Annotated in this window: 206 protein-coding genes and 3 pseudogenes (1 of these 209 cut by a window edge); 93 read left to right on the plus strand and 116 right to left on the minus strand. The window is 70.2% G+C overall.

Going from position 1 to position 229,898, the window contains the following annotated elements:
• Positions 1–110: 110 nt before the first annotated feature.
• The 3 genes and pseudogenes from J2X55_RS17355 to J2X55_RS03355 all read right to left on the minus strand — a co-directional run.
• Positions 111–626 (minus strand): annotated as a pseudogene (locus J2X55_RS17355) (signal peptidase I); the annotation flags it as partial.
• Entirely contained in the window at positions 605–1,201 is a 597-nt protein-coding gene (locus J2X55_RS03350) for a hypothetical protein (RefSeq protein WP_115916184.1), read from the minus strand. The gene J2X55_RS03350 and the pseudogene J2X55_RS17355, both read right to left, overlap by 22 nt.
• 227 nt (positions 1,202–1,428) lie before the next feature.
• Positions 1,429–2,133: a hypothetical protein gene (locus J2X55_RS03355; protein WP_115916183.1), complete on the minus strand. Its 705-nt coding sequence runs from the start codon at positions 2,131–2,133 to the stop codon at positions 1,429–1,431.
• Between the two features lie 221 nt (positions 2,134–2,354).
• Here J2X55_RS03355 and J2X55_RS03360 point away from each other — a divergent pair, with 221 nt between their 5' ends.
• From J2X55_RS03360 to J2X55_RS03385, 6 genes are all read left to right on the plus strand, one after another.
• Positions 2,355–2,588, plus strand: a complete 234-nt coding sequence (locus J2X55_RS03360; protein ID WP_115916182.1) for a helix-turn-helix domain-containing protein — start codon at positions 2,355–2,357, stop codon at positions 2,586–2,588.
• 59 nt (positions 2,589–2,647) lie between these two features.
• Positions 2,648–3,388 (plus strand): acetoacetate decarboxylase family protein, encoded by a 741-nt coding sequence (locus tag J2X55_RS03365; protein WP_147302359.1) that lies wholly within the window; start codon positions 2,648–2,650, stop codon positions 3,386–3,388.
• A gap of 433 nt (positions 3,389–3,821) precedes the next feature.
• On the plus strand, positions 3,822–4,400 hold the full coding sequence (locus J2X55_RS03370; RefSeq protein WP_115916180.1) for a hypothetical protein: 579 nt from the start codon (positions 3,822–3,824) through the stop codon (positions 4,398–4,400).
• Between the two features lie 62 nt (positions 4,401–4,462).
• The gene (locus J2X55_RS03375) at positions 4,463–5,161 is read left to right on the plus strand and encodes a hypothetical protein (RefSeq protein WP_309821848.1); all 699 of its coding nucleotides are present in this window, start codon (positions 4,463–4,465) and stop codon (positions 5,159–5,161) included.
• Positions 5,162–5,186: 25 nt separating this feature from the next.
• Entirely contained in the window at positions 5,187–5,837 is a 651-nt protein-coding gene (locus tag J2X55_RS03380) for a signal peptidase I (RefSeq protein ID WP_115916178.1), read from the plus strand.
• Positions 5,838–5,903: 66 nt separating this feature from the next.
• The gene (locus J2X55_RS03385; protein WP_309821850.1) at positions 5,904–6,329 is read left to right on the plus strand and encodes a response regulator; all 426 of its coding nucleotides are present in this window, start codon (positions 5,904–5,906) and stop codon (positions 6,327–6,329) included.
• Between the two features lie 146 nt (positions 6,330–6,475).
• On the opposite strand, the gene J2X55_RS03390 is transcribed toward J2X55_RS03385, so the two are convergent.
• A complete protein-coding gene (locus tag J2X55_RS03390; protein ID WP_115916176.1) occupies positions 6,476–7,477 on the minus strand; it encodes a LacI family DNA-binding transcriptional regulator in 1,002 nt (333 codons plus the stop codon).
• Between the two features lie 31 nt (positions 7,478–7,508).
• Positions 7,509–9,188, minus strand: coding sequence for a glycoside hydrolase family 13 protein (locus J2X55_RS03395; protein ID WP_309821852.1), 1,680 nt, complete (start codon positions 9,186–9,188; stop codon positions 7,509–7,511).
• A 236-nt stretch (positions 9,189–9,424) separates the two neighbouring features.
• Here J2X55_RS03395 and J2X55_RS03400 point away from each other — a divergent pair, with 236 nt between their 5' ends.
• Positions 9,425–9,949, plus strand: a complete 525-nt coding sequence (locus J2X55_RS03400; RefSeq protein ID WP_309821853.1) for an adenine phosphoribosyltransferase — start codon at positions 9,425–9,427, stop codon at positions 9,947–9,949.
• A gap of 122 nt (positions 9,950–10,071) precedes the next feature.
• Here the strand turns inward: J2X55_RS03400 and J2X55_RS03405 are convergent, their stop codons facing one another.
• Positions 10,072–11,292 carry an FAD-dependent monooxygenase gene (locus J2X55_RS03405; protein WP_309821854.1) on the minus strand — a complete coding sequence of 407 codons (1,221 nt, stop codon included), beginning with the start codon at positions 11,290–11,292 and terminating at the stop codon, positions 10,072–10,074.
• 65 nt (positions 11,293–11,357) lie between these two features.
• Here J2X55_RS03405 and J2X55_RS03410 point away from each other — a divergent pair, with 65 nt between their 5' ends.
• Positions 11,358–11,873 (plus strand): MarR family transcriptional regulator, encoded by a 516-nt coding sequence (locus J2X55_RS03410; RefSeq protein ID WP_309821855.1) that lies wholly within the window; start codon positions 11,358–11,360, stop codon positions 11,871–11,873.
• Positions 11,874–11,921: 48 nt separating this feature from the next.
• Here J2X55_RS03410 and J2X55_RS03415 read toward each other — a convergent pair whose 3' ends face one another.
• The 4 genes from J2X55_RS03415 to J2X55_RS03430 form a co-directional block, all read right to left on the minus strand.
• Positions 11,922–12,647, minus strand: coding sequence for a GNAT family N-acetyltransferase (locus J2X55_RS03415; protein ID WP_309821856.1), 726 nt, complete (start codon positions 12,645–12,647; stop codon positions 11,922–11,924).
• A gap of 74 nt (positions 12,648–12,721) precedes the next feature.
• The gene (locus J2X55_RS03420; RefSeq protein ID WP_309821857.1) at positions 12,722–14,599 is read right to left on the minus strand and encodes an FAD/NAD(P)-binding protein; all 1,878 of its coding nucleotides are present in this window, start codon (positions 14,597–14,599) and stop codon (positions 12,722–12,724) included.
• Complete coding sequence (locus J2X55_RS03425; RefSeq protein ID WP_309821859.1) at positions 14,596–15,948, minus strand: NtaA/DmoA family FMN-dependent monooxygenase; 1,353 nt, start codon at positions 15,946–15,948, stop codon at positions 14,596–14,598. Before J2X55_RS03425 ends, J2X55_RS03420 begins: the two co-directional genes overlap by 4 nt.
• Positions 15,945–17,126: an LLM class flavin-dependent oxidoreductase gene (locus J2X55_RS03430; RefSeq protein ID WP_309821860.1), complete on the minus strand. Its 1,182-nt coding sequence runs from the start codon at positions 17,124–17,126 to the stop codon at positions 15,945–15,947. Before J2X55_RS03430 ends, J2X55_RS03425 begins: the two co-directional genes overlap by 4 nt.
• A 275-nt stretch (positions 17,127–17,401) precedes the next feature.
• Between J2X55_RS03430 and J2X55_RS03435 the strand changes: the two genes are divergently transcribed.
• The 6 genes from J2X55_RS03435 (at position 17,402) to J2X55_RS03460 (ending at position 25,264) form a co-directional block, all read left to right on the plus strand.
• Positions 17,402–18,817, plus strand: coding sequence for an FAD-linked oxidase C-terminal domain-containing protein (locus J2X55_RS03435; RefSeq protein ID WP_309821862.1), 1,416 nt, complete (start codon positions 17,402–17,404; stop codon positions 18,815–18,817).
• 27 nt (positions 18,818–18,844) lie between these two features.
• Complete coding sequence (locus J2X55_RS03440; RefSeq protein WP_309821864.1) at positions 18,845–20,491, plus strand: ABC transporter substrate-binding protein; 1,647 nt, start codon at positions 18,845–18,847, stop codon at positions 20,489–20,491.
• Positions 20,492–20,563: 72 nt separating this feature from the next.
• On the plus strand, positions 20,564–21,580 hold the full coding sequence (locus tag J2X55_RS03445; protein ID WP_309821866.1) for an ABC transporter permease: 1,017 nt from the start codon (positions 20,564–20,566) through the stop codon (positions 21,578–21,580).
• Positions 21,577–22,425 (plus strand): ABC transporter permease, encoded by an 849-nt coding sequence (locus tag J2X55_RS03450; RefSeq protein WP_115916165.1) that lies wholly within the window; start codon positions 21,577–21,579, stop codon positions 22,423–22,425. The genes J2X55_RS03445 and J2X55_RS03450 overlap by 4 nt, the downstream gene beginning before the upstream one ends.
• Positions 22,422–24,077, plus strand: coding sequence for an ABC transporter ATP-binding protein (locus J2X55_RS03455; protein WP_309821867.1), 1,656 nt, complete (start codon positions 22,422–22,424; stop codon positions 24,075–24,077). The genes J2X55_RS03450 and J2X55_RS03455 overlap by 4 nt, the downstream gene beginning before the upstream one ends.
• Positions 24,074–25,264 carry a PLP-dependent aminotransferase family protein gene (locus tag J2X55_RS03460; protein ID WP_309821868.1) on the plus strand — a complete coding sequence of 397 codons (1,191 nt, stop codon included), beginning with the start codon at positions 24,074–24,076 and terminating at the stop codon, positions 25,262–25,264. Before J2X55_RS03455 ends, J2X55_RS03460 begins: the two co-directional genes overlap by 4 nt.
• A 123-nt stretch (positions 25,265–25,387) precedes the next feature.
• Here the strand turns inward: J2X55_RS03460 and J2X55_RS03465 are convergent, their stop codons facing one another.
• Positions 25,388–26,143 (minus strand): hypothetical protein, encoded by a 756-nt coding sequence (locus J2X55_RS03465; RefSeq protein ID WP_309821869.1) that lies wholly within the window; start codon positions 26,141–26,143, stop codon positions 25,388–25,390.
• A gap of 98 nt (positions 26,144–26,241) precedes the next feature.
• Between J2X55_RS03465 and J2X55_RS03470 the strand changes: the two genes are divergently transcribed.
• Entirely contained in the window at positions 26,242–26,607 is a 366-nt protein-coding gene (locus tag J2X55_RS03470) for a cupin domain-containing protein (RefSeq protein ID WP_309821870.1), read from the plus strand.
• A 112-nt stretch (positions 26,608–26,719) separates the two neighbouring features.
• Here J2X55_RS03470 and J2X55_RS03475 read toward each other — a convergent pair whose 3' ends face one another.
• The gene (locus tag J2X55_RS03475) at positions 26,720–27,730 is read right to left on the minus strand and encodes an LLM class flavin-dependent oxidoreductase (protein ID WP_309821872.1); all 1,011 of its coding nucleotides are present in this window, start codon (positions 27,728–27,730) and stop codon (positions 26,720–26,722) included.
• Positions 27,731–27,974: 244 nt separating this feature from the next.
• Between J2X55_RS03475 and J2X55_RS03480 the strand changes: the two genes are divergently transcribed.
• The 5 genes from J2X55_RS03480 to J2X55_RS03500 all read left to right on the plus strand — a co-directional run bounded on the left by J2X55_RS03480 (position 27,975) and on the right by J2X55_RS03500 (position 32,513).
• Positions 27,975–28,751: a hypothetical protein gene (locus tag J2X55_RS03480; protein ID WP_309821875.1), complete on the plus strand. Its 777-nt coding sequence runs from the start codon at positions 27,975–27,977 to the stop codon at positions 28,749–28,751.
• 86 nt (positions 28,752–28,837) lie between these two features.
• Positions 28,838–29,578, plus strand: coding sequence for a L,D-transpeptidase family protein (locus J2X55_RS03485; RefSeq protein ID WP_309821877.1), 741 nt, complete (start codon positions 28,838–28,840; stop codon positions 29,576–29,578).
• Positions 29,579–29,720: 142 nt separating this feature from the next.
• Positions 29,721–31,094 (plus strand): pyridoxal-dependent decarboxylase, encoded by a 1,374-nt coding sequence (locus J2X55_RS03490; protein ID WP_309821879.1) that lies wholly within the window; start codon positions 29,721–29,723, stop codon positions 31,092–31,094.
• A gap of 61 nt (positions 31,095–31,155) precedes the next feature.
• Positions 31,156–31,935: an alpha/beta hydrolase gene (locus J2X55_RS03495; RefSeq protein ID WP_309821880.1), complete on the plus strand. Its 780-nt coding sequence runs from the start codon at positions 31,156–31,158 to the stop codon at positions 31,933–31,935.
• A 74-nt stretch (positions 31,936–32,009) separates the two neighbouring features.
• Entirely contained in the window at positions 32,010–32,513 is a 504-nt protein-coding gene (locus tag J2X55_RS03500; protein WP_309821881.1) for a GNAT family N-acetyltransferase, read from the plus strand.
• Between the two features lie 185 nt (positions 32,514–32,698).
• Here J2X55_RS03500 and J2X55_RS03505 read toward each other — a convergent pair whose 3' ends face one another.
• From J2X55_RS03505 to J2X55_RS03580, 17 genes are all read right to left on the minus strand, one after another.
• The gene (locus J2X55_RS03505) at positions 32,699–33,457 is read right to left on the minus strand and encodes an alpha/beta fold hydrolase (RefSeq protein ID WP_309821883.1); all 759 of its coding nucleotides are present in this window, start codon (positions 33,455–33,457) and stop codon (positions 32,699–32,701) included.
• A gap of 90 nt (positions 33,458–33,547) precedes the next feature.
• Complete coding sequence (locus tag J2X55_RS03510) at positions 33,548–34,063, minus strand: GNAT family N-acetyltransferase (protein ID WP_309821885.1); 516 nt, start codon at positions 34,061–34,063, stop codon at positions 33,548–33,550.
• Between the two features lie 61 nt (positions 34,064–34,124).
• Complete coding sequence (locus J2X55_RS03515; RefSeq protein ID WP_309821887.1) at positions 34,125–35,105, minus strand: ABC transporter substrate-binding protein; 981 nt, start codon at positions 35,103–35,105, stop codon at positions 34,125–34,127.
• A 112-nt stretch (positions 35,106–35,217) separates the two neighbouring features.
• Positions 35,218–36,000: an amino acid ABC transporter ATP-binding protein gene (locus J2X55_RS03520; RefSeq protein WP_309821889.1), complete on the minus strand. Its 783-nt coding sequence runs from the start codon at positions 35,998–36,000 to the stop codon at positions 35,218–35,220.
• Positions 35,997–37,058 carry an amino acid ABC transporter permease gene (locus J2X55_RS03525; protein ID WP_309821890.1) on the minus strand — a complete coding sequence of 354 codons (1,062 nt, stop codon included), beginning with the start codon at positions 37,056–37,058 and terminating at the stop codon, positions 35,997–35,999. Before J2X55_RS03525 ends, J2X55_RS03520 begins: the two co-directional genes overlap by 4 nt.
• Before the next feature lie 436 nt (positions 37,059–37,494).
• On the minus strand, positions 37,495–38,838 hold the full coding sequence (locus J2X55_RS03530; RefSeq protein ID WP_309821891.1) for a M20/M25/M40 family metallo-hydrolase: 1,344 nt from the start codon (positions 38,836–38,838) through the stop codon (positions 37,495–37,497).
• A 3-nt stretch (positions 38,839–38,841) separates the two neighbouring features.
• Positions 38,842–39,192, minus strand: a complete 351-nt coding sequence (locus tag J2X55_RS03535; protein WP_055959812.1) for a carboxymuconolactone decarboxylase family protein — start codon at positions 39,190–39,192, stop codon at positions 38,842–38,844.
• Between the two features lie 105 nt (positions 39,193–39,297).
• The gene (locus J2X55_RS03540) at positions 39,298–39,780 is read right to left on the minus strand and encodes a hypothetical protein (protein WP_309821892.1); all 483 of its coding nucleotides are present in this window, start codon (positions 39,778–39,780) and stop codon (positions 39,298–39,300) included.
• 39 nt (positions 39,781–39,819) lie between these two features.
• The gene (locus J2X55_RS03545; protein WP_309821894.1) at positions 39,820–40,104 is read right to left on the minus strand and encodes a WXG100 family type VII secretion target; all 285 of its coding nucleotides are present in this window, start codon (positions 40,102–40,104) and stop codon (positions 39,820–39,822) included.
• Positions 40,101–40,589 (minus strand): hypothetical protein, encoded by a 489-nt coding sequence (locus J2X55_RS03550; RefSeq protein WP_309821896.1) that lies wholly within the window; start codon positions 40,587–40,589, stop codon positions 40,101–40,103. Before J2X55_RS03550 ends, J2X55_RS03545 begins: the two co-directional genes overlap by 4 nt.
• Positions 40,586–41,545: a hypothetical protein gene (locus tag J2X55_RS03555; protein ID WP_309821897.1), complete on the minus strand. Its 960-nt coding sequence runs from the start codon at positions 41,543–41,545 to the stop codon at positions 40,586–40,588. Before J2X55_RS03555 ends, J2X55_RS03550 begins: the two co-directional genes overlap by 4 nt.
• A gap of 30 nt (positions 41,546–41,575) precedes the next feature.
• Complete coding sequence (locus J2X55_RS17360) at positions 41,576–41,968, minus strand: WXG100 family type VII secretion target (protein ID WP_396653240.1); 393 nt, start codon at positions 41,966–41,968, stop codon at positions 41,576–41,578.
• Positions 41,851–42,132 (minus strand): hypothetical protein, encoded by a 282-nt coding sequence (locus J2X55_RS03560; RefSeq protein ID WP_147302355.1) that lies wholly within the window; start codon positions 42,130–42,132, stop codon positions 41,851–41,853. Before J2X55_RS03560 ends, J2X55_RS17360 begins: the two co-directional genes overlap by 118 nt.
• A gap of 150 nt (positions 42,133–42,282) precedes the next feature.
• The gene (hpxO, locus tag J2X55_RS03565) at positions 42,283–43,467 is read right to left on the minus strand and encodes an FAD-dependent urate hydroxylase HpxO (RefSeq protein ID WP_116238818.1); all 1,185 of its coding nucleotides are present in this window, start codon (positions 43,465–43,467) and stop codon (positions 42,283–42,285) included.
• 8 nt (positions 43,468–43,475) lie between these two features.
• Positions 43,476–43,796 carry a hydroxyisourate hydrolase gene (uraH, locus tag J2X55_RS03570; protein ID WP_115916147.1) on the minus strand — a complete coding sequence of 107 codons (321 nt, stop codon included), beginning with the start codon at positions 43,794–43,796 and terminating at the stop codon, positions 43,476–43,478.
• Positions 43,793–44,320 carry a 2-oxo-4-hydroxy-4-carboxy-5-ureidoimidazoline decarboxylase gene (gene uraD, locus J2X55_RS03575; RefSeq protein WP_115916146.1) on the minus strand — a complete coding sequence of 176 codons (528 nt, stop codon included), beginning with the start codon at positions 44,318–44,320 and terminating at the stop codon, positions 43,793–43,795. Before uraD ends, uraH begins: the two co-directional genes overlap by 4 nt.
• 196 nt (positions 44,321–44,516) lie before the next feature.
• Positions 44,517–45,128, minus strand: a complete 612-nt coding sequence (locus J2X55_RS03580; protein WP_309821900.1) for an XRE family transcriptional regulator — start codon at positions 45,126–45,128, stop codon at positions 44,517–44,519.
• 159 nt (positions 45,129–45,287) lie between these two features.
• On the opposite strand from J2X55_RS03580, the gene J2X55_RS03585 reads away from it, so the two are divergent.
• From J2X55_RS03585 to J2X55_RS03615, 7 genes are all read left to right on the plus strand, one after another.
• The gene (locus J2X55_RS03585) at positions 45,288–46,943 is read left to right on the plus strand and encodes an NCS1 family nucleobase:cation symporter-1 (RefSeq protein WP_309821903.1); all 1,656 of its coding nucleotides are present in this window, start codon (positions 45,288–45,290) and stop codon (positions 46,941–46,943) included.
• The gene (locus J2X55_RS03590) at positions 46,940–47,779 is read left to right on the plus strand and encodes an aspartate/glutamate racemase family protein (RefSeq protein ID WP_115916143.1); all 840 of its coding nucleotides are present in this window, start codon (positions 46,940–46,942) and stop codon (positions 47,777–47,779) included. The genes J2X55_RS03585 and J2X55_RS03590 overlap by 4 nt, the downstream gene beginning before the upstream one ends.
• Positions 47,780–47,830: 51 nt before the next feature.
• Positions 47,831–49,165 (plus strand): allantoinase AllB, encoded by a 1,335-nt coding sequence (gene allB, locus J2X55_RS03595; RefSeq protein WP_309821904.1) that lies wholly within the window; start codon positions 47,831–47,833, stop codon positions 49,163–49,165.
• Positions 49,166–49,209: 44 nt separating this feature from the next.
• Complete coding sequence (locus J2X55_RS03600) at positions 49,210–50,364, plus strand: acetamidase/formamidase family protein (protein WP_309823006.1); 1,155 nt, start codon at positions 49,210–49,212, stop codon at positions 50,362–50,364.
• A gap of 190 nt (positions 50,365–50,554) precedes the next feature.
• Complete coding sequence (locus J2X55_RS03605) at positions 50,555–52,198, plus strand: AtzH-like domain-containing protein (RefSeq protein WP_309821905.1); 1,644 nt, start codon at positions 50,555–50,557, stop codon at positions 52,196–52,198.
• Between the two features lie 172 nt (positions 52,199–52,370).
• Positions 52,371–53,603, plus strand: coding sequence for an alanine--glyoxylate aminotransferase family protein (locus tag J2X55_RS03610; RefSeq protein ID WP_309821906.1), 1,233 nt, complete (start codon positions 52,371–52,373; stop codon positions 53,601–53,603).
• A gap of 28 nt (positions 53,604–53,631) precedes the next feature.
• Complete coding sequence (locus J2X55_RS03615; RefSeq protein WP_309821907.1) at positions 53,632–54,915, plus strand: allantoate amidohydrolase; 1,284 nt, start codon at positions 53,632–53,634, stop codon at positions 54,913–54,915.
• 160 nt (positions 54,916–55,075) lie between these two features.
• On the opposite strand, the gene J2X55_RS03620 is transcribed toward J2X55_RS03615, so the two are convergent.
• The 3 genes from J2X55_RS03620 to J2X55_RS03630 all read right to left on the minus strand — a co-directional run bounded on the left by J2X55_RS03620 (position 55,076) and on the right by J2X55_RS03630 (position 57,977).
• Entirely contained in the window at positions 55,076–56,482 is a 1,407-nt protein-coding gene (locus tag J2X55_RS03620; protein WP_309821908.1) for a hypothetical protein, read from the minus strand.
• Complete coding sequence (locus tag J2X55_RS03625) at positions 56,479–56,997, minus strand: MarR family transcriptional regulator (protein WP_115916139.1); 519 nt, start codon at positions 56,995–56,997, stop codon at positions 56,479–56,481. Before J2X55_RS03625 ends, J2X55_RS03620 begins: the two co-directional genes overlap by 4 nt.
• Before the next feature lie 173 nt (positions 56,998–57,170).
• Positions 57,171–57,977, minus strand: coding sequence for an isocitrate lyase/phosphoenolpyruvate mutase family protein (locus J2X55_RS03630; RefSeq protein WP_309821909.1), 807 nt, complete (start codon positions 57,975–57,977; stop codon positions 57,171–57,173).
• Between the two features lie 374 nt (positions 57,978–58,351).
• On the opposite strand from J2X55_RS03630, the gene J2X55_RS03635 reads away from it, so the two are divergent.
• A complete protein-coding gene (locus tag J2X55_RS03635; protein WP_309821911.1) occupies positions 58,352–59,209 on the plus strand; it encodes a PhzF family phenazine biosynthesis protein in 858 nt (285 codons plus the stop codon).
• Positions 59,210–59,367: 158 nt separating this feature from the next.
• Here J2X55_RS03635 and J2X55_RS03640 read toward each other — a convergent pair whose 3' ends face one another.
• The 4 genes from J2X55_RS03640 to J2X55_RS03655 are packed head-to-tail and all read right to left on the minus strand — an operon-like array spanning position 59,368 to position 63,987.
• Positions 59,368–59,724: a DUF6188 family protein gene (locus tag J2X55_RS03640; protein ID WP_103207000.1), complete on the minus strand. Its 357-nt coding sequence runs from the start codon at positions 59,722–59,724 to the stop codon at positions 59,368–59,370.
• A 10-nt stretch (positions 59,725–59,734) separates the two neighbouring features.
• A complete protein-coding gene (locus J2X55_RS03645; RefSeq protein ID WP_309821912.1) occupies positions 59,735–62,539 on the minus strand; it encodes a molybdopterin cofactor-binding domain-containing protein in 2,805 nt (934 codons plus the stop codon).
• A complete protein-coding gene (locus J2X55_RS03650; RefSeq protein ID WP_115916135.1) occupies positions 62,536–63,369 on the minus strand; it encodes an FAD binding domain-containing protein in 834 nt (277 codons plus the stop codon). The genes J2X55_RS03645 and J2X55_RS03650 overlap by 4 nt, the downstream gene beginning before the upstream one ends.
• A gap of 3 nt (positions 63,370–63,372) precedes the next feature.
• A complete protein-coding gene (locus J2X55_RS03655) occupies positions 63,373–63,987 on the minus strand; it encodes a pyridoxal 5'-phosphate synthase (RefSeq protein ID WP_115916134.1) in 615 nt (204 codons plus the stop codon).
• 109 nt (positions 63,988–64,096) lie between these two features.
• Here J2X55_RS03655 and J2X55_RS03660 point away from each other — a divergent pair, with 109 nt between their 5' ends.
• Positions 64,097–65,119 carry a methylenetetrahydrofolate reductase C-terminal domain-containing protein gene (locus J2X55_RS03660; protein ID WP_309821913.1) on the plus strand — a complete coding sequence of 341 codons (1,023 nt, stop codon included), beginning with the start codon at positions 64,097–64,099 and terminating at the stop codon, positions 65,117–65,119.
• Between the two features lie 144 nt (positions 65,120–65,263).
• On the opposite strand, the gene J2X55_RS03665 is transcribed toward J2X55_RS03660, so the two are convergent.
• Positions 65,264–65,971 carry an SDR family NAD(P)-dependent oxidoreductase gene (locus J2X55_RS03665; RefSeq protein WP_309821914.1) on the minus strand — a complete coding sequence of 236 codons (708 nt, stop codon included), beginning with the start codon at positions 65,969–65,971 and terminating at the stop codon, positions 65,264–65,266.
• Positions 65,972–66,142: 171 nt separating this feature from the next.
• Between J2X55_RS03665 and J2X55_RS03670 the strand changes: the two genes are divergently transcribed.
• The 3 genes from J2X55_RS03670 (at position 66,143) to J2X55_RS03680 (ending at position 70,014) form a co-directional block, all read left to right on the plus strand.
• Positions 66,143–67,087 (plus strand): alpha/beta hydrolase, encoded by a 945-nt coding sequence (locus J2X55_RS03670; RefSeq protein WP_309821915.1) that lies wholly within the window; start codon positions 66,143–66,145, stop codon positions 67,085–67,087.
• A gap of 375 nt (positions 67,088–67,462) precedes the next feature.
• Entirely contained in the window at positions 67,463–68,839 is a 1,377-nt protein-coding gene (locus J2X55_RS03675) for an amidohydrolase family protein (protein WP_309821916.1), read from the plus strand.
• A gap of 380 nt (positions 68,840–69,219) precedes the next feature.
• The gene (locus tag J2X55_RS03680) at positions 69,220–70,014 is read left to right on the plus strand and encodes an alpha/beta hydrolase (RefSeq protein WP_309821917.1); all 795 of its coding nucleotides are present in this window, start codon (positions 69,220–69,222) and stop codon (positions 70,012–70,014) included.
• Positions 70,015–70,176: 162 nt separating this feature from the next.
• Here the strand turns inward: J2X55_RS03680 and J2X55_RS03685 are convergent, their stop codons facing one another.
• The 12 genes from J2X55_RS03685 to J2X55_RS03740 form a co-directional block, all read right to left on the minus strand.
• Positions 70,177–71,391: an MFS transporter gene (locus J2X55_RS03685; RefSeq protein WP_309821918.1), complete on the minus strand. Its 1,215-nt coding sequence runs from the start codon at positions 71,389–71,391 to the stop codon at positions 70,177–70,179.
• Positions 71,392–71,518: 127 nt separating this feature from the next.
• Positions 71,519–72,298, minus strand: coding sequence for a creatininase family protein (locus tag J2X55_RS03690; RefSeq protein ID WP_309821919.1), 780 nt, complete (start codon positions 72,296–72,298; stop codon positions 71,519–71,521).
• Positions 72,295–73,626, minus strand: a complete 1,332-nt coding sequence (locus J2X55_RS03695; RefSeq protein ID WP_309821920.1) for an FAD-binding oxidoreductase — start codon at positions 73,624–73,626, stop codon at positions 72,295–72,297. Before J2X55_RS03695 ends, J2X55_RS03690 begins: the two co-directional genes overlap by 4 nt.
• A 90-nt stretch (positions 73,627–73,716) precedes the next feature.
• Positions 73,717–74,895 (minus strand): ABC transporter substrate-binding protein, encoded by a 1,179-nt coding sequence (locus J2X55_RS03700; protein WP_115916124.1) that lies wholly within the window; start codon positions 74,893–74,895, stop codon positions 73,717–73,719.
• A gap of 120 nt (positions 74,896–75,015) precedes the next feature.
• Positions 75,016–75,906, minus strand: coding sequence for an ABC transporter permease (locus J2X55_RS03705; RefSeq protein ID WP_309821921.1), 891 nt, complete (start codon positions 75,904–75,906; stop codon positions 75,016–75,018).
• Entirely contained in the window at positions 75,903–76,679 is a 777-nt protein-coding gene (locus tag J2X55_RS03710; RefSeq protein WP_181906374.1) for an ABC transporter ATP-binding protein, read from the minus strand. The genes J2X55_RS03705 and J2X55_RS03710 overlap by 4 nt, the downstream gene beginning before the upstream one ends.
• Positions 76,676–77,935 carry an amidohydrolase family protein gene (locus tag J2X55_RS03715; protein ID WP_309821922.1) on the minus strand — a complete coding sequence of 420 codons (1,260 nt, stop codon included), beginning with the start codon at positions 77,933–77,935 and terminating at the stop codon, positions 76,676–76,678. Before J2X55_RS03715 ends, J2X55_RS03710 begins: the two co-directional genes overlap by 4 nt.
• Before the next feature lie 218 nt (positions 77,936–78,153).
• Complete coding sequence (locus J2X55_RS03720; protein WP_309821924.1) at positions 78,154–78,255, minus strand: type II toxin-antitoxin system RelE/ParE family toxin; 102 nt, start codon at positions 78,253–78,255, stop codon at positions 78,154–78,156.
• Positions 78,256–78,413: 158 nt separating this feature from the next.
• Positions 78,414–79,361 carry a PDR/VanB family oxidoreductase gene (locus J2X55_RS03725; RefSeq protein WP_115916122.1) on the minus strand — a complete coding sequence of 316 codons (948 nt, stop codon included), beginning with the start codon at positions 79,359–79,361 and terminating at the stop codon, positions 78,414–78,416.
• Complete coding sequence (locus tag J2X55_RS03730) at positions 79,358–79,984, minus strand: helix-turn-helix domain-containing protein (RefSeq protein WP_309821925.1); 627 nt, start codon at positions 79,982–79,984, stop codon at positions 79,358–79,360. Before J2X55_RS03730 ends, J2X55_RS03725 begins: the two co-directional genes overlap by 4 nt.
• Entirely contained in the window at positions 79,981–81,279 is a 1,299-nt protein-coding gene (locus tag J2X55_RS03735; protein WP_309821926.1) for an amidohydrolase family protein, read from the minus strand. The genes J2X55_RS03730 and J2X55_RS03735 overlap by 4 nt, the downstream gene beginning before the upstream one ends.
• On the minus strand, positions 81,276–82,244 hold the full coding sequence (locus J2X55_RS03740; protein WP_309821927.1) for an XdhC/CoxI family protein: 969 nt from the start codon (positions 82,242–82,244) through the stop codon (positions 81,276–81,278). The genes J2X55_RS03735 and J2X55_RS03740 overlap by 4 nt, the downstream gene beginning before the upstream one ends.
• A 51-nt stretch (positions 82,245–82,295) precedes the next feature.
• Between J2X55_RS03740 and J2X55_RS03745 the strand changes: the two genes are divergently transcribed.
• From J2X55_RS03745 to J2X55_RS03770, 6 genes are all read left to right on the plus strand, one after another.
• Positions 82,296–82,865 (plus strand): NTP transferase domain-containing protein, encoded by a 570-nt coding sequence (locus J2X55_RS03745; RefSeq protein ID WP_309821928.1) that lies wholly within the window; start codon positions 82,296–82,298, stop codon positions 82,863–82,865.
• Between the two features lie 216 nt (positions 82,866–83,081).
• Positions 83,082–84,203, plus strand: a complete 1,122-nt coding sequence (chvE, locus tag J2X55_RS03750) for a multiple monosaccharide ABC transporter substrate-binding protein (protein ID WP_115916118.1) — start codon at positions 83,082–83,084, stop codon at positions 84,201–84,203.
• Positions 84,204–84,309: 106 nt separating this feature from the next.
• Complete coding sequence (mmsA, locus tag J2X55_RS03755) at positions 84,310–85,839, plus strand: multiple monosaccharide ABC transporter ATP-binding protein (RefSeq protein WP_115916117.1); 1,530 nt, start codon at positions 84,310–84,312, stop codon at positions 85,837–85,839.
• A gap of 5 nt (positions 85,840–85,844) precedes the next feature.
• On the plus strand, positions 85,845–87,065 hold the full coding sequence (mmsB, locus tag J2X55_RS03760) for a multiple monosaccharide ABC transporter permease (RefSeq protein WP_115916116.1): 1,221 nt from the start codon (positions 85,845–85,847) through the stop codon (positions 87,063–87,065).
• A gap of 135 nt (positions 87,066–87,200) precedes the next feature.
• Positions 87,201–88,412, plus strand: coding sequence for an ROK family protein (locus J2X55_RS03765; protein ID WP_115916115.1), 1,212 nt, complete (start codon positions 87,201–87,203; stop codon positions 88,410–88,412).
• Positions 88,413–88,726: 314 nt separating this feature from the next.
• Complete coding sequence (locus J2X55_RS03770) at positions 88,727–89,731, plus strand: hypothetical protein (protein ID WP_309821930.1); 1,005 nt, start codon at positions 88,727–88,729, stop codon at positions 89,729–89,731.
• Between the two features lie 55 nt (positions 89,732–89,786).
• On the opposite strand, the gene J2X55_RS03775 is transcribed toward J2X55_RS03770, so the two are convergent.
• From J2X55_RS03775 to purS, 7 genes are all read right to left on the minus strand, one after another.
• Entirely contained in the window at positions 89,787–90,308 is a 522-nt protein-coding gene (locus tag J2X55_RS03775; RefSeq protein ID WP_309821931.1) for a GNAT family N-acetyltransferase, read from the minus strand.
• Positions 90,309–90,450: 142 nt separating this feature from the next.
• Complete coding sequence (locus tag J2X55_RS03780; RefSeq protein ID WP_309821932.1) at positions 90,451–91,380, minus strand: 2-hydroxyacid dehydrogenase; 930 nt, start codon at positions 91,378–91,380, stop codon at positions 90,451–90,453.
• The gene (locus tag J2X55_RS03785; protein WP_309821933.1) at positions 91,377–92,849 is read right to left on the minus strand and encodes an NAD(P)/FAD-dependent oxidoreductase; all 1,473 of its coding nucleotides are present in this window, start codon (positions 92,847–92,849) and stop codon (positions 91,377–91,379) included. The genes J2X55_RS03780 and J2X55_RS03785 overlap by 4 nt, the downstream gene beginning before the upstream one ends.
• Positions 92,850–92,851: 2 nt before the next feature.
• A complete protein-coding gene (locus J2X55_RS03790) occupies positions 92,852–93,346 on the minus strand; it encodes an ureidoglycolate lyase (protein WP_309821934.1) in 495 nt (164 codons plus the stop codon).
• 101 nt (positions 93,347–93,447) lie between these two features.
• A complete protein-coding gene (locus J2X55_RS03795) occupies positions 93,448–94,152 on the minus strand; it encodes a GntR family transcriptional regulator (protein ID WP_147302353.1) in 705 nt (234 codons plus the stop codon).
• Between the two features lie 95 nt (positions 94,153–94,247).
• Entirely contained in the window at positions 94,248–94,955 is a 708-nt protein-coding gene (gene purQ, locus J2X55_RS03800) for a phosphoribosylformylglycinamidine synthase subunit PurQ (RefSeq protein WP_309821935.1), read from the minus strand.
• On the minus strand, positions 94,952–95,200 hold the full coding sequence (purS, locus tag J2X55_RS03805) for a phosphoribosylformylglycinamidine synthase subunit PurS (RefSeq protein WP_056225673.1): 249 nt from the start codon (positions 95,198–95,200) through the stop codon (positions 94,952–94,954). Before purS ends, purQ begins: the two co-directional genes overlap by 4 nt.
• Before the next feature lie 233 nt (positions 95,201–95,433).
• Between purS and J2X55_RS03810 the strand changes: the two genes are divergently transcribed.
• The 5 genes from J2X55_RS03810 to J2X55_RS03830 all read left to right on the plus strand — a co-directional run bounded on the left by J2X55_RS03810 (position 95,434) and on the right by J2X55_RS03830 (position 101,518).
• Positions 95,434–96,708: an ABC transporter substrate-binding protein gene (locus J2X55_RS03810; RefSeq protein ID WP_309821936.1), complete on the plus strand. Its 1,275-nt coding sequence runs from the start codon at positions 95,434–95,436 to the stop codon at positions 96,706–96,708.
• 97 nt (positions 96,709–96,805) lie between these two features.
• A complete protein-coding gene (locus J2X55_RS03815) occupies positions 96,806–97,927 on the plus strand; it encodes a sugar ABC transporter permease (RefSeq protein WP_309821937.1) in 1,122 nt (373 codons plus the stop codon).
• A complete protein-coding gene (locus J2X55_RS03820; RefSeq protein WP_115916105.1) occupies positions 97,924–98,829 on the plus strand; it encodes a carbohydrate ABC transporter permease in 906 nt (301 codons plus the stop codon). The genes J2X55_RS03815 and J2X55_RS03820 overlap by 4 nt, the downstream gene beginning before the upstream one ends.
• Before the next feature lie 29 nt (positions 98,830–98,858).
• A complete protein-coding gene (locus J2X55_RS03825) occupies positions 98,859–100,313 on the plus strand; it encodes a family 1 glycosylhydrolase (protein WP_309821938.1) in 1,455 nt (484 codons plus the stop codon).
• Between the two features lie 191 nt (positions 100,314–100,504).
• On the plus strand, positions 100,505–101,518 hold the full coding sequence (locus J2X55_RS03830) for a LacI family DNA-binding transcriptional regulator (protein ID WP_115916104.1): 1,014 nt from the start codon (positions 100,505–100,507) through the stop codon (positions 101,516–101,518).
• A 4-nt stretch (positions 101,519–101,522) separates the two neighbouring features.
• Here the strand turns inward: J2X55_RS03830 and J2X55_RS03835 are convergent, their stop codons facing one another.
• Positions 101,523–102,608, minus strand: a complete 1,086-nt coding sequence (locus J2X55_RS03835; RefSeq protein WP_309821939.1) for a histidine kinase — start codon at positions 102,606–102,608, stop codon at positions 101,523–101,525.
• Complete coding sequence (locus J2X55_RS03840; protein WP_210110565.1) at positions 102,605–103,279, minus strand: response regulator transcription factor; 675 nt, start codon at positions 103,277–103,279, stop codon at positions 102,605–102,607. The genes J2X55_RS03835 and J2X55_RS03840 overlap by 4 nt, the downstream gene beginning before the upstream one ends.
• Positions 103,280–103,401: 122 nt before the next feature.
• Between J2X55_RS03840 and J2X55_RS03845 the strand changes: the two genes are divergently transcribed.
• Positions 103,402–105,966, plus strand: a complete 2,565-nt coding sequence (locus J2X55_RS03845; protein ID WP_309821940.1) for a DUF2156 domain-containing protein — start codon at positions 103,402–103,404, stop codon at positions 105,964–105,966.
• Between the two features lie 252 nt (positions 105,967–106,218).
• The gene (locus J2X55_RS03850; protein ID WP_309821941.1) at positions 106,219–106,806 is read left to right on the plus strand and encodes a hypothetical protein; all 588 of its coding nucleotides are present in this window, start codon (positions 106,219–106,221) and stop codon (positions 106,804–106,806) included.
• Between the two features lie 111 nt (positions 106,807–106,917).
• Here J2X55_RS03850 and nhaA read toward each other — a convergent pair whose 3' ends face one another.
• From nhaA to J2X55_RS03870, 4 genes are all read right to left on the minus strand, one after another.
• Positions 106,918–108,249, minus strand: a complete 1,332-nt coding sequence (nhaA, locus tag J2X55_RS03855; protein ID WP_309821942.1) for a Na+/H+ antiporter NhaA — start codon at positions 108,247–108,249, stop codon at positions 106,918–106,920.
• 115 nt (positions 108,250–108,364) lie between these two features.
• Positions 108,365–108,595 (minus strand): hypothetical protein, encoded by a 231-nt coding sequence (locus J2X55_RS03860; RefSeq protein ID WP_309821944.1) that lies wholly within the window; start codon positions 108,593–108,595, stop codon positions 108,365–108,367.
• A 268-nt stretch (positions 108,596–108,863) separates the two neighbouring features.
• Positions 108,864–110,201 carry a uracil-xanthine permease family protein gene (locus tag J2X55_RS03865; RefSeq protein WP_115916097.1) on the minus strand — a complete coding sequence of 446 codons (1,338 nt, stop codon included), beginning with the start codon at positions 110,199–110,201 and terminating at the stop codon, positions 108,864–108,866.
• 116 nt (positions 110,202–110,317) lie between these two features.
• On the minus strand, positions 110,318–111,250 hold the full coding sequence (locus J2X55_RS03870; protein ID WP_309821946.1) for a phosphoribosylaminoimidazolesuccinocarboxamide synthase: 933 nt from the start codon (positions 111,248–111,250) through the stop codon (positions 110,318–110,320).
• 111 nt (positions 111,251–111,361) lie between these two features.
• Between J2X55_RS03870 and J2X55_RS03875 the strand changes: the two genes are divergently transcribed.
• The 3 genes from J2X55_RS03875 to J2X55_RS03885 all read left to right on the plus strand — a co-directional run bounded on the left by J2X55_RS03875 (position 111,362) and on the right by J2X55_RS03885 (position 115,517).
• Positions 111,362–113,101, plus strand: a complete 1,740-nt coding sequence (locus J2X55_RS03875; RefSeq protein WP_115916095.1) for a BCCT family transporter — start codon at positions 111,362–111,364, stop codon at positions 113,099–113,101.
• Positions 113,102–113,346: 245 nt separating this feature from the next.
• Entirely contained in the window at positions 113,347–113,970 is a 624-nt protein-coding gene (locus J2X55_RS03880; RefSeq protein ID WP_309821949.1) for a PadR family transcriptional regulator, read from the plus strand.
• The gene (locus J2X55_RS03885) at positions 113,967–115,517 is read left to right on the plus strand and encodes an MFS transporter (protein ID WP_309821951.1); all 1,551 of its coding nucleotides are present in this window, start codon (positions 113,967–113,969) and stop codon (positions 115,515–115,517) included. The genes J2X55_RS03880 and J2X55_RS03885 overlap by 4 nt, the downstream gene beginning before the upstream one ends.
• Positions 115,518–115,685: 168 nt before the next feature.
• On the opposite strand, the gene J2X55_RS03890 is transcribed toward J2X55_RS03885, so the two are convergent.
• Positions 115,686–115,997, minus strand: a complete 312-nt coding sequence (locus J2X55_RS03890; protein WP_309821953.1) for a hypothetical protein — start codon at positions 115,995–115,997, stop codon at positions 115,686–115,688.
• Positions 115,998–116,325: 328 nt separating this feature from the next.
• On the opposite strand from J2X55_RS03890, the gene J2X55_RS03895 reads away from it, so the two are divergent.
• Positions 116,326–116,736: a hypothetical protein gene (locus J2X55_RS03895; RefSeq protein ID WP_115916091.1), complete on the plus strand. Its 411-nt coding sequence runs from the start codon at positions 116,326–116,328 to the stop codon at positions 116,734–116,736.
• Positions 116,737–116,772: 36 nt separating this feature from the next.
• Here J2X55_RS03895 and J2X55_RS03900 read toward each other — a convergent pair whose 3' ends face one another.
• The 3 genes from J2X55_RS03900 to purD all read right to left on the minus strand — a co-directional run bounded on the left by J2X55_RS03900 (position 116,773) and on the right by purD (position 119,269).
• Positions 116,773–117,285, minus strand: coding sequence for a GNAT family N-acetyltransferase (locus J2X55_RS03900; protein WP_181906371.1), 513 nt, complete (start codon positions 117,283–117,285; stop codon positions 116,773–116,775).
• Complete coding sequence (locus J2X55_RS03905; RefSeq protein ID WP_309821955.1) at positions 117,282–117,872, minus strand: class I SAM-dependent methyltransferase; 591 nt, start codon at positions 117,870–117,872, stop codon at positions 117,282–117,284. The genes J2X55_RS03900 and J2X55_RS03905 overlap by 4 nt, the downstream gene beginning before the upstream one ends.
• 125 nt (positions 117,873–117,997) lie before the next feature.
• Positions 117,998–119,269: a phosphoribosylamine--glycine ligase gene (gene purD / locus J2X55_RS03910; RefSeq protein WP_309821956.1), complete on the minus strand. Its 1,272-nt coding sequence runs from the start codon at positions 119,267–119,269 to the stop codon at positions 117,998–118,000.
• Positions 119,270–119,394: 125 nt separating this feature from the next.
• Here purD and J2X55_RS03915 point away from each other — a divergent pair, with 125 nt between their 5' ends.
• Positions 119,395–119,751, plus strand: coding sequence for a sterol carrier family protein (locus tag J2X55_RS03915; protein WP_103206948.1), 357 nt, complete (start codon positions 119,395–119,397; stop codon positions 119,749–119,751).
• Positions 119,752–119,907: 156 nt separating this feature from the next.
• On the opposite strand, the gene J2X55_RS03920 is transcribed toward J2X55_RS03915, so the two are convergent.
• The 6 genes from J2X55_RS03920 to J2X55_RS03945 form a co-directional block, all read right to left on the minus strand.
• Complete coding sequence (locus tag J2X55_RS03920; RefSeq protein ID WP_309821960.1) at positions 119,908–120,837, minus strand: sugar kinase; 930 nt, start codon at positions 120,835–120,837, stop codon at positions 119,908–119,910.
• A complete protein-coding gene (locus tag J2X55_RS03925; protein ID WP_309821962.1) occupies positions 120,834–121,484 on the minus strand; it encodes a bifunctional 4-hydroxy-2-oxoglutarate aldolase/2-dehydro-3-deoxy-phosphogluconate aldolase in 651 nt (216 codons plus the stop codon). The genes J2X55_RS03920 and J2X55_RS03925 overlap by 4 nt, the downstream gene beginning before the upstream one ends.
• On the minus strand, positions 121,474–122,700 hold the full coding sequence (manD, locus tag J2X55_RS03930) for a D-mannonate dehydratase ManD (protein ID WP_115916085.1): 1,227 nt from the start codon (positions 122,698–122,700) through the stop codon (positions 121,474–121,476). Before manD ends, J2X55_RS03925 begins: the two co-directional genes overlap by 11 nt.
• Positions 122,701–122,896: 196 nt before the next feature.
• Entirely contained in the window at positions 122,897–124,297 is a 1,401-nt protein-coding gene (locus J2X55_RS03935) for an MFS transporter (RefSeq protein WP_309821966.1), read from the minus strand.
• 35 nt (positions 124,298–124,332) lie between these two features.
• Positions 124,333–125,337, minus strand: a complete 1,005-nt coding sequence (locus tag J2X55_RS03940; RefSeq protein WP_115916083.1) for a zinc-binding dehydrogenase — start codon at positions 125,335–125,337, stop codon at positions 124,333–124,335.
• Positions 125,338–125,378: 41 nt separating this feature from the next.
• A complete protein-coding gene (locus J2X55_RS03945) occupies positions 125,379–126,866 on the minus strand; it encodes a mannitol dehydrogenase family protein (protein WP_309821970.1) in 1,488 nt (495 codons plus the stop codon).
• Between the two features lie 145 nt (positions 126,867–127,011).
• On the opposite strand from J2X55_RS03945, the gene J2X55_RS03950 reads away from it, so the two are divergent.
• Together J2X55_RS03950 and J2X55_RS03955 are read left to right on the plus strand one after the other, a co-directional pair.
• A complete protein-coding gene (locus tag J2X55_RS03950) occupies positions 127,012–127,974 on the plus strand; it encodes a LacI family DNA-binding transcriptional regulator (RefSeq protein ID WP_115916081.1) in 963 nt (320 codons plus the stop codon).
• Positions 127,975–128,038: 64 nt separating this feature from the next.
• Positions 128,039–128,374, plus strand: coding sequence for a potassium transporter Trk (locus J2X55_RS03955; protein ID WP_115916080.1), 336 nt, complete (start codon positions 128,039–128,041; stop codon positions 128,372–128,374).
• A 10-nt stretch (positions 128,375–128,384) separates the two neighbouring features.
• Here the strand turns inward: J2X55_RS03955 and J2X55_RS03960 are convergent, their stop codons facing one another.
• Positions 128,385–128,996 (minus strand): zinc-binding alcohol dehydrogenase, encoded by a 612-nt coding sequence (locus tag J2X55_RS03960; protein WP_309821972.1) that lies wholly within the window; start codon positions 128,994–128,996, stop codon positions 128,385–128,387.
• 92 nt (positions 128,997–129,088) lie between these two features.
• Between J2X55_RS03960 and purM the strand changes: the two genes are divergently transcribed.
• The 3 genes from purM to J2X55_RS03975 are packed head-to-tail and all read left to right on the plus strand — an operon-like array spanning position 129,089 to position 132,927.
• Complete coding sequence (gene purM, locus J2X55_RS03965) at positions 129,089–130,231, plus strand: phosphoribosylformylglycinamidine cyclo-ligase (protein ID WP_309821974.1); 1,143 nt, start codon at positions 129,089–129,091, stop codon at positions 130,229–130,231.
• A gap of 6 nt (positions 130,232–130,237) precedes the next feature.
• The gene (gene purF / locus J2X55_RS03970) at positions 130,238–131,713 is read left to right on the plus strand and encodes an amidophosphoribosyltransferase (protein WP_115916077.1); all 1,476 of its coding nucleotides are present in this window, start codon (positions 130,238–130,240) and stop codon (positions 131,711–131,713) included.
• A complete protein-coding gene (locus J2X55_RS03975) occupies positions 131,710–132,927 on the plus strand; it encodes a CynX/NimT family MFS transporter (protein ID WP_115916076.1) in 1,218 nt (405 codons plus the stop codon). Before purF ends, J2X55_RS03975 begins: the two co-directional genes overlap by 4 nt.
• 132 nt (positions 132,928–133,059) lie before the next feature.
• On the opposite strand, the gene J2X55_RS03980 is transcribed toward J2X55_RS03975, so the two are convergent.
• A complete protein-coding gene (locus tag J2X55_RS03980; protein ID WP_056225789.1) occupies positions 133,060–133,242 on the minus strand; it encodes a DUF3073 domain-containing protein in 183 nt (60 codons plus the stop codon).
• A 162-nt stretch (positions 133,243–133,404) separates the two neighbouring features.
• Here J2X55_RS03980 and J2X55_RS03985 point away from each other — a divergent pair, with 162 nt between their 5' ends.
• Positions 133,405–133,920 carry a universal stress protein gene (locus J2X55_RS03985; RefSeq protein ID WP_115916075.1) on the plus strand — a complete coding sequence of 172 codons (516 nt, stop codon included), beginning with the start codon at positions 133,405–133,407 and terminating at the stop codon, positions 133,918–133,920.
• Positions 133,921–133,924: 4 nt separating this feature from the next.
• On the opposite strand, the gene J2X55_RS03990 is transcribed toward J2X55_RS03985, so the two are convergent.
• Positions 133,925–134,530, minus strand: coding sequence for a PadR family transcriptional regulator (locus tag J2X55_RS03990; protein ID WP_115917398.1), 606 nt, complete (start codon positions 134,528–134,530; stop codon positions 133,925–133,927).
• On the minus strand, positions 134,530–135,375 hold the full coding sequence (locus J2X55_RS03995) for a DUF4097 family beta strand repeat-containing protein (RefSeq protein WP_115916074.1): 846 nt from the start codon (positions 135,373–135,375) through the stop codon (positions 134,530–134,532). The genes J2X55_RS03990 and J2X55_RS03995 overlap by 1 nt, the downstream gene beginning before the upstream one ends.
• Positions 135,376–136,047: 672 nt before the next feature.
• On the opposite strand from J2X55_RS03995, the gene J2X55_RS04000 reads away from it, so the two are divergent.
• A complete protein-coding gene (locus J2X55_RS04000) occupies positions 136,048–138,243 on the plus strand; it encodes a helix-turn-helix transcriptional regulator (RefSeq protein WP_309821980.1) in 2,196 nt (731 codons plus the stop codon).
• Positions 138,244–138,387: 144 nt separating this feature from the next.
• Here the strand turns inward: J2X55_RS04000 and J2X55_RS04005 are convergent, their stop codons facing one another.
• The 8 genes from J2X55_RS04005 to J2X55_RS04040 form a co-directional block, all read right to left on the minus strand.
• Complete coding sequence (locus J2X55_RS04005; protein ID WP_115916073.1) at positions 138,388–139,071, minus strand: TetR/AcrR family transcriptional regulator; 684 nt, start codon at positions 139,069–139,071, stop codon at positions 138,388–138,390.
• A 105-nt stretch (positions 139,072–139,176) separates the two neighbouring features.
• Entirely contained in the window at positions 139,177–140,466 is a 1,290-nt protein-coding gene (locus J2X55_RS04010; protein ID WP_309821982.1) for a hypothetical protein, read from the minus strand.
• 163 nt (positions 140,467–140,629) lie between these two features.
• Positions 140,630–141,187 (minus strand): helix-turn-helix domain-containing protein, encoded by a 558-nt coding sequence (locus J2X55_RS04015; protein WP_309821983.1) that lies wholly within the window; start codon positions 141,185–141,187, stop codon positions 140,630–140,632.
• A 224-nt stretch (positions 141,188–141,411) separates the two neighbouring features.
• Complete coding sequence (wecB, locus tag J2X55_RS04020) at positions 141,412–142,599, minus strand: non-hydrolyzing UDP-N-acetylglucosamine 2-epimerase (RefSeq protein ID WP_115916070.1); 1,188 nt, start codon at positions 142,597–142,599, stop codon at positions 141,412–141,414.
• On the minus strand, positions 142,596–143,297 hold the full coding sequence (gene xrtS, locus J2X55_RS04025; RefSeq protein ID WP_309821984.1) for an exosortase S: 702 nt from the start codon (positions 143,295–143,297) through the stop codon (positions 142,596–142,598). The genes wecB and xrtS overlap by 4 nt, the downstream gene beginning before the upstream one ends.
• The gene (locus J2X55_RS04030; protein ID WP_309821985.1) at positions 143,294–144,655 is read right to left on the minus strand and encodes a glycosyltransferase family 2 protein; all 1,362 of its coding nucleotides are present in this window, start codon (positions 144,653–144,655) and stop codon (positions 143,294–143,296) included. The genes xrtS and J2X55_RS04030 overlap by 4 nt, the downstream gene beginning before the upstream one ends.
• On the minus strand, positions 144,652–144,849 hold the full coding sequence (locus tag J2X55_RS04035; RefSeq protein ID WP_309821986.1) for a hypothetical protein: 198 nt from the start codon (positions 144,847–144,849) through the stop codon (positions 144,652–144,654). Before J2X55_RS04035 ends, J2X55_RS04030 begins: the two co-directional genes overlap by 4 nt.
• A 4-nt stretch (positions 144,850–144,853) precedes the next feature.
• Positions 144,854–146,155, minus strand: coding sequence for a choice-of-anchor G family protein (locus tag J2X55_RS04040; protein WP_309821988.1), 1,302 nt, complete (start codon positions 146,153–146,155; stop codon positions 144,854–144,856).
• A 383-nt stretch (positions 146,156–146,538) separates the two neighbouring features.
• Here J2X55_RS04040 and J2X55_RS04045 point away from each other — a divergent pair, with 383 nt between their 5' ends.
• Together J2X55_RS04045 and J2X55_RS04050 are read left to right on the plus strand one after the other, a co-directional pair.
• Complete coding sequence (locus J2X55_RS04045; RefSeq protein ID WP_115916065.1) at positions 146,539–146,808, plus strand: Rho termination factor N-terminal domain-containing protein; 270 nt, start codon at positions 146,539–146,541, stop codon at positions 146,806–146,808.
• 4 nt (positions 146,809–146,812) lie between these two features.
• Complete coding sequence (locus tag J2X55_RS04050; protein ID WP_309821991.1) at positions 146,813–147,778, plus strand: DNA topoisomerase IB; 966 nt, start codon at positions 146,813–146,815, stop codon at positions 147,776–147,778.
• On the opposite strand, the gene J2X55_RS04055 is transcribed toward J2X55_RS04050, so the two are convergent.
• Positions 147,762–148,748 carry a cation diffusion facilitator family transporter gene (locus tag J2X55_RS04055; protein ID WP_309821992.1) on the minus strand — a complete coding sequence of 329 codons (987 nt, stop codon included), beginning with the start codon at positions 148,746–148,748 and terminating at the stop codon, positions 147,762–147,764. The genes J2X55_RS04050 and J2X55_RS04055 overlap by 17 nt on opposite strands.
• Positions 148,745–149,236 (minus strand): transporter substrate-binding domain-containing protein, encoded by a 492-nt coding sequence (locus tag J2X55_RS04060; protein WP_309821994.1) that lies wholly within the window; start codon positions 149,234–149,236, stop codon positions 148,745–148,747. The genes J2X55_RS04055 and J2X55_RS04060 overlap by 4 nt, the downstream gene beginning before the upstream one ends.
• Before the next feature lie 98 nt (positions 149,237–149,334).
• Here J2X55_RS04060 and J2X55_RS04065 point away from each other — a divergent pair, with 98 nt between their 5' ends.
• Together J2X55_RS04065 and J2X55_RS04070 are read left to right on the plus strand one after the other, a co-directional pair.
• On the plus strand, positions 149,335–150,405 hold the full coding sequence (locus J2X55_RS04065) for a LacI family DNA-binding transcriptional regulator (protein ID WP_309821996.1): 1,071 nt from the start codon (positions 149,335–149,337) through the stop codon (positions 150,403–150,405).
• Between the two features lie 105 nt (positions 150,406–150,510).
• Positions 150,511–151,167, plus strand: a complete 657-nt coding sequence (locus tag J2X55_RS04070) for a heme utilization protein (protein ID WP_309821997.1) — start codon at positions 150,511–150,513, stop codon at positions 151,165–151,167.
• Positions 151,168–151,216: 49 nt separating this feature from the next.
• Here the strand turns inward: J2X55_RS04070 and J2X55_RS04075 are convergent, their stop codons facing one another.
• Positions 151,217–152,053 carry an inositol monophosphatase family protein gene (locus J2X55_RS04075; RefSeq protein WP_210110604.1) on the minus strand — a complete coding sequence of 279 codons (837 nt, stop codon included), beginning with the start codon at positions 152,051–152,053 and terminating at the stop codon, positions 151,217–151,219.
• Between the two features lie 158 nt (positions 152,054–152,211).
• Here J2X55_RS04075 and J2X55_RS04080 point away from each other — a divergent pair, with 158 nt between their 5' ends.
• The 8 genes and pseudogenes from J2X55_RS04080 to J2X55_RS04115 all read left to right on the plus strand — a co-directional run bounded on the left by J2X55_RS04080 (position 152,212) and on the right by J2X55_RS04115 (position 160,051).
• Positions 152,212–153,156: a carbohydrate ABC transporter permease gene (locus J2X55_RS04080; RefSeq protein WP_115916058.1), complete on the plus strand. Its 945-nt coding sequence runs from the start codon at positions 152,212–152,214 to the stop codon at positions 153,154–153,156.
• Positions 153,156–153,992 (plus strand): carbohydrate ABC transporter permease, encoded by an 837-nt coding sequence (locus tag J2X55_RS04085; RefSeq protein ID WP_115916057.1) that lies wholly within the window; start codon positions 153,156–153,158, stop codon positions 153,990–153,992. Before J2X55_RS04080 ends, J2X55_RS04085 begins: the two co-directional genes overlap by 1 nt.
• Before the next feature lie 164 nt (positions 153,993–154,156).
• A pseudogene (locus J2X55_RS04090) lies at positions 154,157–155,365 on the plus strand (extracellular solute-binding protein).
• A gap of 85 nt (positions 155,366–155,450) precedes the next feature.
• On the plus strand, positions 155,451–156,506 hold the full coding sequence (locus tag J2X55_RS04095) for a hypothetical protein (protein ID WP_309822001.1): 1,056 nt from the start codon (positions 155,451–155,453) through the stop codon (positions 156,504–156,506).
• A gap of 47 nt (positions 156,507–156,553) precedes the next feature.
• Positions 156,554–156,919, plus strand: a complete 366-nt coding sequence (locus tag J2X55_RS04100; protein ID WP_103206921.1) for a CrcB family protein — start codon at positions 156,554–156,556, stop codon at positions 156,917–156,919.
• A gap of 90 nt (positions 156,920–157,009) precedes the next feature.
• Complete coding sequence (locus J2X55_RS04105; protein WP_309822002.1) at positions 157,010–157,939, plus strand: carbohydrate kinase family protein; 930 nt, start codon at positions 157,010–157,012, stop codon at positions 157,937–157,939.
• The gene (locus tag J2X55_RS04110) at positions 157,936–158,583 is read left to right on the plus strand and encodes a class II aldolase/adducin family protein (RefSeq protein ID WP_210110610.1); all 648 of its coding nucleotides are present in this window, start codon (positions 157,936–157,938) and stop codon (positions 158,581–158,583) included. Before J2X55_RS04105 ends, J2X55_RS04110 begins: the two co-directional genes overlap by 4 nt.
• Position 158,584: 1 nt before the next feature.
• Positions 158,585–160,051, plus strand: a complete 1,467-nt coding sequence (locus J2X55_RS04115; protein WP_309822003.1) for an aldehyde dehydrogenase family protein — start codon at positions 158,585–158,587, stop codon at positions 160,049–160,051.
• 45 nt (positions 160,052–160,096) lie between these two features.
• Here the strand turns inward: J2X55_RS04115 and J2X55_RS04120 are convergent, their stop codons facing one another.
• The 3 genes from J2X55_RS04120 to J2X55_RS04130 form a co-directional block, all read right to left on the minus strand.
• The gene (locus J2X55_RS04120; protein ID WP_309822004.1) at positions 160,097–161,374 is read right to left on the minus strand and encodes an MFS transporter; all 1,278 of its coding nucleotides are present in this window, start codon (positions 161,372–161,374) and stop codon (positions 160,097–160,099) included.
• Entirely contained in the window at positions 161,371–162,441 is a 1,071-nt protein-coding gene (locus J2X55_RS04125; RefSeq protein WP_115916053.1) for an alpha/beta hydrolase, read from the minus strand. Before J2X55_RS04125 ends, J2X55_RS04120 begins: the two co-directional genes overlap by 4 nt.
• A gap of 143 nt (positions 162,442–162,584) precedes the next feature.
• On the minus strand, positions 162,585–163,220 hold the full coding sequence (locus J2X55_RS04130; protein WP_210110613.1) for a TetR family transcriptional regulator: 636 nt from the start codon (positions 163,218–163,220) through the stop codon (positions 162,585–162,587).
• A 56-nt stretch (positions 163,221–163,276) separates the two neighbouring features.
• Between J2X55_RS04130 and J2X55_RS04135 the strand changes: the two genes are divergently transcribed.
• The 6 genes from J2X55_RS04135 (at position 163,277) to J2X55_RS04160 (ending at position 169,977) form a co-directional block, all read left to right on the plus strand.
• Positions 163,277–164,698, plus strand: coding sequence for an FAD-dependent oxidoreductase (locus J2X55_RS04135; RefSeq protein ID WP_115916051.1), 1,422 nt, complete (start codon positions 163,277–163,279; stop codon positions 164,696–164,698).
• Entirely contained in the window at positions 164,695–165,138 is a 444-nt protein-coding gene (locus J2X55_RS04140; protein WP_115916050.1) for a hypothetical protein, read from the plus strand. Before J2X55_RS04135 ends, J2X55_RS04140 begins: the two co-directional genes overlap by 4 nt.
• A gap of 3 nt (positions 165,139–165,141) precedes the next feature.
• Positions 165,142–166,038: an alpha/beta hydrolase fold domain-containing protein gene (locus tag J2X55_RS04145; RefSeq protein ID WP_115916049.1), complete on the plus strand. Its 897-nt coding sequence runs from the start codon at positions 165,142–165,144 to the stop codon at positions 166,036–166,038.
• 61 nt (positions 166,039–166,099) lie between these two features.
• Complete coding sequence (locus tag J2X55_RS04150) at positions 166,100–166,324, plus strand: hypothetical protein (RefSeq protein ID WP_103206914.1); 225 nt, start codon at positions 166,100–166,102, stop codon at positions 166,322–166,324.
• 35 nt (positions 166,325–166,359) lie between these two features.
• The gene (crcB, locus tag J2X55_RS04155) at positions 166,360–166,722 is read left to right on the plus strand and encodes a fluoride efflux transporter CrcB (RefSeq protein WP_103206913.1); all 363 of its coding nucleotides are present in this window, start codon (positions 166,360–166,362) and stop codon (positions 166,720–166,722) included.
• Positions 166,723–166,815: 93 nt separating this feature from the next.
• Complete coding sequence (locus J2X55_RS04160; protein WP_309822013.1) at positions 166,816–169,977, plus strand: efflux RND transporter permease subunit; 3,162 nt, start codon at positions 166,816–166,818, stop codon at positions 169,975–169,977.
• 313 nt (positions 169,978–170,290) lie between these two features.
• On the opposite strand, the pseudogene J2X55_RS17365 reads toward J2X55_RS04160, so the two are convergent.
• From J2X55_RS17365 to J2X55_RS04170, 3 genes and pseudogenes are all read right to left on the minus strand, one after another.
• Positions 170,291–170,914 (minus strand): annotated as a pseudogene (locus J2X55_RS17365) (DUF998 domain-containing protein); the annotation flags it as partial.
• A gap of 239 nt (positions 170,915–171,153) precedes the next feature.
• Positions 171,154–172,059, minus strand: coding sequence for an aldose 1-epimerase family protein (locus J2X55_RS04165; RefSeq protein ID WP_309822015.1), 906 nt, complete (start codon positions 172,057–172,059; stop codon positions 171,154–171,156).
• Entirely contained in the window at positions 172,056–172,688 is a 633-nt protein-coding gene (locus tag J2X55_RS04170) for an antibiotic biosynthesis monooxygenase (protein WP_309822017.1), read from the minus strand. Before J2X55_RS04170 ends, J2X55_RS04165 begins: the two co-directional genes overlap by 4 nt.
• Before the next feature lie 358 nt (positions 172,689–173,046).
• Here J2X55_RS04170 and J2X55_RS04175 point away from each other — a divergent pair, with 358 nt between their 5' ends.
• Positions 173,047–175,323 (plus strand): DEAD/DEAH box helicase, encoded by a 2,277-nt coding sequence (locus J2X55_RS04175; RefSeq protein ID WP_309822018.1) that lies wholly within the window; start codon positions 173,047–173,049, stop codon positions 175,321–175,323.
• 83 nt (positions 175,324–175,406) lie between these two features.
• Here J2X55_RS04175 and J2X55_RS04180 read toward each other — a convergent pair whose 3' ends face one another.
• Positions 175,407–177,542 (minus strand): intein-containing Rv2578c family radical SAM protein, encoded by a 2,136-nt coding sequence (locus J2X55_RS04180; protein ID WP_309822019.1) that lies wholly within the window; start codon positions 177,540–177,542, stop codon positions 175,407–175,409.
• A 131-nt stretch (positions 177,543–177,673) separates the two neighbouring features.
• Between J2X55_RS04180 and J2X55_RS04185 the strand changes: the two genes are divergently transcribed.
• Both J2X55_RS04185 and J2X55_RS04190 read left to right on the plus strand, forming a co-directional pair.
• A complete protein-coding gene (locus J2X55_RS04185) occupies positions 177,674–178,795 on the plus strand; it encodes a M15 family metallopeptidase (RefSeq protein WP_309822021.1) in 1,122 nt (373 codons plus the stop codon).
• 270 nt (positions 178,796–179,065) lie between these two features.
• Positions 179,066–182,638: a S8 family serine peptidase gene (locus tag J2X55_RS04190; RefSeq protein ID WP_181906365.1), complete on the plus strand. Its 3,573-nt coding sequence runs from the start codon at positions 179,066–179,068 to the stop codon at positions 182,636–182,638.
• Positions 182,639–182,696: 58 nt separating this feature from the next.
• On the opposite strand, the gene J2X55_RS04195 is transcribed toward J2X55_RS04190, so the two are convergent.
• From J2X55_RS04195 to J2X55_RS04205, 3 genes are all read right to left on the minus strand, one after another.
• Positions 182,697–183,719: a pirin family protein gene (locus J2X55_RS04195; protein ID WP_115916041.1), complete on the minus strand. Its 1,023-nt coding sequence runs from the start codon at positions 183,717–183,719 to the stop codon at positions 182,697–182,699.
• Positions 183,716–184,054, minus strand: coding sequence for a GNAT family N-acetyltransferase (locus J2X55_RS04200; protein ID WP_115916040.1), 339 nt, complete (start codon positions 184,052–184,054; stop codon positions 183,716–183,718). The genes J2X55_RS04195 and J2X55_RS04200 overlap by 4 nt, the downstream gene beginning before the upstream one ends.
• 92 nt (positions 184,055–184,146) lie before the next feature.
• A complete protein-coding gene (locus J2X55_RS04205) occupies positions 184,147–184,662 on the minus strand; it encodes a CGNR zinc finger domain-containing protein (RefSeq protein ID WP_115916039.1) in 516 nt (171 codons plus the stop codon).
• Positions 184,663–184,934: 272 nt separating this feature from the next.
• Here J2X55_RS04205 and J2X55_RS04210 point away from each other — a divergent pair, with 272 nt between their 5' ends.
• On the plus strand, positions 184,935–186,326 hold the full coding sequence (locus J2X55_RS04210) for an FHA domain-containing protein (protein WP_115916037.1): 1,392 nt from the start codon (positions 184,935–184,937) through the stop codon (positions 186,324–186,326).
• Positions 186,327–186,383: 57 nt separating this feature from the next.
• Here the strand turns inward: J2X55_RS04210 and J2X55_RS04215 are convergent, their stop codons facing one another.
• The 10 genes from J2X55_RS04215 to J2X55_RS04260 form a co-directional block, all read right to left on the minus strand.
• A complete protein-coding gene (locus tag J2X55_RS04215) occupies positions 186,384–187,712 on the minus strand; it encodes a S8 family serine peptidase (protein ID WP_309822028.1) in 1,329 nt (442 codons plus the stop codon).
• Positions 187,709–189,037 (minus strand): type VII secretion protein EccB, encoded by a 1,329-nt coding sequence (gene eccB, locus J2X55_RS04220; protein WP_115916035.1) that lies wholly within the window; start codon positions 189,035–189,037, stop codon positions 187,709–187,711. Before eccB ends, J2X55_RS04215 begins: the two co-directional genes overlap by 4 nt.
• Positions 189,038–189,040: 3 nt before the next feature.
• A complete protein-coding gene (gene eccD, locus J2X55_RS04225; protein WP_309822030.1) occupies positions 189,041–190,375 on the minus strand; it encodes a type VII secretion integral membrane protein EccD in 1,335 nt (444 codons plus the stop codon).
• Between the two features lie 77 nt (positions 190,376–190,452).
• A complete protein-coding gene (locus tag J2X55_RS04230; protein WP_210110631.1) occupies positions 190,453–190,740 on the minus strand; it encodes a WXG100 family type VII secretion target in 288 nt (95 codons plus the stop codon).
• The gene (locus tag J2X55_RS04235) at positions 190,737–191,057 is read right to left on the minus strand and encodes a WXG100 family type VII secretion target (protein WP_309822032.1); all 321 of its coding nucleotides are present in this window, start codon (positions 191,055–191,057) and stop codon (positions 190,737–190,739) included. The genes J2X55_RS04230 and J2X55_RS04235 overlap by 4 nt, the downstream gene beginning before the upstream one ends.
• Before the next feature lie 45 nt (positions 191,058–191,102).
• On the minus strand, positions 191,103–192,533 hold the full coding sequence (locus J2X55_RS04240; protein ID WP_309822033.1) for a hypothetical protein: 1,431 nt from the start codon (positions 192,531–192,533) through the stop codon (positions 191,103–191,105).
• Complete coding sequence (locus tag J2X55_RS04245) at positions 192,530–193,711, minus strand: S8 family serine peptidase (RefSeq protein WP_309822034.1); 1,182 nt, start codon at positions 193,709–193,711, stop codon at positions 192,530–192,532. Before J2X55_RS04245 ends, J2X55_RS04240 begins: the two co-directional genes overlap by 4 nt.
• A 107-nt stretch (positions 193,712–193,818) precedes the next feature.
• Positions 193,819–194,226: a hypothetical protein gene (locus J2X55_RS04250; RefSeq protein WP_309822035.1), complete on the minus strand. Its 408-nt coding sequence runs from the start codon at positions 194,224–194,226 to the stop codon at positions 193,819–193,821.
• 121 nt (positions 194,227–194,347) lie between these two features.
• Positions 194,348–194,626 (minus strand): WXG100 family type VII secretion target, encoded by a 279-nt coding sequence (locus J2X55_RS04255; protein ID WP_103207114.1) that lies wholly within the window; start codon positions 194,624–194,626, stop codon positions 194,348–194,350.
• A gap of 38 nt (positions 194,627–194,664) precedes the next feature.
• Positions 194,665–194,976 carry a WXG100 family type VII secretion target gene (locus J2X55_RS04260; protein ID WP_055831852.1) on the minus strand — a complete coding sequence of 104 codons (312 nt, stop codon included), beginning with the start codon at positions 194,974–194,976 and terminating at the stop codon, positions 194,665–194,667.
• A gap of 291 nt (positions 194,977–195,267) precedes the next feature.
• Between J2X55_RS04260 and J2X55_RS04265 the strand changes: the two genes are divergently transcribed.
• From J2X55_RS04265 to J2X55_RS04300, 8 genes are all read left to right on the plus strand, one after another.
• Positions 195,268–196,632, plus strand: coding sequence for a hypothetical protein (locus tag J2X55_RS04265; RefSeq protein WP_309822036.1), 1,365 nt, complete (start codon positions 195,268–195,270; stop codon positions 196,630–196,632).
• Positions 196,629–197,636, plus strand: coding sequence for an RDD family protein (locus J2X55_RS04270; RefSeq protein ID WP_220338135.1), 1,008 nt, complete (start codon positions 196,629–196,631; stop codon positions 197,634–197,636). Before J2X55_RS04265 ends, J2X55_RS04270 begins: the two co-directional genes overlap by 4 nt.
• Positions 197,633–201,637: a type VII secretion protein EccCa gene (eccCa, locus tag J2X55_RS04275; protein WP_309822039.1), complete on the plus strand. Its 4,005-nt coding sequence runs from the start codon at positions 197,633–197,635 to the stop codon at positions 201,635–201,637. The genes J2X55_RS04270 and eccCa overlap by 4 nt, the downstream gene beginning before the upstream one ends.
• Before the next feature lie 95 nt (positions 201,638–201,732).
• A complete protein-coding gene (recQ, locus tag J2X55_RS04280; protein WP_309822040.1) occupies positions 201,733–203,769 on the plus strand; it encodes a DNA helicase RecQ in 2,037 nt (678 codons plus the stop codon).
• A 363-nt stretch (positions 203,770–204,132) separates the two neighbouring features.
• Positions 204,133–206,235 carry an acyl-CoA dehydrogenase gene (locus tag J2X55_RS04285; RefSeq protein ID WP_309822041.1) on the plus strand — a complete coding sequence of 701 codons (2,103 nt, stop codon included), beginning with the start codon at positions 204,133–204,135 and terminating at the stop codon, positions 206,233–206,235.
• 98 nt (positions 206,236–206,333) lie between these two features.
• On the plus strand, positions 206,334–206,909 hold the full coding sequence (locus J2X55_RS04290; RefSeq protein ID WP_115916025.1) for a DNA-3-methyladenine glycosylase I: 576 nt from the start codon (positions 206,334–206,336) through the stop codon (positions 206,907–206,909).
• Positions 206,910–207,126: 217 nt separating this feature from the next.
• On the plus strand, positions 207,127–208,674 hold the full coding sequence (locus tag J2X55_RS04295; RefSeq protein ID WP_309822043.1) for a DEAD/DEAH box helicase: 1,548 nt from the start codon (positions 207,127–207,129) through the stop codon (positions 208,672–208,674).
• Between the two features lie 249 nt (positions 208,675–208,923).
• Positions 208,924–211,263: an excinuclease ABC subunit UvrA gene (locus tag J2X55_RS04300; protein ID WP_309822044.1), complete on the plus strand. Its 2,340-nt coding sequence runs from the start codon at positions 208,924–208,926 to the stop codon at positions 211,261–211,263.
• Positions 211,264–211,410: 147 nt separating this feature from the next.
• Here the strand turns inward: J2X55_RS04300 and J2X55_RS04305 are convergent, their stop codons facing one another.
• The 8 genes from J2X55_RS04305 to J2X55_RS04340 all read right to left on the minus strand — a co-directional run bounded on the left by J2X55_RS04305 (position 211,411) and on the right by J2X55_RS04340 (position 219,979).
• Positions 211,411–211,887 (minus strand): dehydrogenase, encoded by a 477-nt coding sequence (locus tag J2X55_RS04305; RefSeq protein WP_115916022.1) that lies wholly within the window; start codon positions 211,885–211,887, stop codon positions 211,411–211,413.
• A 446-nt stretch (positions 211,888–212,333) separates the two neighbouring features.
• On the minus strand, positions 212,334–213,086 hold the full coding sequence (locus J2X55_RS04310; RefSeq protein ID WP_309822047.1) for an SDR family oxidoreductase: 753 nt from the start codon (positions 213,084–213,086) through the stop codon (positions 212,334–212,336).
• Between the two features lie 94 nt (positions 213,087–213,180).
• Entirely contained in the window at positions 213,181–214,935 is a 1,755-nt protein-coding gene (locus J2X55_RS04315; RefSeq protein ID WP_309822048.1) for a sodium:proton antiporter, read from the minus strand.
• A 62-nt stretch (positions 214,936–214,997) separates the two neighbouring features.
• Positions 214,998–216,251: a kynureninase gene (locus tag J2X55_RS04320; protein ID WP_396653253.1), complete on the minus strand. Its 1,254-nt coding sequence runs from the start codon at positions 216,249–216,251 to the stop codon at positions 214,998–215,000.
• 22 nt (positions 216,252–216,273) lie between these two features.
• Positions 216,274–217,212 carry a hypothetical protein gene (locus J2X55_RS04325; protein WP_309822050.1) on the minus strand — a complete coding sequence of 313 codons (939 nt, stop codon included), beginning with the start codon at positions 217,210–217,212 and terminating at the stop codon, positions 216,274–216,276.
• Positions 217,213–217,222: 10 nt separating this feature from the next.
• Positions 217,223–217,480: a glutaredoxin domain-containing protein gene (locus J2X55_RS04330; protein ID WP_076673447.1), complete on the minus strand. Its 258-nt coding sequence runs from the start codon at positions 217,478–217,480 to the stop codon at positions 217,223–217,225.
• A gap of 41 nt (positions 217,481–217,521) precedes the next feature.
• A complete protein-coding gene (locus tag J2X55_RS04335; protein WP_115916017.1) occupies positions 217,522–218,649 on the minus strand; it encodes a glycosyltransferase family 2 protein in 1,128 nt (375 codons plus the stop codon).
• 175 nt (positions 218,650–218,824) lie between these two features.
• Complete coding sequence (locus J2X55_RS04340; RefSeq protein WP_309822053.1) at positions 218,825–219,979, minus strand: polysaccharide deacetylase family protein; 1,155 nt, start codon at positions 219,977–219,979, stop codon at positions 218,825–218,827.
• Between the two features lie 107 nt (positions 219,980–220,086).
• Here J2X55_RS04340 and J2X55_RS04345 point away from each other — a divergent pair, with 107 nt between their 5' ends.
• The 3 genes from J2X55_RS04345 to J2X55_RS04355 all read left to right on the plus strand — a co-directional run bounded on the left by J2X55_RS04345 (position 220,087) and on the right by J2X55_RS04355 (position 223,965).
• Complete coding sequence (locus tag J2X55_RS04345) at positions 220,087–221,043, plus strand: Gfo/Idh/MocA family oxidoreductase (RefSeq protein WP_309822055.1); 957 nt, start codon at positions 220,087–220,089, stop codon at positions 221,041–221,043.
• Positions 221,044–221,084: 41 nt separating this feature from the next.
• A complete protein-coding gene (gene chrA, locus J2X55_RS04350) occupies positions 221,085–222,278 on the plus strand; it encodes a chromate efflux transporter (protein ID WP_309822056.1) in 1,194 nt (397 codons plus the stop codon).
• A 103-nt stretch (positions 222,279–222,381) separates the two neighbouring features.
• Positions 222,382–223,965: an AMP-binding protein gene (locus J2X55_RS04355; protein ID WP_309822057.1), complete on the plus strand. Its 1,584-nt coding sequence runs from the start codon at positions 222,382–222,384 to the stop codon at positions 223,963–223,965.
• A gap of 76 nt (positions 223,966–224,041) precedes the next feature.
• Here J2X55_RS04355 and J2X55_RS04360 read toward each other — a convergent pair whose 3' ends face one another.
• On the minus strand, positions 224,042–226,120 hold the full coding sequence (locus J2X55_RS04360; RefSeq protein WP_396653241.1) for an MDR family MFS transporter: 2,079 nt from the start codon (positions 226,118–226,120) through the stop codon (positions 224,042–224,044).
• Positions 226,121–227,024: 904 nt separating this feature from the next.
• On the opposite strand from J2X55_RS04360, the gene J2X55_RS04365 reads away from it, so the two are divergent.
• The 3 genes from J2X55_RS04365 to J2X55_RS04375 form a co-directional block, all read left to right on the plus strand.
• Entirely contained in the window at positions 227,025–228,074 is a 1,050-nt protein-coding gene (locus J2X55_RS04365; RefSeq protein WP_309822058.1) for a Shedu immune nuclease family protein, read from the plus strand.
• Positions 228,075–228,152: 78 nt separating this feature from the next.
• The gene (locus J2X55_RS04370; RefSeq protein ID WP_309822059.1) at positions 228,153–228,944 is read left to right on the plus strand and encodes a DUF1883 domain-containing protein; all 792 of its coding nucleotides are present in this window, start codon (positions 228,153–228,155) and stop codon (positions 228,942–228,944) included.
• Between the two features lie 62 nt (positions 228,945–229,006).
• Positions 229,007–229,898: the 5' portion of a DNA cytosine methyltransferase gene (locus tag J2X55_RS04375; protein WP_309822060.1), read on the plus strand. It continues 422 nt past the right edge of the window; the window shows 892 of its 1,314 coding nt (coding positions 1–892); its start codon is at positions 229,007–229,009; its stop codon lies off the right edge, out of view.

Raw genomic sequence — 229,898 nt, forward strand, 5'->3', positions numbered from 1 at the left:
CTCGGACTTTCTTCTGCGGGCGGAGCATGGCTGTGAGATGGAGAGGACGGGCCTCTCCCTCGCTCGTCCGGGCGCACGGCCGGTACCAGCGCAAGCCACACGAGGAGGCCCGTGCCGGCCAGGAGGGGGATCAGCTTGCCGAAGTCGCCCGTCGAGGCCAGGAGGATCGGCGTTCCCAGGTACGGCACTCTCATGTACCCGACCCCGATGACCGCCGAGCCGTGCAGAGGGCTCGAGTCGGCGTTCGGGTTCGCATCGCCTTTCGTGATGAAAACCTCGCCGTCGCGACGGACGATCCGATGAAGTCGTAATCGCCCGGGATGGTCAGGGTCCCAACTGAGGAGTACGTACCCTGATCGCAGATCTCCTGGCGACATCGGGCGGCTGACGACGAGGTCGCCGGGTGCGATGGCCGGCTGCATGGAGCCCGTCATCACCGTCGTCGTCGTCCAACCCAGCACGAGGGGTGCTATCGCCCAGAATGTCATCCCGAGAATCAGGGCCAGGACGACGCGAGCCGTCAGGACGCCACAAAATCGCGCCCAGAGACGCAACGCCTCAGCCGTTCCGTCGCTGTATCGCGGGTGGCCGGGGTCGGCGCCGATTACTGGTTCTGCGCTTCCCAAGTGAAATTGAGCTTGACGGTGCCGCCCATGGCGGAGGAGGGCGCGTTGCCGGCGACATCGAAGCTGATGCGGTAGGTGCGCGGCTCGGAGTTCGCTCCCGAGGTCACCCAGTCGCCGAAGCCGGTGCCGAAGCTTGTGCTGTTGGTGATGAACGCGTCGAGGGTGTTGTTGTAGGTCGCGCTGTTGGAGATAGCGGTGAAGCCATTGCAGGTGCCGTTTCCGCCCCCCGTTCCCTGAGTCACATGGAGATTGACCCACGAACCGAGAGAGTTCGTCTGAGTGGCGGTCGTGGCGTAGAGCTTGACCGATGCCGGCAGCGATCCGCTCGAGGTGACGACGATGCAGTTGCTACCGGCCGAGCCGGGCTTGAGGTTGTCTGCCGTGAAGGCTGCGCTGTTGGGGAGGTCGTTCTTCAGCGCGACAGTGCCCGCCGTCCAGTTGTTGGTGCTGTTCGACGTCGTCGCAGAGAACGCCGAGTACGACGCCGTGGAGACGAGGACACCGGCGCCGAGTAACGCGAGCGGTATGGCAGCCAGCGTGCCGAGGCGGGCGAGCTTACGGGTGGGAAGGTGCATGGCGGTTCGGCCTTTCGGGGAGGAGAAAAGAGGTGAGGTGTCTATCCGCGGCTGTTCTGGCGCGAACCGCCCCCTGTGCCGTCGGGCCCGCGAAATTCTGTTCGGACAGATGAGCGAGCGCGCGGTTCTCGGGATGGACAGAGGGGTTACGGCGCCGCCTCGGTCTGAACTCGAGACGGCGCCGCACGGCGACCCACCCGTTACCCCCGAGAGGTCGCCAGCCTGAGTTACGGGCTCTCCACAACCCGGACGAACAGTGAGGCGGATGCGGTCTGCCCCTGGTACTCATTGCCCACCCCGGCCGGGAGGGACAGCGTGAACGTCACGTCTGCCGTCTCCCCCGCTGCCAATGTCCCCAGAGCATGAGCATCGGTGTTCGTGAGAATGCTCGTGACGGTCACGCCGCCGCGCTGAGCGGTCCACGCCACCTGGCTCGCCAGCGGTGCCGACGGATCGGTGCTCGACAACGCGAAAAGCGATACGGGAACGTTCGTGGTGTTGGTGACTTTCGCGGTGACCACGGTCGGCGCGGCTCCGGGGAGCAGGACGATCGAACCGCCTGCCGAAGGTGCCGGATCGATGGAGACCACCGTCACCTGAACCGCGTCGCAGCCCGACCTGACGGCAGCCTGCGCCCCGGGCGTAGGGGCAGCGAAGCCGAGCATGAGGATAAACCCGAGGGCGATGGCCGTCGCCGAACTGCGACCCAACGACCGCGACGCGCGTTGGGGCCGGCGGTGCCGGCGAGCTCGAACGGCAACTGCGATGCCCGTTCCGAGAAGAATCGCAGCGATGATGCACAGGAGAGCGACGTCGATGTTGAGGCCCGTGATGGCCAGACCACCGCTTGCACCGTTGCCCCCACCGCCTGCGGAAGGTACGACCCCGGTCACGGAGGGCACGCCGCCGGGAATCTGCACGTCGGGCGTCACGGGTACGGAGCAGTCCAAAATGGTGTCCTCTGGTACAAAACGGGTCTAAGCGGTTCTTGCTGAACCTATCCCATCGCAATCGGGTAGTCAATTTTTGCGATTTGAACCCGTTACGTACCGTTTTCGCCCACTGTCAACCGTCATTCGTTTTTCGAGCATCATCAGGCGGTTTGACGCGGGGGGCCGTAGAATGGAGTGACCTGTTACCCCGGAATGAGCACATGGCGAATCACGTAGAGCACCTGTTTGCTGGGTACCCGGCGATCCTGTCCGCGAAGGATGTCGCCGAGGTGCTCGGGCTGAACAACAAGACCGTTTATGAGTACCTGCAGAGTGGCACTCTGCCCGGCTACCACATCGGTACGAAGTGGGTCATCATCCGTGACGAGGTCGTGGATTTCATCTCCCGCGCATCCAACGTCGCCGATCGCCCGGCGGTCAGCGTCGGCCCGTGAGGCCCCTTCCCGTTCCCTCGGGTTTTCATAGGGTTTGCAAGGCGTAATACCATTGCGCCGTGCTCGCTGGTGACGTATCCCGACTTCTGACGACGCCTGCCAACGTTCCGGCTCTGTCGATGCGTGCGATGTTCTCGCACCGCCGTGAGACCCTGCGTGTGGACTACATCACACACCCCGAGGCGGCCCGGATGCTCCTGCCCGAGCCTCTCGAGGTGCCGCCCATCGCGCGCGCGAGCGTGTACGTGACGCAATACTTCGATACCTTCTCCACGGATCCGGTCATCGAGTTGGCCCAGGCGATCGAAGCTGTCGGCACGGATGGCCGCGTGGGTGACTTCGTTCAGGCGGTATACACGGAGAGTGTGCCGGCTCTGGTGGGCAATAGAGAGAGTTTCCTCCAGCCCAGTCTTTTCGGCGCGGTTTCGATCTCGCACCGGAACGCCGTCACCGACTTCTCCCTCAGAATCAACGACGTCGAAGCCGTGCGCGGCAGTGCCGGCTACAAGACCGAAGCCATCGCCCATGATGACGCCCTCGAGCTGTTCGGCCGGCCGAAGTTCTTCCTGAAGATCCTCGGCACTCCATGGCTCGGGGAGCCCACCCGTCCTACCCTCTTCGGCTTGGAGCCGACGGACCTCGTGATCTCCGAGGCCTACCGATCCCCCGCTCGTGTGGCTCTCTTCGGTCACGTCATGGCGCCTCTCGATGACCTGCCCATCGTGCACGTGGAGTCTTGTCACATGATCTCTGCCAGCTGGACCATGGGGACCGCGCAGGTCTTGCATCGTTACACGTAACCCGCGTGTTTCTCGCCGCGCCGATGCGCGCGACGAGACGGTTCCCATCTGCTCGCGGGTAGCGGGCCGCACCGGAGCGCCGCCTCGAGCCGGCGCCGTCGTCATCGACGAGCGATGTCGGGACTTCGCGTCGTGCCCTCAAACGGGGTTGCGAGAGATTCCTCATTTGCTGTTATGGTAACGACGTTCCATCTCACTCCGTTTCAACCCGCATGACGTGTTTCAAGCTGTAAAGACCCATTTCGGGTGTTTACGGAGCGATAGGTTCGTCCGAGCCCGTCTTGCGTGTCAAGGCGACCGGTCGTCGTGCCCGCAAGGCCCGGCACCGGTGCTGAAGCACGAGCAACCCGTCCGGTGCATACCGGTCACCGTCGTACCGAAGCCGCTCGGTTGAAGGCGACGTCCATTCCCATCACTCGAAAGTGCACCGCTCATGAACTCCACGTCCCGTCCCAACAAGAAGAAGCTGTTCATCGCCTCCGCGGCGCTGCTGAGCATCGGTCTGACCGGTTCGCTCGCCACCGGCGCCTACTTCACCGATCAGAAGGTCGTCACCGGCAACCAGCTCACCGCCGGGACCGTCACCCTCGGCAACATCGCCGATGACGCGAATTCCACGGCGCCGGTCGTCTTCACCAACGTGCTCCCGATCGACGACTCCACCCCCGCCAAGATCGCGGCCAAGGCGAAGACCTTCAACGTCCACATCCGCAACAACGGCACCGCGGACATCGACTGGAAGTCGACGATCTCCCTGACCACCAGCGCCTTCGCCAAGCAGGTGATGGTGTCGTACAGCACCGATAGTGGCGCGACCTGGTCCACGCCGACCCTTGCAGACAACCTCAATGGTGTCGCTATCAACAGTTCGAGCTCCCTTGCGGCCGGCGAATCGCTGCCCATCCAGTTCCGCGCCTGGCTGCCGGCCTCTACCGACAACAGCGCGCAGGGTAAGAGTCTGACGTTCACCCTCACCGTCAACGCCATCCAGGCGGGCGCTCCCTGGTCCTGACCCAGACCGGGTGCCGGTCGAGCCCCAAACCGACCGGCACCCTCTCGGGTCGCCTCCCGGCCGTGAGCACTGACATCGGCCGCGACCGAGAGGCGGACCCCATCAGCATTCCGTGCGATCGAGCGAACCAGATGACACTGATGCACGACATTGATCCCTCACTGGGGGAGACACGAGCAGCTATCGCGGCCTTCGTGATGATCAGCCTCGGTGTGGTCGTCGCTCCCATGCACCTCGACAGCGAGGCGAGTCGCAGCTTCGCGCCTTTCTGCGCGGGCACCGTCTTCCTCGGAGACCCGGCCCTTCGAGCGGCCGCCGCGCCACCACGGCGCGTACTTCGAGAAGCTCTGAGTGATTCGGAGTCGGTTCACACACTCGCGATCGATGTTCGCAATATCGGCCTGGGCTCCGTCGATTGGCACGCCGGGTTCGACGTGGCATCACACGGCTACCCCTCGAAACATGTGTCGCTCTCCATCAGTACCACTGGCGGCGCCACATGGTCACCGCCGGTGTCGATGGACGACGCCAAGAATCCTGCCTTCTGCGCACCGCCGATGCTCTCACCCGGGGCGCTGCACAGCTTTCTTCTGCGTGTGCGTCTCTCCGGCCACCTGACGCATGACGGGTCGAGCGCCCTGGGATTGAGCGTGGACACCACCGTCCTTCATAACGAGCTGAATCCGACCCCTCGGCGCCCCCATTGGCGCTGGGCGCGGTCGCCCGCCCGTCTTCGGGCCGGCGACGCCCTGTCTGACTAACACGTACTTGCCCAGGAGGCCTATCATGCGCATCCTCTCCTACCTTCGTTGGAGCGCCGTCGCCGCGGTGCTGGCCCTGCTCGTCGCCCCGGCGGCCGTCGCCCTCGTCACCGGGACGCAGCTCGTCGTCGTCGATGGAAAGTCCATGACGCCTACCTACGAATTCGGCGACATCGTCCTCCTCGGCGCGCCCCACCCCGACGACTTCGCCCCCGGCCACGTGGTGACCGTCGGGATGCCCAACGGCGACATGTACACCCACCGGATCGTCAGCATCACCGACGGTAAAGCGCAACTCAAGGGCGACGGCAACACCGCCGAAGATCCCGACACGGTTACGTACGATCAGCTGGTCGGCGCAGTGAGAGGACATATCGGCGGCCCTCTCGCCGGCATCCTGGCATACGCCCAGACCCTGCCCGCCCGTGTCAGCCTCGCCGTCCTCGTTGTCGCGCTGATCATGCTCCCCCTGAGCCGTCACCGCCGATCGGCAGACGACGAGGGCGATCACGACGCAACGACCCCGGCTGACGCGGAGGCGGACACACCTGACGACCACGCCTCGTCTTCGGACGACCTGGACATCTTCCTACCGGTGGTGCCAGCAGCCTCACGCGACGGTGATGCCGTCGTTCCCGCACCGCCCCATTCCCGCCGCGCCCGTCAGCAGGGGTGATTCCCCGCGGAGCGCCAACGAACGCCCGCCCCTCGCCCTCCAAACCCCCATTCTCCGGGAGATCACGTGACCGCTAACGAACAACTTCACGCAGTGGCGTTCCGCAGCTGCCCCACAGCGGTGGTCATCGAGGACGACGCTCAGGTTCGCGCTCTTCTCACCCAGACGCTCGAGGCCGCCGGATACGCGACGGATGCATGCCCGAATGGAGTCGAGGGGATCGAGACCATCCTGGCGACATCGCCGGACCTCGTCACGGTGGACGTCGACCTCCCGGGCATCGACGGGCTCGAGGTGGTGCGCAGAGTCCGTGCCGCCGGCCTGGCGACGCACATCATCGTCGTCTCGGCTCAAGACGACGAGCCGGCCACGCTCCTCGGGTTCACGACTGGCGCAGACGACTACGTCACGAAGCCTTTCCGCATCCGTGAGCTCCGTGCCCGCATCGATGCCGTGTCACGGAGAGCAGCCCGCGCGCACCAGAGCCGCTGACGTCTCGTCTGGGTGACCCCGCACTCCGCACCCGACCCGGCATGTACTCGTCTGCCAGTCGGAACTCGGCGGGCTGGGTCACCTCGCTCCGCTCTTGCCCGAGTTATCTGACCTTCGCCCGGTACTCGCAGATCCAAGTCGGCGCCTCAGCGCGCCGGCGCCGCTGTCGACCCGCGGTCGACCAGCTCGAACGGCAGAGTGCCCAGGCCCCGGCCGGGCTCGGCGCCCTCGAGCGCCGCGAGCACGGCCTCGGCCGCGCGTTCTCCCTGACCGCGCGCGAACTGATCCACGGTGGTGAGCGAGAACCACCGGCCGAGCTCGTGTCCGTCGACGCCGACGATCGACACGTCCTCGGGTACGCGTAGACCGAGTTCGCGCGCGGCGAGGATCGCCCCGATCGCCATCTCGTCCGAGGCGGCGAAGAGCGCGGTCGGCGGGTTCTCAGCGGTCAGGGCGCGGGTTGCCGCGGCGGAGCCGCCCTCGATCGTGAAGTCTGCCGGCTCCACCACGGCGTCCGTGATACCCGCTGACGCCAGTTGCTCCACGAAGCCTCGACGTCGCAGCCCCGGCACGGTCGAACCCGCGGCGGTCGCGGCATCCGCTCCGATGTGCACGAGACGTCGATGACCGAGTGCGAGCAAGTGATCCGTCGCCAGGCGTCCCACGGCGAGATCGTCGACCGTCAGGGTGGTCAGGAGCGGGTTGGGCCCGGCGATCGCGACGATCGGAACGCCGAGCCCGCGCAGGGACGCCGATTCCTCGGCATCCAATTCCAAGGCGATCGTGATGACCGCGTCGATGCGGCGGCGACGCAGGTGGTCGTCGAAGACGCGGTGACGCTCGACCGGGTCGCCGCTGACGCTGTACAGCGTGATGTCGTACCCCTCGCGCACGAGAGCGTCGGAGATGCCCGCGAGTACCGTGCTGAAGAACCAGCGGTCGAGGAACGGTACGACCACGCCCACCGCGCGTGCCCGTCCGGTCGCCAGGCTCGACGCGGCCGCCGAGACGACGTAACCGAGCTGGTCGGCCGCAGCCAGCACCCGGTCGCGGGTCGCGGTCGAGACGGGTCCGCGCCCGCTCAACGCACGCGAGACCGTGGCCGTCGACACCCCCGCCGCGCGGGCGACGTCGTCGATACCGGCCACGGTCTCGCGATCGATCGATGGATGCCGCGGCCTACGCCGCCGCGATCCAGACGGTCGTATCGGTCGGCAGGCGCTCGCCGTCGAGGGGGCCGCTCGCGATGAGCACCTCGCCCGCGGGGAGGTCCGCCGGCTCGTCGCCGAGGTTCGCGATCACGAGCAGCGAGCCGTTGCGGAACGCCACGGCGTCGTCGCCGTACTCGTCGAGCCACTCCAGGTGACCCGCGCCGAGATTGCGGTCACGACGTTCGGCGAGGAGCGACCGGTACAGCGTCAGCGTCGAGGCCGGGTCGTCGACCTGCACGTCGCGCGCGAGCTCGGCCCACTCGGCCGGCTGGGGCAGCCACGACTCGCCCGTGGTGTTGAAGCCGTAGGCGGGGGCGTCGGCGGCCCAGGGGATGGGCACGCGGCAGCCGTCGCGACCGTAACGTTCGCCGTTGGTGCGGAACCACGTGGGGTCCTGACGTGCGTCGTTGGGAAGGTCGATGACTTCGGGAAGACCGAGCTCTTCACCCTGGTAGAGGTACGACGAGCCGGGGAGCGCGAGCATCATCGACGTCGCCGCGCGGGCACGACGCAGACCCTTCACCGGGTCGGGCTGGCCGGGGGACTTCGGGCCGATGCCGGCGCCCTGCGGGTTCTCGGCCGTCAACGCGAGTCGCGAGGCGTGGCGCACGACGTCGTGATTCGACAGGACCCAGGTGCTCGGAGCACCGACGGCGGAGTACTCCTTCAGCGACTCCGAGATGACGTCGCGGAGGGCGGCGGCATCCCACTTGGTCTCGAGGTAGTGGAAGTTGAACGCCTGGTGCATCTCGTCGGGGCGCACCCACAGGGCGGTCTGCTCGACGGTCGGCAGCCACGCCTCGGCGCACAATGCGCGGTCGCCGTCGTACGCGGCGAGCACCTCGTGCCACTCGCGCCACACATCGTGCACGCCGGGCTGACCCCAGTAGGGCACTTCTTCGGCGTCGCCGCCCATCGAGCCGCCCTCGGGGTCGGGCGTGAAGTCGGGCAGGCCCTCGGCCTTGATGAGGCCGTGCGCGACGTCGACGCGGAAGCCGTCGACTCCGCGATCGAGCCAGAAGCGCAGGATGTCGCGGAACTCCGCACGCACCTCTTCATTGGTCCAGTCGAAGTCGGGCTGGCTCTCGTCGAAGATGTGCAGGTACCACTGGCCGGGGGTGCCGTCTGCCTCGGTGATGCGCTTCCACATGCCGCCGCCGAAGACGCTCTCCCAATTGTTGGGCGGCAGCTCCCCGTTCTCACCCTTGCCGTCGCGGAAGATGTACCGCGCTCGCTCGGGGCTGCCGGGAGCCGCTTTCAGCGCCTCCTGGAACCACACGTGCTGATCGCTGGAGTGATTGGGGACGAGGTCGACGATGACCCGGATGCCGCGCTCGTGCGCGCCCGCGAGCATTGCGTCGAAGTCGGCGAGGGTGCCGAAGATCGGGTCGACGTCGCGGTAGTCGGCGACGTCGTAGCCCGCGTCCTTCTGCGGCGAGGTCTGGAAGGGGCTGAGCCAGATGGCATCCACCCCCAGGTCTTTCAAATCGTCGAGGTGAGCGGTGACGCCGGGCAGATCGCCGAGGCCGTCGCCCGATGCGTCGGCGAAGGAGCGGGGGTAGATCTGGTAGATGACGGCGGTGCGCCACCATTCGGAGCCGGGAGCGGCGACGAGATCGGCGCGCGCGTCTTCCTGCGTGAAAGTCATGGCGACCACGTTAGTGCAAGCGCTTGCAGGGTGGTCAAGCGGGCGACGGGTGAAGTGTGTGCGCTGCGGGGCGGGTCTCCCCGGGCCCGCGGGCGGCGCTACCCGTTGAGTGTCCAAAACACCCGGACGAAATCGAAAAACCTCCGGGTGTTTTGGACACTCAACGCGTGGGGGGGGAGAGAGAGTGAGAGGGCTCCGGCGTCCCGCCGCGCGGGTGCCGCGATTAGGCTGGATCGGTGCCCGACGCCTCCGCCCTCGCCCGCGCTGAATCGCTCATCACGAGCATCCCTGACTACCCGAAGCCTGGGATCGTGTTCCGCGACATCACGCCGCTGCTCGCCGATGCCGCGGCGCTGCGGGTCGTGGTCGACGCGCTGATCGAGCCGTTCGCCGGACGCTTCGACGCCGTCGCCGGGGTCGAGGCCCGCGGCTTCCTGCTCGCGGGGGCGGCGGCCATCGCCGCCGACGTGGGGCTCATGCCGATCCGCAAGGCCGGCAAGCTGCCCCGGCCCGCGGCGAGCGTCTCGTACGACCTCGAGTACGGCTCGGCGCGGATCGAGATGCACGACGACGCCGCAGCCGGTGCCCGTGTGCTGCTGCTCGACGACGTTCTCGCTACCGGCGGAACCCTCGGTGCGGGCCGCGAACTGCTCGAGGCCGTGGGCAGCGATGTCGTCGGCATCGCGACGCTGCTCGAGATCGACGGCCTGGGTGGCCGCGAGGCGCTCGGCGGCGACCTGCACTCGGTCTTCCACGTCTGACGCGCGTCGACCACCCCATGCCTCGCTCCGGGTGATCCGGGTGCGATAACCGCGAGGCGGCGGGAGAGCGGATGCCGGGATCTTCCGGAGTCCGGCATCCGCTCTCCCGCCGCGACGACGTTCTACGTGTGGTCGCTCGACGCTCGCAGCGCCGGCAGCGGCCGGTCGGTGTCGGCGACCTGCGTCAGTTTCGCCGTGAAATGCGAAAGGGGCGGTGCGGTCATGACTTTCATGAGCACGCCTCGCACAGCGAGCCCGAGTCGCGAGTGCGGGTACGCGAGCTTCAGCATCCCGCGGGGGAACCCTTGGATCTCGTCGACCAGCGGCCGCATCCACGCGTCGAACGAGGAGAGCGCGTCGTCGAGCCGGTCGCGGTCGGGGCGGCCCTCGATCTCCGACAGGAAAGCTGCGAGGACGTACCCGCCGGTCAGCGCGAGAGAGGCGCCGCCCCCGCCCATCGGCGTCACGCACCAGGCCGCGTCGCCCATGACGCACACGCGTCCGCGGTGCCATCCCGGCATCCGGATCTGCGTGAGTTCGTCGATGTACACGTCGTCGGAGGCGTCGAAGCCGTCGAGCACGCGCTGCGCCTGCCACCCGGCGTCGGCGTAGCGCTCGCGCAGCACGCGCAGGGCGTCGTCGCGATCGCGTCCGACCAGCTCGTCCTGACCCGCGTACGACAGGATCGCGCGGATGGTGCCGTAGGGGTCGGGGCGCAGGTGCACCTGTCGCCCGCCGACCGCGTTGTACCAGCGCCACCGGTCGTCGTCGCCGTCGGTTCGGGGGATCGTTCCGAACGCCATCGTGATGCCGAGGGGGTCGGCATCCACCTCCGATTCCGCGAAGAGCAGGTCGCGCGTGGCTGAGCGCACGCCCTCGGCCACGATGAGGAGGTCGGCCTCGAGGCGCTCGCCGTCGGTCGTCACGGCGACGATCCGGTCGGCCCGCGACTCGTCGACCTCGGTCACGGTCGCGCCGTAGACGAAACGCACGCCCTTCGGGAGGGACTCGAGAACGGCGCGCGCGAAGTCGCCGCGCAGCACCTCGAGCTCGGCTGTGGCCCCGTCGGGGCCGTCGGAGGGGAGTTCGGCGATGACCTCGTCGTCGGCGTCGACGATGACGGTGCCGGTCTCGGTGGTGTTCTTCGCGCGGATCGCGTCGGTCAGACCCATGCGGTCGAGGACCTCGCGCGCGACTCCGCGGACGTCGACGTTCTGGCCGCCGTCGCGGAAGGCCGAGGCCCTCTCGATGACGGTGACCTCCCACCCGATCGTGCGCAGCCACCAGGCGGCGGACAGGCCGGCGATGCTGGCGCCGGTGATGAGGGCGTGCGGTGCGGTCATGGGGTCTCCTCCGAAGTCGGTGCGTATAGCTTTACGGCAAAGTCACTTGACTGTAAAGTCATTGCATGACCGCGGTGAACTCCCTCTCGATGTCCTGGTCCGACGACGAGGTCGGGGTGATGCACGGCCTTCGCGACTGGACGATGGCCTCCGACGAGCTCAACCGGCACCTGTCGACCTGGATGGGTCTTCCCGTCTCGGATGCCGAAGCCCTCGGCCAGATCGTCTGGGCCGCGCAATCCGGCAGCCCGGTGTCGCCCGCCCTGCTGGCCCGGCAGATCGGCATGACCTCGGGAGCGGTGTCGGTGCTCATCGATCGGCTCGAGCGCGCCGGGTACGTCACCCGACACCGCGAGGGCGATGACCGGCGCCGCGTCGTCGTGCGCCCCACCGACGCCGCCCTCGACGGGACGGAGCGCTTCCTCGGGTTCGCGGGCGCCGAGATCGCCGCCGCCGTCCGCGAGACACCGGATGCCGAGCTGCGCGTGATCCGCGCCTTCCTCGGGCGCATGACGCAGGCGGCGTCGGCCGCGAACGTCCGACTTCGTGACGCACCCGCGTCGATCAAAACCGAGGCGTGACCGCCAGCCCGGGAAGCCGGGGCCGCGGAACGGCGACCGCGCGTCGACTCACGCGGGCGTGCGCACCGCCGCGAACGTGTTGCGGCGCCGCAGCGCGAAGCCCAGGCGCTCGTACGCGGCGATCGCGCCGACGTTCGTCGCCGCAGCGTGCAGCAGCGCTCGGTCGCCGCGCTGCTGGATGTGGAAGGCCACGTCGAGCACGAGTCGTGAGGCGAGACCCTGACGGCGGTGGTCGGCATCCACCGCCACCGCGCTGATCTCGGTCCACCCGGTGGGGTGCAGGCGCTCGCCGGCCATCGCCACGAGACGCCCCTCACGGCGGATGCCGATGTACCGGCCGAGCTCGTAGGTACGGGGACGGAAGGGGCCGGGCTGATTGCGCGCGACGATGTCGATCATCTCGGCCGCGTCATCGGCGCTCAGCTCGATGGCCTCGTCGTCGGGGCGGGTCTGCAGGGCATCGGTCTCGACGAGCTGTACACCCTCGCCGCCGCCGACCCACTGCCAGTCCGCGGGTACCTCGCCCTCGAAACCCGACAGGCCCACGTCGGCGCCGGGGCCGACGAGCTCGCGCAGCGCGTCCCACACGTTCGGGTCGTCCCACGTGCGCACGGCCACGAAGGGGGCGACGTCTTCGGGGTAGCGCTTGACTAGGTCGCCGCCGATCGCGAAGCGCGCGTGCGGACCGGCGAGCGAGTGCCAGGCGGCGTTGTCGAGCACGGTGGCGTCGGCGTGCGGAACGGGAAGCGGGAGGGCGGTGGTGGTGGTGGTCATGGCATCCGTTCTGGGCGAGGTGCGGCGAGGCGCACGTAAGACAACAGCGGCGGGAGTCCTGCATTCCGCGGGGGTCAGCGCACCCCGGCCGTGGTGCGGGCCGCGAGGGCGGCGGCGACCGCCCCGGCGACTCGGTCGGTCTGGCGCAGCGACAGCGAATCGGAGCGCGGGCGGGTGAAAGCGCCGGCCTCCATCGACGAGGTGAAGGGCCCGATCGCGAACATCGCCGGGCGCGGCTGCCCGTCGCTCGCGATCACGCGACCGTCGGCGTCGACGTCGATGCGCCCGAGCGAGCCGGTGAACGTCTCGTCGGAGACCCGCACCTCGCGCCCGTGGCGACGGGCGAGCTCGCGCAGCACGGGGTTCTCGCTCGACGACGCGGTCGCGGCGGGAAGCCACGCGTCGATGAGCCCTCGCGCGCTCACCTCGGCGTCGGTCCGCGGTGACGAGGCGACGAAACCCTGTTCGGTATCGACCCGCACTACGACGTCGGGCCCGAGGAAGCGGACGATCCCCGCATCGGCCAGCGCGAGGAACTCGTGCAGACGGTGCGCGGGCGGACCCGAGGCGACGTAGCTGAAGAACGCGTGCCAGGTCACGGGCAGGTCGACGGCCCGGGAGCGTGCGCTCCACCGCTCGGTCGGGATGTCCGCCAGTGCCAGGAACGAGGACAGGATCGTGAGGAACAGCGCCTGAGCGGTGCTGCGCTCCTGGTTCGTGCGCAGGTGCAGATCGTCGACAATGTGCCGGCTGACCCGCTCGTGCACCTCGACGGCGTCGGCGAACGTCTCGTCTCCCAGCGGGACGTCGAGCGTGCGCACGTCGAAGCGGTCGAGGGGGTCGGGCACCACCGCGGCGGCGGCTCCGCGGAGGGCCGAGGTGTCGGCATCCACCTCTCGAAGGGTTTCGCGGAAGGCTTCCCACGTCGTGGTCACGCGGTCGGGGTGGCCCGTGAAGAGCTCGCGGTAGTGGCCCCACACGAGTTCGCGGGCGATGAGCGGCCACACGTCGTCGAGGAAGTCGATCGTGCCGGGGCGCGCGAGCAGCGCGGCGACCGCCGCGGGGGTCAGCACCTCGCGTACGGGCGGGTCTCCCTGCAGCTGCGACGACACTTTCGAGCGGTAGGGCACACCGCGGCGGGATCCGAGGTGCAGTCGCGGCTCACGGCCGGACGGTTCGTAGCGCAGACCCCAGCCCGCGTCGGTGACGAAGCGACCGCCGCGACCGGCGGTGAGCAGCACCACGGTATCGACGGCCGCCAGGCCCATACCCCGGACGATCACGTCGTCGCCGGGCGCGAAGACGCTCAAATCGGCGTCGGCCGTGAACGCCGGTGGAACGTAGGTCAGCCCGGCGCCCGCGGCGGCCTCGCCCAACGAGATCGCCTCGCCCTGGGGCTCGCGGGCGTTGTGCCCCATCGCGTACACGAGAACGTCGGCGGGCAGACGGATGCCGTCGGCGAGGGCGATCTCGTACCCGTCGGCCGTGTCGTCGACCCACTGCACGGTGCCCTCGTGCCACCGCACCTCGACGCCCGGCGGCGCGATCGCCACCGTGCGGCGCCAGAACCAGTCGAGGTACGCGCTCTGCAGGCGTCGCGACGGGAAGGAGTCTGGACGCAGGCCCCGCAGCTCGGCATCCAGCTCGACATCGTCGATCGCGACGTCGGGGAGCGTGCCCGCGCGCACCCGCTCGGCCCACTCGATCAGTGAGGGCCCGGAACGGATGGGCCCCGCGATCGTGCAGGACTCGTCGGTGAAGACGGTTACGTCGCGCGCCATCGAATTCAGCTTGAGCAGCGGCGACTGCTCGCGTCGCCAGATGCGCCCCGCCCCCGGCGGGAACGGGTCGACGAGGGTGATGCGCAGCGGAACCGGGGAGCGCCGAGCGAGCAGACGCTCGACGAGCATGACCGCGCGCGGCCCCGCCCCGACGATCACGAGCTCGGTCATCGCACCCCGGCGCTCACCGCGACCGGCGGCAGACCCAGCAGGTCGTGCAGCGTCGCCCCCTCGTCGTAGGAGCGGCGGTACGACCCGCGCTCCTGCAGCAGCGGCACGACCTTCTCGGTGAACTCGTCGAGGCCGTGCGGGGTGACGTGCCCGACGACGGTGAACCCGTCGGTCGCGCGCTCCTGCACATAGCGGTCGATCTCGGATGCCACGTGCTCCGGCGTCCCGACGAAGGTGTGCTTCGCGGTCAGGCGGATGACGAGCTCGCGGATGCTCAGTTTCTCGGCGGTCGCCTGCTCGCGCAGCTGTCCCACGCGAGCACGGATCGCGGCGTGACGCCCGGCGAACCCCTGCGCGGTCTCGACCCCCGTGTCGGGCTCGAGGTCGGGCAGCGGTCCGTCGGCGTCGTACCCGCTGAGGTCGCGGTTCCAGATCTGCTCGAGATAGGTGATCGCGGTCTGCGGACGTACCTGAGCCAGCGCGATCTCGCGCGAGCGCTCGCGGGCCTCGTCGGCGGTGTCGCCGAGGACGAAGGTGGCGGCGGGGAGGATCTTCAGCGAGTCCTCGTCGCGGCCGTGCGCGGCGAGGCGCCCCTTCACGTCGCGGTAGAACTGCTGCGCGTCGGCGAACTCGGTGTGCAGCGAGAAGATCACGTCGGCGTGGGTCGAGGCGAAGTCACGGCCGTCGGGGGAGTCCCCGGCCTGCACGATGACGGGCCGTCCCTGGGGGGAGCGGGGGACGTCGAACACCGCGTCGACGTCGAACAGGCGTGATTCGTGCCGCACCCGCGCGATGGCGTCGTCGCGCAGGAACGCGCCCGTCTCGGCATCGGCAACGACCGCGTCGTCGCGCCACGACGACCACAGCGCCTTCGACAGCGCCGCGAACTCCGACGCCCGGACGTACCGGTCGGCGTGGTCGAGGTAGCCGCCGCGGCGGAAGTTCGCCCCGTGGAACGCGTCCGAGCTCGTCACGGCGTTCCACCCTGCCCGGCCGTTCGACAGCAGGTCGAGGGTGCCGAGCTGGCGCGCGAGCTCGAACGGCTCGTTGAACGTCGTGTTGAGCGTGCCGACGAGCCCGATGTGCTCGGTGACGGCGGCCAGCGCGGTGAGGATGGCGAGGGTGTTCGGACGCCCGGAGACGTCGAGGTCGTGCAGCTGCCCGCGGTGCTCGCGCAGCCGCAGGCCCTCGGCGAGGAACAGGTAGTCGAAGAAGCCGCGCTCGGCCGTGCGGGCGAAGTGCTCGAACGACGAGAAGTCGATCTGGCTGCCCGCCCTGGGGTCGGTCCACACGGTGGTGTTGTTGACGCCCGGGAAGTGCGCGGCGAGATGGACCTGACGGCGGGTCATGCGCCGACCTCCTGACGGGCGTAGCTGCTGGCGAGGCGGGGGAGTCCGAGACGCTCGCGCAGCGTGGGGGAGCCGTCGTCGGGGAGCAGGATGCCGGCGGCCGCCGCCCGCGGTACGACCCGGTCGGCGATGGCGTCGAGGTCGGCGGGCAGACGGGCGGGGCGCAGACGGATGCCGTCGACTCCCGCATCGGCGAGCGCGCGGATCTCGTCCACCACGTCGTCCGCGGTGCCGACCACGATCCGGGCGTCGGTGGTGAGCGGAGCGCGGTCCTGCAGACGGCTCCACACGGCCTCGGCCCCGGCGCGCGTCTCGTCGACGAGCACGAGCAGGTCGGCGAAGACGCGCAGGTCGTCGCCCCCGTCGAGTTCGCCCAGGATGCCGCCGACGGCACTCGCATCGGAGGGAGTGATGAAGACGAGGTCGGCGTGCTCCGCGGCGAAGCGATAGGGGATCGTCTGGTGTGCGAGTGCCGTGATGAGCGGCTGACCCTGGGGAGACCGCGGCACGATCGACGCCCCGGTGATCGAGAAGAACTCGCCCTCGAACGCGACGTTGTGCACGCGTTCGCGGTCGAGGAACTTCCCCGACTCGAGGTCGCGCACGATCGCGTCGTCCTCCCACGAGTCGGCCAGACGCCGGATGACGTCGGCGACCTCGCCCGCCTCGCGGAAGGCGGCGAGCAGCGCGGGGTCGTCTTCGACGCGACCGGATGCCGGCAACCCGGTCGGTCCGTCGGCGCGGCGACCGAAGTTCTTCCGCTCCTGCGCGGTCGAACCCGCGACGAGCCGGACGCCCGCGCGCCCGCGGCTGACGTGATCGAGGGTCTGCAGGCCGGTGGCGAGGTGGAAGGGCTCGGGATGGGTCGTCGTCGCGGTCGGGACGAGACCGATCCGCCGCGTGGCCGGGGCCAGGAACGACGCCAGCAGCACCGCGTCGAGGCGCCCGCGGACGCGGTCGCGGCGGGTCTCGGCATCCGGTTCGAACGATCGTCCGCCCAGGCTGAGCGCGTCTTCGATCGTCGCGAGCACGAGACCCGCGGCGTCGGCCGCACGGGCGAGGTCGCGCCAGTAGCGGGCGGAGGTCAGCTCGGTGGGCCGTGCCCCGGGCTCGCGCCAGGCGGCCGGGTGCCAGCCGGCTCCGTCCAGGGCGACGGCCAGGTGGATGCGGTCGGGCATCGGGGCTCCTTCGATCAGGCGACGTGCTGACGACTGTCGCCCGGGAGCGAGGCGGGTCTCAATGCGTGACGTAACGCAACGTCTTGCGGCGTCACGAACCGACGAAAGGGGCGGAATCTAGCGCGCGCGCTCGGCGGTCGCTCGACTGTGACGCCCAGCGACGCACGGTGTCGGACGGTGACGTCTCGCGACGGTCGGTGTCGCTCGAGATGAGAGCGCCGCCTCGCGCGCCTACGTTCGGCGTCATTCCCGTTCCCGTCGAGAGAGGTCTCCCCATGAGCGCACCCTCCGCCATCGCCCCGTTCACGGGGGTGTCCGCCCTTCTCGACGACCTGCGCCGCGAGGCGCCCGAGGTCGAGGTGCGGGAATCGTCGTCCGAGACGGCCGTGTTCGCGTTCGACGCGGGGACCGCCCCGCGACGCGGCGGTCCGGCGCTCGACGGGCCGACGGTGGCCTTCCCCGCGACCGTGGGTGAAGTGCAGCAGCTGGTGCGTCTCGCCGCCCGTCACGACGTCAGCGTCGTGCCGCGTGGGGCGGGTACGGGCCTCTCCGGCGGCGCATCGGCCCGGGCCGACCAGCTCGTCATCTCGACCGAACGCCTCGACCGCATCGTGGAGGTCTCGCCCGCCGACGAGGTCGCGGTCGTCGAACCGGGCGTTCTCAATGCCGCGCTCAACGAGCACCTCGCCCCCTTCGGCCTGTTCTACGCCCCCGACCCCGCCAGCTGGCGCATCTCGACGATCGGCGGCAACATCGCCACCAACGCCGGGGGGCTGCGCTGCGCCAAGTACGGCGTCACGCGCGAATCGGTCCTCGCTCTCGACGTCGTGCTCGCCGACGGCAGCCTGGTGTCGGTGGGCCACCGCTCGATCAAGGGCGTGACGGGTCTCGACCTGGTCTCGCTGTTCGTCGGTTCGGAGGGTGTCCTCGGCATCGTGGTGCGCGCGACGGTGCGCATCCGTCCGCTTCCGGTCGCGCGCCGCACGGTGACCGCGTTCTTCGCGTCGACGGCCGAGGGTGCCGCGGGAATCGGGGCGATCACGGCGTCGCGCGTGCGTCCGAGCGTCATCGAATTCCTCGACGAACCCACGCTCGACGGGATCGACGCCGCCAACGCCTCAGGCCTGCGCGCTCGCGGCGCGGCCCTGCTGCTCATCGAGCTCGACGGCTTCGGCCTCGACGAGCAGACCGCCGAGCTGACGACCGCGCTGGAGGCCATCGGCGCCCGCGTCGAGATCGAGAGCGAGGCGGATGCCGAGACGCTGTGGGAACTGCGCCGCTCGGGCCGACGCCTCGGCGACGGCTCGTGGTTCGTCGGCGGCGACGTCGCCGTGCCGAAGTCACGGATCGCGGAGGTGTTCGCCGGATTCCCCGCCATCGAGGCCCGCTACGGCGTCGCGGTGAGCGCGGTCTCGCACGCCGGCGACGGCAATCTCCACCCCGTCATCACCCTGCCCATCCCCGCCGGCGCCGACCCGTCTGTGGCGCCCGCGGTGCTGCACGACGCGGCCGACGCCCTCGTGCGCGCCGCGCTCGCCGTCGGCGGCACGGTCAGCGGCGAGCACGGCATCGGCACGGTCAAGCGCGACCTCGCCGCCGAAGAGCTCGCCGAGCGCGTGCGCGTCGCGCAGCTCGCGATCAAGGACGCGCTCGACCCGGCCGGACTGTTCAACCCCGGAAAAGCCCTCTAACCCGTTCCGCTCTGCACAAGGACCCCCATGACCATTCGCCTCCGACGCCTGCTCGGCGTCGCCTCCGCCCTCACCGTCGGCGCCGTCCTGCTCAGCGGGTGCGGCGCCGGTAGCTCTGCCGCTCCGGCGGAGGGCTCCACGCCGAAGCCCGGCGGTGACCTCGTCTTCCTCATCGATTCGCTCGGCGCGACCTGGATTCCCAACAACAGCGCGATCTCGAGCTACCAGGGTCAGATCTGGGGCAACCTCACCGACAAGCTCGTCTACGTCGACGCCGAGGGGAACCTCAGCCCGTGGATCGCCGAGAGCTGGGACGAGAACGCCGACAAGACCGAGTTCACCCTGCACCTGAAGGAGGGCGTCACCTTCTCGGACGGCACGCCTCTGGATGCCGCCGCGGTCGTGGCGAACATCGACATCTGGGCGAAGGGGCGACCCGACGACGGCATCAACCGCATCGGTCTGTTCCCCTCGGCCAACTACGCGGGCGCCGAAGCGGTGGATGCCACGACGGTGAAGGTGTCGTTCTCCGCTCCCACCCTGAGCTTTATCCCGACGCTGGCGTACCACGGCTCGATCCTCATCTCGCCGGCCACCCTCGCCCTGCCCGCCGCTCAGCAGGCCGACCTGACGAAGGACATCGGCAGCGGCCCGTTCGTCGTCGAGAAGGTCGCCGAGGGCGACAGTGTCGTGCTGAAGAAGCGCGACGACTACGACTGGGGTCCCGAGGCCCTCGGCCACGAGGGCGCGGCGTACCTCGACACCATCACGTACAAGCAGGTCGCCGAGCCCACGCTCCGGACCGCTTCGGTGGAGTCGGGCCAGGCGCAGGTGGCGTACAACGCCAGTCCGCAGGACCTCGAGGCCCTGAAGCAGGAGGGCCTGACCGTCGAGACGCCCCGCTACCTCGGCTTCGTCAACGGCTACGCGCTGAACACCTCGGTCGCCCCCTTCGACGACGTCAAGGTGCGCCAGGCCGTCCAGTACGGCATCGACCGCGACGAGATCCTCTCGACCGTGTACACCCCCGACTGGTTCGCGGCCGAGTCGCTCTTCCAGAGCACGGTGCCCGAGGCCACCGACCACACCGCCGATTTCGCCTACGACCCCGACAAGGCCGCGGCGCTTCTCGACGAGGCGGGCTGGGCGAAGGGTGCCGACGGCGTCCGCACGAAGAACGGCCAGAAGCTGTCGTTCACGCTCTACCCCAACCCGTACCTGCAGGCCTCCCAGTCGGTCGACGAGCTCGTCGACCAGCAGCTGACCGGCCTCGGTTTCGAGGTGAACCTCGAGACCTACGACGTGCCGACCTACGGCCAGAAGGTCATCGGCAACGCCACGGTGCCGGCGACCGAGATTACGCGCAGCTTCGTCGACGTCGGCACCGTCGCGGGCGTGCTCACCTCGCAGAAGAAGGGCGACGAGGACTGGTTCAAGCTCGGCACCTCGGATGCCACGCTCAACGACCTGTCGACGCGCATCGCCACGGCCACCGACCGCGACGCCCGCGCGAAGGTCGCCGACGAGCTACAGGGCTACGTGCTCGACCAGGGCTACTTCGTGCCGCTGACGCAGATCGTCCAGCGCGTGTACGTGCAGGCCCCCGAAGTCAGCGGCGTGACCTACAACGGCCTCGCCTACGCGTACTACCTGGATGCCTGGCTCAACAGCTGACACCGGACGGGAGACGGATGCCGCGGCATCCGTCTCCCGTGATCCGTTCCACCGAGACGAAAGGAGGAGAGCATGCTCCGCACCTACGGCCGCTTCGCGCTGCGCCGCACGGGCCAGGCGATCGTCGTCGTCCTGCTGGCGTACCTGTTCACGTTCTTCGTGATCAGCATCCTGCCGGGCGACCCCGTCACGAGCACCCTGCGCAACCCCGACAACGGCTTCACCGAGGACGACATCGCCCGGATCGTGGCGTACTACGGCCTCGACCAGCCCTGGTGGGTGCAGCTCGGATCGTCGCTCGGGCGCTTCGTGGTCGGCGACCTCGGTGTCTCGCTGCGATCGAACCTGCCCGTCAGCACCCTCGTGCTCGACGCCCTCGGATCGACGCTGAGCCTCGCGGCGGCCGCTCTGCTGGTCGCCGTCGCGCTCGCCGTCGCGATCGCGTACGGCACGCAGTTCCTGCCCGCGCGCTTCGGCCAGGGCGTGCTGCGCTCGCTGCCGTCGCTGTTCCTCTCGGTCCCGAACTTCGTGATCGGCCTGCTGCTGATCCACGTGTTCGCGTTCGGTCTCGGATTGTTCAGCATGATCGACACCGAGACGCCCTGGGGCACGTTCTTCGCGGCGGTGGCACTCGGCATCCCGGTCTCGGCACAGCTCGCCGAGGTGCTCATCGCCTCGCTCGATCACGAGTCGCGGCAGGAGTACGTCGCGGTCGCCCGCTCGCGGGGCCTCCGCCAGGGGGCGTTGTTCCTGCGCCACCTCGTGAAGCCCTCGGCGCTGCCGACGGTCACCGTTCTCGCGCTCATCGTCGGGGAGCTCCTCGGCGGCGCGCTCATCACCGAGGCAATCTTCGTCCGCGTCGGCATCGGCACCCTGGTCGAGTCATCGGTGGCCAGTCAGGACCTCCCCGTCCTGCAGGCCGTGGTGTCGCTCGCCGCCATCGTCTTCGTCGTCGTCAACCTGCTCGCCGACCTCGCCTATCCGCTGCTCGACCCCCGCGTGTCCATCGGGTCGCGCGGGCGCGCGGTCACGGCGGCCCCGCGCGAAGACCCCGCACCGCTGCTGCGCGAGGAGGTGAGCGTCGTATGACCGCCGTCGTCGCGGCACCGCCGCGCTCCGTCCTCGCCCGGGCCCGCGGCATCCGTCTCGCCGTTCCGCTCGGCGTGATCGTGTCGTTCCTCGTCGTGGCCGTGGTGCTGGCGTTCTCGCTCGCGCCGACCTTGTTCACGTCGCAGAACCCCGCGCAGGGCGTACCCGCCGACAAGCTGCAACCGCCCAGCGCCGCGCACCTGCTCGGCACCGATCACCTGGGCCGCGACCTGTTCGCGCGCATCGTCTTCGGTGCGCAGTCGTCGGTGACGAGCGCCCTCGTCGCCGTGGTGATCGGCGTGGTGGTGGGCGGGCTCATCGGCCTACTCGCGGGGTTCCTGGGGTCGTGGACCGACACCGTGCTTGCGCGCCTTGTCGACGTGCTGCTGGCGATCCCGGCGTTCCTGCTCGCCGTCGTCATCGTCAGCTCGCTCGGTTTCCAGACCATCAACGCGGCGATCGCCACCGGCGTCTCGGCCGTGGCGGTCTTCGCCCGGGTCATGCGCTCCGAGGTGCTGCGCGTGCGCTCGTCGGTGTTCGTCGAGGCGGCGCGGTTGCAGGGCGGCTCGAGCCTGCACGTGCTGTTCCGGCACGTGCTGCCGAATGCCTCGCGCTCGCTCGTGCCCCTCGCGGTGCTGCAGTTCGGGCTGTCGATCCTCGTCATCGCGGGGCTCGCCTTCCTCGGCTACGGCGATCCGCCCCCGGCATCCGACTGGGGTCTGCTCATCTCGGCCGGCAAGGACTACCCGCGCGCGCCGTGGCTCGTCGTGTGGCCGGCGCTGGTCACGGTCGCGACCGTGCTGTCGATCAACCGCATCAGCCGCTGGCTCCGGAGGACGTCATGACCCTCACTCTCCCCCCGCGTGAACAGACACCCGCCGAGGCGGCACCCCTCCTGAGCGTGCAGGATCTCTCTGTAGCCTACGGACGCACCACCGTGGTGCACGACGTGTCGTTCTCGATCGCGCGCGGCGGCAGTCTCGCCCTCATCGGGGAGTCGGGCTCGGGCAAGTCGACGATCGCGCGTTCCGTGCTGCGCCTGCTGCCGCGGGGTGCCGGCCGGGCGAACGGACGTGTGGAGTTCGCCGGCGACGACCTGCTCGGGCTGAGCGAGGCGCGGTTCCGGCCGTTCCGCGGCCGGCGCCTCGGCTTCGTCCCCCAGGATCCGTCGAACGCGCTGAACCCGGTGCGCACCATCGGCTCGCAGGCGCACGAGGCCGCCGCGTTGTCGGGAATCACGGATGCCGGCGCCCAGCGCGACGCGATCCTCGACGTCTTCGCCCGCGTGGGCCTGCCCGACCCGCGCCGGGTCTACGGCTCGTACCCGCACCAGCTCTCGGGCGGCATGCTGCAGCGCGTGCTCATCGGGCTCGCGGTGCTGCCGCGGCCCGAGCTGCTCGTCGCCGACGAGCCGACGAGCGCCCTCGACGTCACGATCCAGAAGCGCATCCTCGACCTGCTCGGCGACCTGCGCGACGAGCTCGGTATCGGTCTGCTGCTCATCACGCACGACCTGGCGATCGCGGCCGAGCGCACCGACGAGATCGTCGTGCTGAAGGACGGGCGCGTGCAAGAGGCCGGCGCCACGCGCGAGGTCTTCGCGGCGCCGACGTCGCCCTACACGGTGCAGCTGCAGGCCGACGCGCCCGCGCTGAACCCCGACCGCTACCGCCGCCCCGACGAGCGCGGTGTCGACGCGTGGACGACGGACACCACCTCCACCCGCATCGACGTGCGCGATGTGTCGAAGAGCTTCGTGGTCGACGGCACCGCGCGTCCGGCGGTCTCGGGGGTGTCGTTCCGCGTGCCGCCGGGCACGACCCACGCGCTCGTGGGCGAGTCGGGTTCGGGAAAGACCACGACGGTGCGGCTGCTGCTCGGACTCGAGAGCCCCGACGCGGGCGACATCGTCGTCGACGGCGAGACCGTGACCGGCCGGTCCGAGGCGGAGCTGCGCGGCATCCGCCGCCACCTGCAGCTCGTGTATCAGAACCCCTTCACCTCGCTCGATCCCACGTGGACGGTCGGACGCATCGTCCGCGAACCGCTCGACCAGTACCGGGTCGGCACGCGCGCCGAGCGTTCGGCGAAGGTCGCCGAGGCCCTGGATGCCGTGGGCCTGTCGCCGCAGCTCGCCCGCCGTCGCCCCGACGCGCTGTCGGGCGGCCAGCGTCAGCGCGTCGCCATCGCGCGAGCCCTCGTGCTCGAGCCCGACGTGATCGTGCTCGACGAGCCGACCTCCGCCCTCGACGTGACCGTGCAGGCCGGCGTGTTCGAGGTCCTGCTGCGTCTCCAGCGCGAACGCGGACTCACCTATCTCTTCGTCTCGCACGACCTCGCCCTCGTCCGTCAGATCGCCGACACCGTCTCGGTGCTGAAGAACGGCCGCGTCATCGAGGCCGGCCGCGTCGCCGACGTGCTCTCACGCCCGCGCGAGGAGTACACGCGTGCCCTCGTCGACGCCATCCCCACCCCCGACCTCCGGAGTCCCTCATGACCCTCCTCTCCCCGCCGCGATCGCGCCCCACCCTCATCGAGGCGTTCACCGCCCCGAAGGGCTTCGGCGACCAGACCCTGCGGGACCGCCGGCCCGACGCGATCGAGTTGCTCGGCGGCATCCCGGATCCCTCCGTCCTGCCCACCGCGGAGCTCGCCGAGGCGACCGCGCGCGTGCTCGCCCGGCCGGGGGCGCCGTCGCTGCAGTACTCGCGCACCGAGGGCATCCCGGCGCTGCGCGAGTGGATCGCCGCGCGCGAGGGCGTCGCCGTCGAGCGCGTGCTCATCACCAACGGCGGGTTCCACGGCCTCGCGATCGCGGTGCAGACGGTGATCGAGCGCGGAGACCTCGTGGCCGTCGACAACCCCGTGTTCCCGCTGTTCCTGCGCGGGCTCGAGCTCGCCGATGCCCGCGTGCTGCCCATCCGCGTCGGGGCCGAGGGGCTCGACATCGACGCCCTCGCCGCCGAGCTGCGCGCCGGCGCCCGCCCGTCCGCGGTGTACACGGTGCCCGAGTTCCACAACCCCTCGCAGTCGTCGCTGCCGACCGCCCGGCGTCGCGAGCTCGTGGAACTGGCCGAGAAGTACGGCTTCGTCGTGTTCGCCGACGACCCGTATCGCGAACTGCGCTTCCACGGCGAGCCCGAGTCGCTCACACCGTTCCACGACTCCGACCACGTGATACACGTCAACACCTTCACGAAGACGCTGGGCCCGGGCCTGCGGCTCGGCTGGGTCGTTCTTCCGGAGCGTCTGATCCCGGATGCCGTCGCCCTCCGCAGCCGCCAGGACTCGCACTCGTCGACCTTCGTGCAGGCGGTCGTAGCCGAGCTGCTGACCGGCGACGCGGGCGTCTTCGATCGCGTTCTCGGCGGTGCTCGAGCCCTGTATCGGACGCGGGCGCACGCGCTGGCAGACGCGCTCTCGGCATCCGGCTTCTTCGACGTCACCGTCCCGGACGGAGGCCTGTTCCTCTGGCCGCGCCTGACCGACGACACCGTGGATGCCGACCGGCTCGCCGCCGACGCGAGCGCCGAGGGGGTCGAGTACCAGCGTGGATCGTTCTTCCCCTCCGGGCCCGGCACCGGTGCCGACCGGCACCTGCGGCTGGCCTACGGCGACACGTCGGAGGAGCTGCTGGTGGAGGCGGCGGCGCGGCTGGCGCGGGCCGTGGCGCGGCAGCGCTGACGCGCTACGTCGCTCTCCTGCTGACGTTGAGTGTCCAAAACACCCGGACGTCTCGAGAATTCGTCCGCGTGTTTTGGACACTCAACCTGGTCGGGGCGCGAGGGGGTCCCGAGGCGCGGGTTCTCAGCGCGAGATGACGAGCTTTGCGTCGGGCACGGGAGCGTCGGGAGCGACGTCGAAGACGTAAGCGACCCCGTCGCTCATGAAGTTCGCGGCGCTGACGGTGCTGTCCCGGACGTGGACGGACCGGTCGGGCCGATCGGCCAAGGCGGTGGCGACGTCGTCGGCGCTGTCGACGGTGGTGATCCAGTTGTCGAGCTGGAACAGCAGCTGCCGGGGTCGCGCGGGTTCGGGGGCCGGTCCGTTGCCCGTCCAGACCGGGGCACCGCCGGCCTTGGTATAGGTCTCGGCGGCTTCGACGATCGCGCGGGTGTCGTCGGGGAGGTTCCAGACCTCGTCCCGGTCGACCTGAACGGCCTGCTCGGGGGTCAGCCCGTCGTCGCCCCGCTGCCACTCGCCGACCCACAGGCGGGGGAGGATGCGAGTCTTTCCCGTGGCCACGTCGTCGGGCACCCCCGCCCCGGAAGAGAGCTCCGTCACCGGGACGAGCAGGCACCGGTTGGCTACGTCGTCCGGATCCCAGAACTCGCACACGTCGTCGCTCTCGCATTTGAAGACGAGGAGGACGTGCCCGGCGGGGATGCGCCGGAGCCACGGCCCGGCGGACAGCTGCAGAAGCGGGGTCAACGCGGTATCGCACTGCCCGCAGACGGGCCACGCGGCCGGGTCGAGGCCGGCGGGAAGACCGCCGAACCAGGTCGACCCCGCCACGGGGTGCTCCGGCTGGCGAACGGTCCACTGCGGTACCCAGATCTCCATTGCTCGACGATAACGCGGGCGGTGCCGCGGGCGTCAGGGTGGTCGCTCAGGCGGAGCGGACGCGAGTCTCCCTGAGTCGAGGTCGATATGCTCGCCGCATGGCGGATGACGTGCGAAACATCGAGCAGGCTCTTTCCTCGATCAGCGCGCACTGGCAGCCCCACCGGCTGACGAGCATCAACGACTACGACGTGAAGGTCGTCAAGCTGCAGGGCGAGTTCGTCTGGCACACGCACCCCGACACCGACGAACTGTTCCTGGTGGTCAGTGGCGAGCTGACCGTCCAGCTGCGCGACCGCGACGTCGTCCTGGGGCCGAACGACGTCTTCGTCGTGCCCCGCGGTGTGGAGCACTGCCCCAGGGCCACCGAAGAGGTACACGCCCTTCTGTTCGAGCCCCAGGGCACCGTCAACACGGGCGATGCGGGCGGCGAGATGACCGCCGAGCTGCGGGAGTTCGCCTGACGTCGCCGCTTTCCCACGGCGTCGAGTGTCCAAGGAATCCGGACGTCTCGGAAAATGGTCCGGGTTTTTCGGACACTCAACCTGCCGCGCGCGCGGCAGTGAGCTCTGGGCGTCAGGCTGACACCGCCCACCCGAGCAGCGGCCCGAGGCGCCCCGCGATGTCCTCGAGGATCTGCACGTAGTCGTCGGGCTCGAAGGCGAAGGGCAGCGCGAAGGCCACCTCGTCGACCCGCGGGAACGACCGCGACGACAGCAGCCGGTCGGCGATCTGCTCGGACGTGCCCACGAGATCTTCGGCGAACAGCAGCCCCTTCGGACCCTGGGGGATGCCGACGCGCCCGCGCCGCGACTCGGCGTACGCCTCGTACCGCCGACGCTGCTCGGGCGTCGCCGAGTCGGTCGGCACGACGACGAGCCCCTGCGACACCCGGGCGGTCTCGCCGTCGGGGTGCGTCTCGCGATAGAGCTGGATCTGCGCGTCCTGCTCGACATCGAAGTCGGTCGAGTGCACTGACTGGATCACGCTGCTGGTGAGCAGGTGGAAGCCGTTCTCGGCCGCCCAGGTCGTCGACGTCGGGCTGCCGGCGCCGTACCAGAGCCGGTCCGAGAGACCGGGGGAGTGGGGCTCGACGCGCTCCGAGTACTCCTCGATCCCCTCGGTGCCCGAGAACGGGCTGACCCGCTCGCCGGCGAGGAAGCGGCGCAGGCGTGAGAGGCGCTCGTAGCCGAAGTCCTCGTCGTCGGCCGTGTCGGGGTACAGCGCCGGCGCGATCTCGTCGAGGCGGCGGGGCGGCCCCACGGAGAAGCCGGGTTCGAGGCGCCCGCCCGTCAGCACATCCACGGTGGCGAGGTCTTCGGCGAGGCGCAGCGGGTTCTCCCACCCGAGCGGGATGACAGCGGTACCCAGGCGGATGCGGCTCGTGCGCTGGGACGCCGCAGCGAGCACGGCCACGGGCGAGGAGATGCCGTACTGCAGGTGCCGGTCGCGCAGCCACGCGCTGTCGAACCCGAGGCGTTCGCCGCGCTCGATGATCGACAGCGTGGTCTCGTGCCCGGCGCGCGGGTTCTCGCGATCGAAGAGGCCGATGGTGAGGAAGCCGAGGGAGCAGATCGGTCGGGTCATGCCGGTCACGGTAGTCGTCGACCGACCGATCACCGCGCGCAATCGTCACGCGCGGTCACCGTCGCATCGGGTGGCTTTTCGCCCGCAACGGGTGAAATGCCGCTCATCGCCCTCTGATCCGTGTGCTTAATGGAAGCCGCTCACCTCATGCGCTCTGCGCATTTCTGAGGGGGTGCCCACCTGCCGGCGACGAACCTCCCCCGCCATCGCGTCGCTGCCCGTTTCCTCGAAAGGGACACCTCGCATGTCGATCCAGTCATCCTCTTCCCGTTCGGTGCTGAGACGCTCCGCGGCCGTCGTGGCCACCGGCCTGATCGCCGCGGCCGCCGCGCTCGGTGGCGCCGCCGTCGCTCAGGCCGCGTCGGGCACCGTCACCCCCAGCACCACCACGGTCACCCCCGGCGGATTCGTCACACTGACGGTCGAGGGATTCTCTCCCGAAGAGACCCTTTCCTTCACGCTCGATGACACGACCCCGCTCCGGACATACGCCGACAACGGCGGCGCCGAATCCACTGATGCAAATGGCGACTACGTCGGCAACGCGACCCTTCCACGCGATGCGGCCGTCGGCTCCCACTCCATCTCCGTCACTGACTCCAGCGGGTCGAACACCGCGTCGACCGTGGTGACGGTCGTCCCGCAGCCCACCTCTTCGGTGACCCCGTCGTCGCTCGCGCTCTCGGACTACCTCACGAACGGTGTCACGGCGACCTTCTCGGGATTCGAACCCGGTGCCACCGTTTCGCTCGGGATCGCCAATGAGGGATCGGGTGACAAGGTCGGATCGGACGCTGTCGCCGGTCCCACGGGTGACGTGACATTCCGGTATGTGCCGCAGGCGGGCGGTAATTACGCCAACGTCGGTTCCTACCGACTGACCGCTGCGTCGCAGGACTTCAGCTTCGTGTCCGAGCCCGCCGAGTTCACGGTGACCGCCGACCAGGCCTCGACTGCCGCCCCTGCCCCCGTCGCGGGTCCGGCCACTCCGGTCAAGCGCGCCGCGACCTTCACCGGCTGATTACCTTCTTCACTCGTGCGCCGGGCTGGAACGGACGTTCCGGCCCGGCGTGCTCCTGTCCCCCGCACCGTTCTCGAAAGAAGCATGTGATCAGCCGTCCCACCGCATCCGCCGTCCTCGGAGCATCGGCCCTGGCACTGACTGTGCTGTTGGTCGGCTGCACCGCCGACGGCCCGCCGGCGGCGAGGCCGACCGAGCAGGCGACGCCCGCTGCCACACCGAGCCTGTCGGCTCCCGCAACGATCGGCACTTCTGCGACCGCGATGGGAAGCCAGCTGGACGTCCATGCCGCACCCGGTGGCGGTGTGACCCAGACACTGGCGAACCCGCAAGCATCCGGGGCGCCTCTGACGCTCCTCGTCGTCGAGACCCAGGGCGACTGGCTGCAGGTTGCCCTCGCTCAGCGCCCTAACGGGAGCACAGGGTGGGTCAGGTCGGACTCCGTGGTCCTGCACAGCCTCGTCTACAGCCTGGAAGCGTCCACGACGCAGAACACCCTGACTCTGCGTGAGAACGGGCGACCCGTGAAGACCTACCCGGCCGCCACGGGTACCGGCGGAACCCCCACGCCCCACGGGTCCTTCTACCTCACCGAACTCCTCGAGCCGACGAACGAGGGATATGGGCCTTACGCCTTCGGTCTGTCCGCGTTCTCGGACGTGCTCTCCGATTTCGGTGGCGGGCCCGGACAGATCGGCTTGCACGGCACGGATGACGAGGCGAGCATCGGGCAATCCGCCAGCCACGGCTGCATCCGCCTTTCGAACGCCGACATCACCGAGCTTGCGGGACTCCTTCCGCTGGGAACGCCGATCACCATCAGCTAGCGCAGCCGGCCCCGGTGGTTCTCGCCGCTGTTCGGGCTTCGGAGCAAGGAGGGGGTCAGGCCAGCGTGCGCACCCTCGGCGTGTCCACGGAGTCCCGATTGGCCGCTCCGCCGCGCGCCCGGGGGCGGTCAGAATCGGATCCATGCTGACCTCCCGAGACCCTCACGACCGTCCGGCCGAACTCGCCGTCCTCGCAGACGCCGACCGTCGCGCCCAGGACTACGTCGCGGCCATCGGCTCACGACCGGTCTACCCGTCGGTTCATGCGCGGGAGGCGCTCAGCGGATTCGATGAGGAGTTGTCCGCGGCCGGTCACGATGAGCGCTCGACCATCGCCCTGCTCGATAAAGTCGGCTCGGCAGCCGCCGTCGAGTCGAACGGGGCGCGCTACTTCGGTTTCGTCGTCGGCGCGACGCTCCCCGTCGCGGCGGCGGCCGATCGCCTCGCCCTGGCGTGGGACAACACGGCATCCACCCCACTCGGCTCGCCCGCGACCAGCGCGATCGAAGCGATCGCCGCTCGCTGGGTCGTCGAGGTGCTCGATCTGCCGCGCGACAGCGCCGTCGGGTTCTCTACCAGCGCGGGAGCCGGGACGGTCGCGATCCTCGCCACGGCTCGGCAGCACGTGCTGGCACAGCTCGGCTGGGACGTCGCGCGTCGCGGGCTGACCGGTGCACCCCCGGTGCGGGTCGTCGCGAGCGAGCTCGCGCACGTCGTCGTGCGCAAGGCTCTGCGCGTCCTCGGTTTCGGCTCGGACCTCGTCGAGTGGGTTCGCACCGACGAGTACGGACGCATCGACCCCGACGCCCTCCCCGCGGTCGACGCAAGCACGATCGTGATCCTGCAGGCCGGTGAGGTCAACACGGGCGAGTTCGACCCGTTCGAACCGATCATGCAGAAGGTGCGGGCGAGCGCCGGGTGGATCCACGTCGACGGAGCGTTCGTTCTGTGGGCGCGTGCCTCGCGTCTTCGACCGCTCACCGACGGCATCGACCGGGCCGATTCGTGGACCGTCGACGGGCACAAATGGTTGAACACGCCCTACGACAGCGCCGTCAGCATCGTGCGGAATCGCGACGCGGCGAACGCGGCTCTGCACTCCGATGCGACATATGCCCCGTCGACCGATGACGCGCAGAAGAACCTGACCCTGGAGTTCTCGCGACGGGCACGCGGCATCCCGATCTGGGCGGCCCTGCGCACGCTGGGTCGCGACGGCGTCGCCGAACTCGTCGAGAACTCGACCGCGACGGCCACGCGGATCGCCGACGGTCTCCGCGGGGCCGGCTACACCGTGCTCAATCGCGTCGTGCTGAACCAGGTGCTGGCACGAGCCGGGTCCGCCGAGGAGACGGCGCGCATCGTGGCCGCGGCCCAGGCCAGCGGCCACACATGGTTCGGCGCGACCGTCTGGCGGGGGGAACCGGCGTTCCGCATCTCGGTGTCGTCGTGGCGGACGCGCGCGGAGGATGCGGACGCTCTCGTCGAACTGCTGGCGGGACTCGCGCGCGCCTGAACAGGCGCTTGTGGTGCGCTCATCGGTGGGAGCGCAGCTACGCTCGCGTACGATCCCCTTCGTGATCGCGCGTGAAATCGGTTCGGGTCGCCCCCTCGTCGCTTTGCACGGATTCGGTGTGGACCATCGAATCATGCTGCCGCTCGCCGAGTGGATCGGGAACGCGCCGTGGCGCTTGGTGCTGGTCGACCTCCCCTGGGCGGAGTCAGCAGCGCGGGGAGCGACGGCGTCGAGTACCCGGGAGGTGGCGCACGACGTCCTCGCCGAGATCGACGATCATCTGGGCGATGAGCCCTTCGCCGTCATCGGCAACTCCTACGGCGCGATGCTCGCCCGCCACGTCGCGCACGAACGTCGTCCGCGTGTGCGGGGCCTGGCCACCCTGGCGGGCGTGTTCCGCCCGGCGCATCACGAGCGGAACGTCCCCGAACGCACCGTGGTCCACGTCGAGTCGCCGGTCCTCGACGCTGCGGGCGACGCTCGCGAGGCCTTCGAAGAGATCAGCGTCATTCAGGATGCCGCGTCGTTCGCCGCCTTCCAGCGGTACGTCCTGCCGGGTCTGCGCGGGGCCGACGCCGCGGTCATGGACCGCATCGCCGCCGACTACGCGCTCGATGGCGCGCCGGAGGAGCGGCATCCTGAACCGTTCACTGCGCCGACCCTGCACGTGTTCGGTCGTCAGGACGATGTCGTCGGGTACGAGGACGGTCTCGCCCTGCGGAATCACTACCCCCGCGCAAGCTTCGCCGTGCTCGACGGGGCCGGTCACAACGTGCATCTCGAGCAGCCCGACGTCACCGGGGCGCTCTTCCGCGAGTGGCTCGCCCGCATGGATCGCTGAGCGGCGCACGCCCCGTATTACCCGACGTTTCCGCGTGCTCTCGGCACGCGCGTGACCCCCGCGATACTGACGTCATGACGGCGGCGCACCCCACGTGGACGATCGAACGCGTCGACTGGCACGACGAACGCGCCATCGCTTTGCGCGAAGCGATGGACGAAGAGATCGGCCCCCGCTACGCCCCGGTCTTCGCCGCGTTCGACGAAGAGACTCAGGTGATCCTGGCGGACGACTTCGCGGTCGATCCGGCGACGATCGTCGACGTGATCCTCGTGCACGATGCCACCGGGGAGCCGGTGGGGCACGCGGCCCTGCGTGCGCTGGGGAACGATCTCGAGGTCAAGCGCGTCTTCGTCGATCGGCGTGCCCGGGGGCAGGGCGCCGGCCGCGCGCTCATGTCGGAGCTCGAGCGTCTCGCCCTCGCGCGCGGGGTGTCGCGACTGATCCTGCAGACCGGCGATCGTCAGCCCGAGGCCATCGCGTTGTACGAGCGCATCGGCTACCACGCGATCGAGACCTTCCCGCCGTACGTCCGCTTCCCCGCGTCGCGCTGCTTCGCAAAGTCGCTCTCCTCGTAAGCGGCTTCCCTCCCGCCGGGTGACCGTGCGCGGGCCGGCGGCAGCGCGGCTCTGCCGACCCCCGGCGACTCGCTCACGGCCCCTGTCCGGGCGGCATTCAGGCGGTGACCGCCGACGGCTGTCGTTCACGACAGCAGATCGATGGATGCCATGCGTCGCGGCATCCCACCTCCGAGGGCCCAGTCTCAGTGGGTGCGGGGGTGGCGCGCCAGGAACGCGAGTATCCGCCGGGCGACCGCGGGCGCAGCGGTGAACTGCGCGAGGTGGCGGTGGCCGGCGATCACCGCCACGGTCGCGGCGGGCGCGCGGGCGGCGAGTCGCTGCGCCCAGGACTGCGAGGCGATGGGATCGTCGCTTCCGCGGACGACCAGAAGCGGAACCATCAGCCCGGCGACGCGGTCCTCGATCGGGTAGCGCAGCATGTGGACCGCCTGGCGGGCGTACCAGACGAGGCCGCAGCGTAGATAGTCCGTGAAGACGATCGCGTTCGATCGGGGCGGTTCGAGAGCGGAGTCGCGAGCCAACAGCAGTGCCTGCGTGAGCGCGCCGCGTCGACGATCATCGGTGACGGGCCCGATCGCGACGACCGCGCCCGCGAGGTCGGGACGCTGCACCCCCAGCTCCACGACCCACTGCGCTCCCATCGAGTGGCCCACGAGCACCGCTGATCGGACGCCGAGATCGTCGAGCACGCGGCCCAGCGCCCTCGCGACGTCGGCGATGTCGGCGGCCCGACGCGGTTTGGGCAGCCCGCCGAAGCCCGGTAGATCGATGGTGTGCACCTCGGCATCCCGCGCCAGTTCGTCGTGCAGGCGGGTCAGATAGCGGTGCGACATTCCGATGCCGTGGATGAGCACGAAGACCGGGCGTCCTTCGCGGGGGCTGGAGAACGACCGGAACGCGAGCCCGTGCACCGCATGGTCGCGAACCGATTTCCTCGTCACGGATGCCACCGTATGCCCGCCGTGACAAGGGCGGGTGAGGCTTGCGCGCCCCGGCCTCGGTCGGATTCGACCGAGCGGCGGCCGCGCCCGTCAGAGGTCGAGGCCGAACGCGCGCAGATCGAGGAACCGGCCCGGTTCCACCTCGACCGGGTGCTCGCGCTCGGTGAGGCGTCGGAAGCCGAGCTTCAGGTAGAGCGCGTGCGCGCCGAGCATCTCGGGGCCGCTGTTCATGACCACGCGGTGCGCCCCTCTCTCTCGAGCGAGCCCGATCACGTGCCGGGTGAGCGCCTCTCCGACGCCGCGCCCGCGCGCCGGGGGGGCGACCGCGAGCTGACGGAAGTCGAGCTCGCCCTCCTCGGCGAGCTCGGAGAGGCGCTCGCCAGGGCGCGGTGTCCACACCGTGCCGACGATCTCCTCACCGTCGAGCGCGACCCAGACCTCGCCCAGCGCGACGCGCCCGTCGACGTCGGCGAGCGAGGAGAGGTAGCTGTCAGTGAGCCCGTCGTAGCTCTGCCGGTACGCCTCCGCGGTGACGCGGCCGGCCTCGGTGTGCTCGTGCGGGGCGACGAGCCGGATGGTCAGTGACGAGACGGGCGAGGTGGTCATGGCATCCATTCCATCAGGCGTGCGAGGGGCCCGGTCTCGGAAGAGCGGGCCCCTCGAGGGTTCAGGACTTCGGGAGTCCCGGGGGGTTGATCTGCGAGGTCTCGATTCCCTCGGACGTGAGGTTCCACGCCTTCAGCACCTCGGCGTACTTTCCGTTCGCGATCAGGTCGTTCAGCACGATCTGCACGGGCTCGACGAGTCCGTTGCCCTTCTTGGTCCCGGCGGCGATGTCGGCCTGCAGCGGGTAGCCGCCCGGGACGACGCCTACGATCTTGGTCTCACCCGTGTCGCGCGCGGCCCACGCGGCCGTGGCGTTCGGGCCGAAGGTCGCGTCGACGCGACCCGACAGCAGGGCGAGAGTCGCGGCGGCGGTGTCGTCGTAGTACTGCAGATCGGCGGGAGCCTTGCCGGCCGCGACGAGTTCTTCGTTCCAGTTCAGCAGCACCTTCTCTTGGTTGGTGCCCGAGCCGACCACGATCTTCAGGCCCGAGATGTCGTCGGCGGTCTCGATCTTCGCGATCGAGCTGTCGGCGCGGACGGCGAAGCCCAGCAGATCCTGGCGGTAGCTGGCGAAGTCGTACAGCTCTTTCCGTTCCTCGGTCACCGTGACGTTGGCGGTGATGAGGTCGTACTTTCCCGACTGGATGCCGAGCGGCCAGTCCGCCCACGCCACCACGACGGGGTTGTACTCGAGGCCGAGACCCTCGGCGATGAGCGAGCCGATGTTGGGCTCGGTGCCCGAGGGCAGCGTCTCTCCCTCGGGCACGTAGCTCAGCGGCGGCACGAACGCGCCGACGGCGACCGTCAGCTTGCCCGGTTCGATGGGCGTGAACCCGCTCGCCTTGAGCGCGGCGACGGCCTCGGGAACGGCGTCGGTGTGCACCCACTCCGCCGGGGCGTTCGAGGCGGATGCCGAGGGCTCGGGCGCCGCGACCGCGTCGGCCGGGCGGGTGAGGCCGATGGTGACGCCGACGCCGACGACGGCGACGACCGCTGCGGCGATCACGCCGATCGCGATGCCCTGCTTCTTACTGAGTGCCATGCTGTGTCTCCTGTGGTGGTGCGGGATGGATGCCGCGGCGGCGGTGTCGCGCCGCGGTTTCGGGTACGGGTGGGAGCGGGCCCGCGCGTGGCGGGGCCCGACAGGGGTGGGGTCAGCCGAGAACCTTCGCGAGGAACTCGCGCGTGCGCGGATGCTGCGGTCGCGAGAGCACCGCATCGGGGGTGCCCTGCTCGACGAGACGGCCCTGGTCGAGGAAGACCACCCGGTCGGCGACCTCGCGGGCGAAGCCGATCTCGTGCGTGACGATCACGAGGGTCGTGCCGAGCTTCGCGAGGTCGCGGATGACATCGAGCACCTCGCCCACGAGCTCGGGGTCGAGAGCGCTCGTCGGCTCATCGAACAGGAGCACCTTGGGCTGCAGGGCGAGGGCGCGGGCGATCGCGACGCGCTGCTGCTGGCCGCCGGACAGCTGCCGCGGATAGGCGTCGGCCTTCTCGGCCAGGCCCACCCGCTCGAGCAGGCCGAGAGCGAGCTCACGCGCCTCACCTCTGCCCAGGCGTTTGAGTGCGAGAGGTGCCTCGGTGATGTTCTCGAGGGCGGTGAGGTGCGGGAAGAGGTGGAAATTCTGGAACACGATTCCCACCTGCGTGCGACGCTGGAGGATCTCGCGCTCGCGCAGCTCGTGCAGTTTGCCGTGTCGCAGCTCGTAACCGATGAACTCGCCGTCGACAGTGACCGAGCCGGCATCCACCGTCTCGAGGTGGTTGATGGTGCGCAGCAGCGTCGACTTGCCCGAACCGCTCGGGCCGAGCAGGGCCACGACCTCTCCGGGCTGCACGGTCAGGTCGATGCCCTTCAGCACCTCGACCCCGTGGAAGCTCTTGTGCACGTTGTGCACCTCGACGAGCCCGCTCGTCGCCGTGACCGCGGTCATGCCCGGACTTCCTTCGCGGCGGTGGGGGTCTCGGCATCCGTTCCCCCCGGTGGAACGGGGGAGTCGCCGAGACGCGCCCACTGCGTGCTCACCCAGGTGCGGGCGCGCTGCACGGGAGTCCGCGGCAGAGCCCGGGCCGACCCGCGGGCGTAGTACCGCTCGATGTAGTACTGCGCGATGCTCAGGATCGTCGTGATCAGCGTGTACCAGACGACCGCGACGAGCAGCAGCGGGATCACGCGGCTGTTTCGGTTGTAGATGACCTGCACCGCATAGAACAGCTCGGGGATCGCGATGACGAACACGACCGACGCGCCCTTGACCAGGCCGATGATCTCGTTCGTCGCGTTGGGCACGATCGAACGCATGGCCTGCGGCAGGATGATCCGGAACAGACGACGGGATGCCGGGATGCCGAGCGCCGCAGCCGCCTCGTGCTGACCGGGGTCGACCGAGACGAGGCCACCGCGGATGATCTCGGCCGAATACGCCGCCTGGTGCAGGCCGAGTCCGAGGATCGCGGCGGCGAAAGCGCTGACCAGCTGGACCGTCGGGAACTCCACGATCCAGAAATCGGTCGTGAACGGGGTGCCCAGGCCCAGGGTCGGGTACAGGTACCCCAGGTTGTACCAGACGATGATCTGCACGACGAGGGGCACCGACCGGAAGAACCAGATGTAGCCCCACGCCACCCCGCTCAGCAGCGGAGACGCCGACAGCCGGCCGAGGGCCAGCAGCGTGCCGAGCGAGAAGCCGACGACGGCCGAGATCGCCGTGAGCGACAGCGTGTAGCCGATGCCGATCAGCACGGGCTCCGAGAAGAAGTACTGCGCGAAGGTGCCCCAGAGGTAGCGGTCGTTGGTGACGAGACTCCACGCGAACTGCGCCACGACGAACAGCAGCAGGCCGCTGAGGATCCAACGCCACCAGTGGCGGGTGGGGACGACGGCGATGGTGCCGAGGTCGACCTTGTCGCGGGCTGTCGTGGGCGCGGTGTCTCGCGCGGCGGTGGGACCGGTGGTCGGGCGGTCGGCGGGGGCCGGCGCGGTGGTGGTCATGGCGTGCTCCTGGGCTTCCGGATCGGCGGGATGCCGGTGGGTGACCGAAACGCTATGACGGGCCGTGCGCGTCGCCGAGCGGGCGTTTCACACGTCGAAACGCCCCGCCACGGGCCGAAACCCTGGGCCATGCGGGGTAACACGTTGGACGCGCGGGCGGTCGGGGCGTTACCGTCGCCGGTTTGGCGGCGAGCCGCCGTGTCCAATTCCGGAGAAGTGGCGCGCTGAGGCGACTTTCGGGGCGGATGCCGGCGTGCTCGCGTGGATTCTCAGGAGTTGCGCGCGCGACGGGGCCGGGCCGGGACGGGACGCGACCGCCGGGGAGCCGTCAAGGCGGCGTGCCGAACTCCGGAGAAGTGGCGCGCTGCGGCGGCTTTCGACGACGGAACGAGCCTTTTCGCCCGGATTCTCAGGAGTTCGGCACGCCCGCCCGCCGCTACGCGTCGCGCAGGATCCGCGCGGTCACCCGCGTGCCGAAATACAGCGCCTCCACCGGCACGCACTCGTCGGCCGTGTGGAACTGCCCGAAGACGTCGAAGTCGGCGGGAACGCGCAGCGGCACGAAGCCGTAGCCCCGGATGCCGAGACGACTGAGGTGCTTGTTGTCGGTGCTGGCGGGCAGCAGGTACGGCACGACGGTGCCGTCGGGGTCTTCGGCGGTCACGGCATCCTGCAGCACGTCGATCAGCCGCCCCTCTGCCGGAGCCTCGATCGCCGGGATGTCGCGCGCCCACGTGACTTGGATGTCGTCGCCGACGACGGCCGCGAGTTGCGCCCGCACCGCCTCGGCCTGCCCGGGCACGACGCGCACGTCGAGCGTCGCGCTCGCCGAGGCGGGGATGACGTTGATCTTACCCCCGGCCGCGAGCACGGTCGGCGAGACCGTGTTGCGTGCTCCCGCATCGATGACGGATGCCGAGAACCCCAGGCGCGACAGGTCGTCGCCGTCGAGGTGCTCGCCGCTGGCGCGTCCGTAGACCTCGAGGAAGCGCTCGAGCGTCGCGGTCCACACGACCGGGAAGCGGTGCTCGCCGATCGCCGCGACGGCCCGCGCGACGCGCACCACCGCGTTGTCGGCGGTGGGTCGAGAACCGTGCGCCGCAGCCCCGCGCGCGGTCAATGTGGCGACCGTCACGCCCTTTTCGGCCGTGGCGACGAGGTAGGCGCGGCGGTCGTCGGGGAGCGGGATCGAGAAGCCGCCCACCTCGCTCAGCGCCTCGGTCGCGCCGTCGAAGAGCTCCGGGCGGTTCTCGACGATCCACCGGGCGCCCCACACGCCGCCGGCCTCCTCGTCGGCGAAGAACGCGAAGATGAGGTCGCGCCGCGGAACGACGCCGTCGCGCCGGAACGCGCGCGCGATCGCGAGCAGCATCCCCGCGAAATCCTTCATGTCGACCGCCCCGCGGCCGTACAGGATGCCGTCGTGGATCTCGGCCCCGAACGGCGGGTACGTCCAGTCCCCGGCGTCTACCGGCACGACGTCGAGGTGGGCGTGGGCGACGAGGGATCCGGCATCCGGATCCGAACCGGGCAACCGTGCGATGACGCTCGCTCGCCCCGGCCGGGGTTCGACCAGGGCCGTCTCGTACCCGACCTCGTCGAGATGCTTCTTCACGTAGAGCGCGGCGCGGGTCTCGCCGTCGCCGATCGTGGCTGCGTCGCCCGTGTTGACGCTGTCGATTCGGATGAGCGCGCGGATGTGCTCGAGCGCTTCGGTCTCGAGCGGGCCCGGCTCTGGCGGTTCGTGCCCGTCGGGCCGGGGCGAGGGCGCGTCGGTCACGGGTCAGTGCTGGTGGGGGCGGGCGTCGTCGGCGAGCTTGAACGCCAGGCGTCCGTGCGCGTAGCCACCGCCCGCGCGGATGGCGGTCGCGACCCAGGCGGCCTCGGCGAGCTCGGCCTCGGTGGCGCCGGCCTTCACGGCGTTCTGCGAGTGACCGTCGATGCAGTACACGCACTGGGTCGTGATGCCGACGGCCAGGGCGATGAGCTCGCGGTACTTCAGCGGGATCGCGCGGCCCTCGGGCGCGAACACGGCCTGATCGAACGCGGCGAACGCGGCGAGGATGTCGGGCGTCTCGGCCTTGTAGACCTTGGTGTACGTCTTGTCAGCGGTGCGATCGAAGTATTCGGACATGGGGTCTCCCGGCGGCGTGAGCGGTGCGGATATGTCGCATCCACGGTGCCACGCGGGGCCGCCCCGACCGGCGGTCGTGCGTCATACGGTGACACACCGGTGCGATCAGGGCTGCGGCTTAGGCCAGGTGAGGTCGTACCAGCGCAGCTCGTACGCGGACGGGATCTCGCCGGTCTCGTAATAGTGGAAGAAGATATCGGTCGCTTCGTCGAGTGCGAAGACCTCGTCGGGGTACACGGTGGCATTGCGGGTGCCGTCGAAGAAGGGGATGTCGACGGAGGGCTCTCCGGAGTGGTCGCCGCCGTGGCCGACGATGTAATGCCGGTCTTGACCGTCGTCGTCGATCTTGTGCCATTCAATCGTCATCGCGTCGGAGGTGCCGGCGCATTGCAGGTACCGAGACTTCTCGCCTTCGTGGATGTGATGCGCGAAGTGAATGCCTTCGGGAATGGCGCCGAGTATGAATGTGGACCTCTCCCCCGGCCGGAGGAGGCCAAGAAGATGGGCGACTTGATCACGCGGGCCGCGAAAGTCGGAGCCGAATTCCATGGAGCTGCCATCCATCGTGTAGTAATAGCGCTGGGCCACTGCATCCTCCCTCTCACTATTGCTGACGTTGATGTGGACTCAGGTCCAGAGGCGAGTTACCAGCGCCTCAGCGGTCTCGAATGCCGAGCGCGCCGCATCCATCCCCGATGCCGCGTCAGCCAAACTCGTGTTCATGCGCTCGAGAGCGTCCGACCACTGTCGCTGGGCCGCGTCGTAGGCGTTTCTCGGGTCTCCTGTCCATTCGGCTCGGCCGGCGGCGACGGCGGCATCGAGGTCGTCGAGATGTCGCTCGATGGACACGGTTGCGTCGCGGAGCGCATCGATGAGCTCTGCATGGCGGTCGCCGTCGAAACGGATGGTCACGGCTGCGGTTTCGGCCAGGCGAGGTCGTACCAGCGCAACTCGTACGCGGACGGGATCTCGCCGGTCTCGTAGTAGTGGAAGAAGATGTCGGTCGCTTCGTCGAGTGCGAAGACCTCGTCGGGATAAACGGTGGCCTTCCGTGTGCCGTCGAAGAAGGGGATGTCGACGGAGGGCTCTCCGGAGTGGTCGCCGCCGTGGCCGACGATGTAATGCCGGTCTTGACCGTCGTCGTCGATCTTGTGCCATTCAATCGTCATCGCGTCGGAGGTGCCGGCGCACTGCAAGAAGACCGGGCTTCCGCCCTCATGGAGGTAGTCGACAAAGTTTTTGGCATCGGGAATTGGCGCGAGCATCAGGGTGGACCGTTTGCCGGGTTGCATCAGGGTGAGCAAGTTTTCCAGCAACTCTCGGGCCGGTCGTATTCGCGGCTTGAGCTCAGTCGAACGAGAGCCATCGACCGTGTAATAGTGCCGCTTTGCCGTCATGGTACAACCGATATCAGCACGTCGGTGATTGTCATTTTCTGCCCCCTGATCGTAACGGTTGCAGGGTTGTCGGGGGAGATGGAATCATCGAACGATTTCTGGTTCTCTGCGTTCTTCATGTATTTCTCGTAACCCGTTCCACTCTTCACCTCGATGGCTGTATAAGTGCCGTCGTCGTTTTTTACATATCCGTCGAAGTAGCGTTGCTGGGTGGAGCCCTCGATCGAAGACCGAGCCCTCTGGCGCTCCACCGGGACCTTCAGTTCAGCTTCGACTTCATCGAGACCGATTTTTTCCTTATCTACCCACGGCTTGTTCGTTTGCCCATGCGCAAACTGCCCGTAGTCGTCACGGCCATCTCCTCGATCGGCCCCATGCTGCTTCTCCATCAGCATGACACCCGCGCTGCCGGTTGCCTCACCGGCCAGCTTCGAGGCGCCCGCGGCCGCCAACGCGCCGCCGGTCCCCGCGACGGCGACGCCACCGACGACCGCGGCCCCGCCCGGAACGCTTCCCACCCCGGTCGCGGCCAGCCCTCCACCACCGAGAGCTGTCGCGCCGCCGCCGATCATCATCGCCCCGCCACCCAGGAGAGCGAGGAGTGCGTCTGGATTGCGCAAGATGGCATTACCGACCGAGGCGGTACCGTTCACCAGGTTCGCCAGGGTGTCCCAGTGAATCTGGCCTTGCACGACGAGCGCTCCCAAGAAGAGCGCGCCGGCCCCTTCCCACGTGAGTGCTTCCGGCGGCGTGATCGCGGTCACCGCATGTGCGGCGGTGTCGCCCGCGTCTCGGACCTCGGACCGGGCATAGGCGAGCAAACTTTGCGCGTCACTTCGAGTTGCTGCGCCGGCGTCTGTGTAGAAGGGGACGATGCCTGTCGCGCCCGCCTGGCGTTCCGCCTGCCGGTAGCTCTCGACCCCTGCGGCCGTTTGCGCCTGCGCAACCTGCCACATGGCGATGGCATCGCCCGCCTTCTGCTGTGCCTACCCGAGTACGGTTGCGTATTCGTCTAGCGCGTCGGCTGCCGTGGTCAGTGACTCCCCCAGCTGTTGCCATTGCGTCCCCACGTCGGGGAGACGGGCAGCGAAGCCGTCCGCGGCTGCCCCTTCCCAGCCCTCCGGCGAGGGAAGGTTCGTTAGCTGAGCGGCGATGTCCCCCGCAGTACGTGCATTCTCTCGCCACCGCGATACGAATTCGTCCAGACCGCTCACCGACCCGGGGATGAGGTCGACCGGGTCGGACGTCTGCCCGAGTTCGCTCACCTCTCGACCGTCCCGCCGGGCACCACGAGGTCTTGATCGGTGCTCTCGTACAAGTCGGCACTCTGCCGGAGCCGCTCGACGAGGTGACCGAGGTCCTCGATCGCGCTTCTCCACGCTTCAGCCGTGTCGACCGCAATAAGCGAAATAGCCTTCGCCGCGGCGGCGTGGCCGATATCGGCCGGACACGTCTCGACGAATGAACCCGCGGAGTCGCGCACACCCTCGATGTGCGCGGCGGTCGAGCGGAGAGCCTCAGGATCGACGGAGAATCTTGGCACGAGAGCCCCCTCTCGCCGACGAGGGTAATGCTTTGATGGCGCGAGCGCTGTTTTCCTTCGACTTCTCCTAGGAGGATTCACCCGGGTGAAACGTGAATTCCCCGCACTCGCCCGGGATCGTTCCCTGTGGCAGCGGGGAGCCGGCGGTCCTCAGCGCATCACGCTCGCACCGAGCTCGACCGGACTGCCCTCGATGTTGCCGACGATCCCGCGGATCACGCCCGTGCCGTCCTCCCGGCGCAGGCCGTCGTACCAGGCCTGGGTCGCGGCGACGTCGAAGGCGTGTGTCTCGTGGGCGCGCTTACGGGCGCGCAGCACGAGGTCGCCCGCGCGTTCGGTGCGGATGCGCTCGTACCGCTTGAGCGAATCCTCGACGCCGAGGGTGGAGGTGGCGAACACGATGCCCAGGGCGAAGCTGTCTTCCAGGGCCGAGCAGGCGCCCTGCCCGATGTCGGGGGCGGTGTTGTGCGCCGCGTCGCCGAGGATCGCCACGCGGCCCCGCACCCACGTGTCGAAGGGGTCGATGTCCCAGATCTCCACGCGGTTGAGCGACTCGTCGGGGTCGATGCCGTCGAGCAGTGCCCGCACGCCCGGTGCGCCCCACGACCCAAAGGCGTGCTCCAGCGCCGCCATGCGGTCTTCGACCACGCCCGAGGGCCCGGGCACATCGACGAAGAAGTAGAAGCGGTCGCCCGCGACGGGCATCACGGCGCAGCGCTTTCCGTCGCCCACGTACGTCGTCCACTGGTCGAGCGGCCCGATCCGCTCGTCGGCCGCCACCAGGCCGTTGTAGTTCACGTACCCCGAGTAGGAGCGCTCGGGACGGATGCCGGTGGGCTCGGTGACGTAATCCCGCACGAGCGACCGGGCGCCGTCGGCTCCGATCAACAGCTCGGCGAAGTCGGTGGAGCCGTCGGCGAACGTGGCGGTCACGATGCCGTCGGCCTCGTAGACCCCGGTCAGCTGTTTGCCGAGGTGGATGTTGTCGGAGCCGACGGCATCCATCATCAGCTGCTGCAGGTCGGCGCGGGCGACGGGGTACGGGCGCTGGCCGGTCTGTTCGGTGACCGGGGCGAGACTGAAGCGGCACATCTCGTCGCCGGTGTGGCCGTCGTAGTAGGCCATGTCGTCCATGCGCCCGCCGAGGGCGGCGACCTGCGGGCCGAGGCCGAGCCAGTTGAGCACCTTCACGCCGTTCGACCACAGCGACAGTGCGGCTCCGACCGGCCGGTTCTCGCGCATGCGGTCGTAGACGACGACCTCGTGGCCGAGTTTCTGCAGGGCGAGGGCGGCGGAGGTTCCGCCGACTCCGGCTCCGATGACGATGACCTTCATGACGCTCCTCAGCTGCCGCGGTAGGTCGAGTAGGCGAAGGGGCTCAACAGCAACGGCACGTGCAGGTGCTGCTCGCCCGAGACGGTGAAGGCGACGGTGACCACGGGGTGGAACGACGGCACGTCGCGCCCACGGAAGTACGCGCCCGTCGCGAAGGTCAGCGAATAGTCGCCGTCGTCGAGCCGGTCGGGGCCGAGGGCCAGGCGCCCGTCGGCGTCGGTGGACCCCTCCGCGACCGCGGTGCCGTCGAGACGGGCCAGCGTCACTGTAACGCCGGGCGCGGGCGTGCCAGCTGTGGCATCCAGGATGTGGGTGGTGACGTGGGTCATTCGGCGTCCTCGGGTTCGGCGGGAGCGTCGTCGGCGAAGGTGGTCCGCAGGCGCAGCAGCGCGATCTCGGCGAGCTGGCGGGTGGCCTCGATCGTCTCGGCGTCGGGGTCGTTGCCGAGCCGGCGCTCGAGCTCGGCCCGCATCTCGCCGGGCGTGCGTCCGGCGGCGCGGATGAGGAAGACCCGGCCGAACCGCTCCTCGTACGCGATGTTGCCGGCGGCGATCGCGGCGACGTCGTCATCGGCGGCGGACGCCATCGAGCCCTGTTCGCGACGGGATGCCGCAGCCTCGGCGCCCTCGCCCGACACTCTCGCGCCGATGCGGGGGTGGGCGTGGAGCGCGGCTTCGAGATCCGCGGGCGACCAGGCGGCGGCGAGGTCTCCGGCGTAGGCGGCGAGGGCGTCGACGCTCGCGTAGGGGCGGCCCGTGACGACGGCGTCGACCCAGCCCGGAACGTCGGCCCAGACGCGGGCGACGGAGACTGCTTCGGCATCGTCGGCGGCGTTGAAGTCGGAGAGGTGCATACGCGCCACGCTAGGCGGTGCGCGTTACGCGGCTGTAGCGGGATGTGTCGGCGATGTTGCTGTGGGCAACATCCCGGGCGGGGTGCGCGGTCACGAGAACAGGGGATGTCATGAGAACAGGCCGTTGCAGCCTGTCCTGGTTGTCTTTCCTGTTCTGGTGACGCGAGACGCCGGGGGTGGCGAGCCGCGCCCTGCGTCAGGCGTGCACGATCAACCAGTGCGCCACGGCATCCGCATCGCCCGTGTTGTGCAGGCGGTGGGGAACCGAGCAGGGGTAGCTGATCGCGTCGCCGGCGCGCAGGATCACGCGCTCGGCCTCGAAGTCGATGGTCAGCTCGCCCGCGACGACCGTGCCGACCTCGTACCCCTCGTGGTGGAACAGTCCGTCGGCGCCGTGCGCGGCCGCTCCGGGCGGGTAGATCGACTCGAAGTAGTCGACGCCGGGAGAGGACCCCGGGGTGAGTCGGCGGAACGACACCCCGCTGTCGAGCACGATGTCGGGCGACTGGCCCGCGCGCTGCAGGGTGAATCCCGAGGGGCCGGCGGGTTCGACGGAACGACCGGATGCCGGGTCGAAGGCCGCGACGAGCGGAACGCCGAGGGCATCGGTGATGGCGATGAGGCGCGAGACGCTCGGCTGCATCACGCCGCGCTCGATCTGCGAGACGGCGCTGGGGGAGATGCCGAGGGTCTTCGCGAGCGCTCGGGCCGAGATGCCGCGAGCCTGCCGCAGGTCGCGGATCCGCGCGCCGACACCCGTCGGCTCCGGCTCGACGGCGGCGGCTTCGACGACGGGCGACTGCGACATGGCCCGAGTCTACGGACGAGCTCGGTGTGAAGGAGCGACTTCATACAGCTGTTACATGAGTGAAACCAGCCGTGTCGTGTGAACCAATAACTTCACATCAATGCTCCACTCCGGCCGCGGACTCCACGTCGTGGCATCCATCGCCCTGAGGAGAACCCCATGACGTCCACCCCGCTCACCGGTCCCCACGATCTCGTGGAGGCCGCCGGCCACCCCCACGGGGGAGGCAACATGAAGCCCTACTACGACGAGCGTCTCGCCAACGAAGACCTCGCCCCGCTGCGAAAGCAGAAGTGGTCGAGCTACAACATCTTCGCGTTCTGGATGAGCGACGTGCACTCCGTCGGCGGCTACGTCACCGCGGGGTCACTCTTCGCCCTCGGCCTGCAGTCGTGGCAGGTGCTCGTCGCCCTCATCGCCGGCATCGTGATCGTGCAGATCTTCGCCAACATGGTCGCCAAGCCCAGCCAGAAGACCGGCGTCCCCTTCCCGGTCATCAACCGCGTGGTCTTCGGCATCCGGGGCGCGAACATCCCCGCGATCATCCGCGGACTCATCGCCATCGCCTGGTACGGCGTGCAGACCTTCCTCGCGGCCGAGTCGCTCAACATCGTGTTCCTGAAGTTCATCCCGGGCTCTGCGGCCCTGCTCGACGTCTCGTTCGCGGGACTGTCGGCGCTCGGCTGGATCTCGTACGCCATCCTCTGGACCGCGCAGTTCCTGCTGTTCTGGAACGGCATGGAGGTCATCCGCCGCTTCATCGACTGGGCAGGCCCCGCCGTCTACCTCGTCATGATCGTGCTCGCGGTGTACCTCGTGTCGCAGGCCGGCATCCAGAACATCTCGTTCACCCTCTCGACGGTGCAGCTCGACTTCTGGGCCTCGATCCCGGTGATGTTCGCCGCGATCGCGCTGGTCGTGTCGTACTTCTCGGGCCCGATGCTCAACTTCGGCGACTTCGCCCGCTACGGCAAGAGCTTCGCGGCCGTGAAGAAGGGCAACCTCTGGGGTCTGCCGATCAACTTCCTCTTCTTCTCGCTGCTGACCGTCATCACCGCCTCGGCCACCGTGCCCGTGTTCGGCTCTCTCATCACCGACCCGATCAAGACGGTCGAGCAGATCGACACGCCCTTCGCGATCCTGCTCGGCGGGCTGACCTTCGTCACCGCGACGGTCGGCATCAACATCGTCGCGAACTTCATCTCGCCCGCATTCGACTTCTCCAACGTCGCCCCGAAGAAGATCTCGTGGCGCGCGGGCGGCATGATCGCCGCGGTCGGTTCGACGTTCCTCATGCCCTGGAACTGGTACTCCAACGCCGACGCCATCCACTACTCGCTCGGCGTGCTGGGTGCGCTGATCGGCCCGCTCTTCGGCATCCTGATCGCCGGCTACTACATCGCGGCCCGCCAGCGCGTGAAGGTCGATGCGATGTTCACGATGGATGCCGCCGGACCCTACTGGTACCGCAACGGTTTCAACCCGAACGCGGTGAAGGCCGTCATCGCGGCGGGTGTGCCGACCGTGCTGATCGCGATCTTCCCGAAGCTCTTCGCCGATCTCGGCCTGTTCAACGTCTCGTGGGTCAGCGACTACAGCTGGTTCATCGGCTGCGGCCTCGGCTACGTGCTGTTCCTGCTGTTCGAGCGCCTCGACCCCCGCGTTCCGACGTTCGACGGCGAGACCGAGGGCATCTCCGACGGCACGGCCGACGCGGTGGCCGAGGCCCCGGTCGTCGAGCAGGTTCCCGTGCTCGCTCAGACGGCTCAGGATGCCGAGGCCCCGGCCGGAACCCCGCGCGAGGCGCTCGCGTGAGGATCCTGCTCATCAACCCCAACACCTCCCGGGCGATGACCGCGAAGATCGCGGACGCCGCCCGGGGGGTGGCGGGACCCGGGGTGATCGTCGATGCCGTGTGCCCGAGCGTCGGGGCGGCGGCGATCGAAAGCCACACCGACGAGATCGCGGCGGCCGCCGCCGTGGTCGAGCTGATCGCGGCGGACCGCGACGGATCCGACCCCGCAGACGCGTACGTGATCGCCTGCTTCGGCGACCCGGGGCTCGACGCGGCGCGCGAACTGGTCGAGGTGCCCGTGATCGGCATCGCCGAGGCGGCGATGCACCTGGCCGCGGTGTCGGGGCGGCACTTCGGGGTCGTCACGACCCTCAGCCGGACGCTCGGGCGGGCGCGGGACCTCGTGTCGCGCTATGGCATGGAGCGGGCGTGCGTCTCGCTCGCGGCGACGGGGATCCCGGTGCTCGACCTCGAAGAGACGGGGTCGCTGGCGTTCGAGACCATCGCGGCCTCCAGTGCCGAGGCGGCCGCGAGCGGTGCCGACGTCATCGTGCTGGGCTGCGCCGGCATGGCGGATGTCTGCGCCGAGCTCACGGCACGCGTCGGGGTGCCGGTCGTCGACGGGGTTGCGGCGGCGGTGGGCATGGCATCCGGGATGGTGCGGATGGGCCTCGGCACGAGCAAGCGCGACGAGTACGCGCGGCCGCCGCGTGCATTCGTCGCCGGTGGTCCGGGGGCGCGGGGCGCGCGCGATGTGCCGCCGCGGGTGTTCGCCGGTGGCCCCGGGGCCACTTCTGACGCCCCGGGGCCATCGACGCCGCCGCATGCCGCCGTCTCGACCAAGGTGTTCGCATGAATGTTGATGACGGTTACATCGGCGAAACGCGAGGCGCTTAGCGTGAACGCCATGAGCACCCGGATCGCCGCCCGCCGCGTCTTCGTCGACGGGGTCTTCACGCCCGCCACGGTCGTCATCGACGACGGGGTGATCGATTCCCTCGAGCCGTTCGACGCCTCCGCCGACACGGTCCTTCCCGCCGACGCGGTGCTGCTGCCCGGGCTCGTCGATTCGCACGTGCACCTCGACGAACCCGGCCGCACCGAGTGGGAGGGTTTCGCCACGGGCACCGCCGCGGCGGCCGCGGGCGGCGTCACGACGGTCGTCGACATGCCGCTGAACAGTCTCCCCGTGACCACGACCGTCGAGGCACTGGATGCCAAGCGCCGGGCCGCCGCAGGAAAGCTCGCCGTCGATGTCGCGTACTGGGGCGGCGCGGTCCCCGAGAACCTCGGGTCGCTCCGTGCTCTCGCCGACGCCGGGGTCGTGGGCTTCAAGTGCTTCCTCTCTCCCAGCGGGATCGACGAGTTCGGCCATCTCGATGCCGAGCAGCTCGAGCGGTGCCTCGCCGAGCTCGCCGAGTTCGACGGGCTTCTGATCGTCCATGCCGAAGACCCCGCACATCTGCACGCCGACGGCCCTCTGGGGCAGCGCTACAGCGACTTCGAAGCCAGCCGCCCGCCGATGAGCGAGCGCGCCGCGATCCTCCGCGTCATCGACGCCGCCCGCCGCACGGGCGCCCGGGCGCACATCGTGCACGTGTCCGACGGGGGAGCGCTCGACGCCGTCCGCGCGGCGAAGGCCGAGGGCGTCCGCCTCACCGTCGAGACGTGCCCGCACTACCTCACGCTCGACGCGTCGGCGGTGCCGGACGGCGCGGGAGCGTTCAAATGCTGCCCGCCCATCCGCGGCGGCGCCAACCGCGACCTGCTCTGGGCGGGTGTCGTCGACGGCACGATCGACGCGATCGTCAGCGACCACTCGCCCGCGACCGTCGAGTTGAAGGGCAACCCCGACTTCGGTCTCGCGTGGGGCGGGATCGCGGGACTGCAGACCGGCTTGTCGGCCGTGCACACCACCGCCCGCGAGCGGGGACTCGCGTTCGAGTCGTTGCTGCCCCTGATGACGACCGGACCCGCGCGCATCGCGGGCCTCGAGGGGCTGGGCGTCATCGCCCCCGGCGCTCCCGCGCACCTGATGGCGTTCGCTCCTGACGAGGAGTTCACGGTGGATGCCGCGGCCCTCGAGTACCGCAACCCCGTCTCGCCCTGGCACGGTCAGACCCTCACGGGGGTCGTCCGCGAGACGTGGCTGCGCGGCGAGCCGGTCTACCGTCGCGGGGCCGCGGTGACCGAGCGTGAGGGGCGCGAGATCCTGCGCACGGCGACGGCGGTACAGGCGTGAGCGCCGCCACGGCGCCCGAGTCCGGCGCCCTGACCGCGCCGCGGATTCCCGGGGGGTCCCGTGTCCCCGCCGTGCCGATCCTGCAGCCCGGTGAGGGCCCCATCCCCGCCGCCCACTACCTCCCCGCCGCGCCCGACACCGTGCTGTGGGGACGCCTCCCCTGCGCGACCGACGCCCCCGTGCTCGAGATCTCCTCGGGCGAGAGCGTGACGATCGACACCGTGAGCCACGAGGGCATCCTCGACGACCAGGGCAAAGACCCCGCCGCGTACTTCGCCGCGCACGGTGTCGCCGCCGACGCCGTGCTCGTCGACGCGATCGAGATCGCGGCATCCGTGGCTCGAGATCCCTTCGCCGACGGACCGCACGTCGTCGTCGGCCCGGTGCACGTGAAAGACGCGCATCCCGGCGACCTGCTCAAGATCACGGTCGAGTCGCTCGTCCCGCGCGTTCCGTACGGCGTGATCTCGAACCGGCACGGCAAGGGCGCCCTCGTCGGCGAGCTGCCCCGAGGCGAGCACAACGTCAGCGTGTTCGCCGCGGTCGCCGAGCGCGATGGCATCCTGCACGGGACCCTTCCACTCGTCGATGGTGGGGATCCGGTGGTGTCGTTCCCGCTCGCGCCGTTCCTCGGCACGATGGGCGTGGCCGTCGCGGGCGAGGAGCGTCCGCACTCCGTTCCGCCCGGCACCCACGGCGGCAACATCGACATCAACCTGCTCGTCGAGGGCACGACCCTCTTCCTCCCCGTGCAGGTCGAGGGGGCGCTCGCCTACATCGGCGACCCGCACTTCGCGCAGGGCGACGGCGAGGTCGCGCTCACCGCTCTCGAGGCATCGCTGCGGGCGACCCTGCGGTTCGAGGTCATACCCGCCGACGCCGCCCGCGCCGCTTTCGGCGAGGTCACCGGCCCGTTGGTGCGGACCCCCGACTACCTCGTGCCGACCGGGATGGACCCCGACCTCGACGCCGCGATGCGCGCCTGCGTGCGTTCGTCGCTCGCGCTCCTCGGTGGGCGGTGGGGCATGGACGAGCACCTCGCCTACGCCTACCTGTCGGCGGCGACCGACTTCGACATCTCGCAGGTCGTCGACATCGTCTCGGGAGTGCACGCGCGGATCCGCGAAGCCGACTTCGCGGGTGTTCCGGCCGTGGAGCCCGAGGCCCTGGCATCCGGTCCCGAAGGAGACGCCGCATGAGCCCCGTTCTCGCCGCCGCCCTGGCCCGCGCCGAGGCCGCCGACGCAGCGGACCCGCCGTTCAGGCGGGGCGCCCCTGAGTCGGCTCCTTCCGGTCGAGTGTCCAAAACACCCGGACGATTTTCGAGGCTGTCCGGGTTTCTTGGACACTCAACGCAGCTGAGGGGCGGGCGACGCTCGTGACGGATGCCATGACCCCGCCGACCGAGACCGCCGCCGCCGGGTCGGTGCCGACCGGCCCCGCGCCCGAAGCTCCCGACACGGCGCCGATCCCCGCCGACCTCCGCGCCGCGTTCGACGCGTACGAGCGCGCGATCGTCGCGAACGACCTCGACGCGCTCGACGCCTTCTTCGCGCCCGGGCCCGACACCCTGCGCGGCGACCCGGCGGGCCTGCTCGTCGGGCACGATGCGATCAGCGGGTTCCGCTCGCTGCGAGGGGGCGTGCCCCCGCGCGACATCGCCGAGATCCACTACCGCCCGTTGTCGGCGGACGGCGATGTGGCCCTGCTCATGTCGGTCTCGCGCTTCCGCGGAGGCGGCCGCGGCCTGCAGACGCAGGTGTGGCAACGCCTCGACGGACGGTGGCTCATCACCGCGGCCCACGTCGCGCCGCGCACGCCGCCACTCGACCGGACCATCTGGCGCGGCGTCGGCGACCCCTTCCAGCAGGGCGCGTGGGAGGGACCGCTCGCGGGGCTGACCGTCGCGGTGAAAGACCTCTTCGCGATCGCCGGCTTCCGCATCGGCGCGGGCAACCCGACGTACCTCGAGCAGGCGCGTCCCGAGAAGGCCACGGCCCCCGCCGTCGCCGACCTCCTGCGCGCCGGGGCGTCGCTGCGCGGGATCGCCCGGACCGACGAGTTCGCCTACTCGATCGCCGGAGACAACGTGCACTACGGCACCCCGCCCAACGGCGCGGTGGTCGGGGCGCTGCCGGGCGGCTCGTCGAGCGGACCGGCCTCGGCCGTCGCCCTCGGTCACGCCGACATCGGTCTCGCGACCGACACCGCGGGATCGATCCGCGTGCCCGCGTCGTACCAGGGGCTCTGGGGCTTGCGCACGACCCACGACCTCGTGCCCCGGCAGGGCATGCTCCCCCTCGCGCAATCGTTCGACACGATCGGCTGGCTCACGCGCGACGGCGAGACGCTGCAGCGCGTCGCCGACTGGTGCCTGAGCTACGACGGCTCGTCCTCGACCGAGAACGTCCAGGGTGCCTCCAGGGAAGATCTCCCCTGGCGCTTCCTCGTGCCCGAGGAGATCCTCGCGTGCGTGGAGCCCGCGACCCGTGAGGCCTTCTCGCGACTGCTCGCCGGGCTCTCGGCATCCGACGATCCGCCGCCCTTCCGCGCGGTGTCGAGCGGAGACCTGGATGCCGCGTTCACGGCGTTCCGCACGGTGCAGGGCGCCGAGGCGTGGCGTAACGACGGCGAGTGGCTGCGGGCGCACCCCGGGGCCGTCGGGCCCGCCGTCGCCGAGCGCTTCGACATCGCCTCGCGCATCACCGCCGCCGACGAGGTCGCCGCGCGGAAGGACCTCGAGCCGATCGCCGCGCACCTCGCCGAGCTGGTCGACGGGGCCGTGCTGATCTTCCCGACCGTGCCCGGCCCCGCGCCGCAGCGCACCGCCGACGTCGATGCCGTGCGTGCCGCGACCCTGCGGATGACGGCGCCCGCCGCGATCGCGGGTCTTCCCGCCGTGTCGGTGCCGCTGCTCACCGTCGACGGCGCCCCGGTCGGGGTCTGCCTCGTCGCGCGCGCCGGCTCCGACATCGCCCTCGTGCGCCTGGCCCGCCGTCTGGCCGAGTCCGCCGGCACGGGGGTCGGTCGGTGACCGCCCTGTCGCGCCGCGGCCGGGCCAAACTCCTGAGAAATCTCGCCGAGGCCGTGGGGGCGGCGGCATTCGTCCCCTCCTCGGTCAGAAACTCACGAGTTACGCACCGCCCCACCGGCGGCCCGGGTCCGATCCTCCTTCCCACCACCCGTTCCCGTACCACGGAGTCCTGATGTCCCACCTCCCCGGCCCGATCGACCCGCCCGCCCGCCTGCTCATGGGCCCCGGCCCGATCTCGGCGTACCCCAGCGTGCTGCGCGCGATGGGGGCACCCCTCGTCGGCCAGTACGACCCGTTCATGACGGCGACGATGACCGAGACGCAAGAGCTGTACCGGCAGGTCTGGGCCACCGACAACGACGCCACGGTGCTCGTCGACGGGACGAGCCGAGCGGGCATCGAAGCCGCGTTGGTTTCGCTCATCCGCCCCGGCGATCGTGTGCTCGTGCCCGTGTTCGGCCGTTTCGGCCACCTCCTCGCCGAGATCGCCGAGCGCGCGCTCGCCGAGGTGCACACGATCGAGGTGCCGTGGGGACAGGTGTTCCCGGTGTCCGCGATCCGTGAGGCGATCGAGCGGGTGAAGCCGCACCTCGTCGCGTGCGTGCAGGGCGACACCTCGACCACGATGCTCCAGCCGCTCGACGAGATCGGTGAGATCTGCCGCGCCCACGGCGCTCTGTTCTACACCGACGCCACCGCCTCGCTCGGCGGCAACCCCTTCGAGATGGACGCCTGGGGCCTGGATGCCGCGACCGCGGGCCTGCAGAAGTGCCTCGGCGGCCCCTCGGGTTCGGCACCGCTGAGCCTGTCCGACCGTGCCGTCGAAGTGGTGCGCTCGCGCGCCCGCGTCGAGGCCGGGATCCGGGAGGAGGGCGACGCCTCGGCATCCGATTTCATCCGCTCGAACTACTTCGACCTCGCGATGATCCTCGACTACTGGGGGCCGCGCCGCCTCAACCACCACACCGAGGCGACGACCATGCTCTACGGCGCGCGGGAGTGCGCCCGCGTGCTGCTCCTCGAGGGTCGGGATGCCGTGATCGCCCGCCACCGGCTGCACGGCGACGCGATGCTCGCCGGCGTGGAGGGCCTGGGGCTCACCGTCTTCGGCGACGTGGCCCACAAGATGACCAACGTGGTGGCGGTGGAGATCCCGGATGCCGTGGTCGGCGACGCCGTGCGCAGCGAGCTGCTCAGCGACTTCGGCATCGAGATCGGCACCTCGTTCGGTCCGTTGCACGGCCGAGTCTGGCGCATCGGGACGATGGGCTACAACGCCCGCACCGACGCGGTGCTGACCACCCTCGCCGCTCTCGAGACGGTGCTGCGGCGCCACGGTGCGGCGGTGCCGGCGGGCGGGGGCGTCGAGGCGGCCCAGGGCGTCTACGCGGCGGCTCGGTCGTGAAGTCCGTCGTTGCGCGGGGAGCTCGCGCGTGACCACCGCCACCCGCCTGCAGGTCGCGCCCGGGCTCATCGCGTCGGCCGCGCGCCGCGTCATGGGCCGCTGCGAAGAGCTCGCCCGCGTCACCTCGACCCCCGGCTCGATCACCCGAGTCTACCTCTCGCCCGAGCACGCGCGTGTGAACCGCCTCGCCGCGGAGTGGATGCGCGAGCTCGGCATGACCACGCGCCAGGACGCGGCGGGCAACCAGGTCGGACGCCTCGCCCCCGTCGGAGCCCCCGATGCGCCGGCGCTGCTGATGGGCTCGCACCTCGACACGGTCCCGGACGCCGGACGCTTCGACGGCATCGTCGGAGTGCTGATGGCGCTCGAGGTCGTGCGGCTGATCCGTCGCATCGACGACGAGGGGACGGCATCCAGCCCCTTCCCCTTCGCTCTCGAGGTCATCGCCTTCAGCGACGAGGAGGGCACGCGCTTCGGCAAGGCCCTGCTGGGGTCGTCGGCCGTGGCCGGGCAGTGGGACGAGTCCTGGTGGGAGTTGACGGATGCCGACGGCTCGACGCTGCGCGAAGCCTTCCGCGAGTTCGGGCTCGATCCTGGTCGCGTAGACGAGGCCGCGCGGCGCCCCGAGCAGCTCGTCGGGTATCTCGAGGCGCATATTGAACAGGGGCCTGAGCTGCACCGCAGCGGGCAGGCGCTCGCGGCGGTGTCGTCGATCGCGTCGGCGCGGCGGTTCCAGCTCGCGGTCGAGGGGGAGGCCCGGCACGCGGGCGGCACGCCCTACGACATGCGCCGCGATGCCCTGCTCGGCGCGAGCGAGGCCGCTCTCGCGGTCGAGCGCATCTGCCGGGGTGAGCACCACATCGTGGGTACCGTAGGCCAGCTCGAGGCCTTCCCCGGAGCCGTCAACGTCGTGCCGGGCGAGGCGCACTTCTCTCTCGACCTGCGCGGAGAGTTCGACGACTCCCGCGACCACGCGTGGGACGAGATCGCACGCGAACTTGACGCCATCATGGGCCGTCGCGGGCTCCGCTGGACCGCGCGCGAGGTGCACAGCGCCCCGGCCGTGTTCTGCGCACCCCTGCTGCAGGACGTGGTGCGGGCGGGCATCGGCGGCGAAGCACCGACCCTCTTCAGCCGTGCGGGCCATGACGCGATGTCGATCGGCGCGATCACCGAGGTCGGCATGCTGTTCCTTCGCAACCCCGACGGCATCAGCCATCACCCCGACGAAGCCGTGGCCGGAGCGGATGTGGCGGCGGGGATCCGCGCGCTGGCCGAGGCGGTGCTGCACTTGGGGGCCGAGCGGCGCTGAGTTCCTCGTCGATCAGCGAGATGCCCGGGCAGTCGACATCGGTATCGCTCTTCGCCGTGACCGTGCTGTGCGGTGAGCAAGATCGACCGGCGTGGTCACCTGGCTGTACCTTCGCGGTGCGTTTGTGGTGCGAAACCGAACGGTTTCGCACCACCGTGCGTCAGGTCTTGATGAGGTGTCGCAGTGCTCGGGCTGCGGCGACGAGCTTGTTGAGCTTGTTCGGCAGTTTGACTTTGCCGAAGCTGTCGCTGGCGACCGGGCCGGCGAGGTGGTTTTGCAGGCGGCGGAAGCTGTCGATCTGGCGTGTCAGTAGGTCGATGTCCACGACGTCTTCGTTGGTTTCCGCGAGGAGGTAGAGGGGGCCGGTGACGAGGGCGATCGCGGGGATGCGGTGGTCGTAGAGCGGTTCGCCTTCGCCGAGGTGGATGAGGGCGCCGGGCTTGACGGGATGGCCGGTCGGGTCGACGCCGTTCCACGTCGCGCGGGCCAGATCCGCGAGTTCCTTGGTGGTGGCGTAGAGCAGTTCGGGTTCGAGTTTCCCGGTGGGGCCGTAGGTGCCGGTGGCGGGGTCGACGTCGTAGTGCTTCGCGCCGAGGTGTTCGATCGCCAGGCCAGCGACGGCGTGTAGCGGACTCCCGGTTGACCACATCTCTGGGTGCGCGTCCAGCCAGGCGGTGGTGGCTTGGCCGTGGGAGGTGACGGCGGGGATGCGGAGGTGTCCGGCGGTGTAGATGAACACGATGGTGCGGTTGTGGGGCGCTGCTGCGGCGTCACGCGCGAGGGTGAGTAGTCCGATGTGGCCGTTCTCTTCGACGGCGTTGCCGCCGTCGCTGTGGGTGACTACCAGGATTGCTTCGTGGGCGTCGCTCCCGGAGCCGGGGGAGACAGCCCAGAGGGTGTCCATCGTGGCGCCGGGCACTCGCTCGGCGGCGAGGACGACTGTGGCGGTGGCGCCGGCTTCGGCCGCGGCGACGAGCGCGTCGGCTTCGGACTCGGGAGCCCACACGGCCGGGATGCCCTGGTAGTCACGGGTGAACGGCAGGTACTGCGCGTGCGCGGCCCCATCGGGTAGGTCACGCCAGACAGCGATCACCGCTCGCACCCCGGCTGCGCACGCCTTCGCCAGATCGGTGCCGCCAAGCTCTGACCCGACAACGGGGTTGGCGATCGAATCGAACGGATAGGTGCCGTCCCACGTGTCGACCAAGAGGGAGGAGGGGACGTCGATGTTGCGCATCTCCACCAGGGCGATCTTCCCCGCAGCGTTCGCCCACTTCTTGCGTCGTCCGCGCAGGAGGACGAGGGGCGCCGTGACGCCCTCCGGGGGTGTCTCGCCGGAGTAGGGCCACGCCGAGGAGAGTTTCACCGCGCGGCCGGCGACGGTGAGCGCGACGTTTTCCGGGGACACGTCCCAGCGTTCGAAGGAGTGCGGGTCACGGTGCACCTGGTAGCCCAGGTCGGTGAGGTCTTGAGCGACGTCTTCGATGAGCGCGTGGTGCGCGCTAGTGGCGGAGTTGCGCGGGCCGAGTTCGTGCAGTCGACGGATCCGTGCGGCGTAGTCAGTCATGAGACCTCCTGAACGTGAGCGCTCGGGAGAACAAGGGGTGGTGTGACATGCGCGAGGGCGTTGTTCAGTGCGGGTAGGTCGATGCCGCGCGCGGCGAGCTGAGCAGCACCATCGGTAGACGCTTGGGCAATGCGGGGCGCGACCGCCTCCGCCGCCTCGAGGCCGGCGGGGGTGAGGCGGACGAGCACGCGGCGCCTGTTCGCCTCGTCAGGGCGCCGCTCGACAAGTCCGCGGTTTTCGAGGTGGCGCACCCGGTGGGTTACCGACCCCGCCGTGATGAAGAGCTGTGCCTGAAGGTCGCCCATCGCGATGTCCACCGGCGAGTACCTCCACAGCACGAACAGAACGTCCCACTCCCAAAGGTCCAGCTCACTCCCCGCCAACACCACTGCCGAGTAGGCGGCGAGGGTGCGGTGCGCGAGAAACAGTCGCCGGTTCAGCTCCAACGCCGACAAGTCCGCGTCGGGGAACCGAGCACCCCAGGCCTTCAAAACCTCATCCATGGCGTCTGTCATGACACCTCCAAAACTTTTATATCAAAATGTCGCGTACAGCATGCGCCTTGCTTTCCTCACGTCATCTGTACGGGGCAGGTGTGCTGCAGTACCGATCGGTTTCACGCCTCCGCGGGACCGTCGACGGGGCGCCGCAAATTGGCGGGCCCGCCAGGCGCGAGTCGCTAGCCTCGTTAGAACAGCGAGTTCAGCTCGCCGTAAGCGACGGCCGGGGCCAAGGGCCCATACGTGCCAGCAGTCAGCAGCTCGGTAGCGGCCGATCGAGCAATCTCGTACGCGGCCTGTGCCATGCCCGAGCCGACGCTCACGCGGGCCACTCCGAGTTCCGAGAGCTGCGCGGTGTTCGGGGAGCCGGGACCTACCATCACGTTCAGCGGGCCGTTGATCGCCTCAGCCAGCGCCCTGATCGTGTCGGCGTCGCCAACTCCGGGTACGAAGACACCGTCTGCTCCTGCTTCGAGGTACCGGTGCGCTCGGTGGAGGGTCTCAACGAGGCGCTGCTCCGGCGTGACCAGGCCGGCGAGGTACACGTCCGTCCGCGCGTTGATGAACATCGGCACCCCGGCGCGATCCGCTGTGCGTCGAGCCGCGCCGATACGAGCTATCAGCTCTGCTGGGGGCAGTGCGCCGTCCTCGATGTTGATGCCGACCGCACCGGCCTCGAGAACGGCGTCGACCGTCTGCTCCACGCCGTCTGCGTCATCGGCGTAGCCGGCTTCGATGTCAGCGGTGACCGGCACGGTGACCGCGCTTGCGATCCGAGCGAGTGCCGCGATGGCCTCCTCGCGCCCGAGCGCGTTACCGTCCGCATGACCGAGTGACCATGCGACACCTGCGCTGGTGGTAGCGATGGCTGGCGCACCCGCGCTCTCGACGAGTCGGGCGCTTGCTACGTCCCAGGCGTTGGCGAGAAGGAGCGGGTGTGCGGGGTTCTGGTGCAGCATGTGGAAGGCGGCGGCCTGCGTGGTTCTGTCGTTCACCTGCTCAGTTCATCCGAGCCGCGGTCCCGTTTCTGGCGGATATCGGACGACGCGGTCAGCGTTACAGCGGTCTCGATAGCCGATCGCTAGACGAGACGTCCGGCTGTGCCTCGTGACCGTGGTCAGCGATGGAGCTCGACGCCATCATGGGTCGTCGCGCGTTCCGCCGGACGGCCCGCGAGGTGCACAGCGCCCCGAGGCCGTGCTGCACCTCGGGGCCGAGCCGCGCTGAGTTCCGCGTCGAGCGTGATTCCCGGGCGGTCGCGACCGCTGTCGTAGCCCGCCCGTGCGCATGCCGCGCGGGCGCCCGGTGCAGGCCACGAGAACGCGGGTGGCCCCCTCGGTCATCGGGCGCCCTGCGGAAGAATCGAGTCATGACCCCCACCCCTGACGTCCTCGAACTCCTCGCTTTCGCCGCCGAGCCCGGCGGCGGCAATCCCGCGGGTGTGGTCCTGGATGCCGTGGGTCTCAGCGACGCGGAGATGCAGCGGATCGCGGCCGACCTGGGGCATCCCGAGACCGCGTTCGTGGGCGCCCGCGAGGGGCGCCGCGTCGCCGTGCGCTACTTCTCGCCTGACGATGAGGTGCCGTTCTGCGGGCACGCGACCGTCGCGACCGCCGTCGCGCTCGCCGAGGTCGAGGGGCCGGGGTCGTTCGTGTTCGACACCGCCGCCGGGGTCGTCGAAGTGACGACCGAGCGCGGAGCAGAGGGGCGTGTGACGGCCGGATTCACGAGCGTCGAGCCGTACGTCGTCGACCTCGAAGCAGACGTCGCCGACCGCCTGCTCGGCCTTCTCGGGCTCTCTCACACGGACCTCGACGAGCGGATGCCGCTGGCCCAATCGTTCGCAGGCAACCTGCACCCGGTCGTCGCCGTGCGGGAGCAGCACACGTTCGATTCCTTCACGTTCGCGCCCGCACCCGTGCGCGCTCTGCTCGACGAGCGCGGATGGAAGGGCACGATCATCGTCGTCCATGTCGACGCTGCGATCGCCGACGGCGTGGTGATCGAGGCGAGGAATCTCTTCCCGGTGGCCGACATCACCGAGGACCCCGCGACGGGATCCGCGGCGGCGTCGCTCGGCGCGTATCTGCGCGACCGCGTCGGCCTCCCGGCTCCGTTCGGATTCAGCGTCCGGCAGGGTCGACACATCGGTCGGCCGAGCGTGCTGGACGTCGAGGTTCCGGCATCCGGTGGCGTCGTCGTGCGGGGCTCGGCGACGCCCCTCTGATCCGCGCCGGCGGGTCGTGCCCTCCCCGGAAACGGGAGGGCGCGGCAGGGGCCACCCCGCGGACGGGGCTGCCACTCACATGACGGCCGACACGCTCTGCAACCGCATGGGGCGCGACTCGGACCGCGACCGAACCGACCCGGTGCCGGGGCCTCCGCTCACATGATCCAGATGCGCTCGCCGTGGTGCACGTCGAAGCACTCGTACGGGCCGAGGTCGTCGATCGCCCTCACGACCGTGCCGTTCTCGAACGTCAACGCGAGGCTCGAGGGCGCGTCGACCCGCACTGCCGTCACGGTCAGCGCGAGCAGGTCGAGCAGCGGCGCCGCGAGAGCGCGGGAGTCTTCGGCGGATCTCTCGTCGCCGCCCGGGACGGTCACGGCGAGCGGCCCCTCGACGTCGAGGCCCACGCCTTCGTCGAAGAACAGCGACACCTTGTAGCGGCCGAAGGTCACGGCATCCAGGCGTCGCCCCTCGAAGAAGTCGAACGTCTCGTCTGCGGGAATGCCGTACACAGCGGTCAGCCTAGGCGGCGTCACCGCCGGCCAGCCGCCACACGCGGTCGCGCGAGAACGGCAGCTCGTACCCGCGTCGCCCGAGCGCGCGCGAGACGGCGTTGCCGATCGCGGCTCCCACGGGGTTGTACGGCGACTCGCTCATCGACTTCGCGCCGAACGGACCCAGGGTGTCGTCGGTCTCGGCGAAGTACACCTCGGTGTCGGGCACGTCGGCGAACTGCGGCACGCGGTAGGTGCGGAACACCGGGTTCTGCACGACGCCGTCCTCGAGGTACACCTCTTCGTACAGCGCCCCGCCCAGGGCCTGAGCGGCGCCGCCCTCGATCTGCCCGCGGCACTGGGCCGGGTTGATGACGACTCCCGCGTCGGCCGACTGGATCGACTGCAGCACCTTCACCGTTCCGGTTTCGGGGTCGACCGCGACGCGCACCGCGTGCACGTTGAACGCGAGCGACCGGAAATCGCCGAACTCCGCGCCGTCCGCGGTGAGTTCTCCCGCGCCCCCGGCCTCGACGATCCGCGCCCACGAGACGATCTCGCCTCCGGATCGGATTCCGGATGCCACGACCTCAGCCTCCGTGGCATCGCTCCGCGTGAGGTCGGCGGCGATCGCGAGCATCCGCCGCTTCAGCGCGAGGCAGGCGCCGTACAACGCCTTGCCGGCGACCACCGTTCCCGCCGAGGCGAAGGCCCCGGTGTCGTGGCGCACCGCGTCGGTGTCGGCGGCCCACAGCTCAAGCCGGTCGGGGGCCGCATCGAAGACGGTCGCGGCGATCTGCCGGTGCACGGTCGAGGTGCCGTTGCCGAACTCCGCCGTGCCGACGCGCAACAGGTAGGTGCCGTCGGGGCGCAGGGTCGCGCTCGTGTGGGCGATGTGCCCGCGTGGCGCCATGGTCGCGATCATCGCGGCGGCCATGCCCTCGCCGACGAGCCAGCCCGCCGGGGCCTCGGCGCCGTTGCCGCGCCGCAGCGCCTCCTGCGCGAGGTCGAGGCACTGGTCGAGACCGTAGCTGCCCCAGATGAGGTCTTCCTCGTGGGGCTCCTCGCCGTCGTCGGGGTGCAGGGAGTCGCCCTCTCGGACGGCGTTGATGCGGCGCAGGTCGAAGGGGTCGATGTCGAGCGCTTCCGCGAGGGCGTCCATCGCCGACTCGACCGCGAAGACCACCTGCCCGAGCCCGTACCCGCGGAACGCTCCCGACGGCGGGTTGTTCGTGTAGACCGCCTCGGCATCGATCCACTTCACCGGAACCCGGTACAGCGTCGTCGATTCGGCGCACGAGTGGAAGAGCACGCCGATCGCGTGGTTGCCGTAGGCCCCGGTGTCGCTCAGCACGTCGATCTTCATCGCGGTGAGGGTGCCGTCGGCATCCGCTCCCAGCGTCGTCTTCACGCGCATCGGATGCCGCAGCGAGGCCCGCACGAACTGATCGGTGCGCGAGAACTCGTAGGCGACGGGCCGCCCGAGCTTCAGCACGGCGAGGGCGGTGAGGTCCTCGGTGAAGAGCTCCTGCTTGCCGCCGAAGCCGCCGCCCACGCGCGTCGCGTACACGCGCACACGGTCGCGCTCCAGGCCGAACACGTGCGCGAGTTCGTCGCGGGCGAGGAACGGCACCTGGGTCGATGAGCGGATCACCAGGCGCCCCTCGTCGTCGAGCCAGCCGACCGCGCCGTGCGTCTCGAGGGCCGCGTGCGTGACGCGCGACGACCTCCACTCGCCGGTCACGGTGGTGTGGCTGGCATCCAGGGCAGCCTCGATGTCACCGCCGTGGCCCACGTGGAACCCGGCCACGACGTTGCGGCCGGCATCCATCACGCGTTCGTCGGGTGTGCGGTCGGGATGCAGCAGGGGAGCACCGGGCTGACGCGCCTGCTCGGGGTCGAAGACCGCGGGCAGCACCTCGTACTCGATGGTGATCGCTCGGCATCCGGCATCCGCGGCTTCCGCCGTCTCCGCGACGACCGCCACGACCCGCTGGCCGACGTGCCGCACGACGTCGTCGAGCATGCGCGTGTCGTCGGGGTCGTCGGTGCGGTGCTCGTGGCGCCCGGTCGAGTACCGCACGGCGGGGACGTCTTCGTGGGTGAACACGGCCACGACCCCGGGTACCGCGAGGGCATCCGCGGTGTCGATCGAGACCACGCGGGCGTGCGCGTGCGGCGAGGTCACGACGCGCAGCACGAGCGGCGGACCGCCGGGCACGGGTTCGTCGAAGGTGAACGGCTCGCGCCCCTGGACGATGCGCCGAGCGGCCTCGGGAACGGCCGAGGCTCCGACGCGTCCGGCCGAGAAGGAGGCTCCGGATGCCACGGTCTCGCCGTGGCCGTCGCACGAAGCGCCGCACGAGGGCTCGGGGATTCGCGCCCCCGTCTCGCGCACCGGCCCGAGCACCGACTCCCGGATCGCCTCGCGGATCGGGCGGTACCCGGTGCAGCGGCAGAGGTTGCCCTTCATGCGGCGGTCGAGGTCGGGCAGGTCGTCGGCGGTGAGAGTGGATGCCGTGACGCTCATGCCCGGCGTGCAGAAGCCGCACTGGAAGCCGAAGCCGGTCGCCAAGGCTTCTTGTACGGGGTGCAGCTCGTCGCCGGGCGCCAGGCCTGCGGCCGTGGTGATCGCGCGGCCCTCGAGTCGCATCGCGGGGATGATGCACGAATGGGTGGGCGTGCCGTCGAGCAGCACCGAGCACGCGCCGCAGTCGCCCGCGTCGCAGCCCTTCTTGACCTCGACGTGGCCGGTCTCGCGCAGCAGCGTACGGGCACTCTGACCGGGGCGGGGGTCGACCTCGACGGGGGAGCCGTTGACCTCGAACCTCACGCGACGCCTTCCTGCAGCTCGCGCGCGAAGCGCGCGCGCAGTCGTTCCGCGAGCACGACGCTGACGCCCCGACGCCAGTCCGCACTGCCCAGGGGGTCGGTGTAGAAGTCGCTCGCGGCGGCGACGGCATCCCGCAGCTCTCCCGCTCCAGGCACGTGCGAGAAGCGCAGCACGCGGGGCCGACGCACCGCGGCCGTCACGACGAACACCGCGGTGCCGTCGGGGTCGACGCGAGCCGTGACGACGGCGCCGGATCGGCCGAGTTCGGCCAGCGCGATCTTCTGCAGGCCGACTCGTGCCGTAAGCGCATGCAGGGGGATGTCGAGGGCGCGCACGACCTCACCGGGCGCGAGGGAGGTCGCCGCGTTGTCGACGACGAGCTCGGCCACGGCGATCCGTCGCTCGCCGCCGTCGGGCGTCCAGATCAGGGCCGTGGCGTCGAGGGTCGACAGCAGCGCGATCATGGCTCCGGCCGCGAACGCCTGGCAGACGTTGCCGCCGACGGTGGCGGTGTTCCAGATCTTGAACGAGGCCAGCAGCGCGTCGGCGCAGGGGCGCGCCAGGGCGAGCGAGGACCAGGCCGGAGGAGCTTCGCGTTCGACCCACGAGAGGAGCCGTGCGATCGTGCAGGTCGCGCCGATGCGAAGGCCCTCGTCAGTGACTTCGAGGTCGCGCCAGTCCAGGGTCGTCAGGTCGACGAACCCCGTGGTGCCGGGCTGCGGCTCGCTCATGATCCAGGTGCCGCCGGCGAGGACGACCTCTCCCGGTGCGAGGGCGAGATCGGCGCGCGTGCGGGCGGCGCGGTACGAGGTGACGGTCGTGATGTCCATGTCTCAGCCCGCCAGGATCCGGCCCGACCAACGGCCGTCGGCGAGTGTGTAGTGCTGGCGCGTGCTCTGACCGATCGGGTCGCCGCGCCAGAACGTCAGCGTCACCGGGCGCAGCCGGAATCCGACCCACCGCTCGGGCGGGTCGAGCGCGGGGTGGGCGTCGGAGAACTCCGCCCACAGGTGGTGCCGGGCGTCGACCGGAAGGTGGGCGTTCTCGTGCGTGTTCAGCCACGCGAGCAGCTGCAGATACCGGGACCGTTCGCGATAGACGGCCGCCGCCTCGGCGGTGCTCACCCGCTCGACGATCCCGCGCAGGACGAGTTGGCGCCCGATCTCGGGCCACGCGACGGCCATCGCGGCGACCGGGTTCGCGGCGATCTCGGCGACCTTCGCGCTGGCCGAATCGGTGTGGAAGCAGACGCCCGCGGCATCCCGGTCGCTGATCAGCACATGGCGGAGAGACGGGATGCCGTCGAGCCCCACCGTCGAGAGGGCCGCGAGCGGCCGCAACTCCCCGTCGTGGGGAGGGAGCCACCGCTGCATCAGCGCAAGAGGGTCGTCGACGAGCACGTCGATGTCGTCGACGTCGGAACCGAACGTGGTGCCGGCCGTGATCATGGCCACCTCCGGGGGCTGCAGCGGGTAGGCCCGAGCGTAGGCAGCCCGCGTTTCGGCGATGTTGCCGCTATGAACATTCGTCGAAACACGCGCTCCCTACACTCCGGTCATGACCCTGCTTCCCGTGATCGACGCGTGCCCCAAGCACATGGAGTACGGCCCCTGCGGCGGGGTCGGATTCGACGGTTCGTGCGAGATCGACGCGACCCGTCGCTGCGCCTTCCTCCCTCGTCCGACCGTTCCGTGGGCGGGCGTCGATCGCGCGGTGGTTCCCTCGCCCGCGGCCCGCACGATCGCCGGGGAGCAGACCCTCGCCGCACTCGGAACCCGTCCCTGGGTGGTGGCCGACCTCCCCGCGCGGGCGCTGAGTGTCCCGTCGATCGACGCGTGCGCGGCCGTGCTCACGGGCGAGGTGGATGCCGTCCTCGCCGGCGACGCGGGAAGCGCGAGGGTGCAGTTCCCGCCGGCGTATCGCGCGCACCTGCTGCAGCGACGCGGACTGCGCGTGTGGACCGGGCTGAACATGCGCGACCGCAACCGCGTGGCGATCGAGGGAGAGCTTGCGGCCCTGGCCGTCGAGGGGGTGGCGGGCGTGCACTGCGTCACCGGCGACCACACGCGCACCGGCCATCGCCCCGATGCGGCTCCCGTCTTCGACCTCGACTCCACCGAGGCCGCGGCCCTCGCCCGCGCCTCGGGGCATGTCGTCTCGGTCGCCGCGTCTCCCGCCGCACCGCCCGTCGACCGTCGCGCCGCGCGACTGCGCGAGAAGGTGCGTGCCGGGGCCGACGTCTGCTTCGTGAACCACGCCGGCGGGGCCGAGCCCGTGCGCCGGTTCATCGACGAGGTCGCAGACGGCATCCGATTCATCCCGTGCGTGCCGGTGGTCGTCGACCACGCCTCGGCCGACCTGCTGGAATCGTTCACGACCCTGGTACTGCCCGAGGGGTTCCTCGAACGCGTGCGCGGCGCCCGCGACCCGCGGGCCGAGGGGATCGCCCTCGCCGTCGCTCTCGCTGAGGAGATGCTCGCGCTGCCCGGCGTCGTCGGGGTGAACCTGTCGGGCGGGCGTGACGGCGCCGAGGAATCATTCGCCGAGGCGATGGCGGAGGTGGCGCGGCGGCTGCGGTGAGGCCCTACCGTGGGTCGCGGCGGGCCATACTCCTGAGATTCCGCCGGTCGGGTGCCGCGGCGCGCCGATTCCCCGCGGCTCGAGCCGGCGCGGCTGACGTTTCTCAGGAGTTCCGCCCGGCTCGGGCGCGGCCACGCGCCCGCGTCAGTGCATGATCATGCCGCCGGTGACGTTGATCGCCTGACCGGTGAGGTAGCCGCCCGCGGGCGACGCGAGGAAGTGGGTGACCCCGGCCACGTCCTCGGGCGCCCCCAGTCGCCCGAGCGGCGACTTCGCGCTCCACGTGCGCACGTCGTCTTCGGAGCGGGTGTCGGCGCCCATGTCGGTGAGCACGTAACCGGGGCACACGGCGTTGACGCGCACACCGTGGCATCCCCACTCCTGGGCCCCCGCGCGCGTCAGCGCGACGACCGCGGCCTTCGATGCGGCGTAATGTCCCTCGCCGCCGCCGCCCTGTTTGGCGGCCATGCTGGCGATGTTGACGATCGCGCCGGAACGCGCCTCGAGCATCACGGGCACCGCGGCCTGCATGGTCACGAGCGTCGCTCGGGCGTTGATGTCGAGCACGAGGTCCCAGTCGTCGACCGTGATGTCGAGCAGCGACACGTGCTGGAACACCCCGGCGCAGTTCACGAGCACGTCGACCCCGCCGAGCGCGGCGATCGCCTCGCCGACCGCCCGCCGCGTGTCGAGGGGATCGCGCAGGTCGACGGAGAAGAAGAGGGATGCCGTGTCTCCGGCGGGAGGCCGACGATCGAGCACCGCGACCCGGGCGCCGTCCGTCAGGAACCGTTCGACGATCGCGGCGCCGATGCCGCCGGATCCTCCCGTGACGATGACGCGCTGGGACATGACGCTCCTTCCTTGGGGCGTCGGGTCGCCCTGGCCGCACGGTACGCCGAGCGGGTGCATCGTCCGAAGACGCCCGTGTTTCCGCGGCGTAACGCTTCGCCGGTCGCGTCGGGTCATCGGCATCCGTGGTTCTACGCTCGGCTCATCACCCGACCAAGCCTCAGGAGAGCCGTGCCCGTTCACCCCGCCATCACCGACCCCGCCGTGCGCGCGCACCTCGAGCGACTCTCGGCTCGAGCGGGCACGATCCCCTCGGGAGCGACGGATGCCGAGGGCGACGACGTCGCGCGCATCGCGGAGCTGCGAGCGAATCCGTCGTGGGTCCGCCTGCCCGACGACGACGCCCTCGAGTCGATCGACCTGGACGCCGACGGCCTGGCCCTGCGCCTGTACCGCCCGCGCGCGGGACAGCGCGGAACCCTCGTCTTCGCCCACGGAGGCGGATGGGTGGCGGGCGACCTCGACAACAACGACGCCCTGTGCCGCGCCCTCGCACTCGCCACCGGAACCCAGGTGCTCAGCGTCGACTACCGCCTCGCGCCCGAGCACCCCTTCCCCGCCGGGCTCGACGACCTCGACCGGGCCCTGCACTTCGCCGCGACCGGGGCGGAGGGACTCGTCGACCCCGCCCTCCTCGGCGTCGCCGGACACAGCGCGGGCGGCAACCTCGCCGCGGCTCTCGCGCTGCGCTCGCGGGAGGGCCGGGCTCCCGGCATCCGGTGCCAGGTGCTGTTGTGCCCGGTGCTCGACGCGCCCGACCCGACCCGGCCGAGCTACCGCGCCCACACCGATAATCTGCCGCTCACCGCGAAGGGGATGCAGTGGTACTGGGGGCTGTACGTTCCGGATGCCACGGACTCGGTGCCCGCCGGAGCCGCGCCGCTGCGCGCCGCCGACCTCGTCGGATCCGCGCCGGCGGTGATCGTCGCGGCCGAGGTCGACCCGCTGTCGGACGAGGCCCAGGAGTACGGCGACCGGCTCGCGGCATCCGGGGTCGCCGTCGACCTCGTGCGGCGCGAGGGGGTACCGCACCTGTTCCTCGTGTTCCCGTCGACGCCCGCGCGCGACGAGGTGCTGGCGCAGATCGCGCCGGCCGTGCGCCGCGCGTTCGCCTGAGGCCCCGGGGCCGCACCCCCCCCCGCGCCCTGCCGCGCCCCCGCCCCCGCGTCGCGCGCCGCGCCCGCCCCGCCGCTACCGCCGCCGCCCCACGACGTTGAGTGTCCAAAACACCCGGAGGCCTTGAAAATTCGTCCGGGTTTCTTGGACACTCAACGTCGCGAACGGGAGGGTCGCGAACGGGAGGGCCGCGAACGGGGCGGGCCGCGAACGGTGCCGACCCGTCCGATTGAGTGTCCACAACACCCGGACGCCGTGAGAATGCGTTCGGGTGTCTTGGACACTCGACGCGGTCGCCGGCTGCTCCCGACCCCGCAAACAACCCGCCACCCGCCTGGAACACCGCGGAAACACGCCATTGTTACCGTGATCAACATGTCGCTCCTGGTCACGAACGCACGCCTCATCACGGTCCCCGCGGGCACCGACGACCCCGGCTACATCGAGCGCGGGTACATGCTCGTGCGCGACGGCCGCATCGCCGCGATCGGCGCGGGCGACCCCGCCCCCGGCCTCACCGCCGACGAGACGCTCGACGTCGCCGGCAAGTTCGTCGCCCCGGGCTTCGTCTCGTCGCACAGCCACCTCTTCACGAGCGGTTCGCGCGGACTCGGCGTCGACCAGACGCTCTACGGCTGGTGCACCTCGATGTTCAGCGTGCTCAACAACGCCTCGCCCGACCAGATCTACTGGGCGACGCTGCACGGCTCGCTCGACTTCCTCGCCAACGGCGTGACCACGGCGTACAACTTCACCGACCCGCTGCTGCCGTGGGAGCCGATGGTCGACGGCAAGCGCGCCGACGGCGGCGGACAGCTCCGCGACCACGCCTGGCACACGCGCCAGGCCGACGGATGCCACGACGCCGGCCTCCGCTTCGTCGACTCGATCGCCCTGGATGCCACCGTCGGCACCGACGACGAGATCTTCGCCCGCTTCGAGGCCTCGCTCGACCACGTTCTCGCCATGGACCCCGACATCGCGCTCGGCGCCTCGATCATGGGCCAGGTGCAGTGGTCGACGCGGCCCGACGCCGCCGAGATCGAGGTCGCCGTCATGGACCGCTTCGGGGTCACCAACCAGGCGCACTTCCTCGAGACGTACGAGGCCATCGAGCACCAGCAGACCAAGTTCCAGCTGTACAAGAACGCCGGAGCTCTCCGCCCCGGCATGATGTTCGGCCACTTCATCCAGACGACTCCCGAGATCATCGCGGATGCCGCGGCGGGCGGCGCCAGCATGTCGTGGCAGCCCGCGTCGAACGGGCGCCTGGCGTCGGGCATCGCCCACGTTCCCGAGATGCTCGAGCAGGGCATGAAGGTCGGCATGGGCCTCGACGACCAGGCCTGCACCGACGTCGCCGACCCGTGGCAGAACATGCGCATGGGCATGTTCATGCAGCGCGCCCGCACCCACGACCCGCTGTCGATGATGCCCGAGCGCGTCCTGCGCCTGCACACCCTCGGCGGCGCGGAGATCATGGGCGTCGATGACCGCGTCGGCAGCCTCGAGGTGGGCAAGTTCGCCGACTTCGTGGTCGTCGACCCGCGCACCCCCGACATCGGCCCGCTCTGGAACCCCGTGCGCAGCTACGTGCTCGCCTGCGGCCTGCGGAACCTGCAGCAGGTGTACGTCGGCGGCAAGCTCGTCAACGACCGGGGCGTCTCGACGAACCCGCTTGCCGAAGAGGCCACGCGCGTCCTGCACGAGGAGCTGCCCGCTCTGGCCGAGGAGTTCGGCGTCATCCTCTAGCCCGCGCCGACTCGCGCCGGCCCGCGCCGGCCCGCCCCGGCTCGCGCTGGCCCGCGCTAGCTCGCGCTGGCTCGCGCCGACTCGCGTCGGCCCGCGTCGGCCCGCGCCGGCCCGCGACGGGCCGCCCCGGCCGCGGCCGTCGGGCCCCGGCATCCGGGGTCTCTCCCGCCTATCCCGTCGAGTGTCCAGAACATGCCGCAGAGGCCTGGGCCCACCCGGCGTGTCTTGGACACTCAACGCTCCGCCGCACACTGAGTGTCCGAAACACCCGGACGCGATGGCGCGGTCGTCCGGGTTTCTTGGACACTCGACGTACCGCACACCCGACGTCCGCGGGGCGCACCCTCGCGTTCGCGAGGCGGGCATGCGACCCTGGGGGCATGCGCCGACGCATCGCGGGTCTCGACGTCCACACCTCGCTCGACGACCTCGCCGGCCGCGACGTCCTCCTCTGGCACCACGGCTCCCCGCAGACCGGTGCCATCCTCGCGCCGGTGCAAGCCGTCGCCGATGCCCACGGCCTCGCCGTCGTCTCCGTCGCCCGCCCCGCCTACGCCGGGTCGGACCGTCGCCCCGGCCGGACCGTCGCCGACGTCGCCGCGGGCCTCGTTCCCGTGCTCGACGCTCTGGGGGTGGCATCCGTCGTCTCCGTGGGTGCGTCCGGCGGCGGACCGCACGCCCTCGCGTGTGCGGCGGCCATACCCGGTCTCGTCGGCGAGGTCGTCACGTTCGCGAGCCCCGCACCGTTCTCGGGCGACGACTCCTGGTTCGAGGGCATGCGGGCCCCCGGCGGGCTTCGAGCCGCGGTCGAGGGCGAGGCGGCCCGCCGCCGGTTCGCCGAGACCGACACGTTCGATCCGGAGCAGTTCGTGGATGCCGACTTCGCGGCCCTCGAGGGGGAGTGGGCCTCGCTCGGAGTCGATGCCGGCGCCGCCGAGGCGGAGGGCCCCGACGGGCTCATCGACGACGACCTCGCGTTCACGCGGCCGTGGGGTTTCGATCTCGCCGGGGTGTCGGCATCCGTCCTGCTCGTGCAGGGGGAGCGCGATCGCGTCGTTCCTCCCGCTCACGCACGCAGGTTGAAGGCGGCCCTCCCTCACGCGACGCTCGACCTGCACCCCACCGACGGTCACGTCTCGGTGCTGCGGCACCTGGGCACCGCGCTCTGCCGTTGAGTGTCCGAAACACCCGGACGCTATGCCGCAGTCTTCCGGGTTTCTTGGACACTCAACCCGCTGGACCCTCGGCGTCGCGCTCGCTCGGCGTTCCGCTTGATCGGCGTTCCGCTCCCTCCGAGGCCCGCGGCCCGCGGGGCGGGCGTCCCACTCCCCGACGCGTCAGCGACGCCGTGCCACCCGCAGCAACCCTTCGCCCGCCGCCGCGACCGCCGCGGCCAGCGCCAGCGACACCGCGATGGTGACCAGGGCCGTGGCGGGGCCCGTGGCATCCAGGGCCGCTCCGGCGATCACGCCGCCGATCGGCACGCCCAGCGACATCGCCGCGGTCGGATACGCGAGGGTCTCAGTCACACGACCCTCGGGGGCGCGGGCGGATGCCACGAGGATGCCCGACACCATCACCGGCGATACCGCGAGCCCGAGCAGCAGGATCACCCCGAACAGCGCCGGCGCGGATCCCTGCGCGAACGGCAGCGCGAGGGCGACGGCGCAGGCCAGGGCCGCGAAGAGGATGTACCGCGCGGCGGGTGAGAGCTTCCAGGTTCGCGCTCCCGTGATGACCGAGCCGATCGCGATCGCGACGGCCAGCGCGCTGAAGGCCGGGCCCGCGAGCCAGGGGCGTTCGCTCAGCTCCGCCCAGCCGACGAGGCTCACGTCGAACGCGCCGAAGACACCGCCGAGCGCGATGCAGGCGATCGCGATGGGGATCACCCCCGCGGGCGGGAGCACCAGCCCGCGCCGGGGACCGTGCGGGGCGGGATCGGGCTGGGTGCCCCGCTGCGCGGCGAGCCACACCCCGCCGATCACCCCGAGCCCCAGTGAACCGAGCATCGCGATCGCGGGGTCGAGGGTCGCGGCGACCGCGGTGATGGCCGGCGGCCCCGAGATGAACACCATCTGATCCGCGATGGTCTCCAGGGCGAGCGCGGCCGTGCGCTGCGACGGAGGGGCGAGCACCGTCCACCGCGCCCGCACGGCCGAGGTGAGGTCGGGAGTCGCCGCTCCCGTGACGAACGCGGCGACGAGCCAGGTCCAGAACGGCGCGCCCGTCAGCACGAGGGCGAGGAATCCGGATGCCGCGAGCACGAGGCATCCGAGGGACACCAGGATGACGCGGGCCTGTCCGTGCCGATCCATCCGCGACGACCACAGCGGGGCCGCGATCGCCATGCCGACGACCAGTGGTGCGACGACGAGCCCGGCCGAGGCGAAACTGCCGGTCGTGGCCGAGACCAGCAGGATGATGCCGAGCGAAAGGGTCGCCCGGGGGAACCGCGCGAGGATGCCGGCGGCGACGAAGGTCCGCGCCCCGGGCAGGCGCAGCACCTGGCCGTAGGCCCGGACGCCCTGCGCCGGCTCGGCGGCGACGCTCACGCCTGCACCGCCGAGCCCGCGGTATCCCCTATCGCGTCCGCGTCGGCCGGTTCACTCAACCGACAGGACGGGCCCGACGCCGCAGATCCGGCGCCGAAACGCCGGATCTGCGGGAGGGGGAACGGGCTCACGCGGTGTAGTCGAATCGACTGATCTCTTCGAGCGCTTCCACGACGAACGACACGCTGTCCTCGAACAGCTGAGCCCCCGCCTCGGCGTTCGACCCGGTCGGGTCGCCCAGCACGCCGGTGGGTCCGAAGTCGTTGGAGAGCCATCCGAAGGTCACGGGCTTGGAGTTGAAGCCGATGTGGCGGAAATCGCCGATGTGTGCCGGAACCGTCGCGTGGAACTTCGACGGATCGACCAGTTCGGGACGCAGGTGCATGATCATGCTCGTCTCGCCGTACCCGGCGTGAATACCCGTGCCGTGCTCGTCCGGCGTGCCGTGGGTGCCGTCGAACGAGGGCACGCGGGCGGCGGGCATGAAGAACGTCCGCAGGCCGAAGCGGCGGCGCAGCTCGCGGTTGGCGACGTTGAGCAGCGCGACGTTCCCGCCGTGCCCGTTGAGGAACACGAGCGTGCGTGCCCGGGTGGTCAGCAGCGATCGACCGATGTCGACGATCGTCTGCAACATCGTCTCGGGCGTGAGCCACAGGGTGCCCGGAGCCCACGAGTGCTCGTCGGACTTCGTGATCGACAGGGTCGGCAGCTGCCAGACGTCGAGTCCCTGCGCGGCGGCCCGCGCGATGGCGGCCGTGGCCGAGGCCTCGGCCACGATGGCATCCGTCGCCAGGGGCAGGTGCGGGCCGTGGTGCTCGATCGCGCCCGTGGGCAGCACGACGATGGAGTCCTCGGTCAGGGCTTCGGCGGCCGCGGGGCCGCTCAGCTCGGCCAGTAGACGGGTCATGAGATGATCGCTCCCTTGCGCGCGCCGGTGTAGTCGGGGTTGAGCTTGCCGGGGTTCAGCAGGCCGTTCGGGTCGGTGAGGGCGGCGGTCTCGGCGGTCTGCTCGACGTTGAAGTCGACGTTCCACTGGTGCGGGTTGTGCACGCCGACGCCGATCGCGTTGAGCTCGGCGATGCCGCGGTACACGTCCTCTTCGCTCACGTAGGGCGCGGCGAGCATGCCGATCGGGAACGCCTTCGTCGACTCGATGTGAAGCTTGCCGCCCGAGAACACCGACTCGACGGCCTCGATGTCGTCGGCCAGGGGAGCGCCGGCGACCTCGAGGTGGAACACCTCGTGCTCCTGGCTCTTCTGGTACCACTCGATCGGGTGGTTGTAGCTGAGCATCGACAGGCGGATGCTGGCCTGCGGGCCCTCGCGGACCGCCTCGACGCGGCCGCCCGCGCCCTCGACGATGGCGGTGACCTCGTCGACGATCGACGCGTCGATGATCGCGCGCAGGCTCGAGCGCCCCTCGGGGATCGCCTCGTCGGAGGGGAGGGATGCCGAGATCTCGACGCCGTCGCCCGAGACCAGGCGCGGGGTCGGAGTGAGGTTGCCGATGACCTGGACGACCGAGAGCGTGCCGTCGAAGTCGGGGAAGCTCGCCCACAGACCCCGCCACTCCCGCAGCGGCTCGAGACGGACGGTCGCACGGACGATGACGCCGGCGGTGCCGTAGTTGTGCACGTACTTCTGCGCCTCGTCGCCCTCGACGTGGTGGATCTCGGCGCTTCCGTCGGCGTGCACGACGTCGAGAGCGGCGACGAACCCGCGGTCGTTGGAGCCGTGCTCGATCGACCCGGTGCCGCCGGAGCCGCCCGAGAGGAACCCGCCGATGGTCGACTGCGCGGTCGAGGGGTACATCCACAGCGCCTGCCCGCTGGCCCAGGCGGCCTGCTCGAGCATGACCATCGGGGTGCCGGCCTCGGCGGTGATGAAGCCCTCGCCGACATCGACGATGGCCTTCGCCCGCGTCGTGTCGATGACCAGGCCGCCCTGCATCGGGATGCCCTGACCGTAGTTGCCGGTGCCCTTGCCGCGCACGGTGATCGGGACGCCGTGACGGGATGCCGCGGCCACGGCCGTGGCGATCTGCTCGGCGTCGGCGGCGAACACGACGAGGTCGGCGAGACCGAGGGGGAGCTTCGCGGCGATGATCGGCGACATCGGGGAGCCGTCGACGCTGGCGCGCTCGCGGACGCGGGGTTCGGTGCTGACGGCTGCGGGACCGAGCAGGTCGAGCAGTTCGTCCTCGAGGGAGAGGACGCGGGTGGCGGTGTCGCTCATGGGGTGTCTCCGGGTGGAACGAGGTGCGGGTGTGGGGGAGTCCGGACCGACCACGGCCCGGCCCGCGCGAGGCGGACCGGGCCGGAGCGATCAGAACGAGATGCTCTTGTCGATGAACTCGTTCGTGTAGAGGTCGCCGACGGTGTAGCCGGACGCCGGCGGCGTGCCGAGGTCGGTGTAGACCTTGCTCGCCTTGGTGAAGAAGTCCTCGAAGCGGCCGTCGTCGAAGTTGCCGTAGGTGGAGTCGGTGCCGTTGCCGACCAGGCCGAGCTCCTTCTGCGTCTTCACGGAGTAGTCGGCCACGCCCTGGGTGTAGGTCCAGCCGGTGGCGTACTCGTCGACGAGCTTGAGGATGAGGTCGTTCGCCGCCGACGGGTCCTTGTAGTACGCGACGCCCGCCTTCTGGAGCACCGGGACCAGCTTCGACAGGCACGGGGTCAGTTCGTCGAACTTGTCGGCCTTGACCGACACCGACGACTGGTAGGTCTGCCAGCCGGCGTCGTGGATGAGCGCGAACTTGACGGGCTTGCCCCAGGCCGAGACCTCGTTCTGGTACACGTACGGCTCAGCCGACGCGAAGCCCTGCTGCATGTCCTTGCCGCCCGCGGCGACGAAGTTCGAGGGCGTGCCGTCGTACGAGCCGTCGAGGATGTCGGACGAGGCGAGACCGGCGCTCTTGAGGTACTCGATGTACGCCGAGCCGTCGAAGTAGCGCCACACGCCCTTGTTCTTCTCGAGCGCGGGCTTGACGTCCTGGATGGTCTGGACGTCGGGGTAGGTCGCCGGGTCCCACATGACCATCGTCGGGCTGATGTCGAGCGGGGCGAACACGGCCTTGGTCGGGGTGGTCCCCGAGAGCTGGATCGCCTCGTCGGTGCTGACGTAGCCGAGGGTGATGGAGTCGTCCTGGTACATCTGGGCCGACACGGTCTGGAAACCGATCGCGGGGCCGCCCGCGCGGATCTCGAGGTTGACGCCGGTGTACTCGCCGTCCGACATCAGAGGACCGGTGACGGCCTTGGTGTTCGCGTCGACGGTGTAGTTGTCCTTGATCATCTCGTAGAGGTGACCGTGCTCGGCCTCGGGGTTCCAGTCCGTCTGGATGACGACCGTGGAGGGGCAGTCGGCCGAGAGATCGACCGAGCCGATCTGCATGTCGGCGGACGAGGGAGCGGTCTCCGCGGCACTGCCGGCGCACGAGGACAGGGTGAGGGCGATCGCGAAGGCGCCGGTGACGGCGGTACCGCGAAGAAGGGTGGAGCGCTGCATGCTGGTTCGCTTTCTGTGACGAGTGGAGCTCTCGGGTGCGGGTGTTTCGGGTACGCCGGACGCCGCCCCCGCGCGTTGGCGCGGGAGGAGCCGTGGCATCCGGAGGTCGGAGAAGTCGGGTCAGAGGGTGCTGTCGTACCAGCGGCCCACGGCCACCTTCGACAGCCAGCCGAAGAAGGCGAAGATCGCAACGCCCAGCAGGCAGGCCGCGAGGATCGCCGCGAACAGCTCGGCGCTCTGCAGGCGCGACTGGTAGTTGGCGATCAGCGAGCCGATACCCGGCTCGCCGCGACGGAAGAAGTAGTCACCGACGATCGCGCCGATGACCGAGAGGCCGGCGGAGGTGCGCATGCCGACGAAGATCGAGGGGAGCGCGGCGGGCAGGGTGAGCTTGGTGAGCACCGTCCACTTGTCGGCCTTCTGCAGGCGGAAGAGCTCGCGCTGCGACTTGTCGACCGACTGCAGACCGAACAGCGTGTTCGACACCATCGGGAACAGCGAGATCAGCACGCAGACGATGACGCGGGCGAGGAACTCGTAGCCGAACCAGAAGCCGACCAGGGGCACGAGGGCGAGGATCGGGATGCACTGCAGCACCACCGCGTAGGCGTAGGTGGAGCGCTCGACCCAGCGGGCGAGCGACATCGCGATGGCCCAGCCGATGCCGATGATCATCGCGATTCCGAGGCCCGCGAGGGCGACCCCCGTGGTGCGGAAGAGGGCGACCCAGATGTCGCTGCTCACCTGCGGGTCGAAGAAGCCCGAGGTGAACATCTCGTGCGGCATGGGCATGAGGAAGCCTTTGCCCGAGGCGCTGAGCGTGATCGAGATCGCGTACCAGATGGCCAGCAGCACGAGGAGGACGCCGAGGGGCGGGCCCAGCAGGGCGGCCCGAGCGCCGAACCCGCGACGGGTCTTCGCCGTGCGGGGGCGGGGCGGCTCGACGGGCGGGGTGGATGCCGCGGACTCGGCCGCGCCGGAGACGACGGGCTCTGCGGATGTGGTGCTCATGAGTGTCCTTCCCGGAGGGCGTGGGAGACCTCGCCGACGAGCTTCGCGAACTCGCCGGTGTAGCGGATCTCGGGATCGCGGGGCATGTCGAAGGGGACCTCGAAGGTGTCGACGAGGTGACCGGGGCGACCCGACATCACGACGACCTTGGTGGAGAGGTAGACGGCCTCGGAGACCGAGTGGGTGATGAACAGTCCGCCGAACTTCTGGGCGACGAAGATCTTGAGCAGCTCGTCGTTCAGGCGCTCGCGGGTGATCTCGTCGAGGGCACCGAACGGCTCGTCGAACAGGAACAGTTCGGGGTCGAGGGTCAGCGACCGCGCGAGCGAGGTGCGCATCTTCATGCCGCCCGACATCTGCTTGGGCAGGTGCTTCTCGAAGCCGTTCAGGCCGACGAGGTCGATGGCCCACTGCGCTTTCGGTGCGCGCACGCGCTTGGGCTGCCAGTTGAGCTCGGCGAGCAGCTCGACGTTGGAGCGCACATCGCGCCAGGGCAGCAGGGTCGCGTCCTGGAAGACGTAGCCGATGCGGTCGGTGGCGACGGTGGCGGTGCCCTCGCTCGCTTTCTCGAGGCCGGAGGCGATGCGCAGCAGGGTCGACTTTCCGCAGCCCGATGGACCGACGACGCTGACGAACTCGCCGCGCTGAACGGTGAGGTCGACGCCGGAGAGGGCGGTGGTGCCGTTGGGGAACGTCATGGCGACGTTTCGGAAGTCCAGCAGCGGCGCGGTGGGATCCGCGACGGATGCCGGGGCGGGAGAGGCCAGGGTCACGGGGCGCTCACTTTCCGTTCGGGGGCGGGGATAAGGGTGGGAAGAGCGGTCTGGGTCGAGACGGTGGTGCGGCTGACGAGCCGGCCGCGGTGCAGCACGACGCGGTCGGCGCTGGCGAAGGCCACGGCGTCGCCGAGCGAGTCGGCCTTCACCGCGACCAGGTCGGCGCGGGCTCCGGCGATGGGGCCGGCGACCGGGAGCCCCATCACGTCGCGGGCGCCGACGGTGACGGCGTCCAGGGCGTCGGCGGGGGCGAGGTGGCCCGCGCTGACGAGGAGCGACGCGGTCTCGAGGTGGTCGCATCGCCCCACGGGATTGAAGGGGTCGCGCACGTTGTCGGCGCCGGCCGCGACGCGGACGCCCGCGTGCTTCAGGCGACCGATCGGTGCGATACCCCGGGGGATGGCGTGATCGGCGCCCCATCCCTGCAGGTAGAGGTTGGTGATGGGCAGGGCGATGATGCCGATGTCGGCGGCGCGCACCGCGTCGGCGAGGTGGTCGAGCTCGGTTGCGGGCATCATGCTCAGGCGCACGCAGTGGCCCGCGGTGCGGGGGCGGTGCCACCCGGTGACGGCGTGCGCGTATGCGGCGAGGGTGTCCGCCCCGGCGAGGCTCTCGTCGGTGTGCAGGTCGAGGCCCACGTCGCGGCGACGTGCGAGGGCGATGAGCCGCTCGAGGTCGGCGATCGGGTCGTCGGCGAGGTGCGGGGCTCCACCCACGAGGTCGATCCCGGCGTCGAGGGCGGCCTCGAACACCTCATCGGGAACGGTCGGCCCGCCGAGGGCGACGAGCTCGAGGTCCATGATCCCCTCGAGCTCCGCGCGCAGCCGCACCAGGGCGCGCACGCCGGTCAGGGCGTCCTCGCCACGCAGCAGGTCGACGTGGGTGCGGATCGAGGTGATCCCGGATGCCAGCATCCGCAGCGCCGTGGCCCGTGCGCGCTCGAGGGTGTCGTCCTCGTCGAGGGTCAGGGCGAAGGCGTGCCAGCTCTCGATGGCGCGCTCGAGGTCGCCGAACGGGGGGTCGATGGCATCCCACGACTGGGACTTGTCGAGGTGCGCGTGCGGCTCGGCCCCCGCGGCGGTGACGAGGTACCCGTCGAGGTCGAGGATCTCGCCGTCGGTCTCGGGGAGGGGACTGCCGGCCGGCACCACCGCGAGCACCTCGTCGCCGTCGATCGCGATGTCGACGAGCGCGCCCGAGGACAGGCGCACACCGCGCAGGGCGGCGATGGAGACGGGTGGAGCGGCAGACACGAGGGCCTCCGGAGGAGTCGAGAAGACAAGCGTCGAGACGGGAGCCACAGCAGCGGGGCGAGCCGCTCGAGGCGGCTGGGCCAGTGTTGGTGTGACCAACATCCGGCGATGATCCGATGCTAGGAACCACGCGTTTCCGCTGTATTTCCCCCGCGTGACCCTCTCGACAAAGTTGTCCGACAGGCGGCGGTGTCCACGCGGGTGAAAGCTGAGGGCGGCTACTTCTCGTCGACGTCTCGACGGTGGCCGGCGTGGACGACCACGATCGTCAGTACCTCGTCTTCGATCCGGTACAGCACCCGATAGTCACCCGTTCGCACTCGCCACTCCGGCCGCGGTCAGCTTCTTCGCCGCGGGCGGCCGGGGCTCTTCGGCCAAGACTTCGATGACGCCCCGAATGCGGCGCTTCGCCTCGGGCGGCAGTTTTCGGATCGCGCGGACGGCGGCAGGAAGGACGTCGTCGTGACTCGCCGAGCGGTTACAGCTCGAGCGTGATCCGCGCGCACGCAGCGCGCGAGACGCACGGCATCATCGAGCGGTTGGCATCCTGCTCCTCCGGGGAGAGGACGGAGTCGCGGTGCTCGATGTCGCCGTCGACCACGGCCACCTCGCACGTCCCGCAGGTGCCGACGCGGCAGCTCGAGGGGACGACGATGCCCTGTTCTTCGATCACGTCGAGCACCGAACGCTCCGGCGGGACCGTCACCGTCAGCCCCGACATCATCAGGTCGACCTCGAACGGCTCGGTCCAGACGGGTGGGCCGAGCACCTTGGCCTCGAAACGCTCGACGTGCAGGCTCCCGCGCGGCCAGACCGACATCGTGGCATCCAGGGCCTCGAGAAGACGGGCGGGGCCGCACGCGTACACGACCGTGCGAGCCACGGGCGTGCCGAGGCGGGCGGACAGGTCGAGTCGCCGGCCCTCGTCGGCCGCGAACACCTCGACGCGGGAGCCGTACTGCTCCTCGAGCTCCGCGACGAAGGCCATCGTGGTGCGCGAGCGCCCGACGTAGAGCAGCGTCCACTCGGCCCCGGCCGCCGCGGCCGCCTCGATCATCGGCACGATCGGCGTGATGCCGATCCCGCCCGCGACGAAGACGTACGACCGCCCGGCGGTGGGCGCGAAGAGGAAGTGGTTCGCGGGTCCGCGGACGCGCAGGGTCGCCCCGACGCGGGCGTTCTCGTGCAGCCACACCGAGCCTTCGCGCTCGCGCAGCACGCCGATGCGCCAGGTGCCGCGGTCGGCGGGCGAGCCGCAGAGCGAGTACTGCCGTTCGATCCCACCGGGCAGGACCACGTCGATGTGCGCTCCGGGCGACCAGTGCGGCAGAGTCCCCGTCGCACGCTCGAGGTCGAGGACGACGACACCGTCCGCGGCATCCCGACGCTCTCGAACAACAGCGTCGAAGGTCACTCCCGCGCTCACGCGTCCTCCTGTTCGACCGCGTCGTCGGCGCCGCCGCCGTGCACGAGTTCTTTCACGATGAGCAACCGGTACGTCGAGCCGTCGGGAGAGTGCCACCGGTGCGGTGTGCCCGAGCGGCAGTAGACCGAGTCTCCGACGCGCAGGGTGCGCTCGCCGAAGCCGCCGAACGAGATGACGATCGAGCCCTCGAGCACCGTGAGGAATTCGTCTTCTTCGTGGACGTAGTGATCGCCGGGCGTCGGATTCGACCCCGTGAACTCGAGGGGCTCGAATCGCCGCGGGCCCTCGGCCAGCAGCCGGGCGGTTCCCTCGGCGTAGGGGCCGATGACCCCCTCGTCCGCGGCCACGAACGACGGCTCGGCCTCGTAATCGGCGCGCGGCGGTTCCGAGCCCGCGAGCAGCTCGACCCGGCTCGTCCCCAGCGCCCGGGCAAGCCGTTCGAGGCTCGCCATGCTCGGGCGCGCGAGACCCCGCTCCAACTGGCTGAGGAAGGGGTGCGACAGGGTCGCCGCCTCGGCGAGCTGGGTGAGGGTCAACCCGCGCGCTTTGCGCAGCCCTCGCAGGTGGGCGCCGAGGCGTTCGTCGCTGCTGGGGGTATCCATCACGGGGGCCATGGTGGTCATCGTTTCACCCTCTCGAACAGTCGGGCGACGACCTCGCGCTCGTCCGCGCGAACCAGTCGGCCCTCGTCGACGACCACCCGCCCGGCCACGAGCACGGTGCGCGGTCGTCGACCGGGCGCGGCCCAGAGCAACCCGGCGACGGGATCGGCCACGCCGGCGTCGGCGACGCCCGAGACGTCCCACAGGCAGAGGTCGGCGGCCGACCCGGGGGTCAGTCGCCCGAGCTCGGGGCGCCCGAGCCCGTCGGCCGATCCGGCGGTCGCCATCGTCAGAACGTCGGATGCCGGAAGCTGCGGCCCGACCAGGGCCGACACCTGCAGGGCCAGGCGCGCGTCGGCGAGCAGGTGCCCCGCGTCGTTGCTGCCCCCGCCGCTCGTGCCGAGGCCCACGGCGACGCCGGCGTCGAGCAGGCGCCGCACCGGGGCCACTCCCCAGCCCATGGGCACGTCGCACCCGGGAGCGTGGGTGGCCGAGACCCCGGATGCCGCGACCCGCGCGATCTCGTCATCCGTCACGTCGCACAGGTGGGCGAGGGTGACGTCGGGGGCGAGCCAGCCCCACTCCTCGAGCAGATCGAGGGGACGCTTCCCGTAGCGCGCGACGGCGATCTCGACGTCGACGACCTCGTTGGCCTGCGTGCGTCGGCGCAGGCCGTGGCGCTGCGCCACCTCGCCGAGCAGCTCGAACGTCTCTCGCGGGTCGCTATGCACCCCGGCCGGTCCCACGGCGACCTGCAGCATCCCATCGGCCGCGACACCGCCCGCGCGATCCGGCACGAGCGATGACACGATGGCCTCCGCAGACGCCGCGGCGGTCTGCGGGTCGTCGCGCGCGGCTCCGCGCACGAACACCAGGCGCGCGCCGAGATCGGCTGCGGCGCTCGCCCCGGCGCGGGCCATCCCGACGGTGTCGGCACCGGCGGGCCAGGTCAGGTGATGGTCGGCGACGGTGGTCACGCCGCACAGCAGGGCCTCGGCGAGACCCGCGCGAGCGGCCAGCCCGGTCAGCTCCGGATCGACCCCCGCTGCGGTGTACGCCGCCGCCATGGCCGGGAGCCAGTCGCGCATCGGGATGCCGCGGGTTCCCGGCAGCGTACGGAATGCGGTCTGCAGCAGGTGGTGGTGGGCGTTGACCAGCCCGGGCGTGACGACGCAGCCGGCGGCGTCGATGATCTCGGCATCCGTCGTGTCGGCGTTCTCGACGACGACCCCGTCGACGATCGTGACGTCTCCCTCGCGCACGCGCCCGGAGCCGTCGACCACCGCGACGGCTCCGCGGACGACGACGACGCTCATGCGCTCCTCGCAGCGCACGAGTCCACGCCGCTCGCGATCGCGTGCAGGCGGGGGCCGGCGGCCTCTCGCAGCGGCCGGGCGTCGGCCGCGTTCCGGGATGCCACGATCTCGGCGATCACCGACAGAGCCGTCTCTTCCGGAGAGCGCCCCCCGAGGTCGAGGCCGAGAGGGGAGTGGAGGCGCGAGAGCTCGGCATCCGTCACTCCGGACGCCCGCAGGAGAGCGGCGCGACGCGAGACGGTGGCCCGAGCCCCCATCGCGCCGACGAAACCGACGGGCAAGCGAAGCGCCGCGCGGATCGCGGGAACGTCGAGACGCTCGTCGTGGGTGAGCACGCACACGGCCGTGCGCGCGTCGGGGGAGGGGAGGGCCTCGAGGACCTCGTGGGGTGCGCCGACGACGAGCTCGGTCGCGTCGGGGAAGCGGTCGCGGGTCACCAGAAGCGCCCAGTCGTCGCAGACGGTGACCGTAAAACCGGCGGCAGCTCCGAGGCGGCAGAGGGCGGCCGCGTGCTCCCCCGCGCCGAGGATGATCAGCCGAGGGGGAGCGGCGCGATGCAGGACGAGCGGTTCGTCGGTGCCGAGGTCGAGGTGAAGCGTTGCTTCACGGCCGTCTCGGGCGGCCTCGAGCGCGGGACGGTGAGCGTTCTCGACCCGGTACGCGACGACGTCGACGGCCCCGCCGCACGCGAGACCCGCGGCGATCGGGGTGACGGCGTCGTCGTCGCCGAAACCGAAGCGCGCCCGACGGATCGTGCCGGTGCGCAGGGCGTCGAGGCCGAGCATGACCGCGTCGTTCTCGACGCAGCCGCCCGAGATCGATCCGATGACCCGGGCATCTCTGGTGACGGCGAGGGTCGCGCCGACCCCACGGGGTGCGCTGCGCACGACCGCGGTGACGGTGACGGCCGCCACGGGCACTCCCGCGTCGAGCAGAGGCACCAGGTCGGCGGCCAATTCGAGCATGGATGCGACCGTAATCGGGGCGTGTTTCGCGCACGCTACGCTGTCGTGACCATGCCCGCAGCTCCCGTCGGAACCGTGTCGGGCCTCGTGCTGGCCGCTGGCGCCGGGCGGCGGTTCGGTGGGCCCAAGGCCCTCGCGCGCACTGCCGCGGGCACGCCCTGGATCGCGCTCGCCGCGCGGGCCCTGACCGCGGGCGGATGCCACGACGTCACGGTCGTGCTCGGCGCCGAGGCGGACGCCGCGGCCGCGCTCGTGCCCACCGGCGTCACGATCGTGCGAGCCGACGACTGGGTCTCGGGGGTCGCCGCCTCTCTGCGCGCGGGGCTGCAGGCCGTGGCATCCGGTCCCGCCGTCTCCGTCGTCGTGCTCCCCGTCGATACTCCCGAGGTTCCTGGCGCGGCCATCGCGCGAGTCGCGCGCCGAGCAGCCGCAGGTGCTCTCGTGCAGGCGACCTACGACGGGGCGCCCGGTCATCCGGTGCTGCTGGGGCGCGATCACTGGGGGCCGGTGGCGGCCTCGATCCGGGGCGATATCGGCGCGCGGGCGTACCTCATCGCTCAAGAGGCGCAGCTCGTCGAGTGCGGCGATCTGTGGTCGGGCGCCGACCACGACGTGCGCTGACGGGCGCCTCGGAAGCGCCGCGTCACAGTCTGATCACGGGCGCCGAATAATTTTGACGCGGCTATAGACAAAACTCCCCACGGTGGATATTTTTTCGGAGCCGTCATAATTCGACGGACCAGAGTGCCGGGAACGAAGACGTACCCGATCCGACGCCGGGGAGGGCGCGGGTACGGATCGAAGGATCCCTGCTGTTCAGAGAGGAACGCAGATCACATGCTGAAGAAAATCCTGACCGGTGCGGCCGTCGCCGCACTCGCCGTAGGCCTCGGGGCCTGCAGCTCCACCCGTCCGGCGGACGGTGGTGGAGACGCCGCGGGCGGCGGCTCGGTCGAATGCAACGTCGGCATCGCGATGCCCACCCGCAGCCTCGAGCGGTGGATCAACGACGGCGAGCAGCTGCAGAAGAAGCTCCAGGATGCCGGCTGCACCGTCGACCTGCAGTACGCCGACAACAAGACCGACCAGCAGATCAGCCAGATTCAGAACCAGCTGTCGGGTGGCGCGAAGATCCTCGTCATCGCCGCGATCGACGGTTCGACCCTCGGCCCGGTGCTGCAGGAGGCCAAGTCGCAGAACGCCAAGGTCATCGCGTACGACCGTCTCATCAACGGCAGCGAGAACGTCGACTACTACGCCACCTTCGACAACTACAAGGTCGGCACCCTGCAGGGCCAGTACATCGAGTCGCAGCTGGGCCTGAAGGACGGCAAGGGCCCGTTCAACCTCGAGCCCTTCGCCGGCAGCCCCGACGACAACAACGCGAAGTTCTTCTTCGCCGGTGCGTGGGACGTGCTCAAGCCCTACGTCGACAAGGGTCAGCTGGTCGTTCCCAGCGGCAAGTCGCCCGCCAACGACGACGCGTGGGCGTCGATCGGCATCCAGGGCTGGGCGTCCGACAAGGCGCAGTCCGAGATGGACAACCGCCTCTCGTCGTTCTACGGCAACGGCAAGAAGGTCAACGTGGTGCTCTCGCCCAACGACAGCCTCGCCATCGGCATCGAGGCGTCGCTGAAGTCCGCCGGATACACCCCCGGCGCCGACTACCCGATCATCACGGGTCAGGACGCCGACAAGGCCAACGTCAAGGCGATCCTCGACGGTGCGCAGTCGATGACGGTCTGGAAGGACACCCGTGCGCTCGGCGACCGCGTCTTCACGATGATCCAGGAGCTGAAGGACGGCAAGGAGGTCGAGGTCAACGACACCAAGACCTACGACAACGGCAAGAAGGTCGTCCCGTCGTACCTGCTGACCCCCGAGGTCGTCACCAAGGAGGACGTGCAGTCCAAGCTCATCGATTCGGGCTTCCTGAAGGCGTCCGACGTCGGACTCTGATCCATCCAGCGGCGGGGCGGGTTCGCCCGCCCCGCCGCTCCACGTGCCGCCCCCGGGCGGCGGAGCCGATATGCCGCCCCCGGGCGGTGGAGGGACAGCACACACCATGACCGAACCGATCCTGCGCATGTCGGGGATCTCGAAGTCGTTCAACGGGGTTCCCGCTCTGGCCGACGTGTCGATCGACGTCTACCGCGGCGAGGTCCACGCCATCTGCGGCGAGAACGGCGCCGGGAAGTCGACGCTGATGAAGGTGCTCAGCGGGGTCTATCCCGCAGGCAGCTTCGAGGGCAGCATCACCCTCGAGGGCGAGCAGATGGCCTTCCGCTCGATCAACGACAGCGAGGCCGCCGGCATCGTCATCATCCACCAGGAACTGGCGCTCAGCCCGTACCTCTCGATCGCCGAGAACATCTTCCTCGGCAACGAGAAGTCGCGCCGCGGCGTGATCGACTGGAACGCCACCAACTCCGCGGCCGCGGAGCTGCTCAAGCGGGTGGGGCTGCGCGAGAACCCCGCGACGAAGATCTTCGAACTCGGCGTCGGCAAGCAGCAGCTCGTCGAGATCGCCAAAGCCCTCGCGAAAGAGGTGAAGCTCCTCATCCTCGACGAGCCCACCGCCGCGCTGAACGACGACGACTCCGCTCACCTGCTCGACCTGATCGACCAGCTGCGGACGCAGGGCATCACCTGCATCATCATCAGCCACAAGCTCAAAGAGGTGCTGCGCATCTCGGACCGCATCACGATCATCCGCGACGGTCGCACGATCGAGACGATGCACCGCTCCGATGCCGACACTGACGAGGGACGCATCATCCGGGCGATGGTCGGACGCGATCTGAACAGCCTCTTCCCGCCGCGCGAACCCGACATCGGCGAAGAGCTCTTCCGCGTCGAGAACTGGACCGTCCATCACCCGGTCGACACCGAGCGCGTGGTCATCGACGACGCCTCCTTCATGGTGCGCGCCGGCGAGATCGTCGGCTTCGCCGGTCTCATGGGTGCCGGTCGCACCGAACTTGCGATGAGCATCTTCGGGCGCATGTACGGCACGGGCATCTCGGGCGAGGTCTACAAGAACGGTCAGCAGATCGACGTCCGCACCGTCGACGCCGCGATCAAGCACGGCATCGCCTACGCCACCGAGGACCGCAAGAAGTACGGCCTCAACCTGATCGGCGACATCCAGGTCAACGTCTCGGCATCCGCCCTAGCCCGACTCGCCCGCCTCGGTGTGGTGGACCGGTACCGCGAGTACAAGGTCGCCGATTCGTACCGCTACAAGATGAACATCAAGGCGCCCAGCGTCGCCGCGATCACGGGACGCCTCTCCGGCGGCAACCAGCAGAAGGTCGTCCTGTCGAAGTGGATGTTCACCGGACCCGACGTACTGATCCTCGACGAGCCCACCCGAGGCATCGACGTCGGGGCGAAGTACGAGATCTACGGCATCATCAACGAACTCGCGGCCCAGGGGAAGGCCGTCATCGTCATCTCGTCGGAGCTGCCCGAGGTCATCGGCCTCTCCGACCGCATCTACACGATCTCCGAGGGGCGCATCACGGCCGAGGTCAGCCGCGACGACGCCACGCAGGAGAACCTCATGCGGCACATGACCGCCGGAAGGAACTGACAGCAATGGCCACCGCATCCACCCAGACGGTCGAGGCGCCGACCCAGCCGGGAGCGCGACGTCGCGGCATCCTGTCGCGCATCAATTTCCGTCAGTTCGGCATCCTCGCCGCTCTCGTCATCATCATCGTGCTGTTCCAGGTGCTCACCGGCGGTCGCCTGCTGATGCCCGGAAACGTCAACAACCTCATCCAGCAGAACGCCTACGTGCTGATCCTCGCGATCGGCATGGTCATGGTCATCATCGCCGGCCACATCGACCTGTCGGTGGGCTCGGTCGTGGCCATGGTGGGCGCGATCGCGGCGATAGCGATGAACCAATGGGGTCTGCCCTGGTTCGTCGCCGTCTTGCTCTCGCTCGTCGTGGGCGCCGTCGTCGGTGCGTGGCAGGGCTTCTGGGTCGCCTTCGTCGGGATTCCCGCGTTCATCGTCACCCTGGCGGGCATGCTGTTGTTCCGCGGCCTCACGCTCGTGCTGCTCACCGGTGGCACCATCAGCGGTCTCCCCGACGGCTTCACGGCCATCGGCGCCGGCTGGCTGCCGCCGTTCCTCGGCTACCTCGGTAACTGGGACGCGCTGACCCTCGCGCTCGGCGCCATCGCCAGCGTCCTGCTCGTGGTTCAGCAGCTGCGCACCCGCGCGACGCTCCGCCGTCTCGAGCTGCCCCGCGAGGTCGCGTGGTCGTTCTGGGCCAAGAACGTCGTCGCGGTCCTCGCGATCATGGCCACCGCCTTCACGATCGCCGCCTACAACGGCACGCCGATCGTGCTGATCATCCTGGCCGTGCTGGTGCTGGCGTACACCTTCGTGCTCAACCGCACGACCTTCGGTCGCCACATCTACGCCATGGGCGGCAACCTCTTCGCCGCCGTGATGAGCGGTGTGAAGACGAAGTGGGTCAACTTCTTCATCTTCGTCAACATGGGTGCCCTCGCGGGTCTCGCCGCCGTGGTCAGCACGGCGCGCGCCGGCGGCGCCGTGGCCTCGGCCGGTCAGAACTACGAGCTGGATGCCATCGCCGCGGTGTTCATCGGCGGCGCGGCCGTCCAGGGTGGCATCGGCACCGTCGTCGGCGCCGTCGTCGGCGGTCTCGTCATGGGCGTGCTGAACATGGGTCTGTCGATCCTCAGCGTCGACGCCGCGTGGCAGATGGCCATCAAGGGCATCGTCCTGCTCCTGGCCGTCGCGTTCGACATCTTCAACAAGCGGCGCAACGGCGGTGCCTGACCGGATGGGGAGCCCGGCCCCGCGGCCGGCTCCCCATCCCGGCGGCACCGGCCGTCGTCCCGTTCGCGTCGCCTCGCGTCGGCCGCGTGAAGAAACCGGTCCTCTCGATGGGATGATGGGGGAGGTGCGCCTCTCATGACCCCTGCAGTGTTCGAGCCCGCAACCCCGCTCGCGCCGCCGGCTGGCCGTACGACGAACGACCTGATCCGTCAGCAGAACCTCTCGTCCGTCCTGTCGCTCCTCCACTCCCGGGGAGCGCTCTCACGCGCCCAGTTGGGCGCCACGACCGGGCTCAACCGCTCCACGGTCACGGGGCTCGTCATGGAGCTGACCGAGCTCGGCCTCGTCCGCGAGGCACCGAGTGGTGAGCGCACCGGCAAGGTCGGCCGCCCCACTCTCGACCTCGAGCCCGAAGACCACGTCGCCGCCCTCAGCGTCCGTGCCGAGCCGCACGCGGTGACCGTCGCCCTGGTCGGCCTGGGCGGGGTGGTGCACGCCCGTCTCCGTCACGACACCGCCACCGCACCGGCGCCGAAGCGCTTCGTGCAGATCGTCGCATCGTCGGTCGAGGCGATGCGTGCCGACATCGACCGCCACTATCGCGTGATCGGGGCCGGGCTCGCGGTCCCCGGGCTCGTCAACGCCAACGGTTCCGTCCTCGTCTCGCCCACCCTCGGGTGGAAGCGCGATCCCGTCGCGGCGCGTTTGAGCGACGAGCTCGGGATGCCGGTGGCCGCCGGCAACGACGCCAGCATCGGCGCCCTCGCGGAGTCGCGGTTCGGCGTGGGCGTGGGCGTCGGCAACCTGCTCTACCTCGGCGGCGCGATGCACAGCATCGGCGGCGGTCTCATCATCGACGGCACCCTGCTGCGCGGGACGTCGGGTTACGCCGGGGAGCTCGGCCACACCGTCGTCGACCCTCGCGGACGCCCGTGCGTGTGCGGACGCCGGGGGTGCCTCGAGGCCGAGGTGAGCCTCGACCTGCTCGAGCCGCTGCTCGGCCGCCGCAAACTCGACGAGGACGAACTCGACGTCGAACTCGGCGTCGCCCGCGATCCGCGCGTGATGACCGAGGTGACGCGCCAGGTCGAGATGCTCTCGCTCGCCCTCACGAACTTCGTGAACGCCTTCGCTCCCGAGACGGTCGTGCTCTCGGGCTACCTCGGAGCGCTGCTGTCGGTGAGTCGCGAGCGCCTCGCCGATGCCGTGCGCGTGCATCCTCTCGGAGCCGAGGGTCGCACCATCCGGCTCGAGCGGGCGCATCTGCGCTCGCGGCTCATGCTCGTGGGCCCCGCCGAGTTGGCCTTCAGCGACCTGTTGGCCAATCCCGCCGGCTTCCGCGGCTGACGCGACGGCCCGTTGCCCTGTCGGTGCGTCGTCCTGGCCGGGCCGTGCACGGCCGACACTCCTGCGACGAGCCAGCGACGCGGCACGCACCTCTCGCGCTGTCTGACGCTGGTCGGGATCAGCCTGTGCGTACGTTGTCAATCCCCTCGCGCTTCCGACGCGTGAGCTCCTCCGGCAGTACATTCCTGCTCAAGCAAGCGCGGGTTCATGCTCCCCTCGCCCCATTGCCTTGTCGGCCTCACCACTCGGGAGGCTGAACCGATGACGCTCCGGCTACTCTCGCCAGCCGCTTCGTGACGATGCAGGAGGCTCTCATGTTGTTGCTCTCGGTGGGAGTCATGGTGATCGCCGTCGGCGCCGTCATCGTCGTCGTCGGAGCCTCGTTCGCCCAACGTCAACCTCTGGACCCACGAACCGCGTTCTTGCGCGTCGCGGCAGCGTCGGGCGTCATGGCGCTGGGCGCAAGCGTCATGTACGTCGTCGGAACCCCCCAGCTCGACGAGATCTTCGCGAACACCGCCGCTGACGCGGCGCTCGTCCTGTCGGTGGGACTGATGGGCATCGCCGTCTCGATGGTCTGCGAACGGCGTGCGCGCGCGGCAGCGGTGCTCGCCTCCGTCGCGGGTCTGGTCGTGGCCGTGTCCTCCGAACTGCTGCCCGCTGAGATCGCCCGGGCGGTGTTGCTGTACGCGTTGGCGGTGACCTGCGGTGCATGCGCGGTGCTCGCTGTCCGAAACGATCAGCTTCCCGGCCGGCCGACGAGGATCCTCGCGGGGGCGATGGCGTTCTACGGCCTCTACTCCGCGGCCCGAGGGATCGCCCTGACCCTGTATGGGCCCGACTCTGCCCGCCCGGGATCGCCCTTCGGCTACGTCGCCGCACTGACAGCCTCGGTGGCAGTGGACGTCACCATCACGATCGCCGTGGCGATGATGCTGGTTCCGGCCACTCGGGCCGCGCGACGGAAATCGCGATCCCTGACCCAGGTCACCATCAGCGATTGGGAACTCGTCGCGAGGGCATACGGTCCCGTCCGAGCAGGACAGCTCGTCGAGGATCTCCAAGCGGCGACCCGCGATCTCGACCCCCACTCGGTCGACATCGACCGTGGTGTCGCGACCACCATCGCTACGGCGACTCACGCACTCACCGGTCCGCTCACCTACGAATACGGATGGCGACCAGAAGAGATCGCGCTTCTCGTGGCCGACGTCGACGTCGACCGAGAGCCCCCCGCGCGGCCATCTCGCACTCGACGAAGTCCCGGGGTGCAACAGGGCGCGAGACCAACTCCGCCAGTAGTCGGACCGTCGTTCTGAGGCGCCCGCCTCACCGCACAGCGATGAGTCGACGTCCTCTGGCCGAGCGCATCCTCTAGCGGACGTCGCGCAGCGCCTTCGCAAGCTGATGGTCGGCGTAGGGCGAGGTGGAGAACGGAGGGACGGGTTCGTACCCGAGGCGGCGATAGAGTCCATGCGCCTCTGCGAGATCGTCACGCACGGTCAACCGAAGGGTGTGAATTCCACGCTCGGCGCTCAGCGCTTCGATCCCGCTCACCAGGGTCTTCCCCGCTCCCCGTCCGCGAGTAGAGGCGTCGACGAACACCCGAGTCAATTCCGCCACTCCGGGCTCTACGACCCTCGCGCCCCCACACCCCACGACACGTTCTCCCTCTCGGAGGACGACGAGGAAGCCCGTATCTCCCTCGAGATCGTCGCTGGGCTCGTCGAGCATCGCCTGCTCGACTTCACGATCAGTGGCATCCCGGCCCCAGTAACGCCCGACGATGTCCGTGTAGAAGCGTCTGAGGACCGCGCGTCCGGTTGAAGACGCCGGGGCGACCAGGGCGATGGTGAGCGAACTCGTCGCCGGCGGGGCCAGTGGTTCACGTTCCATGGTCTGATTCTGGCCCGTCTCCAGGGCAGCCGGCGCGCGCTGACGTGGACGACGGATGCCGCAAACTGCCGGTGCGGGGGCGTACTGCCTCGAAGTGCAGACCGTGGATACCGGCTCCGGCGACGAACGCCGAGCGCGACGGTCAGCCCCCGAGCACCACGTTCAGCGGCTCCTCGCCGCGGTGCAGGCGCTCGATCTGCTGACGCACCAAGCGTGCGATGCGGGGGCGCATGGCATCCGTCGCCCCTCCGACGTGCGGGGCGATGAGCACGCCGTCGAGGCTCCACAGCGGGTGGCCCTGGGGGAGGGGCTCCGGGTCGGTGACGTCGAGGGCGGCCCGGATGCGGCCGCGGCGCACGTGGTCGACGAGGGCGTCGGTGTCGATGAGGGGGCCACGACCGACGTTCACCACGAGCGCGCCGTCGGGCAGGGCCGAGAGGGCGCGGTCGTCGATGACGTGGCGCGTCGCGTCGCCGCCCGGGAGGGAGGCGATGAGGATGTCGGTCTCGGCGAGCACCTCGTACAGCTTGCCGAGGGGGAACACCTCGACCTCGTCCTGCAGGCGGCCGTGCGAGGCGACGGCGCGGAGGTCGACCTCGAACGGCTTCAGCCGCGCGGCGATCGCACGACCGACCCCGCCGAAGCCGAGCAGCGTCACCCGGGCGTCGGCCAGGCCGGGGGCCCCGCCGCCGGTCCACTCGCCGCGGTCCTGCGCGCGCACGAAGTCGGGCAGCCGTCGCTGCGCCGCCAACGCCAGCGTGACGGCGAGCTCGGACGTAGCCGTCTCGTGCACGCTCGAGGCGTTGGCGAAGACGATCCCTTCGGGCAAGCGCCCCTCGACGTTGTCGTACCCGATCGACTGGCCCTGAACGAGCCCGACCTCGATCTCGGAGAGGCGCTCGATGACGTTCTTCATCGACATGTACGGCGGCACGACCAAGTCGAAACGGTCGTGCGGTGTCGGTCCCGTCATGTCCCACACCACCACCTCGACGCCATCGGGCAGTTCGCCCAGGTCGGCGCGGAGTTCGTCGGTGGGCACGGATACGAGGAGGGGGGTCGAGGTCGTCACCGCAGAGACGCTACCCCCGTCGTCTCGGTGGGCGCGGGAGGTTGCGCCCGGCGCCCGATGTGCACACCGACCGGCACGTCGTACGCGAGGTACTCGCGCAGCAGTGCGTCGGCGTCGCGCTCGAACAACCGTCGCGACAGGGCCGCGGCGAGTTTCGTGGCCCCGCCGACGAGGCCGGGAATCTGGTGGCTGAGCATGCCCTGACTCAGACGCGCGCCGTGGTTGAACATGTGGATCCGCGACAGAGCCGAGGCCTCCGGCGCGCTCCGGCTGATGAGACCGAAGTCGTCGTCGAGGTACGGGAACGCCGCGAGTCCGGGGTTCTGGGCTGCGGAGGCGGGGTCGAGCCGGTCGCTCCACAGCACGGCATCCGAGGCGACGCTCGCCAGTTCGGGGCGCTGCGCGAGGTCGGAGACGATCCCCGTCGCCGCCAGGACGACGTCGTAGTGATGGATGCCGTGCGGCGTCGTCACGGCGATCTCGCTGCCCGTCCACTCCACGCTCTGCCACGGCGACGAGGTGAGGAAGCGGAACGAGTCGAAGGCGTGGGCGCGCCACAGGGCGTTCTGCGTGGCCGGCTGGTCGACCGCCGACAAATGGACGTTGAACGCCCACTTCTGCTGGTCGGTGAAGGACCCGTAGTTCTCGATGAGCCCGGCGAACTCCATCCAGCGGTAGGGGCTCACCTGCGGCATCGCCGGTCGGCGCATGTGCACGTCGACGCTCGCCGCGCCGTGCTCGAGGGCGGTGGCAGCGTTGTCGAAGGCCCCGGTACCCGCGCCCAGGACGCCGACGCGCAGCCCCGCGAGCGCCCCGAAATCGATCGCATCGTGCGTGTGGTGCACGCGATCGGCGGGGAGCGCGCGCAGGAAGGCGGGGATGTGCCGACCGCCGGCCCCCTCGATGCCCGTGGCGAGCACGACGTGCTGAGCGGGCAGCATCCACTCGCCGTCGGGCCCCTCGAGGTGCATCTCGATCGGTCCGTCCGCGCTCGTCGGCGTGAGCGAGCGCACGCGGGTGGAGGGCACCACCGTGAGGGCGGAAACCTCCCGGTACCACCGCAGGAACCCCTGCCACGCGACCGTGGGGAAGTACTCGATCGCGTCCCACGCGGCCAGGCCGTACACGGCCTCGAACCAGGCGCGGGGGCTCACGGCGGGGATGCCCCAGGTGGGCCACGCGATGTCCTTCGGGGTGCGCAGCGTGTGCATGCGCGCATAGGTGGTCCAGGGGCCGGCCGCATCGGCGGGTGCGGCGTCGATCACCACGACGTCGTCGATCCCGCGGCGTCGGAGACCGCGGGCCAGCACGAGTCCGGCTTGCCCCGCGCCCACGATCACGACGGGACGGATGCCGTCTCGCGCACCGACCCACGAGCGTCCGTCGCCCGCGCTGAGCGCGCTCTGGTGCGCGGCCTCGCGTTCGAGCGCCGCGAGGCGGGCGTCGGAGTCGGGGAGCGGGGTGAGCACGGTCACTCCCCGTCGATCACGACGCGAACGCCGAGGGTGTCGTCGAAGCGGTGGTTGTGGTGGTCGGTGACGTTGGTGTCGTCGAGTTCGAGGTTGACGAAGTCCATGCTCGGCTCGGCGAAGAAGGGGCCGGCGTGCCAGGTGCCCTTTCGCATCGTGATCGCCGTGCGCGGCGGGATGCGGAAGGCGCGGAGGTCGTCGAGCGCCGGGGCCTCGATACCGGGGGCGGCGACGGCGATCGTCCACTCGACATCGCCGACGGCCATGAGCGTCTGCGTGGTCTCGAGGTGGCGGGTCACGCGGACGAACTCCGGCGCCTTGTCGTCGAGGTGCATAAGGTAGAAGCGCGGGATGCCGTTGGAGACGTCCAGCACCGCTTCTTCTGCGGTGAACGGCGTGCCGTCCTCCATGGGGGTCAGGACGACGCCGAAGGCGTCGAACGACGCGGGGGTCACGGTCTCGGCGGTGAGGCGGTGGACGGTGAGGGTGTCGGACATGGCGGCTCGCTTTCATCGGGTGTTCCGACCGTACGCTTGTCCAACAAGCTGGTCCAGAACTTGTCCGACATGTTCACCGCTCTGTTACGCCCGCGAAACGCTCACGACCGCACGCGGCGGATGAGGGCGTTGCGTAATCCCTCCGGCGCGGGCAACTGCACCTCGCGCGACCAATAGCCGATCGCGTCGTCGGCCCCGTACCCGCAGTACGTCATCTCGATGACGGGCGTGCCCGGCGAGCTCGACAGGAGCCGGGACCTCTCGGCATCCAGTCCGATCGCCTCCATCCACACCGTCTCCCAGGCGACCCGCACCCCGTTGGCGGCTTCGGCGAGGTCGAAGACCGGGCGGTGCGCGTCGAGTGCGGCCTCGTGATGCACGGGGACGAGGTCTTCGGCCAAGGCGTAGGGCGCGCCGTCCGCCCGCCACATTTTCCGGGTGCGCAGCACCGTGGTGCCGTCGGGCAGATCGTCGAAGCGATGCGAGCCGGGAGTCAGTTCGAGACGGTCGGACGACACGAGCTCGAGCGACGGCTCGTAGCCGGCGGAGCGGATCGAGAGGGAGTGGTCGAACTGCTGGTCGATACGCCGCCCCACCCCGGCGAGGCGACGATTCGGCGTCGTCCGCGCACCCTGGGTGCGGTGCACATATCCGCGCTCTTCGAGGCGCACCAGGGCCTCGCGCACCGAGTTGCGGCTCGCGCCGAGCATCTCAGCGAGGCGCGGCTCCGAGGGGAGGGCGGCGGCCTCGCTGCTCCACAGGGCGAGGATGCCCTCGATGATCGGATCGGGATCGGGTACGCGCACGGACTCATCTTCCCCGATGGATGCCGCGGCGATCACCCCCGCGCCGGGCGGGAGGCCGCGGGTCTCGGTTCGGTGCCTTCGCCCCGCCGGTGCGATCAGGCCGCGGCGCCGACCACGGCGGCGATGGCCGAGGTGAAGAAGCCCAGACCGTCGACGCCCGAACGCATCGCCGCCGAGGTGCCCGGGCCGAAGCCCGGCTCGACCGCGTGCTCGGGGTGCGGCATGAGACCCACGACGTTGCCGCGCTCGTTGGTCAGGCCGGCGATGTCGTCGAGCGACCCGTTGGGGTTCACCCCGACGTACCGGAAGGTCACGAGGCCCTCGCCGTTCACGCGCGCCAGGGTCTCGGCATCCGCGATGTAACCGCCGTCGGCGTTCTTCAGCGGGATGACGATCTCGTCGCCCTCGGCGAAGTTGCTGGTCCAGGCGGTCGAGGCGTTCTCGACGCGCAGGCGCTGGTCGCGGCGGATGAACTGCTGGTGCGCGTTGCGGATGAGACCGCCGGGCAGCAGGTGCGCCTCGACGAGCATCTGGAAGCCGTTGCAGATGCCGAGCACGGGCATGCCCTTGCCGGCGGCGTCTTTGACCTCGGCCATGATCGGCGCGAACGCCGCGATCGCTCCCGCGCGCAGGTAGTCGCCGTAGCTGAAGCCGCCGGGCAGGACCAGGGCGTCGACGCCCTTCAGGTCGTGCTCGCCGTGCCAGAGGGCGACGGGCTCGCCGCCCGCGAGGCGGATCGCGCGCTGCGCGTCGCGGTCGTCGAGGGAGCCGGGGAAGGTGATGACCCCGATGCGAGCGGTCACTCGACGACCTCGATGTTCACGACGTCTTCGATGACGGCGTTCGAGAGCATCTCGTCGGCGAGCTCCCGGGCTCGTGCGAGCGTGGCCTCGTCGACCTCACCCTCGACGGTGAGTTCGAAACGCTTGCCGATGCGCACGTCGGAGAAGCGGTGCTCGCCCAGACGCGACAGGGCGCCGGCGACGGCCTTTCCCTGCGGGTCGAGGAGCTCGGCCTTGGGCATGACGTCGACGACGATGGTGGGCACTGCAGCTCCAAGAGTCGGGTGGCGTTGTGACCTTCAGTCTACGCGAGCCGTCGTGATGTCATCCGCGGCGGCGAGGGAGCCGCGGGGCGTGGCTTCATAACGATCTCACAGCGTCCTCTTGACCTCGTGGGAGCGATCCCATACGGTCGTGACCGATCGGTGAGAGCGCTCCCACGCGACGTCGCAGGAGCCCACGACCGCACCGGTCCGCACCCACCACAAAGGAGTGATCTGTGAAAACTCGTGCCCTGCGCCGGGTGGCTCTCGTCGCCGCCGTCGCATCGACCTCTGCCCTCGTCCTCGCCGGTTGCTCCGGCGCCGGCGGGTCCGCCTCGGGCGGCGACGGCGAGGTGACCCTCACCATCGCCACCTTCAACGACTTCGGTTACACCGACGCGCTCCTGCAGGAGTACATGGACGCGCACCCGAACGTGAAGATCGTGCACAACAAGGCCGCGACCAGCAACGAGGCCCGCGAGAACTACTTCCAGAAGCTGGGCAAGACCGGCCTCGCCGACATCGAGGCCATCGAGGTCGACTGGCTGCCCGAGGTGATGGAGTACGCCGACCTGCTGGCCCCCGTGCCCGACGACCTTAAGAGCCGCTGGCTCGATTACAAGGTCGAGGCCGCCACGAGCCCCGAAGGCCAGTTGGTCGGCTACGGCACCGACATCGGCCCCGAGGGCGTCTGCTACCGCTCCGACCTCTTCGCCGCGGCCGGCCTGCCGACCGACCGGGCCGAGGTCGCCGCGATGCTGCAGGGCGACTGGTCGACCTACTTCGCCGCGGGCGACAAGTACGTCGCCGCGACCGGCAAGGCCTTCTTCGACTCCGCCGGCGGCACCTACCAGGGCGCGATCAACCAGGTCGAGGCCGCGTACGAGAACCCCGACAACGGCGAGATCACCGCCACGAGCAACACCGACGTCAAGAAGATCTACGACCAGGTCCTGAAGGCCAGCGCCACGCAGTCGGCGCACCTCGGCCAGTGGTCGGACGACTGGTTCGCGGGACTCTCGAACGGCGCCTTCGCCACGATGCTCTGCCCGGGCTGGATGCTCGGCGTCATCGAGGGCAACGCCCCCGAGGTGAAGGGGTGGGACATCGCCAACGTCTTCCCCGGCGGCGCCGGCAACTGGGGCGGCTCGTACCTGACCGTGCCCGGCAACGGCAAGAACGTCGAGGCCGCTCAGCAGCTCGCCGACTGGCTCACCGACCCCGAGACCCAGGTCAAGGCGTTCGAGAACGCCGGCACCTTCCCGAGCCAGACCGACGCCCTGAAGGCGGACGCCCTGCTCGGCAGCACGAACGCGTACTTCAACAACGCCCCCGTGGGCGAGATGCTCTCCGAGCGCGCGCAGGCCGTGAAGGTCTCGCCGTACAAGGGGACGTTCTACTTCCAGATCAACGACGCCATGCAGAAGGCGCTCACGCGAGTGGAAGACGGAACGCAGGACGCTGCGACCTCCTGGAAGCAGTGGGCGACCGAGGTCGACGCCCTGTCCTGACCACCGTCCTTCCGCGTGAGGGGTCAAGAAATGTCGCCCAGCAGAAGCCGAAGCGACACTTTCTGGCCCCTCACGCGGCTGGGGAAAGGAAGACATCGTGACAAGCACACTTGAACGGCCCACCCGGCCGGCGCGGCCCCCGGCGGGGGAGCGCCCGCCCCGCCGCCTCGGCTTCGGCCAACGCCGCAGCGCGTGGGACCTGAAGCTCTCGCCGTACCTCTACATCTCGCCGTTCTTCATCCTGTTCGCGATCACGGGCCTCTTCCCCATCGCGTACACCGCGGTGATCTCGTTCATGGACTGGGATCTGGTCCGCAACTCCGGTGAGTTCATCGGCTTCGACCAGTACGCCTGGGTGCTCTCGCAGCCCAAGTTCTGGATCGCCCTGCGCAACACCTTCAGCATCTTCCTGCTCTCGAGCGTTCCGCAGCTCATCCTCGCGATCTTCATCGCCGCGATGCTCGACCAGAACATCCGCGCCAAGACCTTCTGGCGCATGAGCGTGCTGGTGCCCTACGTGATGGCGCCCGTCGCCGTCGCTCTCATCTTCAGCAACATGTTCGGCGACCAGTACGGCGTCGTGAACACCACCCTGCAGAACCTCGGTCTTCCGGCCGTGCCGTGGCACTCCGACGCCTTCGCGAGTCACATCGCGATCGCGACGATGGTCAACTTCCGCTGGACCGGGTACAACACCCTCATCCTGCTCGCGGCGATGCAGGCCATCCCGCGCGAGTACTACGAGGCCGCGACCGTGGACGGTGCCGGCAAGATCCGCCAGTTCTTCTCGATCACCCTGCCGAGCCTCAAACCGACCCTCGTCTTCGTGATCATCACGGCCACGATCGGGGGCTTGCAGATCTTCGACGAGCCGCGCATGTACGACCAGTACGGCACGGGCGGAGCCGACAATCAGTGGCTCACCGTGACCCTGTGGCTCTACAACGTCGGTTGGGGCGAGTGGAACTTCGGCCGCGCCGCGGCCCTCGCGTGGATCCTCTTCCTGCTCATCCTCGCCATCGGCGCGATCAACCTGTTCATCACGCGATCGCTCGTGCGCGACGACGGTGGGCGCGGCGACACCCGTTCCCGTCGGGACATCCGCGCGCAGGCGCGAGCGGCGAGAGCCCGAGTGAGGGCGGATGCCGGTACCCCGGCGCCCGCGCGAGACACCGACGCGCCCCGAGGCGTCGCCGCACGACAGGAGTCCCGCCGATGACCGCCGTGAGTGCCGCTCCCGTCCCGATCGCCGACCCCGACACGACCGGTCCCGTCCGCCGCCGCCCGCGCCCGGTGCGCGGCTCCCGCCCCGGCTGGATCGTCTACGCCGCCCTCGGCGCGGTGCTGCTGGCGAGCCTGTTCCCCTTCTACTGGTCGTTGCTCATCGGCTCGGGCGACTCCTCGACCATCCGCGACGCCAACCGGTCGTGGATCCCCGGCGGCAACTTCTTCGCGAACGCGGCGTCGGTCATCGGCGACCCGGCGGTCAACTTCTGGCCGGCGCTCGTGAACTCCATCATCAGTTCGGGTCTGATCGCGGCATCCGTCGTCTTCTTCTCGACCCTCGCCGGATGGGCGTTCGCGAAGCTGAGGTTCCGCGGCGGGCCCTGGCTGCTCGTCTTCGTCGTGGCGACCATGGCCGTGCCGACGCAGCTGGGCGTCGTGCCGCTGTACATCCTGTTCAGCGAGCTCGGGTGGACCGGACAGCTCGGAGCCATCATCATCCCGGCGTTGACCAGCGCCTTCGGTGTCTTCTGGATGACGCAGTACCTGAGGCAGTCCGTGCCCGACGAGCTGATCGAGGCCGCGCGGGTGGACGGGGCGAGCTCGTTCCGCACCTTCCTCACCGTGGGCGTTCCCGCCGCCCGGCCCGCCGCCGCGATGCTCGGTCTGTTCACGTTCGTGAGCGCGTGGAACAACTTCTTCTGGCCGTTCATCGTGCTCGATCGCCAGAACCCCACGCTGCCGGTCGCGCTCTCGCTCCTGCAGTCCAACTACTTCGTCGACTACTCGATCGTCCTCGCGGGCGTCCTGCTGTCGACGATCCCGCTCCTGCTGCTGTTCGTCTTCGCGGGCAAGCAGCTGGTCAGTGGCATCATGCAAGGGGCGGTCAAGGGATGACCCTCGCGCCCACGGAAGGAACCCGAATCATGTCCCACACCCGCTCGTTCCCCGAAGGCTTCCTCTTCGGTGCCGCCACCGCGGCCTACCAGATCGAGGGGGCGGCTTTCGAAGACGGCCGCACGGCCTCGATCTGGGACGCGTTCAGCCGCGTGCCCGATGCCGTGATCAACGCCGACAACGGCGATGTCGCCTGCGACCACTACCACCGCTACGCCGGCGACGTGCAGCTCATGAGGAAGCTCGGGCTGCAGACGTACCGCTTCTCGACCTCGTGGTCGCGGGTGCGCCCTGACGGCGGCGCCCTCAACGCCAAGGGCGTCGACTTCTACAAGCGCCTCGTCGACGAGCTGCTGGATGCCGGCATCCTGCCCTGGCTCACCCTGTATCACTGGGACCTCCCGCAGGCGCTGGAAGAGAAGGGCGGCTGGACCGTCCGCGAGACCAGCGAGAAGTTCACCGAATACGCGCTCGACATGCACGACGCTCTCGGCGACCGCGTGAACGTCTGGACCACGCTCAACGAACCGTGGTGCTCGTCGTTCCTCAGCTACACCGCCGGCATCCACGCGCCCGGCCACTACTCCCAGGCCGAGGGCATGCTCGCGGCCCACCACCTTCTGCTGGGCCACGGGCAGACCGTACGCGAGCTCCGCGCCCGCGACGCCTCGCTCAACCTGGGGCTCACGCTCAACCTCACGGTGGCGGATGCCGTCGACCCGACGAACCCCGCCGACCTCGACGCCGCACGTCGTATCGACGGGCAGTTCAACCGCTGGTTCCTCGATCCAGTGTTCCGCGGGGAGTACCCGGCCGACATCATCAAGGACTTCCGCAAGACGGATGCCGAAGCGGTGGCCCGCTGGCAGGAGGCCGTGCAGCCCGGCGACCTCGACGTCATCTCGACCCCCATCGACTCGCTCGGCGTGAACTACTACCACGGCGAGTTCGTCGGCGGCACGCCGCCCGAGGTCGACCCGCCCGCGGGTGACGCCCCGACGGTGCGGCCCGTCGGCAAGCCCTTCCCGGCCCACGAGAACCTGTACTGGCACGACCGTGGCCTCGCGCGCACCAACATGAACTGGGAGGTGCAGCCCGAGGGGCTCACGCGCCTGCTCGAGCGCGTCAGCGAGGACTATTCGGCCGAGGCCGGCGTGGCCCTCTACGTCACCGAGAACGGCGCCTCGTACGACGACGAGCTGAACACCGACGCCAATGAGCCCCGCGTGCACGACGCCGAGCGCGTGGAGTTCGTCGAGGCGCACCTCGGAGCGGTCCTGGATGCCGTGGACAAGGGCGTCGACGTCCGCGGCTACTTCTACTGGTCGCTGATGGACAACTTCGAGTGGGCCTGGGGCTACGAGAAGCGCTTCGGCATCGTCTACGTCGACTACGCCACGCAGGAACGCACCATCAAGGACTCGGGGCTCGCGTACGCCCGGGTGATTCAGGATCGCGCGCTGGAGTCGGTCGTCGTCGCCTGACGACGACGGCGAAGGCTCGGTCGCACGCGCTGTGCGGCCGGGCCTTCGTCTTCCGGTGCGGGTGGGTCTCGCTGGTCGGGTCCGGATACCGGTGCGTTCCGTGCCGCCGCCGCAGTACGCTCGCATCAGCGCGCAGCGCGCCTGGCCACCCGAAGCGCGGTGCGATGCCGCCGTCCCGAAGGAGGGGAGCGATGGATCTCGCATCCGTTCGCGGTGCCGCCACGATCGAAGAGGTCGCGGCGCGCGCCGGGGTCTCGCGATCGACGGTGTCGCGAGTCGTCAACGGCTCCACCGCCGTCTCGCCCTCGGCCCTCGAGGCCGTGCGCCGCGCGATCGACGAGCTGCAGTACGTTCCCAACCGCGCGGCGCGCTCGCTCGCCAGCCGGCAGACGCGGGCGATCGCCCTGGTGATCCCCGAGCAGACCGACCGCTTCTTCGGCGACCCGTTCTTCGCCTCGATCGTCGCGGGTATCGGCGAGGTGATCGGCGAATCCGACTACATCATGAACATGCTGATCGCGAGCGACGATGCCAGCGCCAAGGCGCTGGGATACCTCCGCGGCGGCAGCGTCGACGGGGCGATCGTCGCCTCGCACCACACGAGCGACACCTTCCTCGACCGCGTCGCCGACGTCGTCCCCGTGGTCTACGGCGGGCGTCCCGCGCGCATCCGTGCCGAGGACTACTACGTCGACGTCGACAACGTCGAGGGTGGTCGTGTCGCCACCGCCTACCTGCTGGCGCGGGGGCACCGGCGTCTCGCCACGGTCTCGGGCCCGTCGGACATGCCCGCGGGCATCGACCGCCTCCAGGGCTTTCGCAATGCGATGGCGGAGGCGGGGCTCGAACCGGTGGCCGTCGAGAACGGGGACTTCACCGAGATGGGCGGCGCCCTCGCGATGAACCGCATTCTCTCGAGCGGGATCACCCCCGAGGCCGTCTTCGTCGCGAGCGACCTCATGGCCCGCGGCGTCTACACGGTGCTCCGCGACAAGGGCCTCGAGCCGGGGCGCGACGTCGCCGTGATGGGCTTCGACGACTCGGCGGTGTCGACCGCGGTCACTCCGTCGCTGACCACGGTCCGGCAGCCGTCCCTTGCGCAGGGGCGCCACATGGCATCCGTTCTGCTCGACATCCTCGCCGGTCGTCCCGCGGCCCACGCGACGATCCTGCCGATCGAGGTCGTGGAGCGCGCCTCGGCCTGAGGCGTCAGGGTCCGGCCGGCAGGCGCAGGTCGATCTCGTAACCGCCGTCGGCGAGAGGGCCGGCGCGGAACGAGCCCCCCAGCATGTGGGCGCGCTCCGAGAGTCCGAGATGGCCGAGGCGTGCCGTGGGGGCCGGATCGGGGCGCGGGGCGGGGGAGGCGGCGTTTCGCAGGACCACCCGCACGCCGCCCGTGTCGGTGCTCGTCGCCGACACGGTGACGGCTGACCCGGGCGCGTGCTTGCGGACGTTCGTGAGCCCCTCCTGGATCGTGCGGTAGACCGCGCGCTGCGTCGCGGGCGGGAGCCCCTCGCGCAGATCGATGCGGGCGTCGACCTCGAGGTCTGTCGGATGCAGGATCTCATCGAGGTGCCGCAGGGTCGGCTGCGGACCGAGGGGCGCCGCCTCGGGCCCGTCGGCGCGGAGCACGAGGAGCATCTGGCGCAGCTCGGACAGGGTGGTGGAGGCGAGGGTGCGGATCGTGTCGGCCGTCTCGACGACCTCGGGGTCGTCGGCGCGGACCATCAGCGCCCCCGCCTGCACGGTGATGAGGCTCACCTGGTGCGAGACGACATCGTGCATCTCGCGCGCGAGGTGGGCGCGTTCCTCGGCGACGGCCTCGCGCGCGACCCGGCGGTTCTCGTCGGCGCGGGCACGACGCAGCTCGTCGAGGCTCGCCGACAGCCGGCTTTGGTTGCGCCGCAGGCGGCCCAGCGCCACGGCGCCTCCCGAGGTCATCGTCGCGTAGACGATGGCCAGCACGTGATCGTTGACCGAGGTGAAGGTGTCCCACGACAGACCGAGGCCGAGGAAGGTGACGGCCGTCGCGACGACGAGCCACACCATCCCGGTCGCCGCGCTCGCCACGGTGTACAGGGCGATCACCGACGCGATCGGCCCTCCGGTGAGGAAGAGGGCGGGAAGAGCCAGCGCCAGCGACAGCAGGGGGATCTTCCGGCGCAGCAGCAGGCCCGCGGCCCCGACGAGGGTCAGCACCAGCTCGAGCAGGTCGGTCGTGTAGAGCCCCAGCACGCCGTCGAGCGCGGCGACCGCGACGAGCCCGAGGTCGATCAGCACATCGCGGCGTCTCATCGTTCCTCCTCGTCGCGCAGCAGGCCCGCGCGCTCGGCCACCAGGGCCGCTTGCACGCGGCCGTCGACGCCGAGCTTGCCGAGGATCGTGCTGATGTGCGCTTTCACGGTGGCGGGGCTCAGGAACATCGCCGCACCGATCTGGATGTTCGACAGCCCGCGCCCCAGCTGCACGAGGATCTCGCGTTCGCGCGCGCTGAGCGCATCGACCAGGTGCGTGTCGGCCGCGGGCTCGGGGCGCAGGTACCCGGCCACCACGGCGCGGCTGACGGTGGGCGAGAACACCACCCCGCCGCCGTGCAGGGTGCGCACGAGCTGGGGGAGCTGACGCGGGTCGGTGTCCTTGACGAGGAACCCGGCGGCGCCCGCGTCGAGGGCCGACGCGATGTGATCATCCGAGTCGAAGGTCGTCAGGATCGCCACCGTCATGTCCCACCCCGCCCGGCGGATGTCGCGGAGCACCTCGAGGCCGTTTCGTCCCGGCATCCGGATATCGAGGAGCACCACGTCGGGGCGGGCCTCGGCGAGGACCTCCATCGCCTGGACGCCGTCGGCTGTCGCCACCACCTCGATGTCGTCGGCGGCGCTGAGGATGTGCGAGAAGCCGGAGCGGATGAGCGCTTCGTCGTCGACGACGGCGACACGGATGAGGGGAGCGGCGAGGGATGCCATGCGACCAGGCTAGGGACTCCGCCGGGGGCGCGGACCACCCGATCGGCTCGAGGAGGGGGCCGACCGGCTGATGCGCACTCCGCGGCTCCCTCGCGAGCATGGACGGGATGCCGGTGGTCGGCATGCCCACGCACGCTCGGGGAGGACCGATGGTCGCGGTGATGGACACGGCGCAGGCAGCGCCCGAAGTGGCGCCGGCGCGGCGGCCCGAGCGCCGTGCTGCTCGGTGGGACGTCCCCGGGTTCCTGCGCCGTCGCGCCGGGACGCTCGGGGTGACGCTGGCGATCCTCGTGGTCAGCATCGTCACGATCTCGACGCAGAGCACCTTCGAGGGGGGACCCTTCGATCTGCGCGACATGCTGCTCGCCCTCGTGCGCGTCGACGACCCGCTCGTGCTCGCGGTCACGGTCGTGCTGACGCTGGTGACGTGCGGGCTGGCCGAAGGTCTCCTGGGCACGCGTCGTCTGCTCGCGGCGTTCGTGGGTGGCGGTCTCGTCGTCTGCACGATCGGCGAGGTCATCGGCTGGTTCGAGGACAACGTCATCCCCGAGGTCTCGCTGAACGTCACCCCGTACACGGGGGCGCCGCCCATCGCGGCTCTGCTGTGCGTCGCCATTGCCGCGAGCTGTTTCGCCTCGCCGCTGTGGCGTCGCCGGATCCGCATCGGCGGCGTCACTCTCGCGGTGACGATGTTCCTCTACGCCGCCTCGGCGTCCGATCTCTACACGCTCATCGCCCTGCCCGTCGGCATGGCGGCCGGTCTCGTGCTCGGGGGGACGCGAGCCGTCGGCATCCCGCGCAGTTCGCTGCGCGAGAAGCGCGTGCTGCTGGCGGCCCTCACCGCCGTCACGGCTATCGGGCCGGTCGTCGCCACCCTGTGGGGCTCGGGCGCCGGGGTGCTGTCGGTCTACAGCTGGCTGTCGTACGATCCGCTGATCTCGGCCGACGGCGTCGTCTGCGCGATCGGGGCGACGAACGCCCCGTGCCCGCCGCTCGCCCTGGTCTACACCGAGCTCCAGCCCGCCTCGGGATGGATCGCCGCCCTGCCTCAGCTCGTCCTGCTGATCGCGGCGTGGGGTGTCCTGCGCGGACGGCGCGGCGCTCTGCACCTCGCGGTGGCGGTGAACGCGCTCACGTTCGTGGCGATGAGCACCCTGCTCCTGCTGAGCGAGACCGACACGCTCGAGCAGCTCGCGACCGTGCGCACCGCGTACGACGTCGCCGACGTGTGGCAGACGGTCGCCGGCATGGTCGTCGGTGCGGCCCTTCCCCTGACGGTCGCCGTGCTGCTCCTGCGCTTCCGTGCCGCCGTGCAGATCCCCTCGACCCCGGGGGTGCGCCGCGCCTTCGTGCGCACCGTCGCCGTCGCGGCCGTGGGCTCGCTCGTGCTGGCGCTCGTCGGCATCCTGCTGGCATCCGCCGATTTCCGCCCGTGGCCGAACGTGACGACCGTACTCGCGACGCTCCCCCTGCGCCTCGTCCCGCCCTCGCTGCTGCCGCCCGAAGCGCTGGTCTTCGTCCCGATGACCGGCGCCGCACAGGCGGTGTGGTACCTGCCCCCGCTGCTGTTCTGGGTCACCGTCGTCGTCGCCACCGCCCGCTTCGTGATGCGGTCCGGCGCGGCCGAAGTCACACCCGACCGCGAGCGCGCGCGGATGCTGCTGGCGGCGGGTTCCGGCGACACCCTCGGGCACATGACCCTGTGGGAGGGAAACGCCTACTGGTTCGCCGCCGACGCGGAGGCCGCGATCGCCTACCGCGTGCGCGGCGGGTTCGCGGTGACCCTCGGCGGCGCCTTCGGCCCCGACCGGGAGGACGCCTCGGTCGGCGCGCAGTTCGCCGCGTTCTGCGAGGAGCAGGGCTGGACGCCGGTGTTCTACAGCGTCGACGACGCTGAGCTCCAGCGGCTCGCCCCACTCGGCTGGTCGTCGCTCCAGGTCGCCGAGGAGGCGTTCCTCGACCCGCGCACCTGGACTCCGGCCGGCAAGAAGCGGCAGGACGTACGAACGGCCACCAACCGCGCGGCCCGCGAAGGGCTGAGCGCGCGATGGGCGCGGTGGAGCGAGCTGTCGTTCCTCGATCGCGGCCAGATCCGCGACATCTCCGAGGCCTGGGTGTCCGACAAGACGATTCCCGAGATGGGCTTCACCCTCGGCTCGACCGACCAGCTCGACGACCCCGAGGTGCGCCTGCTCGTCGCCCGCGACGGATCGGGTCGCATCACGGCGTTCACCAGCTGGATCCCGATTCACCGTGACGGGGCGATCGCCGGGTACGCCCTCGACGTCATGCGGCGGCGGGACGACGCGATGCCCGGGGTCATGGAGTTCCTCATCGGCCAGGCCGTCGAGCGGCTCCGCGAAGACGGCCGGATCGTGATGAGCCTGTCGGGCTCGCCCCTCGCGCGGCACTCCACCGGTGACGACAGCGACCGCGGCGCCCTGGACCGCGCGCTCGACGTCATCAGCGCGCTCCTCGAGCCGGCCTATGGGTTCCGATCGTTGGCGACCTTCAAGAAGAAGTTCCAGCCCGATTTCGCGCCCCTGTGGATGATCTACCCGGATGCCACGCAGATCCCGGCCATCGCGATCGCCCTGGTCCGCTGCTACATCCCGGGGCTCACCCTGCGGTCGGCCGCGACGCTCACCGCGCAGCTGCGTCGCCCGCGCGAGGCCGCGGGGCGCTGACGCGTCGGCAGGCGCCGCGGCGCGGTGTCACGAGAACAGGGGATGCCACGAGAACAGGCCGTCGCGGCGTGAACGGCCCTGTTCTCGGGTGATCGGCCTGTTCTCGTGACGCTCGGTCCGAGCTCGAACCGACCCCGCACGTGTCGCGCATCGTCGGGCGTCGGCCCTCACGCCGCGTGAGGGTCAAGGGGGATACATTGTTCGCGGGCGAGCGGACGGCGGGCAGATCGCCGTCAATCGAAGGGGGATCGAATGGTGGACGCGACGCGCACAGCGGTCCGAGGAGCCCTCGCGTGGGCGCTCGTCGGCGTGATGGCGGCGGCCCTTTCGGGGTGCTTCATGATTCCTCTCGTCGACGGTCGGTCGCCCTTCGACGACCCCTTCGGCTCGAGCAAGAGCGACATCGAGAAGGCCATTCCCCCGATCCAGGCCGCACTCGACGCCAGCGGCGCCGACGACGGCGGTCTCTGGCGGGTGGTCGCGGAAGAGGGCAGCGACAACTGCGAAGGCGCGTGCCAGTTGCGCGTCGAGGTGAGCATCGAGCCGGCGGACGAGTCCGGAACCACGTCGATCGTGTCGGAAGACGTTCTGCGCACGGTTCTGGTCACCGCGGTCCCTGTCGCCGAGCAGCACCACGTCGACCTGTCCGTGGTGCCCGGGTACGCCGATGCCGGGTACGGGCGGTCCGCCGACCTGTCATCGGCCGTCGAGGCGCTCTTCGGCGACCACGTGTCGACGAAAGACTTCACCGCCTTCACCGACGAGAGCTACCGCGACGCGGAGGTGCGGGCGAACACCCGCGAGCGCTCGAACGTGCTGCAGGCGATGGGGCTCGGCTGAAGCGCGGCTGTGCTTCGTCACCAGAACAGGGGATGCCACGAGAACAGGCCGTTGCGGCGCGGATCGCCCTGTTCTCGGGCGCTCGGCCTGTTCTCGTGACGGCTGGGCGCCTCAGCGGGCCTCGGGTCGCGGCTGCTGGTACACGTCGGGGACGTCGTCGCCGTCGGCATCCACCTCTTCGGCGAGCGCCAGCTGCTTGTAGCGCCGGTTGCGTACGAGCAGCACGGAGGAGGCGAGGACGGATGCCAGGAGCGAGGCGACCATGATCGCGATCTTCGCGTCATCGGTGTGGGGGGAGCCGTCGCCGAAGCTCAGCTCGGCGATCAGCAGCGAGACGGTGAAGCCGATCCCGGCGAGCAGACCCACCCCGGCGAGATCGATCCACTTCAGGGCGGGGTCGAGCCGGACCTTCGTCACGAGGGTGAGCAGGCGCACGCCGAGCAGGATGCCGAGGGGCTTGCCGAGCACGAGACCGGCGGCGACGCCGAGGGTGACGGGGTCCGTCACGGCGCGCAGCAGCCCGTCGCCGCCGCCGATCGAGACGCCGGCTGCGAAGAACGCGAACAGCGGCACGGCGATGCCCGCCGACAGGGGCCGGAAGCGGTGCTCGAACTGCTCCGCGAGATCCATGCCCCGCACCTCAGGCTGACGGCGGGAGGCGGCGACCGGGATCGTGAAGGCGAGCGCGACGCCCGCGATCGTTGCGTGCACGCCCGAGGCGTGCAGAAACGCCCACGCGGCGAAGCCGATCGGCAGCAGAACGACCCAGGCGCCCCAGGGCGTTCGGGCGAACCACGCGCGGCCGCGGTGCGCGATCACGCCGTAGACGATGACCAGCAGGGCGAAGATCGCCAAAGGCGCGACCGCGATGTCGCTGGTGTAGAAGACGGCGATGATCGCGATGGCGATCAGGTCGTCGACGACGGCGAGCGTGAGGAGGAAGATGCGCAGCGGACCGGGCAGGTGCGAACCCACGATCGCGAGAACGGCGACCGCGAAGGCGATGTCGGTCGCGGTGGGGATGGCCCAGCCGGCCAGCAGGCTCGGCTGCGTGTGCACGATCGCGACGTAGATCAGGGCGGGCACGGCCACGCCCGCGAACGCGGCGGTCACCGGCACGATCGCGGTGTCCAGCCGGCGGAGGCTCCCGACCACGATCTCGCGCTTGAGCTCGAGACCGACCAGGAAGAAGAAGACCGCGAGCAGGCCGTCCGCCGCCCACGACCCGACGCTCAGCTCGAGGTGCCAGGGTTCGTAGCCGAAGCGGACGTCGCGCAGCGCGAAATACGCCTCGGACGCGGGGGAGTTGGCCCACACGATGGCGATGACCGCCGCCACCACCAACAGCATTCCGCCGACGGATTCGCGGCGCAGCACCGTGGTGACGCGATGGACCTCGGCGTAGCCGGGCCAGTGCGGGGTGCGGGCGGTGTCGTGGCTCATGAGGCCTCCTGAAGGGTCGATCGACAGATCGTCGACCAGACTTCCCGACACGCCACCCTCAGTTTACCGCCCCGTCCCGGGCGACCAACGAACTGCCGGTCGCCCGGAATGCGCGTCAGGCCGACTCTTCGTCCTCTTCGGCGTTGAAGTGCGAAGCGGTCTCGGAGTGTCCCGCGGCGACGCCGTTCGGGTCGTCGGGGATGGTGCCGTCGGTCCCGAGGCCATCGGGCTTGGCGTCACCGTCGGAGCCGGACCCGTCGTCGGTCGGCGAGACTTCGACGTCGGCGCCCTCGTACGAGTTCTCGTCGGCAGCAGCCTGCGACGGGTCGGAGATTTCGGATGCCATGAGCGTGCCTCTTTCGTCATCGGTGACGAGGCGATGTGCGATGCCCCGCCGGTGCACCGACGGTACCGAGCGGCCGGGTCGTGGCATCCCCTCTTGTCGGGTGCCGCCGTGTGTGCTGAGCTTCGCCCTCCCCGTTCGCGCGGTGCGGGCCGTCGTGCGGATCCAGGCCGCGGCGCGCCGCGGCGGAGCCCCCTGAACCGGAGTGTCGACCTCGAACTCTGCACGACGGCGCGGCGCTGCTGCGTCGGACCGGCCGACACCCGGCGACTCAGCTCGGGTCGCCGCCCAGCGGGCCCACAGCGGGGATCGGGCCGCCGTCGTCGGCACCGGTCTTGCGTGCCCGCGCGATGGCGTTGCCGAGGTGGTAGATCACCAGCGCCGCGACCGACCCCAGCACGATCGGGCCGAGCTGGAAGTCGCCCCACTGCATGGTGAAGCCGGCTATCGCGAGCACCAGGGCCACGGCGCCGGTGTACTGGTTGACCGGGCGCGAGAAGTCGACGCGGTTGTCGACCCAGATCTTGATGCCGATGATGCCGATCAGGCCGTAGAGCGCGGTGGTGACCCCGCCCAGGACGCCCGCCGGGATCGTGTTGAACACGGCGCCGATCTTGGGAGACAGGCTCAGCACGATCGCGGTGAGACCGGCGACCCAGTAGACGGCGGTCGAGTAGACGCGGGTCGCGGCCATGACGCCGATGTTCTCGCCGTAGGTGGTGGTTCCCGAACCGCCGAAGGTGCCGGCGAGGGTCGTGGCGACGCCGTCGGCGATGAGGGCGCGACCGGTGGAGCGGTTGGCCGTGGCATCCGTCATCGCCGCCACACCCCGCACGTGACCGACGTTCTCGGCCACGAGCACGAGCACCACGGGCAGGAACATCGCGATGACCGACCAGGTCGCCGGCGTCGTGAAGTCCGCGATCTGGAAGGTCGGCAGGCCCACCCAGGGAGCCGCCGCGACGGCGTCGAAATCGATCAGCTTCTCACCCGTGCCGGCCTGGATGAGCACCGTCGCGACGTATCCGACGATGACACCGAGGAAGATCGAGATCCGCCCGAGGAAGCCGCGGAACAGCACGCTGAACACGATGACGGCGATCAGGGTGATCGTGCCGGGCAGGGGCTGCACCTTGAAGTTCGACCACGCGACCGGGGCGAGGTTGAAGCCGATCAGGGCCACGATGGCCCCGGCGACCACCGGCGGCATGACCTTGTCGACCCAGCCGAGACCCACGAACTGCACGATGAAGCCGATCACGGCGAGCAGAACGCCGACGGCGACGATGCCCGCCAGCGCCGAACCGGTGCCCGCGGTGGTCGTGGCCGCCGTGATCGGCGCGATGAACGCGAACGACGAGCCCAGGTAGCTGGGGAGTCGGTTCTTCGTCACGAGCAGGAACAGCAGGGTGCCCACGCCCGAGAACAGCAGCGTCGTCGACACCGGGAAGCCGGTGAGCACCGGCACCAGGAAGGTGGCGCCGAACATCGCGATCACGTGCTGAAGCCCGATGGCGATCGTCGCGCCCCAGTTGAGGCGCTCGCCGGGGGCCACGACGGCCCCGGGTTCGACGGTGCGCCCGTTGCCGTGCAGCTTCCAACGGAACATGTGTCTCCTCAGGTGGGGGTGGATGCCGAGACCGTACCCGCTCGGCGAGAACGCACCGGTTCGTCGACAATGCGGTGCGGTGTCGGCGAACGGATGCGGTCTCGAGAAGGGGCGGATCAGCCCGCGGTCAGCAGGCGCAGCAGCTCGGCGTAGCGGTCGCGGGTGCGCTCGACGATCTCGGCGGGGAGGGCCGGCGGCTCGCCCTGCTTGTCCCAGTTCTCCGCGAGCCAGTTGCGCACGATCTGCTTGTCGAAGCTCGCCATGCGCTCTGCGGGAGTGGAGCCGGTGCGCCAGGCTTCGGCATCCCAGTATCGAGACGAGTCCGAGGTGAGCACCTCGTCGGCCAGGGTCAGCACGCCGTCGTCGTCGTAGCCGAACTCGAACTTCGTGTCGGCCAGGATCAGCCCGCGGGCTTCGGCCGTTGCGGCCGCGCGGCGGTAGATCTCGAGCGAGAGGTCGCGCAGGGCCGCCGCCGTCTCGGCGCCGACCAGCTCGACCGAACGTTCGAAGGTGATGTTCTCGTCGTGCTCGCCCAGGGGGGCTTTGAACGCGGGGGTGTACAGCGGTTCCGGCAGGCGGTCGCCGTCGTTCAGACCCTCGGGCAGGGGGATGCCGCAGACCGTGCCCTCGGCCCGGTACTCCGCCCAGCCCGAGCCGGTGAGGTAGCCGCGCACGACGCACTCGATCGGCTGCATGTCGAGGGACCGGACGAGCATCGAGCGTCCCTGCACGGCATCCGGGATCAGGGCGACCGTCTCGTCGCCCGCCAGAGCGTGGTCGGCCACGAGGTGGTTCGGGATCGAGCGACCGCCGTCGGCGCCCGTGAGCTGGTCGAACCACCACAGGCTCAGCGTCGTGAGCAGTTCGCCCTTGTCCGGGATGCCGGGAGACAACACGTGGTCGAAAGCGCTCACGCGGTCGCTGGCGACGACGAGGAGGTGCGCGGGGGTCTCGCCCTCGGCCGTGTCGGCCGGCACGTAGAGGTCGCGGACCTTGCCGGAGTAGATGTGGCGGAAGCCGGGGAGCTCGAGCGGGGGAGCGGTGGTCACCCGCTCATTATTGCGGGTGTGTGCGCCCCGCACCGGCGCGGATTGTGTCACAACGCTCGCTGGAGCGCCTGCCCCCCGCGCGCGGCGGCCCCCCTGACTACCCTCGATGGAATGACCGAGGCAGCCCCTGATACCGCGGTGAACATCGACCCTCATCTGGGTAGTCGCCACAAGACCATCCGCGGCTGGGTCTTCTGGCCCGCCGCCGCCATCGCGGGGGCCTTCATCGCCTTCGCGATGATCTTCCCCGCCGCGGCCGAGGCGACCTTCGGTGCCGTGCAGACCTTCATCGTCTCGTCGTTCAACTGGTACTACGTGTTGATCGCGGCGTTCTTCGTCGTCTTCGCGCTCGCGATGGGCTTCAGCCGGTTCGGCAACATCAAGCTCGGTCAGGACGACGACGAGCCCGAGTTCTCGACGATGTCGTGGTTCTCGCTGCTCTTCGCGGCGGGCATGGGCATCGGCCTCGTCTTCTACGGCGTGAGCGAGCCGCTCAGCCACTTCGCCGACCCGCGTCCGGGTGTCGCGGGCACGCCGAATCAGCTCGCGCAGCAGGCGATGTCGCAGACGTTCCTGCACTGGGGCGTGCACGCGTGGTCGATCTACGTGGTGATCGGTCTCGCGCTGGCGTACGCCTTCCACCGGCGCAGGCGCCCGCGCACGATCCGCTGGGCGCTCGAGCCGCTGCTCGGGGCGCGTCTCGTGCAGGGCGGTTGGGGCAACGCGGTCGACGTCGCCGCTCTGGTCGGCACGCTGTTCGGCGTCGCGACCTCCCTCGGTCTGGGCGTCATCCAGATCAGCGCCGGGCTCGACTACCTGAACCTCGTGACGCCCTCGGTCATCAGCCAGGCCGTCATCGTCGGTGTCATCACGGCGTTCGTGCTGTTCTCGGTGCTCTCGGGTGTCGGCAAGGGCATGAAGTGGCTCTCGAACATCAATCTCGTGCTCGCCGGGCTGCTCATGCTGTACCTGCTGTTCGCGGGACCCACCGAGTTCCTGCTGCGCGACGTCGTGCAGTCGATCGGCAACTACATCCAGAACTTCGTGAGCCTGTCGTTCACGACGAGCGCCTACTCCGGCGAAGACGGCGTGGCCTGGCAGGGCACGTGGACGGCGTTCTACTGGGGCTGGTGGATCTCGTGGGCCCCCTTCGTCGGCATCTTCATCGCGCGCATCTCGCGCGGCCGCACGGTTCGGGAGTTCGTCACCGGAGTGATCCTGGTGCCCACGCTCGTCGGCATCCTGTGGTTCACGGTCCTCGGCGGCACCGCGATCTACGGCGAGCTGACCGGCACGGTGCAGCTGGTCGGAGCCGACGGGGCCGTGAACGTCTCGACGGCACTGTTCCAGATGCTCCAGGGCGTCCCGGGAACGGTGTTCCTGTCGATCGGCTTCCTCATCCTCATCGGGATCTTCTTCGTCACCTCGGCCGACTCGGGCGCCCTGGTGATGGGAATGATCGCCACGGGCGGCGAAGAGGAGCCCAAGCGCTGGGTCCGCATCTTCTTCACCCTCGCGACCTCGCTCATCGCTTTCGCCCTGCTCTTGGCGGGCGGGCTCCAGGCCCTGCAGACCGCGGCGATCAGCATCGCTCTGCCGTTCAGCCTCGTGCTGCTCGCGATCTGCTGGGCGACCGTCACGGCCTTCCGCCGTGAGATGCGCGCCTATGACAAGGCCGAGCGGGCGCAGCTTCGCGACTCGATCGGAGCCCACTACGGGCTGGAGGTCGAGGAACCCAATCAGCGTGGCATCTTCGGCATTCCGATCCGCTGGCGTCAGCCTCGCGTCCCGGTGCCCGGTCCGGCGGAGCAGACGCCCGAGAAGTCGTCCAGCGACTCTCCGAAGGCCTGATCCCCGGCATCCGGGCCGGCTCTCGAACGCGCCGCACCTCCGGACGGGTGCGGCGTGTTCCGCGTGGTGTCGCGGGCTCCGCTCTCCGGGCTGCTCGGGCGTCGAGTGTCCAGAACGCGCCGCACGCGTCCACCTCGGTGCGGCGTGTCGTGGACACTCGACGTTCATCCGCGGGCGTTCGCGCCGAGCGGAGAATGGGCGTATAGTCCATGTGGACTAGTCGACACGGACCATGAGGAGGACGGATGCCGGAGACCAACCGCCTCACCCCCGTCGCGGTCATGATCCTGGCCACGCTCCGCGAGGCCGACATGCACACGTACGAGCTGGTGCGCCTGCTCAAGGAGCGCCGTGACGATCGCCTCGTGCCGCTGCAGAAGGGCACGATCTATCACACGGTCGCGCGCCTCGAGCGGGACGGGCTGCTCGCCGAGGTCGGCGTCGATCGCGACGGCAACCGCCCCGAGCGCACCACCTACACGCTTCGGGATGCCGGCCATCGGGCGGTCGAAGAATGGGTGCGCGCAGAGCTCCCCCAGATCGACCGGGCGACCGAGTTCCGCGTCGCGCTGTCCGAGGCTCACAACCTCGATCGCGACGAGGTCATCGACCTTCTCGACCGGCGTCGAGCCCTGCTCGTCGCGTCGGTCGAGGAGCACCGAGCGGGCCTCGAACTCGCGGCCGAGCGGAAAACCCCCGAGCAATTCCTCGTCGAGCTGCAGCGGCAGGCCGCTCTGCTCGACGCCGAACTCGCGTGGCAGGGCTCCCTGCGTGCGCGCCTCGCCGATCGCTCCCTCCCGTGGGGTATCGCCGAGATCCCCGAACACATCAAGAAGAAGCACCGCGTCTCAAAGGAGACCACAGCATGACCGACTCTCGCGCCGCCTCCGCGGCATCCACCCGTACCGGGTCCCACCAGACCCACGAACGCAGCCCCTGGCCCGCCCTCTGGGCGCTGGTCATCGGGTTCTTCATGATCCTCGTCGACACCACGATCGTCTCGGTCGCGAACCCCGCGATCAAGGCCGCTCTCGACCCCGACACCAACAACCTCGACAACGTCGTGTGGGTCACCAGCGCCTACCTGCTGACCTACGCCGTGCCGCTGCTCATCACCGGCCGCCTCGGCGACCGCTTCGGTCCGAAGAACATCTACCTCACGGGTCTGGCGCTGTTCACCCTCGCCTCGCTCGCGTGCGGTCTGGCTCCCTCGCTCGAGGTGCTGATCGCCGCCCGCGCCGTGCAGGGTCTCGGAGCGGCGATGATGACGCCGCAGACGATGGCCGTCATCACCCGCACCTTCCCGCCGCAGAACCGCGGTGCGGCGATGGGCCTGTGGGGCGCCACCGCCGGTGTCGCCACCCTCGTCGGCCCCCTCGCCGGCGGCCTGCTGGTGGACGGCCTCGGTTGGGAGTGGATCTTCTTCATTAACATCCCCGTCGGCATCATCGGTTTCGTCGCCGCCGTCATCCTCGTGCCGCAGCTGCCGCGGACCGCGCACAAGTTCGACATCCTCGGCGTCGTGCTGAGCGCCGTGGGTCTGTTCCTCATCGTGTTCGGTCTGCAAGAGGGCGAGCACTACTCGTGGGCCGCATGGATCTGGGCGATGGTCGCCGCCGGCGTCGTGGTCATGGCGGTCTTCGTCTGGACCCAGGCGCGCAGCACGGGCGAGCCGCTCGTTCCTCTCGACCTGTTCCGTGACCGCAACTTCTCGATCGCGAACCTCGCGATCGCAGCGGTGGGCTTCACCGTGACGAGCATGGCCCTGCCCCAGATGTTCTACCTGCAGCTGGCTCGCGGCCTGACTCCGACCGAGTCGGCGCTGCTGCTCGTGCCGCTGGCGATCCTGTCGGGCGTGCTGGCGCCGTTCGCGGGCAAGCTCCTCGACCGCACCGACCCGCGCTTCCTGCTCGTGCCCGGCCTGCTGCTGGTCGGCGGGTCGCTCGGTCTCTACGTTGCGCTGATCCTGAACGACGCGCCGATCTGGATGTTCCTCATCCCCTCGGTGTTCATGGGCATCGGAAACGCCGGCATGTGGGGTCCGCTCGCGACGACCGCGACGCGCAACCTCCCGCCGCGCCAGGCGGGTGCCGGCGCCGGCATCTACAACACGACCCGCACCGTCGGATCGGTCATCGGCTCGGCATCCATCGCCGCCTTCATGCAGGCGCGTCTCGAGGCGAACCTGCCCGGTGCCGCAGACGCGTCGGCCAGCTTCGGCGGGGGAGCGCTTCCGCCGCAGGTCGTCGGCGGCTTCTCGCAGGCCATGGGTCAGTCGCTCACGCTGCCGATCATCGTGATCGCCCTCGGCCTCGTGGCGGTGCTGTTCATGCGGCGGCCGTCGGTCATCCGCCCGCACGGTGCCCCGCGCGACGCGGCTCCGGCCCAGGCTGCTCCGGCGACCGCGGGCGAGTAACCCGCCGAATCGAACGCCGCCGTCCCTGTCGAGGGGTGGCGGCGTTCGGCATTTCCGGGTGCGCGCGGGAGGAGATTCGGCGAGCGGAGGATGGATGCCGAGGGCTCGACCCTCCGCTGTCGGGATGTCCTCCGCTCACCCGCGAGGGGTCGGCGGTGCGGGAGTTTCCTAGGGGCGCCCGGCCCGGATCGCCGCGACGACCCGCTGCGCCTCGGACGCCGCCACGGCGACGAACCGCGTCTGGGCCGACTCGATACGGATGAGGCCGCGGGAGTACTCCTGCTCGAGGAGGACGCTCCTGACGCCGTGCAGATCCACCGCCCAGCTGTCGCTCGTCGAGGTGTAGACGACGCGGGTGGGAGTGACCGCGAGCAGCCCTTCGCGGGCAGGAGGAGACGCCTCGGCTTCGACCGTGAGGACGGGAACCTCCCCGTGCGACAGCGCCGCGGCGAGACGTTCGTGTGCGTTCTTGCGCCGCATTCGGTCACCCCCGGGAAGTTCGCGGTGCGTGAGCATCGCCGTCCGCAGCCTACGTCGCGACACCCGGCCGACGCGGAAATGGGGGGCGCGCCGGCCGGGCGGCTCGGGGATCCGCGAGGCGGAACACCATGGAGACGGGGCGACCGACGGATTCGTCACGCGGGATCGTGAAACCCGGTCGCCGCTCCACCCCGGCGCCCCCGACGGGCCTCTCACCCCGCGCCGCGGAACGTGCGTTTCGACGGTGTCCCACCCCGCGGCATCCGCGGTGCGTCCGAGCTCCGCCGGGGGAGCCGGCGACGAGTGTCTCCTGCGGCAGGATGAGGGGATGGCCCGGCAGCGCGTTCTTCCCCACCGCCCGCGCACGACCGCGACGATGCACGAGGGCGATGTGATCGCCGTGCCCCTCGACGACGCCGCGTGGGGTGCGCTGCACGTCGTGGCGCTGAAGCGGTCGGGTCCCGTGAGTCGATCGGCGTTCGTCGCCGGCGTGCTCCCCTGGCGCGGGGAGGCACCGCCGCGTGCCAGCGATGTGGAGGGGCGTGCCGTCGTCGCTCAGGCCCTCGTGGGGAAGAACCTGTTCACCGACGGTCTGCTCGAGATTGTGGCGAACACCCCCGTCGTCCCGACGGCGCTGCCGAACAACTTCGTCGACCACGGCATCGGCGTCACCGTCAACGTCTGGGGCTGGCGCGCCGCGATCGATCAGGTGCGCGCCTGGCGACCTCCGCAGGAGTGAGCTGCACCGCCTGCGACGTCGGGTGCGTGGGTGCACTCACTCGTGATGGTGCGGGGGAGCACTTCGACTTGGCCGAACCCATCGCCGCTCTGCGAGCCCGGTGCCGGGGTCGAGATGTGTCCCACCGACGGGCGCGAAGCCGTGACGCTCGTAGAACCGTTGCGCACGCTCGTTGACCTCGAAGACGAGGAGATGTGCCGCGTCGTCGCCGATCGCGGCGCGCAGGAGGCGCGACCCGAGTCCTACTCCCTGTGCATCCTGACGCAGATACAGCGTGTTCAGTTCGCGCCGCGGAAGCCCGGCTCGAGGGGGATCGTCGATGGAGGTGCTGGCGACTCCGACGATCACGCCGTCCGCCCGCGCGATCGTCACGGTCCGGGAGGCGGAACGGATCCGCTCCACCCATCGATCGACGCGATCGCTGACGGGCACGTCAAGCAGGGCGTCGTCGACCACCCCGCGGTAGGTCTGCTGCCAGGCGAGGGTCTGAAACGCGGCGACGGCGGGTGCGTCCTCGATGCGGGCCGTCGCAAGGTGGGCGGTGATCACGCCCGCCGCTCGCAGATCAGCGCCCCGACCGGCCGCTCGCCCCGCGTCTCGCGGACGTGGGTCTCGACGACGTCGAACCCTGCGGCATCCGCTCTCCGCCCCAGCTCCGCCGCGGGCCAACGGTAGGCGCGGACGACGGCGTGGTCGAACGCCTCCGCCTCCGCACCGACGAAGAAGCCCAGCAGCAGCCGCCCGCCCGGGTGCAGCGTTCGGGCGAACTCGCGCAGGGGGAGGTCGATGCGCGTCGGTTCGTGGTGGATCGTCGAGAACCACGACAGGATGCCGCCGAACTTCCCGTCGGCGGCCTGCAGATCGTCGATGGTGTCGACATCGAACCGGATGCCGGCATGCACCGCCCGCGCGTGCTCGACGAACCGCGGCGCGAGGTCGACACCCCGCACGTCGAGGCCCTGCCCGGCGAGGTGCGCCGTCCAGTGCCCGGGTCCGCACCCGGCGTCGAGCACCGGGCCCGTGACCGAGGCGGCCCAGGCGTCGACGATGCTGCGGTCGACCGGGTGCACGGCATCCATCGATCCGAGGGCCGCGATGTACTCGTCGGCCCGGGCGTCGTACGCGGTCGAACTCATCGCTCGAGGCTACGGGGTGATCCTCACCGCGGCGGGAGGAAACTCGGGGAACGGAGGATGGATGCCTCGGACTCGGTCCTCCGCTCCCGCGATCTGCTCCGCTCCCGCAGTGCGCGGGGCGGACCTCAGGCCTGCGCCACCCGCGCGGCGATGTCGGTGCGGTACTGCCCGCCCTCGAGGCCGATGCGCTCGAGCCCGGCGTAGGCGGCCTCGCGTGCTTCACCGAACGTCGTGCCGGTGGCGACGACGCTGAGCACGCGACCGCCCGTCGCGACGAGGTCGCCGTCGCGCAGCACGGTGGCGGCGTGGGCGACGTGTACGCCGTCGACCTCTTCGGCCTCGTCGACACCCGTGAGCACGCGACCGGTGAGCGGGGCTTCGGGGTAGCCCTCGCTCGCGAGCACGACGGTGACGGCGGTCGCCTCGGCGAAGGCGGGACGCGGTTCGTCCTCGAGCGTGCCCGAGGCGGCGGCCAGCAGCAGACGCGACAGGGGATCGATGAGGCGGGGGAGGACGACCTGGGTCTCGGGGTCGCCGAAGCGGGCGTTGAACTCGATGACCTTCACGCCCTGCTCGGTGAGGATGAGCCCGGCGTAGAGCAGTCCGATGAACGGGGTGCCCTCGGCATCCATCTGCCGGATGACGGGCTCGGCGATGTCGCGCGTGACCTGCGCGACGAACTCGTCCTCTCCGCCGAAACGCTCCGACAGCCAGGGCAGCGGGGAGTACGCGCCCATGCCGCCGGTGTTGGGGCCCTCGTCGCCGTCGCGCAGGCGTTTGAAGTCCTGGGCGGGGCTGAGCGGGGCGACGTGGTCGCCGTCGCTCAGGAAGAACAGCGAGACTTCGGGGCCCGAGAGGAACTCCTCGATCAGCACGGCACCGCTCGGCAGGTAGCTCTCGGCGTGGGCAAGGGCAGCCGCGCGGTCGGAGGTCACGATGACGCCCTTGCCCGCCGCCAGGCCGTCGGCCTTGACGACGTAGGGGGCGCCGAACCGGTCGAGGGCGGCCTCGACGGTGGCGACGTCGTGCGCGCGCACCGATCCGCCGGTGGGGACGCCCGCGGCATCCATGATCCGCTTGGCGTAGGTCTTCGAGCCCTCGAGCTGGGCGGCGGCCTTGCCCGGGCCGAACACCGGGATGCCGTGCGCGCGCAGCGGATCGGCGACACCGGCGACCAGGGGTGCCTCGGGACCGACGACGACGAGGTCGATCGCCTCGCTCTTCGCGAAGGTCAGGACCGCGGTGGGATCCATCGGATCGAGGTCGACCAGGTGCGCCTCGCGGGCGATGCCGGCGTTGCCGGGGGCGGCGAAGATCGCGTGCGACTCCTCTTCGGAGCGCAGGGCGAGGATGATGGCGTGCTCACGCGCGCCCGAACCGAGGACCAGGATTCTCACGCGGCCAGCCTACCGAGCGCGGGGGCACCGGTTGAGTGTCCAGGACACGCCGCGACCGACCCGTCGGGCACGGCATGTCGTGGACACTCGACGGGCCCGTGGGCTCCGGAGGTACCGTGGATGCCATGCCTCCCCGCCGTATCGAGACCGGAGACGGCCGCGCGGCCCTCGCCGCCGTCGCCGCCGGAGACGCTCCGCGCCCCGCGACCGCCACGGCCGTGCGGTACCTGCTGCAACTGCTGGTCGAGAAGGCCCCCGGCAACTCGGTCGAGATGCGCGTGCCGCCCTTCGGTGCCGTCCAGGTGATCGAGGGGCCAAGGCACACGCGCGGGACGCCCCCGAACGTGGTCGAGACCGACGCCGCGACCTGGATCGCCGTCGCCACGGGCGAAGAGCACTGGGCGGATGCCGTGACCGCCGGCCGCATCGTCGCCTCCGGCGTCCGTGCCGACCTGAGCGCGCTGCTGCCCCTGCGGCCGTAGGCGGGGGCGCTCCGGGGCGGTCCGCCGAGTCCGCATGCATTTGCCGAGGACGCCGACGATTCCTCCCGAACGAACGCGTCCTCGCCGAACGGATGCGTCTTCGGTCGTCGCCGCGGGCGGCCGCCCCGCGCCCGCCGCGTCCGCCCGCGCCCCGCGTCAGCGTCGGACGGGATCCCCGCCGGCGAGGAACCGCTCCAGTTCGCGTCGCGTGGGCGCCGCTTCCCAGTCGCCCGGCACGAGGCAGGCCATGGCCCCGCAGGCGTTGGCGCGCACGAGCGCCTCGGTGATGTCCAGGCCCTCGAGGTGGGCGCTGAGGTAGCCCGCGACGAAGGCGTCGCCCGCGCCGACGGTGTCGAGCGGGTCGATGGCGAAGCCGGGAGCTTCGGTGGCGCCGTGGGCGGTGAAGACCGCCGCGCCGTCGGGGCCGCGCTTGACCACCACCTGCGCCACTCCCTCATCGAGGAGCGACTCGGCGGCATCCGGGGTCATCAGCGCGAACTCCTCGGTCCCGCCGAACACGATCGTCGCGCGCTCGGCGATCTCGCGCAGGATCGGTCCCGCGACGGCGGGGCTCGCGAGGGCTGAGCGGTAGTTCACGTCGAAACTCACCGAGACGCCGGCCTCGCGAGCACGCTCCACGGCCGCTTGCACCGCGGCGCGTGCGGTGTCGGACAGCAGCGGCGTGATGCCGGTCACGTGGAGCAGGTCGGCTTCTTCGACCCACCCCGGGGGGATGTCGCTCGGCGAGAGGCGCGAACCCGCCGAACCGCGGCGGTAGTAGTGCACGGCGGTGGATGCCGCGGACGGACGCTCCTTGAGCATGAGGCCCGTCGGCGCCTCGGTGTCGACGGTCGCGCGCACGTCGAGTCCCTCGGCGCGGAGTTCGCGCGCGATGCGCTCGCCGAGGGGATCGTCGCCGACGCGGCCCAGCCACGAGGCGTCGACCCCGAGCCGGCGCAGGCCGACGGCGACGTTGCTCTCCGCCCCTCCGATACCCAGGGCGAGTCCCGCCGCGTGGCGGAGCGAGCCGACCTCGGTGGTGCGGGCGAGCGCCATGGTCTCGCCGAGCGTGACGACGCGGGTCATGCGGGCTGCCCCGCGGGGCGGTCGGAACCCGCGCACACGGCGACGAACCGCTGGGCCCGGTCGCGCAGCGCGCCCAGGTCGCCGCCACGGAACGCGTCGCCGAGCAAGGGGCCGCCGACGCTGACCGCCACGGCCCCCGCCGCGAGCCAGGCGGCCGCGGAGTCGGCATCCACTCCTCCCGAGGGGACGACGGCGATGTCGGGGAACGGCCCGCGCAGGTCTTTCAGATACCCGGGGCCGACCTGACCGGCCGGGAACACCTTCACCGCCGAGGCGCCCGCCGACCAGGACGCGAACAGCTCGGTCGGGGTGAGACCGCCGGGGATGATCGGGATGCCGGCATCCACCGCCCGCTCCACGAGCGCGGAGGAGGTGATCGGCGTCACGACGTAGTCGGCGCCCACCTCGATCGCGCGCTCCAGCTGTTCGAGGGTCGTGACCGTGCCGATGCCGAGATCACCGTCGAACGAGGACCGCAGCGCAGAGAAGGCGTCGAAGGTGCCGGGGGTCGTCAGCGTCAGTTCGACGCTCTGCACCCCGCCCTCGGCGAGGGCGTCGAGCACCGCCCCGTAGTCCGCGGCGGAGGCTGCCCGGGCGACGACGACGAGCTTCGACGAGAGGGTGCGGGCGGGCAGCTCACCAGTCATGGACGGTCCCATCGAGCAGGCGGTTCACGGGCAGGTACGCCTTCGTGTACGCGAAGGCGCTTGCGGCTTCTTCGTCGAGCTCGACGCCGAGTCCGGGCTTGTCGCCGGGGTGCAGGAAGCCCTTGTCGAAGGTGAACGAGGTCTGGAACACCTCCAGCGTCTGCTCGTTGTGCGGCATGTACTCCTGGATGCCGAAGTTGTGGATCGCGAGGTCGAGGTGAAGAGCGGCGGCCATGCCGACGGGCGAGATGTCGGTCGGGCCGTGGATGCCGGAGCGGATGCCGTAGATCGCGGCGAAGTCGAGGATCTTCTTCATCGCCGTGATGCCGCCGGTGTGGGTCACGGCGGAGCGCACGTAGTCGATCAGGCGCTCGGTGATGAGCGTCTGATAGTCGTACACGGTGTTGAAGACCTCGCCGATCGCGAGCGGGGTGGTGGAGTGCTGGCGGATGAGGCGGAGCGCCGCCTGGTCCTCGCCGGGGGTGGCGTCTTCGAGCCAGAACAGGTCGTAGGGCTCGATGTCCTTCGCGAAGCGCGCGGCCTCGATCGGCGTCATGCGGTGGTGGCCGTCGTGCAGAAGGCGCAGGTCGGTGCCGAACTCCTCGCGGATCTGCGCGAACACCCCGGGCATGTGGTTGAGGTACTGGCGGGTGTCCCACTGCTCCTCGGCCGGGCGGTCGCCCGAGCGCTTGGCCGGCTCGTAGTCGTAGCGGACGCCGGGTCCCGCGGCCGAGACACCGTAGATCTGGCCGAGGCCGGGGACGCCGGTCTGCACGCGGACGGCGGTGAATCCGAGCTCGCGGTAGCCGGTGATCGCGTTCGACAGGGCCGCCATGTCGGTGCCCGAGGCGTGCGCGTAGACCCGGACGCCGTCGCGGCTGGCCCCGCCGAGCAGCTGGTACAGCGGCATGCCGGCCTTCTTCGCCTTGATGTCCCACAGGGCCATGTCGACCGCGGCGATGGCGGCCATCGTCACCGGTCCGCGCCGCCAGTACGCGCCCCGGTAGAGGTACTGCCAGGTGTCTTCGATGCGGTCCTCGTCGCGGCCGACGAGCGTCGAGGCGAGGTGGTCGGAGAGGTACGACGCCACCGACAGCTCGCGGCCGTTGAGCGTGGCGTCACCCCAGCCGACGATGCCGTCGCTGGTGGTGACCTTGAGGGTGACGAAGTTGCGGCCGGGGCTGGTGACGATGACGTCGACCGAGGCGATGCTCATGCGGGGTCTTTCCTGTCGGAGCGGGAGGCGGGGCGGGGGTGCGTGGCGGGGTGGGGCGCTAAATATGGCCCCGGGGCGTCTCGCGTGGCCCCGGGGTCACGCGCGACAGGCGGATCGCACGCACCGATGAAGAGGGATGCCGGGCGGACTCGCCGTCACGAGCCCGCCCGGGGTGCGGGGCCAAACGCCCCGCGGTTCACATCGCGGGACGGGGATCCCGCAGATCGCGACCGGTCCACTCGGGGGCGACGATCGCGGCGACCAGGGCCGAGGCGGTGAAGACGCCCATGAGCACCATGATCGGCACGATGCTGCCGGTAGCCGCGGCCACCCACGCGGCGGCGACGACCGGACCGATGCCCGTGGCGACGATGGCCGCGATCTCGCGGACGACGGCGGTGAGCGTGTAGCGGTTGCGTGCGCCGAAGATCTCGGGGATCGAGATGTTCTCCATCGAGGCCAGCCCCAGCACCGAGATGTTGTGGATGAGTGCGTATCCGACGAAGATCGCTCCCACTTCGCGCGAGTTGATCAGTAGCAGCGTCGGAACGATGAGCAGCAGCGACAGCGCCGACATCACGATGTACATCCGGCGACGGCCGAACCTGTCGCCGAGGAAGCCGACGAGGGGGATCGTGATGAACCCGATCAGCGACGAGACGATGACGATCTCGGGACCGACCTCCTTCGAGATCGCGAGGGTGATCGTGATGAACGAGATGAGGTACGTCTGCACGATGCCGGAGTTTCCGGCCTGACCGAAGCGCAGGAAGAACGACACGAGAACGGCCTTGAGCGGCTTCTTCTGCAGCGACTCGAGCGTGCGGATGTCGTTCGTCTCGGTGGCGACCTTCTGCAGCTCGGCGCGCGAGAGCGCCTTTCCGTCGACGACGTCGGTGCGCTCCTCGAAGACGGGGCTCTCCTTGAGGTTGAAACGCACCCACAGGGCGAAGAGCATGATGACGGCGCTGCCGATGAACGGGATGCGCCAGCCCCACGCGATGACGTCGCTCTCCATCATCACGGCCAGCAGGATCGCCCAGATACCCGAGGCGAAGAGCGTTCCGCAGTTGGTGCCGAGCGCGACGAGCGAGGCGACGATTCCGCGACGGTTGTCGGGTGCGTATTCGGCGAGCATGACGCCCGCGCCCGAGATCTCGGCGCCGGCGCCGAAGCCCTGGGCGAGGCGGAGGACGACCAGCAGGATCGGGGCCAGGATGCCGACCTGCTCGTACGTGGGCAGCACGCCGATGAGCGTGGTCGCGGCGCCCATGAGCAGGATCGTGTAGAAGAGCACCTGCTTGCGGCCGATCTTGTCGCCGATGCGGGCGAAGAAGAACGCGCCGACCGGGCGGGCGACGTAGCCCACGCCGTAGGTCGCCATCGCCAGCACGACCGCCATGGCCGCGTCGCCGCCGGCGAAGAAGATCTGGCTGAAGACGAGGGCGGCGGCCAGCGAGTAGAGCTGGAAGTCCATGAACTCCAGCGCGGTGCCGAGCCAGCCCGATACCGCGGCGCGGGCGAGGTCGCCGACGGATCGTTTGGCGACGGGCGGCGGCGTCGACGCGTCGACGCCGGGGGCGGAAGAGCTGCTCATCGGATTACTCCTTCGTAGTGATGATGTGTCGGGTGTCAGAGGGAGAGAAGGACCTTGGCGGATGCCGAGGAGTCCCGCGCCGTGGCGAGCGCGCTCACGGCGTCAGCGGCGGGGACGACGTGCGAGACGACCGCGTCGAGGGCGGCGCTGGAGGCCAGCAGCGCGATCGCGTCGTCGATCTCGGTCGAGAAGCGGAACGCGCCGCGCAGGGTCAGCTCCTTGCCGAGCATGGGCGCGAGGTTCACGCCGATCTCGGCGTCGGGGAGCATGCCGACCTGGACGACGGTGCCCGCTCGGCGGGCGGCGCGGACGGCCTGGGTCAGGGCCACGCCGACGCCGGAGCACTCGAAGACCACGTCGAAGGACTCGGGATCGATCGCGTCGGTGCCCACGAGGAAGGTCTCGGTCGCGCCGAGCGCCCGGGCACGATCCAGGGGCTCGGGGCGGACGTCGCTCGCACCGACGACCGAGGCGCCCGCGTGGACGGCGGCCGCGACCGCGAGCAGCCCGATGGGACCGGCGCCGATGACGAGGGCGCGCTTTCCGGAGAGGTCACCTGCGAGGCCCACCGCGTGGAGGGCGACCGCGAGGGGCTCGGCGAGCGCGGCGCGCTGGAGCGGCAGCCCCTCGGGGAGCACACGGATCATGTGCTCCTCGACGACGAGGAGCTCGGCGGCCCCGCCCTGGCGGTGCGGGAACCCCGCGGCACTGCCGAGGTAGTCGCCGCCCGCGCGCAGGTGGGGACGCTCTTCGAGGCCGGGCGTCGAGGGTCCGAAACGCGCGGGGTGGACCGTCACGGGCGTCCCGGGGGCGAGTCGCCCCGAGGGGTCGAGATCGACGACCGCCGACAGTTCGTGGCCGGGGGTCAGGGGTTCCCGGACGGCGTACTCGCCGTTCTTGCCGTGGAAGTAGTAGTGCAGGTCGGATCCGCAGATTCCGACGTAGCGCACGCGGAGACGCACCTCGCCCTCGCCGGGTTCGGGGTCCGGTCGGTCTTCCCAGCGGATGTCCTCCGCTGCGTGGATCGCGAGAAGCTTCATCGCGTCTCCTTCGTGTCGAAGCGCCCGGGGGCGCCGGGTGGTCAGAGGGTGGTCGATGCCAGAGCGTCGGATGCCGACAGGCTGTCGGCGATCGCACGGTCGACGCCGCGCGTGACGATCGTGTCGAGGAGGTCGCCGACGCGGTCGACGAAGGCGGTGCGGTGGGCGAGCTCCTCGCCGAAGAGCTGCAGGTCGACGATCGCCCGAGCGGCGAGGTCGCGTCCATCGCGGGGCGCAACGGCGGTCAGCCGCGCGCGCGCCGGGTCGGTCATCGCGGCCGCGTGCGGGCCCGGGTCGAATCCCGCGGGAGGGGCGACGCAGGCGAGGTAGGCCGCCACGGTGAGGGCGATGAGGTGGGGGAAGGAGCCGTTCGCGAGGGCGTGGAGCACGGGTCCGGGGATGCGCTGGCCGAGCTTGACCGAGCCGTCCGAACCCACCTGGCTGGTGCGGTGTCCGAGCGCACTGTTGCCCCAGCGCGAGAACAGGTCGCGTTCGTACTGCGCGATGTCGACGCCCGCCGGTGCCGTCACCGAGGGCTCGTACTCCAGGCGCAGGATGGCCGCTGCGGCGGACTCCACGTCGGGCAGGGCGATGGCATCCGGGATGGTCGCCGCCCCGCGCAAGGCGCCCAGGTACGCGATGAGGGAGTGCGTGCCGTTGAGCAGCCGCACCTTCAGCTGCTCGTAGGCGCCCACCTCGTCGGTGAAGACGGCGCCGCCGGCCTCCCAGGCGGGGCGCCCCCCGGCGAAGCGGTCTTCGATCGCCCACATCGTGAACGGCTCGGCCGGCACGGGGATGTCGTCGCGCACGCCCAGCAGGGCGGCGACGCGATCGGTGAGCTCCGGCGTCGTCGAGGGGACGATGCGGTCGACCATGCTCGAGGGGAAGGTGACGGCCCGGTCGAGGTAGGCGAGGACGTCGGCGCCCTCGGCATCCGGAAGCTCCCGCACGAAGTCCCGCACGAGCTTCTCGGTGTGTGATCCGTTCGAGAGCAGGTTGTCGCAGCTGAGGATCGAGATCGGCGCACCGCCCGCGGCGGCGCGGCGCTGGAGCCCGCGGGCGAGCTGCCCGATGGTCGAACGGGGGTCGCCCCCGCGCAGATCGCTCGCCACGATCGGGTCGCCGACGTCGAGGTGCTGCGTGGCGTTGGAGTAGCTGTACCCGTTCTCGGTGACGGTCAGCGTCGCGATGCGGATCCGCGGATCGGCGAGGTCGTCCACGACCCGGGCGGGGTCGTCGGCGGCGACGTACGAGTCGGTGTGCACGCCGGGGACGACCAGCGAGGTGCCCTCGGGCGAGATCGTGGCGACGGCGTACAGGTGGTCTTGCGCGTGCAGGGCGTCGACGACACGGCGCGAGCGCGAGGCGACGCCGACGATGCCCCAGTCCCCGGCTTCGGCACGGAGGGCGGCCGCGGTGTAGACCGCCTGATGGGCGCGGTGGAAGCTCCCGAGGCCCAGGTGCAGGATGCCGGCCCCACCCGGGGTGACGGTGGCGTTCGCGGTACCGCGCTGCAGTCGGGCGCTCACGAGCGGGTTCCCGTCGGCACGGCGGCGGTCGACCGGGGGAGATCGTCGATGATCGGCATGAAAGCAGTTTGCGAGGTTTGTACAAACTTGTCAAGCGTTTACATCGGGCGATGCGCGATGATGGGACGTCAGGACAGGGGTGGACATGGCGGCGAATCTCACCGAGGTGGCCAAGCACGCGGGCGTCTCGATCGCGACCGCGTCGCGCGCGTTCGGCGAGCCCGATCGCCTGGCCCCCGCGACCCTCGACCGCGTCCGCCGTGCCGCCGTCGAGCTGGGATACGCCGCGCCGCAGGCGAGCATCGGCACCCGCACGATCGCGGTGATCGTCCCGGATGCCGCCAACCCCGTGTACGCGACCCTGCTCAAGGCCATCCAGGCGCAGGCGTGGCACGGTCGTCACCGGATCGTGCTGTTCGACGCCGACGAAGATCTCCGCCGAGAGCGCGAGAGCATCGAGCTCGCCGCGCGTACCGACGGAGTGCTCCTCTGCTCGCCCCGCCTCCCCGAGCGCGAGGTTCTCGCACTCGTCGGCGACACCCCGCACGTCGTCGTCAACCGTGTGCTCGACGGAGCGGTCTGCGTCGTCATGGACGCGGAGCGCGGACCCGTCCAGGCGGTCGAGCACCTCTCCGCCCTCGGTCACTCCCACATCGCCTACGCCTCGGGCCCGCACGGCTCGTGGGCGGACGAGCAGCGTGCCGGTGCGGTCGAGCGGGCGTGCGAGCGTTTCGGCATCCGACTGTCGCGGCTCAGCCACAACGCCGCGTCGATCCAGGGCGGGCGAGCGGCCTCAGCGGCCGCCGTCGCGACCGGGGCCACCGCCGTGATCGCCTACAACGACCTCGTGGCTCTGGGCCTCGAGGCCGGCATGGCCGAGCTCGGGCGCGCGTGCCCCGACGACGTCAGCATCGTCGGCATCGACGACATCGATCTCGCCGGCGCGGTGACTCCCAGCCTGACGACGGTGCGCATGCCCATCGCCCGCTCCGGAGCCCTCGCCGTCGACCTGCTGCTGCAGTCCATGACCGGGTCGGCGCCGATCGCCGACACCGTACTGCCCTCCGAGCTCATCGTCCGCGGGTCCACCGCTCCCCCCGCCGTCTGACCCGGTGTCTCGAAGCCCGCGCCTTCTCGCCCCGGGGATCCCCGAGCGGTGGGACAATAGGCCTATGGCCGAGCAGCCCGCCCCCCGAGAATCGTCCCCCGTGCGCGATGAGCGACAGACGCTGACGGTTCGTCGCGCCCCGAAGTACGGCGTGTTCCTGGGGGCCGGGGCGTTCGCCGGCATCCTGATCGCTCTTCTGCTCACCGTCTTCATCGACGGCTCCGACATCAGCCCCTACACGCAGGTCGTGTATTCGCAGATGCAGGTCTTCGGCTTCACGGCACTCATCTTCGTGGTGCTGGGCGTCGCGGCCGGCGCGGTCGTGGCGCTGATCTTCGAGCGCACCGTCGGCGGTCGCACCCGCCAGGTCGCCGTCGAGCACGAGCAGCACGGCGTCTGAAGAGACGCCGTCAGGCGAGCTCGGCGATGATCGGGTGGATGGCGGTGTCGAAGGCCGCGACGTCGCCGCGGAGACCGTCGGTCACCGCGACCGTGAGCGAGCCGATCCACCACACTCCCCGCTGAGCCAGCGGAAGCACCTGCACGTTCAGCTCGAACGAGTGCGCCCGCCGGCCCACGGCCCGCTCGTGAGCGGCGATCGCGCTCGCGTACGCGCGGTACGACACCCCGGGTCGAGCTGCGGCCTCGCGCGCGTAACGGTCGTGCGCCAGCCGGGCGAAGTCGACGGCGTCGTCCGCATGCGCCCGGATGGCCGCGCGCAGCGTCCCGGCACCCGCGACGGGAAGGGTGACGAGCGACTCGAACCCCTCGATCAACTCGAGGGGGACGGGGGAGGGGTGCGCCTGGGGCTCCACCGTCATCGCCCAGTACTCGCGCCATTCGCGTTCGAGTTGAGCGTGCTCGGCATCCGTCCGCTGATCCACCCAGGGAGGCGGGACGCGTCGCAGCGCGGGAAGTTCCTCGGGCGAGCGGATGCCGAGAACCTGGCGCAGATAGAGCGCGACGAGCACCGGTTGTGCCGCGTCCTCGCGGATCACCCACTCCGGCTGCCCGCCCGTCATGGCGTCATTGTAGGGAGCGGCGGCGACGTGGGGGATGGGCCTTGCGTCGGGACGCGGTGCCCGCGCGTGTCCGCCCCGGGTAGTCTGTTGCGGTGGCTTCCGCTCCCCACGAAAACCCGTACTCCGCCGCAGGCGTCGATACCGCCGCCGGAGATCTCGCCGTCGAATTGATGAAGTCGGCCGTGCGTCGCACGCATGGGCCCGAGGTGCTCGGTGGGGTGGGCGGTTTCGCCGGTCTCTTCGACGCCTCCGCGCTCCGCGACTACACGCGCCCCCTGCTCGCGACCAGTACCGACGGCGTCGGCACGAAGGTCGCGATCGCCCAGGCCATCGACAAGCACGACACCATCGGCGAAGACCTCGTCGGCATGGTCGTCGACGACATCGTCGTGGTCGGTGCCCGTCCGCTGTTCATGACCGACTACATCGCGTGCGGCAAGGTCGTACCCCAACGCATCGCCGACATCGTCGCGGGCATCGCGCGCGGCTGCTCCCTGACCGGAACCGCGCTCGTCGGTGGCGAGACCGCGGAGCACCCGGGCCTGCTCGGCATCGACGACTACGACGTCGCGGGTGCGGCGACCGGTGTCGTCGAGGCCGACCGCATGCTCGGTGCCGACCGCGTCCGCGCGGGCGACGTCGTGCTCGCCCTCGCCTCCAGCGGTCTGCACTCCAACGGCTACTCGCTCGTTCGCCACATCATCACCGGCGCGGGGATCGCCTACGGCGCGGCCTCCGCCGAGCTCGGCGGCACCTGGGGCGAAGCGCTGCTCGAGCCCACGCGCCTGTACACCTCGCCGCTGCTGCGCCTGCTCGACGACGCAGCGGTGGGCAGTGGCATCCACTCGCTCAGCCACGTGACCGGCGGCGGCATCGCCGCGAACCTCGCGCGCGTGCTCCCGCAGCAGACCTGGGTCGACGTCGACCGTTCGACGTGGAGCCCCTCGCCGGTGTTCCGTGTCCTCGCCGACATGGGCGGACTCGAGCTCACCGCGACCGAGGGCACGTGGAACCTCGGCATCGGCTTCCTCGCCGTCGTCTCGCCCGGGGTCGCGGAAGCCGCGACCGCCGCGTTGCAGGCCGATGGCATCGCCACGTGGCAGGTCGGCGTCGTCCGCGAGGGCGCTCGCCCCGAGGGCGATTACGAACAGGGAGCGAAGGGCGTCGACGGAGGGGCCGTGCGCCTGGTCGGAACCTACGCGGATGCCGGGCACCCGGCGAACGGAGCGGTCTGACACCCCATGTGCGGAATCGTCGGCATGGCCGGGCAGGGCCCGGTCAACCAGGAGATCTACGACGCGCTCCTCCTCCTCCAGCACCGGGGGCAGGACTCCACGGGCATGGCCACGGCCGAGTCCAGCGGCGTCTTCCACATCCACAAGGCCCGCGGACAGGTGCGCGAGGCCTTCCGCACGCGCGACATGCGCGCCCTGCTCGGTGACATCGGCCTGGGGCACGTCCGCTACGCCACCAAGGGCACCGCCTCGAACGAAGAAGAGGCGCAGCCCTTCTACGTCAACGCGCCCTACGGCATCGTGCTCGTGCACAACGGCAACCTGACGAACACGCGGGAGCTGACGACCGAGCTGTTCCACAAGGACCGCCGTCACCTCAACACCAGCAGCGACACCGAACTGCTCGTGAACATCCTCGGCTCGGAGCTGCAGTCCGAGATCACCGGCCCCGACCTCGACCCCGCGCAGGTCTTCCGCGCGGTCAGCCGCGTGCACGAGCGCGTCGAGGGGTCGTACGCCTCGATCGCCCTCATCGCGGGGTACGGGCTCCTCGCGTTCCGCGACCCGTTCGGCATCCGTCCCCTCATCCTCGGCAAGCGTCCCGCGGCGCAGGTGCCGGGCGGTGAGCCGCGCGACGAGTACATCGTGGCGTCCGAGTCGCTCGTGCTCGAGAACGCCGGCTTCGAGATCGTGCGCGACGTCGAGCCCGGCGAGGCCGTGTTCATCACGCTCGACGGCACGCTCCACGCCCAGCAGTGCGCCCAGAACACGGTGCTCGCGCCGTGCTCGTTCGAGTACGTCTACCTCGCCCGCCCCGACTCGGTCATGAACGGCGTCTCGGTGTACGAGACACGGCTGCGCATGGGCGAGCGCCTGGCCGACACCGTCGCGAAGTACACCCCCGCGGGGGCCATCGACGTGGTCATGCCGATCCCCGACTCCGCCCGCCCCGCCGCGATGCAGGTGGCCCGCAAGCTCGGCATCGAGTACCGCGAGGGCTTCTACAAGAACCGCTATGTCGGCCGCACGTTCATCATGCCGGGACAAGCGGTGCGCAAGAAGAGCGTGCGTCAGAAGCTGAACGCGATGTCGACGGAGTTCCAGGGCAAGAACGTCCTGCTGGTCGACGATTCGATCGTGCGTGGCACGACGAGCCGCGAGATCATCCAGATGGCTCGGGATGCCGGGGCCAAGAGCGTCACGTTCGCCTCGGCCGCCCCGCCGGTGCGCTATCCCCATGTGTACGGCATCAACATGCCCTCGCGTCACGAGCTCGTCGCCCACGGTCGCACGATCCCCGAGATCGCCGAAGAGCTCGGCTGCGATTACCTCGTGTACCAGGAGGTCGACGATCTCAAGGCGGCCATCATGGAGGGCACCGACCTGGTCGACCTCGACATGAGCTGCTTCGACGGGCGTTACGTCACGGGCACCGTGTCGGACGAGTACCTCGCCTGGGTCGAGGGCAGCCAGGAGTCTTGACCCGCCGTTCGGCGGGAACCATCGCGCTCGCCGCGGCGGCGATCGTGCTGCTCGCGCTCACGCTGCGGATCGCGGTCGCGTCGCTCTCTCCGCTGCTGACGCGCATCGGCGAGGACTTCCCCCTCCCCGCGGCCGTCGTGGGACTGATCGGTATGGCACCGCCGGTCGCATTCGCGCTCGCCGGCATGGTCACTCCGGCGATCGAGCGTCGTCTCGGCCTCGAGCGTTCCGTGCTGATCGCCGCGGTCACCGCCGCGGTGATGCTGGGCCTCCGCGCGGCCGCGGTCGACGCGTGGTCGCTGCTGGGCGCGACGGCGGGGGTGTTCGCCGCGGTGGGTGTGGCGAACGTGCTCATCCCGACCGTGGTGAAGAAGTACTTCCCCGAGCGCATCGGTCTCATGACGACCGTCTACAGCACGGCGATGGCGGTCGCCACCTTCACGCCCCCGCTCGTGGCCGTGCCCCTGGCCGACGCGGTGGGGTGGCGCGGCTCGTTCGTGACCTGGGCCGTCGTGGCCCTCGCCGCTGTCGCGCCGTGGGTCGCGTTGAGCCTGCGGGCGCGGGTGTCACGTCGTGACGCGGTCGACGAGCCGCGGGCGGCCGTTCTCTCACGGATCGTGCGCGTGCCGCAGACGTGGGCTCTCGTCATCACCTTCGGCGTCAATTCGTCGGTCGCTTACGCCATGTTCGCGTGGATGCCGCCCCTGCTCATCGACGTGGCGGGAGTGGATGCCGCAGAAGCGGGCGGACTGCTCGCCCTCTTCTCCTTCATGGGGTTGCCGGTGTCGCTGCTCGTGCCGATGCTCGTGGCCCGGCTCGGGCGCACGACCCCGTTCTACGTGGTGGCCGTCGCGGGCGGATTGACGGGGGTCATCGGCTTGCTGGTGGCGCCCGCGGCGGCGACGGTGCTGTGGGTGGTGCTCATCGGCATCCCGCCGCTCATGTTCCCGCTGGCGCTGGTGCTGTTCGGGCTGCGCACCCGCTCGCACGAGACCACCGTCGCGCTGAGCGGCTTCGTGCAGAGCGTGGGGTACGGCTTCGCTGCCCTCATGCCCTTGGCGATCGGGGTGACGCACGAGCTCACCGGCGGATGGACCGCGGGCCTGGCTTTGATCGGCGTCGCTCTGCTGCTCGTCGTGCCGGCGGCGATCATCATGGTGCGCCGCGAGAGCGTCGAAGAAGCGTGGGAGCGGCGCACGGGGCGCGCCTGGTAGCGACGTCCGCGAACACGAGCGAAGGGCGACGACGGAAACGTCGCCGCCCTTCGGCGTCTGTGTTCTGCGGGTACGACGATCAGACGACCGCGGCACCGAGGTACGGGCGGTACGAGAACGATCGGGAAGACGTCAGGCCTTCTCGTTGTCGTATTCGTCGCTGTACTGGTCGGCCCACTTGTCGACGTACGCGTCTTCACCCGGAGCGGGTGCACCCAGTTCGCGCTCGAGAGCCGAGTAGTTCACCGAATAGGTGTCGTACTTCAGCTCACGGGCGATCTTGGTGTTCTTCGCCTTCTGACGGCCACGCCCCATGCGAGACCCCCTCACGATCGACGTCGAGGGCCGACGATGGGCCCTGCGTATTGCGGTTCCGGACCGAGCCGGTAAGAGTAACAGCCAGGATATCACGGCGCATTCCGGCCGAGCCGTCGAGCGGCGGCCAGCGGGGCTTCGCCGTCGTCGAGAGGAGCCGTCATGACCGATCTGCCCCGCCCGAGCGCCGGCAACGGAGCGGTGATCGCGGGTGTCGTACCCGGTCAGTCCGTCCGGATCGTGCGCGAGGCGGCCCACTACGCGGCCCTCGCCCACACGGAGCTGATCATCGCCCACGTCGACACCACGCGCTTCGTGGCCTTCGAGGACCCCGACGGCTATGTCCACACGTCCACCGTCGACGTTGCGGGGGCGGCGGCGAAGGCCGCGCTCGACGAGGTGCGCCGGATGTCCGCCGAGGCGCTGGCCGACAGCGGCGTCTCGTGGACGGTGCGCCAGATCATCGGGGACCCCGCGCTGGCCCTGATCCGGCTGGCCGACGAGGTCGACGCGTCGCTGATCGTGGTCGGCACGCGCAAGCGCGGCCTCGGCGAATCGCTACGCGAGTTCCTCACCGGCTCCGTGGCCGCCCGCCTGAGCCACCGCCAGCGTCGACCGGTTCTCGTCATCCCGCAGCAAGAACCGGTCGGCGCTGAGGACGACCTGCCGTGGGAGTGAGGCCCTAGCCGCGCATCGCCCGCGCGACGGCCTCGGAAGCCCGGCTCAACGCCGCCTCGATGTCGTCGACTCCGGATGCCGCGAGCTCCCCGCCGCGCGCCACGTGCGCCCGCAGCTCGGAGCGCACGCGCCCGCGGAACTCGTTGATCGCGGCATCGGCGCGCGACAGCTGTTCGCGGCTGCGCGATCGCGCGTCGTCGGCGGGTGCCGCGTGGGCCTGGTCGCGTTCCTCACGGGAGGCGGCGGCCAGGTCGGCGCGGAGGCTGCGCATCGCGTCGCGGACGCTGCCGCGCACCTCGTCGGCGATCAAGCGGACGCTGTCGGCGAGACCGGCCTGAATCCCCTCGAGGTCGCCCGTTCGTGCCGCGACCTCGGCGCGGCCGGCATCCGTGATCTCGTAGACGGTCTTCCGGCCGTCGACGGTCTTGGTGACCAGCCCCTCTTCCTCGAGCTTCGAGAGGCGGGGGTAGATGGTGCCGGCGGACGGGGAGTACGTGCCGCCCGTGCGTTCGGTCAGGGCCTGCATGAGGTCGTAGCCGTGGCGCGGGGCCTCGTCGAGCAGGCTGAGGATGTACAGGCGCAGGTCGCCGTGCGAGAAGACGGGACTCATCACCACTCCTCCTCTCCGGCGAGCTCCTCGGGACGCAGGCCCGAGATGCCGCGTCGCAGGACGGTGATCTCACCCGAGACGGTGTTGGCCCGTACGTCCACGAACTGGCCTGCGAGGGCGCCGGTGGAGCCGGTGTAGTTGGTGGGGCCCGACCCCGAGCGCACCTGGCCGTCGATCTGCACGCGGCCGCTCACCGAACGCGAGACGTAGTTCGCGGGCAGGGAGCGGTCGAGGCGGATGGTCGCCGCACCGTTGACGGAATTCAGGGCGATCGACTGGGTGGGACCGGTCGAGTCGACCAGCATCGCGCCCGAGACGGTGTCGATCGAGGCCTTCGAGATGCGCCCCGTGGCCGCGACGTCGCCCGACACGCTGTTGGCGCTGAGTGCGCCCTCGAGCTCGCGCACCTGCACGTCGCCCGAGACGGCGTTCAGGCTGACATCGCCCTGCAGGCCGTCGACGATGATGTCGCCCGACACGGTGTTGAGCCGCACGTCGGTGCGCAGGCCCGAGACGAGGGCGCTCGCGCTGACCACGCCGAGGGTGAGGGCGACAGTGCGGGGTACGGCGACGCTGATCTCGGCCTTCGGGCCGCCCGCACCGAAGTTGCGGAACACCTCGAGGAAGTTGTCCCACCGCAGCTGCGGGTGGTCGATCTCGAGACGGCCGTCGACCATCTCGATGCGCAGGTCTTTCACGGTGACGCCGTGGACCTCGATGCGGGCGTCGGGCGCGTCATGCGCGATGACGTCGACCTGTCCGCCGACGAGGCCGATCTTCAGCTCACGCAGCGAATCGATGTCGATGACGCGCGTTTCGCCGGGGTGGACGATCCATTTCTCCATGGCCTTCTCTCCTCACTCGCGATATATCGCGTTAGTCCGAGTATCGCGATATATCGCGAGATCGTCAACCCGGATCTGGATCCGGTCGTCCGGGGCGAGTGTGGGGTGCGGTGCGGTCGGAATGCCTTCGATGAGACGCCCGCGCATTCTTCGGCTCGACGATGCGAGTCCTTCTTTTACGGAAAGACTGCATTCGCCTAACATTGGTAGACAGAATACGAAAGCTGATCGCGCATCACACCGAGACGCGTCCTTGGGGGATGGGCTCGCGAGAGTTCGGCACGAGTTCTTCGTCGCAACGTCCTCTGCTTGCACCAGGACGGGAGGAAACGCAGGTCTACAAGTCATACGACAGGGCGAAGGTCGCGGTGTAAGAGCAAAGCAGGTGCCCGTGGTCGGGGTGCCGCAGGTTGGCAAGGGGCTGCCAGGATGAGCGATGGTCGGACGTTTGTGGGACGCGTAGCGGAACGGAATCTCGCGGCGGCCGCTGTGAAGCGGCGGCGGAGCGTACTCATCACCGGTCCGAGCCGCAGTGGCCGGTCGCGCCTGTTGTCCGTCATCAGCGAAGATGTCGACCGGCCGATCGTCTGCCTCGAAGGGCTCTCCTGTGGCGTGACGTGGTGTGGGCCGAACGCGTCGGATCGGCACGAGGTCACAGGGCGCGACGACGTCATGGCTCTCTTGGTTGCGCTTCGCGGTACCGCCGCGCTCATGGTCGACGACCTCGACCTGCTCCCGCTCCCGGTGCTCGCGCCGCTCATCGACGCCTTTCGATTGAACCGGGCGGTGTTCTTGGCGGCGACCTCCCCACGTCATGTCCTGCAATCGGGGGATGCGGAACGCTGGAATCTGCTGCGCCCGCTCTTCGAGCATTCTGCCGTCACCGCCGTCGTCGTGCCGCTGCCACCTCTCACGTTGAGCGAGACCGCGACGCTCGGTGACGCTCTGCGCACGACCCGCTACGGAGCGGACCGCGCCGACGATGCATGGCAGATGGCCCTGCACAATCTCAGCGGTGGCAGTCCGGCGCTCGTCCGCGAGCTCGTCGAAGCGGCGGCCGCGCGTGGGCGCTTGAACGCACTACTCGCGGTTGAGCCCCAGAGAGATGCGCTCCCCAGTGACGTCGTCGCTTCCGTGACGAAGATGATCGCTCCGCTCGGCGATCGTGAGCGTCAGGTGCTGACGGCGCTGGCAGAACTCGGGCCCGTGCCGAAGGGGCACCTCGGCTCACTCGTGGCCCCCACCGTGCTCGCGCGGCTTTACGACGGTGGCCTGTTGTCCGCGGGAGCCGACGTGGGCACTGCTGCGGTGAGCGGCGTGATTGCACGCATGGTGGCCGATTCCGTCGATGTGGTTGCGCTGGGCGATGTGCGACGAGCACTGGCACGCGAACTGCTGTCTCTCGCCCAGCACGCCCCGGTTCTCACGCGTGGCGAGGAGATGTTCTGCGCCCGGTGGGCCGAGCCCGGCGACGACGAGGCGCTCGCCTCGGCGCTCTCACGGATCCTCCCGCGCGCTGCGATCTCGCTCGCACGGTCGGGCTCGCCGCGTGTGGCGGTGCAGGTAGCGGAGCGGGTGCGCGAGAACGGCGGCGAGACGACGGCTGCGTCCGCGACGATCCTGGCCCGCCTGGCACTCGGTGAGTACGAGGAGGCCGAGCGTCTGCTCGACGCCGCGCCGCTCCCGCGCGCCGCAGAGGATCGCGAATCCCTGCTCTTGGTGCATGTGCGGGTGCTCTTCGCCACGTGTGCGCGACTCGACCTCGCCCTCGCGCGACTGGCGAAGCTGACGCGCTGGGCGCCGGACGACCCCGTCTGGCGCCTGCGGATCGAGCACGCGGTCGCTGCGCTGTCTCTGGCGAGCGGCACCACGCCGACTCTTCCCGACAGCCTCGCCGCGCTCGACGCGAGCGCCGACGACGAGACGCGCGTCCTCGCGGAGGCATGCCGCGCAGCAGTCGAGGCATCGCGCGGCCACCGTGCCGGCGTTCATGGTCTGCTGCGTCGACGGCACGAGACGCATGGGCTCGACGTGGAGTCGAACTTCACCGTCTTTCGACTCCACGCCTTTTCTCTGATGATGATCGGCGAGGACCTGGATCTCGTTCAGAACGCCGCGCGGCGCCGACTGTTGACGGCGCGATGGGAGGATCGCCAAGACGACGTCGCATTACTGGCTCTCATTGACGCCTCGATTCAACTCATCCGTGGCCGGCCGGCCGACGTGTTCGCGAGCCTGCAGCTCATCGAGGTGAATCCCTCCGAAGCCGTGCGCATCTGGTGCGACGTGGTGCGGGCCGCCGCCTTCGTCATCACGGGTGATCTCGTTCACGCTGCTTCCGCTATCGAGCGCATCGACGGTGTGTCCACCGAGTGGGGCCGCGGGGGTTTCGGCGCTGTCCGCGACGCCGTCTGCGCCCTCTTCGATATGGCCAACCATCGCCCCGCCGCTGCCGCGGCCCGTGTCGAGAGGATCTTCGACCAGGCCCGACGGACGATGCCCATCCTTCTTCCCGTGCTGCTGAGGGTGTTGCTCGAGGGAGGCGAACCCGTCGACACGGTCTTGAACCGCGCGGAGGCACTGGCCACGGAGATCGACATCGCGCCCCTCAACGCGTTCATCGATGAACTGCGCGTTCGCGTCCGCGGCTCCGTCTCGCACCCGCTCGAGCTGCTGACCACGCGCGAGCGCGAGATCGTCCAACTCGTCGCGGGAGGCCAGTCGAATGCGCAGATCGCGGCTCTCCTGCGACTGTCGGTGAGGACCGTCGAATCCCATCTGCACCACGCCCGGACGCGGCTGGGTATGGAGCGGCATGAACGGTTTTCTCGTGAGCCGCGACCGTCGTTACAACCATGGGGGCGTTGAATGCGAGTCTCGTCGAGCTCCCAGGCGGGGCGAGGAGGGTCCACCCGGCACCGGTGGCACGTGCTCCCCGGAATCCACTGTCGTCGGGTGCGTTCGCTGGCTCGACAGTCGCAATCCGACGCCCGAGAGGCCGCCCATGGGGGTTCAGCGAGCGTGAGAATCCTCACCCGACCACGCTGCGAGCAGCGGTTCGACGGCGAGATCGGCAAGAACCCCGACGCGATCGAATCCGCCGGGGAGGGCGAACGCGCTCGCGGCCAATCCCATCGAGATCGCCCACAAGATCTGGGCCTGATCCATGACCGCGATGGGTGGTGGGTCCGAGCGGGCGTGGGTCCACTCCGCGAGGGCTTCCTCGGCAGCGGCGATCACACCGTGCGCGGCGGCCAGGCGCCGGTCCGCGGGGACGTCCACTCCTCCCATTCCGTGCATGAAGAGAAACATGCGCCGGTGGGTTTCCGCGAACCCGAGGAAGGCGTCGACCAGCGTGCGCGGCGATCGCGTCGGGTCTTGCGTGGTGGCTTCCCTCAGCGTCGTCGCAAGGCGGTCGTAGGCGTCCACCATCACCGCATCCAGGAGGTCGGACTTGTCTGCGAAGTGCTGGTAGACGATGGGGGCCGTGTAGCCGATCTCGGCGGCGACGCGCCGGATGTTCACTGCCGAGGCCCCCTCGGACGCGACGATGTCGCGCGCTGCCAGGAAGATCCGATGTCGATTCGTGGCATGCAACTGATCTCGTCGAGAGGTCACTGAGGATCGATCTCCTTCTGCGCGCCGGTGAACGACGGGACGGCTTCGCTCGGGCGCAGGCTGCCCTGCAGCCAGCATCGGATATGCCCGGCGACCAAGATCGCATCACAGTACCCCTCGGCCCCCGAGCGCCTTGCGGGCACACGCGGGCCGACCTAAAGTATCTGACCGAATTGTGGCCGGTCAGGAGCGCTTGTCGCGGCGAGCGCGCCACCGGGCGACGGCGAGAAGCAGAACGGCTACGCCGATGCCCGTCAGGCCGAGGAACACCAGGAGCCGCACCGGCCGGGAACCGGTTTCCGCGAGGACACCCCCAGGGGTCGGAGTGACCTCTGAGTTGGCGGTGGTGACCGCGGTCGGACTCGGCGTGGGCGTCGCGCTGGGGGGAGGAGTCGGAGTCGGCGTAGGCGTCGAGTCGGGCGTCGTCGTGGGTGTCGGAGTCGGTGTGGGCGTCGGAGTCGTTCCTTCGCCGGTTCCGTCCCCGCCCTGGCGAACGACGATCGCGGTGACGGGGTCCGCCGACGCGTCGCCGACCGTGATGCTGGCCCGATTCTCGTACGATCCCGCGGCGCCGCCATCTGTCACCCGGGTGGCGAATTGCACGTCGTAGAAGTGCCCCGCCCGCGTGACGAAGGTGACGCTGTCGAGCGTGGCGGAGTAGGAACTGCGGTCGGCGGGCCCCCACGGGCCGATGACTTCGACTCCTCCGCTGTTCACGTAGGTGCCGGGCGCTTCCCAGAGTGCCGGCATCGAGTCGTTTCCGAGCGCGGTGACGAGCTGCTGACCGGGGCCGGGGTTGTCGGTCACGGTCACGGTCTCGCCACCGACCATTCCGTCCGGACCGCTACCGACACTGACCGTCCACCGGATGTATCCGGTAGCGGGGTCGTAGCTGCCGCCCTTGGCGTTGTCACGTCCGGTGAATTCGCACTTCTCGGTGCACGGTCCGCCGGGTGCAGGCGCCGGCGTCACCGTGGTCGTCACGGAGGTCCCTCCGACATCGAAGGACACGAGTTCGTCCGAGGTCACCGTTTTCGTCACCGTCACCCAGAAGCGGAAAGTGCCGCGAAGGTTCACGGGGTGCGCTGTGAGGTAATCGGAGGACATCGTGCAGTCGAGCTGGGTGGCGGTGACGGTGCACTGGCCCATCGACTCGCCTTGCGGGTCCGTGAGGGGAAAAGCGTCGGAGCGGCCCTGCAGTTCGGAGGGGAGGTCGATCGTGAATCCTGCCGGAGTGGCAGGGTGGTCGGGCAAGGACCAGGACCCGGCCAGTTCTGCGCTGGATCCCGACTGCACCGTGTTCGAGGTGAACGACAGGGAGTCAATCCGAACGTTCGTCGCGTAGGCGTCGGCGCCGTGAGCCGAAGCCGCGGGAAGCGCGAGCGCCGACACGACAGCAACGACGCCGATCGCTCGTGCCCAGCGGCGGTAGAACCCTCCGCCGCTTTTCGAACCGGGTTCTCTTTCACGCATGCGGATCTCCTTGGGCCTCTGAGAGGGATGAAGTGAAGGGTGAGGTGGCCACCGACGACCATCTCTTCGTGTGTCCCCGCCGCCCACGCGGCGGGGATGGATATGTGAGAAGGTCCAAGTCCTCACGGCGTGAGCAGGGGGCGGGCACCGGGCATCGGCCCCGTCACGACGGTTCTCCGTGGTCTTCCCATACCGCCAGAAGAGGATCGAGTGCGAGGTCGGCCAGCGCATGCACTCGATCGAATCCGTCCGCCTGGACCGAGGCGGTGAGAGCGAGCCCCGTTGCGACGGCCCACAGCACTTCAGCCTGCGCTCCGAACTCTTCCGCGGACGCGTCGCCGCGGCCGGGCAGGCGTTGCTGCAGCGAGTCCAGCGTCACCACGACGGCGACGCGCGCAGCCTCGAGGCGACGAGCCGGCGAGATGTCGACGCCGCTCAGACCGTGCATGAAGAGGAATGTCAGGGGGTTGGCCGCGGCGAAATCGAGGTACGCGTGCAGGACTTCTCGTGGCCCTTGGGTCTGGTCCCCACTCCTCGCCTGCCGCATCTGTTCGGCCAGACGCTCGTACGCGTCGAGCATGACGGCATCGAGCAGAGCCGCTTTGTCGGTGTAGTGCTGGTAGACGATCGGCGCCGTATAGCCGATCTCCCTCGCCACCCGCCGGATCGTCACGGCCTCCGCGCCGTCCGCGGCCACGATCCCCTCTGCGATGGCGAACATCTGTGCCCCCCTGACGCCGCCTGTCCGTTCGTTACGACCGGTCATGGTCTTCGGACCGTGCTCGTCGGGGTGAGGTGGCGCCGACGACGGGGCGGAGCCCGCCATCGTCTGCGGGGCAATGGTGCGTCATGAATCTACCTCCGGTAGAAAATCTAACAGTGATAGATTTTGCACGCGACCCTGCGTCTGGTTCGCGTTCTCTGCGCGGAATCGCGTTGTGGACCTCACGCTGAGACCGACGTGCTCGTGAGCTCGGATGAATCGCCCCGACCCATCAGGGTCGCGGATGCCGTTACACCGAGCAAGCGTTCGATCGCGTCGGCGGCACGCGGAGCGGCATACCCGTCTCCGTAGAGACTGCGAGCCCCCGCCATGCGCTCGCGGGCGTCTTCGTCGTCGAGCAAGGCGGCCAATTCAGCGGCGACGATCTCGCGCTGTGTGCCGATGAGGCGGGCAGCTCCCGCGGCGACGCCCTCGTCGCGTTCTGTCGTCTCGCGCACGACGAGCACGGGTACGCCCAGTGCGGGCGCCTCTTCCTGAACGCCGCCCGAGTCGGTCACGACGCAGTACGCGCGGCTGAGTAGTCGTCCGAACTGTGCGTGGGGAAGAGGCTCGCAGACCACCACGCGATCGTTGTCGCCGACCGCCGCCCGCACCTCCGCGCGAACCTGCGGGTTCGGATGCGCCGGAAGAACCGCGATGACGCCGGGACGGTGGGCGAGCGTCTCGGCGACCGCTTCCACAACGTGCGACAGCGGCCCGCCCCATGACTCGCGTCGGTGCACCGTCACCACGACGACCCTGTGCCATCCGTTGACGATGTCTTCGACCACGGGGTCGTCGAAATGCTGCGAACACACCGCCTGCTGACGGAGTGCATCGATGCCGGTATTACCGGTGACGACGATGTTCTCTGTCGCGACACCCTCGGTGCGAAGGTTGGCAGCAGCACTCTCCGTGGGGGCGAGGTGGAGAGAGGCCAAGGGGGCGATCAGGCGGCGGTTCCCCTCCTCGGGGAAAGGCGAGAGCAGATTGCCCGAGCGCAGGCCCGCCTCGAGGTGGATGACGCGTGCCCCGGCGTAGTACGCCGCCACCGCGGCCAACGCGGCGCTGGCGGTGTCTCCCTGCACGACGACCGCGTCGGGCGCGGTGCCTGACCAGCGCCGCGACAATGCCGAGAAGATCGCGGACGACGTCTGCGCGAGGGTGGCTCCGTGCCGAAGGACATCGAGGTCGGCGTCGGGGCGGATGCCGAATGACGCGTTCACCTCATCGGCCATCTCCCGGTGCTGCCCCGTCACCGTCACCGTCGTCCGAATGCCGTCGCGCCGGCGGAGCTCGACGACGAGCGGCGCGCACTTCACCGCCTCGGGACGTGTTCCGTAGACGACGTCGATCCAGGGAAGAGTCATCGGCGGTCCTTTCTGCCCGGTCGGGTTCCGGGGTGGCGGCGGTCTCGGCGCAGGGGGCCCGAGGGGTCGGCGGGAAGAAGTGCGCGGGGTGCCCGCTGGTCCGGCGGCGGTGTCTCGGCACGCCGGGCGGGCGGCATCCGTGTCCTGTCGAGGGGGTCGGCACCAGCCCGGTGGCGCCGCGGCTCTCGGAGCGAGATGCGCAGCAGCAGCAGGATGGCGGCGATGAACCCGGCGATCACGAACAGGGATCCGATGTAGCGATGCACGAGGTCGAAGCCGTCTCGTCCGTAGGCGCTGTACGCCCACGCCGCTGAGCCGAAGCGGACCAGGTTGCAGGCCACGGCTATCGCGATGCCGACCGCAAGGCCCAGGCCGACGCGTGCCGGCCGCGCGCGGGTGATGCCGATGACGGCGACGGCCAGGAGCACGAGGGGAACGACGAGAACGGTCGTTGAGCACATCGTCGTGATCGACAAACCCATGACCTCGGGCGTTCCGATGCCGAAGTAGACGACGGAACCGGAGGCCACCGCGCGACCGGCAGCGATCGCCCCGACGAGCAAGCGCGCCAACTGCGCCTCGGCGGCACGTGTGTCCGCTTCGACGACGCTCAGCAGCCCCGCAAGGCCGGCGAGGGCCGCGGCCAGGAGGAGGCGTGATGCCCCGCCCGCTCGTGTGCTGACGACGGTCGCGCTCATGACTCCGCCGCCAGAAGGAGGCGACCCGCTTCGGCATTGCGCCGTGTCTTCGTCCACCCACGCCGCCCGACGAGCGTGCGGCCGAAGGCGCGCAGCACGCACACATAGCTCTGGTACATGTACAGCCAGTAGCCGAGTCCCCACCCAGCGGCTCGCCAGAGCGGCTGCCGCTCCTCGCGCAGCACGTACACGAGAGGCCACGAGGCGAAGGGCAGGATGCCGGTGAGCACCCACAGCGGCACGATCCAGGCCGAGGCAACCATCCACCCGAGAAGGCCGCCCGGCGCGAGCGCCCCGGACACCAGCATCGCGATGCCCACCGCCGGCCACAGGACGAACCCGATCAGCTGGATGTAGGGGATCGCGAGGAAGTACGCCGCTTCGAGCGCGCCGGCGTTGGTGAACGCGCGAGACGAGTAGATCCGCGGCAGATAGCGCGCGCACTGCAGCCCGCCCTGGCACCACCGCGTGCGCTGGGTGAGCAGGCGTCGTGCCGAGGGCAGTGCCTCTTGCGACACGAAGGCGTCGTGCGCATACACCGTCCGGTAGCCGGCGAGCATGATGCGCAGCCCCACTTCGTAGTCCTCGAGAAGGGCGTCACCCCACGGTGTGCCTTGGCCGATCGCCGCGTCCTGGAGCGCGCTCAGCCGTGTGAACTGGCCATTCCCCCCGAGCCCCACGGATACGGTGCGCATACGCAGGACCTGCATCGCGGCGATCGTCGTTCGGAACTCGATGTCCTGCATGCGGATGAGGTAGCGCGCCCAGCGCTGTGCGAGGCGACCTCGCCTCGCGAGAGGGGCGGGGTCGTCTCGGTTGCTCATACGCACCGCCACCTGCACGGCCCCCACAGTGGGAGAGCCGAAGGCTTCGGGCCCCACCGCTTGTCGCAGGGCATTCGGTGAGATCGAGCCGTCGGCGTCGAGCACGATCACGATGGTGCGGTCGTCCCCTACGCCGTCTTCGCGGGCGGCCCGCCATTCCCGCAGGCCCCGATACGCGGCGTTGAGCGCCGCCCCCTTTCCTGTTCGGGCATCGGGGAGTCGGCGGATGACCGCGTGCACCAGAGGATCGGTGGCGGCGACGGCCGAGACGATGTCACCGGTTCCGTCGACGCTGGCATCGTCGATGATCCACACGTGCATGTCGGGGGAGAGCTCGCGGGTCCTCTTGAGGGTCTCCGCGATCACGGTCGCCTCGTCTCGGCAGGGGATGAACGCGTGCCACTCGAACGCCCGCGGGTCGCCTTCGGGCGCGCGCCTTCGGCGCACGAAGGGGACGATGATGAGCGTCGTGTAGGTGAGGAACATCACCAAGAAGACGAAAGAGAGCGAGAAGAGCAGATCGAGCGGGTTCACGGTCGGCGTCGTTCCTCTCCGGATGCCGTGTTCTCAGCGATCTCTTGTCGGAGCCGTACCGACCGCCATGCGAGGAGGGCGCCGACGAGTGTCGCGCCGGCTCCGACGACGACGAGCGTCGCCGTCGGAGCCGCGTAGCCCGTGATCGCGAGGAGCCCCGCGGCTCCGCCGCCCGATGCGCCGTAGCGGTACATCGCGTCAGACCCCGACGGCGCCCACACGAGCGCGGCGACGGAGAGCGAGACCCGCGAGGGCGGCCGCACCGATACCCACCAATCCGGCGGCGAGGGTGAGGGATTCGGGCCCCGCGACCGGCACCGCCAGTCGACCCGCGTTCGGCCCGACCGTGGCGTTTGCGAGGTTCACGCTCGCGAGCGAACCCGAGGGGCCGAGGCCGAGGCGCAGTGCGGTCTGGGTGAACGACCCGTCGCTACCGGTCGATTGCACGTTGACCTGCATCTGCGCGAGCTGGGTGACGGCGTCGCTGAGCGGCGTCACCAGGGTGCCGCTGATCCCACTGAGCACGGGCGAGATCGTGGCCTGTGCCGTGCTGACCGCTGTCTGGAGAGCCAGGCCCGCCGCGGCGGTGAAGATGTTGGACCGCAGGCGGTCCGCGAGGGCGCTGGCCGAGTCGAGCACGCTGTCGACCTGGGTGGTGATCTTGTTCGCCACGGCTTGCGGGACGAACGAAAGAAGATCTGTGCCGGCGGGTAGGTCGTTCACGCTGGCGACACCGGCGGCGGCGGTCAGATCGTCGAGGGTGAGCTCGACTCTGCCCGAAGAGAAGGGATTGGTCAGTCCGGCGCCGCTGGTGTTGGCGAGGGAGATCAGGGTGTCCAACGCCGGGTTGATGATCGCGAGCACACCCGAGACCACGGTGCCGTCGACGGCGAAGTCTGCGTCCGACAGCACGTACTGTCCCGTTTGCGTGCCGTCGGCCGCCTGCTGAGCAGATGACGCAAGCACGCCGATGTCGATGCTCAGTCCGACGGGCGCTGACGACGAACCGAGACGGAACGTCGCCGACTGGTTTGCGGTGGGCGAACCCACGTTCGACGGGGTCACCGTGCTGACGCCGATCAGGCTCGGTGCGGCCGAGACGGCACCGGCGAACGCCGAGGAACTCCCGTCGTCGCGAGCCTGAGCGTATTGCCCGACAGCGCCGAGCTGAATGACGCCGTTGTCGCCGAAGAGATTCGTCGACCCGGCGGACACCCCGATCAAACCGGCGATGGCCGAGGCGTCGAGCGGCTGGTCGACCGTGACGTCGCCGGTCGCGTCGGAATTGATGGCGCGAGCTCCACGCAGGGCGAGAGCATTGTCGGTCACGTTCGTGCCGAGCAGCGACGTCTCTACGAGACGCCCGGTGCCCTGTGACACGACGCCCGCCGCGTGAGCGGCGCCGGCGGGGATGAGCAGGGCGGCGACGATGGCGGCCGTGCTCGCTGCGCGCACCGTCCGCCACTTCCGTGCGGACGACATGGGTGATCGGGTGGTCATCGGTGTCCTCTTCCTCTGTTTCGCCCGTCGGCAAGCCCGCTACGGGTCAGCGAGTTTGCGGGTCGAGGGGGACGCTATGGGGGAGCCGGGTATCGACGCATCGGTAGGCGATACGGAAGTCGTCGGCCCTGTTGCTCCGCGACCTGCTCCGTGTGCGTCGTCGACCACTGAGGCGAATCCGTAGTGGGGGCTCGAACAGTCCGCGCTCGGCCGCGGCGCTTCGCATCCGTGGATGTCGGTAGGAGAGGGGCGGGAATCGTGACCGCGGCCGCGCCGGGAATCGAGCGGCGATCGCCGGTTGATGCCCGGACGCGTTGTCAACCCCGAGCGTGGCGCAACGCGCTCGGTCGTACCGTCGGAAATCTCGACGGAAGGAGACGGCCATGCCGCAAGGGCGAGGATCGAACAGCCTCAAAGACCCCGATCTGTACGAGGAACTCCGCAAGCAGGGGGACTCCAAAGAGAAGGCCGCGCGCATCTCGAACGCCGCCGCAGCTCGTGGACGCGACAAGGTCGGCGAGAAGGGCGGCCATGCCGAGAACTACGAGGACCGCACCGTCGCCGAGCTGAAGAAGCGCGCGAAAGAGCTCGGTCTGACCGGATACTCCGGCAAGAAGAAGGCGGAGCTCATCGACATGCTCCGCACCCACTGACGCGATGCCCCGACTCGTCCGCGTCCGGCCCTACGAAGATCCCGGATACCGCCGGGTACGTTCCGGTTCGGGGTTCCGCTTCGTCGATCACACGGGGGCCTCCGTCCCCGAGCGCGAGGCGGAACGTGCGCGAGGTCTGGTCATACCCCCCGCGTGGCGCGAGGTGTGGATCGCTCGGGAGCCGAACGCGCACATCCAGGCGGTCGGGACCGACGAGGCCGGCCGTCGCCAATACACGTACCACGCCGACTGGTCGAAGCGTCAGGACAAGGGCAAGTTCTCCCGGGCGCTGCAGCTCGCCGAGGCGCTGCCCCGGGCGCGGGCGCGCGTGACCCAATCGCTGCGCCGCCCCGAGGCGGACCGCGAGCGGGTGCTGGCGGTGTCGTTCCGCTTCCTCGACCTCGTCGCTCCGCGTGTCGGCAACGCCCGGTACTTCGTCACCAACGGCAGCCGGGGACTCACGACCCTGCAGAGACGGGATGCCACGGTCGAGGGCGACCTGGTCCGCCTGTCGTTCCCCGCGAAGAGCGGCAAGCGCGCCCAGCTCTCGCTCCGCGATGCGGAGCTGGCATCCATCGTCGAAGAACTCGCGCTCGGGCGCTCCCGGGCCGCGCTGCTCAGCTACAAGCGCGGGCGACGGCGCGTTCCGCTCACGCCCGGGGACGTGAACGGCTACGTGCGTTCGCTCACCGGCGGTCCGTTCAGTGCCAAGGACTTCCGCACGCTGCGCGGCACGATCCTCGCGGCCGAGTCGCTCGCTCAGGTGGGCGCCACGGGCGGGAAGAACGAGCGGAAGAAGGCCGAGGTCGCGGCGGTGCGCGCCACCGCCGAAGCGCTGGGCAACACCCCCGCGGTCGCGAAGGCGAGCTATATCGATCCGCGCGTGTTCTCGCTGTACCGCAGGGGGCGCACGATGGATCTGGGCGGGTCGAAGGATGCCGCCATCAGGCGGCTCATCCTGGGTGAGTGACCGGCTCGACGACCGAGGGCAGCTCCGGCACGGGGACGATCACCACGTCCTGCACCTTCCAGTCCAGGGCGACACAGCCTTCGCGCGCGCGCTCGATGTCATCGAGCGACAGGCGCGTTTTGCGCGGCACGACGAAGGCCTCGATGTGGAACACATGGCCCTGATCGCGCACGCGCGTCCCCGCCGCCGACACCCAGGGGAGTCCCGCGAGGTACTGATCGACCCGCTCGGCCAGCGGGTGGGGGCGCTTGTCGTCGAAGGTCGTCGCGCGCGCATCCATGAGATCGACGACGGCCGCGCGCAGGTTGCTCACGCCGTCGTGCACGATGCTGAGCGAGATGAAGATGGCGGCCGCGGCATCCATCCACCACAGGCCGACCCCGATGCCGAGCACGCCCACGATGGTTCCGGCGGACGTCATCCAGTCGGCCTTGTTCATGTCGGCGTCGGCGTAGAGCACCTTGTCGTGCAGTTCCCGGGCGAGACCGATCTTGAGCCGACCGACGATGACGGGCGGGATCGCGGTCACGGCCATCACCGCGATCATGAGCCACCCGAGCCACAACGTCGCCCCGAAGACCTCGACGGTTCCGATGGTGGGGTGCTCCGCGGTGAGCAAGCCGATACCGGAGTCGACGATGAGGAAAGCCCCCATGCCGGTCAACGCGACGGCCGCGACGAGGTGGCCGACGGCCACGGAACGGTGAAAGCCGTAGGGGTGGCGGCGGGTGGGGCGGCGTCGCGCGAGACGCACGGCGACGAGGAAGGCGAGGGGCGGGATGAACGACAACAGGTCTTCGGCCCACGCCGCCTTCATCGCCTGCGAATTGCCCAGAACGAGGAACACGAGCGTGGCCGTGATGACGAGGAAGCCGATCGTGACCCACTCGAGCCGGACGGCTCGGTGGAGCGCATCTGCCTGCCGATCGGGCAGCCGCGTCTGGCCGAAGCGGACTTCTTCGCCGCTCACGGTGCGATCCCCCGGGCCTCGACCTCGTCGATGAGGAAGGTCTCGAGCCTCGACACGAAGGCGTTCTCACCGAGCGGCACGAGCATGACGAGCTTCACTGTCGACCCGTCCTCGAGCGGCGCCTCGGCGTAGGGGCGGGTCACGCCGGCCTTGCTCGTCCACGGCGTCTTCTCGGTGAGGCCCCCGGCGACGACGTCGAGGTCGCCCTCCCCGAGGCCGCGCACGAGCGACTCCTCCGAACCCACCGTCCACTCGACGTCGGCGTCGAGCGATCGCGCGAACGCCGTCAGGGCGTCGATCTCGATCCCGGTCGGTTCGCCCTCGTCCCCTCGCACCCACTCGCCGTTGGGGGAGACTCCCGCCCGCAGCACGCCGCCCTCGACCGCGTCGAGCGTTCCGTCGGGATCGGAGGGGATCCGGATGCCGCAGCCCGCGAGCATCAGCACGGTGACCGCCGCAGCAATCGTGGCCGGCAGCAGCTTTCGCATGGCTCTCCCTTCGTCGCCGGAATCCTGTCCGCAACGGCCGGTCGTCGTCGCGGGGGTTGCGAAGTGGGCACGGGGGGCTCTACCGATAGCGTGAGGGCGTGCGAGACAAGACCTCCGATGTCGGTCGCCGATCGGCCCGTGCCGCTACGCCCCGCCCGACCGGGGCCGCCCCCACCATCCACGATGTGGCCGCGGCCGCGGGGGTGTCGAAGTCGGTGGTCTCGCGGGCGCTCTCCGGGGCGTCCGGGGTCGCCGCGCACACCGTCGACCGCGTCCGGCGGGCGGCGACGGAGCTCGGTTACGTCGCCAACGCGCACGCGCGGGGGATGTCGGCTCACCGGAGCCACACCCTCGGCGTCTTCGTCCGTGACGCCGCGACGCCGTTCTACGGCCACCTGCTGACCGCGTTCCAGGAGCAGGCGGCTGCTCGCGGGTACCGGGTCGTCACCGCGACCGGGGCGGGATCCTTTTCGGTGGACGACGAGCGCCGCGCCCTCGAGACACTCGTCGCGCTGCGGGTGGAGGGACTGATCGTCTGCAGCGGCGCGCTCCCCGTCGAGGACATCACGCCCTTCGCGCGGCGTATCCCCGCGGTCGTCGCGGGGCGCCCGGAGGAGGACCCGACGATCAGCAGCGTGTACTGCGACGAGGTGGGCGGTGGCCGCGCCCTCGCCGATCACGTGGCCGACCTCGGGCATCGCAGGGTCGCGGTGATGACCTTCACCCCGGTCTCGTCGATCACCCAATCGAGGCGCACGCACGCGATGGCCGAGCGCCTACGCGAGCGGGGGGTGGACGTCGTCACCTTCAGCGGCGACGATGCCGGACCTGGGTTCCACGGGGCCGACGGGATCGTCGCGGCCGTGCTCGCCGCCGGCGGGGTCACCGCCTTCATGGCGCCGAGCGACGCGTGGGCGGTGGCGGCCCTCGAGGCGCTGCGCGTGCGCGGGGTCGCCGTTCCCTCGGAGATGTCGGTGACGGGTTACGACGGCGTCACGCCGTTCATGACGTCACTGCTGGGTCTGACGTCGTGGCGCCAGCCGCTGCGGACGATCGGCCGACTGTCGGTCGACGCGGTCGTCGATCAGATCGATGGACTCGCGACCACGGTGACGCACCACGCGATCGACGGAGAACTGGTTCCCGGGCGTACGGCCGCCGCCCTCTGACGTCGTCACCGTCCGTTCACCCACCGGATGCCGTGACGTCGACCGTCGCGCGACCGTTCCGCGGAGAATAGGGAACGTTCCCTATCAGCATCACGGAGAGTCCGCATGAACGACCACATCGCCCACAAGCTGCCCCGAGACGACAGCGATCCCTTCCGCTACGGCATCTATCTGCGTCCCGACGCGAGGACCTGCCGCGCGGTGACCGCGGTGACCGACCAGCTGCGCGCTCAGTACGGTTTGCTCTCCGCGGGCGCGTTCCCCCCGCACGCCACCCTCGTGGGCAGTCAGCCGTTCGGATTCTCGGAGCCCGCTGTCGTCGACGCGCTCACCGAGCTGCTCGACGGTCGCCCGGCCTTCACCGTGCACAACGCCGGCGTCCGCGCGCAGGGTCGGGGCTACGTCTACGACGTGAGTGAGAACCCCGACGGCTCGGTGAACGACGACCTGGTGAGTCTGGCTCGCGACATCGAGGCGACGGTCGCCCCGTTCCGCGCGCCGATGAACAACCCCCTGCCCAACGACTTCGTCCCGGAGCTCTACCGCGGACACCTCTCGCTCGCGTCGCACGACCTGTACGTGCGTCCCGACCTGTACGAAGAGGTGGGGGAGTTCATCCGAGAGCTCGACGTCCCCGTCCCCGGCGGCTTCTCGGGACGCACGGTGGGGATGTACCGCACCTCGAGTCCCGATTGGTCGGGACGCTGGTGGCAGACGATGACGTGGGAGCACGTGCACACCTGGAATCTCGCCGGCGCGTAGGCCGCTCGGACGTGTCCGGATGCCGCACGGTCGCGGCATCCGGACTCTCTCACTGCCCGGCCGGCATCCACTGCCCGGACAGGGCGCGCAGGCGTCGAATGAGCACTCCGTGCTCTCCGCCCGCTCCCTCCGCGACGTAGTCGAGGCTCTCCTGGGCGCGAGCGACCTCGACGCCGGAGCGGAAGCCCGTGTACGTGCCACCGGCCCGTTCGAGGATGTGGGCTCCGGCGGCCACGTCCCAGGGGTGGGTATCGAAGCCCATCGTGGCGTCCGCCCATCCGGCCGCGACGTGCGCGAGGTTCAGCGCCCCGCTGCCGGTGCTGTGGTGGTGCTGGTACGTGCGCGTGATCTCGGCCAGCAGGTCGAAGGCGCCCTCGCCCAGGAGGTCGACGTCGTGCTGTCCGGGAAAGCTCGTGAGCAGGGTGGAGAGTTCGGCGGGGCCGGACGCCGATCGCATCGGGGCCCCGTTCACGTGGGCGTGCTCCATGCCGGCCGAGAACATGTTGTCTGCGACGGGGTCGAACACGACGCCCGCGACGACCTCGCCGTCGAGCTCGGCGGCGATCGAGATGCACCAGTAGGCGAGACCGCGCGCGAAGTTGGCGGTGCCGTCGATCGGGTCGATGATCCATCGCAGGGGCGCGTCGCCCGAGCTGCCGGTCTCTTCGCCCAGGATCACCGAGCCGGGTGCGCCGTCCTGGAGGATCCCGGCGATGGTGGCCTCGGCCGCTCTGTCGTGGATCGTCACGACGTCGTGCACGTCGCGCTTGAACGACACGCTCATGTCGGAGCGGAACGCGGCGAGCAGTGCCGGAGCGGCGGATCTCGCGGCCCTCTCGGCCAGGGCGCGAAGGTCGTCGGGGGAGGGGGAGGGGTGCGTGGTCATGGTTCTCCTCGGGTCAGGGGGATTGATTCAGGTGCTCGTGAACGCCGCGTGAACGCTCGGCGACCGCTCGCCGGTCGCCTTGACCTCGTCTCTCGCGGTGTCGCAGAGTGAGTCCGTCATCAGAAAAGGGAACGTTCCCTATGACGGAAAGGTAGCCGATGTCGCTCTCGACACTCGACCGCCGGCCGACGCTCGCCGACCGCCGTCGGCCGGCTTCGACCCTGGCCTGGCGGCGAGCCGACCGACGCGTGGGTGCCGCTCTGATGGTTCCGGCGCTCGCGGTCTTCGCCGTCTTCGTCTTCTACCCCCTCGGCAAGGTCGTCTGGCTCAGCACCCAGGGAACCGACATCTTCGGCCAGGCCGCCGGGTTCGTGGGGACGAAGAACTTCGCGACGATCTTCACCGATCCCCAGTTCGGCGACACGCTGTGGCGGACAGCCGTGTTCTGCGTCGCGGTCGTGGTCGGTCGCATCGTCGTCGGGCTGCTCATCGTCATCCCCTTGACGGCGAAGCTCCGCGGCATCCGCGTCTTCCGCGCCTTGCTGACCTCACCCCTCGTGGCCTCGGTCTCGGTGGCCTCGGTCGCCTTCGCCGCGATGCTCGCTCCGGCCGGCGGGCTGGTCAACTCCGTGATCGCGCGCTTCGGGGGCACGCCGGTGCCGTGGCTGACCAGCACCCAGTGGGCCATGCCGAGCGTGATCGCCGTCACCGTGTGGGGATCTCTTGGATTCACCGTGCTGCTGCTGCTTGGGGCCTTCGGCGCGATCGATCCCGACGTGATCGAGGCGGCCCACCTCGACGGGGCGGGTCCCCTCCGCACGCTCTGGTCGATCTCTCTGCCGCTGATCACGCCGACCCTGTTCTTCATCGTGGTCACCGGTGCCGTCGAGGCGCTCACGACGTTCGGGCAGATCCAGATCCTCACCGGCGGCGGCCCGGCGAACTCGACGACGACGCTGGTCTACACGATCTATCAGGCGGCGTTCGGGGCGGGGAGCGCCAACTTCGGCATCGCCGCGGCAGTGGGCGTCGTGCTGTTCCTGCTCGTGCTCGGCCTCTCGCTCGTCCAGTTCGGCATCCTCGAGAAGCGAGTGAACTACTGATGGCGCGGCCGCTGTCCGTCCGCGCGCGTCTGCGGAGCACCCTTCTCTACGTCTGGCTCGTCGTGGCGGTGATCGTGGTGTGCTTCCCGCTCTACTACGTCTTCGAGGGCGCGCTCACGCCGACCGCCTGGCTCGACGAGGGCCTCGAGGGTCTTCTGCCCATCCACCTGACGCTCGACAATGTGATCCGCGCCACCCAGGTCATCCCGCTCGGACACCAGTTCCTCAACAGCGTCGTGGTGACGCTGGTGCAGACCTTCTTCCAGGTCGCGATCGGCATCGCCACCGCCTACGCTCTCGTCTTCTGCGGGCTGCGGGGCACGCGTGCCCTCTTCCTGCTGATCCTGTCGAGCATGATGGTGCCGGGCGAGACGATCCTCATCGCGAACTATCTGACGATCTCGTCGTGGCGGCTGATCGACACCCTGCCGGCGGTGTTCCTGCCGTTCCTCGCCTCGGCGCTGAGCATCTTCCTGTTCCGGCAGGCGTTCCTCAGCTTCCCGGGGGAGCTGCGCGACGCCGCCCTCCTCGACGGTGCGGGGCACGTCCGCTTCATCCGGTCGATGCTGCTGCCGATCGTGCAGCCGACGCTCATCTCGGTGACCCTCGTGAGCGCGACCGCCGCGTGGAACGGGTTCTTCTGGCCGTTGCTGGTGACCAACTCGCCCGAGAACCGCACGGTGCAGGTCGGTATCGCCCAGCTCTCCAGTGCCGAGGCGGCCGACGTCGGCGTCGTGCTCGCCGGCGCGGCCATGGTCACCCTTCCGGTTCTCGTCCTCGTGCTGCTCGCGCAGCGCTTCCTCGCCGGCGGGATCACCGCCGGCGCTCTCAAATAAGACCCGACAGAAAGAAACCCGAGCCCATGTCTCTGCGCCCCCGCACCACGATCGCGGCGACCGCCGCGGGAGCCGTCCTCCTTCTCGCCCTCGCCGGGTGCACAGCATCCGGATCCTCCTCCGGAGCCGAGTTCGGCCCCGTGACCCTCCAGTTCTGGCACGAGATGAGCGGACCGGCGGCCACCGAGCTCGACGCCCTCGTGTCGCAGTTCAACAGCGATCACGACGGCGAGATCACCGTCGAGTCCTCGTTCCAGGGGTCGTACGCCGACGCCCAGACGAAGTACACCGCCGCCGTGCAGTCGGGCACGACGCCCGACGTGCTGATGATGAACGACATCTCGACGGGCTTCATGGTCGATTCGAAGAAGACCGTCCCCCTGTCGACCTTCACCGCGACCGACACCTCGTTCTCTCTCGACAGCTTCCCCCCGGCGGTCAGCGCGTACTAAGGCGACGGCGCGGGCGGGCTCGCCGCCATGCCGTTCGCGGTGTCGCAGCCGGTGATGTACCTCGACCGCGACCTCGTGACGCGCTCGGGGCTGAACCCCGACTCCCCGCCGCGCACGCTCGCCGAGGTGGCCTCGTGGGCCGAGAGGATCCACGCGGCGACGGGCGCCTCGGGCCTGACGATGAACATGTCGGACTCGTGGATGATCGAGCAGATGTCGGCCGCGGGCGGGGTGGACTTCTGCACCCCCGACAACGGTCGCGGCTCCGACCGCGTCACCGGACTGCAGCTCACTTCGCCGACGCAGGTGAGCTTCATGCAGCGACTGCAGAAGCTGTTCCAGGACGGCTCGATGCTCAACCCCGGCACCGACAACAGCGCGATGGTCTCGGCCTTCGCGAGCGGCAAGGTGGGCATCATGCTCACCTCGACGGGTGCCTACACGACGGCCGATCCGAAGAAGACCGCCTCGACGGTCGCTGCCTTCCCTTCCACCGCCGAGTCCGACGACGCGGGTGTGGTCATCGGCGGCAACGCGCTCTGGATCTCGGGTGACGGACACTCCGACGCGCAGCAGCGCGCGGCCTACGCCTTCGTGAGCTTCCTGCACTCGGCCGAGGTGCAGGCGGCGTGGGCGAATGCCACCGGGTATCTCGCGTCGAACACGGGGGCGGCCTCCACCGCGACCGGGGCGGCCTCGCTCGCCGACCCGAACGTCAAGGCCATGGTCGACCAGCTCGCGAACACGCCGGCGTCGAAAGCCGCGGCGGGCTGCCGCACGGGCGCTTTCCCCTCGCTGCGATCGACCGTCATCGGGGCGTTCACTCAGGTCGCCGAGGGTGCCGACGTGACCTCGACCATGTCGGATGCCGAGACGAAGGCGGCGTCGCAGATCGCCGCGTACAACACGGCGGCGGGCTGAGCCGGGAGCTTCCGCTCGCGCTCCCGGTCTGTCAAGGCGGCCGGGAGCGCGGGCGGTCGCGACGACGGGCTGAGAGGATCGACGCGTGACGGACGACCTCTCGCCCTCGGACGCGTCCCGCCGGTCTCGCCGGAGGGCCGGTGTCGGTGACCCGGACGCATCCCCCACGCGCCTCTACGCCCTGCTGACTCCGGAGGCCCGTGACCTGTACGAGCTGGTCCCCGGCGCGCAGGAGCTGTTCCGACCGACCGCGGCCTCGTCCTCAGTGCTGCGGCGAGGGCTCCGGCAGGACGACGCGTTCCGCAACCTGCTCCGGGCGGCGATGCAGGAAACGGCGGAGCCGCGCGGGTGGCAACGCCACGAATGGTCCGACGAGGAGGTCGCTCGCGCGGCCGAGGACCCGCAGCTGCTCGCGGCAGCCCGGGCGATGTCGAAACGGAACGCACGGGTCGACTGGCGCGCGACGTGGAAGAAGCGCCGCCAGCGGGAGACGGCGGTGCTGGCCGTCTTCACGTACTCGCTGATGGCCATCCCCGCAGCCCTCCTGCTCAACATGGCGTGGCTCGCGGGCGTGGGCGTCGTGGGCGTGCTCGCCGTGGTGGGGTATCTGCTCGTCCGTCGGCGGGCCGAGAACCGGCCGGCCCCCGCTCCTCATCCGCTCCCCGCCCTCAGCGATCCCCCCACGGACGACGGCGTGCCTCGACCTCTCTTCGTCGTCGAGCGCGCCCCCTCGCAGCATCTGATCGCGCGCGGCACCGGTCTCGTCTTCCTGGCGGGCGCCGTCGTCCTCGCGATCGGGGAGATCATCGAGGGCGGTCCGCTCGCCGCTGTCGGGGTGACCGTGTGGCTGGGCACCCTCGGTGTTCTCGGCGCGATCATCTTCCTCTGGGCGCTGTCCGCCGGGCGCGCACGCATCGTCGGCTTCGACGATCACCTGGTCGTCCGCCCGGGACTCCGCCGGTCGCGGGTGGTTGCGGCATCCGAGATCGCGGAACTCTCGCTGCTGTCGGGCGGTCGGCTTCGGGGCGCGGACGCGCGGGGTCGCCGATTGTTCGAGGCGATGAGCGTGTACGACGACTTCCCCGACCTCGTGGCGTGGCTCGAGGCCAAGACGCCGCGGCGGTGGGCCGACATCGGGTGACGCCGCTGAGGTGCGTCGGGCCGCGGGCGTAGGGTGGCGCGGTGAGCATGTGGCGGGATGTGGGCCTCGTCGCCGTCGGCGGCGCGATCGGTACGGCCGTGCGCGCCGGGCTCACCCTGGCGCTCGGCGAAGACCTGGGCCCGGCCCTCGTGCCGCTGATCAACGTCGTCGGGGCGTTCGCGATCGGCATCCTGTACGGCTGGCGAGCGCGGACGCCGGAGTCCTCGCGTGCCCAGCGCGTGCAGCTGTTCATCGGGACCGGCATCCTGGGCGGGTTCACCACCTACAGTTCCCTCGCCGTCGAGTCGGCCGACCTCGGCTTGCTCTGGTGGGGGGTGGCAACGGTCGTCGTCGGGACGGCGGCGGCCTGGGGCGGCGTGCTGCTCGGCCGTGGCGGACGGGCTTCGCGCTGACGCTTGTCGAACCCGGCGAGAAAGTGGTACAAATGTGCCACTTACCGTCGTGGGTTCGCCGCGCCGGTTACCCGACCCGGAGGTTCGACGATGAACGCCGCCCCCTCGATCGTCACGCTCGGAGCCCACGTGCTCGACACGATCGTCCAGCCCGTCGACGAGATCCCCGAGGGACAGGGCTCGCTCCTCGTCGACGAGATCGTGATGTCCGCAGCGGGACCCGCCGGCGGCACCGCGCTCGTGCTCAACAAGCTCGGCGCGCGCGTGGTCACGAGCGGGGCCGTGGGCGACGACGTCGCCGGACGCGTGCTGGTGGGTCTGCTCGGCGACGCCGGCATCGACGTGTCGAACCTGCGCACCGACGAACTGCCGACCTCGGCATCCGTCCTCCCCATCCGCTCCGACGGGTCGCGACCGGCGCTCCACGTAGTCGGGGCCAACGCGCTCGCCGCCGACGTCGTGCCCTGGGACGCGCTCGCCGCCGCCGACCACGTCCACGTCGGAGCGCCCGAGCTGCTCGGTCCCGAGAACGTCATCGAGATCCTGGAGTACGCCCGTCGGCACGGAGCGACGACGTCGCTCGACTTCCTCATCGGCGGCGACCCCGCGTTCTACGCGCTCATCGAGCCCCTGCTCGCGCACACGGACTACGTGCTCCCCAACGCCGAACAGGCCATGGGCTGGACCGGTGCCGACGACCTGCCCGCCGCCGCCAGCGCCCTGCACACGGCGGGAGCGGCGGTCGTCGCGGTCACCAACGGCGGTGACGACATCGTGGTGGTCGACGGCGGCGACCTCGAGTTCGTCCCCATCGTGCCCGCGGAACCGGTCGACACCAGCGGCGGCGGAGACGCCTTCTCGGCCGGCTTCGTGTTCGCGAAACTCCGCGGGTGGTCCTCGCGCGACGCCGCGCGCTTCGGATCGGCCACCGCCGCACAGGTCGTCGCCGGCGTGGGTACCGATCACGGCGCGTACGACGCGGCATCCATCGATGCTCTGCTCTCGGCGGGAGCGCTGTGACCGCGACCGGTGTGCGAGAAGCCGTGGCGGACGCCTGCCGTGCGCTCGCCGCGCAGGGCCTGGTCAAGGGGACCGCGGGCAACGTCAGCGTGCGCGTGGACGGGGGCATCGCGATCACGGCGACCGGAGTGGTCTTCGCCGAAGCGGTCGCCGACGACGTCGTGATCGTCGACGACGACAAGAGGGTCGTCGAGGGGGCGCTCGCTCCCAGCTCCGAGCTCGACCTGCACCGCGCGGCCTACGCCGACGAGGCCGTCGGGGCCGTCGTGCACACGCACGCCCCCGCGGCGATCGCCCTCTCACTCGTCTCTGACCGACTGCCCTGCGTGCACTACCAACAGCTCGTCCTCGGCGGCGAGATCGAGGTGGTGCCCTTCTCGATCTTCGGCTCGGCCCAGCTCGCCGCGGACACGGGCGACGCCCTCGCCGCAGCCAACGCCGCGATCCTCGCCCACCACGGCGCCGTCACCACGGGCCGGGACCTCGCCGATGCGGTGACGAACACCGCCCTGCTCGAGTGGGCGTGCGATATCTACCTGCGCGCGCGGGCGGTGGCGGTGCCCGCCGAACTGAGCCCCGAGCAGCAGGCCGCGGTGCTCACCGCCGCGGTCTCGACCGGGTACGGACAGAAGCACGGAGCGTGACATGGATGCCGTGACCACCGACACCTTCGACTCGCTGAGCCCTCTCGATGGGCGCGTCGTCGACACCTTCCCGGTGCGGGGCCCCGCCGAGGTGGTGTCGGCGGTGGACCGCGCGCGGCGTGCGGCGCACGAGTGGCGGTCCCGCGGCTTCGAGGGGCGCCGGCGCGCGCTGCAGGCGTGGCGGCGCGACATCGTGGCGCACCTCGACGACCTCATCGCCGTAGTGCGCGCCGAGACCGGCAAGCCCCGTGGCGACGCCCGGCTCGAGATCATGCTCGCCCTCGACCACCTGGCCTGGGCGGCGAGCCACGCGCGCCCGGTCCTGCGGCGGCATCGCGTGGGCGCGGGCGTGCTGATGCTCAACCAGTCGGCGAGCGTCAGCTACACCCCGTACGGCGTGGTCGGGGTCATCGGCCCGTGGAACTACCCGGTCTTCACGCCCATGGGCTCGGTCGCGTACGCGCTCGCCGCGGGCAACGCCGTGGTGTTCAAGCCCAGCGAATACACCCCCGGCGTGGGTGTGTGGCTGCAGCGCTCGTTCGTGCGTGCGGGCGGGTCTGCCGATGTCTTCGCCGTGGTGACCGGTCTCGGGCCCACCGGCGCCGCCCTCTGCCGCTCGGGTGTCGACAAGGTGGCCTTCACCGGGTCCACCGCGACGGGCAAGGCCGTCATGGCCGCGTGCGCCGAGAGCCTCACCCCGGTCGTGATCGAGGCGGGCGGCAAAGACGCCCTCCTCGTCGACGAGGACGCCGATCTCGCGGCCGCGGCCGAGGCGGCCGTCTGGGGCGCGTACTCGAACGCGGGTCAGACCTGCATTGGCATCGAACGCGTCTACGCGCACGCGAAGATCTACGACCGTTTCGTCGAGGCCGTCGCCGAGCGCACGCGCGAGCTCCGCGCCGGCGCCGACGACGCCGCGACCCTCGGTCCGCTCACCATGCCGCGCCAGGCCGACGTGGTCCGGGCGCACGTCGCCGACGCGCTCGCGCGGGGCGCGACGGCGCGCGTCGGATCTGCCCCGGCGCCCGGGACCACCCTGCAACCCGTCCTCCTCACCGACGTCGACGAGGAGGCGGACGCCGTGCGCGAAGAGACCTTCGGCCCGACCCTGGTCGTCAACCGCGTGGCATCCATGGACGAGGCCGTCGAGAAGGCGAACGCCGTGCGGTACGGACTGTCGGGCTCGGTGTTCTCCCGGAGGCGGGGGAGCGAGCTCGCCCTGCGCCTGCGCGGAGGCATGATCGCGATCAACTCGGTCATCTCGTTCGCCGCGGTCCCCGCCCTCCCCTTCGGCGGGGTGGGCGATTCCGGGTTCGGACGCATCCACGGGGCGGACGGCCTGCGTGAGTTCGCGTACCCGAAGGCGCTGACCCGTCAGCGCTTCCCGCTGCTGACGTTGACCACGATGCGGCGCACCGCGAAGGTCGACCGTCTCGTCGAGCGCATCATCCGGCTGCTCTACGGCTGAGCCGGAACGGCGCGGATGCCGCGGGCTCCCGGCATCCGTCGACGATCACCGCACCGACCGCACCCGCATGATGATGACCGAGCCGAGCAGGCCTGCCAGCCCGCTCGCGAGGAACAGCCCCGAGAACCCGCCGAACAGCACCACGGCACCGGCCCCGAGCAGGGGACCGAACGCCTGCGGGCCGGCGAGGGCGATGTTCATGATCCCGACGTCCTTGCCGCGCGTCTCGGCCGAGGGCAGCACCTGCGTGGCGAGGGCCTGGTCGACGGCGAAGAAACAGCCCTGACCGAGCCCGAGCAGCACGGCGCCGATCACCGCGGTCGACTCGGCCGGGGCGATGGCGAGCAGCAGGGCCGAGACGGCTTGGGCGACCCCCGAGGCGAGGACGAACACGCGACGGCGCTGAACCACGTCGCTGAGTTTGCCGAGGGCGACGGATGCCACGATCGTCACGACCATGTAGATCACCGTCGTGAAGACGAGGAAGCCGGTCGGGTCGGCCACCCTCAGCGCGAAGGTGAAGAAGTACAGCAGCATCGTCGTGGCGATCGCGTTGCCGAGGTTGATGAGCACGCGACTGGCGACCGTCCAGGCGAAGTCGTGGTGGCGCCGGGGGTCGACCCAGATCGAGGAGAGGATCGTGCGGACGGTGAGCGGGCCCCGCAGTGCCGCCTCGGGCGCCGTCAGCGGAACGTCGCGCAGAACGAGCAGGAACGGCACGGCCAGGGCCACGCAGCACACGGCCAGCGCGAGGTAGCCCGAGGCTGTCGTGGTGAACACCGCGGTGACCAGCACGATCCCCAGCAGGATGCCGATCGCGTTCGGCGCCGAGATCCAGCCCGACACGAGGCCCCGCTGCCCCGCGGGCACGCGGTCGGCCATGACGGCGGTGAGGGCGGCAGAGGCCATGCAGAAGCCCATCATCACCGCGGTCCACATCGTCACGGTGCCGAGCGTCTCGGTCTGGACGCCGAGCAGCGCGAGACCGACGGCCGCGAGTACGACACCGCCGAAGATCCAGGGGCGACGGCGTCCGAACCGCGATCGGGTGCGGTCGCTCAGCGCGCCCACGATCGGGTAGGCGATGACCACGAACGTCCCGGCCACGGCGCTGACCAGGCCGTAGGTGACGAGCGAGACGAGCCAATCGTCCGAGGCGTGCTGCGCGGCGATCTGCAGGGGCAGCAGCACCTGCACCGGGACGAGTTGCGCCATCCACAGTCCGAGCCACACCCCGGCGAAGGCCGCGATCCAGCCCGCGCGAACGGGCCGGGTGGGTTCGGCGTAGGCGGTGAGGGTGGCGGGCGTCGCGTCAGCGGTCACCGGGTGCCGCCCGTCCGTGCCGCCGCGAGCGTCGTCACGGCCCACCGGCCGGCATCCGCCACGGCGTCGCGCGCGTCGCGCAGCGCTCCGCAGGCGTTGAAGAATCCGTGGATCTGGCCGGCGTGGGTCACGAGGTGCGTTGCGACACCGGCGGCCTCGAGGCGCTCGGCGTAGGCGACGCCCTCGTCGCGGAGCACGTCGAAACCCGACACCGCGACGTACGCCGGGGCCAGGCCCGAGAGGTCGTCGGCCCGCAGGGGCGAGACCAGCGGATCATCGGCGCTTCCTCCGCCGCTCAGGTAGTGCGCGGCGTACCAGTCCATCTGCGCCTCCGTGAGGAAGAATCCGTCGGCGAACAGCTCGTAGGAGCGACGCTTGCGCGCGAGGTCGGTGACGGGACAGAACAGGATCTGGAACACCGGTGCGCCCTCGGCGTCGTCCCGGGTGACCGACGCCACGACCGCCGAGAGGTTGCCGCCCGCGCTCTCGCCGCCGACACCGACCGTGTCAGCGGTCGCGCCGAACCGCGAGGCGTTGTCGCGGACCCACCGGAAGGCGTCGACGCTGTCGTGGAGCCCCGCCGGGAACGGCGCTTCGGGGGCCAGTCGGTAGCCGACCGACACCACCGTCATGCCCGAGGTCTTCGCGAGGGTGCGGCACGTGGCATCCGCGCTGTCGACCGATCCGAGCACCCAGCCGCCGCCGTGGAAGTACACGATGATCCCGGATGCCGCGCGATCGAGGTCGGCGCGGTATACGCGTCCCGGAACCCGCCCGGCACGGGTCGGGATCTCGACGTCGTCCCTCTGCGCGAGCTTCGTCGTCCCGGCGAACGTCCACGCCTCGATCTCGATGTGCGCGCGGGCCTCGTCGAGGGGGAGCCGCTCGAAGTGGGCGCCGGGAGAGCCGTTCATCACGCGGAGAGACGTCTGCACCGCGGGGTGCAGGGTGTTGCCGTCGATCACGACGGGGCGGCCGTTCACCGCGCGGAGGGCCGTGGGCGGAAGCGACCCGAGGGCGCGCGCGCCCCAGCGGAGCAGGTGGTCCTGGGGGCGGGGACGGAGCATCGCGGAACCCTTCTGTCGATCACAGCAATGGGATCGACTATCGGGACACTTTATTGCACACACGTACCGTTTTGTGTGACAAAGATGTGAATTCGTCTCCGTGAGGAAGCGGCCGGCGCGAGAAACCTGTACGTTTGTGCCAACTAAGCGGGGGAGTGATCCCCCTCGCCCAGCGAAGAGGTCGCGGCGAGGGTCACGAACCCGACGATGGCGGCGCGCAGGGCGTGCGCCAGCGACTGGAACTGGACCTCCTCGGAACGGGCGATGCGATGCAGGGCGAAACCGTCGATCAGGGCGACGACCGCAGCGGCGGCGTGCGGATCGATCACGCCGTTCGTCTGCAGCACGGCCGCCGCGAGCGCCCGCGTCTCGTCGAGGATCTTCTCGACGTGCACGCGCAGGGCCGGATGACGCGAGGCGAAGAGGTAGATCTCGAACTGCGCGACCGTGTGGTCCTGCGATTGGCTGCGCACGATCTCGACGAACTCGTCGATCGCCGCACCGGGGCTGTTCGCGCCCGAGACGAGGACGGATCGGAACTGCTCGAGCCGCTCGAGCTCGGCCGCCATCGCGTGCGCCACGGCCTCGCCGATCATGTCGTCGAGCGAGTCGAAGAAGTACGTCGTCGACGAGTGCGGCACCCCCGCCGCGGCGGCCACCGACCTGTGCGTGACGGCCGCGATGCCCCCCTCGGCGATGATCGCGATCGTGGCGTCCAGCAGCAGCTCGCGACGCGCGCGACCGCGCGCCCGCATCGGCCGGCTCGTCGTCTCGCTCACGCTGTCCTCCTCGCCGACCGGGGTGGTCGGTGTCGCCTTCGGAACGGAGTAAGCCTATGACCGCCTCCCCGCCCTCTGCGGACCGGGTCCCGGCCCCCGACGTCGACGTGGTCGTGGTCGGCGCAGGTCTCTCGGGCCTGACCGCCGCTCACCGGCTTCGCCAGTTCGGCGCGACGGTGGCGGTGTTCGAAGCGGCGCCCCGCGTGGGCGGACGCGTGTCGTCGGCAGAGGTGGCGGGGGTGCACGTCGACCTCGGCGGCACGTTCGTCGGCCCCGGTCAGGATCGCATCCTGGCTCTCGCCGACGAAGTGGGCGTCTCGCGCTATCGGACCTACGCCGCGGGTCGCAACGTCCTTCGGTGGCGCGGCGAGCACCGGCGCTATCGCGGCACGGTGCCCCCGGTCGGCGCGAGCCTGCTCGACGTGGGGCGGATCCAACTCACTCTCGACCGCCTGGCGCGCACCGTCCCCCGGGGGAACCCCGCCGCCGCCCCGCAGGCCGCGAACCTGGATGCCGAGAGCCTCGGCTCGTGGCTGCGCCGCTCGCACGCCTCTCCCGCGGCGCGAGAGCTCATCGCGATCGCCGGCCGGACGACGTGGGGGTGCGAGCCCGACGAGATCTCGTTCCTGCACGCTCTGCACTACATCCACCAGGCGGGTGGACTGTCGTCGATGCTCGACACCGAGGGCGGCGCGCAGGAGGAGCACTTCGTCGAGGGCTCGCACGCGATCGCCGTGCGTCTCGCCGACGCGCTCGGGCCGGCTCTGCGGGTGAGCGCTCCGGTGCGGCGCATCGAGACCGCCGCCGCGGGGGTGCGCGTGTCGACGGCCGACGCGACGGTGACCGCCCGCGCCGTCGTCGTCGCGGTGCCACCGGCGCTGCGCGGCAGGATCGACTTCGCGCCGGCCCTTCCCCCCTCTCACGCCCAGATGGCCCAACGCTGGCCGGCCGGGGTGCTGTCGAAGGCCTACGCCGTGTACGAGCGGCCGTTCTGGCGCGACCACGACCTGTCGGGGCAGGGGCTCTCCGACACCGGCCCGGTCTTCATCGCGTTCGACGCCGGTCCCGCTCGCGCCGACGCCCCCGGCGTGCTCCTCGGCTTCATCGGCGGGGTCTACGCCCGTGAGTGGGACGAGCTGGCACCCGCCGAGCGCACAGCGCGGGCGCTGTCGTCCTTCGCCGACCTGTTCGGCCCCCGGGCGCTGGATGCCATCGGCTACATCGACCAGCGCTGGGGCGCCGAGCCCTGGGTCGGCGGTGGCCCCACCGCTGCCCCGGGGCCGGGAGCGGTCGTGCCCTATGCCGGTGCCCTAGCCACCCCCGTCGGGTCGATCCTCTGGGCCGGTACCGAGACCGCCGATCGCTGGACGGGATTCATGGACGGCGCCGTCCGCGCCGGTGAGCGTGCGGCGCTCCAGGCCCGCGGCATCCTGACCTCCTCCTCGACCGCCCACGAACAGACGGGAGTCGCCCGATGACCTGGCGCCGCGAGTACACGCACCTCACCACCGCCACCGCCGACGCGGTGTGGAAGAGGTGGACCACCCCCGAGGACTGGGCCGTCGACGATCCCGACCTGCGCGAGGCCACCTTCCCCGTGCCCCCGCGCGTCGGCGACTCCGGCCGCGTGGTCAACCACGGAACCCCCGCGCAGCGCTTCACCTTCACCGAGCTGCAGCCGGGGGCCGTGATGAACTTCCGCATCGGGTTGCCGGGGGCGGTGCTGTCGTTCCCGCACCGCATGCGCCAGACGCCGAACGGGCTGTCGGTGACGCACGCCGTCGAGATCTCCGGTCCTCTCTCGCTGGTGTTCGGCCCCCTCGTGGGGCGCAAGATCGCCGCGGGTCTGCCGGCTGTCGTCCGCTTGGTGACGACGAACGCGCTCGCCGACATGGCCGCCGACGCGCGCGGGGAGTAGCCGGTGTCGCTGTCGATGACGCTCACGACCGCGGCGATGTGGGTGAGCGCGCGGCCGATCCGCCTCGCGCTGGCTCGTGACGACTATCTCGAGACGCTCGACCCTGGCCGCCGTCCGGCCGATCCGCCGGAGCGCCTGCGACGCTCGGGCCGTGTCGTCGTCTCGCGTGAGGGCGGGCTGCCCGTCTCCCGCTACGAGCCGGCGGCGCGCACCGCGGGCCTCGAGCTGATGTACCTGCCCGGTGGGGGACTGGTGAATCCCCTCGTCGCCGAGCACTGGTGGATCGTCGAGCGTCTCGCGCGGGCGACCGGGGCGGCGATCACGGTGGTCTGCTACCCCCTGGCGCCCGAGCATCGGGCCGACGACACCCTCGCCGTGATCGACGCGCAGTACGAACGTCTTGCCGCACGGGCGGGGACCTCCCGCCTCCTCGTGGCGGGCGACTCGGCCGGAGGGGCCGTGGCGGTGGGGCTCGCCCTGCGCGCCGCGCGTCGACCGGACGCGCTCGTGCTGTTCTCGCCGTGGCTCGATCTCGCTCTCACCGACCCGGGGATCGCGCGTCGGGTGCCGCGGGATCCCTCGCTACGCGTTCCCGGTCTTCGAGCCGGCGCGGAGGCGTGGGTGGGCGATCGGGGGCTCGACGACCCGCTGCTCAATCCCGCGCGGATGGAGCTCGCCGGGCTGCCGCCGACGCTCGTGTTCCAGGGGGGTCGCGACATCTTCTTCGACGACGCCGTCGCCTTCGCCCGACGGGCGCGCGCCGAGCGGGCGTCGGTGCGTCTGGAGACCGCTCCGGCGGGGTTCCACGTCTACGTCGGGGCGTTCTGGACGCCCGAGGCGCGCGCGGCCTACGCGCTCGTGGGCGCTTTCTCGCGCGATCCCGAGCGATCGATGACATAGCGGGACATATGTGCAACAATCTGCCGAGGGCGCGACGGCGCGCCCCGTTCAAGGAGGACCGATGACCGCTCGCTACGACCTGGCAAAGATCAAGCTCGGCAAGCTCATGACCGACCCCGATGCCGAGGGCATCATCCTCGACGTCATCCCCGACCTCACAGCGAGCCCCACCTACCTCGTGGCGCGCACGCTCACCGCGAGCGCCGCACTCAAGCTCGCCGAGGCGCAGATCGGCGCCGAGAAGGCATCCGAACTGCGTCGTCGCGTCGAGGCGCTCGAGGCGTGAGGGGCCCGCACGGCGAGGGGTAGATTGGCGGCGTGATGCCGCTCATCTTCCTCGCCGTGGCCCTCGCCGGCGGCGTGGGGGCGGCGCTGCGCTATCTGCTCGATGTGGCTGTGCGGCGCCGCACGGGGGAGCAGTTCCCCTGGGGCATCCTGGTCGTGAATCTCACCGGGGCACTCGTGCTCGGCATCCTGACCCCCCTTCCCGCCGACGAGTCATGGCGGTGGATCCTCGGGACGGGCCTGCTCGGCGGATACACGACCTTCAGCGCGGTGGCCGTGACCACGGCGCTGCTCGCCGAAGAGGGGCGCTCCCGCGCGGCGGTGTCGTACGCGGTTGTGTCGTTCGTCGGGTCCGTCGTCGCGGCGGCACTGGGTCTGTCGCTCGGATCGGCGCTCTGAGGCAGCCGCCCGCCGGGCGGTCCGAGGGGTGGGCGCGCATGGGATACTGAGCTTCGATACATTCCTGTATCGGACTTACCCGGAGGGTCCCCCGTGTCGTACCTGGCCGTCCTGAGCCTGAAGAACCGCGCCCTCATCGCCCTCGTCACGATCGTCGCGGCGATCTTCGGCGGACTCGCGTTGACCAGCCTCAAGCAGGAGCTCATCCCCTCGATCGAGTTCCCGCAGCTCGCCGTCGTCACGACCTACCCGGGCGCCTCGCCCGAGGTCGTCGAGACCGACGTGTCGACGCCCATCGAGAACGCCATCCGCGGCGTGGAGGGGCTCGAATCCAGCACCGCGACGAGCACGACGAACTCGTCGATCGTCTCAGCCAAGTTCACCTACGGCACCGACCTCGCGGGGGCGCAGCAGAAGATCCTCGCCGCCATCGCGCGTATCAAGGACCAGCTGCCCGACTCCGCCGACACCACCGTCGCCTCGGCCAGCATCGACGACTTCCCCGTCATCCAGCTCGCCGTCACGGGCTTCACCGACGCCGAGGCGACACAGTCGATCCTTCAGACGAGCGTGGTGCCCGACCTCGAAGACGTCGCCGGAGTGAACGGCGCGCAGATCGTCGGCGGCACGGCCCAGCGGGTCACGATCACCCCCGACACCGCCAAGCTCGGCGAACGCGGCTTCAGCCAGCAGGCGATCACCGACGCCCTCGACGCCAACGGCGTGCTCTTCCCGGGCGGCTCGCTGACCGAGGGCGACCAGACCCTGACCGTGCAGACGGGATCGAAGCTGACCAGCGTCGACGAGATCTCGGCCCTTCCGCTCGTGCCCACCGACGCCGCGCAGTTCCAGGCGGGGCAGACGAAGATCAGCGACGTCGCGACGGTCGCGCTCGAGCCCGATCCCGTGACGACCCTGTCTCGCGTCGACGGGCAGCAGGCCCTCACGATCGCGGTCACCAAGCTCCCCGCCGCCAACACCGTCGACGTGTCGCGCGGCGTCCTCGCGGCGCTCCCCGGCCTCGAGTCTCAGCTCGGCCAGGGTGCGACCTTCACGGTCGTCTTCGACCAGGCTCCGTTCGTCCAGCAGTCGATCGAAGCTCTCGCTCAAGAGGGGCTGCTGGGCCTCGTCTTCGCGGTCGTCGTGATCCTCATCTTCCTCATGTCGGTGCGCTCGACGCTCGTGACGGCGATCTCGATCCCCACCAGCGTCCTCATCACATTCGTGGGGCTCCAGGCCTTCGGCTATTCGCTGAACATCCTGACCCTGGGCGCCCTCACGATCGCGATCGGTCGCGTCGTCGACGACTCGATCGTCGTGATCGAGAACATCAAGCGCCATTACGTCGGCGACGCCGACAAGATCCCGACCATCGTGCGCGCGGTGCGCGAGGTCGCGGCGGCGATCACGGCCTCCACGATCACCTCGGTCGCAGTCTTCCTCCCGATCGCCTTCGTCGGAGACGTGACCGGAGAACTCTTCCGGCCCTTCGCGCTCACCGTGACCATTGCCATGGCGGCCTCGCTCCTCGTGTCGCTGACGATCGTGCCCGTGCTCGCGTCGTGGTTCCTTCGGCCGGGCAAGGTGATCCGGGATGCCGAGGGCAACCAGGTCGACCCCGAGTCGCCGACCGCGCCGCCCTCGCGTCTGCAGAAGGCGTACGTGCCGGTGCTCAGCTGGACCCTCAAGCACTCGTGGGTCACGCTGACCCTCGCCGTCCTCGTGCTCGGCGGGACGCTCGCGTCGGTCCCCCTCCTCAAGACCGACTTCCTCGGCGACTCCGGCCAGAACACCTTCACGGTGACGCAGAAGATCGGCTCGGCTCCGAGCCTGGATGCCGAGGACGCGGCAGCCCAGAGAGTCGAAGCCGTGCTGCTCGACACCGACGGCGTCCAGACCGTGCAGACCTCGATCGGCTCGAGCGGTTCCGCTCTGCGTGACGCGTTCTCGGGCGGAGGGTCGGGCATCACGTACTCGATCACCTCGGAGTCCGGTGTCGACCAGGTCGAGCTGCGCGACCGCGTGCGCACCGAACTCGAGGCACTCACCGACGCGGGCGAGATCGAGGTCGCCGCCTCCGGGGGCGGACTCGGCTCCGCCGGCATCACCGTCGACGTCACCGCGCCCGACGGACAATCCCTGCAGCAGGCGAGCGACGCGGTCGTGGCGGGCCTTGAGGGGCGCGACGGCATCGGACAGGTCACCAGCAGTCTCTCGGCATCCCTTCCCTTCATCTCCGTGCGCGTCGACCGTGACGCCGCCTCGGAGCGCGGGCTGTCGGAGCGCACGGTGGGGGCCCTCGTCTCGGCGACCCAACAGCCTCGGCAGGCGGGCACCGTCGAGATCGACGGGCGCGGGGTGACCGTCTACGTCGCCACGGCGAACCCGCCGCAGACGATCGACGATCTGCGCGCCCTCGAGATCCCGAGCGCGCGCGGCACCGTGCGTCTCGACGAGATTGCCACGGTCGAGCAGAGCCAGACGTCGCCGTCGATCTCGACGTCGCGCGGATTGCGGACCGCCACGATCACCGTGACCCCCACGACCGACGACCTCGGCAGCTCCTCGTCGACCGTCAACGCCGCCCTCGCCGACACGGCCCTGCCCCAGGGCGCCACCGCGAAGGTGGGCGGTTCGGTCACCGACCAGGCAGACGCGTTCAGCCAGCTCGGCCTCGCCCTGCTCGCGGCGATCCTCATCGTCTACGTGGTGATGGTGGCGACCTTCAAGTCGCTGCGTCAGCCGCTCGAGCTGCTGGTCTCGGTGCCGTTCGCGGCGACGGGGGCGATCCTCATGCTCCTCATCACGGGCGTGCCCCTCGGGGTGGCCGGCATGATCGGGGCGCTGATGCTCGTCGGCATCGTCGTGACCAACGCGATCGTGCTCATCGACCTCGTCAACCAGTACCGCGCCCGCGGTCTGAGCGTCTTCGAGGCCACGGTGGTCGGTGGCGCACGACGCCTGCGCCCGATCCTCATGACGGCTCTGGCGGCGATCTTCGCCCTGGTGCCGATGGCGCTCGGCATCACCGGCCACGGGGGCTTCATCTCGCAGCCGCTCGCGGTCGTCGTGATCGGCGGACTCGTGTCGTCGACGCTGCTGACCCTGCTCGTGCTGCCGACGCTCTACAACCTCATCGAGGGAGCGAGCGAGCGGCGCCGTGAGCGGCGGGCGGCGCGAGAGGCAGAGCACGTCGAATCGACGACCGACGACGGGCACCCGCTGAGCCGCCGCGAGCTGCGCGAGAAGCACTGACGCGCAGGGGTCGCGACGCCGTCACTCGCCGTCGCGACCTCCGCGCCGGCTCCGCCGGGCGGTGCCCGATGTCGCCCGCCGGGGAGAGAGCGCGACCGCTGCCGACCGGTGACCCGTCGACGACGGGTCGTGCGGCGGGGGCGAGGCGTCGCGGACGCGCCGCCGACGGGGCCGGTCGGGTGAGGGCGGCGCCCCGCGCGCGCGACAGCCGCGCGCGACGGACGGGCGTGTGGCGCGCAGAAGCGAGGGGAGTCGTCGTCTGCTTCGACGTGGCCGCCGTCGCCGAAGCGAGAATGTGCGTGAACATCCCCGACCACGCGAACATCGCCGCGCACGAGATGGTCTCGAAGAGGGCCAGGTTGATGGTCGCCGAGACGAACAAGGCGATCGAGATGATCAGCCACACCGTGGCGATCCCGGTGCCGATGGCCATGCGCTTTCCGAGGCGGTGGAAAAGGAACGGCGCGCTCAGCAGAAGGGCGAGGAAGCCGAGGACCATGGAGCCTGCGACCTTATCGTGAAGGTCTTTGTCGGTGTTCAGAGGAATGCAGCCCACGAGAGCGAGATTGACGCCGACGACATTGAGGCAGATGAACGCGACCGTCGCCGCACCGCGACGGACCGGCCCGCGACCCACGCGACGCACGTCCCGCCGGACGCGGAAGGCGAACACCACGACGATCATTCCACTGACCTTGAGTGTCGTGTTGAAGAATGCGCTCGAAATGTCGCCGAAGATGCCCAGCTGGCTGAAGTGCAGCTGCCACCACAGCGGGTCGCTCGTCGTCGCGATCGACAGGAGCAGCCCGCCCACCAGCACGATCAGGGCCGCTGCGCCGACATGCATCGTCGGGATCGCATTGATGCGGCGTACCAGGCCGCCCAGACGCGGCACCGGAAGCGAAAAGGGGACGGCGGAGCGGAGCGCGGTGCTCATGTGGGGGATCTTTCCTCAGGACGGAACGAGAATCCCCCCACACCGCGGGACCCTCGGCCCCCGTCGGCTCATTCGGGTATGAACCAGGGGAAATCTCGGTCCATTACCGCCCCCGGCCTCGACGGAAACCGTCAGGGCACATGGTATCGTTCGCGCCGCCCATTCGGGGCAGGGCTTGTCTGAGAAATTCCCAGATCATATGGGCAATCTCTTGTCCCCCATTTGGGGGACAAGGCGGATCAGGAATGGAAGCGGATACCCCATTCCCGGGTGTATTTCCCGCCCGGCTCGAGCGTCTCGAGATCGGTGCCGGTCGCGAACGCATTCGCGGGCGCCGTCATCGGCTCGACCGCCACCGCGAGCGGGTGCCCCGGGTAGCGGTCGGTGGTGAAGACCTGTGCCCAGCGGAAGCCGTCGTCCTGCCAGAGCTCGACGCTGCGACCGTCGGGGGCGGTGAGGGTGTGATGTGCGCGGCCGTCGGCATCCCGTTCCAGTCCCCGGTAACCGTTGTCGAGCGAGGCATCGCCGAGACGGCGGCCGCCGCGCAGGTCGGTGGTGGCGTCGACCGGCACTTCGTCGACGGGGATGTTGCGCTCGTCGAGCACGAGAGTCGTCGTCCCCATGGAGTGGACCACGAGGTCCTCGGTTGGCACGCCGCCGATCTGCAGGTAGGGGTGCACGCCGAGGGCGAGGGGAGCCGCCTTCGCCCCGATGTTCTCGATGTCGTGGGTCACGTGCAGGCCGTCGGCCTCGAGCACGAAGGTGACGCGCGTGCGCAGGTGGAAGGGGTACCCGGTCTGCGGCACGACATCCGCTCCCAGGACGAGACGCTCGTCGGTGTGCTCGATCGCCCGATAGGTCCCGAAGCGCAGCAGTCCGTGGCTGGCGTTGCCGAACTTCGGCTCGCTGATCGCGAGCTGCAGATCCTCGCCGCCGAACGAGTACTTGCCGTCGCGGATGCGGTTCGGCCACGGGACGAGGACGACTCCGGATGCCGCGGGCGTGGGGAGGTCGTCGGCGTAGCGCGGAACCAGGTCGACGCCGTCGACCGTCAGCGCGCGCAGCGCCGCACCCACCTGCGCGATCTCGGCCGAGGAGTGCGCGCCGCGAAGGTGGAAGCGGTGTCCGGTGGGGTCAGCGGTCATGACGAAGCCTTTCGCGAGCGGGGCGGGCGCTGCAGCCACGGCCGCAGCATGCGGGTGACCCACGGGAGCACCGCGTAGGTCATGACGGGGGTGAGCATGAGGGTCGTCGCGAGCACGCGCAGAATCAACGGGATCTCGGCGAACCCGGGGACGAACCCCAGCAGCCAGGACGCCGCGAGGTTCGTGGGGAAGAAGCCGACCCAGATCGTGACGGCCTGCTTCCAGCGCGGGGGAGCCACGGGCACCGGCGGGTGGACCGGCTGGGTTCCGGCATCCGTCACCGTCGCCGCCTCGAGGACGGAGCCGTGCGGTGCGTCGAACCAGCCCTCGATGCCGGTGCGGCGTTCGCTGCGTTCCTCCCGCGCGAAGGGGCGGCCGGAGTCGAGCCACCACTGCCGCTGGGTCGAACTCTCCCACGACTCGAGCGTGGCGATGTCGCGGAATCGGTACAGCATGTACCAGAGGTCACTGTCTTCTCCCGCCCGCACCCATCCCGAGCCGAGGAAGCCCGGGAAGGCGGTCGCGAGGTCGGTGCCGGCCTGCATCCAGGAGGTCGCTTCGGCGGTGCGCGTCGGGTCGATGCGCCGCTCGATCGCCACCGTGATGGGGTGGGCGTCGGTATCTGCCATGCGTCTATCTTCCGCCAGGCGGCCGCGTCTGGCGGCGCCGGCCGCGACCAGAACAGGGCATGTCACGAGAACAGGAGAATCTTCGCGGAATCGGCCTGTTCTCATCGAACGTCCTGTTTTCGTGACGGGCAGGGGCATGGATGCCATTCCCAGGCGCAGGCTGTAACGTTGTGCGGTCGGCTCTGGACACCGCGCGTGACGCGCGGATGGGTTTGTGAGTCCAAGGGGCCGATGGACAGGACGCGATCGCGGCCTCGACCATCTCTAGTGAATGGCCCCCGGCCGACGGAAGTCCGGGTATCGCACCGCCACGAGCGGCGCCGCTGTTTCGCGCGAACAGAACCCAGGAAGTTTCCCCATGCCCAAGAACAAGAAGCCCGCCGGCGGTCGCGCCGCCAAGAACTTCGAGCCCCGCTACGGCGCCAAGACCTCGTTCCAGGACCGCAAGCGTCGCCCCGGCACCGAGGCCCCCGCCAAGCCCGGCAGCAAGAGCCCCAGCCACCGCGGCTACCGTCCCGAGTCCGAGGCCACCGCCGACAAGGGCCGCTGGAGTGCGGCCGACCGCGCCGGCCGCACCGAGGCTCGCAACATCCGCACCTCGGCGCGCGACGACCGCCCGGCGCGTTCGTTCGACCGTGACGAGCGTCCGCGTCGCGACTTCGGCGACCGCCCGGGGCGTTCGTTCGATCGCGATGAGCGTCCGCGCCGCGATGCCGGTGACCGTCCGGCGCGCTCGTTCGACCGTAACGATCGTCCGGCTCGGTCGTTCGACGAGCGTCCGGCACGTTCGTTCGACCGCAATGATCGTCCGGCGCGTTCGTTCGACCGTGACGAGCGTCCGCGTCGCGATGCCGGTGAGCGTCCCGCGCGTTCGTTCGACCGCAACGATCGCCCCGCGCGTTCGTTCGACCGCAATGACCGTCCGGCTCGTTCGTTCGACCGCGACGACCGTCCCGCGCGTTCGTTCGACCGCAACGAGCGTCCGGCTCGTTCGTTCGACCGCAATGACCGTCCGGCGCGTTCATTCGACCGTGACGAGCGTCCGCGTCGCGATGCCGGTGAGCGTCCCGCGCGCTCCTTCGACCGCAGCGACCGTCCGGCTCGGTCGTTCGACGAGCGTCCGGCTCGCTCTTTCGACCGCAATGATCGTCCGGCGCGTTCGTTCGATCGCGACGAGCGTCCGGCTCGCTCTTTCGACCGCAATGACCGTCCGGCGCGCTCTTTCGACCGCGACGAGCGTCCGCGTCGCGATGCCGGTGAGCGTCCCGCGCGCTCCTTCGACCGCAGCGACCGCCCCGCCCGGTCGTTCGACGACCGCCCGCGCCGCAACGACGGCCCGAGCCGCAGCGATTGGAACGGTGCTCCCCAGCGCTCCGCCGAGCACGAGCAGCGCGTCGACGTGGTGCACGAGCGTCTGCAGGCGCAGGCCGTCGACGCCGCGACCGTGACCGGTGCCGGTTTCGCCGAGCTCGGACTGGGCGACAACATCGTCCGCGCTCTCGCCGGTCTGGGCGCCGAGAAGCCCTTCCCGATCCAGGCGGCGACGGTCGCCCCGATCCTCGAGGGTCGCGACGTCCTCGCCCGTGGCCGCACCGGCTCCGGCAAGACCATCGCCTTCGGTGCTCCTCTCGTCGAGAGCATCCTTCGCGCTCAGGCCGGTCAGCGTCGTGAGTTCGGCCGTTCGCCGAAGGCGCTCATCCTGGCGCCCACGCGAGAGCTCGCGTTGCAGATCGACCGCACGGTGCAGGCGATCGCCCGCAGCGTCGGCCTGTTCACGACCCAGATCTACGGCGGCGTGCCGCAGGCGCGTCAGGTCGGTGCGCTGAAGAAGGGCGTCGACATCATCATCGGCACCCCCGGGCGTATCGAAGACCTGCTGAACCAGGGCAAGCTCGACCTCTCGCAGGTGCAGGTGGCCGTCCTCGACGAGGCCGATCACATGTGCGAGCTCGGTTTCCTCGAGCCCGTGCAGCGCATCCTCCGCGCCACCGCGAAGGGCAGCCAGAAGCTCCTCTTCTCGGCCACGCTCGACCGCGAGGTCGCGGCCCTGGTCGACGAGTTCCTCGTGGAGCCCGCGGTCTACGAGGTCGCCGGCGAAGACCAGGACTCGAGCACCATCGAGCACCGCGTCCTCGTCATCGAGCACCGCGACAAGGCGCAGATCCTCGATTCGCTCGTCGACCGCGAGGGCAAGACGCTCGTCTTCGCCCGCACGCGCGCCTACGCCGAGATGCTCGCCGAGCAGTTCGACGACGCGGGCATCGCCGCGGTCGCCCTGCACGGTGACCTCAACCAGCAGAAGCGAACGCGCAACCTCGAGAAGCTGACCTCGGGCCGCGTCAACGTGCTTGTGGCCACCGACGTCGCCGCCCGCGGCATCCACGTCGATGACATCGACCTGGTCATCCAGGCCGATGCTCCCGACGAGTACAAGACGTACCTCCACCGTTCGGGCCGCACGGGCCGCGCCGGTCGCAGCGGCACGGTGGTCACCCTGATCACGCGCCAGCGCCGTCGTCGCATGACCGAGCTGCTCGATCGCGCCGAGATCGAGGCGCCGTTCGAAGAGACGCAGCTGGGCGACGACGTGCTCGAGGAGCTGTCGGGCCGTCAGCTGTCGAACGTCGACGCGTAAATCCCTTCTACGAAGCCCCCGTCGCTTTTGCGGCGGGGGCTTCGTGCGTCCTTCCGCCGCCGTGCGGCGAGAACGGGCCGGCCTCAGAACAGGGTCGGCTCGCTCGCCGGCGCGACACGCGGGCGACCGGATGCCGCGGGCCCGGTGCGGCGAACGGGTCCGAGGCTGTTGGCGGGCGGCGTACGTGCGGCCAACCCCGGCTGCGGGCGCCCCCGCGGGTGATCGTCTTCGTCCCACCCGTCGAGGCGGTGCATCCGCAACAGGGGGCGCATGCGCTTGCCGAGCCACGTGCGGTAGGCCTTCGGGGCCGTGACGGAGACTCCCGGGTAGAGGCCTCGGTACGACGAGACCAGGTGCGGGTGCTCGCGCTCGAGCCACTCAAAGAACCACTGCTTCGCGCCGGGGCGCAGGTGCAGTGCCCCGTACACGACCCGCGCCGCGCCGGCCTCGCGAATGCGTGCGAGAGCGTCGTCGAGAGCGGCGACCGAGTCGGTGAGGTGCGGCATGATCGGCATGAGGAACACCGTCACCCGGAACCCCGCGGCGGTGGCCGCGCGCACGGTCTCGAGTCGCGCCTCGGCACTCGGCGTCCCGGGCTCGATCGAGTGCTGGAGCGTCTCGTCGAAGACCGCGATCGACATCGCCAGCGTCACCTTCACGTGCTGTGCGGCTTCGGACAGCAGGGGGAGATCCCGTCGAAGGAGCGTGCCCTTCGTGAGGATCGAGAACGGGGTGCCATTGTCGGTGAGGGCGCCGACGATGTCGGGCATGAGCCGGTAACGCCCCTCCGCCCGCTGATACGGATCGGTGTTCGTGCCGAGCATGACGGGCTCGCGCGCCCACGAGCCACGGCGCAGTTCGGTCCGCAGCACGTCGGCGACGTTGACCTTCACGACGATCTGCGAGTCGAAGTCCGCGCCGTAATCCAGGTCGAGGTATTCGTGTGTCTTGCGGGCAAAGCAGTTGTGACTGACGACACCATTCGCGATGAAGTCCCCCGTGCCGGTCGTGATGTCGACCATGTCGATGTCATGTCCGATGTCTTCGATTTTGACGACCCGCAGGTCGGTGCTGGTCTTCACCGCGGCCCCGGAAACGTCGAGTTTGCGAGTGATAGCCGGGCGCGCGACGTCGAAGAATCGTCTTCTCGACGAGAGCCCTCCGCGAAGACGGATGGAGGACACCCCGTTCGGCCGAACGGGTTCGCGAACGGCGTCGAAGCGGAAGGCAGCCAAAGCTTCCTCCGTGAGCGACAGCAGTTCCTCGTTCGCGTTACTGATGCGCACAATGCCGTTCGAACACGAACCCTCCGCATCGAAGATGCCCCCCAAGAAGCCTGCCGACCACTCTTGGCTTCTCAAGCTCGGTATGGCGACATATTCCTCGAGCCTCGCGACGTCCTGCTTCTTCGCCGTGTGGATGGCCGTCATGGGGCGGCGATGAGCGGGAACGGAAAAGGGACGGACCATCGTGGAGATGCCGATCTGCTCCAGAAGATTCTTCGCGAGGTCGAGTGCCTCTCGGTCGGCCAGGGCGAGGCGAAACCGATGGATAGACCGAATCCGCTTTCCGTCGTCGTAGGTCTTATGGAGGATCATCGCGTCCCCGCGCACCATGCCCGTGAGATATCCCTGGCGCCAATCCGAGCTGGTCGGAGGAACGGAGGAGCGCGCTCCCGTGCCGTACCCCTGCAGGCGGTTCGACGTCGTCAGGTGAGGGCGCCGCTCGCCCGCCACGGGAGAGTCGGTGACGTACTTCCAGCCCCGTTCCGTGAGAAACCGGTGGTCGCCACTCGCCTCGATCTCGGTACCATCCGCGAGCGTCACTCGATGGAGGCGTTTGCGGGTGGTCCACCTGGCCAGAACGGTCGTTCGGACATAGTGGCGGTACCTCGCGCGCTGTTCTGTTCCGATGATTTCGTCGCCGACGCCGATTTCTGACAGCGGCACCTGGCGGCCATCGGCCCTCAGGATGAGAGTGTCGGGAGAGAGGCAGTACGAGCACGCGTGGCTGCAGCCGCGATAAGGATTCACGGTCCAGTCGAAGGGCATGGCCGAGGCGCCGGGGACGCGATTCAAAGCGCTTTTGCAGAGGACTTCGTGGAACGTCATTCCGGCGAACTCGGGGGGCGTCACCGACCGGACGAGACCGTCCATCCGCTCCATGCCCGGGAGTGCGGAGGTGTCGTCGACGCCCAACTGCTGTCCCTGCCATCTCATATTCGCAGTCGAACACATGTTCTAAGAAATGGCAACGTGGTGCGCCGTCGAATCGATCATGCCGTCGACCCGTGGGGGATGCGACCCGGCCCGGTTCGACCGCTCGGGGAGCGCGCGCGAGAATGGAGCCGATGACCGACCACGATCCCGAGACCTCGCCTCGCCGCGCCGCGCGCGCCGAGGCGGAGCGACTCGCGACCGCGGCGCTCGTTCTGCCCGTCGTCCCCTCCGAGCAGGCGTCCGCCGAAGGCACCCCGACCCGCCGAGAGCTGCGCCGCGAGATGGTCGGGCGCGATGCGGCGGACCACGGTCTGCGCGGCATCCGTCGACTCGCGCCGGTGCTGCTGCGGCGCCGCCTCGCCGTCGTCGTCGCGGGCGTCGTCGTGGTGGCTGCGTGCGCGGTGGCGATCGGGGCCGCGGCTTCCGGGGGAGAACCCGGCGCGTCCGACGGCGCCGTCGCGCAGTTCTCCGGCCCGCCGCCCGTCGCCGACGACGGCATCCCCGTCCCTCAGCTCGCCGCCGTCGCCGCCACCGCGACTCCCTGCGACGACCCCGCTTTCACCGCCGCCCTGGCATCGGGTGACGACGCCGCCACCATCGCGGCTGCGGGTGGCGGACAGGCGTTCCGCGCAGCGGTGGCATCCGGGATCGCCCCCTGCGTCTCGCTGTCGGATCCGAACCGCGAATGGCTCGTCGTCAACAAGCAGCGCCCCTACGACCCGGTCGACTATCAGCCCGGCGACCTCGTCATGCCCGCGAACGTGCGCGCCCTGGAGGACTCCGCGGTCCGGGCCCCCGCCGCAGCCGCCCTCACCTCGCTCGTGAAGGCCGCTTCCGACGCCGGTGCCGGCGAGATCGGCTACCTGAGCGCCTATCGCTCGTACACGACGCAGAAGTCGACCTACGCGGGTCGGGTCGCCGTCGGAGGAGTCGCCGAGGCGGATCGCGAGAGTGCGCGACCCGGCTTCAGCGAGCATCAGTCCGGAATGGCCGTCGACATCGTCCCCTGCAACGGCTCCTGCCGCACGCTGGACGACGTCGCCGGATCGGCCCAGGGCGCGTGGGTGCGCGAGCATGCGTGGGAGTACGGCTTCATCACCCGCTATGCCGAGGGGCGTGAGAGCGTGAGCGGTTACGAGCCCGAGGCGTGGCATCTGCGGTACATCGGTCCCGAGCTCGCCCGTGCCTACCACGAGGGCGGTTTCACCACCCTCGAGGAGTTCTTCGGGCTCCCCGCCGCACCGACCTACTGACGCGACGTCGAGCCGCGAGCTCGGCCGGTGCGGGCATCGACGCACGGGGCCGTCGTGCGGAGTCCGAGGCCGACACGCCGTCGACGGATCCGATCCGGCGGCGCGTCGATCGGAGACTCCGCGCGACGGTGCCGCCTCGGCCCCGGGCCGCTTCCGAACTCCGTTCGAAACTGAACGTTGGTGATGAAACGGCTCTGAGTTATGTTTGTGCAACGCGCGCCGCCGTCGTCGCGCAGATCGCTCAATTCATCCCCCCGTTTGGAGCGCACGATGGGTCGAACCCTGCGTTCGGTCGCGGCCATTTCCCTGGCCGGACTGTTTACCGTTGCCGGAGCCACAGCCGTTCAGGCTGCCGACGTGGGCGAGGCGGTGACGCCTCCCACACCCATCGAATCGGCCACGGGCCGGTACATCGTCGTTCTCGACGAGGCCCCGGTCGCCACGTACGCGGGCGGTGAGCCGGGCCTGGATGCCACCAAGTCCGACGACGCGCGGCTCGACACCGACTCCCCGCAGGCGCGGAAGTACTCCGCCTTCCTCGAGGAGCGGCAGCAGAACGTCGCGGACGAGGCCGGTGTCCGCCCCGACAACTCGTACACGATCGCCGTCAACGGCTTCAGCGCGAGCATGAACCCGAACCAGGCCGCCAAGCTCGCCGCGACCCAGGGCGTGCAGAAGGTCGTCCCCGACGAGATCCGCCACCCGGTCGCGGTTCCCTCCACCGAGTTCCTCGGCCTCGAGGGCGACAACGGCGTGTGGAACCGCATCGGCGGCATCGGCTCCGCGGGTGAGGGTGTCGTCGTCGGCGTCGTCGACACCGGCATCGCGCCTGAGAACCCGGCGTTCGCGGGCGAGCAGCTCGGCACGACCGCCGGCTCGGAGCCCTACCTCGACGGCAACGACGTGGTCTTCCGCAAGGGCGACGGCACCGACTTCCGTTCGCCGCGCGTGGCCGAGGGCGACGGCTGGTCGCTCTCCGACTACTCGACGAAGCTCGTCGGCGCGCGCTACTTCGACCAGGGCGCCGCGGCCACCGGGTTCACCTTCGAAGCCGACTACCGCTCTCCGCGCGACGGCGACGCGCACGGCTCCCACACCGCGAGCACGGCGGCGGGCGACAATGGCGTCGACGCCAGCGTCGAGGGCGTCGACTTCGGTGCGATCTCGGGTGTCGCACCGGCCGCCAAGGTCGCCGCGTACAAGGCCTGCTGGGCGGGTCCCGACCCCCTTGTCACCACCGACGACGTCTGCGCCCTGAGCGACCTGCTCGGCGCGATCAACGCCGCGGTGTCCGACGGCGTCGACGTCATCAACTACTCGATCGGCGGCGGGGCTGCCACCACCACCCTCTCGCTCGAGGACCAGGCGTTCTTCAACGCCGCCGCGGCCGGAGTCTTCGTCTCGGTCTCCGCGGGCAACTCCGGCCCCGGCGCATCGACCGCCGACCACGCGTCCCCCTGGTACACGACGGTCGCGGCCTCGACGATCCCCACCTACGAGGGAACCGTGAAGCTGCCCGATGGGTTCCAGGCCGCCGGTGCCACGGTGTCGGTCCGCGAGGGCCAAGACGTGACGGCGCCCGTGGTCTACGCGGGTGACATCGCGGCATCCGGTACCGATCCCGCCAGTGCCGCGCTGTGCCTGCTCGGATCCCTCGACGCGGCGAAGGCTGCGGGGAAGATCGTCGTGTGCGACCGCGGTCAGAACGCGCGCGTCGAGAAGTCGCAAGCGGTGAAGGATGCCGGTGGCGTGGGCATGATCCTCGTGAACGTCACGCCGGCCTCGGTCGACAACGACTTCCACTCGGTGCCCACCGTGCACATCGACGCCCGCTATCGCGACGCCCTGCTCGCCTATGTGCGCGGCACGGCGGATGCGACCGCGACCCTCGTGGGCGAGAACGTCACGGGCGTCGAGACGCCCACGCCGCAGGTCGCGGGCTTCTCGAGCCGTGGTCCGATGCTCGCCGACGGCAGCGACGTCCTCAAGCCCGACGTGTCGGCTCCCGGTGTCGCGATCCTCGCCGCCGCCGCCAACGCGCCCGGTGCCACCCCGACGTTCGAGTTCCTCTCGGGCACGTCGATGTCGTCTCCGCACGTCGCGGGTCTCGGCGCCCTGTACCTGGGCGAGCGTCCCCTCGCGACCCCGGCCGAGGTGAAGTCGGCGCTGATGACCACCGCGTACGACACCGTCGATGCGGAGGGGGCTCCCGCACAGGACCCGTTCGCCCAGGGCGCGGGACACGTGGACCCGACGAAGTACTTCGATCCGGGTCTCCTCTACCTGAACGGACCGGCCGACTGGGCGGCGTTCCTGCAGGGCAAGGGCCTCGCCGACTTCGGCGTCGCCCCGATCGACGGCAGCGACCTCAACCTCGCGTCCATCTCGATCGGTTCGCTCGCGAAGCCGCAGACCGTGACGCGCACGGTGACCTCGACGACGGCGGGAACGTTCTCGGCATCCATCGATGTCCCCGGAGTGGATGCCACGGTCGAGCCGTCGACGCTCGAGTTCGGCGCGGCCGGCGAGCAGAAGACGTTCACCGTGACGTTCTCGCGCACGGACGCGGCGGCCGAGCAGTGGACGAGCGGCTTCCTCACCTGGACCGGCGACGGCAACCAGGTGCGCTCGCCGATCGCCATCCGTCCCGCGACCGCCGAGGCTCCGGCCGAGGTCTCGGGAACGGGCCTGTCGGGGTCGACGACGGTCGAGATCCTTCCCGGTGTCGGCGGCGAGCTGCCGCTGACGGTGTCGGGCCTTGCCGCTCAGACGCTGCTGACCGATTCGGACAACCCCGTCGAGGGTCACAGCGGGAACCAGGACTCCGGTGACGCCGACGGCTACGTGCGGTGGACCGTCGAGGTGCCCGAGGGGACGACCCTCTCGCGCTTCGACCTGAACTCGTCGGATGACACCGGGAGCGATCTCGACCTGTTCGTCTCGCGCGTGGTCAGCCCCGACGACCTGCGGTACTACGAGCGATTCACCTCGGCGACGGCCTCGGCCGACGAGCGGGTGACGCTGCCCAACCCCACCCCGGGCACGTATCTGATCGAGGCGAACATCTACTCGTTCACCGGACCCTTCACCTGGGACATGACGTACGCCAACGTCGTCCCCGGCGGTGAGGGGCAGCTGACGGCGACGCCCAACCCGCTCCCCGTGCAGCAGGGTGCCGCGGTCTCGTACGACCTGTCGTGGCAGGGGCTCGCCCCGCGCACGCAGTACCTCGGCGTCGTTCGGTACGGCGACTCCGAGGTGCAGACGGTGCTGACCGTCGACTCGGGCGAAGCCGCACCGGCGATCGTCGATGCGCCGACGATCTCGGGCACGGCCAAGCTCGGGCGCACCCTCACGGCGACCCCCGGCACGTGGAACCCGGCCGACGTCACCACGACGTACCAGTGGCTGCGCGACGGTGAGCCGGTGAACGGCGCCACCTCGGCCTCGTATCGCGTGCAGCGCGCCGACCTGGGCCGTGTGCTCACCGTCCGGGTCACGGCGACCTCGCCCGCCAACGGACTGACGGCGACCGCCGACAGCGCCGGGGTGCCGGTCGTGGTCGGTTCGTTCACGACGGTCACCGTCGATCCCTGGGTCGGCCGTACCGGCGACGCGTACACGCTGACCGTGAAGGTGCGTCCGCTCAGCGGCCCCGCACCCCAGGGCGACGTGACGGTCACCGTGGCGGGCAAGGACTACGTCGCGACCCTGCAGGACGGCAAGGCGGTCATCGCCCTCGACCCGCAGACGCGCGGGGTCAAGCTGGTGAAGGCGGTCTACGGCGGCAGCGCGACGGTCGAGTCGTCGCGCTCGAGCAGCGCGTTCATCGTGCTGCGCTAGTCATCGATCGACACGGCGGCGCCCGGGCTTCGGCTCGGGCGCCGCTGTGCGTGACGCATCAGCCGCGGCGGCGCCGTGGGGTGAGCTTCACCGCGGGCAGCGGCGGGGCGGGGATGCGTTCGGGGCCGTGGTCGACCACGGGACCGAAACGGGCCGTCTGCCCCTCCCAGGCTTCGCGCGCCTCGACGATTTCCTCGTGGGAGCGGCCCACAAAGTTCCACCACATGACGATGTCGGCCTCGAACGGCTCCCCGCCCAGCAGGAACACGCGCGCTCCGTCGTCGCTGCGCAGCTCGAGGTGGTCGCGGCCCTTTCCGAGGTAGACCAGCCGGGTGTGATCGACGGATGCCGTGGGCCCGGCCTGGGGCGCCGACACCGGGCGCCTCGCCGCGTCGGCGTCGGTGGCGTCCATTCCCGTGACCGCCTCGACGGTGCCCGTCATGCCGGACAGCGCGTACTCCCAGTCGGGTCGGAGGGGCACGCGCACGTCGACGCCCGCGGGCAGGCGCAGTTCGGCGCCGACGAGCGGGGTGTGCACGGTCGCCGGCGAGGTGACGTCGCCGAGCGCGCCCATGACGACGACGGCTTCGGCACCCTCGCCGAGATCGAGAACGGGCAGGTCTTCGTGCCGTTCGAAGGCGGGTTCGCCGTGACGGCGCGACTCGGGGAGCGCGATCCAGAGCTGCAGGGCGTCGAGGGGGATCGGTCCCTCGCCGACCGAATACTCGGAGTGGGCGATGCCGGCGCCGCTCGTCATGAGGTTCAGGGCGCCGGGGCGGACGACGACGTCGCTTCCCACGGCATCCCGATGCCTGACCTCGCCGACGATCGGCCACGTCACCGTCTGCAGCCCGATGTGGGGGTGCGGTTCGACGCGCATGAGCGTGTCCTGCGGCCCGAATCGGTCGAGGAAGCACCACGCACCGACCATCGGCAGCGCGCGGTGGGGGAGGGTGCGGTGCACCTCCATGCCGCGGACGCCGCCCAGGGGTACTTCGCGCGCCGTCACGACGAGGGCGCGCGGGCCATCGCAGTCGACCGGTCCCTCGGCCTCGGGGGGAGCGACGTCGAGCCGGGTCACGAGGGTTCGCCGGGTCCTGCCGAGTCGGCGGCGTCGTCGTCGTTCGGCCACTCGATCACCAGGCCGGGGACGTCGTGCTCGCGCAGGTAGTGCGCGACGAACGGGCACGAGGGGATCACGCTGCCCCCGCGGCGGGCGAGGTCTGACAGGGCTTCGCTGGCCAGGGCGGATCCGAGGCCGCGACCCTTGAACGCCGGGTCGACCTCGGTGTGGGGGAGGACGGTGCGGTCGTCGTCGATCGCGCGGAACTCGAGGAAGCCGCCGAGCTCGTCGCCCACGTGGATCTCGTAGCGGCGGGCGTCGTCGTTGCGGGTGACGGTCAATTCGTCGGCCATGGGGTTCTCCTGTCGTCGGTACCCACAGCAACGTAGGCGCGGGCGCGGGTGTTCCGCCATCCCCGTGGCATCCCGGATGCCGTTTGCTAGGACTACCCGCGAGCGCGGTGCCGCCGCACGGCGGCGCGGTTGGCGCAGCGCACCGAGCAGTAGCGCTGGCGGCCGTTGCGCGTCACGTCGACGACGACGTGCTCGCAGGGATCCGCCGCGCAGCGGCCGAGGCGGTTCATGCCGCGCGTGACGAGGTGCAGCGAGGTGCCGACCGAGATCACGGCGGCGAGCACGCGGGGGAGGGCCTCGTCGCTGTCTCGGTAGTGCAGGTGCCACCCCTCGCCGTCGTGGTCGGTGAGACGCGGGTAGGCGGTCACGGCCGCCATCTGGGCGTTCAGCAGCGCCGCGCGGGCGTCGGGGTCGGTCTCGTCGACGACCTGCAGCCAGTCGTCGATGACGGCACGGGTGCGCTCGTGATCGTCGGATGCCACGGGGAAGGTCATCGTCATCCCCATCTCGATCGTGCGGTGCTCGATGCCGTCGCGGTCGGCGGGCCAGTCGTTCGCGAGCGAGGCGGCGAGCAGGACGGCGTACTCTCCGTAAGGGTTGAGATGCATAACGGCATTACATCACGCTGGGCTCATGGCCTCCTCGCGCACTCTTCCCCCGACCGCCGCGGTACCCCTCCACGAGCACGCCTGGCTCACGGAATCGGTGCACCGGACGAGCGAGGGGCTCCTCCGGTACGTACGGTGCGCGGGCTGCCGCGCCCGGCGCGTGGACATCGACGCGGCACCCGTGGTTCCCCCGACCGCGATGACGCGCGAAATCGGCTGACGGCGCGTCGCACCGCACGGTAGCGTCGAAGCAGACTGCTGACGGGGGACGCATGGTTGTTCTGAGCCTTTTCGCGGCGATCGCGGGCGCGATCCTCGTGCCGGTGATCGCGCTGCACGTCTGGTACGCCATCGGACTCTCGCGGGTCTTCGCCACCCACGGAGGGGAGCCCTGGCGGGCCTGGATCCCGCTGCTCAACGAGGCCGAGATCTTCCGACTCGGGCGGATCGATCCCGTCCGTGCCGTCCTGCTCGCCGTTCCCGGTGTCAACGTCTACGGCCTCGTACTCAAGGCGACCGCCGCCCACCGCATCGGCCAGACGGCGGGGCGTGGAGCAGGCACGACCGCGCTGGCCGTGATCTTCCCGCCCGTGTGGGCCACGATCCTCTCCGCTCGCCCGCGAACGGATGCCACGCCTGCCGGCGACAGCGCCGACGAACGTCCGATCGTTCTGAGCGAGACGGCATCCGGCCCCATCACCACCATTCCCGGGGCGAGCGCGGCCGAGGTCGCGACCGCCGGCCGGCGGCGGTCGACGGCTGTCGCCGTCGAGCCGGTCGCTGTGCCCGTGCTCCCCGGGCCGGTCGACATCGACGAGGAGTTCGAGCACACGTCGATCCACCCCTCGCGTCGGCGATCGACATCGACGGAGGAGGAGCCGGTGGTCGTCGCCGACGATGCGTCGCAGACGCCGGCACCCGCCCCGTCCGCGGGAGCGGAACCGCCCCTGACCCGTGCCCCCGCGACGCCGATCGCGGCGGCGGCCCTCGACACGGGGGCGGCGGGGGTTTCGGCTCCCACGCCCGCTTCGACGGCTCCGGCCCCGGCGCCGGCACCCGCTCCGGAGCAGCAGGTTCCCGCGGTCGCTCCCACCGAGCCGGCACCCGCCCCGATCGGGGCTCCTCCGGCCACGACCTCGCCGCCGTCTCCGGCGACGGCGCCCGCGCTGCCCGATCCTTCCGCCCCGACCGCGGCGTCCCTGCCCGACGACACCGGCTTCGACCGCGTGGCCGAGACCACGGACACCACGGCTGCCCCCCAGCCCGACGAAGACTCCGCCGGTGCGGCACCCCTCGACGAGCTGACGCAGACCGCCCGTCCGCGCTCGCGCCGGCGCGGCGAGTGGACCCTCGCCCTGCCCGACGGCAGCCGTGTCGCACTCACCAGCCGAACGGTGATCCTGGGGCGAAAGCCCGGGGACGGCGAAGAAGCGGTGCAGTACGTCGCCGTGGTCGATGACACCCGGACGATGTCGAAGCAGCACGCGCGACTCGAGTGGACGGTCACCGGCTGGAGCATCACCGACCTCGACTCGACCAACGGGGTCACCCTCATCCACGATGACGGGCGCACCGAACGTGTTCCGGGCGGTGCGTCCGCTATCGCGACGTCGCGCTTCCGCCTCGGAGACGCGCGGGTCGAGCTCCGCCCGGCGACGGTCTGACGCGAGCGGCACCCGCCGGTCCCTCGAGGCCGGAGGGGCGAACTCGACGCGGGCGGACTACTCCTGGTCTTCCGACCCGTAGAGGCCGCGGCCCGTCGGAGCCGCGCGCCGAGGGGCGGTCTCTTCGCGTCGCCGACTGACGTAGATCGCGAGTGCACCGATCGCGCCGAGGGCGATGAGGCCCGCCACGCCGATCCCCGTCGCGGTGCTGATGGCGGCGGCATCCGGTCCCGGTCCGATGACCACCGACACGGCCTCGGGGGTGGCGGTGGGTGAGGCGGAGGGGTCGGCGGCGACGAAGGGGCTCTTCGGGCCACGCAGGCCCGTGCCCGGAACCATCACGATCGCGTCGTAGGGCTGCACGACGCCCCACCCGGAGATGTTCGAGCGGACGTCGGGCTGAGCGCGGACGGCGGTCGCTTCGAGGCGGTACGCCCACTGGGCGGGAGTCTCGGTGGGGTGAGCGGATGCCACGAGCGCCGCCGCCGCCGACACGTACGCCGCAGCCCAGCTCGTCGCCGGCTCGTCTGCTCCCACGACGCAGTCGCCGCCCAGGGGCCACGACGAGGCCACTGCCTGGCCCGGCGCGGAGAGGCTCACGTGGGGGCCGTGGATACTCGCTTTCGTGACGACGCCACCCGACCCGACGGCGGCGACCCCGATCACGCCGGAGAATCCGGCGGGGTATCTCGCCCCGTCCGTGTCGTCCTGCTCCGGGGAGTCGTCGTTCGTGCGGTTCCCGGAACTGGCGACGACGAGGCTGCCGCGTTGCTGGGCATAAGCGACGGCATCCGCCAGGGCCGCGTTCTTCTCGCTCGTGCTGATCGAGACGTTGATGATCTGCGCGCCCCGGTCGGCGGCGTAGCGGATGCCCTCGGCCATCCGCTCGGTGTTCGGTCCGAACCCGGCCTCGACGAGCTGCTTCTCGATCCCGGCGTAGACGCGCACGGGCAGGATCTTGGCGTCGGGGGCCAGACCCTCGACCCCCGAACCGGAGATGAGCTGGGCGGCGATCTGACCGGCGATCACGGTGCCGTGCGCGTAGTTGTCGGTGCGTCCCGACGCGTCCGTGCCGTCGGGGACGAGGTTGACGCCCGGGATCACCGAGGCGTCGAGGTGCGGGTTCGCTGCGACACCCGAGTCGACGACGGCGACCGTGACACCCGCGCCGCGGGTGAGGGGCCAGGCCGACGAGCTCTGCAGGGACGTGAGCGCCGTGGGGGCGTCGGGGATGCGCGTGGACGCCGTGCACTGGCTCGGGGTCGTGGCGGCCCGCAGGCCGGTCGTGGGACCCGTCGCGGACGCGGGCGTGGGGATGCCGAGCAGCAGGATCCCGGCTGCGGCGGCGAGCGCTGTCAGCCGAGCGGCGCGGGAGCGCAGGGTCACTTCGTCTCCGGCGTGCGCTGCGCCGCGCTCTCGCTCAGCGAGGGACCGGTGCGCAGCAGCGCGGTCCACCCGTCGGGGATCGAGCCGACGTCGTTCGTCGAGTAGCCGAGGCGCGCGATGGTGTCGTCGGTCGCGCCCGGAAGCGGGAACGCCGTGCCGGTGGCATCCACCAGCGTCAGGATGCTCGTGTTGTCGGCTCCGCGCCCGCCGGCGCGCACGAGGGCGCCGTGGCTGGGATCGACCCGGACACCGGCGGTGACGGCGGTCGACGTCGGCTGGGTGGCCAGGGTCGTCGTGGCTTGGCCCTCGCCGGCGGTGAGCACGGCGCAGGGGCGCTGACCCGAGGGGACGGTTTCGAAGCCGACCCGGGGCCAGTCGTCGCCGAGGCCCTGTGTGGCGGTGGGGAGGCTGCGGATCTCGTCAGCGGTCACCTCGATCACCTTGCCCTTCAACGCCTCCCCGCTGCCCAGCTGGTACAGCTGCCACGCGAGGGGGGAGAGCGACTCGAGCACGCCGCCGGTCTGCACGAGGAAGCGCTCGTCCTCGGGCGCGCCGGCTTGCCGGATGACCTGGCCGACGCTCAGCGAGGTGTTCGTCACGGGCTGGCCGTAGTTCTGCAGCGTGATCGGGGTCAGGGCTGTGCCCGCCGTGAAGAGGTCCAGCCAGGACGCGGGCACCGTCACGGGGGAGAGGGACGAGATTCCGGCGGCGCGGAGCACGGCGTCGGCCACCTCGCTCGAGACCGCGAAGCTGCGACCGCCCTGCACCACGTGGAGGATGCCGTCGACCGATACGACGACCGCACGGTCTGTCGCCGGAGTGGGGCCTGCGGCCGAGGAGATGCGGACGTCGAGACCGGCGTCGTCCGCGACGCAGGCGCTCCAGCCGGTGTTGATGAGCCCCGAAACCGGGGGGAGTTCGTCGGGAGCCCCGGTAATGCCGAGGGTGTCGCCGACGGGGGTGCCATCGAGTGTCGACGAGTCGGTGGAGATCACGCCGTACTCGTTCGCCGGGAGGAGCAGGCGGGCGCTGGCCGTGTTGATGACGGGGTGCAGCACCCCGTCGACGGTGACGAACCGGGCGCCCGTGTCGGACACGAGGACCAGTTTGCCGTTCTCCCAGCCGGTCGGCAGGCCCGGGCGGATCAGGCCGTAGAAGACGCCGACGAGGACGACGATCACGGTGAGCGCGATCGCGGCGATCACGGCGCGCAGCGGTGAGCTCGGCTGCAGCTCCTTGCCGCCCGGGGCGCCGCTGACGAAGGCGGTGAGGAGGCGGCGGCGCGAGAAGTTCTGCGCCTCGATCAGGTCGCCCTTGGTGGCCATGCGTCAGGCCAGACCGGACGAGATGACCGCGAGAGGCAGGAGGGCGGCCAGGACGAGCAGTTCCGCCGTGTCGGCGAGGCGGATCAACCGCAGGCGCGTCTTGGGAGCGAGCAGCGTGACGGTGACGACGCAGACGGTGGCGACGGCCAGGACGACCAGGATGCCGACGCGTAGACCCGGCTGCGCGAGCGAGGCCACGACCCCGGCGACGACGAGACCGATGATGCCGGTCGCCATGACGGTGAGCACGCCGGAGCGGGCGAAGGTCTGGCGCGAGGGGAACATCATGCCCGCGAACGCGAGGGCGCACACGAGAGCGCCGGTGGCGTTCTGCGCGGCGACGAGGGGCGTGGCCACGAGGATGGCGGCGGCCAGCGCGAGACGCAGCCCGATGAGGACGCGCCTGCCCTGTGCGACGCGGGCGGCCACGTCGTCCGCGTCGATCGGCTGGGGGTCGGCGAACATCTCGGCGTCGCTCTGGGGCGAGACCACGCGAAGACGCGTGGTCCCGATGGCCAGCCACGGCAGGGCCCCCGCGAGTGTCGCCACGACACCGACCATGAGGGTCCAGACCGTCGCCGCGGGGAAGAAGGCTGCGAGGGTTCCGGTGACGCCCAGCGCGCCGCCGGCCACGAGAGGCGCGAGCTGCAGTTCGGCCCGCTCACGGGTGAGGGCGAGCGAGACGCCGGCGACGACGAAGGCTCCGCCGCCTGCGGCGGCCATGGGCAGTCCCCACATGTCGAGGGAGGCGGGCACGGCGATGAAGCCGGCGACGGCGGCGAAGATGGATGCCGCCATCCCCAGGCCCTGACCTGCTTCACGCTGTCCGAGTCGTGAGACGACCGCTGAGACTACGAGCAGCACCACTGCGCCGCCACCGGCGACGAGGGCGCCGAAGGGGAGGGCGCGGCCGGCGGCGAGCAGGAGGACGGCGCACACGCCGAGCAGGGCCAGGCTGACCGCGAGGGCCGTGCGGGCGTTGTCGCGGGTGGTCCAGGGGCGGTTCTGCTGGCTGGTGGCGTCGATGACGGCTTCGACGATGTCGTCGTAGACGCGCGGCTGGGCGACCAGACCGCCGCGGACGAGGGTCAGGACTTCACCGTCGACGATGCCCTGTGCGGCGGCGCCGCGAGACGGATCGACGCTGGTGCCGTCGGAGCGCTGGAGCGCATAGCCCGCCGAGGTCATCGACGGATCGAGCACGCCGAGAGACCGGGCGAAGCCCGGGAGGAATTCGATCACCGGCACCTGCGTGGGGATGGCGATGTCGAGCCGGCGTCCCTCGCTCTGCACCGACAACCGCAGTAGCGCTCGTGTCGCATTCATGACGTCAGCCATCTGCGGCCCCCTCTTTCCGGACCGAAGCCCCCTGCGGTCAGACCCCGAAATCCTATCGGTGGGTCAGGGGTCGGATGTCAGTGGAAACGCGCCGCCGACGCACGATCCGCGGACACGTAGTCGTCCGCGATCGAGTCGGTGGCGTTCGAGATGCGCTGGAGCACGTCGCGCATCTGCTCGAGCGTGGCGCTCCACTGCTGCTGGGCATTGTTGTAGGCCGCTTGCGCGGCACCTTCCCACTGTCCGCGCAGGCGAGCGACCTCGCTATCGAGACCGCCCAGGGTGGCGTCGATGCGCGCACTTTCGGAGCGAAGTCGACCGGCTGCGGCGTGCAGCGATTCGGGTGTGACGCGGAAGTCGCTCATGACTGGCCTCCCAGCATCGTGCCGAGTCCGTGGATGGTCGTGCGGTGCTCTTCTTCGACGGCTTCCTGGTCGCGGGCCGTGGCCTGCAGAGCGGCGCTGAGGGTGATGAGCACGTCGTTCAGCTTGTTGGCTCCGGCCGTCCACTCCTGGACGAGGACGGCATAGGAGCTCGCCGCGTCGCCCGACCAGTTGCCGCGCAGCTCGTCGAGTTCCGCGAGCACCCGCCTGGTGCTGTCGGCGATGTCGGCGTGTGCGCCGTTCACCACCTCGGAGCCCCGGGCGAGGGCTCCCTCTTCCGCGGAAATGCGGTCAGACATGTCGTGTTCTCCTGTCGGAACCGTTCAGTGTGTCGAGAGACGGGATCACTCGTCGCGTCCGCCGGCCTGGGCGTTCTCGGACCGGGGGCCGATCTCTTCATCGTCCTCCATGCGAGGGGCGATGGGGCCACCAAGCCCGCGGGATGCGTCGTCGCGACGGTCGGAGCGCGAGCCCGGCCCGCCCATTCCGCCGACGCCACGGCTGCCCGCGCCGGCTCCGCGGCTTCCGCCACCGGCGGCTCCGCCGCCCGCTGTACCGCCGCCGGTCGAGCCGCCGCCGACGCCGCCCGCGCGCATACCGGCACCCTTGGCCGTCGACGACGCGGGCGCACCGCCTCCGGCGGCACCGCCCATTCCACCGACCCCGCGGGTACCGAGACCAGATCCGGCAGCGGCGGTCTTGCCGAGCAGACCGCCCGAACGCCCGGTTGCGCCGGATGCGGCGGTGCCACCGGCGCCGCTGAACAGGCTGCCGCCGGGAACACCCGCGCCACGCGCGATGCTGCCGAGTGCGGCCGCGCCGCCACCGCCGGCGATCAGGCCCGCGCCGAGGCCCGAGCCGATGCCCGCTCCCGCGCCACCGGAACCCGAACCCGAACCGCCGAGCAGACCTCCGCCGGGGGCCGAGGGGATGGTCCCGGGCAGGTTCGGGGTGCCGATGATCGAGCCGTCCGGAGTCGGCTCCGGCTTGATGTTGTCGAGGTCGATGATGGGGGTGTCGCCCCGAACGGGCCCGTCTGGACGAGGCCCGATGATGTGGGGTTGAGGCATCGTATGTTGGTCCGGCTGTGATGAGCCGTTTTCAAGACTCCCGCCGGGGGACGGGGTTCCCGGGGCGGCGTCCCAATCGGGGTACTTCTCGAAGCTGCGTCCACCGGACCGCCCGCCTCTTCCGTCATCCGCGGGCCAGCTCGGCGGATGCGGCGGCTCGTCGGTGTCGTCATCGTCCCAGAAGTCGGCGTCGAACACCGGTGGCCGCGCCACAGCGACCGAATCCATCTCGTCGGAGTATTTGCGCAGAATATCCTGAGCAGCCTGTTCACGCTGTGAAGCGAGGTAGTTGTTGATGACTCCGACAGCGCCCTCGCCCGCGAGGAACGAGAGGGGACCGAGAAGGAACGTCGTTCCCACGGCCGCGCCGCGTACGACGTTTTCTTGGGTCTCGGACATGCCCCCTGCCGGAAGCGAAGAAAGGTCATTTCTCGCACGGGAACGAACATCGTTGGCTTGGTCGAGCCGCGAGGGCAGGTGAGATTTGACGTAGTCGATTTGCCGAGCCACTCCGGCGGCGGTGGCGCTGATGGCTGCCTTCGCGGCGTCTCCGCTCTGACCGATCAGGCCGGGATCGCCCGCCACCTTCTGCACGACCTGCAGAAGAGACTCGAGCCCGCTCTCCAATTCGTAGCGGTGGGGTACGTCCCATGGCACCCCGCCCTCTGCGAAATTGGTGAGGCGCTGCTCCCAAGGACCAGTCATGACGCGACTCCCTTCCGGGCCTTCCGGCGCTGAACGACGATGATGATGACGGTGATCACGGCGGCAAGGACGACAACGCCGACGATACCGGCGACGATCCAGACGATCGCCGAGGAGAGATCGAACCCCGGTTGGGGCGTTTGACCCTCGGTGTCATCGAAACTCCGTCCGCGCGTGACGGGAACGAAGCCGTCCGTGCGTGCCGTAGAGATCTGCTCGGGCGTGGGGAAGCCGGCGGCTTTCCCCACGAGCGGCGTCTCATCGGGGTAGGACGACGGATCATTCTCGAGAAGAGTGGGTAACCAGGCTGCGCCGTAACCGTAGCCGTCGCTCGACTGCACCGGCTCTTTCACTTCCCCGTTGGTCGTCGCGATCAAGGAGTGAACGAGCTGATCACCCGTGGCCTCGGGGAATTTCTGTGCGGCCAGCGCGAGCATGGCGGCAACGATCGGGGCCGAGTTCGATGACCCCGTGCGGGCGGCCGTGCCGTTCCAGTCGCCGAGGACACCTACGGACGGAAGGTCGAATCCCGCGGCGACCACTGTGGTCTGCGGCAACGCGAGGGGTTGCCCCTCTTCGGACTGGAGATTGCCGTTCTCGTCGATGGCTGTCGCAGCGACGACCCCATTCATCGCGTCGTAGCCCTTTTTGTAATCGACGAGCCCCTGGCTCGGGTTGGGCGTCGCTGCGACGACGGCGACTCCGCGAGCCAAGGCATAGGCGATGACCGGGCCGTCGTTCGCATATGCGGTCGCGCCGACGGATGTCGTGATGATCTTGGCGCCGTCGTCGACCGCGGTCTTCACCGCGTACCCGAAGACCGAAATGTCATCGGCGGTGTTCGGGTCGCACATCGGGCCGCTGTCATCGGCGCCATATCCGTAGAAGGTCACTTCTGCGTCAGGAGCGATACCTCGGACCGATCCGCCCCCCGCACCGTTACCGATGATGAGGGCAGCCATGGCCGTCCCGTGGAGGGAACTCTTGGTGGCGTCGTTCGATACCGGATCCGTTGGAGTCTTGCAGAGCTGTGTCGTGGAGACCTTGAGATTGCGGCCGGCGAAGACGGGAAGGTCCGGGTTTATCTGCTCGTCGATGACCGCGACCTTCACCCCAGCCCCCGTGATGCCAGCCGAGTGCGCGACATCTACGCCATAACGCTGCCACCACGAATCCATCGCGTTCCCGCCAGCAGCCTGGGCGGCATTGGGGACCGCGGCGAACGCGACTGCGAGAGCGACCGTCGCGGTGGCGAAGAGGCCGAATCGGTGGCTTCCACGGCGCATCACTGCGGAATTCCTAGAGCGGCTCGAACCCCGGCTGCGCCGCCGGACGTGCCGTTCGTCGCGCTGCCCGGGGAGGGTGCCTCTGATGCGGCGTCGATGATGGCCCGAGCCTGATCCGCCTGCGTCGAGTTGATGGAGTCTGTCTCTTGCAGCGCCTCGACGGCGCTCCGGAGGTCCTCGGCATGCTTCGCAACCAGCATCCGAACTTTGTCGACCTCGGAAGCGAGCTCCTCCGCTCGCTGCTTCAAGTGGTCGGTGAATGCGGTCGCGGCTTCCTCCGTCGAGTTGCCATCGACGACCACGATCTGCTGCGTGTTCGGTATCTCCTCGGGCCCCTGAGTCAGGAGCGAGATGTTGAAGCTCGCAAGGTCGCCGTCGAGGCGGATGAAGTTGGACACCAGGATCACTCGTTCCTTCGCGATCAGGACAGCACCTTGTAGGCGGCGGTGTTGCCGCGAAATTCTGGGGGCGGCCCTCAGGGGCCGCAAGAGCCGGCGGCCGCCTCAGCGACCGCCGGCTCGAGACGACTCAGACGAAGCGGCCGGCGGCGGACTTGTCGGTCGAGGTGTAGCCCTGGGCGATCTCGTCGGTCTTGCCGGCGATCTGCTGCAGAAGCTCGTTCAGGCGAGTGATGGACTGGGTCCACTGGGCCTGAGCCTGGTCGTACGCGGTCTGGGCGTCACCATCCCACGAGGAGCGGAGGGCGTTGACCTGCGACTCGAGCTCGTCGAGGCGGGTGCGGATGCCGGAGGCACCGTTGCGGATCTGACCCGAGAGCGCGATGACCTGCTCGGGACGAACGGACATGGACTGCATGAGAGTTCCTTCTTTCGTGTCGAGCGGGGTCAGCCGAGCAGGGAGCCCAGGTTGCCGATGGTCTGCTGGTGCGACTCTTCCGACGCGGCCTGGTCGCGCTCGGTGCCGCGGAGGGCGTCTTCGAGCGTGACGAGCACGTTGTTGAGCTTGGTGGTCTCTTCGTTCCAGCGCTGCATGAGCTGCGTGTACGAACCGGCGGCGGCGCCGGTCCAGAAACCGGCCACCTGGTCGAGCTCGGTGCGAACCTTGCGCACCTGCTCGTCGATGCCCGACTTGGCGGTGTTGACCGCTTCGGCCCCTCGACGAAGCGCACCCTCCTGGGCTGCGATGAGATCTGCCACTGTGTCTCCTCGATGTTCCTCCGGGCGCGCCCGGGCGTTGCGGATCGGTTACGCGCACGGGGATGAAGGACCCGCGCACGGCGTCGATGGAGAAACCGGAGCCCCCCACCGGACTTCGAACATACGTAAAGGGTCTCCCCGGTTCAAGCCTCTTGCGTAATTTGAAAGATGACAAAGTTCTCATCTTTATCCCCGGTGAAGCGCGGAAAGGGCAACACGTGCCAGCGCGAGGCGGATACGCTGGTGCGGTTGCGGCCCGTGGGCCGGAGGGCGCGAGAACGAGGGGGACCGTTGAGCGCGGAAGTGATGCAGGGGCGACGCGTGGCGCTGATCGACGGCGATTCCCGCTTCGATCTGGTGGTTCCTCTGCGCGCTCGCGTCGACGACGTGCTGCGCGCCGCCGGTTCCGACGCCGCTCGCGGCACGCGTGTGGTCGGCATCTCCGGTCGCGAGATCGATCGGGCGACGGCTATGACCTCGCTCGACGACGGCGTCATCCTCGTGCTCGTCGACCCCGGTGCTTCGCTCCCCGATGCGGTCGCCCGCGCCGCTGCGGCGCCGAACGCCGGACGCGTCTCGGCCGTGTGGTGGGTGCTCGCGGCGGGGGGCGGCATCCTGGCTCTGCTTCGTCTGGTCGGCGGTGGCGACCTGCCTCCCTCGGTGCGGGCGACCGTCGCGGTGCTCGCCCTGGCCGCCGCCCTCGTGGCGGGCGCGGTGTTCGCCCTGCGCGCCCATGCGCGGACGGCGCTCCTCGCTCCGGTCGTGGGCGTTGTCACGCTGGCGTTCGGCGGCGGTGTCGCCGTCGTCCCGGGACTGCCCGCCGCCGCTCCTCTCGTCGCCGTCTTCACGGGGCTGCTCGCGGCGGCCGTCGTCGCGGGGGTCATGGGCGTGCTCGGAGCCACCGAGACGCTTCGTGCGCAGAGCCGTACCGCGACGATCGTGCTCGCCGTTCTGGCGGCGGTCTGGGGCCTGTCGCTGCTGATGCACCTCGATCCGTCCGCACCGGCGGCCGTGACCCTCGGCCTCGTGCCGGTCGCCCAGCGCGTGCTGCAATCGAGCCTCGTCGACGTGGCCCCCGGAACCTTCATCGATTACGGGCGCTTCCAGAGCACGCGGTGGACCGTTCGGCAGAACCTCCCCGACGAGGTCCGCACGATCGAAGCCGTCGACGCCGACGCGCTCGTCGAGCGCTCCACGGCCCGCCTGACGATCGGCGTCATGCTTCTCATCGCCGCCGGAGCCGCCAGCGCCTTCGCCGCTCTTCCGACGTTCGACACCGACAACCCCGTCGTGCTCGGAGGTCGCATCGGGCTGGCGACGACGGTCGTCCTCGCCCTGTTGCTCAGCTCGCGCCGCAGCACCGTGCCGTTCCTGCGGTGGGTGGAACGCCTGGGGGCCGCCGCCGTCGTGGTCGCGGTGCTCATGGCGCTGCTGCCGAGGGTCTCACCCGACATGCTGGTCGTCTTCGCCGGCATCCTCCTGGTGGTCGGTCTCGGATCCGCCCTGCTGGTCGTCCCGGTGGGCCGCGGGCTCCGCTCTCTCGGCTGGTCTCGAACGGGCGACATCTTCGAGGCGCTGGCCACGGCTTTGTCTCTTCCGGCGGGCATGCTCGCCGCCGGAGCGGTGGAGATCGCGCGTGCGATGATGGCGACATGACGCAGCTGACGCCGTTCGGCGCGCCCGCGACGGTGGGGGTGCGCGTAGGAGCCTTCAGTGTCGACGCGGCCCTCGTGGTCATCGTCTCGGTCGTGGCATCCCTTCTCGCCTCTCCCGTGCTGGGTGCGGCGGTCGCCGCCGAGGCGCTGCTCGGTCTGTGGATCCTGCAGGCGCGACACGGACTCACCCCCGGCGCGCTGCTCTTCGGCCTGCGCACCGCGCGCGTCGACGAGCCCGTCGTCCCGGGCGCCGGCCGCGCCTTCGTGCGGGGTCTGCTCGTGGTGCTGGGCGGCGTCGTCCTCCTCGCCGGCGCGTGGGTCGTCGTCGCCTCAGCGGCTTTCGATAAATCGGGCCGTCGGCGTTCCTGGGCCGATCGCGCCGCGGGCACCGTTTTGCTCTCGATACCGCGCGGGACGAAGACTCCGGATGCCGATGAGCCCCGCGGTCTGTCCGAGCCCACGGTGCAGCGCACGGGCGCATCCCGCGAGCCCCTGCGGATGGACGTCTCGGCGGCGGCCCTGCCCCTCGCACCGGCATGGGACGCCCCCATCATCGCCATCGAGGCTCCCAGCGTCGCCGGGGAGCGCCCCGCGACCGTCGCACCCGAGCCCTCTGCTCCGGCGCCGACCACCCCCGCGCGCACGCCGGGCGTCGGTCGCGCGCAGCTGCTGGTCGTCTTCGACACCGGTCAGCGCGAGCAGTTCGATCTTCCGGCCGCCGTCAACTTCGGTCGCGCCCCCGTCGCCGATCAGCCGAACGACGTGCTCATCTCGGTCGACGACCCCGACCGCCTCATCTCGAAGACGCACCTGCGCCTCGAGCACGACGGCGAGACGGCGTGGGTCACCGACGCGGGGTCCACCAACGGCTCCGAGCTGATCGACGACGACGGTACCGTCCACGTGCTGCGCCCCGGTTCCCGCACGCTGCTCGAAGAGGGCACCCGCGTGCGTCTCAGCGAACGCGTCTTCACCCTGAGTCGTCTGATCGGAGGTCCGGTGTGAGCACGGGTCCGCGCATCGCCCCGCCGTCCCTGCCCAACGGGCGGATCGTGCTCCAGCCGCCGCCCGAGCTCGTGCCGAACGAGGGCGGCAGCGGCATCCTGACCTCCCTCCTGCCGATGCTCGGCAGTGTGGGCGCCATCGTGATGGTGACCATCTCGAACAGCGGGCCCACCGGCTTCCTCATCGGCGGCATGTTCCTGCTGTCGTCGCTCGGTTTCGTCGCGGTCAACGGATGGCGGCAGCGCGCGCAGCGCAACGCGCAGGTGCTCGGCAATCGTCGCGAGTACCTCGCGTACCTCTCCGACCTCCGCGACACCGTGCGCGTCGCGGCCCGCAAGCAGCGTCGTCACGGCGGGTGGATCATGCCGGCTCCGGCCGCGCTGCCCTTCATCGCGGAGGAGCGGTCGCGCGTGTGGGAGCGCCAGCCCGGTGACGAGACGTTCCTTCTCGCCCGCATCGGCGTCACCGACCAGCCGCTCAGTCTCACGCTCGAAGCGCCGGAGCTTCCGCCCCTCGCCCAGCTCGACCCGGTCGCCGCATCGGCCGCGCACCGCTTCATGCTCACCCACGAGATGCAGCGTGATCTGCCGCTCGGCTTCCCCCTCGGCGACTACTCGCGCATCGAGCTCGTCGGCTCCGACGAAGACGCCGTCCGCAGCCTCGCTCGCTCGCTCGTGGCCTCCGCCGCGACCCTGCACGACCCCGAGGACGTGATCATCGCGATCCTCGCCGGTCCCGCGCAGATGCCCGCCTGGGACTGGGCGAAGTGGCTCCCGCACGCCATGTCGTCGCGCGTGCAGGACCGACTCGGACCGGCACGCATGATCTCGGCATCCCTCGACGAACTCGTCGACATGCTGCCCCCGCAGCTCTCCACACGCCCGAGGTTCACGCCGGGCGGGGGCGTGACCCCGCACGTGGTGCTCATCGTCGACGGCGTCGAGACCCCCACCAACAGCCCGCTCGTCGGGCTCGAGGGCGCCCAGGGCGTCACCGTGATCGACCTCCCCCCGCGGTGGGACGAGCTCGACGACCCTCACGTGGCACGCGTCGCACTCGCCGAGGCTCCCGTCGTCGCTCGAGGCCGGCGCACCGAGACCACGCCCGTCGTCGCCCCCGCGGAGTTCATCGACGGGGCGGGCCGGGCCCAGACCTTCCTCCCGGATGCCATGACCGTCGCCGAAGCCGAGGCCACCGCTCGACGGCTCATGCCGCTGCGGCCGGCGCCCATGGTCGTCGTCGATGCGCCGACCACGCAGGGGCAGCTCGAGCTCACCGAGCTCCTCGGCCTGCCCGACGTGCGGACGGTGAACTTCGACCAGGCGTGGACGCGTCGTCTCGAGCGCGACCGCCTGCGCGTCCCGATCGGCCAAGAGCCCTCGGGCACCCCCCTCGTCCTCGACCTGAAGGAGTCCGCGTCGCAGGGTATGGGCCCGCACGGCGTGATGGTCGGTGCGACGGGTTCGGGTAAGTCCGAGGTGCTGCGCACCCTCGTGCTCGCCCTCGCGATGACGCACTCGCCCGAGCAGCTCAACTTCGTGCTCGTCGACTTCAAGGGTGGTGCGACGTTCGCCGGTATGGCCGAGATGCCGCACGTGTCGGCGGTCATCACCAACCTCGGCAGCGAGCTGGCCCTCGTCGACCGCTTCCAGGACGCCCTGCAGGGCGAAGTCGTGCGTCGCCAGGAGCTGCTGCGCGCCGCGGGCAACTTCGCGAACGTCGGCGAGTACGAGGCCGCGCGTCTCGGCGGTCGGTCCGACCTCGCTCCTCTCCCGGCCCTCCTCGTCGTCGTCGACGAGTTCTCTGAACTGTTGACGGCCAAGCCCGAGTTCGTCGACAGCTTCCTCAACATCGGTCGCGTCGGTCGATCGCTGCACGTGCACCTGCTGCTGGCATCCCAGCGGCTCGAAGAGGGCAAACTGCGCGGTCTCGACACGTACTTGTCGTACCGGATCGGTCTTCGCACGTTCTCGGCCGCCGAGTCGCGCACGATCATCGGCACGCCCGACGCATACACGCTCCCGCAGGAGCCCGGTGTCGGCTTCCTCAAGAGCGACACCGAGAACCTCGTGCAGTTCCGCGCGGCCTACGTCTCGGGCCGTCCGAAGGGCAGCGCCCGTCTGAACGTCGACGACCCGGAGTCGGGTTCGACCGGTCCGGCGCGCGTCGAGGTCTTCACCGCCCTCGCCCAACCCGACGACGAGCCGGTCGAGGAGTCGACGGACGCCACTCCCGCGGCCATCGCGACCCCGGCGACCGACAAGCGCTCCACCTTCCAGATCGCCGTCGACCGCATGAAGGACCGCGGACCCGAGGCGCATCAGGTGTGGCTCCCGCCGCTCGCGGACCCGGCGCCGCTGGACGAACTCATGCCCGACCTGGCCGAGGACCCCGCTCTTGGTCTCGTCTCGCGCCGCTGGCGCGACGCCGGTGCCCTGACGGTTCCCATCGGTGTCGTCGACATCCCGCTCGAGCAGCGTCGCGACCACCTCACGGTGTCGCTCGGCGGTGCGGCGGGTCACGTCGCGATCGTCGGCTCGCCCCTCAGCGGCAAGTCGACCCTCGCGCGCACGCTCGTGTCCGCCCTGGCGCTGACGGGAACCCCGCAGGAGTTCCAGTTCTTCGTGCTCGACTTCGGCGGCGGTGGCTTCACCGCCATGCAGCAGCACCCCCACATCTCGGGGGTGGCCACGCGCACCGAGCCCGAGGCTGTCCGCCGGGCGATCGCCGAAGTCGAGGCCGTGCTCGACGCCCGCGAGCAGTATTTCCGCCGCAATGCCGTCGACTCGATCGAGACCTATCGCTCGCGTCGTCGCGACGGGCGTCTCGATGACGGCTTCGGCGACGTCTTCCTCATCGTCGACGGCTGGTCGACGCTGCGGTCCGAGTTCGAACCCCTCGAGGCCCGCGTGCAGACCATCGCGGCGCGCGGCCTGAGCTTCGGCGTGCACGTCGTCGTCACCGCGAACCGGTGGCTCGAGATCCGTGCCAACCTCAAGGACCTCATCCAGACGCGCCTCGAGCTGCGCCTGGGCGACCCGACCGACTCCGACGTCGACCGCAAGCAGGCCGCGAACGTGCCGGTCGGTCAGCCGGGTCGCGGTCTCGCCGTGTCGAAGCTGCAGATGCTCACGTCGGTCCCGCGGATCGACGGATCGGACGACCCCTCGACCATCGCCGACGGCGTCGCCGACATGATCGGCAGGATCACGAACGCTTGGCACGGCGAGCCGGGACCCAAGCTCCGCCTGCTGCCCGAGAACATCTCGCTCGACGAGGTGCGCGCCCTCACCGAGCCGGGGGACCGTCGCATGCTCCTCGGCATCGAAGAGGCGCAGCTCTCGCCCTTCGGGATCGACCCCCGCGTCGAGCCGCACCTCTTCGTCTACGGCGACTCCGGGATGGGCAAGTCGTCGTTCCTGCGCGGTGTCGCCAAAGAGATCCAGCGGCTCTACACCCCGGCAGAGGCGAAGATCTTCGTGGTCGACTACCGTCGAGCCCTCCTCGGCGAGATCCCCGACGAGTACCTCGGCGCCTACCTCACCTCGCACGATCTGGCCACGGGCGGGATGAACGACCTGTCGCAGTACTTCGCGACCCGCATCCCCGGCCCCGACGTCACGCCGACGCAGCTGCGCGAGAGGAGTTGGTGGAAGGGCGCCGAGGGGTTCATCCTCGTCGACGACTACGACCTCGTCGCCACCAGCCAGGGCAACCCGATCGCGGTGCTGCAGCCCCTGCTGGCCCAGGCCGGCGACCTGGGTCTGCACGTCATCCTGACCCGTCGATCGGGCGGGGCGAGCCGCGCCGCGTACGATCCGATCATCCAGCGCTTCACCGACCTGGGCGTGACCGGCATCCTGCTCGGCGGCAACCCGGAAGAGGGTGCGCTCATCGGCCGGGTCAAGCCCGAGCGGGCGGCGCCGGGCCGTGCCCAGATCGTCAGCCGGGAGCAGGGCCTGCTCGCCTCGCAGCTGGTGTTCTCTCCGCCGACGCACTGACGCGACGTTCCTCCCCAGGAACGACAACCGCCCCGGCATCGCCCGATGGATGCCGGGGCGGTGTGCGTGTCGGTGGCCCGGGTTACCGTTGGAGGGTGACTTATCCCGGCGCCGCATCCGAGTCGTACGCCGACGCGCCGCCCGAGCCGTACGACCTCCCCGAAGACCCGTACGCCGGTGCCGACTGGAATCCCGATCAATTCGCACCTCCCGAGGACTTCGACGCGCCGCCGCCGCCCGTCGACCCGTCTTCGCCGTTCGCCCGCGCCGCGGCCGTCACCGGTACGGCGCGAGAGCTTCCCGCCGTCCGCGATTTCACGGGGCGCGACCCGCGCGAGGTCCTGCACGAGGTCTATGGATACGACGCGTTCCGCGGCGACCAGGCCGAGATCGTGCAGCACGTCGTCGGCGGCGGAGACGCCGTCGTGCTCATGCCCACCGGCGGCGGCAAGAGCGTCACGTACCAGGTGCCCGCGCTTGTGCGGCCCGGCACCGGCCTCGTGGTCAGCCCGCTGATCGCGCTCATGCACGATCAGGTCGAGGCCCTCATCGCCAACGGCGTGCGCGCGGGGTACCTCAACTCGACGCAGGCGCCCGCCGAGCGGCAGGCCGTCGAGCAGGCGTACCTCGCCGGAGAACTCGACCTGCTGTACGTCGCTCCCGAGCGACTGAACGGCGCGCAGACCCTCGCGTTCCTCGCCCGCGGTCGCCTCAGCGTCATCGCCATCGACGAAGCTCACTGCGTGTCGCAGTGGGGCCACGACTTCCGGCCCGACTATCTCGCTCTCGGTGACCTCGCCGACCGTTTCCCCGACGTCCCGCGCATGGCGCTCACGGCGACCGCCACGCCGGCCACCGCTCAAGAGATCGTCGAACGCCTGCGTCTGCGCGACGCCCGGGGGTTCGTCGCGAGCTTCGACCGCCCGAACATCCAGTACCGCATCGACGCCAAGGTCGACCCTCGCCGACAGCTCGTGCAGTTCATCCGTTCTCAGCCCGAGGGGGCGGCGGGCATCGTCTACGCCTTGAGCCGCAAGAGCGTCGAGCAGACGGCGGCGTATCTCAGTTCGCAGGGCCTCGACGCCCTGCCGTACCACGCGGGTCTCGACGCCTCGGTGCGCGCCGCCAACCAGTCGCGGTTCCTCCGCGACGACGGCGTGATCATGGTCGCCACGATCGCCTTCGGTATGGGGATCGACAAGCCCGACGTGCGCTTCGTCGCCCACATCGACCTGCCGAAGTCCGTCGAGGGCTACTACCAAGAGACCGGCCGCGCGGGCCGCGACGGCGACCCGTCGACCGTGTGGATGGCGTACGGCCTCGGCGACGTCGTGCAGCAACGCCGCATGATCGACCAGTCGCCCGGAGACCGTTCCTACAAGATGCGCCTCGGGCAGCACCTCGACGCCATGCTCGCCCTGTGCGAGACGGTCGGATGCCGCCGCCAGAACCTCCTCGATTACTTCGGGCAGCGGTCCGAGCCGTGCGGAAACTGCGACATGTGCCTCACCCCGCCCGACACGTGGGACGGTCTCGTCGCGGCGCAGAAGCTGCTGTCGACGATCGTGCGCCTCCAGCGCGAGCGCGGTCAGGCCTTCGGCGCCGGTCATCTGATCGACATCCTCCGCGGCGCGAAGACCGAGCGCATCGCACAGCAGGGGCACGACCGGCTCAGCACCTACGGGCTGGGGGCCGATCTGTCCGACCAGGACTGGCGCAGCGTGATCCGACAGCTTCTGGCGCGCGGGATCATCGTCGCCCAGGGCGACTACGGCACGCTCGCCCTCAGCGAGGCGTCCGCGGGCGTCCTGCGCGGCGAGACCCCGGTGCCGCTTCGTCGCGACGCCCTCGGCCGCACGGGGGGCGGCGGCTCGAGCCGCGCACGCAAGAGCAGCGCCGACGACGTCGCCCCGGGCGACCGCGACCTGGTCGAGGCGCTGCGCGCGTGGCGGGCCGAGAAGGCCCGCGAGCAGGGCGTTCCGGCGTACATCGTGTTCGGCGACGCGACCCTGCGGGCGATCGCCGCCGCGCGCCCGAGCTCCGTCGGCGACCTCGACGGCATCACCGGCATCGGCGCCAAGAAGCGCGAAGCGTACGGCGACGGCATCCTGACGGTGGTCGCCGCGAACTGACGGCACCGCGCCCGGGTGCCCCCGATGCTCGGCTCCCACCGCGGTCGCGCGTCCTCGCGGGGAGCCTGCGTCCGCCGCGAGCCGCCCGAAACTGCATCTCGCCGACAAACCGGCGACACCTTGCAACCGAGTTGTCAGCGAGATGCAGTTTCGCGGGGCTGCACGTTGCGGCCCCGGCGTATGGCACGCGTCGGCACCGTGGCGTCCCTCGCGCTCAGCGCGCTCACGGGAATGTTGACCACCCACAACGACTCGTCGAAACGGGAGGCGGGATCGTTGTGCGCATCTCACAGGATGTTTGGGTGGGCGTTGTGGGAGACCTACCGTAGGAAGCGTCCTTTGCAACGTCGAAAGGTGCCGAACATGACCGACGCCGCCGTCCGTCCCACCACGCCCGCCACGAGCACGCGTACTCCCGTCGGAGGCGCGCCCACCGCGCCGCACACCGCCGCCGAGGCGGCCGAGGGCCGCATCGACACCGAGCGCGTCACCGACCTGCTGCTCGGCACCTGGGGCGACACCCGCCGTCAGGCGCGCGAGATGATCAAGGACCCCGCGCTGTGGCGCGACGACAGCCTGGGCATGGACGCTCACCGCGAGCGCACCCTCAGCCAGCTCCACCTGCTCGTGCAGAACAAGGCGGTCCACCGCGCCTTCCCCAAGCACCTGGGCGGTGAAGAGAACAACGGCGCCAACATCGCCGGCTTCGAGGAGCTCGTCGCGGCCGACCCCAGCCTGCAGATCAAGTCCGGTGTGCAGTGGGGCCTCTTCGGCTCGGCCGTTCTCCAGCTCGGCACCCGCGAGCACCACGACAAGTGGCTCCCGGGCATCATGAGCCTCGAGATCCCGGGCGCCTTCGCGATGACCGAGACCGGCCACGGCTCCGATGTCTCGGCGATCGGCACGACCGCGACGTACGACCCCGAGACCGAGGAATTCGTCATCCACACGCCCTTCCGCGGCGCGTGGAAGGACTACCTCGGCAACGCCGCCGTCCACGGCAAGGCGGCGACGGTGTTCGCCCAGCTCATCACCGAGGGCGTCAATCACGGCGTGCACTGCTTCTACGTGCCGCTGCGCGACGACGAGGGAAACTTCCTCCCCGGCATCGGGGGAGAGGACGACGGCCTCAAGGGCGGCCTGAACGGCATCGACAACGGCCGGCTGCACTTCGACCAGGTCCGCGTGCCCCGCACCAACCTGCTCAACCGTTATGGCGACGTGGCGGCGGACGGCACCTATTCCAGCGACATCGCCAGCCCCGGTCGCCGCTTCTTCACGATGCTCGGCACGCTCGTGCAGGGCCGTGTCTCGCTCGACGGAGCCGCCGCGTGGGCCTCTGCCATCGGCCTCATCATCGCCATCACCTACGGAAACCAGCGCCGCCAGTTCGATTCGGGCAACGGCACCCCCGAGGTGACGCTGCTCGACTACGGCAAGCACCAGCGCCGGCTCCTGCCTCGCCTCGCGACGACGTACGCCGAGATCTTCGCGCACGACGAGTTCCTGCAGAAGTTCGACGGCGTCTTCAGCGGCCGCCTCGACACGGATGCCGATCGCGAAGACCTCGAGACGCTCGCCGCAGCGCTCAAGCCCCTGTCGACGTGGCACGCCCTCGACACCCTGCAGGAGTCGCGCGAAGCGTGCGGAGGCCAGGGCTTCCTCTTCGAGAACCGCCTCGTGGGTCTGCGCGCCGACCTCGACATCTACGTCACTTTCGAGGGCGACAACAACATCCTCCTGCAGCTCGTGGGCAAGCGCCTGCTCGCGGACTACGCCAAGCAGTTCAAGGGCAAGGATGCCAAGGCGCTCGCCGCCTTCGCGGTCGGGCAGACCGCCGGCAAGCTCTTCCACGGAGCGGGCATGCGGCAGCTGGGCCAGGCCGTCACCGACTTCGGCTCCACCGCGCGCGCGGTCGAGCGGGGACTCCGCGGCGACCAGCAGCACGAGCTTCTCGCCGGTCGCGTGCAGCAGATGATCGCCGACATCGCCGGCCGTCTGCGCCCGGCGTCGAAGCTCCCGCGCGACGAGGCCGCGGCGCTCTTCAACGAGAACCAGGCGCAGCTGATCGAGGCCGCGCGGGCGCACGGCGAGCTGCTGCAGTGGGAGGCGTTCACCGACGCCATCAACCGCATCACCGACCGCGACACGCTCACGGTGCTGACCTGGCTGCGCGACCTGTTCGGTCTGCAGCTGATCGAGAAGCACCTCGCGTGGTACCTCGTCAACGGACGCCTGTCGGCCCAGCGCGGCGCGGCCGTGTCGAGCTACATCGACCGACTCTGCGCACGGCTCCGCCCGCACGCGCAGGACCTCGTCGACGCGTTCGGCTACGGCCCCGAGCACATCCGTGCGTCCATCGCGTCGGGTGCCGAGAACGACCGTCAGAACGAAGCCGCGGCGTACTACGCCGCGCAGAAGGCCGCGGGCACGGCTCCGATCCCGGAGAAGAAGCCCGCCCGGTGACGCGCGAAGCGGGCGGCGGGAAGAGGGGGGGCGCCGCCGTCCGCTTCGCGCTTCGACGTGCCACCGCAGATGTCGGAGCTCCGCTCTAGCCTGGATGCATGAGCGACCTTCTGATCGGTGACGACGGCACTCCTCGCTGCGCGTGGGCCGGTGCGGACGCCGAGTATCAGCGCTACCACGACGAGGAGTGGGGTACTGCGCTGCACGGTGACCGCCGGCTGTTCGAGAAGATGAGCCTCGAGGGCTTCCAAGCGGGTCTCGCCTGGATCACGATCCTGCGCAAGCGCCCGCGCTTTCGCGAGGTGTTCCTCGATTTCGAGCCCGATGCGGTGGCCGCCTTCGGGCCCGTCGATGTCGAGCGCTTGATGCAGGATGCCGGCATCGTACGCAATCGCGCCAAGATCGAGGCCGTGATCGGCAACGCCGGACTGGTCGCCGAGATGGGCGAGGGCGAGCTCGACGCCCTCCTGTGGTCTTTCGCACCTGCGGAGCACGCTCCGCCCGCGACATTCGCCGACGTCCCCGCCGTGACGCCGGACTCCACCGCGATGAGCAAAGAGCTGCGTCGCCGCGGCTTCCGGTTCGTCGGTCCCACCACCATGTACGCGCTCATGCAGTCCTCGGGAATGGTCGACGACCACGTCGCCGGGTGCTGGCGCGCCGCTGTCGTCTGAGCCCCAGCGCGGGGCGGATGTGCTGCGAGTGGCGTCGCCCGGGTAGACTGGACCGCGGAGCCTTCGCTCCCAGCGTCGTCGAACGCACCGGCCCCTTCTCATCGGGCCTTTGACCTTCACGGCGAACGGATGCGCCACCCGGCGCCTTCGCCCTTGCAGCCGCAGCATCGCGGCATCCCGAATCGCCGTGTGCGCCCGCGCCGCGGCTGGAGTATTCATGACGTCCCAGACTTTCGCCGACCTCGGCGTGCCCGCCCCCCTCGTCGACGTTCTCGCCTCGCAGGGCAAGAACGACGCGTTCCCCATCCAGGCCGACACCCTGCCCGACACCCTCGCCGGGCGCGACGTGCTCGGCCGCGGCAAGACCGGCTCGGGCAAGACCCTCGCCTTCTCGCTGCCCCTCGTCGCGCGTCTCGCCGGCAAGAACGACCGTCGCCGCGGCCGCAAGCCCCGCGCCCTGGTCCTCGCACCCACCCGTGAGCTCGCCAACCAGATCGACGAGGTCATCAAGCCCCTCGCGGCCGCGTACGGCCTGGTCACCACCACCGTCTACGGCGGCGTGAACCAGAAGCGTCAGGTCGACGCGTTCCACGGCGGTGTCGACATCCTCGTCGCGTGCCCCGGTCGCCTCGAAGACCTCATCGGTCAGGGCCACGCGAGCCTCGACGACGTCGAGATCACCGTGCTCGACGAGGCCGACCACATGGCCGACCTCGGCTTCCTGCCGGGCGTCACGCGCCTGCTGTCGCGCACTCCGGCCGACGGACAGCGTCTGCTGTTCTCGGCGACGCTCGACAACGGCGTCGACAAGCTGGTGAAGCGCTTCCTGCGCAACGAGGTGCTGCACTCGGTCGACGAGGCGCACTCGCACGTCGCGGCCATGACGCACCACGTCTTCGCCCCCGCCGACGCCGACGCGAAGAAGGAGCTCGTGCAGACGCTCGCCTCGGGCACCGCGCGCCGCATCCTCTTCATGCGCACGAAGCACCAGGCCAAGAAGCTCGCCAAGGCGCTCACCGCCGCCGGCATCCCCTCGGTCGACCTCCACGGCAACCTGTCGCAGCCGCAGCGCGACCGCAACCTCGCCGCCTTCGGTGACGGTCGCGCCAAGGTCCTCGTCGCCACCGACGTCGCCGCCCGCGGCGTGCACGTCGACGGCGTCGAGCTGGTCGTCCACGTCGACCCGCCCGTCGAGCACAAGGCGTACCTGCACCGCTCGGGTCGTACCGCTCGCGCCGGCACCGCCGGTGATGTGGTCACGATCATGCTTCCCGAGCAGCGTCGCGACACCCTCGACATCCTCCGCAAGGCCAAGATCTCGGCCACGCCCACCGCGGTGACCCCGACCTCTCCCGAGGTCGTCGCCCTCGTCGGCGAGGTCGCCCCGTACGTCAAGCCCGAGCCGATCGTCGCGCAGCCGCAGGGCGGGGGCCGCTCGCAAGGCGCAAACGCTCAGCGCAAGCGCGCGGAGCGCGCGCAGGGCGGAGACGCCGCGTCGGCCGGGGGCGGACGCCGTCGCCGTGGCCGTGGTGCCGGCGGTCAGTCCGCCGAGGCCCCTGCCGCGGGTGGTCACGCGCCCCAGGGCGGTCGTGGCCAGGGCCAGCGTTCCGGCGCCGGTCGCGGTGCGGGTGCCGGGGGCGGACAGCGTGCCGGTGCGGGCGCCTCGCGTTCGCAGGGCGCAGGTCGCTCGGCCTCCGGAACCCCGACGACCGGGATGGTCGTGGGAGCACGCAACCCCCGAACGAACCGTCGCGCCCAGGGCTGATCGCTTCTTCTCCGGTGCCCCCGTGGATCCGTCCACGGGGGCACCGTCGCGTCTGCGGCGCGGTCGCGCACTTGGCCCGGTCGCGCGCACTCGTGCGGAGTGCGGCGGCGGCGCGCCAATTCGGGATGCCGTGGGCCCGGCGCGTCGACCCGGACTCCGCCTGAAGGCCCGGTGTGGTCGGGCGGCGGCGTGAGCCTCGCGGATGTCGGATGTCTCCGCCACACTGGGGGACGACCCGAGGAGCAGCGCATGAACGGTCCCGACACCCACGACGTCATCCGTGTGCGCGGCGCACGAGAGAACAACCTCAAGAACGTCGACCTCGACGTTCCGAAGCGTCGCTTGACGGTGTTCACGGGGGTCAGCGGGTCGGGTAAATCGTCCCTCGTCTTCGGGACGATCGCGGCGGAATCGCAGCGTCTGATCAACGAGACCTACCCCACCTTCGTGCAGCAGTTCATGGGTGAGCTGTCGCGTCCCGACGTCGACGCGCTGGAGAACCTCAGTGCCACCATCCGCGTCGACCAGGAGCGCATGGCGGCCAACGCCCGCTCCACCGTCGGCACCGCCACCGATGTGCACGCCATGCTGCGGGTGCTCTTCAGCCGGATCGGCCAGCCGCACGTCGGTTCGTCCCAGGCGTTCTCGTTCAATGTGCCGTCCATCTCGGGAGCGGGGGCCGTCACCATCGCCACCGGCGCGAGGAAGGGCCAGAGAGAGCGCCGGTCGTTCGAGATCACCGGCGGCATGTGTCCCGAATGCGAGGGGCTCGGCCAGGTCAGCGACATCGACCTCGACCAGCTCGTCGATCCGAGGCTCTCACTCAACGCCGGGGCGATCCTCGTGCCGGGCTACACCGCCGATGGGTGGATGGTGCGCGTCTACAGCGAGTCGGGGTTCGTCGACGCCGACAAGCCGGTGGGGGAGTTCACCGAACAGGAGCGCCAGGACTTCCTCTACAAGGAGCAGACGAAGGTTCGCATCGCGAACACCAACATGACGTACGAGGGTCTGGTCCCGAAGGTCACCAAGAGCATGCTGCAGAAAGACCGCGACGCGCTCCAGCCGCATGTCCGCGCCTTCGTCGACCGCGCCGTCACCTTCATCGCCTGCCCGGCATGCGGGGGCACGCGCCTGAACGACGGAGCGCGTTCGTCGCGCATCGGCGACGTCAACATCGCGGATGCCGCGGCCATGCAGATCACCGACCTCGCTGCCTGGGTGCGCACGGTCGACGATCCGACGGTCGCCCCTCTCATCCAGGGACTGCGCGAGACGCTCGACGCCTTCGTCCACATCGGCCTGGGCTATCTGTCCCTCGATCGCGCGAGCGGCACACTGTCGGGCGGAGAAGCGCAGCGCACGAAGATGATCCGCCACCTCGGCTCGAGCCTCAGCGACATCACCTACGTCTTCGACGAGCCGACCGCGGGGCTGCACCCGCATGACATCCAGCGCATGAACGAGACCCTGCTGCAGCTGCGCGACAAGGGCAACACGGTGCTGGTCGTCGAGCACAAGCCCGAGGTGATCGAGATCGCCGACCACGTGGTCGACCTCGGCCCGCGTGCGGGGCGCGATGGCGGCACGGTCCAGTTCGAGGGCGATGTGGCGGGCCTGCGATCCTCGGACACGCTCACGGGACGCTTCCTCGACCACCGGGCGCGGCTGAAGGACACCGTGCGCACGGCGACGGGGGCCATGCAGATCCGCGGGGCATCGCAGCACAACCTGCGCGCCGTTGACGTCGATGTTCCGCGCGGCGTGCTGACGGTGGTGACCGGGGTCGCCGGGTCCGGCAAGTCGTCGCTCATCCACGGCAATCTGCCGGCGTTCGACGAGGTCGTGGTCGTCGATCAGACCGCCATCAAGGGGTCGCGCCGGAGCAGCCCGGCGACCTACACCGGCATCCTCGATGCAGTTCGTGCGGCCTTCGCGAAGGCGAACGGCGTGAAGCCCGCTCTCTTCAGCGCGAACAGCGAGGGCGCCTGTCCCGCCTGCCGGGGGCTCGGCGTGATCGTGACGCAGCTCGGGTTCCAGTCGACGGTCGAGACGGTGTGCGAACTCTGCACGGGCACCGGCTTCTCCGACGACGTCCTCGCGTACACGCTCGACGGGAAGAACATCGCCGAGGTCCTGGCGATGTCGGTCGCAGAAGCGGGCGAGTTCCTCACGAAGGGTCCCGCGGTCGCCGTGCTCGGGCGCCTGCGCGACGTCGGGCTCGGCTACCTCACGCTGGGGCAGTCGCTGAGCACCCTGTCGGGCGGAGAGCGGCAGCGGCTCAAGCTCGCGATCTCCATGGCCAAAGCCGGCGCCGTCTACGTTCTCGACGAGCCGACGACCGGTCTTCACCTCGCCGATGTCGACACCCTGCTGCGCCTGCTGGATCAGCTGGTGGATGCCGGCAACACCGTCGTGGTCATCGAACACCACCAGGCGGTGATGGCGCACGCCGATTGGATCATCGACCTCGGGCCGGGTGCGGGCCGAGACGGCGGCACCGTCGTCTTCGAGGGAACCCCGTCCGACCTGGTCGCGGCGGGTTCGACGCTGACGGGGCAGCATCTGGCGCACTACGTCGGTCGCTGAGCCGCGCGAACGGCTGACAGGCGGGCGACCGCCGGCTTCAGGGCGAAGGATCGGCTGCGCCGGGGCGGTGGTTCTGCACGCGGCGCGGTGTCAGCGTGGACAGGTAAGGGCCACGCTGCGAGGAGGTCGCCCGGCGGCGCGTCGCACCTACCCGTGCGTGGGAAGCGACGCGTCGTGCAGGTGCCGGTCGCCGTGCGACAGGACCTTGACCATGACGCCGCGTCGACGCAGGTCGGCGACCGCGCGGGTTTCGTCTTCTCGTGTCAGTCCGAGCGCGTGAACGCTCGCGACCACGAGCACATCGCCGCGGGTCAGCGTGCCGAAGAAACGGTCGAGCCGGTTCGCCCAGCCCTCGAGCGTCTCGGGCGCGGGGTGGCGGAAGCCCTCGATCGGTACACCGAAACGCGTGAGGTCGTCGCGCTGCTGCTTGACGGTCTCCATGTCGGGGCGAGAGACCACCAGTCCGACCAGGCGGGAACCCGCGGGGCGCGCACGCCACCAGTCACGGTCGCTCTGCAGCTCGGTGAAGCACTTCGGGCACTCGGCCGCCGCGTGCGCGAGCGGCACGGGGCTGGTCCCGGCGGCATCCGCAGATGACGACATCGTCGGGATCGGATCGCTCATGGAAACCTCCGCCTCCATTGTGCCGCACGACCCTGCGAAACACCCCGCCTCTCGCTCCCAGGCGCACTGCCCCGTTCCCGTCGCCGCATGTCCCACTTCGTGCAGCCTGTTGCCCTCCGGGCAGCACGAAGTGGGACATGGCTCACCGGTCGGGGCCGTCCCGCGACGTGCACTCTTTTTGGGCCGCGGGGCATGTCCCTGATTGTGCGGCCCGCCGCCCTCCGGGCAGCACGAAGTGGGACATCGCTCGCCTCTCGCGGCTGACCCGCGACGCGCACCCGCCCTTGGTTGGGGGTATGTCCCAAGACGTGCAGCCCACCGCCCTCCAGGCCGCACCACGTGGGACATGGGCCCGAGGGCACACGGAGGGCGCGCCGCGACGTATGCGACGGGCACACACCGAGGGCCCGCCGCGACGCGCGCGACGGGCCCCGAACGCGGTCGACTCAGTGGGCGGAGTAGCCGCCGTCGACGAGGTGGTAGCTACCCGAGATGAACGAGGCCGCGTCGCTCAGCAGGAATAGCGTGAGCGCGGCGACTTCGGCATCGGTGCCGAGCCGGCCGGTCGCGTGCTCGCGCTCGAGGTGGGTCAGCGCCTCGGGCGACAGGCTAGAACGCACCAGAGGGGTGTCGATGAAACCGGGGCCGACGGCGTTCGTGCGGACGCCCTGGGCGGTGTACTCGAGGGCGGCGACCTTGGTCAGGCCCACGAGCGCGTGCTTGCTCGCGACGTACGCGGCGTTCTGCGCGATGCCCACGGAACCCAGCACGGATGCCATGTTGACGATCGCCCCTCCTCCGGAGGCGACGATCGCGGGGAGCTGGAACTTCAGGCCGTAGAAGACGCCGTCGAGGTCGACGGCGCGCACGCGGTCCCAGGCCTCGATGTCGTAGTCGCCGATGTTCTGCGGTGCGGCGCCGATACCGGCGTTGTTCACGGCCAGGTGCAGCCCGCCGTAGGTGCTCTTCGCGAAGTCGACGGCCGACCGGGAGTCCTGCCAGATCGCGGTGTTCTGGGCAAAGGCGGCGGCGGTGCCGCCCGCGACGGTGATCTCCTGAGCGACGCGCTCCGCGGCCTCGAGGTTGATGTCGGTGACGACCACCGACGCGCCTTCTCGGCCGAGCTCCCGCGCGATCGCGGCTCCGATTCCGCTTCCTCCGCCGGTGACGAGGGCGACTTTCTGGGCGAACCTGCTCATGGGGTACTTCTCTCCCGCCGTCGAGTCACCACGGCTCTCGCGGTGACCGCATGCGCGTGAATAGAAACCGCTCTCGGGATCGCGGTATTCCTCCTCAGCCTTCTTCGCCGTCGCCCATGCGCAGTTCGAGGCTCAGCTGGTCGGCATCGAGTTCGGCGAGCGAGTGCCGCAGGGCCGCGGTGCTGAAGCGCCCGTCGCGGCTGAGGTCCTCGAGCCGTCGCCGCATGACCTCGATCGAGGCGAGCCGCAGCTCGAGCAGGTCGTGGCGGCGGGCGGTCGCATCGTCGTCGTCGTCCGGCGGTTGCACGAGGCGTGCGCCGGCCCGCTCGATCAGATCGGCGGGGAAGGGTTCGCCGTCGCGCCGAGCGAGCGACCCTGATTGCACGGCCGCGCTCGCGGCATCCCGCAGCTCCGAATTGAGCGCCCGCTGCTCGTCGCGCGACGGGCCTTCGCCGCCGTCGCCGGTCAGACCGACGGATCGCACGACGGCCGACAGCGTCAGCCCCTGCAGCACCAGGCTGAACAACGCCACCAGGAAGGCGACGAAGATCAGCAGCGGGCGCTGCGGAGTGTCCTCCGGAAGCGTCTGGGCTGCCGCCAGGGTCACGACGCCCCGCATACCGGCCCACACGATGACCGTTCCGTGGCGCGCGGTCAACGGGGAGTCGCGGTAGTAGTCGAGATCCGCCATCGTGCGTGCGATGCGCGAGCGCATCCACCCGATGCGGCGCTCGGTTCGGGCGGGGTCGGCGCCGCGCTCGCCGAACTGCTCGGGTGCCTCGCGGTAGGCCTCCTCGAAGCGGTCGAGGCGCTGTTGCGCCCCCTCGATCCGATCCTGGTGCCGGGTGTGACGGCGGCTGCGCCGGGCCTGGAGCCCGATCAATCCCGTCACGTAGAGCGCGCGCACGAGCAGCACGATCCCCAGGGCCGACAGTGCCAGCCAGGTGCCGTGCCAGAGGCCCTCGTGCTCTCTGAGGTTGGCGATGACGATGTCCTTCAGCTCGAGACCGAAGACGAGGAAGACGCCGCCCTCGAGGATGAGCTCGACGGTCCGCCAGTTGAGGCGGTCGCTGATGCGCTGCTCGGGCGTGAACCGCCGCGCGGCTCCCTGGCCCGTGACGATGCCCGCGACCACCGCCGCGACCAGGCCCGACCCGCCCAGGTGCTCGGTCGGCAGGTAGGCGAGGAACGGGATCGTGAAGCTCAGGGCGGTGTTCGCGGCGGAGTTCGACACGCGTTCGCGCACGCGCAGGTTCACCCACCCAATCGTCGCGCCGAGTACGAGCGCGATGACGACGGCCCAGGCGAAGTCGGCGAGGGCGTCGCCGAAGGCGAAACCGGATGCCACGGCGGCCACGGCCGTGCGCAGCAGGACGAGCGCGGTGGCGTCGTTCAGCAGGCTCTCGCCCTCGAGCATCGTCACCACGCGCGGCGAGATGCCCAGGCGCTTGGCGATCGAGGTGGCCACGGCATCCGTGGGACTGAGGATCGCCCCCAGAGCGATCGCGAGAGCGAGACCGAGACCGGGGATGACGGCCCAGAAGAAGAGTCCGAGGACGAGCGAGCTGAACACGACGAGCAGCACCGAGAGCCCGGCGATGGGGGCGAAATCGCGGCGGAACTCGATCGCGGGCAGCTGCACCGCAGCCGAATAGAGCAGGGGAGGAAGCACCCCGACGAGGATGACCTCCGGGTTCACCGAGAAGGGCGCGACGAACGGCAGCAGGCTCACCCCCGCGCCGATCGCGAGAAGGACGAGGGGGCCCGCGACGTTGAAGCGCGGCCCGATCACCGTGGCGAGAGCGACGACCACCACCCCGGCGAGGACGAGGAGGAGGGGATCGATCATCCTTCGAGGCTAGCCCTCCGTGCGCCGCGGTCCCGATCAGTGAGACAGCAACCCGCTGAACCTCAGCTCTCGGCGCGCACCGCTTCGGCTACGGCCCGCATGCCCGTCCACGTCTCGGCGAAGCTCGTCGACAGCGGCGAGAGACCGATGCGCAGCCCGTGCGGGTCGCGGTAGTCGGGGATGACGTCGCCCTTCCACAGGCGAGCGGTCACGGCGCGCATCGCCGGGTGCGAGAGCGTCACGTGCCCGCCGCGTTCGGCCGCGTCGCGCGGCGAGGCGAGACGCACGCCGAGCGGACTCAGGATGCCGTCGGACACCCGCACCGCGAACTCGGTGAGCGCGATCGACTTCGCCCGCACCGCGGCGATGCCGGCGCTCTCGAGCAGGTCGAGGGTGTCCTGCATGGCGATCATGCCCAGCACCGGCGGTGTGCCGGAGAGGAAGCGCCGCATGCCCTCGGCGGGCCGGTACTGCGGGCCCATCGAGAAGACGTCGGCGGCGCCCATCCACCCCTGCACCGGCTGGGTGAGCGTGGCGTGGTGACGCGCGGCGACGTATGCGAAGGCGGGCGACCCGGGACCCCCGTTGAGGTACTTGTACGTGCAGCCGACCGCGAGGTCGGCGCCCCACGCGTCGAGGTCGACCGGAACCGAACCCGCGGAGTGGCAGAGGTCCCACAGCACGAGCGCGCCGGCGCGGTGCGCGACGGCGGTGAGTTCGGCGCCGTCGGCGAGGAAGCCCGAGCGGTACGAGACGTGGCTCAGCAGCACCACCGCGGTGCGGGGTCCGACCGCGGCGCGGAGCAGGTCGGCATCCACGCCCCGTGTCGTGTCGACCTCGACCCAGACCACGCGTGCTCCGCGCTCGGCGGCGATCCCCTCGACGAGGTAGCGATCGGTGGGGAAGTCGTCGCGCCCGACCACGATCTCGATGCGTTCGGGGTCGCGGGCCGTCTGCGCGTCGAGGGCCGCGCGCAACATCTTGTACAGCAGCACGGTGGTCGAGTCGCCGATGACCGTCTGACCGGATGCCGCGCCCAGCGCCAGTGCACCGATCCGATCGCCGATGACGAAGGGCAGCTCCATCCACGCTTCATCCCACCCGCGGATGAGGCGGCCGCCCCACTCCTCCGTGACGAAGCGTGCGAGGCGGTCGGCCGTGGCGCGCGGCGGTCGGCCCAGCGAGTTGCCGTCGAAGTAGACCAGCGAGCTGTCGGTGCCGACGAACGCGTCGCGGTGAGGTGCCAGGGCGTCGGCGGCGTCGAGCCGCTGCGCCTCGGCCTCGAACGAGTGGTGGGGGAGTTCGAGTCGGTCCACGGAGCCGAAGTCGGGTGAGGGGTCAGTCGACACGGGTCAGCTCCTCGGTCGGGACGACGGTCGCGTGGCTCAGCCATGTCGCGAGCTCGTCGTCGTCGGTGGGGGTGTCGCCGGCGACGAAGGTCGATACGGCGTCGATGGGGGCTGTGCGGGGCCACGGGTCGGTGAGCGCCGCGACGAGGGCGTCGCCGCGCACGTCTGCCTCGATCAGCGCGAGGAGCTCGCGCCGATTCACCCCGAGGGGGAGGGAGCCGTTGCCCAGATCGGTCCCGTAGAGCACGCGCCCGCCCCGCGCGGCGAACGCGCGCAGATTCGCGACCGCCCGCTCGCGGTCGGCGCCGCGATGGATGTCGAGCGTCGAGATCCAGGCCTGTCCCGAAGCGACCGCCCGAGCCAGCGTTCGCCGCGAGACGGGAGCGTCGAACGGCGTGTGCGCGAGCACCGAGACGCCGGCCGCGATCGCGCGGTCCACCTGGCCCGGGCCCTGCGCGTGGGCGACGACGGGGAGACCCCGCTCGGTGGCCGAGGCGACCACGGCGGCGAGGGCCGCGTCGGTGAGCACGGGCCCTGCGTCGGCATGGAGCGCGACCTTAATGACCGAGGCTCCGGCATCCGCCTGCTCATCCACCGCGGTCCGGGCTCCGCCGTGGACCCCCGGATGCCGTGAGGCATCGGTCACGAACCGCACGACGGACCGTGGCGCCCAGGAGCGGCCGTCCGGATACCCGCCGGGGACGGTGAGGAAGGCCCCGGCGAACGCGATACGGGGAAGGCCTTCGGGTCGGCGAGCGAGAGCGGCGGGATCACCGCCGAGGTCGACGACGGCGGCGATCCCGCGCCGAGCCAGAGACCCGGAGTCGATCAGGTGCAGGTGCACGTGATGATCGACGAACGCGGGCAACGCGCTTCCCGCCTCGACGGTGAGCGCGCGGCGCACGGGCCACGCGGCGGAGAGGGTCACGCCGACGCGATCAGATCAGCGACAGCTCGCGGAGCTTGCTTTCGACGTCGGCGTTCGACGGCTCGACGTGGTGGCTGGAGTCGGGGTAGACGACCACGGGGATGCTCGTGCGTCCGGAGATCTCTTTGGCGACGTCGGCGGCGGCGGGGTCGGCCACGAGGTCGATGTACTCGTAGTCGATGCCGAGCTCGTCGAGCTGCTTCTTCGTGCGGATGCAATCGCGGCACCAGTCGGCGCCGAACATACGGATGGATGCGTCGGAGGACATGCCTCCAGCGTACGCCGCGGGGCGGCGAGCGGCGCGGCGGATCAGGCCGTGACTTCGTCTTCGAGGGGCTCGATGGCGCGGACCGCCTTGCCGACGCGGCTCTTCTTGGGCGCGTAGACCACGAGCGCGTGGAAGACGAAGCGCACCACGAAGGCGGCGATGAGCGTGAGGGCCGCGGCGATGACGCTCGGCATGTGCGCCTGGCTGACCAGGACCCAGATCACGGGGATGCGGATGATCGCCTCGACGCCGTTGAACGTGAACGACTTGATGAAGCGGTGCCGCATGAGCCCCGACTCCGCGCGCATGTCGGCGAACACGAGGTACTCGAGCGCGATGAAGTTCGCGACGATCGTCACGATGCTGGCGATCACCGCAGCGATCAGGTACTGCACGCCGAACGCCTGCAGCGCCCACATGATCGCGAGGTTGGCCAGCGCGCCGAGGCCGCCGACGACGGCGAACGCCGACATGCGGCCGAAACGCAGCATGGTCAGCTGGACGAGGAAGCGCATGCCCTGGCTGAACGACGCCTTCGACTCGCCGGCGAAGCGGGGAGCGAACGAGAACGGAACCTCGACGACCCGCATCTGCTTGCGCGCGAGGATCTCGAGCAGGATCTTGAAGCCGCGGGGCTGCAGCGTCTCGATGTCGAGCGTGCGACGGTCGACCAGGAAGAAGCCGGTCATCGGGTCGGTGCAGTTGTTCAGCTTGCGCGGGAACATCGCCTTGGTCAGCAGCGTCGATGCGCGCGACACCGTAGTGCGCACCGCGTTGGCGAGGCCGTCGGAGGTACCGCCGGCGACGTACCGCGACGCGACGACCACGTCGGCGTCGCCGACCTCGACGCGCGCCAGCATGTCGGCGATGACCTCGGGCGGGTGCTGGAGGTCGCCGTCCATGACGACGCAGAAGTCGGACTCCGCCGCGCGGATGCCCTCGACCACCGCTCCACCGAGGCCGCCCACCGGGTTGTCGCGGTGGATCAGACGGACGGGGATGTCGGCTGCGGCCGCGACCGCCCGGATGACGTCGGGGGTGTCGTCGGTCGAGTCGTCGACGAAGATGACCTCGATGGTGCGACCGAGCAGCGCGTGGGTCGTTCGTCGGACGAGCTCGGCGACGTTCGGACCTTCGTTGAAGGTCGGAACGATGACGGAAAGGTCCATAGATGCTCGCGTTTTCTCGGTAGTACAGAAGTGAACAGCGCAGACCTGCCGACGCGTGCCCGGTCTGAAAGTCTGGCGTACTTACCTGGGAGATCACGGATGCCCGCCTCGGCGGGCCCTAGGAAACAGCCTGTGACGCGGGTGTTTCCGGCGGTGCTCTCCGGCATTCGGAGGGTCAGCCGATCTCTTTCTTGAGATCGTCGACCGTCATTCCGTAATTCATCCGGATGACGGGCAGTGCGAGCTTATCGGTACCGAGCCGCACGTACCCGTGCTCGATGGTGCGACCGAGTTCGAAGCCCGCGCGACGCAGCCCCTCCTTCGTCGTGTCGTTGTAGTGGCCGAACGGATAGGCCACCACTTCCTTCGCGCCGAGGATCTGCGCCGACCGGTTCAGGTCGGCGGCGATCGTGTCGGCGTCGTCGTTGACCATCCGCCCCTTGCCGTTGGGGCCGGCGCGGTGCATGTCGTGGGTGTGCGATCGCTGGAGGACGAAGGGATTGGGCGGGCCCTCGGTGCGCGCCGAGGTGATCACGAACGAGGTGGTGAGCAGCTTCCGGTCGTTCACGATGGGGGCCGCCATCTCGAGCCAGGTGCTGTCGGCGTCGTCGTCGGTGATGATCACCGAGTGCTTCGGCAGGTAGAGCTTCCCGTCGATGAAGGCGCTCAGCTCATCCCAGGTCGGCAGGTAGAAGTTCGACTGCTGGATGTGCGCCATCTGCGCGTCGAAGTCGCCGATGTAGGCGTAGTTCAGCCGCAGCCAGTTGTCCTCGCCCTTCGGGTTCCGCGTGAACTGGTGATACATGAGGATCGGGATGCCAGCGGCCTCCGCCGTGTTCACCTCGGGGGTCGTCCATCCCGCGTGGAGCGTCCGCTGCCGGTCGGTGCAGGTCACGAGGTCGGCGCCGTTCACCCGCGCGGTCTGCGTCATCGCCGCGGCATCCGCCGTCGCGTCGTACCACCCGGCGAAGACGCGCCCCTCGGCGCGGGGGATCGGAAGGTTCTGGTAGCGCACGCCCTGCGTCTGCAGCTGCGGATCGAGGGCGATCCCGTCTCCCGCGAACGACACCGCGCACGACTGCGGATCGGTCGAGGTGGCCAGCAGGGCCTCGGCGGGGGTGAGGGGGGTGGGCGTCGGCGTCGGCGTCTCCGAGGGCGTCGCGCTCGCGACGGCGTCCTCGGTGGCGGGGGGCGCTTCGGGGCCGAGGGTCAGGGCGACGGCGCAGACGCCGGCTCCGACCAGGGCGACGGCGATGACCGCGCTGATCACGCGCTTTCGACGAAGGCGGCGGGAGGCACGGCGGCGGTGCTCGGCTCGGGTGATGTTCATGGTGCCTCGGGCTCGGAGAGGTGAAACGGCGCGATCCTATCGACGCGGAAGGGCGACTCCGTGAACGACGGCGTCTCCCGGCGCGGCGTCCGCGGGAAGATGAAGGCATGATTCGCATCGGCATTGTCGGGACCAGTTCCATCTCCGAGCGCTTCGCGGAGGCGGTCGCCGTCGTCGAGGGTGTCGAGGTCGTGCGGGTGGCCTCTCGCGATGGCGCACGTGCGAGGAGGTTCGCCGACGCGATCGGCGCGCCGCACACCGCCGTCGGCCTCACGGAGCTCCTCGCCGCCTCCGACGTCGACGCCGTCTACCTCGCCAGCCCGAACGCGCTGCACGCGGAGCAGGTGCGCGAGGCGGTGGATGCCGGCATCCCGACGCTCGTCGAGAAGCCCGCCGTCCTGTCGGCGCAGGACTGGGACGCCGCGGTGTCGCACGCGCGCGAGCGCGGTGTCGTCCTGCTCGAGGCGATGCGCTCGGCGTACGACCCGGGGCTGGAAGCGGTCCGCGGGCTGCTGCCGCAACTGGGCACGCTTCGCCGCGTCTCGCTCCGGTACGAGAAGCGGTCGGCGCGCTACGACCACGTGCTCGCCGGCGAGCAGACGAACATCTTCGATCCCGCCTTGGGCGGGAGCGCGCTCCGCGACCTCGGGGTGTACCCGCTGCACGCGCTGGTGCGCCTCTTCGATGCCCCGCGCTCGATCGTCGGCGTCCGCGTGGGCATCGCCTCGGGAACGGACGGGCTCGGGAGCGCGCTCGCCGCCTACGACGGCTTCGTCGCCGACATCGCGTGGTCGAAGATCACCGACACCGCCCTGCCGAGCGAGATCCAGGGAGAGGATGCCACGCTGTCCATCGACGCGATCGATGCGCCCCGACGCCTGACGCTCACCCCGCGCGAGGGCGATGTCGAGCTGATCGAGGTGGCGGCGCCGGCCAACCCGATGGTGGGCGAGGTCGAACGGTTCCGCGACGCCGTGGCCGGCGCCGACATCGCGGACGACCAGCGCCTCACCGGCCTCACGCTGCGTCTCGTCGACGAGCTCCTCGGTTCCGCGTCGGTGTGACGGTTCACCCGTCGTTTCCCTCGCCGGGTGAGCATGGGCGGATGCAGCGACCCGGCCGAGTGCGCGAGGTGTTCCTCGCCTTCCTGCGTCTGGGGGTCACGTCGTTCGGCGGGCCGGTCGCGCACCTCGGCTACTTCCGCGACGACCTCGTCGTGCGGCGGAAGTGGATGGACGATCGCGCCTACGCCGACCTGGTCGCGCTCTGTCAGTTCCTCCCCGGGCCCGCGTCGAGCCAGGTGGGCTTCGCGATGGGCCTGCAACGCGCCGGCATCCTCGGTGCGCTCGCCGCCTTCCTCGCCTTCACCCTGCCCTCGGCCGTTCTTATGGTCGCCTTCGCCGGGGGAGCGGCCCTGCTCGGCGGGCCCGTCGCCGCGGGCGTGATCTCGGGCCTGCAGATCGTGGCGGTGGCCATCGTCGCGCAGGCGGTCGGGGGAATGGCGCGCACCCTCGCCCCCGACGGCCCGCGGGCGGGTATCGCGGTCATAGGCCTCGCCCTCGCGCTGCTCCTGCCGGGGGCGCCGGGGCAGCTCGGTGCGCTCGCCGTGGGGGTGGTGGGCGGCCTCGCGCTGCTGCGCCGTGCGTCCGAGGCGTCCTCGCCCGCGATGCCCGCGTTCGGCGTGCCGCGCCCTGTCGCCGTAGTCTGCCTCGTCCTCTTCGCGGTGGGGCTGGTGGGGCTCCCGGTCCTCGCGGGGGCGACCGGGTCGGGTACGGTCGCGTTCGTCGACGCCTTCTTCCGCGCCGGCGCGCTCGTCTTCGGGGGCGGTCATGTCGTGCTCCCCCTGCTGCAGGCCGGGGTCGTCGAGCCGGGCTGGGTCTCGCCCGAGGCGTTCCTCGCCGGGTACGGGGCAGCCCAAGCGGTTCCCGGTCCGCTCTTCACGTTCTCCGCCTACCTCGGGGCGGTGTCGTTGGCGGGCCCCGGCGGTGTCGCCGGCGCGGCGATCGCCCTCGCCGCGATCTTCCTGCCGGGTTTCCTCCTGCTCACCGGTGTGCTGCCCTTCTGGGACGCGGTGCGCGACCGGCCTCGCGTACGGGCCGCGATGCGCGGCACGGGGGCGGCGGTCGTCGGCATCCTGGGCGCGGCCCTCTATGCGCCGGTCTTCACGACGGCGGTCACCGGTCCGGGGTCGCTGCTGCTCGCGGTGGTCGGTTTCGTCCTGCTCACGGCGTTCCGCATGCCCGCGTGGGCGGTCGTGCTCGTCGGTGCGGCCGGGGGTGTGGTGCTGGCGTTCACCTGAGCGCCGACCGAGAGCGGGTCCCGTCCGGGATGACACCGCGTCCCACGGATGCCAGGATGAGCGCACGGCGCTGACGCCGCAGCAGTTTTCGAGGGAGAGAACCGTGTTCCAGAGTCCGTACCCGAGCATCGAGATTCCCGACCAGAGCATCTACGACTACCTGTCCGCCTCTCTCGACGAGGCCGACCTCGATCGCGTCGCGCTCATCGACCCCGGCACCGGCGCCGAGACCTCGTACCGCGCCCTGCGCGCGCAGGTCGACGCCTTCGCCGGAGCCCTGGCCGCACGGGGTGCCGACACCGAGACGGTCGTCGCGATGCTCTGCCCCAACGTCCCCGCCTTCGCGACCGTGTTCCACGGCATCCTGCGCGCGGGCTCGATCATCACCACGATCAACTCGCTCTACACGGCGGGCGAGATCGAGAAGCAGTTGAGGGATGCCGCGGCCACCTGGCTCGTGACCGTCTCGCCGCTGCTGCCGCAGGCGCTGCTCGCCGCTCAGGCCGTGGGGATCCCGGACGACCGCCTCATCGTGCTCGACGGGGCGGAGGGGCACCCCGACCTGCGCTCGCTGCTCAGCGAGGGTCGTACCCCGCCCGAGGTGAGCTTCGACCCCGCCACCCACGTCGCGGTGCTGCCGTACTCGTCGGGGACCACCGGCGTCCCCAAGGGGGTCATGCTCTCGCACCGCAACCTCGTCGCCAACGTGCACCAGTGCCGCCCGGTCATCGAGATCGGGCGCGAGGATCGCGTGCTCGCGGTGCTGCCCTTCTTCCACATCTACGGCATGACGGTGCTGCTGAACCTGGCGCTGCGTCAACGCGCGACACTCGTCACCATGCCGCGGTTCGATCTGATGGAGTTCCTGCGGACCGTGCAGGACCACCGCTGCACCTTCCTGTTCATCGCCCCGCCCATCGCGGTCGCGCTCGCCAAGCACCCCGCCGTCGATCAGTTCGATCTCTCGAGCGTGCACAGCGTGTTCTCGGGCGCCGCCCCTCTCGACGGAGAGACGGCCGAGACCGCCGGCCGACGGATCGGCGCCCGCTTCTACCAGGGCTACGGCATGAGCGAGTTGAGCCCCGTCTCGCACGCGATCCCAGCGGGCTCCGACCTGCCCGTCAGCTCGGTGGGAGTGCTCATCCCGGGGTGCGAGGCGCGGCTCGTCGACCCCGAGACCGGCGCCGACCTCGAAGAGCACGGCGACGACGGCTTCACCGCCCCCGGGGAGATCTGGGTCCGCGGTCCGAACGTCATGCTCGGCTACCTCGGTCGACCCGATGCCACCGCCGAGACGCTCGACGACGAGGGCTTCCTGCACACCGGCGACATCGGCGTCCACCATGTCGACGGATCCTTCACAATCGTCGACCGTCTGAAAGAGCTCATCAAGTACCACGGCTACCAGATCGCTCCCGCCGAGCTCGAGGCGCTGCTGCTCTCGCACCCGAAGATCCAGGATGCCGCGGTCATCGGCGTGCGCGGCGACGACGGCGAGGAGATCCCCAAGGCCTTCGTGGTGGCCGCCCCCGACTCCGGACTGAGCGCCGATGACGTGATGGCCTTCGTCGCGGGAGAGGTCGCACCGCACAAGAAGGTGCGCCGCGTGGAGTTCATCGACGACATTCCGAAGTCGACCTCGGGCAAGATCCTGCGTAAAGACCTGCGGGCGCGCGAGGCCGCCTGAGTCTCGGGCTCCCCGGGGATACCGAAGAAGGGCGGGGCGTCTTGCGACACCCCGCCCTTCTTCGGTAGCGATGCCCTTACGGGGCGATCAGTGCGCCGGTCTGGGCGGCGGCCTCTTCGGCGCGCTTGTCTTCGTCGTCCTTGCCGCGGCGTTCGTCGGCGGCCTCCTGCAGGGCCGACTTCGCCCGCAGCGGCGGGGTGCGGAAGAACAGCGACAGCACGAAGGCCAGCAGCACGACACCCATCGCGGTCCAGTACACGGTCGTCGACGAGGAGTTGAAGCCGACGAGGAACGGCTTGGTCAGGCGCGCGTCGGCACCCACCAGGAACGAGGTGTCGTCGAGCGTCGAGTCGCCGACCGACGTGTTCTCATCGCCGGCCGAGAACTGTTCCTCGATCGTCGTGGCCGCGGAGTCGACGAAGGCCGCGCGCTGCGTGGCATCCGAGAAGTCCAGGGTCACGGTGCCGTCGGAACCGACGCGCGCGACCGGCACCTGCTGCTGGATCTGCGCCGTGGCGGCGGTGATGGCCTGGGCGACCGCGGTCTGGGTGGCGGTGGCCTGCGCCGACGCGGGGATGCGACCGGCGGCGACCTGCTCCGAGACCGCCTGGGTGGCGGCATCCCGAGCCTGTTCCACCCCCGTCTGCAGCTGCGAGGTCGTGCCGTCGACGATCTTCGAGACGATCGGGGTGTAGATGCCCGACATGATCTTCTCGTTCGCCGGTGCCGAAGCGACCGTGGGATCGAGGGCGGCATCGAGGGCATCGGTGAGCGTCGCGCGGTCGGCGAACGAGCCGATGATGTTCGACGGCATGAGCGTGAACAGCAGCGACAGCAGCACGGCGGTACCGAGCGTTCCGCCGATCTGACGGAAGAACGTCGAACCGCTCGTGGCCACACCCATGTCGCGCAGGCCCACCGAGTTCTGGCTGGCGATGGTGAGCGTCTGCATCAGCTGGCCGAGGCCCAGCCCGATCACGAGCATCGCGATCGCCACGTGCCAGTACGGGCTGTCGTACTTCAAGAAGGTCAGCAGGAAGAAGCCCACCGACATCAGCGCCGTGCCCAGGATCGGGAACATGCGGTACCGGCCCGTGCGCGCGATGATCTGGCCGCTCGCGATCGACGCGATCATGAGCCCGAGGATCATCGGCAGCATCTCGAACCCGCTCTGCGTGGGCGACGAACCCAGCACGAGCTGCAGGTACAGCGGCAGAGTCAGCATCGCGCCGAACATGCCGAAGCCGACGAGCACGCCGATGATCGTGGCCATCGAGAACGTCGGCGAGCGGAACAGCTTGAGCGGGATGAGGGCGTCGTCCTTCATCGCGGTCTCGGCGATGACGAAGGCCAGGATGCCGAGGGCACCGATGACGTAGCAGGCGATCGCGATCGGCGAGCCCCAGCCCCACTCGCGACCCTGCTCGGCCACGAGGAGGAGCGGGACGAGGGCGACGATGACCGTGGTGGCACCCCACCAGTCGATGCGCACCGAGTGCCGCGGCTGCTGGGGGATGTGCAGGAACTTCCAGACGATCGCCAGGGCGACGATGCCGATCGGCACGTTGATGAGGAAGACCCAGCGCCATCCGGTGATGAAGAGGATCTGGCTCGCTCCGGCGAACAGGCCGCCGACGAGCGGGCCGATGACGCTGGAGATGCCGAAGACCGCGAGGAAGTAGCCCTGGTACTTCGCGCGTTCGCGCGGGGCGAGGATGTCGCCCATGATCGCGAGCGGCATCGACATGAGGCCGCCGGCGCCGAGACCCTGGATGGCGCGGAAGGCCGCGAGCTCGACCATCGAGGTCGAGAAGCTCGCCAGCACCGAGCCGATGATGAAGATCAGGATGGCGATGAGGAACAGCGGGCGACGACCGAAGATGTCGGAGAGCTTGCCGTAGATCGGCGTCGAGATCGTCGAGACGATCAGGTAGGCCGTGGTGACCCACGCCTGCAGGCTCAGACCCTGGAGGTCGTCGCCGATCGTGCGGATCGAGGTGCCGACCACGGTCTGGTCGAGGGCGGAGAGGAACATGCCGGCCATGAGGCCGAAGATCACGAACATGATCATGCGGTGCGTCATGACCGTGTTCGCGGCGCCGGTGGTGGTGGGCGGAGTATGGGCGCGTCTGGTTCGCGTGGTGATGTCTGACATCGGGGCCTCTTCGAGAGAAGGCCTGGCGGACGGCTCGGGATGGCTCAGTCGGGCGCCAGGTGTTTGCTAAAAGTCAACAAATAGTAGCGCTGTCTGGCGACGCCGGAAACCACCCCTGGCTGGGTGGACCCCGCGCGGCCGTCCGTCGCGGGCGCGGGTGACGTCGTCACGAGAACAGGGGATGCCACGAGAACAGGGCGCTATCGCGGGAAACGGCCTGTTTTCGGCGCATGTCCTGTTCTCGGCGCGGTGTGGCGCGGTGCGGCGCGTGCCGGGTAGGCATCGGCGCGGCGCGCCGCGGGGGAGGGGGCGGGATGCCGACGCAGAGCGGCACCCGGGCAAAGCAAAACCCCCGCCATGTAGAAGCTAGGCGAGGGTTTCTGGGGTGACTGTAATGATCACCCGTGTGGCTCCGACGGGCGTCGATCCCGTGACCTCACGATTTTCAGTTGTATTCGCGGGGTCGGCGGGTGCTCACGAGTGCTCGTTTGCCGCGTGATTCCGAGGAAGTCGTGCTCGTTGGTGATGGCTGGTGTTGGATGGTTTCAGCCAAGTTCCCGGCCCGAGACCGGCCCGCTTTCGCGGTCGCCGTACTGCGCATGAAGCGGATCGGAGATTCTGCGGCACCGGCGTCGGCGGCACGGTCCGATCATCTCGATACTTGCTCGCTAACCGTAGATCGAGCATGCTCCGAAGTGTGAGCGCAGCCAACCGTCCAATCGACTGGGCACGTCTCTTGCCGCCCGAACCTACTACCGAGGCGGACTATGCATCCCTCAGAGTCTTGGGTCGGACGACTGTCGGCAAGTCGTTTCCGTTGCGATTCGGCTCGACGGCTGATTTGGGCTCCCCAACGCGGACTGTCTGGCAGGTGGTTGGGGCAGCGGAGTCAATACGAGCCGGATTGCCCACCGACGAGGAGGAGATCGTGAACTTACACGCGAGTCCGGCGGGACGAATACAGGTGAAGGCTAGGATCGTCCGTGACCGGGGACGTGTCGTCGAGATTCGAATCGAGAGGTCCACCGGATACGTCGGGAAGGACGCCCGCCTCGATACACTCGTCAGCCTGGACGAGGAAGCAGCAAAGCGTCTGATTGACCTCTGCTTCGCGTTGCGTGGAATCGATCCAGCAGATGGGGACACCCTCAAGATCGACGAGGATGTTCTGGCGACGGTGCTCCAGGATCCGAGTGCGCTTCAGGCCATCTACTCGCAGGATCCGGACAGGTTCAAAGCTGTTATCGAGGCTGATGTCAGCGCGAAGGATGTTGTCGCCGTCGCAGCGAGGCGAAGAATCGTCTCTCGGTTCGAGCAACTCCTCACCGACGAGTCTGAGTTCGAGAGCGCGCGAGCAGGCGGCAGCGCGGAAGCCGTCTGGCAGCGATTCTTCGAGGAGAATCCATGGCTCCTGGGGACGGGCCTCTCGGGGCGTCTGCTCACTTCGTGGGACGACAAGAAGCTTGAGCGACTTGTAGCGGGTGCGTCGGTGGCTGACGTAGGAAAGCGAGTAGATGCACTGCTGGTCAGCTCGGGCATCGTCTCCTCACTCGTGTTCGCTGAGGTGAAGCTGCATACAGATGCGCTACTTGAGTCGACGGAGTATCGATCAGGAACCTGGGCGCCTTCGAGGGCTTTAGCCGGCGGTGTCGCGCAAGCGTTGGTAACAGCCGACCGCGCTCGCGAGGACCTCGGCCAGTGGTTGGACTCTCGTGACGATGATGGATTCAGCACAGGCGAGCGGGTCTTCTCCGGGGCGGTCAGGTCCTACCTGATCGTCGGAACGCTGGCGAGCCTGGCGCGAGGCGAACAGGTACACCCGGACAAGGTGCGGTCTTTCGAGCTCTTCAGGCGATCTACGAGCTTCCCCGAGATCCTCACATACGACGAGGTGCTCGCGAGGGCCAAGTGGAGCGTCGAGCTTGCAGAGGATGAGCCGGTCAGCGGACATTGATCGTAACTACACGAGTCGCCTGACGTCGCTGACTCGAGGACGTCGGCCGATGTCGCAGGTATGGGGAATGATCGCGGCATGCAGCATGTCAAGTACGACCTCGGGCAGATCAAACGTGGTTCGACGGTTGTCGTAACCCTGGATAAGCAGGCGAATGTGCAATTGATGGATCGCAGCAACTATTCGAGCTACGCGAGCGGCCGACAGTATCGCTACTTCGGTGGCCTGATGAAGACTTCTCCTGCGCGCATTCCCGTACCAAGTGACGGGCACTGGTACGTCGCGATCGACCTGGGTGGTGGAGCGGGTCGTATCCGCAGCGGGGTAAATGTGGTGCCCCCGCCGCGGGGAAACTTGCCGGACTACCGAGAGCCTTCTGAGCGTCCGCTTCGCGACGTGCTCGATGTGAGAACCCCACATCGTCCTGACGATCCTGACGTGCTTGACGGCCGCACTTGGGATGTTTTCATCTCGCACGCCAGCGAGGACAAGGCAGCGGTTGCCATCCCGTTGGCGGAGGCGCTTGAGCACCGGGGGGTCTCGGCTTGGCTCGATAAGGCCGAGCTTCGGATTGGTCAAAGCCTACGTCGACGCATCGATCAGGGACTTTCGGCGAGTCGCTTTGCAGTCGTGGTCCTCAGCCCCGCCTACTTCGCGAAGGGCTGGCCGCAGTACGAGCTGGACGGCATAGTGACGCTGAACGTCGCGGGCAAGCAAACGCTGCTTCCGATCTGGCACGACGTGGACCACGCCGAGGTCGCGTCAAGGAGCCCAAGCCTTGCTGACAAGGTCGCGCGCTCTACCGTTGATACCGAGGTCGAAGCAATCGCCGACGAGATCGCGGAGGTCGTTCTTGAGGCGCGACGGTGAGGTCTACGCTGTCGGCGGAGTGTCCGAGAACGGATGGCCCAGCTACATGGGAGGGTTGATACATGGATGACCTCGGACTGCCCGTCGAGCAGCGGGGCCCGACCGTCATCGACTTGTTCTCAGGGGCGGGAGGGCTGTCCCTCGGTTTCGAGCAGGCGGGCTTCCGGATCGTGGCGGGGACCGACTACGACCCCGACGCGATGGCAACCTATGCTCGTAACTTCCCAAACGCGATCGCGGTCACCGGCGACATTCGCAATGACTCCGTAAAGGATCGCGTTTTCGCTCTGGGTTCGGATGTTGACGTGATCATCGGCGGCCCGCCGTGTCAGGCCTTCTCGCAGGTTCGCAATCACTCTCGCCTAATCGATGACCCTCGCAATTCGCTGTACCGAGAGTTTGTCCGTGTCGTTGACATGGTTGAACCGCGGGCATTCGTCATGGAAAACGTGCCTGGCATGGATCAAATGGGCGTGCGTGAGCAGGTTCGGTCCGACCTTGCTCTCGGCGGCAAGTACATTGTCTCGTCGACGCTCCTCGATGCTGCTGAATTCGGCGTACCTCAGACGCGGAAGAGGCTTGTGTTCGTCGGTGTCCACCGCGACCTCGGAGTGGCGCCGCCGCCGATCGAAGGGTCGGGCGCTACCGCGGCAGTCGCTCTTATGCCGGACTCCGTCTCCCACCGCGGATACAGGCTTGGCCTGCGGAATGACGTTGTTGCGGAGGAGTTGCTCGATCGGCTTCGCGATCCGAAAGACACATCCGTCGTCTCTGTGGAACAGGCGATCGGCGACCTCAACTTCCTTGAAGCAGGAAACAAGCAGGGTGCCCTCCGCAGCGACGCTCTCGTTCGCCCAGCCTCGGCATATCAGAGGCTCATGCGCAACCGCCGTGGCGTCAGCAACCTTGAGGTCCCACGGATGAACGTCGATACGCGACTGCGACTCGAGGGCA

The sequence above is a fragment of the Microbacterium sp. 1154 genome, from assembly GCF_031455375.1.
GTDB lineage: Bacteria > Actinomycetota > Actinomycetes > Actinomycetales > Microbacteriaceae > Microbacterium.

Coding starts and splice junctions, on each gene's coding strand:
- J2X55_RS03420 (WP_309821857.1), bottom strand. CDS start 14,599: ATGACCGAGCTCGTGATCGTCGGGGCGGGGCCGCGCGCGGTCATGCTC.
- J2X55_RS03475 (WP_309821872.1), bottom strand. CDS start 27,730: ATGACCCGACCGATCTGCTCCCTCGGCTTCCTCACCATCGGCCTCTTC.
- J2X55_RS03925 (WP_309821962.1), bottom strand. CDS start 121,484: ATGACTGGTGAGCTGCCCGCCCGCACCCTCTCGTCGAAGCTCGTCGTC.
- J2X55_RS03465 (WP_309821869.1), bottom strand. CDS start 26,143: ATGGAGATCTGGGTACCGCAGTGGACCGTTCGCCAGCCGGAGCACCCC.
- J2X55_RS03515 (WP_309821887.1), bottom strand. CDS start 35,105: ATGGCACTCAGTAAGAAGCAGGGCATCGCGATCGGCGTGATCGCCGCA.
- J2X55_RS03740 (WP_309821927.1), bottom strand. CDS start 82,244: ATGCTCGAATTGGCCGCCGACCTGGTGCCTCTGCTCGACGCGGGAGTG.
- J2X55_RS04300 (WP_309822044.1), top strand. CDS start 208,924: ATGAACGGTCCCGACACCCACGACGTCATCCGTGTGCGCGGCGCACGA.
- J2X55_RS03775 (WP_309821931.1), bottom strand. CDS start 90,308: ATGGAACGTGAACCACTGGCCCCGCCGGCGACGAGTTCGCTCACCATC.
- J2X55_RS03905 (WP_309821955.1), bottom strand. CDS start 117,872: ATGAGTTCGACCGCGTACGACGCCCGGGCCGACGAGTACATCGCGGCC.
- J2X55_RS04015 (WP_309821983.1), bottom strand. CDS start 141,187: ATGTTCGCCATCGCAGAGGGGATCGTGGCCGCGGACGGCGCGGAGGCC.
- J2X55_RS03940 (WP_115916083.1), bottom strand. CDS start 125,337: ATGAAGCTTCTCGCGATCCACGCAGCGGAGGACATCCGCTGGGAAGAC.
- J2X55_RS04305 (WP_115916022.1), bottom strand. CDS start 211,887: ATGAGCGATCCGATCCCGACGATGTCGTCATCTGCGGATGCCGCCGGG.
- J2X55_RS04235 (WP_309822032.1), bottom strand. CDS start 191,057: ATGTCTGACCGCATTTCCGCGGAAGAGGGAGCCCTCGCCCGGGGCTCC.
- J2X55_RS03995 (WP_115916074.1), bottom strand. CDS start 135,375: ATGGAGAAATGGATCGTCCACCCCGGCGAAACGCGCGTCATCGACATC.
- J2X55_RS03585 (WP_309821903.1), top strand. CDS start 45,288: ATGACGTCCACCCCGCTCACCGGTCCCCACGATCTCGTGGAGGCCGCC.
- J2X55_RS03440 (WP_309821864.1), top strand. CDS start 18,845: ATGACCATTCGCCTCCGACGCCTGCTCGGCGTCGCCTCCGCCCTCACC.
- nhaA (WP_309821942.1), bottom strand. CDS start 108,249: ATGAGCCACGACACCGCCCGCACCCCGCACTGGCCCGGCTACGCCGAG.
- J2X55_RS04050 (WP_309821991.1), top strand. CDS start 146,813: ATGCCCCGACTCGTCCGCGTCCGGCCCTACGAAGATCCCGGATACCGC.
- J2X55_RS03360 (WP_115916182.1), top strand. CDS start 2,355: ATGGCGAATCACGTAGAGCACCTGTTTGCTGGGTACCCGGCGATCCTG.
- J2X55_RS04135 (WP_115916051.1), top strand. CDS start 163,277: ATGACCGCCTCCCCGCCCTCTGCGGACCGGGTCCCGGCCCCCGACGTC.
- J2X55_RS03430 (WP_309821860.1), bottom strand. CDS start 17,126: ATGCCCGACCGCATCCACCTGGCCGTCGCCCTGGACGGAGCCGGCTGG.
- J2X55_RS03610 (WP_309821906.1), top strand. CDS start 52,371: ATGTCCCACCTCCCCGGCCCGATCGACCCGCCCGCCCGCCTGCTCATG.
- J2X55_RS04045 (WP_115916065.1), top strand. CDS start 146,539: ATGCCGCAAGGGCGAGGATCGAACAGCCTCAAAGACCCCGATCTGTAC.
- uraD (WP_115916146.1), bottom strand. CDS start 44,320: ATGCACCTCTCCGACTTCAACGCCGCCGACGATGCCGAAGCAGTCTCC.
- J2X55_RS03480 (WP_309821875.1), top strand. CDS start 27,975: ATGTCGATCCAGTCATCCTCTTCCCGTTCGGTGCTGAGACGCTCCGCG.
- J2X55_RS03890 (WP_309821953.1), bottom strand. CDS start 115,997: ATGCGGCGCAAGAACGCACACGAACGTCTCGCCGCGGCGCTGTCGCAC.
- J2X55_RS04175 (WP_309822018.1), top strand. CDS start 173,047: ATGCCCAAGAACAAGAAGCCCGCCGGCGGTCGCGCCGCCAAGAACTTC.
- J2X55_RS04230 (WP_210110631.1), bottom strand. CDS start 190,740: ATGAGCGACTTCCGCGTCACACCCGAATCGCTGCACGCCGCAGCCGGT.
- J2X55_RS04010 (WP_309821982.1), bottom strand. CDS start 140,466: ATGCGTGAAAGAGAACCCGGTTCGAAAAGCGGCGGAGGGTTCTACCGC.
- J2X55_RS03370 (WP_115916180.1), top strand. CDS start 3,822: ATGAACTCCACGTCCCGTCCCAACAAGAAGAAGCTGTTCATCGCCTCC.
- J2X55_RS03380 (WP_115916178.1), top strand. CDS start 5,187: ATGCGCATCCTCTCCTACCTTCGTTGGAGCGCCGTCGCCGCGGTGCTG.
- J2X55_RS04370 (WP_309822059.1), top strand. CDS start 228,153: ATGCAGCATGTCAAGTACGACCTCGGGCAGATCAAACGTGGTTCGACG.
- eccD (WP_309822030.1), bottom strand. CDS start 190,375: ATGGCTGACGTCATGAATGCGACACGAGCGCTACTGCGGTTGTCGGTG.
- J2X55_RS03510 (WP_309821885.1), bottom strand. CDS start 34,063: ATGACCACCTCGCCCGTCTCGTCACTGACCATCCGGCTCGTCGCCCCG.
- J2X55_RS03445 (WP_309821866.1), top strand. CDS start 20,564: ATGCTCCGCACCTACGGCCGCTTCGCGCTGCGCCGCACGGGCCAGGCG.
- J2X55_RS03410 (WP_309821855.1), top strand. CDS start 11,358: ATGACCGCGGTGAACTCCCTCTCGATGTCCTGGTCCGACGACGAGGTC.
- J2X55_RS04005 (WP_115916073.1), bottom strand. CDS start 139,071: ATGCTGGCTGCAGGGCAGCCTGCGCCCGAGCGAAGCCGTCCCGTCGTT.
- J2X55_RS03835 (WP_309821939.1), bottom strand. CDS start 102,608: ATGAGACGCCGCGATGTGCTGATCGACCTCGGGCTCGTCGCGGTCGCC.
- J2X55_RS03700 (WP_115916124.1), bottom strand. CDS start 74,895: ATGCAGCGCTCCACCCTTCTTCGCGGTACCGCCGTCACCGGCGCCTTC.
- xrtS (WP_309821984.1), bottom strand. CDS start 143,297: ATGAGCGCGACCGTCGTCAGCACACGAGCGGGCGGGGCATCACGCCTC.
- J2X55_RS04340 (WP_309822053.1), bottom strand. CDS start 219,979: ATGAACATCACCCGAGCCGAGCACCGCCGCCGTGCCTCCCGCCGCCTT.
- J2X55_RS03455 (WP_309821867.1), top strand. CDS start 22,422: ATGACCCTCACTCTCCCCCCGCGTGAACAGACACCCGCCGAGGCGGCA.
- J2X55_RS03550 (WP_309821896.1), bottom strand. CDS start 40,589: ATGACGGCAAAGCGGCACTATTACACGGTCGATGGCTCTCGTTCGACT.
- J2X55_RS03825 (WP_309821938.1), top strand. CDS start 98,859: ATGTCCCACACCCGCTCGTTCCCCGAAGGCTTCCTCTTCGGTGCCGCC.
- J2X55_RS03985 (WP_115916075.1), top strand. CDS start 133,405: ATGACCGATCTGCCCCGCCCGAGCGCCGGCAACGGAGCGGTGATCGCG.
- J2X55_RS03950 (WP_115916081.1), top strand. CDS start 127,012: ATGGCGGCGAATCTCACCGAGGTGGCCAAGCACGCGGGCGTCTCGATC.
- J2X55_RS03405 (WP_309821854.1), bottom strand. CDS start 11,292: ATGACCGCACCGCACGCCCTCATCACCGGCGCCAGCATCGCCGGCCTG.
- J2X55_RS04245 (WP_309822034.1), bottom strand. CDS start 193,711: ATGGATTCGTGGTGGCAGCGTTATGGCGTAGATGTCGCGCACTCGGCT.
- J2X55_RS03915 (WP_103206948.1), top strand. CDS start 119,395: ATGCCTCCCCGCCGTATCGAGACCGGAGACGGCCGCGCGGCCCTCGCC.
- J2X55_RS04085 (WP_115916057.1), top strand. CDS start 153,156: ATGGCGCGGCCGCTGTCCGTCCGCGCGCGTCTGCGGAGCACCCTTCTC.
- J2X55_RS03745 (WP_309821928.1), top strand. CDS start 82,296: ATGCCCGCAGCTCCCGTCGGAACCGTGTCGGGCCTCGTGCTGGCCGCT.
- J2X55_RS04290 (WP_115916025.1), top strand. CDS start 206,334: ATGAGCGACCTTCTGATCGGTGACGACGGCACTCCTCGCTGCGCGTGG.
- J2X55_RS03625 (WP_115916139.1), bottom strand. CDS start 56,997: ATGACAGACGCCATGGATGAGGTTTTGAAGGCCTGGGGTGCTCGGTTC.
- J2X55_RS03935 (WP_309821966.1), bottom strand. CDS start 124,297: ATGAGCAGCTCTTCCGCCCCCGGCGTCGACGCGTCGACGCCGCCGCCC.
- J2X55_RS04185 (WP_309822021.1), top strand. CDS start 177,674: ATGACCGACCACGATCCCGAGACCTCGCCTCGCCGCGCCGCGCGCGCC.
- J2X55_RS03865 (WP_115916097.1), bottom strand. CDS start 110,201: ATGTTCCGTTGGAAGCTGCACGGCAACGGGCGCACCGTCGAACCCGGG.
- J2X55_RS04105 (WP_309822002.1), top strand. CDS start 157,010: ATGAACGCCGCCCCCTCGATCGTCACGCTCGGAGCCCACGTGCTCGAC.
- J2X55_RS03885 (WP_309821951.1), top strand. CDS start 113,967: ATGACCGACTCTCGCGCCGCCTCCGCGGCATCCACCCGTACCGGGTCC.
- J2X55_RS03895 (WP_115916091.1), top strand. CDS start 116,326: ATGGCCCGGCAGCGCGTTCTTCCCCACCGCCCGCGCACGACCGCGACG.
- J2X55_RS03620 (WP_309821908.1), bottom strand. CDS start 56,482: ATGACTGACTACGCCGCACGGATCCGTCGACTGCACGAACTCGGCCCG.
- J2X55_RS03850 (WP_309821941.1), top strand. CDS start 106,219: ATGGTGGACGCGACGCGCACAGCGGTCCGAGGAGCCCTCGCGTGGGCG.
- J2X55_RS04170 (WP_309822017.1), bottom strand. CDS start 172,688: ATGGCAGATACCGACGCCCACCCCATCACGGTGGCGATCGAGCGGCGC.
- J2X55_RS04270 (WP_220338135.1), top strand. CDS start 196,629: ATGACGCAGCTGACGCCGTTCGGCGCGCCCGCGACGGTGGGGGTGCGC.
- J2X55_RS04330 (WP_076673447.1), bottom strand. CDS start 217,480: ATGTCCTCCGACGCATCCATCCGTATGTTCGGCGCCGACTGGTGCCGC.
- J2X55_RS03990 (WP_115917398.1), bottom strand. CDS start 134,530: ATGAGTCCCGTCTTCTCGCACGGCGACCTGCGCCTGTACATCCTCAGC.
- allB (WP_309821904.1), top strand. CDS start 47,831: ATGAGCACCCGGATCGCCGCCCGCCGCGTCTTCGTCGACGGGGTCTTC.
- J2X55_RS04000 (WP_309821980.1), top strand. CDS start 136,048: ATGGCTCTCTTGGTTGCGCTTCGCGGTACCGCCGCGCTCATGGTCGAC.
- J2X55_RS03580 (WP_309821900.1), bottom strand. CDS start 45,128: ATGTCGCAGTCGCCCGTCGTCGAAGCCGCCGCCGTCGAGCCGGAGCCG.
- J2X55_RS04345 (WP_309822055.1), top strand. CDS start 220,087: ATGATTCGCATCGGCATTGTCGGGACCAGTTCCATCTCCGAGCGCTTC.
- mmsB (WP_115916116.1), top strand. CDS start 85,845: ATGGCCACCGCATCCACCCAGACGGTCGAGGCGCCGACCCAGCCGGGA.
- J2X55_RS03675 (WP_309821916.1), top strand. CDS start 67,463: ATGTCGCTCCTGGTCACGAACGCACGCCTCATCACGGTCCCCGCGGGC.
- J2X55_RS03460 (WP_309821868.1), top strand. CDS start 24,074: ATGACCCTCCTCTCCCCGCCGCGATCGCGCCCCACCCTCATCGAGGCG.
- J2X55_RS04075 (WP_210110604.1), bottom strand. CDS start 152,053: ATGACCACGCACCCCTCCCCCTCCCCCGACGACCTTCGCGCCCTGGCC.
- J2X55_RS04140 (WP_115916050.1), top strand. CDS start 164,695: ATGACCTGGCGCCGCGAGTACACGCACCTCACCACCGCCACCGCCGAC.
- J2X55_RS04040 (WP_309821988.1), bottom strand. CDS start 146,155: ATGACCACCCGATCACCCATGTCGTCCGCACGGAAGTGGCGGACGGTG.
- J2X55_RS03980 (WP_056225789.1), bottom strand. CDS start 133,242: ATGGGGCGTGGCCGTCAGAAGGCGAAGAACACCAAGATCGCCCGTGAG.
- J2X55_RS03680 (WP_309821917.1), top strand. CDS start 69,220: ATGCGCCGACGCATCGCGGGTCTCGACGTCCACACCTCGCTCGACGAC.
- J2X55_RS03845 (WP_309821940.1), top strand. CDS start 103,402: ATGCCCACGCACGCTCGGGGAGGACCGATGGTCGCGGTGATGGACACG.
- J2X55_RS03350 (WP_115916184.1), bottom strand. CDS start 1,201: ATGCACCTTCCCACCCGTAAGCTCGCCCGCCTCGGCACGCTGGCTGCC.
- J2X55_RS03960 (WP_309821972.1), bottom strand. CDS start 128,996: ATGACGGGCGGGCAGCCGGAGTGGGTGATCCGCGAGGACGCGGCACAA.
- J2X55_RS03695 (WP_309821920.1), bottom strand. CDS start 73,626: ATGAGCGACACCGCCACCCGCGTCCTCTCCCTCGAGGACGAACTGCTC.
- hpxO (WP_116238818.1), bottom strand. CDS start 43,467: ATGAAGGTCATCGTCATCGGAGCCGGAGTCGGCGGAACCTCCGCCGCC.
- J2X55_RS04180 (WP_309822019.1), bottom strand. CDS start 177,542: ATGAGATGGCAGGGACAGCAGTTGGGCGTCGACGACACCTCCGCACTC.
- purF (WP_115916077.1), top strand. CDS start 130,238: ATGTGCGGAATCGTCGGCATGGCCGGGCAGGGCCCGGTCAACCAGGAG.
- J2X55_RS04335 (WP_115916017.1), bottom strand. CDS start 218,649: ATGGACCTTTCCGTCATCGTTCCGACCTTCAACGAAGGTCCGAACGTC.
- J2X55_RS03660 (WP_309821913.1), top strand. CDS start 64,097: ATGACCCTGCTTCCCGTGATCGACGCGTGCCCCAAGCACATGGAGTAC.
- J2X55_RS04080 (WP_115916058.1), top strand. CDS start 152,212: ATGTCGCTCTCGACACTCGACCGCCGGCCGACGCTCGCCGACCGCCGT.
- J2X55_RS04240 (WP_309822033.1), bottom strand. CDS start 192,533: ATGACTGGTCCTTGGGAGCAGCGCCTCACCAATTTCGCAGAGGGCGGG.
- J2X55_RS03525 (WP_309821890.1), bottom strand. CDS start 37,058: ATGACCACCACCGCGCCGGCCCCCGCCGACCGCCCGACCACCGGTCCC.
- J2X55_RS03490 (WP_309821879.1), top strand. CDS start 29,721: ATGCTGACCTCCCGAGACCCTCACGACCGTCCGGCCGAACTCGCCGTC.
- J2X55_RS04315 (WP_309822048.1), bottom strand. CDS start 214,935: ATGATCGATCCCCTCCTCCTCGTCCTCGCCGGGGTGGTGGTCGTCGCT.
- eccB (WP_115916035.1), bottom strand. CDS start 189,037: ATGGCCACCAAGGGCGACCTGATCGAGGCGCAGAACTTCTCGCGCCGC.
- J2X55_RS04210 (WP_115916037.1), top strand. CDS start 184,935: ATGGTTGTTCTGAGCCTTTTCGCGGCGATCGCGGGCGCGATCCTCGTG.
- J2X55_RS03635 (WP_309821911.1), top strand. CDS start 58,352: ATGACCCCCACCCCTGACGTCCTCGAACTCCTCGCTTTCGCCGCCGAG.
- J2X55_RS03860 (WP_309821944.1), bottom strand. CDS start 108,595: ATGGCATCCGAAATCTCCGACCCGTCGCAGGCTGCTGCCGACGAGAAC.
- J2X55_RS03435 (WP_309821862.1), top strand. CDS start 17,402: ATGAGCGCACCCTCCGCCATCGCCCCGTTCACGGGGGTGTCCGCCCTT.
- J2X55_RS03500 (WP_309821881.1), top strand. CDS start 32,010: ATGACGGCGGCGCACCCCACGTGGACGATCGAACGCGTCGACTGGCAC.
- J2X55_RS03880 (WP_309821949.1), top strand. CDS start 113,347: ATGCCGGAGACCAACCGCCTCACCCCCGTCGCGGTCATGATCCTGGCC.
- J2X55_RS03535 (WP_055959812.1), bottom strand. CDS start 39,192: ATGTCCGAATACTTCGATCGCACCGCTGACAAGACGTACACCAAGGTC.
- J2X55_RS03555 (WP_309821897.1), bottom strand. CDS start 41,545: ATGTGGCAGGTTGCGCAGGCGCAAACGGCCGCAGGGGTCGAGAGCTAC.
- J2X55_RS03770 (WP_309821930.1), top strand. CDS start 88,727: ATGTTGTTGCTCTCGGTGGGAGTCATGGTGATCGCCGTCGGCGCCGTC.
- uraH (WP_115916147.1), bottom strand. CDS start 43,796: ATGACCCACGTCACCACCCACATCCTGGATGCCACAGCTGGCACGCCC.
- chvE (WP_115916118.1), top strand. CDS start 83,082: ATGCTGAAGAAAATCCTGACCGGTGCGGCCGTCGCCGCACTCGCCGTA.
- J2X55_RS03955 (WP_115916080.1), top strand. CDS start 128,039: ATGGCCGAGCAGCCCGCCCCCCGAGAATCGTCCCCCGTGCGCGATGAG.
- J2X55_RS04205 (WP_115916039.1), bottom strand. CDS start 184,662: ATGCATCTCAACCCTTACGGAGAGTACGCCGTCCTGCTCGCCGCCTCG.
- J2X55_RS04255 (WP_103207114.1), bottom strand. CDS start 194,626: ATGTCCGTTCGTCCCGAGCAGGTCATCGCGCTCTCGGGTCAGATCCGC.
- J2X55_RS04310 (WP_309822047.1), bottom strand. CDS start 213,086: ATGAGCAGGTTCGCCCAGAAAGTCGCCCTCGTCACCGGCGGAGGAAGC.
- J2X55_RS03735 (WP_309821926.1), bottom strand. CDS start 81,279: ATGAGCGTCGTCGTCGTCCGCGGAGCCGTCGCGGTGGTCGACGGCTCC.
- J2X55_RS04295 (WP_309822043.1), top strand. CDS start 207,127: ATGACGTCCCAGACTTTCGCCGACCTCGGCGTGCCCGCCCCCCTCGTC.
- J2X55_RS03920 (WP_309821960.1), bottom strand. CDS start 120,837: ATGACCCGCGTCGTCACGCTCGGCGAGACCATGGCGCTCGCCCGCACC.
- mmsA (WP_115916117.1), top strand. CDS start 84,310: ATGACCGAACCGATCCTGCGCATGTCGGGGATCTCGAAGTCGTTCAAC.
- J2X55_RS04285 (WP_309822041.1), top strand. CDS start 204,133: ATGACCGACGCCGCCGTCCGTCCCACCACGCCCGCCACGAGCACGCGT.
- J2X55_RS04150 (WP_103206914.1), top strand. CDS start 166,100: ATGACCGCTCGCTACGACCTGGCAAAGATCAAGCTCGGCAAGCTCATG.
- J2X55_RS03790 (WP_309821934.1), bottom strand. CDS start 93,346: ATGTCCGACACCCTCACCGTCCACCGCCTCACCGCCGAGACCGTGACC.
- J2X55_RS04165 (WP_309822015.1), bottom strand. CDS start 172,059: ATGACCGCTGACCCCACCGGACACCGCTTCCACCTTCGCGGCGCGCAC.
- J2X55_RS03605 (WP_309821905.1), top strand. CDS start 50,555: ATGACCCCGCCGACCGAGACCGCCGCCGCCGGGTCGGTGCCGACCGGC.
- J2X55_RS03415 (WP_309821856.1), bottom strand. CDS start 12,647: ATGACCACCACCACCACCGCCCTCCCGCTTCCCGTTCCGCACGCCGAC.
- J2X55_RS04060 (WP_309821994.1), bottom strand. CDS start 149,236: ATGCGAAAGCTGCTGCCGGCCACGATTGCTGCGGCGGTCACCGTGCTG.
- J2X55_RS03665 (WP_309821914.1), bottom strand. CDS start 65,971: ATGTCCCAGCGCGTCATCGTCACGGGAGGATCCGGCGGCATCGGCGCC.
- J2X55_RS04100 (WP_103206921.1), top strand. CDS start 156,554: ATGTGGCGGGATGTGGGCCTCGTCGCCGTCGGCGGCGCGATCGGTACG.
- wecB (WP_115916070.1), bottom strand. CDS start 142,599: ATGACTCTTCCCTGGATCGACGTCGTCTACGGAACACGTCCCGAGGCG.
- manD (WP_115916085.1), bottom strand. CDS start 122,700: ATGAGCATCGCCTCGGTCGACGTCATCGTCACCAGCCCCGGCCGCAAC.
- J2X55_RS03765 (WP_115916115.1), top strand. CDS start 87,201: ATGACCCCTGCAGTGTTCGAGCCCGCAACCCCGCTCGCGCCGCCGGCT.
- J2X55_RS03650 (WP_115916135.1), bottom strand. CDS start 63,369: ATGGACATCACGACCGTCACCTCGTACCGCGCCGCCCGCACGCGCGCC.
- J2X55_RS03395 (WP_309821852.1), bottom strand. CDS start 9,188: ATGACTTTCACGCAGGAAGACGCGCGCGCCGATCTCGTCGCCGCTCCC.
- J2X55_RS03705 (WP_309821921.1), bottom strand. CDS start 75,906: ATGAGCACCACATCCGCAGAGCCCGTCGTCTCCGGCGCGGCCGAGTCC.
- J2X55_RS04360 (WP_396653241.1), bottom strand. CDS start 226,120: ATGTCAGACATCACCACGCGAACCAGACGCGCCCATACTCCGCCCACC.
- J2X55_RS03655 (WP_115916134.1), bottom strand. CDS start 63,987: ATGATCACGGCCGGCACCACGTTCGGTTCCGACGTCGACGACATCGAC.
- J2X55_RS04035 (WP_309821986.1), bottom strand. CDS start 144,849: ATGTACCGCTACGGCGCATCGGGCGGCGGAGCCGCGGGGCTCCTCGCG.
- J2X55_RS03830 (WP_115916104.1), top strand. CDS start 100,505: ATGGATCTCGCATCCGTTCGCGGTGCCGCCACGATCGAAGAGGTCGCG.
- J2X55_RS03730 (WP_309821925.1), bottom strand. CDS start 79,984: ATGACCACCATGGCCCCCGTGATGGATACCCCCAGCAGCGACGAACGC.
- J2X55_RS03820 (WP_115916105.1), top strand. CDS start 97,924: ATGACCGCCGTGAGTGCCGCTCCCGTCCCGATCGCCGACCCCGACACG.
- J2X55_RS03425 (WP_309821859.1), bottom strand. CDS start 15,948: ATGACCCGCCGTCAGGTCCATCTCGCCGCGCACTTCCCGGGCGTCAAC.
- J2X55_RS04070 (WP_309821997.1), top strand. CDS start 150,511: ATGAACGACCACATCGCCCACAAGCTGCCCCGAGACGACAGCGATCCC.
- J2X55_RS04125 (WP_115916053.1), bottom strand. CDS start 162,441: ATGCTCCGTCCCCGCCCCCAGGACCACCTGCTCCGCTGGGGCGCGCGC.
- J2X55_RS04190 (WP_181906365.1), top strand. CDS start 179,066: ATGGGTCGAACCCTGCGTTCGGTCGCGGCCATTTCCCTGGCCGGACTG.
- J2X55_RS03520 (WP_309821889.1), bottom strand. CDS start 36,000: ATGACCGCGGTCACGGCGACGAGCGGGCTCGTCGAGGTGCACAACGTG.
- J2X55_RS03840 (WP_210110565.1), bottom strand. CDS start 103,279: ATGGCATCCCTCGCCGCTCCCCTCATCCGTGTCGCCGTCGTCGACGAC.
- J2X55_RS04200 (WP_115916040.1), bottom strand. CDS start 184,054: ATGGCCGACGAATTGACCGTCACCCGCAACGACGACGCCCGCCGCTAC.
- J2X55_RS03470 (WP_309821870.1), top strand. CDS start 26,242: ATGGCGGATGACGTGCGAAACATCGAGCAGGCTCTTTCCTCGATCAGC.
- crcB (WP_103206913.1), top strand. CDS start 166,360: ATGCCGCTCATCTTCCTCGCCGTGGCCCTCGCCGGCGGCGTGGGGGCG.
- J2X55_RS03450 (WP_115916165.1), top strand. CDS start 21,577: ATGACCGCCGTCGTCGCGGCACCGCCGCGCTCCGTCCTCGCCCGGGCC.
- J2X55_RS04115 (WP_309822003.1), top strand. CDS start 158,585: ATGGATGCCGTGACCACCGACACCTTCGACTCGCTGAGCCCTCTCGAT.
- J2X55_RS03875 (WP_115916095.1), top strand. CDS start 111,362: ATGACCGAGGCAGCCCCTGATACCGCGGTGAACATCGACCCTCATCTG.
- J2X55_RS03690 (WP_309821919.1), bottom strand. CDS start 72,298: ATGACCCGTCTACTGGCCGAGCTGAGCGGCCCCGCGGCCGCCGAAGCC.
- chrA (WP_309822056.1), top strand. CDS start 221,085: ATGCAGCGACCCGGCCGAGTGCGCGAGGTGTTCCTCGCCTTCCTGCGT.